Raw genomic sequence first — 230,686 nt, 5'->3', positions numbered from 1 at the left:
CCCAGCGGATCGCGGTACAGGACGTCGAGCGCGACCGAACCGCCCGCCACGGCCAGCACCGAATCCGGGAAGCTGGTCGGGACGACCGCGGACGCGCGCTCCGGGCCCACCGCCTCGCGCAGCGCGCGGAGGCAGTCCTCCCGGTGCACGGCACCGATCTCGGTGACGACGACCGTCTCCGGGTTGAGCACGTCGAGCAGGAGCCCCGCCGCCCGCCCGACCATCCGGGACCGCTCCGTCAGCAGCCGTACGGCCGGCGGGTCGCCGGCGGCCGCCGCGGAGACCACGTGCATCGGGTTCGAGCCGTCGATGACACCCAGCTCCCTGGCCCGCCGGCACAATGTCCGTTCGCTCAGTTCGGCCTGGAGGCACCCCGTCCGCCCGCAGTCGCACAGCTCCGACCCTCCCGTCAGGGGCAGATGGGCGATCGCACCGGCCTGCGAGCGGGGCCCGTAGTGCACCTGGTCGTGGGTGGCGAAGGCGGCATCCACCACATTGCCGACAAAGAGATGCAACACGCTCCGGCTGCCCCGGGCCCGCCCGAACAGCCGCTCCCCGTTGACCAACGCCCGCGCGTGGCCGTCCACATGGACCGGCAGTCCCGTGCGCGCCCCGATGGCCTCCCGGACGGCGACGTCGCGCCAGCCCAGCAGCGTGTGCTCCACGATCGTGCCGGAGTCCGGGTCGACCCAGCCGCCGGCCGCCACCCCGATGCCCAGGGCGGTACGGCCGGGAACGCCCGCGAGGAGGGCGGCGATCCCGTCCGCCGCGTTCGCGAGAACCAGGCCCGGCTCGGTGCGGTCGTGCCGCAGGCGCTTCTCGGCGAGGACGCGCCCGCGCAGGTCCAGCAGCGCGACGGTGGTGTACGGCACGGCCACATGCACTCCGCCGACCACGAACCGGGAGCGGTCCAGGTCGACCGGGAGATGCGGCCGCCCGACCCCGCCCGACCGGTGGGGCGCGGCGGCCTCCCGGATCAGGCCCCGTTCGGTGAACCGGGCGCAGTAGTCGGTCACCGACGCCGGGGAGAGTCCGGTGAGCCGGGAGATGGTGCTGCGGGCGACCGGCCCGTGCTCCAGCACGGACCGCAGGATCACGCTGGCGCTGGCCCGGCGCCGGTCGAGAACGGGGGAGGGCGGGGACGTCGAAGGGGGTGCCACGGTACTGGCCATGGAGTTCTTCCTCGGGAGCTGGTCCGGCACTGCGCCGTCACGTACGCCACGTCACAACGGGTGCGACGCGCGACCGGTGTGGTCCGCTGTGGTCTCGTCGGGGCGAGCCGGATCCGCTCCGCCCCGCCTCAGGACGGGCGGCGACAGGTGGCAGTGCCCTGGCGTCGCAGGTCGACATAGCGACGCGACGCGAAGTTCAGGGCCTGGGGAACCATGGGGTGAAGGGTAGGGGTTGGCCGGAAGGCCTGCCAGGTACGCCCAAGGACCGGACAGCCGGGGCCCGTTCCCGCGCCGCCCAGAGTGGGAGAGCCCGGCGGAGCCGGCGGCGCGCAAGCTCCGGCGAGGGGTCGACGGGGGCGGGGCGGAGGCCGACGTCGCGCATGCCTCTTTGGTGAGTCTCCACAGTCCCGGCCCCGAACCGTCCCGTAGCGGAAACGACTTCACCTCAGTGACCAGCATCACCTCCGCACAGGTGTACCGGGCACTCTTTGTAAGGAGCCCACCAAGCTCCGGATCCGCGCTTTGTCGAGCACTGACGGTGATCACCCGGATGCCCCTGGGATAGCGTCACCGTGTCCCGACCTGTCCTCCCCCGAGCTCCCCGTGAGCCAGGGGGTAATCCCGTTCGCCGGAGTCCTCATGAGCACCGCTGTCGCCACGCCCTCCCGACCCGGCGAGGTCCTCGCCGACCTCCTTCCGGCCTCCCGCGTCCGTGACGTCGCCCTCGTGCTCGGCGGTGCCGCACTCACCGGCCTCGCCGCCCAGATCTCGCTGCCCGTCCCGGGTTCCCCGGTGCCGGTGACCGGCCAGACCTTCGCCGCGCTGCTCGTCGGCACGGCGCTCGGCGCGCGCCGCGGCTTCCTGTCGCTCGCGGTGTACGCGCTGGTCGGCATGGTCGGCGTCCCGTGGTTCGCGGACGGCGGCTCCGGCGCCGCGGCACCGTCCTTCGGATACATCCTCGGCATGCTGCTCGCGTCCACCGTCGTGGGTGCCCTGGCCCGCCGCGGCGCCGACCGCTCCGTGCTGCGCATGGCGGGCACGATGCTGCTCGGCGAGGCGATCATCTACGCGATCGGTGTTCCCTACCTGGCCCTGGCCACCGGCATGTCGGCGAGCGCGGCCGTCGCGGCGGGCCTCACCCCGTTCCTGATCGGGGATGTCCTCAAGGCAGCCCTGGCGATGGGTGTCCTGCCCACGGCCTGGAAGCTCGTCGACAAGAAGTGACATCCACGTCGGTGACGTGACGGCGGCGGCTGTCAGGTGACGCCCACGTCGGTGACGTGACGAGGTCACCGGTCGTACGACGCTCGCGTCCGTGACGTCGTAATTCCGCGCAAGAGGCTCGCCGGGTCGTGTTCCGACCTCGACCGGCGAGCCTCTTTCGCGTTTTCACCCGGTTCCGTGCCCGGCGGTCAGTGCTCCTGCCGGGGCCTGCGGCCGACCCACCACAGTCCCGCCGCTCCGGCCGACATCAGTGCCGCGCCCGCCACGCCGAGCGGCAGGACCTCGCTTCCGGCCCCCGTCTTCGGCAGTCGGTCGCCGCCCGGTGCCACCGGCTTGTTGTCGGTGCCCAGCAGCAGCGGGGTCGCCGGGGCGTTCGGCGACGGGTTCGTCGTACCGAACGGAACCGGGCCCTGCTGCCAGTACGTCTTCTTCCCGTCGCTCGTCTGGACCGGAAGGCAGATCTTTCCGGTCCTGCTCAGATCGAACGTCGCGTCCACGGCGTACGATTTCGACTTTCCCACCGCGAGATTTCCGGTGGAACAGATGAAACCGCTGTTCGACCCCTTGGGGAGATCTTTTTCGGCCATGGCGGTGCAGCCTTTGACGTTCTTGACCTTCAGGCCGTCGAAGCCGACCACCAACAGCCTGATATCGCCGCTTTCCTTGGTCCCTTCGTTCTTTACCGTGGCGGTAATCGCCGTCTTCTGAGTACTGTTGTCGACCGAGATCCTCTCCGGCAGCAGTGTGGTCACCTTCACGCCCGCCGGCGGCTTGTCCATCGCCTTTCCGCTCTTGCCGCTCCCCGGTCCCTGGTCGTCCGCGACGGCGGTGTGGGAAAGGATCAGCACGGTCGAGAAGCAGGCCGTGAGCAGCGATCCCGTAATGGTCGTCGTCCGACGAGAACTCATGTTCGCCCCCCTTGGCTGCGCCTGAATTCGCAGTACTTGAAGAGGTACCACAAGATTTCTCCGCACTATGCTGGTACGGCCCGAAGTGTGACCATTGTGTTTCTGCTGTGACGGGCGATTGTGGCTGATGTTGAGGGGGTGCAGAGATTGTCGGCGAACGTACAGGGTGGTGTTCCGGGATTATTGGTGACCGGACGTTATCGGCTGGTCGAGAGTATTGGTCAGGGAGGAATGGGGCGGGTGTGGCGAGCCGCCGACGAAATGCTCGACCGGCAGGTCGCGGTCAAGGAAATGCGCATAGACGGACTCGATCCCGAGGACACCCGCACGCGCCGGGAACGCACCCTGCGCGAGGCGAGGGCGACGGCCCGGATCGACCATCCCAACGTCGTCCGCATCTACGACGTCGTGGACGCGGGCGAGCGGCTGTGGATCGTCATGGAGCTCGTCGCCGGCCGCTCGCTCGAACGGATCGTGGTCGAGGACGGACCGCTGGGCGTGCGCGAGGCGGCTCGCGTCGGCCTCGAACTGGTCGGGGCGCTGAGCCAGGTGCACGTCCAGGGAGTGCTGCACCGCGACATCAAGCCGGGCAACGTGCTGGTCGAGGGCGCGGGACGGCACCGTGTCGTCCTCACCGACTTCGGCATCGCGGCGCTTCAGGACGCCGAGGCGCTCACCATGGTGGGCATGCTGGTCGGTTCCCCCGACTACATGGCGCCCGAGCGGATCTCCGGCCGTCCGCAGGGCCCGCCCTCCGACGTGTGGTCCCTCGGCGCCACGCTCTGCGCGGCCCTCGGAGGCCGCTCCCCGTTCTCCCGCTCGACCACCCTCGCGACCTTGCACGCGGTTCTCTACGAGGAACCCGAACTCCCCTCTGGCGCAGGCGAGTTGAGGGAAATCCTGGCCGCCCTCCTGGAGAAGGACCCGACCGTACGGCCCGGTCTGGAGGAGCTGGCGGCAGGACTTGAGGAAGTCGTCCGTCCGCGGAGGACGAGCACCCCGAGTCCCGCCGGACCGCCGACAGGGGAGCCCGGGTACGGCTTCGCCTCCACGTTCGAGTTCGGGACCGCGCACGAACCCGCTCCCGCTCCCGAGAACCGCCCAGCGCATCAACCCCTCCCCGGGCCATTGCACTTGCCGGCACGCACTCCGGATCCGGAGCCGAATCCCGAGCCGGATCCGGAGCCGAATCCCGAGCCGGCGTTGGGGCAAGCGTCCGATCCGGCCCCGACGGCCGATCCGACCTCGGGTCCTGAGCGGACCGGGCCGACCGCGGGGCGTGACCTGGCCGAGGCGGCCACGCCCGCTCTGCTGGACGCCCAGTCCCTGAGGGCGGCGCGACAACCCCCGGCGGACCTTCCCGAAGCCACTCCGACTCCGGACGAACACCACGGCGACACGAGCGAGCTGCGGGGGCCGGGACCCGTGACCCGCGCTGAACCCGACCTCGAACCGGACCTCGAACCGGACCTCGAACCGGACCTCGAACCCGACCTCGAACCCGACCTTGAACCCGACCTTGAACCCGAACCCGGACCAGAACCCCAAGCCCAAGCCCAATACGGGAACGAGTCGGAGCACCGCTCCGTGCACGATGCCGTTCCGATACGGCCGACTCCGACCCTGAAGAGCCCGCCCGACTTCCGGAAGGATTCTCGGGCGCGTTCCCCGGAACACCCCGTGGTCTCCGGACCCGAAGCCGTCACCGGGGGCCCCGACTTGCGGGCAACGGACAACGCCTCCACGGAGGTCCCCTCCGAGCCGCGCACGGAGCCCAGTTCACAGACCCCGTCCGAACCGCGCGCGGAGCCCGGCGTGCGTACGCCCAACCAACTGCCCACGGCACCCGTGCCCGTAATGCCGCCACGGGGTGAACTCCCGGATCCAGCCGTGCCGTCCGGCTCCGAGGAGGGTCGGAGCCAGGACCGGAGCCAGAGCCGCGGCAGGCGTCGTATCGGATTCGCCGCCGGGGTCGTCGCGGCGGGAGCCATCGCCTGGGCCGTCGTGGCCATGACCGGCGGATCGGCCGGCGGCGGCACCGGGGCCTCCACGGGCCCGTCCGCGTCGACGGCCGCCACCACCGGCGCCCTCTCGTCCCCGGCTCCCACCGTCGAGGGCACCTCACGCCCGCCCAGCCTGCCCCCGGGAGCGCACCGGGAGGCCGGCGGATACGCGTGGGTGACGCCCAAGGGCTGGCGGCGCGATCTGCAGACCGGCTCCGAGGTGCACTACACGGCGCCCGACGGCGCCCAGGAACTGGCCGCCAAGTCCTCCCTCGCCAAGGGGAATCTGATGGACACCTGGACGACCTCCGAGCAGAACGCCCGCCAGGGGCAGGACTACCGGAAGATCCGGCTGGAGGAGACGACGTTCCGGGGCCGGACCGCGGTCGTCTGGGAGTACACCTTCACGCTCAAGGGAGTGAGCTGGCACGCGCGGCTGCTCGGCTTCGACGCCGACGGGAAGTCGTACCAGATCAACACCTGGTACCACCAGGACATCGAGGACCAGGCCCTCACGGTCTACAACCAGGTCAAGAGCAGCTTCACCGTGCTGTGAGCCGGCCGCCGCCGCGGCCGGGCGGAAGGACGTGGCAGGAGTCGCAAGCCACCGCGGGCCGCCCGGCGGAAGAGCTGAAGGCGGAAGAGGCTGAAGAGGGGGGAACGGAGAGGGACCCGCGGCGATGTGCCGCGGGCCCCTCCTCGCTCGGGCTTCGGTGGCGGGTCAGGCGCGCACCTCGGCCTGGGTCTCGTCGCGGGAGCCGCCCGCGATCGGTTGTGCGGACGGCCGGGCTCCCGCGCCGGCCTTCTGCCGGACGATGGCGATGACCAGCACGATCGCCGCGACGAGCAGCGACAGCAGCACGGTCTCCCGGCCGTCGTGTTCGGTGTCGGTCAGCATGTAGCCGAGCACGAAGACGATCATCGCGGCGGTCGCCCAGGTCAGGTACGGGTAGAGCCACATCCGCACGACGAGCTTCTCCGGCGCCTCGCGCTGGATGATCTTCCGCATCCGCAGCTGCGAGAAGCAGATGACCAGCCACACGAACAGGGCGACCGCGCCGGAGGAGTTGACCAGGAAGAGGAAGACCGAGTCGGGGAACTTGTAGTTGAAGAAGACGGCCACGAAGCCGAACACGACCGAGACGACGATGGCGGTCATCGGCACACCGCGCCGCGTGGTCCGGGCGAACGCCTTCGGCGCGTCCCCGCGCTGACCGAGCGAGAAGGCCATCCGGGAGGCGGTGTAGAGGCCGGAGTTGAGGCAGGACAGCACCGACGTCAGCACGATGACGTTCATGATCTGACCGGCGTGCGCGATGCCGAGGGAGTCGAGGGCGGCGACGTACGAGCCCTTGTCCTTGATCGACGGGTCGTTCCACGGCAGCAGGGCGATGACGACGAGGATCGAGCCCAGGTAGAAGACGGCGATGCGCCAGATGATGCTGTTCGTCGACTTGGTGACGGCCCGCTCCGGGTCCTCGGACTCACCGGCGGCGAGGGTCGCGATCTCGCTGCCCATGAAGGAGAAGACGACCAGCAGCACACCGGTGAGGATCGCACCGGGCCCGTGCGGCAGGAAGCCGCCGTGGTCGGTCAGATTGCCCATCCCGGCCTTCGGTGCGTCCACACCCGGCAGCACTCCGAAGATCGCGAGAGCGCCGACCACGATGAACGCGCCGATCGCCACCACCTTGATCCCGGCGAACCAGAACTCGAACTCGCCGTACGAGCCGACCGAGACCAGGTTGGTGGCCGTGAGCACCACCATCACGATGAGCGCCCAGCCCCACTGCGGTACGCCGGGCATCCAGCCTTCGAGGATCTTGGCGCCGGCGGTGGCCTCCACGGCCAGCACCACCACCCAGAAGAACCAGTACAGCCAGCCGATGGAGAAGCCCGCCCAGCGGCCGAGCGCGCGGTCGGCGTGCGCGGAGAACGAGCCCGAGGTCGGGTTGGCGGCGGACATCTCGCCGAGCATCCGCATCACCAGCACCACGAGCGTGCCGACGAGGGCGTACGAGAGAAGGATGCCGGGGCCCGCGGTGGCGATGCCGGTGCTGGAGCCCACGAAGAGCCCGGCGCCGATGACGCCGCCGATGGCGATCATCGACAGATGACGGTTCTTGAGTCCGGCCTGGAGGCCGCCGCCGGGTTCTCCGGGGCCTCCGGGGGCCTGTGCGGCCTTCGTGGGGGTCGGCTGCGAGGTCATGAGGGGGATTCCTTTGCGCCGGATGGGCAGATTCCCGTACAGAGCGCCCAACCCGTACGAGCGGTGTACGGGGCACGCGCTGATCCATCGTGTGGACCGGCGTACGAGTTGGTCCAGTGAAACGGAGGCAAAGGAATTCGTGAACCTTTGAATCCAGATCGTTACTTGAGGTTTCCTTGAGGTTCTGTAGGATTGCTCACTGTTTTCGGGGGCGGCCCCCGGCGAGGCCGACCGGAAACGGTCGTGTCACACTCGGACCATGCGCGTGTATCTCGGCTCCGATCATGCCGGTCTCGAACTGAAGAACCACCTCGTCGAGTGGCTCAAGGCCGCCGGCCACGAGCCCGTCGACTGCGGGCCCCACATCTACGACGCCCAGGACGACTACCCGCCGTTCTGCCTCCGCGCCGCGGAGCGCACCGTGGCCGACCCGGGCGCCCTCGGCGTCGTGATCGGCGGCTCCGGCAACGGCGAGCAGATCGCCGCGAACAAGGTCGCCGGCGTACGGGCCGTACTCGCCTGGAGCGAGCAGACCGCGGCGCTGGGGCGCGAGCACAACAACGCGAACGTCATGTCCGTCGGCGCCCGTATGCACACCGAGGAAGAGGCGACGAAGTTCGTCGAGACCTTCCTCAACACCGCCTTCACCGGCGAGGAGCGCCACGTCCGCCGCATCAACATGCTCGCGGACTACGAGACGACCCGGGAACTCCCGCCGATCCCGGCCCACCACCCGCAGCAGTCGCAGGCATAGCACCGCCGGGCCGTCGGGCCGATCGTCCGATGTGTCATCGGACCTCGGACGAGAGACAGCAGGAGGAACGGTGCCCGAGGGGCACACCATTCACCGGCTCGCGGAGGACTACCTCGCCGCGTTCGGTGGCCGCGGCGTCCGCGTCACCAGCCCCCAGGGCAAGTTCAGCGACGCCGCGGCCCTCCTCGACGGATCGGTGCTGACCGCGGCACAGGCCCACGGCAAGCACCTCTTCCTCGGCTTCCGTCCGGCGCAGTGGATCCACATCCACCTGGGCCTGTTCGGCAAGGTCGGCTTCGGCGGCACGCCCGCCCCGCCGCCCACGGACACCGTCCGGCTCCGCCTCACGAACGACACCGCGTACGTCGACCTGCGCGGCCCCACCACCTGCGCCCTGATCATGGACGACGAGAAGCGCGCGATACACGACCGCCTCGGCCCGGACCCGCTACGCCCCGACGCCGACCCGGCGGCGGCGTACCGCCGGGTCTCCCGCAGCCGTACGACGATCGCCGCGCTGCTCATGGACCAGAAGGTCATCGCGGGTGTGGGCAACGTCTACCGCGCGGAGGTCCTCTTCCGGCACGGCATCGATCCGTACCGCGCGGGGAAGGACCTCGGCGCGACGGAGTGGGACGCGATCTGGTCCGACCTCGTGGATCTCATGCGCGAGGGCGTCCGCAACAACCGCATCGACACAGTCCGCCCGGAACACACCCCCGAGGCGATGGGCCGCCCGCCGCGCGTGGACGACCACGGCGGCGAGGTCTACGTGTACCGCAGGGCCAACCTGCCCTGCCACATCTGTGGCGGCGAGATCAGCACCGCCGATCTCGCCGCCCGCAACCTCTTCTGGTGCCCGGCCTGCCAAAAGGCCTGAATCCGGGCCGAGTCGGGACCCGGCGCCCCTGCCCGTCCGCCAGACCCCGTCCGGCGGGCAAGGGCGCGGTCACCAGCTCCTAGAAACCGTGCGGCAGCCACGGGGCGACCGCCGAGGCGAACGCCGACGACGCCTCCGCCAGCGCGCCCTGCCGCAGTTCACGCACCAGGCCGCCCGCCGCGAGCGAGGCCGGAGACACCCCGCCGAGATAGACCGTACCCAACTCCCGTACGGACAGGGCGAGATCGGGGGCGTCCTCGGTCCGGACGCACGTCGCCCCCTTCGTGTCGCCGGTGAGCCGCCAACGCCCCTCGTTCCAGGGGCAGAAGGAGTCCTCGACCTCGAACACCACGTCCACCGGGGCCTGATAGGTCCGTGCCTCCAGCGCGGCCCCGACGTCGACGAGCCGTACATGCAGCGCGTCCTTCGCCTGCAGCCGGCAGCGGCGGATGTCGGAGACCATGTACTGCCATGCCTCGTCCACGGGGCGACCCCGGGTGTGCAGCGAGGTTGTCAGGTCGATGTCGAAGAGGAACCGCCACAGCGCGGCCCGCACCGCCGGGTCCAGTCCCTCCAGATCCACCATCATGACCGCCCCGTTGTGCCCGGACGGACCCCAGTCCGGCTTGACCCGGAAGCGCGTGTAGCCCACGACCTCGCCGTCCCGCTCGGCCACCACGCACTGCAACGGTGACGCGCCGCTGCGCTGGTCCTCCGTGTCGAGCACCCCGAGCCGCTGCCAGCCGGGCTGCCGGGCCAGCATCCCGGGACGCTCCGGTACGAGCCGCGCGTACACCGCCTCGCAGGCGTCCAGCACCTCCCTGGGCACCGCGTAGCGCAGCCGTACGTCGTCGGTCCCGGGCGGAACGGACAGACTTACGCGGCTGGTGTCGATCTCCGCGCGGATCTGCAAGGTTCCGATGCCGTAGCCGAACCGCCCGTAGATCGCCGGTTCCGAAGCGGTCAGGACGGCGAGCGGCTCGCCCCAGGCACGGATGTCGTCCAGCTGGCGGCGCATCATCGCGGTGAGCACCCCGCGCCGCCGGTGGGTGGCCGCGACGCTCACCGCCGTGATCCCGGCCGCCGGTACCGACGCGCCGCCCGGGACCGTGACACGGAAGGAGAAGGCCCCCGCAGTACCCACACACTGATCGCCGTCCCACACCCCCAGCGAACGGTCGTACTCTGTGAGCGCGTTCCACAGTTCGCGCTCCTCGGACGACTCCGCCACACCTCCGAACGCGCGGATCAGGTTGTCGTACCACTTGTCCCAGTCGGCCTGCCGCAGCACCCGAACGTCAGTCGTCATAGCCCATGCCTACCAGGGCAATGCGGCACGAGCGAGGGAATTTCGCCCGGCCGCCACAGCCCCCAACCGGAATGTGTCTGTGCAGTTCTCTGTGAAGTTGAGCGCTCGGAGGGGGGACAAGTGGGACCTCCCGTGCCAAGCACCTGGTCCGATGGATAGGGTCCCGAACTAATGGCAGCAGGACGACAGCGGCGCGCGGAAGCCGACACGTTCACGGCCCGGTTGAAGAAGCAATGGCACCGGGCCCGCACAGGGCTGCGCAGATCCGCTGTCGACTACTTCCGCGGGGACGGTTCGGACTGGATCGCGCTGGCCGGTCTGCTGATCACGATCCCGGTGATCGCCTCCACGACCCTGGTGAATTCGGTGTGGTGCTCGCCCTCCGCCCTGGTCCTGCCGATCGTGGCCGGCGGACTGCTGCTCCGGCCCGCCAGCCTGCTCGGGCTGTACGCGGCCGCCGCCACCGCACTGATAGTGGAGTCCGTGAAGCTCGGCCCGTACACGGAGGGCCCGTCCCGGGTCACCCCGGGCGTGGTCCTGGTGGTCGCGGCCTGCGGCTTCTTCGGACTACTGATCGCACAGTTCCGCAGCCGGGTGGGTGTGCCCTGGCGGCGCGGCGGCACCATGCTCTTCGACCTGCGCGAGCGCATCCGGGTGCAGAGCAAGCTGCCGAAGCTGCCGCTGGGCTGGCACCGCGAGATGGCGCTGCGCCCGGCGGGCGGACAGTCCTTCTCCGGGGACTTCGTCGTGGCCGCTCGGACGAACGGCGGCCGAACCCTCGAAGTCGTCCTCACGGATGTGTCCGGCAAGGGGATGGACGCGGGTTCACGCGCCCTTCTGCTGTCCGGAGCCTTCGGCGGTCTCCTCGGTTCGCTGCCGCCGCACGCCTTCCTGCCCGCCGCGAACGGCTATCTGCTGCGCCAGGACTGGGACGAGGGCTTCGCCACCTCGATCCATCTGGTGCTCGATCTCGACTCGGGCGACTACGAACTCTTCTCGGCCGGACACCCGCCGGGCCTTCAGCTCAGCGCGGGCAGCGGCCGCTGGGAGGAGAAGGCGGCGGAAGGCCCCCTGCTGGGGGTGTACGACGGCGCCCAGTTCGACCCGGTGAAGGGCTCACTGCGGCCCGGGGACGTGCTGATGCTGTTCACCGACGGTCTGGTCGAAACCGCGGACCGGGACATCGTCGAGGGCATCGACCGGCTCACCGGCGCGGCCGACCGCTATGTCGCCGGCGGCTTCCACGGCGCGGCCTGGCACCTCATCGAGGCGGTGGCCAGGGACGTCAACGACGACCGGGCCCTCCTCCTGATCTGCCGCGAGGGTCTGACCCCGGTACGCTGACCGCGCCCCACGGCCGTGTCCGGCAACGCGATTGTTTCCGGCAACGCGGCGGCAGCGGCCCGTACCGAGGAGACACTGATCGCGTGACGCAACCTCTCCTGACCCTGGCCGAAGTCGAAGCGCTCGCCCGCGCGGCGCACGCCGCCCAGACCGACAAGGCCGGCCGGCCGTACGCCGAGCACCTCCAAGCCGTGGCGGACGGCGTCCGCGAGCGCGGCGGCGACGACGAGCAGATAGCGGCGGCCTGGCTGCACGACGCCGTCGAGGACGACGCCCTCTCCGAGGACTGGCTGAACGAAGCCGCGCTGACCCCCGGTACGAAGGACATCGTGCTGGCGCTCACCAAACAGGACGGCGAGTCCCCGGAGTCGTACGCGCGACGCATCCGCACCACACGGGGCGCCCTGCTGGTCAAGGCGTCCGACCTGGCGCACAACGCCGACCCGAGCCGCCTCGCGGTCCTCGACGAGCACACCCGGGCCCGCCTGACGAAGAAGTACGCGACGATGCGGACCCTGCTGGGGCTGCCGCCGAGCTGAACGCGGTGCCTTCCACAGCCTTCCGCAGTTGTGCACTGTCGTCGTCCACTGTCTTGTGCGTGAGCGTGAGCCGAAGTGGGCGGGCCCGGAGTCTCCGGGCCCGCCCACTTGGTATGCCGATCGGCCGGTTACGCGTTGGTCGGTTGCGCGTTGGCCGGCTGTGCGGCGGCCTGCTACGCGTTGACCGGCTGTGCGGCAGTCGGCTGCACGGTGGCCTTCGCCCGTTCGCGGGCGACTTCCGTCGCGTCCCGCTTGAACGCCCACGCCAACTTCGGCTCCATCGCGAAGCGGAAGATCCGCCGGACGGGCCGCGTGCACAGGGCGGTGATGAGCGCGGCCGCGACGACCGTCACGAAGACCTCGCCGACCGGCTCGCGCACCCACTCTTCGTCGAACCAGCCCCCGTACTCGAACGCCTTGACGACCAAGCCGTGCAGCAGATAGCCGTACAGCGTGCCCGCGCCGAGCGCCGTGAACCAGACCGTGCGCCGCGGCACCCAGGCGAAGAAGCAGGCGGTGAGGACCAGCGAGCAGCCGTAGAGCGCGAGCGTCATGATGACACCCGCCCACCAGGGCGCGCCCATCTCCTGTGCGCTGTCGCGGTGGTAGAACCAGGCGGTGTTCATCCGGGGTGCCGCCCAGTAGCCCACGACCAGCGCAGCGGCCAGGACCGGCACCGCCAGGACGCGCACCTCACGGCGGCGCACCATTTGGAAGTGCTCGGGCTTCATGGACAGGCCGAGGACGAAGAACGGCAGGTACTGCAGCACCCGCTGGAGGTCCAGATCGTCACCGATCTCCGGTGAGACGGACGCGATCAGGCCAAGACACAGGGCCAGCGGAAGCGGCCAGCGGACCACCTTCCACAGGGGGGTCGTCAGCCGCCAGACGAAGAGCGCGGCCAGGAACCAGGTGAGGTACCAGGGGTCGAGCAGACTGATCGCCAGGTCCGAGCCGCCGACCCAGCGACTGAAGAGGGAGTACACCGTCTCGAAGAGGACATACGGCACGACGACGCCGGTGACCAGCCGCTTCACGCGGTCGGGGCGCATGTCGAAGCTGCGCGAGAAATAGCCCGAGATGATGATGAAGGCGGGCATGTGGAAGGCGTACACGACCATGTACAGCGCTTCCATGACGCGGCTCTGGCCCTTCAGCGGATCCCACACATGACCCATGGCCACGAGCACGATCGCCAGGTACTTGGCGTTGTCGAAGAAGGCGTCGCGCGGTTTGGCGGGCTTGCCGCCCGGTGCGGCGGCGACGGCCGCCGCAGGGGTCCGGGGCGAGCGCGGGCCCGGCAATCCGTCCGCCGGCCGGCGGGCCGGCGGGAGCGGTGATCCGTGGGGTCGGGGCGAGTTGGTCACAGGCCCTCCTGCCAGGAACTCCGGGAGACGATTCTGGACCTCGCTGCGCGTATGGGGGGCGTGGCGGCGTGGAACATCTGAGGCACCTTAGCGTTGTCAGCACGTTCTCGTAAAACGCTCGATCTCATTCCTGCTTATCGTCTGCGCCTACCCCGGATTCGGAGATGTGTGCCTGTTGATCCGCAGGTGGTTCCGTAATCGATTCCCTTACTGGCGGCGGGCGTTCTGTCCGACTTCATGCTGACTAGGCGGTATATAGCACCCGAAGGCGACTCCGAGGGTATGTCCGGTTCGTTGGGCTATGGCTGCCCGTGCTCCGTGCTCGCGGTGTGCCCGTGGCGGCAATTTGAATTACCCGCGAACAGGATGTGTGGATACGGCAACGGTCGCCGTGAATTCGCTGTCCGGGAACGCTCTCGAATTGCGGTGCGGGGCAGTGCGGTTGACATATTTCCGCGAGGCCGGGGGAGGGTGGCACCGCGCCGTTCCGGTGGGCCACCGGCCCAGTCCCGGGTCTGCCCCTGGCCAACGATGCGTCACCTGTCGCATACGAGCGGCCGGTTGGTGGCACGATGGTTCTGGCGGGGGTGTGCGGGGCTGCACCTCCGGGCCGGGAGAGCGGACCGACCGTAGGGTGTGATCAGTTGTGGCCATTTCGCTGTCAGTGGTGCTGCTGTTGGCGATCATCCTCGTGGTGCTGATCCGAGGAGGATCTATCAAGGCTGGACCTGCCATCGTCGCGGTGCTCTTCGGTTTCTTTCTCGCGTCGACCGGTATGGCTCCGTCCATCAACCGGTTTCTCGATTCGATAGCGCAGACCATCAACTCGATCAGCTTCTGAACGGGAATGGGCGCGAGTCGCCCATCGCTGGATCGCGGCCGTGCGCGAGGCGCGCGGCGCGGCCTGCGCCGGGCGCGCGTCACCGGCTCCACGCGCCGGTCACGCACACCACTGCGCCCGAAACACCGTGCCCGAAGGGGCGGTCGTCATGACGAAGGTCCGCCACAACGTCCGCGCGGTCCTGTGCGACGACGGCCATCTGGTGTTCCGTCGCGAGTGGCCCGGCGGCACCCCCTACTGCACCACCGTCGGCGGTGGCGTCGAGCCCCACGACGCCGGCCTGGAGGCGGCCCTGCGCCGCGAGGTCATGGAAGAGATCGGCGCCACCATCGGCCCCGCCGTCGAGTTCCTGACCCTGACCGAACCGGGCGAGCGGACGACTGTCGTACGGCACTACTTCCGCGCCGATGTGCTCGACATGGACCCGAACCGCCGGAGCGGCCCCGAACTCGACGACCCCGACACGGGCGACTTCTCGGCTGTCCGGGTCGTACCGGAGGCGTCGGCCCTGGCAGCCCTCGAACTCCAGCCGCCCGAACTCGCCGCGTACCTGCGTGAGCATGCCGAAACCTGGCGGGCCTGACGACCGACGCCGGCTGCCGATCCCTGCCCAACCCCTACATGGCCCGTTTCCGGCGCCTGACAAGCGTGAAGCCCCCGCTCGGCCCCGGTCCTATCGGTAGTCCTCCGGGTGACCCTGCATCCAGGTATTGATCCTGTCCCGCGTTCCGGTGAGCAGGGCCTGGTGCTTCTTGAGGTTCTCGAAGGATCTGTCGCCGCCCAGTTCGGCCCGCAGTTTCGCGATCCACGCGAGAGGTTCCTTGAAGTGTCCGGGGCCCTGAGGGTCGGCCTTCATCGACTCGTCGAGGCTGCTGAGCTCATCGAGCACCCGCCCCAGGAAGTACTCGCAGTTCCCCGGAGTCGTGCACCCGTCGTTGTAGGTGGCCTGAAGCCGCGCGAACACGTCACGGACCTTCTCGACTCCCGGTGTCGGCTCTGCCGTGCTCGGGGCGGTCGGCTCGTCGGCCGCGGCGGCCGGTGCCGTCTTGCGGACATCGCGGACGGGCGAAGCCGCATCACCCGAACCCGTGCCCGGACTGCCGGAACAGGAGAGCAGCAACGACGCCAGGGCCACGACGAGCGTGGGGGCGCCGAGAGTGTGCCGTGCGCGCAAATTGATCATGCCGCGTACGACTCCTCAGGGAGCTCACTGGTTGCACCGCCAGTCGCCGAAGAAGAAAGGCGCGCGGAGGCCGCAGAAGAAAGATCAGAAGCCCAACGGGCACGTAGCGGGCACGGAAGGCTGATCGGAGCCCCCGGAAACGACTAGGGCCAGGCGGAGGAATGAACCTCCGGCCTGGCCCTACGTCATCTGGAGCGGGCGACGGGAATCGAACCCGCGTAGCTAGTTTGGAAGACTAGTGCTCTACCATTGAGCTACGCCCGCGCAAGGTGCGCCGCAGGTCAGCGACCGCGGCACAGAATGCATCGTAGCGGGTCGACCGCCCACATCGCACACCCCGTTCCCGCCCGCGTCGGTGCTCGAGAAATGCGGCAGCCGCGCTGCCTGCGGGCATGTACCCTACGTGTCGCACCGACGGGGTGTGGCGCAGCTTGGTAGCGCGTCCGCTTTGGGAGCGGAAGGCCGTGGGTTCAAATCCCGCCACCCCGACCACCGGCACGACCCGCCAGGCATCCGCCCGGACAAGATCGCCTTTTGGGGCGTGTACCGCCTGCGGTTACTATGCAAGCTGCGCGCCCGTATGTCTGCAGTGTTACCTCTCTCTCGAGGGCCGCGCGAATCCGCCCAAGCTCTGCCCGACCGGCAGCAGCACGCAGCAGAACCCCCCAAGAAGTCAGCCACAAGGAGACCGAACCGTGAAGAGCGCCGTGGAGACCCTGAACCCGACTCGGGTTCGGCTCACTGTCGAGGTGCCCTTCGAGGAGCTCAAGGACAGCCTCGACGCGGCGTACAAGAAGATCAACCAGCAGGTCACGGTGAAGGGGTTCCGGAAGGGCAAGATCCCGGCGCGCATCATCGACCAGCGGTTCGGTCGCGGCGCCGTGCTCGAAGAGGCCGTCAACGACGCGCTCCCGAAGTTCTACACCGAAGCGGTCAACGAGGCTGAGCTGAATGTCCTCGGACAGCCTGAGGTCGACATCACCGAGCTGAAGGACGGCGAGACGCTGAACTTCACCGCTGAGGTCGACGTCCGCCCGACCATCGAGATCCCGGACTACTCCGGCATCGAGGTCGAGGTCGACGCCATCGAGGTCAGCGACGAGGACGTCGAGAAGGCCGTCTCCGACCTGCGCGAGCGCTTCGCCTCGACCTCCCCGGTCGAGCGCGCCGCCCAGGACGAAGACGTCGTCACCCTCGACCTCGAGGCCAAGGTCGACGGAGAGGTCCTGGAGGACGGCGTCGCCAGCGGTGTCTCGTACACCATCGGTTCCGGCGAGCTCCTCGAGGGCATCGACGAGGCCGTGAAGGGCCTGGAGGCCGGTGGCGAGACCACCTTCACCTCCGAGCTCAAGGGCGGCTCCGCCACCGGCAAGGAGGCCGAGGTCACCGTCAAGGTCACCCAGGTCGCCGCCCGCGAACTGCCCGAGCTGGACGACGAGTTCGCGCAGCTCGCCTCCGAGTTCGACACCCTCGACGAGCTCAAGGCGGACAGCCGCAAGCGCCTCGAGAACATGAAGCAGTACGACCAGGCCACGCAGGCCCAGGAGCGCGTCCTGGAGAAGCTGCTCGAGCTGGTCGAGGTGCCCGTCCCCGAGAAGCTGCTCGAGGACGAGATCAACACCCGTAAGCACAACCTCGAGCACCACCAGCTCGGCCAGATGGGCCTCGACCTCGTGAAGTACCTGGAGATCCAGGGCAAGACCGAGGAAGAGTTCGACGCCGAGACCAAGGAAGCCGCGGTCAAGGGCATCAAGACGCAGTTCGTCCTCGACGAGCTCGTCAACAAGGAGAAGCTGAACGTCAACCAGGAGGAGCTCACCGAGCACCTCATGCGGCGCGCTGCCTCCTCCGGCATGTCCCCCGACCAGTTCGCCCAGGCCGTCGTCGAAGGCGGCCAGGTCCCGATGCTCGTCGGTGAGGTCGCCCGCGGCAAGGCCCTCGCGGTCGTCGTCGAGGCCGCCACGGTCAAGGACACCAACGGCGAGGTCGTCGACCTCGACGACGAGGAGGACGAGACGGCCGAGACCGTCGAGGCCACCGAGGGTTCCGCCGAGACCGAGGCCGAGGCCGAGGAGAAGCCCGAGGCCTGATCGCCTCGCTTGTACGTCCGACGGGCCCCCGGGAACTTGTTCCCGGGGGCCCGTCGGTTGTTCAGGGGCGCGGGGAACTGCGCGAGCAACCCCCACCGCGCCGCAGCCGCGCTCCTGGCCCCCGGCGCCCCGACGGGTGCGGCCTTTCGAGGGTGCGCGCTGCCGACCCGCACCCGTGAGAGAGGGCGCCCGGAACCCCGGTCGGGCCAGCGCAGCGCATGCGCTCACAGCGAACAGTTCCCTCTGCGGGATTCCCCGGAGGGACCCGCGCGTTAGGGTCCATGAATACGAGGGCAGGGGAGTCCCCGGACGCCGTCGGGAGGCGGCGCGGAACCCGGGGTCCCAGGTCCCTGCAGAAGACGTGAGACGGCCCGGCGCCGTCGTAAGACGAGCAGGTGGATACGTGACGAATCTGATGCCCACAGCTGCCGGCGACCCTATCGGTGGTGGCCTCGGCGACCAGGTCTACAACCGACTGCTCGGCGAGCGGATCATCTTCCTCGGCCAGGCGGTCGACGATGACATCGCCAACAAGATCACGGCGCAGCTGCTGCTCCTTGCCTCCGACCCGGACAAGGACATTTACCTTTACATCAACAGCCCTGGCGGATCGATCACGGCCGGCATGGCGATCTACGACACCATGCAGTACATCAAGAACGACGTGGTGACGATCGCCATGGGCATGGCGGCCTCGATGGGCCAGTTCCTGCTCAGCGCCGGTACCCCCGGCAAGCGCTTCGCCCTGCCGAACGCCGAGATCCTGATCCACCAGCCCTCCGCGGGTCTCGCGGGCTCCGCGTCGGACATCAAGATCCACGCCGAGCGGCTGCTGCACACCAAGAAGCGGATGGCGGAGCTGACCTCCTTCCACACCGGTCAGACCGTCGAGCAGATCACTCGTGACTCGGACCGCGACCGCTGGTTCGACCCGATCGAGGCCAAGGAGTACGGCCTCATCGACGACATCATGCCCACCGCTGCCGGAATGCCGGGCGGCGGCGGCACCGGGGCGGCGTAAAGCCCCTCCAGCGCCCCCGAGGGCGGCGCAGGGCCCCTTCCCGCCCCCGGGCGGCGCAGGGCGTCCAGTGGGCCCTCAGCCGACCGCTCAGCCCTTTCAGGTTTTTCAGGAGACACAGTGAACGACTTCCCCGGCAGCGGCCTCTTCGCCCGCACGCAGGCCGAGTACACCGGTCCTCGCGCGGAGTCCCGCTACGTCATCCCGCGCTTCGTCGAGCGCACCTCGCAGGGCGTGCGTGAGTACGACCCGTACGCGAAGCTGTTCGAGGAGCGCGTGATCTTCCTCGGCGTGCAGATCGACGACGCCTCCGCCAACGACGTCATGGCGCAGCTGCTGTGCCTGGAGTCGATGGACCCCGACCGTGACATCTCGGTCTACATCAACAGCCCCGGTGGCTCGTTCACGGCCCTCACGGCCATTTACGACACGATGCAGTTCGTGAAGCCGGACGTTCAGACGGTCTGCATGGGTCAGGCCGCCTCGGCCGCCGCGATCCTGCTGGCCGCCGGCACACCGGGCAAGCGCATGGCACTTCCGAACGCCCGTGTGCTGATCCACCAGCCGTACAGCGAGACCGGCCGCGGGCAGGTCTCGGACCTCGAAATCGCGGCGAACGAAATCCTCCGGATGCGCGCGCAACTGGAAGACATGCTGGCCAAGCACTCGACCACGCCGATCGAGAAGATCCGCGAGGACATCGAGCGCGACAAGATCCTCACGGCCGAGGACGCCCTGGCGTACGGCCTGATCGACCAGATCATTTCCACCCGGAAAATGAACAACTCCGCGGTCGTGTGACGTATCGCTGTATCGTCTGCCGCTCCTTGGCACGGTTCACGACAAAGTGAACCGCGCCAAGGGGGGCCCGGACGAGGGGCTCGGCAAGGTACCGTCGGACATAAGGCAGCACCAGGAGCCGCTGGACCTAGGCGTCTCCCAGGCGAAGGGGAAGCACACCGTGGCACGCATCGGTGACGGCGGCGATCTGCTCAAGTGCTCGTTCTGTGGCAAGAGCCAGAAGCAGGTCAAGAAGCTCATCGCAGGCCCCGGTGTGTACATCTGCGACGAGTGCATCGATCTCTGCAACGAGATCATCGAGGAAGAACTCGCGGAGACGAGCGAGGTGCGCTGGGAGGAACTCCCCAAGCCCCGCGAGATCTACGAGTTCCTCGAGGGCTATGTGGTCGGTCAGGAGTCGGCCAAGAAGGCCCTCTCCGTCGCGGTGTACAACCACTACAAGCGCGTCCAGGCCGGTGAGAACAGCGCGGGCCAGAACCGCGAGGACGCCATCGAGTTGGCGAAGTCCAACATCCTCCTGCTGGGCCCCACGGGCTCCGGCAAGACGCTCCTCGCCCAGACCCTCGCGCGCATGCTGAACGTTCCGTTCGCCATCGCCGACGCGACGGCGCTGACGGAGGCGGGATACGTCGGCGAGGACGTCGAGAACATCCTGCTGAAGCTGATCCAGGCCGCCGACTACGACGTCAAGAAGGCCGAGACCGGGATCATCTACATCGACGAGATCGACAAGGTGGCTCGTAAGAGCGAGAACCCGTCGATCACGCGCGATGTGTCCGGCGAGGGCGTCCAGCAGGCCCTGCTCAAGATCCTCGAGGGCACGACGGCCTCGGTGCCGCCGCAGGGCGGACGCAAGCACCCGCACCAGGAGTTCATCCAGATCGACACGACGAACGTCCTGTTCATCGTGGGCGGTGCCTTCGCGGGCCTGGAGAAGCTCATCGAGTCCAGGGCCGGCGCGAAGGGCATCGGCTTCGGCGCGACGATCCGCTCGAAGCGCGAGCTGGAGTCCAAGGACCAGTTCGAGGCCGTCATGCCGGAGGACCTGGTCAAGTTCGGCATGATCCCCGAGTTCATCGGCCGTCTCCCGGTCATCACCTCGGTCCACAACCTGGACCGCGAGGCGCTCCTCCAGATCCTGGTCGAGCCGCGCAACGCGCTGGTGAAGCAGTACCAGCGCCTCTTCGAACTCGACGGTGTGGAGCTGGACTTCGAGCGCGAGGCGCTGGAGGCCATCGCCGACCAGGCCATCCTCCGCCAGACCGGCGCCCGAGGGCTGCGCGCCATCATGGAGGAAGTCCTCCAGGCCGTGATGTACGAGGTCCCGTCCCGCAAGGACGTGGCCCGCGTCGTCATCACCGCCGACGTGGTCCTGCGCAACGTCAACCCGACCCTGATCCCGCGCGACGCGCGAGGCCGGGGACCGGGGGAGCAGAAGACGGCGTAGTCAACGCACTCACGAAGAAGGGGCGCCCGGCGATCGACCGCCGGGCGCCCCTTCGTTCTGGGTGCTTGCCGGGTCCGGCTCTCGCGGAGCGAAGCGATCGAGCCAGATTCACGGCGGCCCTTGAGAGTCGTCCCCCCTTGATGATCGACCTAACTCGACCGCATCGACCATGCGTTCGGTTGGTTGGTGGAGCAAACGGGAGGGTTCGACATGCTGTCGCAGAGGATCCGGCGGATCGCGGTGTCCGCAAGCGTGGTTGCCGCAGTAGGGGCTGTGCCCCTGGTAGCGGCAAGTCCGGCGTCGGCCACTGTCAAACAGTACGAGGGAGTGGTGAGGGACCACGGCTACATAGCCGGGCCGAAGGTCGAGTCCGCCTGTAGCCGGCCGAGTTACCGTGGCACGCCCAATGCCCTTTGTCCGCAGAAGCTCGTGATCGCCGGCGTCAAGTACGACGTGGCGGACACCGCCTGCCAGTGGGCCTGAACAAGCATCGGTCCGTCGATCGGACGGGTGACCCGCATGCATCGGGGGGTCCGGCCGATGGACGGACCCCCCGATGATGAGCCTGCTGGTGAGCGGGCGGCGTCAGACCTTGACGCGGACGTCCTTGCGCAGCTTCGCGGCGATGTCGGCTGCGGCCTCAGGGGTGCTGCCCTTGCCGGCCATCATGCTGGCGTAGTCGATCGGCATCACAAGGCCGAGCGTGCTGTGGTCGCCCCAGATGCAGATCTGCATCGTGAACGAGCTTGGACCGGCGCCCGCAGTCGACGAGTCACCCTTGATCTTGATTTCCTGGCACTTGAGGACAGCACCGTCGAGCGCGCTCGGGGTGTACGCCTTCGGACTGCCGACGAACTCGCCGTCCTTGGTGCCTTCCTTCTGCTGCTCCTTCTTCATGCCGGCGAACATGTTGTCGACGGTCGTCTCCGGGTTGCCGATGGTTCCCCAGACGCCGCTGAACGAGACCTGCTTCATCGCGAGCGGGTTGCTCTTGTCCCCCGACTGGTACGCCGCGCTGACGTCCTTGGCGTTCTTCACACCCCAGCGCTCGGCGTCCTTCAGGTCATCCTTGGTCAGCCCGCCATCGGCGTTGTCGGCGCCGGTGGACTTCTTGTACTCGCCGCCGAGGACCGTCGCCGGCGTAGTCAGCTTGTGCGGGCCGTCGTCGGCGACGGAGCTTGCGCTGTTGCTTCCGGCGAACAGGAGGTACGCCCCCACCGCGATGGCCGCCACCACGGCGACGCCGCCGATTATCAGGCCCGTCCGCTTCTTGCCGCCGGACGGTTCGGGCGGCATCGGGACCGTGCCGTAGGGAGGCTGCTGGCCGTACGGGGGCTGCTGACCGTAGGCGGGCGGCTGGCCGTAAGGAGGTGTCTGCGGCGGGGCGCCCTGGGGCGCCTGCTGGGGGTAGCCGTAGCCGGGCTGCGCGGGGGGAGCCTGGGGCGGGTAGCCGTAGCCGGGCTGCGGGGCCTGCGGCGGCTGGCCGTAAGGGCCAGGCTGGCCCGGCTGACCGTACGGTCCGGGCTGCTCGGGCTGCCCGCCGTACGGGCCCGGCTGGTTGTAGCTCATTCCTGGGTTCCCCTCCAGATACTTACGCGTTCCGAACATCCTGGCGTACAGGTCACGCCCCCAAGTCCCCGGGGGCCGCACCGTTACGAAGTAATCGCGTTTCGGGACAGGGCCATGACGCCTCTAAACTGATCCCGTGACCGAAAACGCTCAGCAGCAGCCACCAGAGCCCAACGCCGAACTGCCGACCCAGTACGCGCCGGCCGATGTAGAGGGGCCGCTGTACGAGCGCTGGGTGGAGCGCGGCTACTTCGAGGCGGACGCGAAGAGCGACAAGCCTCCGTTCACGGTCGTCATCCCGCCGCCGAACGTCACGGGCAGCCTGCACCTCGGGCACGCCTTCGAGCACACCCTCATCGACGCCCTCACCCGCCGCAAGCGCATGCAGGGGTTCGAGACGCTGTGGCAGCCCGGCATGGACCACGCCGGCATCGCCACCCAGAACGTCGTCGAGCGGGAGTTGGGCAAGGAGGGCAAGTCGCGGCACGACCTCGGCCGGGAGGCGTTCGTCGAGCGCGTCTGGCAGTGGAAGGCCGAGTCCGGCGGGCAGATCTCCGGGCAGATGCGTCGTCTCGGCGACGGCGTCGCGTGGTCGCGTGAGCGCTTCACCATGGACGAGGGTCTCTCCCAGTCCGTCCAGACCATCTTCAAGAAGCTCTACGACGACGAGTTGATCTACCGCGCCGAGCGCATCATCAACTGGTGCCCGCGCTGTCTCACCGCCATCTCGGACATCGAGGTCGAGTACCAGGACGACGAGGGTGAACTGGTCTCCATGAAGTACGGGGAGGGGGACGACTCCATCGTCGTCGCCACCACCCGTGCCGAGACCATGCTCGGCGACACCGCCGTCGCCGTTCACCCGGGCGACGAGCGGTACAAGCACCTCGTCGGCAAGCTCATCCGGCTGCCGCTGACGGAGCGTTCCATCCCGGTCGTCGCGGACGAGCACGTCGACCCCGAGTTCGGCACCGGCGCCGTCAAGGTGACGCCCGCCCATGACCCGAACGACTTCGAGATCGGGCAGCGCCACAACCTGCCCAACATCGCCGTGATGGACGAGCACGCGGTCATCACCGTCCCCGGTCCCTTCCAGGGCCTGGACCGGCTGGAGGCCCGTTCCGCCATCGTCGCCGCCCTGCGCGCCGACGGCCGGATCGTCACCGAGAAGCGGCCGTACAGCCACTCCGTGGGCCACTGTTCGCGCTGCAAGACCACCATCGAGCCGCGGCTCTCCATGCAGTGGTGGGTCAAGGTCGGTCCGCTGGCGAAGGCCGCGGGCGACGCCGTCCGCGACGGCCGCGTCAAGATCCACCCGCAGGAGATGGAGAAGCGGTACTTCGACTGGGTCGACAACCTCCACGACTGGTGCATCTCAAGGCAGTTGTGGTGGGGCCACCGGATTCCGGTCTGGTACGGGCCCAGCGGCGAGATCGTCTGCGTCGGCCCCGACGACGAGGCCCCGACCGGCGAGGGCTGGCACCAGGACACCGACGTCCTCGACACCTGGTTCTCCTCCGGCCTGTGGCCGTTCTCCACGCTCGGCTGGCCCGAACAGACCGAGAGCCTCGCGAAGTTCTACCCGAACTCCGTCCTGGTCACCGGCTACGACATCCTTTTCTTCTGGGTCGCCCGGATGATGATGTTCGGCCTGTACGCGATGGACGGCACCCCGCCGTTCCACACCATCGCCCTGCACGGCATGGTCCGCGACCAGTTCGGCAAGAAGATGTCCAAGTCCTTCGGGAACGCGGTCAATCCGCTGGACTGGATGGACAAGTACGGCAGTGACGCGCTGCGGTTCACGCTCGCGCGCGGCGCCAACCCCGGCGTCGACGTGCCGATCGGCGAGGACTGGGTCCAGGGCTCGCGCAACTTCGCCAACAAGATCTGGAACGCCACCCGCTTCGCGCTGATGAACGGCGCGACGGTCGAGGGTGAACTCCCGCCCGTCGAGGAGCTGTCGGCCACCGACCGCTGGATCCTGTCCCGGCTGAACGCCACGGTCGCCGAAGTCGACGCCCTGTACGACGACTTCCAGTTCGCCAAGCTGTCGGACGCACTGTTCCACTTCGCGTGGGACGAGGTCTTCGACTGGTACGTCGAGCTGTCCAAGACGACGTTCATGGCGGGCGGCGAGCCCGCGAAGGTCTCCGGCCGGGTCCTCGGCGAGGTCCTGGACGTGACGCTGCGGCTGCTGCACCCGATCGTCCCGTTCGTGACGGAGACCCTCTGGACGACCCTCACGGGCGGCGAGTCGGTCGTCATCGCGGAGTGGCCGACGGCCGTGTCCGTTCCCGGCGCCGACGCACCGGGCGGCTTCCGGGACACCGCCGCCGAGCAGGAGATCGAGAAGCTCCAGCAGGTCATCACGGAGGTCCGCCGCTTCCGCGCCGACCAGGGCCTGCAGCCGGGCCAGCGGGTCCCGGCCCGGCTGACCCTCGACGGGACGGCGCTGGCACCGCACGAGGCGGCCATCCGTCAGTTGCTGCGGCTCCAGCCGGAGGGCGAGAGCTTCTCGGCCACGGCGACGCTGCCGGTGGCCGGTGCCACCGTCGCGCTCGACCTGTCGGGCACGATCGACATCGCCGCGGAGCGCAAGCGGCTGGCCAAGGACCTCGCCGCCGCGGAGAAGGAGAAGGCCCAGGCGAACGGCAAGCTCGGCAACGAGGCGTTCCTCGCCAAGGCCCCGGACAACGTCGTGGACAAGATCCGCGGCCGGCTCGCCAAGGCAGACGAGGACATCGCCCGTATCCAGGAGCAGCTGAACCGGATGCCCGAGGCGTAACCGCCGGTCGTACGCGCGTGACGAAGGCCCCCCGGACCGTTCGGTCCGGGGGGCCTTCCGCCGTACGCGGGCAGACTTTCCTTCGCCCCCTTCGCCCCCTTCGCCCCCTTCGCCCCCTTCGCCCCCTTCGCCCCGCCCCGTTCCCGGGGGCGCTGCCCCCGGACCCCCGCTCCTCAATCGCCGGAGGGGTTGAACTTCTCTCGTCCGGCGCTGGAAAGTCTTGGCCCGTCCGGCGATTGAGGACGAGGCCGGCAGGCCGAAGTGGGGGTCCGGGGGCGCAGCCCTCAGGGACGGGACGGGAAGGGGCGGAGGGGGCGAAAACCCCACACGGCCCCACACGCCCGCACACCCCCGCCCTCTCCGTAGACTGGCCCCGTGAGCGACCTCCCCCCGCACGACAGCAGCGCGTCCGACGACTCGGAGCGTGATCCGCTCGGTCTCTTCGAGGAGATCGTCGAGGCCGAGACCGACCGGGACCCCGACCTCGCGGTCATCGCGGCCGGCAGCCGTACCCTGCGAACCCGGGGCGCCGACGGCCCGCAGGCCGACGTACCCGGGCGGCCCTCCGACCCCGAGGTCGACAAGGCGCTCCGCGAGGTGGAGGCCGAGCTCGCCACCCGCTGGGGCGAGACCAAGCTGGAGCCGTCCGTCAGCAGGATCGCGGCGCTGATGGACGTCCTCGGGGAGCCGCAGCGCGCGTACCCCTCGATCCACATCACGGGTACGAACGGCAAGACCTCCACCGCCCGCATGATCGAGGCGCTGCTCGGCGCCTTCGACCTGCGCACCGGGCGTTACACCAGCCCCCACGTGCAGTCGGTCACCGAGCGGATCAGCCTGGACGGGACGCCGGTCTCCGCCGAGCGGTTCGTCGAGACGTACAACGACATCAAGCCCTACGTCGAGATGGTCGACGGGCAGCAGGAGTACCGGCTGTCCTTCTTCGAGGTGCTCACCGCGATGGCGTACGCCGCCTTCGCCGACGCGCCCGTGGACGTCGCCGTCGTCGAGGTCGGCATGGGTGGCAGCTGGGACGCCACCAACGTGATCGACGGGGACGTCGCCGTGGTGACCCCCATCGACCTCGACCACACCGACCGGCTCGGTGAGACGCCCGGCGAGATCGCCACCGAGAAGGCGGGCATCGTCAAGCAGGACGCCACCGTCATCCTGGCGCAGCAGCCGGTCGACGCGGCCCAGGTGCTGCTGAAGAAGGCTGTCGAGGTCGACGCGACGGTGGCCCGCGAGGGCCTCGAATTCGGTGTCGTGGCACGGCAGATCGCGGTCGGCGGACAGTTGCTCACGCTGCGCGGCCTCGGCGGCGAGTACGAAGAGGTGTTCCTGCCGCTGCACGGCGCCTACCAGGCGCACAACGCGGCCGTGGCGCTCGCCGCGGTCGAGGCGTTCTTCGGCGTCGGCTCGGCACACACCCAGCGGCTCGACATCGACACCGTGCGCAAGGCGTTCGCCGCGGTCACCTCGCCGGGCCGCCTGGAGATCGTGCGGCGTTCGCCCACCGTCGTGCTCGACGCCGCGCACAACCCCGCGGGCGCCCGCGCGACCGCCGAGGCGGTCAGCGAGGTGTTCGACTTCAGCCGGCTGATCGGGGTGGTCGGCGCGAGCGGCGACAAGAACGTGCGGGGGCTGCTCGAAGCCTTCGAGCCGATCTTCGCCGAGGTCGTCGTCACCCAGAACTCCAGCCATCGCGCGATGGACGCGGACGATCTGGCCGGGATCGCCGTCGAGGTCTTCGGCGAGGACCGGGTACAGGTCGAACCGCGGCTCGACGACGCCCTGGAGGCCGCGATCACGCTCGCCGAGGAAGAGGGCGAGTTCGCGGGCGGGGGCGTGCTGGTCACCGGATCCGTCATCACGGTCGGCGAGGTCCGACTGCTCCTGGGGAGGGGCTGACTCTCGTGCGTACGCTCTGTGCTTCCACACTGATCGGCGAGTTCTTCGTCATCGGTTTCGCCGGGCTCGTCGCCATGAAGGAACCCGATCTGTCCACGGCCATGGTCTGGACGGTCTGCGGGGTCCTGATGGCGCTGAGCGTGCTGCTGTGCGGCATGATCACGCGGCCCGGCGGTGTCCAGCTCGGCTGGGCGCTGCAGATCCTGCTGATCGCCGGCGGCTTCGTCGTTCCCTCGATGTTCGTCCTGGGCGCGGCCTTCGCCGCCCTGTGGTGGGCCTCGGTCCACTACGGCCGGAAGATCGACGAGGCCAAGGCCAGGTTCGCCGCGCAGGCGCAGTCTCAGCCGCAGACCCCGGCACAGGCCGAGCCGGGCGCCAATCCGGCCTAGCCGGGGGCAACCCGGTCTGGACGGGGGCAACTCAGTCTGGACGGGGGGCAACCCAGCCTGGACGGGCGGGAACCCGGTCTGGACGGGGGGCAACCCAGCCTGGACGGGCGGGAACCCGGTCTGGACGGGGGGGGCAACCCAGCCTGGACGGACGGGAACCCGGTCTGGACGGGTGTGTGACGGTCCGGCCTCGGCGGGCGCGCGTGACACCCGGCCCGCCGCGCGGGCGTGTGCCGACCCGGCGCAGGCGGGCGGGGCGTATTCCGGCCTGGCGTCGTCGGGGGTGTCGGCGGGGGCTCGCGCCGGACCCGAGAGGCGCCCGGGCGCGCGGCGCAGGCGGACGGAAGCGTGTGCCCGTATCACCTGACGCTGTGCGACAGCCACCCGGACACGCCCTGTAGCCTCGGTCATCCGCACAAGTGTGACCCGAAGGAGCCATCCCGTGAGCCAGCGCACCCTCGTCCTTCTCAAGCCCGACGCCGTCCGTCGCGGCCTGACCGGCGAGATCATCAGCCGTATCGAGCGCAAGGCCGGCTGGCAGATCACCGCGCTGGAGCTGCGGACCCTGGACCAGGACACGCTGGAGCAGCACTACGGCGAGCACAAGGGCAAGCCCTTCTACGAGCCGCTGGTGGAGTTCATGGCCTCCGGCCCGGTCGTGGCCCTGATCGTCGAGGGCGAGCGGGTCATCGAGGGCGTGCGCGCCCTGGCCGGTCCGACCGACCCGATCGCCGCCGCCCCCGGTTCCGTCCGCGGTGACTACGGCGTCATCGTCCGCGAGAACCTGATCCACGCCTCCGACTCCGAGGAGTCCGCCGACCGCGAGGTGAAGATCTTCTTCCCCGGCCGCGCCTGAGCGTACGGACGCCGGCGTCGCGTGCGCGCCCGCGTGCACGGACGGTCACGGTACGGCGTACGGACGGTCGCGTCCGAGACCGCGGGAGGTCTCGGTGAGGCCGCCCGGACGATCTCCGGAGCACGCCGGGCAGCACATTTGAAAGAAATTTTCTGAGACGGCGTCAGCGTCGCTCCGACAGTCTGACCTGGGACGGCCGTGAAAAATCCGGCCGTCCCGTGGCATATGCGCTCTGATCGAGGGAACGCGTGACCCCGATGGCCCGTCTCCACAAGCGAGTCGGCCCGCCATCTGCTGACAATGGCGAAGACCCTCGCGCAGTGTTCGTGTATGCGCGTCTACGATGGAAGCGTTCACGTCGCTGCACCAACCTCGCCGTCCTAAAAAGCCGTCAAAGCTCCACTTGGGAAGGCCAGACGAATCCTGATGGGGAACTCAATGTCGTTCATCGGCCGTGACATGGCTGTCGACCTCGGGACCGCCAACACGCTGGTGTACGTCAGGGGTCGCGGGATCGTACTCAACGAGCCGTCCGTCGTCGCGATCAACACCAACACCGGCGGGATCCTCGCGGTGGGCGCGGAAGCGAAGAAGATGATCGGGCGGACGCCGGGCAACATCGTTGCCGTGCGCCCGCTGAAGGACGGCGTCATCGCCGACTTCGAGATCACCGAGCGCATGCTCCGCTACTTCATCCTGAAGATCCACAAGCGGCGTTACCTCGCCCGCCCCCGTGTCGTCGTCTGTGTGCCCTCGGGCATCACGGGCGTCGAGCGCCGCGCCGTCATCGAGGCGTCGTCCCAGGCCGGCGCCCGTCAGGTGCACATCATCGAGGAGCCCATGGCCGCGGCCATCGGCGCCGGCCTGCCGGTCCACGAGGCCACGGGCAACATGGTGGTGGACATCGGCGGCGGCACCACGGAGGTCGCGGTCATCTCGCTCGGCGGCATCGTCACCGCCCAGTCCATCCGCGTCGCGGGTGACGAGCTGGACAACGCGATCATCCAGTACATCAAGAAGGAGTACAGCCTCCTTCTCGGTGAGCGGACGGCCGAGCAGATCAAGATCACGATTGGTTCGGCGTACGACCTCGACACCGAGGAGCACACCGAGATCCGCGGCCGGGACCTGGTGTCCGGTCTGCCCAAGACGGTCGTCATCTCCGCGTCGGAGGTCCGCAAGGCGATCGAGGAGCCGGTCAACGCGATCGTCGACGCCGTGAAGACGACGCTCGACAAGTGCCCGCCCGAGCTCTCCGGTGACGTGATGGACCGCGGAATCGTTCTGACCGGCGGCGGAGCCCTGCTGCGCGGCCTGGACGAGCGACTGCGCCGCGAGACCGGCATGCCGATCCACATCGCCGAGGACCCGCTGGACAGCGTGGCGCTCGGCTCCGGCAAGTGTGTCGAGGAGTTCGAGGCACTCCAGCAGGTTCTGGACGCCCAGCCGCGCAGATGAAGTAACACTTCGATTCCGCCGTACGAGATCACCCTTTCTCGTGCGGCGGATCGTTGGTATGGAGGCATAAACTCCTGCGACATAGAGTCATAACCTCCCCCATAACAGCCATCCCGTCACACCCCCCACCACCCCAGCCTCATCGCACCGTGGGCATCCTTTTGGCCCGGGGTGCGCCCCTGTTGACCCAATACAACGAGGAAGGCACGGCCGCCGCACGTGAGGGACACACGAGAGAGCCGGCTGCTCCTGGTGCTGCTGATCGCCATCGCGTTCGCACTGATCACGGTGGACATCCGCGGCGGGCAGGACTCACCGGTCGACGGTGCCCGCCAGGCCGCCGCGACGGTCTTCGGCCCGGTCGAGAACGGGGTGTCGTCCGCGGTCGACCCCGTCGGCAACGCGATCTCCGCGGTCCGCGACTCGGGCGGACGGCACGATCGCATCGCCCAACTGGAGCACGACAACGCGGCGTTGAAGGCGAGGCTCGGCAGCAACGACCGCAACCGCAGCCGCCTCAAGCAGCTCGACAAGATGATCAAGGTGGCGGGCGAGGGTCAGTACGGCATCAAGGGGGCCGAGGTGATCGCCATAGGGGCGGCCCAGGGCTTCTCCTGGACCGTCACCATCGACGTCGGCGCCCAGGACGGCATCCAGCGCGACATGACCGTCCTGAACGGCGACGGACTGGTCGGCCGGGTCACCACCGTCGGCCCGGACACCGCGACCGTACTGCTCGCCAACGACCCCGACTTCACCGTCGGCACGCGCATGGAGTCGACCGACGAACTCGGCTTCGCCTCCGGCCAGGGCGACCGCCCGCTGCGCGTCGAGCTCCTCAACGCCAAGGCGAAGATCAAGAACGGCGACCGGCTGGTCACCTTCGGCTCGCAGGCCGACAAGCCGTTCGTGCCCGGCGTCCCCGTCGGTGTCGTCTCCCGGGTCGACCCGTCCGGCGGCGACCTGACCCGCACGATCTACGTGACGCCGTTCGTCTCGTTCACCAAGCTCGACATCGTCGGCGTCGTCGTCGCCGCGCCCAAGAGCGACCCGCGCGACACCGTGCTGCCACCGAAACCCAGACCGACGCCCACGCCGACCGTGACCGTGACGGTCACCCCCTCGGCGAGCGCCCCCGTCCTCGGCCAGCAGCAGTAGCAGGAGGAGCCGAATCCCATGCGTTTCAACCGGATGCTGCTCTCCGTCACCCTGGTGGTCGTCGCCCTGGTGATCCAGGTGAGCGTCCTTGCCCGACTCCATCTCCCGGGCGCCGTCCCGGACCTGGTGCTGCTGACCGTCCTCGCCCTCGCCATGGTCTACGGCCATGTCGGCGGCGCGCTCATCGGCTTCGGCGCGGGTCTGCTCTCCGACCTCGCCCCGCCCGCCGACCACGCCGCCGGGCGCTACGCCCTCGTGCTCTGCGTCATCGGCTACCTCGCAGGCCTGGCCAAACCGGAGAACGGCCGGCTCAAGTCGGCCACCGGACCGATGGCCGTGGTCGTCGCCGCCGCGATCGGCTCCACCCTGCTGTACGCGAGTGTCGGCGCCCTCGTCGGCGACACCGCCGCCCGCCACGTCGGGCTCAGCAGCCTGCTGGTCACCGCAGCCGTCTACGACCTGCTGCTCGCTCCCTTCGTCGTCCCGGTGCTGATGGCGCTGGCCCGGCGTGCCGAGAACGATCCGCTCTCCGACGGTGGTTCGGCGTCCAAGGCGGCCGACGTCGCCTCGGGCTGGCTGTCCTCCGGCGGCACCGGCCTGCGCATCGGCAGCCAGCGCGGCGGACTGCGCGTGAAGGCGGCCAAGGCACGGGTCGCCCGCGCCGGACGCATCAAGGGGGTCAAGCGGCTGTGACGACAGCGACGAGCGCCGTCCGGCGGACGACTCAAGCGCCGCAGGGGTCACGGGACTTGACCGGCCGCGGGGCCGGCGCGCACAGGTTCGCCGTGTACTCGTATGACTCGTACACACACTGAGAGGGGGAGGCAGCAGCAGTGACCAACGCCCACCCGTCGCCCACCACCACCCTTCCAGCGGATGGGCCGCGCCCATGACCAATATTCCCGAGACCGGCCGGACCCCACGGGTCCAGATCCGGCTCGTCGTCATCCAGATTCTCGTACTCTCCCTCCTCGGCACCCTCGGCGGACGCCTCTGGTTCCTCCAGATCCGCAACGGCGACGAATACGCCAAGGAAGCGTCCGGCAACCACGTCCAGCAGGTCGTCCAGCCCGCCGTACGGGGCTCGATCCTGGACGCGCGGGGCGTTCCCATTGCCGACAACGAGACCCGGCTCGTGGTCTCCGCCTCGCGCACCGACCTGCTGAAGATGCCGGACGACGGGAAGGCCGTCCTCACCAAGCTCGCCGGCGTGCTGGGCCTCAAGGCCGAGGACATCATCCAGAAGGTCCGCCTCTGCGACGCCAAGACGCCGCAGCCGTGCTGGAACGGCTCGCCCTACCAGCCGATCCCCATCACCGACAAGGCCACCCCGCGCCAGGCCCTGCAGATCCGCGAGCGCTCCGAGGACTTCCCCGGCATCACCGCCGAGCCGGAGGCGGTGCGCCGTTACGCCGCCCCCGGCAAGGCCAACTCCGCACAGGTGCTCGGCTACCTCTCGCCCGTCACCGACGACGAGATCACCAAGGCCAAGGACACGGATTCGCCCTACCTCCGCTCCGACCAGGTCGGCCGCTCCGGCCTGGAGCGCCAGTACGACAAGGCGCTGCGCGGCAAGGCCGGCGTCACCCGCTACGAGGTCGACAACCTCGGCCGCGTCATCGGCAAGGCCAAGAGCGACAAGGCCGAGCCCGGCGCCAACCTCGTCACCAGCATCGACGCCCGCGTCCAGCGCGTCGCCGAGTACGAGCTGGACTACGCGATGAAGGTCGCCCGGACCCAGTTCGACAAGATCACCGGCGAGAACTACAAGGCCGACTCCGGCGCGGTCGTGGTGATGGAGGCCAAGACCGGCCGAGTCGTCGCCATGGCCTCCCAGCCGACGTACGACCCGAACGCCTGGGTCGGCGGCATCTCCGGCAAGGACTACACCGCGCTCACCGGCAAGAAGTCCAACTACCCGCTGCTGAACCGGGCCACCCAGGGCCAGTCGGCGCCCGGCTCGACGTTCAAGGTGGTGTCCACCGCCGCCGCGGTCGAGGCCGGTTACGCCTTCGACGGCCACTACCCGTGCACGAGTTCGTACTCTGTCGGCAGCCAGGTCTTCAAGAACTTCGAGGGGGAGAGCTTCGGCCCCATCTCGCTCGGCAGGGCGCTGGAGGTCTCCTGCGACACCGTCTTCTACGGACTCGCCGACAACGAGTGGAAGAAGGACGGCGGGATCAACCCGAAGAAGACCCCCAAGGACTTCTTCTACAAGGCCGCCCACCAGTTCGGACTCGGCAAGGAGACCGGCATCGACCTCCCCAACGAGGTCACCGGCCGCGTCCCGGACCGCCACTGGAAGTCCAGCTACTGGAAGGCCAACAAGGACGCCTGGTGCAAGAGCGGCAAGAAGAACGGCAGCTACGTCGAGCGGATCGCCTACGAGAACTGCCTCGAAGGCAACAGGATGCGCGAGGGCGACTCGATCAACTACTCCATCGGCCAGGGTGACACCCTCGTCACCCCCGTCCAGGAAGCCGCCATCTACTCCGCGGTGTCCAACGGCGGCACCCTGTACGCCCCGACCATCGGCAAGGCGATCGTCAGCGCCGACGGCAGGACCGTCCAGGAGATCAAGCCGAAGGTGAACGGCAAGCTGCCGGTCAGCAAGGCGACGCTCAAGGGCATGAACGAGGCCTTCGCGGGTGTCGTCACCCGTGGTACCGCCGCCTGGAAGTTCGGCGGCTGGCCGCAGGACAAGATCCCGCTGCACGCCAAGACCGGTACCGCCGAGGTCTACGGCAAGCAGACGACGTCCTGGCTCGCCACGTACTCCAAGGACTACACGATCATCATGACGATCTCCCAGGCCGGTACGGGTTCGGGAGCGTCCGGTGAGGCCGTGCGCAAGATCTACAACGCGCTCTACGGAGTCTCCGCCGACGGCGCCATCGACAAGAAGAAGGCCCTGCTGCCGACCCCGCAGAAGAGCCTGCCGAAGATCCAGACCGACGGCTCGATCGACGCCCCGGCCATCTCCAAGGACCCGGCCAAGGACCAGCAGGCCAGCCAGGCCCCCAAGGACGGCACCGCCGACCCGAACCTGCCCGCCGGTACCACCGCCTCGCCCACGGCCGTCAACCGCGTCACCCGAAGGCACAAGGCACGCCCGCCCAAGAGGCGGGGGAAGAGGATCCCGACATGACGAGGGCGGCGACCAAGGTACTGAGGATCCTGACATGACCGGAGCCAACAACTTCTCCGTCTCCGGATACGGACCCGAGCGCGCGGGCTGGACACGACTGTTCGCCCGCGACTCGCTCGCCCGCCGGCTCGACTGGCCGATACTGCTGTCGGCCGTCGCGCTCTCGCTGATCGGCGCGGCCCTCGTCTACTCGGCGACCCGCAACCGCACCGAGATCAACCAGGGCGACCCGTACTACTTCCTCATCCGCCATCTGATGAACGCGGGCATCGGCTTCGGCCTGATGATCGGCACGATCTGGCTCGGCCACCGCACCCTGCGCACGGCCGTGCCGATCCTGTACGGGCTCTCGGTCTTCATGATCCTGCTGGTACTGACCCCGCTCGGCGCGACGATCAACGGCCAGCGCAACTGGCTCGTCGCGGGCGGCCTGTCGCTCCAACCCGCCGAGTTCATCAAGATCACGATCATCCTGGGCATGGCGATGCTGCTGGCCACACGGGTGGACGCGGGCGACAAGCAGTACCCCGACCACCGCACGGTGCTCCAGGCGCTGGGCCTCGCCGCCGTCCCGATGATGATCGTGCTGCTCATGCCCGACCTCGGCACGATCATGGTCGCGGTCGTCATCGTGCTCGGCGTGCTGCTCTCCTCCGGCGCCTCCAACCGCTGGGTGTTCGGGCTCATCGGCGCGGGCGCCCTCGGCGCGGTCGCCGCCTGGCGGCTGCACGTCCTCGACGAGTACCAGATCAACCGCTTCGCGGCCTTCGCCAACCCCGACCTCGACCCGGCCGGCGTCGGCTACAACACCAACCAGGCCCGTATCGCCATCGGATCCGGCGGCCTCTTCGGCACCGGCCTCGGCCACGGCTCGCAGACGACCGGCCAGTTCGTGCCCGAGCAGCAGACCGACTTCGTCTTCACGGTCGCCGGCGAGGAACTGGGCTTCGTGGGCGCGGGACTGATCCTGCTGCTCCTCGGCGTGGTCCTGTGGCGCGCCTGCCGCATCGCCCGCGAGACGACCGAGCTGTACGGCACGATCGTCGCCGCCGGGATCATCGCCTGGTTCGCCTTCCAGGCCTTCGAGAACATCGGCATGACCCTGGGGATCATGCCGGTCGCCGGTCTGCCCCTCCCGTTCGTGTCGTATGGAGGATCCTCCATGTTCGCGGTCTGGGTCGCGATCGGGCTCCTGCAATCGATAAGAGTGCAACGCCCGATGTCGGCCTAGCCGAGGGCCTGCCAAGGCCTGGCCGGGCGGAGCCCGGGTGTCGCCTCGGAGAACACGAGGTGACACCCGGCCCAACGGGAAAAGGACGGCCTCCGGCCAAGCCGGGGCCGAACGGGTACTGCCCACGGCCCGCAAACGCGTCTAGATTCGGGTCATGGCGGACACGAAGCGCGAGATCGAGCGTAAGTACGAAGGTCCCGCGGCCGAGGGCGACACCGAACTGCCGGACCTGAGCGGCGTCCCCGGAGTCGCCGGCGTCGTCGACAAGGGCGTCGCAGATCTCGACGCGACCTACTACGACACGCCCGACCAGCGCCTCGCCGCCGCCTCCCTCACCCTGCGCCGCCGCACCGGTGGCCACGACGCCGGCTGGCATCTCAAGCTCCCCGTCTCCGAGGGCGTACGCGACGAGATCCAGGCCCCCCTGTCCGACACCGTGCCCCGCGCACTGTCGGGCCTCGTCCGCTCCCGCGTGCGCGACGCCGAACTCGTCCCCCTCGTACGCCTGCGGTCGGCCCGCGACATCCGCCACCTCGTCGACGACTCCGGCGCCCTGCTCGCCGAGGTCAGCCTCGACCGGGTCCGCGCGGAGCGGCTCAGCGGGGGCAAGGGCACCGCCGCATGGACCGAGATCGAGGTGGAACTCGCGGACGACGGCGACCCCGCCTTCCTCGACAAGGTCGAGAAAAAACTCCGCAAAGCCGGTCTGAGCCGCTCCGCCTCGTCCTCCAAGCTGGCGAAGGCCCTGGGCGAGACCGGGAAGCGCGCCAAGAAGCCCGCCCCCGAGAAGGAGCCGGTCACCGCGGGCGACCACGTCCTCGCCTACTTCCGCGCCCAGTACGACGCCATGGTCGAACTCGATCCGGCCGTCCGCCGCGACGTCAACGACTCCGTGCACAGCATGCGCGTCGCCACCCGCCGGATGCGCAGCACCTTCCGCTCGTACGGGAAGATCCTCGACCGTGCCGTCACCGACCCGATCGCCGACGAGCTGAAATGGCTGGCCGGCGAGCTCGGCGTCGACCGCGACCAGGAAGTCCTCACCGAGCGGCTCACCGAGGCCCTCGGCCATCTGCCCCGCACCCTGCTCTCCGGACCCGTCCGCACCCGGCTGCGCACCTGGGCGCACGCCCGCCACGGCGGCTCCCGGCGCCGCCTGATCGACGTACTGGACGGAAAGCGCTATATGGCGCTGCTGACCGCGCTCGACGCGCTCGTGACCGACCCGCCGCTGCTCAAGGCGGCCGCGGGCGACCCCGCGAAGGTGATCGCGAAGGCCGTCCGCAAGGACTTCGGCAAGGTCTCCGACCTCGTCGTCCAGGCCCTCGACCGGCCGCCGGGCGCCGACCGCGACCACGCGATGCACGACGCCCGCAAGAAGGCCAAGCGCACCCGCTACGCCGCCGAGGCCGCCGCCCCCGCCCTGGGCGGACCGGCCGCCGGCCTGGTGAAGTCGATGAAGTCGCTGCAGAGCCTGCTCGGCGACCACCAGGACAGCGTGATGACCCGCGAGGCCCTGCGGGAACTGTCCGCCCTGGCGCACGCGGCGGGGGAGAGCTCGTTCACCTACGGGGTGCTCTACGGCCGCGAGGAGCAGCGCGCGGCGGCGGCCGAGGCGGCGCTGCCGGGGGCCTGGGAGGCGATCGAGGCACAGGCGGCGGTCTGACGGGGCTCACGGGTCCGTGAGGGCTCACGGGCCTGACGATGCTGCCGTGGGCCGGGAGGCCGCCGAGGCCCGGTGTTCGTCCGGCGGTGCGGCGGGTCGCTCCGGTCGCGTTACGCTAGATGGTCACCCCCCATCAGCTCACGAAGGTTCGCGAGATGCCTGCCGAAACCGCCGTGTCGGTCTTCCCACAGCTCGAAGCTCTGCTCCCGCATGTGCAGAAGCCGATCCAGTACGTCGGCGGAGAGCTCAATTCCACGGTCAAGCCCTGGGACGCCTGTGACGTCCGCTGGGCGCTGATGTACCCCGACGCCTACGAGGTCGGTCTGCCCAACCAAGGCGTCATGATCCTCTACGAGGTACTGAACGAGCGCGAGGGCGTCCTCGCCGAGCGCACGTACAGCGTCTGGCCGGACCTCGAGGAGCTGATGCGCGAGCACCGGGTCCCGCAGTTCACGGTGGACAGCCACCGCCCGGTGAAGGCCTTCGACGTGTTCGGCCTGTCCTTCTCCACGGAGCTGGGCTACACGAACATGCTCACCGCCCTCGACCTGGCGGGTATCCCGCTGGAGTCCAAGGACCGCACGCTCGACGACCCGATCGTCCTGGCCGGCGGGCACGCGGCCTTCAACCCCGAGCCGATCGCCGACTTCATCGACGCGGCGATCATCGGCGACGGCGAGCAGGCCGTGCTCGACATGACGGAGATCATCCGCGCCTGGAAGGCGGAGGGCCGTCCCGGAGGCCGCGAAGAAGTCCTCTTCCGCCTGGCGAAGACGGGCAACGTCTACATCCCGGCCTTCTACGACGTCGAGTACCTCCCCGACGGACGGATCGCCCGCGTGGTCCCGAACAAGTCGGGCGTCCCGTGGCGCGTGTCCAAGCACACGGTCATGGACCTCGACGAGTGGCCCTACCCGAAGCAGCCCCTGGTGCCCCTCGCGGAGACCGTCCACGAGCGCATGTCGGTGGAGATCTTCCGCGGCTGTACCCGCGGCTGCCGCTTCTGTCAGGCGGGCATGATCACCCGCCCGGTGCGCGAGCGTTCCATCACGGGCATCGGCGAGATGGTGGAGAAGGGCCTCAAGGCGACGGGCTTCGAGGAGGTCGGCCTGCTCTCCCTGTCCTCCGCCGACCACTCGGAGATCGGCGACATCGCCAAGGGTCTGGCGGACCGGTACGAGGAGGACAAGATCGGCCTGTCCCTCCCCTCCACACGCGTGGACGCCTTCAACGTCGACCTGGCCAACGAACTGACCCGCAACGGCCGGCGCTCGGGCCTGACCTTCGCCCCCGAGGGCGGCTCCGAGCGCCTGCGCAAGGTCATCAACAAGATGGTCTCGGAAGAGGACCTCATCCGGACCGTCTCCACCGCCTACGGCAACGGCTGGCGCCAGGTGAAGCTGTACTTCATGTGCGGTCTGCCGACGGAGACGGACGAGGACGTCATGCAGATCGCCGACATGGCGATGAACGTGATCGCCGAGGGCCGCAAGGTCTCCGGCCAGAACGACATCCGCTGCACGGTGTCCATCGGCGGCTTCGTCCCCAAGCCGCACACCCCCTTCCAGTGGGCGCCGCAGCTCTCCGCCGAGGACACGGACGCCCGCCTGACGAAGCTCCGCGACAAGATCCGCGGCGACAAGAAGTACGGCCGCTCGATCGGCTTCCGCTACCACGACGGCAAGCCGGGCATCGTCGAGGGCCTGCTCTCCCGCGGCGACAGGCGCATCGGCTCCGTCATCCGCGCCGTCTACGAGGACGGCGGCCGCTTCGACGGCTGGCGCGAGCACTTCTCGTACGAGCGCTGGATGCGCTGCGCCGACAAGACCCTCCCCGACTTCGGCGTGGACGTCGACTGGTACACCACCCGCGAGCGCACCTACGAGGAGGTCCTGCCGTGGGACCACCTCGACTCGGGCCTCGACAAGGACTGGCTCTGGGAGGACTGGCAGGACTCCCTCGACGAAACCGAGGTCGAGGACTGCCGCTGGACCCCGTGCTTCGACTGCGGTGTGTGTCCGCAGATGGACACGAGCATCCAAATCGGTCCTACGGGCAAGAAGTTGCTGCCGCTGACGGTGAAGAACGCGGCTCCGACGCCGAGCGGTCACGCGCACTGAGGTGAGCGAGGCGCGCGATCGGGTGATTGATGCCTTGGCGGGGGTGAGCGAGGACGAGGTGCCGGCCGCGCCGGCTGCTTCCGGCGCGTCGAGTCGACGGCCTCCGAAGCCCGAGAGCGGTCCTCGGACGCCGCTGCCGGGCCCGCGGACCGTCTCGGGCATTCATTCCGAGGCGGGGTGGGCCTGAGCCCTCAGCGGACGTTCGGCGGCCTCTGGTTCGCTCTGAGCCCCGTCCTGGACCCGGGACGGGGCTCAGTCGTGTTTCCGGCCGCCGGGCTTGGGCCCGGAGCGGCCTGCCTACTCATCTGCCGGGCCCGGGGTGGCCACCCAAGAGGCGAACGTAGCGTGCCCGTGTGAGCGCGACACGTAGTTGTCGGGTCGGAGCGGGAGGCGTCTCCCGGAGCCTGGGCTGCCAGTTCGACGCGGCCTCGGCCGAGCTGGGTGCGGCCCGGCTCGGTCGCTTGTCGTGGGGCGGGTGGTGTTCCGTGCGGCGGCGGCGGCGAGCGTCGTCGATCGCTCGGGAAGGTACGCCGTTCGCGTGCATCCCGAGCCCCGACCGTAGGTCCTGGGCATGGCTCATCTCCGGCCGTGGTTGAGTCGCCGGTATGACCAAGAGTGACGCCGAGGCTCTGTTCGGCAACCGTTTCCTGACCATGCCCGCTCCTTCGGAGACTTTCCCCGAGAAGGGCATGGCCGCGACGGATGCTATGAGGCTCGTGGATGTGGATCTCGCCATGGAGGGTGACCCGCAGCGCAACCTCGCCACGTTTGTCACCACTTGGATGGAGCCGCAGGCGCAACGGCTGATCGCCGAGAATCTCCACCGTAATTTCATCGACCATGCGGAGTACCCGATTTCGGCCGAGATCGAGCAGCGTTGCGTGCGGATGCTCGCCGACCTCTTCAACGCGCCGGGCAGGACAACCGGATGTCGCACCCAGGGTTCGTCCGAGGCGATCATGCTCGGGGCGCTGTCGCTGAAGTGGAAGTGGCGGAAGCGCCGCCAGGCGGCCAATCTGTCGGTCGACCGCCCCAACTTGATCTTCGGCGGGGACGTCCACGTCGTGTGGGAGAAGTTCTGCCGCTACTTCGACGTCGAACCGCGGATCGTGCCGCTTGCCGAGGGCAAGTACACGATCGGCCCGGAGGACGTGGAGCCCCACCTCGACGAGAACACGATCGGCGTCGTCGCGGTCCTCGGCACCACGTTCACCGGCCACAAGGACGACGTCGTCGGGATCGACAAGCTCCTGCGGGACGTTCGCGAGAAGCGGGACCTCGACATCCCGATCCACGTCGACGGAGCCAGCGGCGCATTCGTGTGGCCCTTCCTCTACCCGGACTCGAAATGGGACTTCCGGCTCGAGCAGGTCCGTTCGATCAACGTCTCGGGACACAAGTACGGGCTGGTCTACCCCGGCATCGGCTGGCTGGTCTTCCGAGAGGAGTCCGACCTGCCCAAGGACCTCGTGTTCGAGGAGAACTACTTGGGCAAGACCGACGCGACGTTCACGCTGAACTTCTCCACCGGCGCGTCGATGGTGCTCGCGCAGTACTACAACTTCGTCCGGCTCGGTCGCCAGGGCTACACCTACGTCATGAAGATGTTGCAGGAGAACGCCCACACGTTGGCGGACAACCTGCGGAGCAGCGGCCGCTTCGAAGTGATCGGGAGCGACCTCGAACAGCTGCCGCTGGTCGCTTTCCGTCTCGCCGGCAAACACGCCTACGACGAGTCCGACGTCGCCTGGCAACTCGCGGCCGAGCGCGGCTGGATGGTGCCGGCGTACACGCTCCCGCCCAACGCGGAGAAGGTGAAGATCATGCGCGCCCTGGTCAAGGAGACCCTGAGCCGCGAGCAGATCGACCGCCTGAGCCAGGACATCGCCGACGCCTGTCGCACTTTGGACGACAAGGGTGCGACCCATGAGATCGAGCGGGCCAAGGTCAAGCGCGGCACCGGCTACTGAGGCGCCTCCGCCCCCGGTCGCAGACACCTGCCGGCAGGCCGCCGACAGAGCGACCGACGGCAGCTCTGGGCGCGCGGTGGTTCAGGAGTTCTTGATCGCGGAGATCTCGAACTCGAGCACGATCTTTTCGCTGACCAGGACACCGCCGGTCTCGAGCGCGGCGTTCCAGATCACGCCGTAGTCCTTGCGGTTGATGGTGACCGAACCTTCGAGCCCCACCCGCAGGTTGCCGAACGGGTCGGTGGCGGTGCCCTCGTAGGTGAACGGGATGGTCACCGGATTGGTGACGCCCTTGACGGTGAGGTCGCCGGTGACCTCGAAGCTGGTGTCGTCGCTGCGCTGGACCGAAGTGGAGACGAAGGCGATCTCCGGGTACTCGTCCATGTTGAGGAAGTCGTTGCTGCGCAGGTGTTCATCGCGCTGTGCGTTGCGGGTGTCGACGCTGGTGGCCTTGATGGTCACCTTCCCGGTCGACTTGGAGGGATCCGCGCCGTCGAAGTATGCGCTGCCGTCGAACTCGTTGAACGCGCCACGGACCTTGGTCACCATCGCGTGCCGGGCCACGAACCCGATCCGGCTGTGCGAGGCGTCGAGGGTGTATTTGCCTGTCAGGGCACTCAGGTCGGTCGGAGACGTAGCCACGGGACCTCCCGAGGTGGGAAATGGAATATTCACGACATCATCAAACCTAGCAGCCATTATTTACATATGGCGTGCTAGGTGATATTTGGGCAGTGCCGGCCGTGCGCCGGTGCTGCACGCGGGTTGGGCACCCGCAGGCGTGCGCCGGTTGATCGCGCGCGGCCAGGGGGCTGGTGGACGACTCGCAGGGGGTGCGGGGGGTGCAAGGGGTGGACCCAGTCGCGGCGTTCATGACGGGCCCGGACGAAAACTCGGCCGGCCGGCTCCACAAGGAGTGCGCTCTCGGCGAGCCGCGGGGGTCGGCGACGAGGTAGGGGCTCGGCCCGGCCAAGGACTGCTCGCGCCAGAGCTGTGGCGCAACCCGTCGAACGGGTTCCGGGAGTGGTCGCCCTGCCCTGCGGGCCGATGAGGCACGGCAGTTGGGGCGATGCCGGGGCCCGACTCGCGCACTTCCCGGGGCTCGCTACGAAGATTTTGCGAACGCACGGGCATCGCATGAACCGCTTTCCATCTGCGTGAAGTCCCCTTTGCCCGCCCGTACGGCCGACCGGTAACTGCGTGTTCACCCACCTTCTCTTCCTCGGCTGTCTACGCGCGTGGTGTCATGCCCATGCCCGCTGTCCCCCGGGTGGGCGTCAACTCGACTAGGAGTCACGCATGTTGTGGAAGGTCTTCGGTCGCGCCGGTGTCACGCTGGCAGCAGGCGCCGCCGTGCTCGCCACCGCCGTCCCCGCGAACGCCGCGAGCTACACGGCGTTCGCCTTCTCGCAGAGCAGTAGCCAGCCCACCATCTACGGCTTCATCAACTCGGCCACCACCTCACTCGACATGACCATGTACGAGCTGGAGGACACCACGGCCGTCAACGACCTCATAGCCCTGGAGAACAAGGGCGTCACGGTACGGGTGATCCTGGACAGCGCGCACAAGTCCGCCAACCAGTCGGCGTACAACTCCCTGACGAGCGCGGGCGCGGGAGTGGTCTGGTCGTCGTCCACCTTCGTCTACACCCACCAGAAGACCATCACGGTGGACGGCACCAAGTCGCTGATCCTCACCGGCAACCTCACCTCCCAGTACTACCCGACCGGCCGTGACTACGGCGTGTTCGACGACGACACCCGCGACGTCGCCTCGATCGAGAAGGTCTTCAACGCGGACTACGCCGGCACCGTGGTCACCCCGACCGACGGCGACCATCTGCTCTGGTCCCCCACCGACTCCCGCAGCCGCCTGGTGTCCGTGATCAACAGCGCCACCAAGACGCTCGACGTCGAGGAACTGGAGTTCAGCGACAGCACGGTGGTCAACGCCATCGTGGCCAGGGCGAAGGCGGGCGTCACCGTACGGGTGGTCCTGGAGAGCCCCTCCAGCTACTCCAGCCAGGTGTCCGCGATCAAGGCGGCCGGCGGCACCGTCGTCGGATACTCCGACCCCAACGGCTTCTACATCCACGCCAAGGCGATGGTCGCCGACTACGGCCTGTCCACCCAGGAGGTGGAGGCAGGTTCCATGAACATCAGCAGCAACTCGCTGAGCAACAACCGGGAACTGGGCCTCATCCTCACGGGCACCGGTGTGGCCCAATCCGTTGCCACCACCATCGAGACCACCTTCAACAGCGACTACAAGGGCGGCACCACCGCCTAGAACCTGTTGGGAGGGCCCGCCGAAGATGACGCGGGCCGCGCCCGGGGTGTCGAGGACGCGGTCGCGTACGCCCGCGTCCCGGCGGGTTCAGCCGGGTCAGGGCGTGCTTCAAGTCGGATGCCCGAACCGCCGACCGGCGTTACTGTGGGCGTCGTTCAGGTGCGCAGGTTGCGGCTACTTCTCCTTGTACAGAGAGCGACGCGGGTTCGAATCCCGCCGCCGGCCCCGGCCGGTGTCGTCCAGTGGCCCAGGATGCCTACGTTGCCGCCGCCGACTCCGATCTCTGAACACCCGGACACCAGCCGTCCACCACGAAATATCCAGGTGGGCGGCTTCGTCATGCCGCGTGTGGTGTACTCGTCCGGCGATCATCACAAGACTGCGTGCGGGGGACTTGGTGAGTACCGAGGACGAGATGCTTGACGCTTGGGTGGACGTCGAGGAACGGCTGCCCTGGTTGCCGCTCGACCCGTATTTCGTGGGTGAGGAACGGCACGGCCTCCTGGTGGAGGAACTGGAACGCTCCGGCTTCTCCGTGCTGGAGATCGACCTGGCGACGGTGCGCGAGGAGCGGCAGTTCAAGTCCGCGCTGGGCCGGGCATTGGTCAAGCCGGAGGGCTACGCGGACAACTGGGACGCGCTGCGCGACCTTCTTCAGCAGCGCGGTGAGAGCCGTCCGTGGCTCATCGCCGTCGTGTTCACGACAGCCCACTCCTTCCTCCGCGCGGACGTGCACGGTTTCGTGCGGTCCGTGGCGGTGCTGCACAGTCTGGCCGAAGAGCTGTCGAACATCGACGAACCGTACGGCCAGCTGGAGCTGTTCTACGTGGGGGAGTGGACCGAGGCCTGAGCCGGCGCGGCGGTCGTCCGCCGCGTGGGGTGTCCTGGGGTCTGGCGTCGACCCGCCGGACACCCCTTCTGCGTGACGGTTGTGCGGCCGGTTCAGATACGGGGCGGCGTACGGGGAACCGGTGGCGGAGAGCCGGTGGTCATACGCCGCCGTTGACGGCGCCGGGCGTCGGTTGCATAGCGACCAGGATCCAGGGCTTGGGACGGCCCGTGCGGTCGGCGCAGTTCAGGGTCGCGGGGTGGGTGGTGGTGAACGCGACGCAGGCCGCTTCCCAGATCTGGCCCGTGGTGGTGACGACGTCGAACTTGATGCGCTTCACCGTGGTGCTCCGGTTGTGCGCGTTGACGGAGACGTCGCAGGGCAGGCCGGCCGCGCCGCCCGCGGGATAGTCGGGACGGCCGCTGAGGTCGGTCCACAGGAAGTTCTCCTTCTCGCCGGTCCGCTGGTCGCGGATGCCCGCGTACGTCCTTCCGCCGGTCAGCGCAACACGGATCTCGAAGTCCTCCGATGCCTGATCCGCGTCGATGCCGATACACGGGCCCGTCGGGCCTGTCGGGCCCGTCACGCCGATTTCGCCCTGGGTGCCCGTGGCTCCGGTGGCTCCGGTGACTCCGGTGACTCCGGGCTGTCCCTGGACTCCGGGCTGTCCCTGGAGTCCGGTCGCACCGGTCGCACCGGTCGCACCGGTGGCGCCCCTCGGGCCCCGCGGACCCCTGCACCCCCACCTGCCGTCGGCGGGCCCGCCCGGGAGGACCCGGACCTCGTCTTGGTGTGGCCTGCATCTGTCGCCGCCGTCCGCCGCCCCCGTCGTGCGATCGGACGCGCTTCGGGTCGCGGGGGTCGCGGGGCCGGCGGCTCCCGACGCCATCACCAGCGCCAGCGAGGCGACCACGCCGGCCTTCTTGAACCGGCCGCGGCCCGGCGGGCCCAGCAAGCGGGCGGTTCTGGACTCAGGATTCATACGGGCGCGCTCCTTGAATCGATCGGTGGGGATTTCCCCGAAGCCGATCGCGAGCTTGACTCGCGGATGACTGTCAGACCGTCACATTCCGGCTAACGCGCTACGCTTATCATCAAATCAGCTTAATTGTGGGCGACCCGACGGGCCAATTGTCCGCCAGTGGTTCGAAGTTGGACTTGCCCTGCGTCCAATCGGGCGCTGTTCGGCTCCATGGCCCACGCCTTACGATCCCGGGCGCCCGGCGTATGCCACATTGGCCGCCGTGAAGCCGCAGACCATCTGCCTCTGCATGATCGTCAAGAACGAGTCGCGGATCATCGAACGCTGCCTCGGCTCGGTCCGCCACCTGATCGACACCTGGGTGATCTCCGACACCGGCTCGACGGACGGCACCCAGGACCTGATCCGCGCGGTACTCGCCGGCATCCCGGGCGAACTCCACGAGGACCCCTGGGTCGACTTCGGCCACAATCGCACCCGGAACATCCAGCGCGCCCGCGGCAAGGCCGACTTCCTCCTCACCGTCGACGCCGACCACGTCCTGCGCCAGGACGCCCCGCTGCCCCGGCTGACGGCGACCTCGTACATGCTGCGCTACGACACTCCGGGCACCCAGCACCGCTTCAAGCACCTGATGCGGGGGGACCGCACCTGGCGCTACGAGGGCGTCACCCACGAGTACCCGTGCACCGACGAGCCCGACGTCCAGGAGAACCTGGACGCGCTGGCGATCGAGGACCACGCCGACGGCGGCTGCCGCGCCGACAAGTTCGAACGCGACGCCCGCCTGCTCCGGAGCGAGCTGGAGCGCGACCCCGCCAACACCCGCACGGTCTTCTACCTCGCCAACACCGAACGCGACCTCGGGCACGCCGAAGAGGCGATCGCGCTGTACGAGCGGCGCGCGGCGATGGGCGGCTGGCCGGAGGAGGTCTACTGCTCGCTGCTGGAGGCCGGTCTCCTCAGGGCCGAGAGCACCGGGGACTGGCCGGGGGCGATGGACGCGTTCTCCAGCGCCTGGGAGGCACGTCCGGAGCGGCTCGAAGCCTGCTACGAACTGGCCTCCCGGCTGCGGGTCCAGGGCCGTCACCACACCGCGCACGCCCTGCTCGCTGCCGCCCTCGACCGGCCCGAACCCGACGACCTGCTCTTCACCCGGAGCTGGGTGTACCGCTGGGGTCTGCTCTTCGAGTACTCGATCACCGCGTACTGGGTGGGTGACCACGCCGGCTCGGTCCAGGCCTGCGACCGGCTGCTGGCCCTGCCCGACCTGCCCGAGGCCATCCGGCGCCAGACCGGCATCAACCGTGAGTTCTCGGTTCAGCGCCTCGCCACCGTCCCGCCGCCGGCCTCCGTTCCCGGCGGGCCGAGGGCATCCCGGGCGGGCAGGGCGGCGAAGAGGTAGCGGGCATCGTGCCGGACCTGATCGGCCCGGCACGGGTCGGTCCACCGTCGGCCGACGGTGGACCGACCGCCGTCCGACCGCGGTCCGACGTCGGACCCAGCGCCTGTCGGCAGGCGTGATGGGAAGTCCTGCCGCCGGGCGCCGACTTGTCGCATCCATCGCGGTGCCCGGTGCGTCTACGCAGGTATGGATCTGGAAAAGCCGTCCCCCGGACGGCCCGGCGCGCAGGCCGAGGGATGTCTTGTCGTCGCGATCCGCATTCCGGTGCGGATCGTGGTGCTCGTCCTCGTCGTGCCGGTACGGATGGTGTGGGACGCGCTCGCCGTCGGCGGAAGGTTTCTTCGGGACACCCTGTTCCGCCCGCTGGGGCGAGCCCTCGGGCGGGCGCTCGGATGGGTGGCACGGGCGCTGTTCGTCTGGCCCTGGGTCGCGCTGTGGCGGTACGTCGTCCTGCCCGTCGGCGGAGCGCTGGCCCGGCTCGGGCAGGTGCTGCTCGTCGTGCCCGCCGTGTGGCTGTACCGCACGGTCCTGACCCCACTCGGTCACGCCGTCGCCTGGGCGGTCCGGGGGATCGGCGCCGGTTTCGCCCTGCTGTTCAAGGGCGTCGCGGCCGTGGTCACCTGGATCGCCGGCGGTGTCGTGACCGTGCTCGACCGGGTGTACGTGCGGCTGCTCACGCCTGTCGGACGATTTGTCAGCCGACTGCTCAAGGGTCTCGGGGTGGTCCTCGCGGCCATCGGGGTCGGGATGTACACCGTCGTGGCCTGGCTGGCGCGGTACCTGCTCGTCGTCCCGGCCCAGTGGCTCTACGCCTGGGTCCTCACGCCCGTCGGCAGGGCGATCGCCCTGCTGGCCTGGGGGCTCGCGTGGATCGTACGGATGGTCTTCGTGGGCATCGGTGCCGCGCTCTACTGGACGGCGCGCGTCCTGCTGGTGCTGCCCGCGCTCGCGGTGTGGCGCCGGGTCCTCGTGCCGCTCGGGCGGACCCTCGCCGTCGTCGCCAGGGAGATCGGCGAGGCCCTCGGGCACGCGTGGCGCGTCGCCGGGTACATCTCGCTCGCCGTCGGACGGTTCCTCGCACGCCTCTTCCGGTGGACCTTCGTGGAACCGGCGCGCTGGGCCTACCGGACCGTGCTGACGCCCGTCGGGCACGCCGTGCGCGACCTGGTGCTCAAGCCCGCGGCCGAGGTGGCGCGCGGCGTCCGGCGGGCGACACGGCAGGCCCTGGACGCCGCCCGGGACAGCGCCCGGCAGGCCCGCGCCGACTTCCGGCGGATGCTCTTCGGGGCGCCCCCGGAACCGGAGCCGGTCGCCCGGCGGGAACCACCGGGCGGTGAGACACGTACTCTAGGTAGCAGTACGACCGCACTCATGAAGGACTGAGCGACACTGGGCAAGCGACAGCCCGAAGGCCCGCCGCCCGCACCCGCGGTGCAGCGCATCCGACTGCGCTACACCAAGCGCGGCCGCCTCCGGTTCACCAGCCACCGTGACTTCCAGCGCGCCTTCGAGCGTGCCCTGCGCCGTGCCGCCGTACCCATGGCGTACTCGGCGGGGTTCACGCCGCATCCGAAGGTGTCGTACGCCAATGCCGCACCCACCGGCACGGGCAGCGAGGCGGAGTACCTGGAGATCGCGCTCACCGCGAAGCGCGACCCCGAGAAGCTGCGCGAGCTCCTCGACGAGTCGATGCCCCAGGGGCTCGACATCATCGAGGCGGTCGAGGCCCGCATCTCGGGTCTCGCCGACCGGCTCACCGCTTCCGTGTGGGAGCTGCGCCTCGACGGCGTGGACCCGGCGGACGCGGAGCGCGCGGTGGAGGCCTTCAACGCGGCCGAGACCGTAGAGGTCAGCCGCAAGGCCAAGAACGGCATGCGGACGTTCGATGCCCGCAGTGCCGTGGCAAGCCTTGAGACCACCCCTGAGACGAACAGTCCACAGGCTGATAGGCCGACCGACCAGCCCTGTGCGATACTGCGGCTGGTTGTTCGGCACGTGACGCCTGTCGTTCGACCCGACGACGTCCTGTCCGGTCTTCGCGCCGTGGCCGACCTGGCGCCGCCGGTTGCCGCAGCGGTGACCAGGCTGGCGCAGGGGCTGTTCGATGAAGAGACCGGCACGGTGACCGACCCGCTCGCGCCCGACCGCGAGGCAGTCGCAGCCGCCCCAGCCGATCGCACAGGGGCCGCCGAAACTGCCGCCGCGAAGGCGTCGGCGTAAGGAAGGTCCCGCGTAAGGACAGATGTCGTAACGCCGCCCTCGTATCCGGGAGCCACCTGGGTCGGGCAGCGCACCGACCAGAAGACTTTCGCCAGGCCGTACGCACACATGGCGTACGGAACCGGCGAGACAGGACACAGAGAGCTCCCGTGCGGCGCCCGCGCCCCGGACGGCGGCACCGCGCATCGCGCGAGCCGCGGACGTCACCGGCATTGCCGGACCAGGCGCGGCGCCCGGGAGCCTGACGGGAGATCCACCCGCATGCTCGAGCCGACCGAACCCACCGAGGGTTCCGACACCAACAACACTCCCAGCGACACCCTGCCGCCGCGGCGCCGCCGCCGTGCGGCGTCGCGCCCCGCCGGTCCGCCGGCCGCCGCCTCCGAGGCCGCGGCCGAGACCACCGCGCCGGCCATACCGGCCGTTGCGTCCGCCGAACTCCTGGCGGAGGAAGCCTCCGCCAGGACCGAGACCTCTGTGAACACCGAGGTCGAGGAGACGGACGAGGCCGAAGAGGCTGTCGAGACGGCCGCGGTCGAAGAGACCGAGGAGGCTCCGGCCGAGGCCGAGGCCGCCGTCACCACCGAAACCGACGACGCCGCACCGCGCCGTACGCGTCGCCGTGCCACCCGCCGTGTCTCCGCCCCCTCCGGTGCGCCCGCGACGGCCGGGACCGCCGAGACCGTGGTGCCCCCCGCCGCGGTCGCCGAGCCCGAGGACCGGTCCGTCGAGGAGGCCCCGGCCGAGGTCGAGGAGACCGCGCCCGCCGGCCGAACCCGCCGTCGCGCGACCCGCCGTGTCTCCGCGCCCACCGGTGCGCCCGCCACGGCCGAGGCCGCCGAGGTCGTGACGACCGCCGCCGAGCCGGTGGCCGCCCCCGCCGAGGCCGAGGCGCCCGCCGCCGAGCCCGTCGCCGAAGAGGCAGCCCCGCGTCGTACGACCCGTCGTCGCGCCACCCGGCGTGTCTCCGCCCCCGCCGGTGCGCCTGAGGGCGACACCGCCGACGAGCGTGTGGAGGCGCCCGTGACCAGCGAGAACAAGTCCGAGGAGGCCGCGCGACCCGAGGCCGTCGAGGCCGAGGCCGCGCAGCCCGAGGACGGCGGCCCGCGCCGCACCCGCCGCCGCGCCACCCGCAAGGCCGCCGTCGGTTTCTCGGCGCCCGCGCCGAAGGCGACCGAGGAGTCCTCGCGGCGCCCCGGCCGTCCGGCCGTCGCCGTCTTCCAGGCGCCGGTCTTCACCGAGCCGATGTTCCAGACGCCCGAGCGGGCCGCCGCCGCGGCAGCCGCCGAGGCCGCCGAGGAAGCCGCCGAGTCCGTCGAGTCCCCCGAGCCGGTCGAGGCCGTCGAGGCCGTCGAGGAGCCGACCGTCGGACGCAGGCGCCGCCGTCGCCGGAGCGTCGAGGACGAGCCGGTGACCGTGGCCGAGGAGCCGCAGGTGACCGAGGAGTCCGCCGAGGACACGGAGGACGCCGAGGACGCCGAAGAGGCTGAGGACGCCGTCGAGGGTGACGAGGGCGAGGAGGAGTCCGCGGGCTCCCGTCGCCGTCGCCGTCGGGGTGGCCGTCGCCGCCGCCGCGGCGAGTCCGCCGAGTCGGACAGCGAGGCCGGCGAGGACGACTACGCCGCCGAGCAGGCCGCGCAGGACGCCGAGGACACCGCCGAGCAGACCGAGGAGGACGCCGAGGACGCCGAGGACGCCGACGAGCGCGAGGAGCCGGGCGGCTCCAGCAGCAGCCGTCGCCGTCGGCGCCGTCGTCGTCGCGCCGGTGACTCCGGTGGCGAGGCCGAGCCCAGCGAGAACGACCCCGAGCGCACCGTCGTCAAGGTCCGCGAGCCGCGTGGCAGGCGCGAGGAGCAGCCCTCGGACGAGGTTCAGTCCATCAAGGGCTCGACCCGTCTCGAGGCGAAGAAGCAGCGCCGCCGTGAGGGCCGCGAGCAGGGCCGTCGCCGTGTTCCGATCATCACGGAGGCCGAGTTCCTGGCCCGCCGCGAGGCCGTCGAGCGCGTGATGGTCGTCCGCCAGAGCGGCGAGCGCACCCAGATCGGCGTCCTCGAGGACAACGTGCTCGTCGAGCACTACGTCAACAAGGAGCAGGCGACCTCTTACGTCGGCAACGTCTACCTGGGCAAGGTCCAGAACGTTCTGCCGTCGATGGAGGCGGCCTTCATCGACATCGGCAAGGGCCGCAACGCGGTGCTCTACGCCGGTGAGGTCAACTTCGAGGCGCTCGGCATGGCCAACGGGCCGCGCCGTATCGAGGCCGCCCTCAAGTCCGGCCAGTCGGTCCTCGTGCAGGTCACCAAGGACCCGATCGGCCACAAGGGCGCGCGCCTGACCAGCCAGGTCTCCCTGCCGGGCCGCTACCTCGTGTACGTGCCCGAGGGTTCGATGACCGGCATCAGCCGCAAGCTGCCCGACACCGAGCGCGCGCGTCTGAAGACCATCCTCAAGAAGATCGTCCCCGAGGACGCGGGCGTCATCGTGCGCACCGCCGCCGAGGGCGCGAGCGAGGACGAGCTGCGCCGCGACGTCGAGCGCCTGCAGGCGCAGTGGGAGGACATCGAGAAGAAGGCGAAGAGCGGCAACGCCCCGACCCTGCTCTACGGCGAGCCGGACATGACCGTCCGTGTCGTCCGCGACATCTTCAACGAGGACTTCTCCAAGGTCATCGTCAGCGGCGGCGAGGCGTGGGAGACCATCCACGGCTACGTCTCCCATGTGGCGCCCGACCTGACCGACCGGCTGTCGAAGTGGACCTCCGAGGTCGACGTCTTCGCCACGTACCGGATCGACGAGCAGCTGATGAAGGCGCTGGACCGCAAGGTCTGGCTGCCCAGCGGCGGTTCGCTGGTGATCGACAAGACCGAGGCCATGATCGTGGTCGACGTCAACACCGGAAAGTTCACCGGTCAGGGCGGCAACCTCGAGGAGACCGTCACCAGGAACAACCTGGAGGCGGCCGAGGAGATCGTGCGCCAGCTGCGGCTGCGCGACCTCGGCGGCATCGTCGTCATCGACTTCATCGACATGGTCCTGGAGTCCAACCGCGACCTGGTGCTGCGGCGCCTGCTCGAATGCCTGGGACGCGACCGTACGAAGCACCAGGTGGCCGAGGTGACCTCGCTGGGCCTCGTGCAGATGACCCGCAAGCGGGTCGGCCAGGGTCTGCTGGAGTCCTTCTCGGAGACCTGCGTCCACTGCAACGGCCGCGGTGTCATCGTGCACATGGAGCAGCCGACGTCCATCGGTGGCGGAGGCAAGCGCAAGAAGCGCGGCCGTGGCGGTGCCGAGCACGACCACGACCACGAGTTCACGCACGAGAGCGCGGACGAGCCGGAGACGGTCGAGACGGAGGCCGAGCTGGCCGCCGAGGTCGCCGCGCCCGTCGCCCTCGCCGAGACGGAGTTCCAGCCGGACGAGGAGTTCTACGGCAGCGCCGCCGAGGCGGAGGCCGCGGCGACCCGGGGCCGTTCGCGGCGCCGCACCCCCCGGCGCGCGTCCGCCCCGGCGGGTGCGCCGAAGACCGAGGAGCGCGCTCCCCGGAGCAGGCGCGAGGAGCGGGCCGAGCGGGCAGCCGCGCGGTCCCGTGAGGCCGCCGAGGCCGAGCCGTTCGCGGCCGAGGACCCGGTCGTCGAGGCGCCGGCCGCCGAGCAGCCGGTGATCGAGCCGGTGGTCGAGGCTCCGGCCGAGACCGCCCAGGCTGCCCCCGTGGCCGCCGTGACGGAGGCCGAGGCCGCTCCCCAGGGCCGTACGCGCCGTCGTGCGACCCGGAAGGTGTCGGCTCCGGCCGGTTCGCCCAGGACGGCCGAGGAGGCCGTGGTGACGGTCACGGAGCCTCCGGCGCCCGTCGCCGAGACCGCGCCCGAGCCGACGCCCGAGCCGGTGGCCGAGGCCCCCGCCGAGAGCGCCGCGCCGGCCCGTCCGCGCCGTCGTGCCGTGCGCAAGGCCACCGCGCCCACCGCCTCCGCGGAGGCGGCCGTCACGGTCGTCCCGTCGGCCGCCGCGGAGCCGGTCGCCGAGCCTGTCGAGCCGGAGGCCGCCGAGGCCGCCGAGGCCGACGCCGAGGCTCCGGCCGCGAAGAAGACGGCCGCGCGCAAGACGGCCAAGACGGTGACGGCGAAGAAGGCCGCCACCAAGAAGGCCGTGGCGGCCAAGAAGACGGTCGCCAAGAAGACCACGGCCAAGAAGGTGACCGCGAAGAAGGCGGCCGCCAAGTCCACGGCGAAGAAGACCGCGGCGGCGGAGCAGACGCTCTCCACCGTCACGGCGTCCACCGACGAGAGCTGAGGCTCCACACGTCGTCCCCGGCCCGCATCCGCCGGGCCGGGGACGACGCGTGACCGGTGGCACACCCGCGGGGCCCGGCCTGGTTTGACCCTTTCGGCCGTGGCCCCGTAACCTTGACCGTCGGCGTGTCTCCTGACGCGCCGCACCCCCGTAAACCTCTTCCTCCTGGTGTCGCGAGCTTCGTGCTCCGCGCTCCGGGAGAGGCCGCTCGCGCGAGTCGGCGGCTGGACTGCGGGGTCCCGTTCCGAGCGAAAGAGAGATCCGCGTGTACGCCATCGTGCGCAGCGGTGGTCGCCAGCACAAGGTTGCTGTCGGCGACATCGTTGAGGTTGACAAGATTCCCACCGCCAAGGTTGGCGACACGGTCGAGCTCTCGACCCTGCTCGTTGTCGACGGCGAAGCCGTGACGAGCGACCCCTGGGTCCTCGCGGGCATCAAGGTCCAGGCCGAGATCGTGGACCACCACAAGGGTGTGAAGATCGACATCCTTCGCTACAAGAACAAGACCGGCTACCGCCGTCGTCAGGGCCACCGCCAGCAGTACACGGCGATCAAGGTCACTGAGATCCCCGCGGCTGCGAAGTAAGGGTAGGGACTGAGACATGGCACACAAGAAGGGCGCATCGTCCACTCGGAACGGTCGCGACTCCAATGCTCAGCGGCTCGGTGTGAAGCGCTTCGGCGGTCAGACCGTCAACGCCGGTGAGATCCTGGTCCGCCAGCGTGGCACCCACTTCCACCCCGGCGTCAGTGTCGGCCGTGGCAAGGACGACACGCTGTTCGCGCTGGCCGCCGGTGCGGTCGAGTTCGGCACGCACCGTGGCCGCAAGGTCGTGAACATCGTTCCGGTCGCCTGATCGAGTCCCGTCGAGGCTGATCCGGTTCCACGCGGACCGGGTCGGGTGCCTCGGGGCCCAGGCTCCGTAGAACAGAGTTCCTCGCGAGGCGGACCTCACTTCCCCCACGGGAAGAGGGTCCGCCTTTCGCGTGTTACGTAAGAGACATTCCGTACGTACAGAAGTAACCGAAGTGCTGGAGGCACCCCACATGACCACCTTCGTGGACCGCGTCGAGCTGCATGTCGCCGCGGGTAGCGGAGGTCACGGCTGTGCCTCCGTACACCGGGAGAAGTTCAAGCCGCTCGGCGGCCCGGACGGCGGCAATGGCGGCCGTGGCGGTGACGTGATCCTGGTCGTCGACCAGTCCGTCACCACGCTGCTCGACTATCACCACTCACCGCATCGCAAGGCCACCAGCGGCAAGCCCGGCGAGGGCGGCAACCGCTCCGGCAAGGACGGCCAGGACCTCGTCCTGCCAGTGCCGGACGGCACGGTCGTGCTCGACAAGGCGGGCAACGTCCTCGCGGACCTCGTCGGACAGGGCACCACGTACGTCGCCGCCGAGGGCGGCCGCGGAGGCCTCGGCAACGCGGCACTGGCCTCGGCCCGCCGAAAGGCGCCCGGCTTTGCCCTGCTCGGCGTGCCGGGAGGCATGCAGGACATCGTCCTGGAGCTGAAGACCGTCGCCGACGTGGCCCTCGTCGGCTACCCGAGCGCCGGCAAGTCCTCGCTCATCTCGGTCCTGTCCGCCGCCAAGCCGAAGATCGCGGACTACCCGTTCACGACCCTCGTCCCGAACCTGGGCGTGGTGACCGCGGGCGAGACCGTCTACACCATCGCCGACGTGCCCGGTCTCATCCCCGGCGCGAGCCAGGGCAGGGGCCTCGGCCTGGAGTTCCTGCGCCATGTCGAGCGGTGCAGCGTGCTCGTCCACATCCTGGACACGGCCACCCTCGAATCCGAGCGCGACCCGATCTCCGACCTCGACATCATCGAGGAGGAGCTGAAGCAGTACGGCGGCCTGGACAACCGGCCGCGCATGGTCGTCCTCAACAAGATCGACGTGCCGGACGGCAAGGACCTCGCGGAGATGGTCCGCCCCGACCTGGAAAGCCGCGGCTACCGCGTCTTCGAGGTGTCCGCGGTCGCCCACATGGGCCTGAAGGAGCTGTCCTTCGCGCTCGCCGAGATGGTCGCCACCGCCCGCGCCGCGAAGCCCAAGGAGGAGGCGACCCGGATCGTCATCCGCCCGAAGGCGGTCGACGACGCCGGCTTCACCGTGGTGCAGGAGGAGGACGGCCTCTTCCGCGTGCGCGGCGAGAAGCCGGAGCGCTGGGTCCGCCAGACCGACTTCAACAACGACGAGGCCGTCGGCTACCTCGCCGACCGCCTCAACCGTCTCGGTGTCGAGGCGCAGTTGATGAAGGTGGGCGCCCGCTCGGGCGACGGCGTCGCCATCGGCCCCGAGGAGAACGCGGTCGTCTTCGACTGGGAGCCGACGGTCATGGCCGGTGCGGAGATGCTCGGCCGCCGTGGCGAGGACCACCGCCTCGATGAGCCTCGCCCCGCCGCCCAGCGCCGCCGCGACAAGGAGGCGGAACGGGACGAGTCGGAGAAGGAGTACGACGACTTCAAGCCGTTCTAGGACGTCCTCGGCCGGCAGCGGCCGACGCAAGACGGTCTCCGGAGCCCGTGGGCTCCGGAGACCGTCCGTCACCGCAGGGTGTACCTACGCAGAGACGGACCGGCCGATTCCTGGCCGGTCCGTCTCTGTCTGCGTATGCGTGCGGGACCGTGAAGGTCGCACAGGAGGTTGTGCCACGCGGCACGCGTGTCCGCGGATGCGTCAGGACACGCGTGCTGTACGTGCGTTGGGAGCGGGGACGCGGTCAGGCGTTGCCGGGGATCTCCTCGGCTACGTAACTGCGGAGCCAGGTCCGGAAGTCCGGGCCCAGGTCTTCACGTTCGCATGCGAGTCTGACAATGGCACGCAGGTAGTCGCCGCGGTCGCCGGTGTCATAGCGGCGGCCCTTGAAGACGACGCCGTGCACGGGGCCGCCGACCTTCTCGTCCTGGGCGAGCTGCTGGAGGGCGTCGGTGAGCTGGATCTCGCCGCCGCGGCCCGGCTCGGTCTTGCGGAGTATGTCGAAGATGTGCGGGTCCAGGACGTAGCGGCCGATGACGGCGTAGTTGCTGGGCGCGTCGGCCGGGTCCGGCTTCTCGACCAGTCCGGTCACCTTGACCAGGTCGCCCTCGCCGGTGGTCTCGACGGCGGCGCATCCGTAGAGGTGGATCTGCTCGGGCGCGACCTCCATGAGCGCGATGACGCTGCCGCCGTGCTGTTCCTGGACCTCGACCATGCGGGCGAGCAGGGGGTCGCGGGGGTCGATCAGGTCGTCACCGAGGAGGACGGCGAAGGGCTCGTGGCCGACGTGCGGGGCGGCACACAGGACGGCGTGGCCCAGGCCCTTGGGGTCGCCCTGGCGCACGTAGTGCATGGTCGCGAGGTCGCTGGACTCCTGGACCTTGGCGAGCCGGTCGGCGTCGCCCTTCTTCTGAAGGGCGGACTCCAGCTCGTAGTTGCGGTCGAAGTGGTCCTCCAGGGGCCGCTTGTTGCGGCCCGTGATCATCAGGACGTCGTCGAGACCCGCCGACGCGGCCTCTTCGACCACGTACTGGATCGCCGGCTTGTCGACGACCGGCAGCATCTCCTTGGGAGTGGCCTTGGTCGCCGGCAGGAACCGGGTACCGAGGCCTGCCGCGGGGATGACAGCCTTACTGATCCTGGGGTGCGATGCCATGCTGCTTCTCGGTCTCTCTCGTTGAACGGGTGAGTGGCCCGGCACAGGTCCGGGCCACTCACGGTCAGGCGTACGTCGGCGGGGTCACGCGTCGATGAGACCGTGCTGCTCGCCGGAACGCTGTGCCACGATGTGCGCCCGCACGATATCGCCGTTCGGCGCCGGGGCCGGGGTCCGCTCGTTCAGCGGCACGACGGCCGGCTCGGGCTTCTGGTCCAGGTACAGCCTGCGCACCACACGCTCGGCGGCGTTGCCGTCGTCGAACTGCACGAAGCGCTCGCGGAACGCGGCGCGCAGCTCGGCGGCGCGCTCGCCGTTCCAGGCGCCGGAGCGGAAGACCTCGATCAGTTCGTCCTCGCTCGTCGCGCTCGCGCCCGGCGTCTCGCCCGGGTTCCCGGAGAGGATGTCGAAGTACACACCGCGGGCCCGGCTGTAGACCTCCCAGTCGTCCGCGTACGTGATGATCGGACGGTCCAGGCAGGCGTAGTCGAACATGATCGACGAGTAGTCGGTGATGAGGGCGTCGGCCGCCAGGCAGAGGTCCTCGACCACCGGGTAGGTCGACACGTCCTTGATCAGGCCGCGCTCCTGAAGCGCCTGGAGCTGCGGGTCGGCGCCGTAGAAGTAGTGGGTGCGCACCAGGACCACGTGGTCGGGGCCCAGTTCACGGCAGAAGCGCTCCAGGTCGATCCGCGGGACGTACCCGGTCTGGTAGTCGCGCACCGTGGGGCAGTACAGGATGGCGGTCTTGCCCTCGGCGATGCCGAGTTCGGCGCGGACGCGCTGGACGTCCTCGGCCGTGGAGCGGAAGTACACGTCGTTGCGGGGGTAGCCGTACTCGATGGCCTCGAAGGCGCAGGGGTAGACGCGCTCCCAGATCTCCGTGGAGTGCTGGTTGGACGTCAGGCTCAGGTCCCAGCGGTCGGCCCGCTCGAGCATCTTGCCGAAGCTCATGTTCTTGGCGGCCGCGGGGAAGCGCTGCTGGTCGATGCCCATCTGCTTCAGCGGTGTGCCGTGGTGCGTCTGGAGGTGGATCTGCCCCGGGCGCTTGACGAACTCGTTCGGGAAGTTGACGTTGTTGATGAGGTACTTGGCGCGCGCCATGACCTCCCAGTAACGGGGGGAGTTCGCCACCACGTAGTCCACGCCGGCGGGGATGTTCTCCTCGTCGCCGCGGCGCACGACCCACACGCCGTGGATGTTCGGGGCGAGTTCCTTGGCCTTGTAGTAGATGGCCGCGGGGCTGCAGGCGACTCCGCGGTTCCAGTAGGCCGCGTAGACCGCGAGGTTCTCGTCGATGGGGCGGCGCTTGTGCAGGCGGTAGAGCCGGTTGTACGCCGTCTTGCCGAGCTTCGTCTTCGCCTTCGTGACCCGCTTGATGGCCTTCTGGCGGGTGGAGGACGCGATCGTCATCGCGGCGTACGCGGAGTACGAACCGCGGGCCAGGAGGTCGAACTTCACGCCCATGGTTCCCTCGGGAACCGTGAAGTTCTTCGGCTTGAAGCGCTTGTACTGTTCGGCGGCCAGCTTGAAGAACGGCGCCCGGTCCTGCGGGACGATGCGGTCCTCGCGGGCCAGCGTGAACAGGAAGTGGCTGGCCATGCGCTCGAACAGAAGGGCCCGCACGGGCTCCAGGTGCGGACGCTCGTCGAGGAAGGTGAAGAGACGGGCGTACTGCTCGAAAATACCGAAATGCTTGCGACCCGGCGTGCGCATGGAATTGCCCTGGCGGCGCTGGCGGTATTCGACGCAGACGTGGTCGAGGGCGGCGATGCGGTCGGCCGTCAGCATGGTCTTGTAGACCATGAGGGCGTCCTCGTAGATGCCGTCGGTGAAGGTGAAACCGTTGCCGACGTAGAAGTCCCGGCGGTACGCCCGGTTCCACACCACGGCGAACATGTTCAGGTACTCGGGGCGCTCCAGCGCCGTGAAGACGTCGGTGCCGGCGGCGGAGAGCATTTCTCCGGCGGCGCTCGCCTGAACCCGGTTGTTCCAGTACGTGCGAACGTGGTTCAGCAGGAGGATGTCCGGGTTGTCAGTGTCCTCGAGCCGCTCGGCGATGGCCTGGAGCGCGCCTTCGCCGAGGGTGTCGTCACTGTCCAGGAAGAGGATGTACTCACCGCGCGACTTCAGCGCGCCCGCGTCGCGCGCCTTTCCGATCCCCTGGTTCTCGGTGAAATGCACGGGAACGACACGGCTGTCGATCTGTGCGTATTCATCGAGTATTCGACCGCACGAGTCCGGGGAATAGTCGTCCACGGCGACGATCTCGAAATCGGTGAACGACTGCTCGAGAATGGAGTCCAGGCAGGCTCGCAGGTACCCCTGTACCTTGTAAACGGGTACGACAACGCTTATTTTGGGCGAAGCGTTACCATTCGGCACAGGCATACTCAGGGCTCCTGGGATCGCAGATCAAACTCATCTGCGCCTCGCATTCCGGTCGCTTCGGACCGCGGCGGGACGCAGGGGGCACGGCGCTAGGTTAACGTAGCCGGAACCCTAGCGTACGCTCTGGTATGGCCAAGGCTGCCGGAGTGTGGCGTGGTTCATCCCGCTCGTCGCGGCCGTGCGGCGTGGCTTCCGTGTCCTTACGCGTCCACGATCCGCCCCCGTGCCCGTCGTTCCTGCTCGGGCCTGCTTCCGGGCGACCGGCCGGTGCTGCTTCCCGGCGTTCCTGTCCGTCACGCCACTGTGTCCTTGTAGTACAGGCCCTGAGTCCTTGCAGTAGATGCCGACGGTCGGGGCGGACGTATCGGGCCTTGCCCGGCCTCTGCTCGGCGACGTTGTCGGTGTTCCGGTGCACGCTCGTGATGCAAGTGTTGCCGTCCGGCGGGACGGAGCCCCTCCTGCCGTACGCCGTGCCGGCGGGCAGAGGCGGCTCCCGTGGTCGGCGAAGCCCTGGAAGGGGTCCGCGCAACCGGGCTGGAGGTCGGCGAGCAGCAGGGCCACGTCGTCGAGCGCGGTCCTGCTGCTCGGGCTATTGGTGCGGCGATCAAGTGCTGCGGTATTTGACGGATTCCGGAAATGGTTACGATTCCACGAGCCAAAGGTGGCCACGAATCCATGATTCAAGGGCGAGAGGCGGAGAAGTCGAGGAATTCCGTCCTGCTGTCGGCTGCGGAACTCTTCCCGATTCTCCCGATCACCGCTTCGGGTGTTGCCAAGCATTCTTGACGTTACGTTTTTCTTGCTCGCGCTGCGGGGTCGGCCGGCGTTCGTCGCGCATTCCAGGTCCTCGCCCACCGGTTCGACCGCCGACGAGCCGTCCGCCTGCCGGACCGCCGGGCGCCTCCGCGGCATCTTCGCGTAGATTTCGGGCAGGGCAGCCGAGGCAAGGGGGCGGACAGCAAGGTGACCGTGGCAAGGCAAGTTGTGGCGCAGGCCCAAAGGACCGTCGTCAAGGTGGGTTCCTCCTCCCTGACCACCGCCTCCGGCGGCCTCGACGCGGACCGGGTCGACGCCCTCGTGGACGTCCTCGCCAAGGCGCGCAGCGGGGGCGAGAAGGAGATCGTCCTCGTCTCCTCCGGTGCCATCGCCGCGGGCCTCGCCCCGCTCGGACTGCGCCGCCGTCCCAAGGACCTCGCCCGCCAGCAGGCCGCCGCCAGTGTCGGCCAGGGCCTTCTGATGGCCCGCTACACGGCCTCCTTCGCCCGCTACGGCATCCGCGTCGGACAGGTGCTCCTCACCTCCGACGACACCAGTCGGCGCGCCCACCACCGCAACGCCTCACGCACCCTCGACAAGCTCCTCGCGATGGGCGCCCTGCCGGTCGTCAACGAGAACGACACCGTGGCCACGGACGAGATCCGCTTCGGCGACAACGACCGGCTCGCCGCCCTCGTCGCTCATCTCGTTCGCGCCGATCTGCTCGTCCTGCTCTCCGACGTGGACGGGGTCTACGACGGCGACCCCGGCAAGCCCGGCACCGCGAGGATCGCGCAGGTCCGGGAGCCCTCGGACCTCGCCGGCATCGAGATCGGCAGCGCGGGCAAGGCCGGCGTCGGCACCGGCGGCATGGTCACCAAGGTCGAGGCGGCCAGGATCGCCGCCGCGGCCGGCATCCCGGTGGTGCTGACCAGCGCGGTCCACGCCGCCGACGCCTTCGCGGGCCGCGACACGGGCACCTTCTTCCACGCCACCGGCAAGCGCTCCGCCGACCGCCTGCTGTGGCTCCAGCACGCCTCCACCCCGCAGGGCGCGATCACCCTGGACGACGGCGCCGTGCGCGCGGTCGTCCAGCGGCGCACGTCGCTGCTGCCCGCTGGCATCGCCGCCGTCGAGGGCGAGTTCACCGCGGGCGACCCGGTCGAGCTGCGCGACAGTACGGGCCGGGCCGTCGCACGAGGGCTGGTGAACTTCGACGCCAAGGAGATCCCCCAGCTGATCGGCCGCTCCACCAGGGAGCTGGCACGCGAGCTGGGCCCCGCGTACGAGCGCGAGGTCGTGCACCGCGACGACCTCGTCCTCCTGAACCCGTAGGTCACACATCCGTGAGACATGCGTCCCACCCTCCGGACGCGTGTACGCCCGCCACGAAGGCCTCATCCGCCCGGCATCGCATCCGGCGCCCCAGGGGCATCGCTGAAACAGCTGTCCACTACACCCGTAAACGGCCGATTCCCCCGTCCCCACCGGGGGACGTTCCGTAAAACCGCCACACGGCGGCTTCTCACCTGCTCAACTTTGTGGCAGGGAGAGTCCGGGATTCGGTACGACCATCGGGTAAAGGAGGCCGTCGTGAGACGAGTGCGCCCTGGGGCGGCGGCGTCCCGCGGTGGTCCCGCCTCCCGTGCGGTGGGCGAGGAGCGGGCCCTGACCAGTGTCGCGGCCGGCGACACCTACGAGGGCGAGCAGCCGGCCGACCAGCCCCGGCTGTGGCACGTCACGCTGAGCGTGTCGGGCGGTGAAGCCCCGCTGACCGAGGTGAGACGCGGTCTCGAACAGCTCGCCCACGACCACCCGTTCCTGCTGACCAGCCGGTACGCCAACGACCACGCGGAGATCCGCTACTGGGAGGAGGCCCGCGACCTGCACGACGCGGCGGCCGTCGCGCTGCGCCTGTGGGGCGAGCACCGGCAGACCGCCAAACTCCCGCCCTGGGAGATCGTCGGCCTGGAGGTCATCGACCGCGAGACCTACCACCAGCGGATCGCCGAGGGGTACGGACCGCTGCCCGCGACACCCGTCGGAGTTCACCCGTTTTGAGCCTGTCTCGCCGTGTGGGACAACCGCTGGACGGGTCCGCCCGGCCCACTACCCTTCCCTCATGACCACGCTCTCGCCGTACGACTCCATGTCCCCGGTGGCCCAGGCCGCCTATCGCGCGAAGTCCGCCGCCGCCGACCTGGCGCCTCTGCCGCGGGCTGAGAAGGACGACGCGCTGCTCGCGATCGCGGACGCGCTGGAAGTCCGTACGAGCGAAATCGTCGCCGCCAACGCCAAGGACATCGCGAAGGCCCGCGAGGCCGGGACCAGCGAGAGTGTCATCGACCGGCTCACGCTCACCCCCGAGCGGGTGCGCGCGATCGCCTCCGACGTCCGTGACGTCGTGGCGCTGCCCGACCCGGTCGGCGAGGTCGTGCGCGGCTCGACCCTCCCGAACGGCATCGACCTGCGCCAGGTCCGGGTCCCCCTCGGCGTCGTCGGCATCATCTACGAGGCCCGCCCGAACGTGACCGTCGACGCGGCCGCCCTGTGCCTGAAGTCCGGGAACGCGGTGCTGCTGCGCGGCTCGTCCTCCGCCTACGAGTCCAACACGGCCCTCGTCCGGGTCCTGCGCGACGCGGTGGGTGGCGCCGGACTGCCCGCCGACGCCATCCAGCTCGTACCCGGCGAGGGCCGCGAATCGGTCCGTGAGCTGATGCGCGCCCGCGGCCTGGTCGACGTCCTCATCCCGCGCGGCGGCGCGTCCCTGATCCGCACGGTCGTCCAGGAGTCCATCGTCCCGGTCATCGAGACCGGCACCGGGAACTGCCATGTGTACGTCGACGCCCAGGCGGACCTCGACATGGCCGTCGACATCCTGATCAACTCCAAGGCCCAGCGGCCCAGCGTCTGCAACTCCGCCGAGACCCTCCTCGTCCACCAGGACATCGCCGCCGAGTTCCTGCCGCGCGCCCTGGACGCCCTCGCGGACGCCGGGGTCACCGTGCACGCCGACGAGCGTGTCCTCGCCTACGCCAAGGACTCCAAGGCCACCGTCGTGGAGGCCACGGCGGAGGACTGGGACACCGAGTACCTGTCCTACGACATCGCGGCGGGCGTCGTGGACTCGCTCGACAAGGCCGTGTCCCACATCCGGCTGTGGAGTTCCGGCCACACCGAGGCCATCGTGACCACCTCGCAGCAGGCCGCCCGCCGCTTCACCCAGCTGGTCGATTCGACGACGGTCGCGGTGAACGCCTCCACCCGTTTCACCGACGGCGGCCAGTTCGGCTTCGGCGCCGAGATCGGCATCTCCACGCAGAAGCTCCACGCGCGGGGTCCGATGGGGCTGCCGGAGCTGACGAGCACGAAGTACATCGTCACGGGCGACGGCCACATCCGCCGCTGAGACGCCGGCCGGGGCCGCGGGGCGGCAGTGGGAGACCTCTTGGCCACGGGCAGGGCGCGGCGGCCTCGTACAGGCGGAGCCGCGCGCCGGGCGTGCCGGGCAGCCGAACCCGGGGGACCCCGAAGGCGCGGAGGCGGGCCCTGTGAGGGCGTACGGGGCGCCCTTGAGCCGTCGTGGAGGGCGCGCGCCGGGCGTACGGGTGGCGCGCTGCCGGGCGCCGGGGCGTGCGGCGGACGGTTCACGGCCGGCGATCCGCTGAAGCGCGGTCTCGGCGGCAGATGAATTTCCGTACCGTCTGCCCAAATTGACCCCCCAGGTCTACTCTGGATCCGTGCCGGAGGACGTGGGGGGCACGCCGTTCCCTGACGGCTGGGAGCCCAACGACGACCACGACCGCGGGGGCGCGGACGAAGAGTTCGCCTCCGTGGTCTTCGACGAGGACTTCGTACGGGCGGCGGTGATCCACGAGCCGACCGCCGTGGAGAGACTGCTCGCGGCCGCCCAGGCCCGCGCGGAGGCCTCCGAGGCCGAGGCGCGCCGGGCGCACGCCCGTGGCGCCCGTAGCGATGACTACGAGGACGGCTTCGGCCCCGACGGCCACGGCGACTTCTCCCACGATCCCGACCTGGACGATCCGGACGACACCGAGATCCTGGAAGGTCGCTACGGCGTACCGGGAATGTACGGCCGGCCCTACGGGAAGCAGACCCGCTGGCACCGCCCGGTCGCCTGGATCCTCGCCCTCGTCATGGGTATCGGCATGGTCGCCCTCGCCTTCACCGCGGTCTACCGGGGCGCATCCTCCGGCAGCCAGGACCAGGTCCCCTCACCCGCCTCCTCCGGCCTTGAACAGGGGCGGGAGAAAGTCACCGGCACGGGCCCCTCCGCCTCGGCCGACTATTCCCAGCCGGCGGTGTCGGCGGTCCCGCGAACGCCCTGAGGCCCCCGCTCCCCGCCGAGGCGCGGACGATCCCTCACACAGCGTGACCGTCCTGGTGGGAACCTGTCAGAACTTGTCGCGTACCACAGCGTTTACCAGAGCTCCCGGAGACCTACTCTGAATGTATGGGCGGGCCTGGAGACCCACCTGAGGGGACACCCGAGGGTGCTCCCGCTGGTGGAGAGGACGAGTACCGATCCGTCGTCTTCGACGAGTCGTTCGTCCGTGCTGCCCGCCTCCAGGAGTTCTCCGCCCAGGAACGCATGGCCGACCACAGCCCGGCCGTACGCCGCCGCCCGCCCCTTCAGCGCGGACTGTCCCGGCAGGCACTGATCCTCGTCCTGCTGATAGCCATCGCCTTCGGCACCGCGATCTACATGGGCGTACGCCACCCGTACCAGACCCCCGCCACCCGGCCGGCCGAACCGCTGCGGATGACGGTGATCCCCTTGGCCCCGCAGACCGTCGTGCCCGGCTCCGCGAGCACCGACCAGCTGTACGCCGACAGCCCGGCCGCCCAGTTCCGCACCGGTGCCGACGGCATCACGTTCCCCGCCGTCCGGCGCACCGCGCACTTCTCCGACAGCCAGGTCGTCACCGCACTGACCACCGCCAAGGACTACCTCGTCGAGTCGTCCCTCGACCCGAGCGTGCTGACCGGAGGCGCCACCCGGCCCGTACGGATCCTGCTCGACCCGCGGCAGCTCGACCAGTTCGACCAGAGCTTCGACCACCCGACCGCCGACGGACGGCACGCTCCGACCGGCTGGCTGGTCCGCTTCGACGGGACCCGGGCGCAGCTCGCCGACAAGGGGATCCGGGTGCAGGGCACCCTCCAGGCCACCGAGTTCGACGCGAACACCCTGGAAGTCGTCGCCGACCACACCTTCGTCTACGCGCTGAAGCCGACGGGCGCGAACGCCCAGGCCAAGGCCTCCCTGTTCACCGTCCGGCGCGAGCTGACCTTCCGCTTCGACCGCGACGACCTGCGCATGCACCAGGCCGAGCTGGCGGTGTCCTACGTCCAGGCAGGCCCGCTCGCCTGCTCCGACGACTCGGTGAGCAGGCTCCGTCCGCTGCTCGCGGGCGAGACGGCCAAGGCGGGCGGCCCGGCCGGCACCGACCCGTACGCCACGGGCAGCGCGACCGCGTTGTGCGGTTCGCTGGCCAAGAGCGCGCAGCCGAAGGTGTAGCCCGCTGCCGACGGGCCGGGCCGCCGGACGGCGCCGCGGGGTCAGGGCGGCGGCACCCGGCGGGGCGATCAGTCCCGGCCGTCGGCGTCCTGGTCGTCGGAGCGGCCCTCACGCGGCGGCTGCTCGGCACCGGCATCCGTGGCGTCCGCGGCCTTCCCGGTGTCCTTGGGCGCGCCGCTCGCGAAGCCCCCGAAGCCGCGCCGTACCCGGCCCCCGAGGTCACCCGCGCCGCCCGCGAGGTCGCTGACCAGCTTCATCAGCGGATCCTTGGAGTTCTTCATGTCGCTGGCGTAGCTGGCCGCCGACTGCCGGAACGAGTCCGACACCGAGGTGTCCTTGTCCGCGTCGCGCCGCGGGTAGTGGCCGTCCATGATCCGCTGGTAGTCGCGGGACTCCGCCCACTTCTTCAGCTCGGCCGCGCGGACCGCGGTGAAGGGGTGCGTGCGCGGCAGCACATTGAGGATCTTGAGCACGGAGTCCCGCAGGTCGCCCGCCGACTCGTACTCCTCGGCCTGCTCGAGGAACGCGTCCACGTTCATCTCGTGCAGGTGATTGCCGCCCGCGATCTTCATCAGGCCGCGCATCGAGGCCCGCAGGTCCTGGCCGACCAGGAGCCCGGCACGGTCAGCGGACAGCTCCGACTTGCGGAACCACTCGCGCAGGGCGGTCACGATCGCCATGATCGCGAGGTTCCCCAGCGGGATCCAGGCGACCCGGACCGCGAGGTTGGTGAGGAACAGCAGGATCGTGCGGTAGACGGCGTGACCGGACAGCGCGTGGCCGGCCTCGTGGCCGATGACCGCCCGCATCTCCTCCTCGTCCAGCAGTTCGACGAGCCCGGTCGTCACGACGATGATCGGATCGTCCAGGCCGATGCACATCGCGTTCGGCTGCGGGTCCTGGTTCACGTACATCGGCGGGACCTTCTCCAGGTCCAGGGTGTGACAGGCGTCCCGCAGCATGTCGTTGAGGTGCGCGAACTGGGCGTCCGAGACGCGCACCGAGTCGGACAGGAAGAGCAGCCGCAGGCTGCGCTCGGGCAGCAGCCCGCTCAGTGCCTTGAAGACCGTGTCGAAGCCGCTGAGCTTGCGCAGGGCCACCAGGGCCGAGCGGTCCGCCGGGTGTTCGTACGCCCGCGAGGAGATCCCCTCGAAGCGCCTGCGCTGCCTGCTCGGCACCTTCTCGTGCCCGTTCTGGTCGTGGCCGTCGTCGGACATGTGTTCCCCCATGTGCGTCTGAGTGCCCTATGTGCCCCCAAGGCAGAGCCCAGCCTAGGCGGAGATACCGTTGACGGGCAGTACAGAGAAGGAGTCGTACGACATGGAGCACATCCCCGCGGCCGCATGGCTCACGGAAGCCGCCGACGCGGCAGGCAAGCAGGGTCCGGGCAATCTGCTCCGCGTCGTGCTGATCGTCATGATCGTCGGCGTGGTCCTGACCGCCTGGTTCCTGCTGCGCGGCTACAAGCGCGACGACTGAGCCGTCGCCGCGGCGGTCGGGTGAGGGCAGGGCGAGGCGTTGGCCGACGCGGTCGCCGCAACCGGCGTCCCCAACGGCGGAGTCGGCGTGTTCACGGCCGAGGGGCCCGCATACGATGGGCCGACGTCTTCATCCCGCGTCCCCACTCTCGGCTTCGCTCGAGCGGGGGGACCCCCATCGGATAGGTCCTGCCGAGATGAGCTTCCAGCACACCGCCGCACAGTTGGTCACCGTCGCCGCCGAGGGCGAGAACGGCGGCAACCACGAAAGCCTCAGCCCGTACCTGACCGGCGGCGGGGCCCTGTTCATCCTGCTCCTGCTGCTGTGGATCACCACGCGCTTCAACCGCGACCGCTGAGCCTCCACAGGGCCCGCTCGGGGCCCCTGTCTGCCGGAGCCCGTCGGCCGGGCCGGTAGGGTCTGCACGCATGGGAGAGCAGGACATGCCTACCGGTCCGGCGAGTGACACGGAGAGCGGCGCCGTCGGCGACACCACGGGCGGCGCGAGCGGCACGGCCGGCGGTACGGCGAAGCGCCTGAAGGCCGGCCCCGGCAACGGCCCCTCGAATCCGGGCAAGCGCCGGCTCGGCGTCATGGGCGGCACCTTCGACCCGATCCACCACGGACACCTGGTCGCGGCCAGCGAGGTCGCCGCGCAGTTCCACCTCGACGAGGTGGTGTTCGTACCGACAGGGCAGCCGTGGCAGAAGACCGACCGCAGGGTCACCCCGGCCGAGGACCGCTATCTGATGACGGTCATCGCGACCGCCGAGAACCCGCAGTTCTCGGTCAGCCGGATCGACATCGACCGCGGCGGCCCGACCTACACCACGGACACGCTGCGCGACCTGCGCGCGCTCAACCCGGACGCGGACCTCTTCTTCATCACCGGCGCCGACGCGCTCGGCCAGATCCTCACCTGGCGCTACACGGAAGAACTGTTCTCCCTTGCGCATTTCATCGGGGTCACCCGGCCCGGTCACACCCTGACCGACCCGGGACTCCCGGAGGGCGGTGTCTCGCTCGTCGAGGTTCCCGCGCTCGCCATCTCGTCCACAGACTGCCGTGCGAGAGTCGCCAAGGGCGACCCCGTCTGGTACCTGGTGCCGGACGGTGTGGTGCGCTACATCGACAAGCGTGAGCTGTACCGCGGCCAGTGAGCCGAGAGGGGCACCCGGTGAACGACCGATACGACGGATACGCGGGCGGCGACCAGTACGAACTCGTCGGCTACGACGAGTTCGGGCAGCCTGTGTACCGGCAGGTCCCGCAGCAGCCTGCCCAGGGGTACGACGGCTACGACGCCCAGCAGCAGGGCTACGGCTACGACCCCTATGTGACGGGCCGCCAGGAACCTGTCCAGCCCTACGACACGGGCCGCCAACCGCCTGTGTCGCCTTATGACACCGGTCAGCACCAAACGGTGTCGCCTTATGACACCGGTCAGCACGAAACCGTGTCGCCCTATGACACCGGTCAGCAGCCGTCCGTCCCTTCCTTCGACCCGTTCGGCACCGGTACGCCCCGAGCCGGCGGGACCGGGACCACCTCGACGTCGTACGACCCCTACGGGCGGACCGCCGACACGGCGGGCACCGCGAGCACCGGCCGACAGCCCCGGGCCGCCGAGCAGACCGCTTACATCCCGCAGCAGGCCGGGCCGCAGCAGGCCGGGCCTGGGCAGGACGGACCGGCGAAGGACGACGGCGCTCCCCGGGCCGACCGGGACTACCGCACCGAGCAGTTCGCCTTCGTCGAGGAGCAGGAAGCCGAGTCCGAGGACGTCATCGACTGGCTGAAGTTCACCGAGAACCGCACCGAGCGCCGTGAGGAGGCCAAGCGCCGCGCCCGCAGCCGGGTCGTCGCCCTGGTCGTGGTCGTCGCCCTGGTCGCGGTCGGTGGTGCGGGCTACCTCTGGTACGCGGGCAAGCTGCCCGGCACCGCCTCGCACGGCAAGGCGGGGACCACGACGGCCGTCACCGCGCAGAAGCGCGACGTGATCGTCGTCCACCTGCACAACACCAAGGGCGGCGGCACCTCCACGGCCCTGCTCGTCGACAACGCCACCACCAAGCAGGGCACCACCGTCCTGCTGCCCAACTCCCTGGCCCTGACGGACGACGACGGCTCGACGACCACGCTCGCCAAGTCCGTCGACGGCGACGGCTCGTCCGGGACGCGGGACGCGCTCGACACCGTGCTCGGTACGAACATCCAGGGCACCTGGCGGCTCGACACCCCCTACCTGGACAACCTCGTCGAGCTCGTCGGCAACATCGAGGTCACCACGAACACCGACGTGCCGGACCCCGACGCCAAGAAGAAGGGTGATCCCCCGCTCGTCAAGAAGGGCACGGACCAGACCCTCAGCGGCAAGACGGCCGTCGCCTACGCCACCTACCGGGCCTCCGGCGAGGCGCAGGACGCGCAACTGGAGCGGTTCGGGCAGGTCATGCAGGGAGTGATGCGCAAGCTGTCCTCGGACAAGCAGGCCGCGACCACCACCGTGCAGACGCTTGCCCAGATCCTCGACCCGTCCCTGACCGACCAGGACCTCGGCGCCTTCCTCGCCAAGCTCGCCGACCTCGCCAAGGGCGGCGACTACAAGACCGCGCTGCTGCCCGTGCAGCAGGACGGCACCCTGAGCGCGAGCGCCTCCAGCAGCGTGATCAAGGACGTCCTGGGCGGTACGGCGAAGAGCCCCGACGCCGGCTCCGCGGTCCGCGTCGGCATCGAGAACGCCACGGGCGTCAAGGCGGCCACCAACCAGGCCCGTATCGTCCTGGTCAACGGCGGCTACACGTTCCTGGACTCCGGCACCGCCGGCACCGCCCAGAGCGTGTCGCAGATCACCTACGGCGATCCCGCCAAGAAGGCCGACGCCGTCGAGGTCGCCAAGACCCTGGGTCTGCCCACCAGCACGGTGAAGAAGGGCACGGTCACCAGCAGCGCCGATGTGTCCGTCGTCCTCGGCCAGGACTACAAGGTCAGCAGCGGTTCGAAGGGGTGACCGGAGCCACGCCCCGGGGGTCACCCGGGGCGTGGCCGGAGAAACGCGTGGGGTGTCCTCGGCGGTCCGTGAGACCCTTGAGTCATAACTGACCGCCTACGGAAAGCCGCGTAGTGACCGCCACGGACCGCTCCATCGAGCTCATCAACGCCGCCGCACAGGCGGCCGCAGACAAGCTCGCGCACGACATCATCGCCTACGACGTCAGCGATGTGCTCTCCATCACCGACGCCTTCCTGCTGGCGTCCGCGCCCAACGACCGCCAGGTCAAGTCGATCGTCGACGAGATCGAGGAGCGCCTGAACAAGGAGCTCGGCATCAAGCCGGTGCGCCGCGAGGGCGACCGCGAGGCCCGCTGGGTGCTGCTCGACTACATCGACATCGTCGTGCACGTCCAGCACAGCGAGGAGCGCGTCTTCTACGCCCTGGAGCGGCTGTGGAAGGACTGCCCCGAGCTGGACCTGCCCGCCGAGGCCAAGGCGACCCGCGGCAAGGGCGCCGAGCACGCCAAGTTCCAGGCCGAGGAGGACTCCGCCGACATGGGGGAGCTGCGGTGAGCGCCGAGGCCCGGAAGACGGCGGGCGCGAAGGGCGAGGGAAAGCCGGGCAGGGGCCGTCGCGTCATCCTGTGGCGGCACGGCCAGACCTCCTGGAACGTGGACCGCCGCTTCCAGGGCTCGACGGACGTCGAGCTGACCGAGACGGGCATCGGGCAGGCCCGGCGCGCCGCCCGGCTGCTCGCCTCGCTGAGGCCCGACGCCATCGTCGCGTCGGACCTCCAGCGCGCCGCCGCCACGGCCGCCGAGCTGGCCGAGCTCACCGGCCTGGACGTCACCCACGACGAGGGCCTGCGCGAGACCTACGCGGGCGTCTGGCAAGGGCTGACGCACGAGGAGATCATCGCCCGCCACGGCGAGGAGTACGCCTCGTGGAAGCGCGGCGAGCCGGTGCGCCGCGGCGGGGGTGAGCTGGAGACCGAGGTCGCCGACCGCGCCGCCCCCGTGGTGCTGCGGCACGCGGAGAAGCTCCCCGACGACGGCACCCTCGTCGTCGTCAGCCACGGCGGCACGATCCGCACCACCATCGGCCGGCTGCTCGGCCTGGAGTCCCAGCACTGGGAAAGCCTCGGCGGCCTTTCCAACTGCTGCTGGTCCGTCCTCGGCGAGGGCGCCCGCGGCTGGCGGCTGCTGGAGCACAACGCCGGCACGCTGCCGGAGCCGGTGCTCGGCGACGACGACTGAGCGGCGCCGGGCGGCCCTCCGTCCGGTCGCGCGGGCCCGGCGGGACCGGATTTCACTTTCCGGCTGGTCGCAGGCTAAAGTTCTTCTTGTTCGGCCCGCAGGGCGGGAAGAACACAAGGGGCTATAGCTCAGTTGGTAGAGCGCCTGCATGGCATGCAGGAGGTCAGGAGTTCAATTCTCCTTAGCTCCACAGATCGACTCTCTGTCGAGTTGTCGGACATTCGTGAAGAAAGATCCCGTTCCCGTCAGGGAGCGGGATCTTTCGTTGTTCATCCCCGAGTTGGGGGCTCGGTCGGGAAGAACGTGCCGGGGCGGGCGCAGTTGGCGGCCGGGCCGGCCCGGCCCGCGGGCGCCGTGGTCTTCGGCACACTCTTCTTGAACCGGCTTGAGTCACTTGGGGCCCCCGGGGCGTATACCTTTGCGGACGCGCTCCTGGCGTGCGTGTATGCGCCGGCCGCAACAGCTGCGCCGGGTGCCTGTGTCCGGACTGGTACGCAGGCGTCGCTGACCGTATTGCTCCGGCCGTGGCAGAATCAAACGGCCGGAAGGGGGCGCGGCCCGACGGGAGGGAGTAGCGATGCCTGCCAGCATCCTCGAGGAGGTCGACGATCTCCTCGAAGTGGCACTGAACCGTAAGAAAGCCACCCTCCTCGACTGCCCTTCCTGCGGATCGGTCCACGTTGCCCAGGTTCTCGGTGACAACGGTGGAATCTCCTACGTGTGCACGGCCTGCGGCCACAGCTGGAGCTGATTGATGGGTGCGCACAGGCGGAAATGCGATTGGTGCGGCAGTGGTACGCCGATCGTCCGCGACATGGAGCCGGTCAACCACGACTACCAGTACTGGTGTGAGGAGTGCGCGCGGGCGCTGATCATAAAAGGCGACCCCATCGAGACGTACCGCGAGCTCGAGGGTGAGCCGATCTACGCACGGCTCCTCGACGAGCACTGCACCCTCAAGCGGTTCTACTCGTTCGCCACTGCCTGACCCCGAGGGCGGCCGGACGCGCGCCCGATTCCCGTAGCGGGCCGGCGACGTCAATCCGGCGCCGCTCCGGTGCAGTTCCCGCTGCCCGGCCTCTGTGACGCCCGCCACGGCGCGTACGCGCGCCCGGGACGCCACGGCCGCACTGGAGCGATGTCCGTGCGTACGCGGCCAGGGGCCGCCGCGAGGCCCAGGAGGCCCGCCAGGGGCCGCGTGACGGCCCAGGGGAGTCGTCCCCCTGTCCATCCCCTCCCCGCGCCCCCGCAGTTCCGCGCGCGCTGCCGCTGCCCCCGAAAACCCCGTTCGGCCCAACAGGCGTATCCGGGCAGGCGCCGGGGTGCGGCCAAGCCTATAAAATGCGACATGAGCCCCGAATCGGTGCACACGGGAAACGATTTGGTGGTGCACCAGGAGGACCGTGTAATGTTGGCGTCGCCGCCGGGGAAACCGGGCGACACGGTGAATACGCGGCCTCGCCGCGTGGCCACGAGGGGCTATAGCTCAGTTGGTAGAGCGCCTGCATGGCATGCAGGAGGTCAGGAGTTCAATTCTCCTTAGCTCCACAGACGTTGAAAGCGGGCCACCCGATCAGGGTGGTCCGCTTCTTCGTTCTCGAGCGCCTCTCGCGGCACGGTCGTACGGCGACCTAGCGGAACGTGTCGAAGGCGAGCCACCGTTCCTGGTGGCCCGCTCCTTCGCGTCAGCGGCCGCTGCCGAGCGCGCGGCGACCGCGCCCCTGGGAGAGGACCGGCAGGTTGCGCGCCGGAGCGGAGGACCTGGTGTCCTCCTCGAGGCGCAGGGCGAGCGCCGGGCAGCGGCGCACCGCGCGCAGGGCCTTCGCCTCGGCGTACGCGGGCACCGGCGCCTGCGCGACGGTCGGGAAGCCGTCGGCGCCCAGTTCGAAGACCTCGGGGAGGAGATCGGCGCACAGGCCGTGCCCGCGGCACAGCGTCCAGTCGACGAAGATCTTCTGTCGGCTGGGACCCGCCTCCTGCTCGCCGGGGCCGCCCAGGATGCCCATGGGTACCTGACCGTCCTCGAAGAGCGGCAGAACGCCCTCCACGGGCCTTCCGCAGCCGTTTCCGAGGACATGCGCGGCCAGGTCGTCCGTGAACGCCTTGAGGGTCGACTCGATGAACATCGCCGAACCGTCCGGGTGGGAGCAGGCACCGCGCCTCTTCACGGACTTGGCGACCTGCTTCACGGCCTCAAGAGCCGCCGGGCCGCCGCCGTTGAGGATGTCCGCCAGACCGCGCGCCGCGGCGGGCAGACCCAGGTAGCAGGGACCGCACTGTCCCGCGCTCTCGTCGGCCAGCCACTGCGCCACGCGCAGCGACTCGCCGAGGGGGCAGGTCTCCTGGGTGATGGGGAGGATCGCGCCGGCGCCGAGCGCGCCGCCCACCGCGGCCAGGGAGTCGCGCGAGATGATCGCCTCGTTGACCGTAGCCGCGTCCAGCCACTTGCCGTGGTACCCGCCGGTCAGCACGCCCTGCGGCATCGCCGGGGCGCCGGCCAGCTGGAGCACGTACCGCAGGGGTACGCCGGTGGGGACCTCGATCACCATGGGGCGCGCCACCGCGCCCGAGACGGTGAGCATGACGGTGCCGGGCTCGTCGTACAGGCCGGTGTTGCGGTAGCGGTCGGGGCCGATGCGGGCGGCGATGGCCAGCTGCGCGAACGTCTCGGCGTTCGACAGCAGGGTGGGCGCGCCGCCGACACCGGTCTGGGACGCGCTGACCTTGCGGCCCGGCGGTACGGCAGGGCCGCCGTCGATCGAGCGGATCAGGGAGGCGGCCGCTCCGGTCACCATGCGTATGGGATTGCGCTGCACACGCGCGCGAAGGGGCGATCCCCTGCGGTTGCTCAGCCCCCGCTCGGCCAGCGCCGCTTCCATGGAGCGCTGTGTGGACTCGCGGGTCACACCGATCACGAGGGTGCGGGCGCCCATGGCCTCCGCGACCAGCAGGGCGCCGTCGAGGATGAGGTGCGGGGCACGGTTGATGAGCACCGTGTCCTTGCGGCAGGCCGGTTCGTCCTCGCTTCCGTTGACGACCACCACCGGGCGGATGCCCTTCTTGATGGCCGACTCGGCGACCGAGCGCAGTTTCTTGCCGAACGGGAAGCCCGCCCCGCCGCGGCCCTTCAGGTTGATGGCCTCGGCGAGGCCCGCGAGTTCCTCCCCGCCCAGGGGTTCGAGCGGCCCATGCACCTTGAGGTGCATGGGTAGGTCAAGACGTTCAACCAGGTCGAAACCCGACGTGAGCTGCGGAAGTCCGACGACGCGGACTTCCGGGACGTCGGGCAGGGCCTCGTTCACTTAAAGCCTCCGGAAGGGGCATTCCAGGATTCACCGGAGCCAGGAGCGTCGAAGGCGCCCGGCAGTACGTCAGTCGTGGGACCGCTGTCGTACGTGTCGTTGGTGTTGTACGTGCGGTAGGACGCGTTCGTCTCACCGGTGTTGTACACATCACTCGTGCCGTAGCCGCCGGCGGGCGAATTGCCATAGACCGGGGTGGTGTATCCGGTGTCCTGGAGCGGGTCGTACGCCGACGCCGGGGCCTCGCCGACGGGGGGCGGCGTGGGGACGGGCCAGTTGGTCTGCGCACCGCTGTTGCCGACGCGGGGAAACGTCTCTGTTTGCTGAGCGTTCGCGGGCATCTGGAACTGCTGGGTCCCGGGAGCCGCGGGTGCGTTGCCGGGTGTCGCCACGGTCCGGTAGGCCGCCGCGAAGCCGGCCGTGTCCGCGGTGCCCTGCGCGCCGCCGAACAGCGCGGACGAGGGCTCCTGGCGAGGGGACGGGACGGAGTCGGCGCCCGGGGAACGCCGATCGGAGCGACCCGCGGAACCTCCCTGCGGCGACTCCATCGCGGCGGCGCGGGAGGTCTCCAGGTCCTCGCGGAACCCGCGGGCGCTGCCGCCGCCGGTGAGGGCCAGGATCCGCGCCGCGACCTTGTGCTTGAAGGGGTTCGGGGCGGCACGCAGCATGAGGGCGGCCATGACGCCGACCAGGCACAACTCGTACGAGACCATGAAGAAGGTCTTCGCCGGGCGCCCCGCGAACAAGCCGTGGACCAGGGCCGCGCACAGTGCGGGGTAGGCCAGCATGTGCATCGCGCGCCAGCGGGCGGCGACCACCGCTGGTGCGGCGAACTGATTGCGCAACGCGCCGGTGATGCCTACGAAGATCATGAGCAGGCCGGCCAGCGAGCCGAGGCCGATGAGCCCGCCGAGGCCCGTGACGCCCAGGCTGAAGGGGATCAGCGCGGCGATCAGGACGGTGTGGTCCAGTGCCAGCTTGACGGTGATGTGCACCAGGAGGAACGCGATCGAGCCGACGGCGGTCACACGGTGGATGCCCTGCGCGACGATCCGCTGACGGGTGTCGAGGAGGAGCCGGTCCTGGGCGACCAGGCCCCAGATCACCGAGCAGGTCAGGGAGACCAGCGACAGGACGCCGGCGCCGAAGTTCAGGAAATCTTGGACCGCGCTGCCTCCCACCAGCACGATCACGGGTATGAGGAACAGGGCGACAGCCGTGGCCACCCCGTAGGCCGAACGGCCCATCCGGGGAAGCGAGCTGCTGTTACGACGAGGGTTCATGAGGGGGGTACTCCCAAGGGTTCGGGGAAGCGGTCCCGAAGGCGCACTCTAAGTCGAGAAATACCGACGAGTTCCAGGTTTGAGTTATTGCGTTGTTACCAAAGGGCAATGAGGTCTTTGTGTTGTCCGCAAGCGTCCGTTAAGCGAAGTAAAATTTGAACATCGTTCAACGTTTTCGATGGTCGAGACGGGCGGCACGGGGTGCCGAACGGACCCGAAAGCTCGTCGCGGCCCCTGTGGACGCTGGGGTACCCTGACGCCATGCGTGCCGTACGCCTTCTGCTTAGCGAGCCGCGCTGATCAGTCCCGACCACTGACGCATCGTGGTTGGCATCAGCGCGGCGCCCCCTCCTGTGCGAGGGGTTTTTTCATTTCTTGAGTGTCACAGCCGCTGGCAGAGACGATCGATGGAGCTTTGAGGACATGAGCGAGACGAACACCGCTGCCACCGCCGAGCTGGCCGCGCCGCACCGCTACACGGCCGCCCTGGCCGCCGACATCGAGGCACGCTGGCAGGACTTCTGGGACGCCGAGGGCACGTACGAGGCTCCGAATCCCACGGGCGACCTGGCCGGCGACCCCGAGCTGGCGGCCAGGCCCAAGAAGTTCATCATGGACATGTTCCCCTATCCGTCGGGGACGGGCCTGCACGTGGGTCACCCCCTGGGCTACATCGCCACCGATGTATACGCCCGGTACCAGCGGATGACCGGCCACAACGTCCTGCACACCCTGGGCTTCGACGCCTTCGGCCTGCCCGCCGAGCAGCACGCCGTGCAGACGGGCGAGCACCCTCGGATCACCACCGACGCGGCCATCAACAACATGAAGTCCCAGCTGCGCGCGCTGGGCCTGGGCCACGACAAGCGCCGGTCGTTCGCCACGATCGACCCGGAGTACTACAAGTGGACCCAGTGGATCTTCCTGCAGATCTTCAACTCCTGGTACGACGACGAGGCCGGCAAGGCCCGTCCTGTCTCCCAACTGGTCGCCCAGTTCGAGAGCGGTGAGCGCGCCGTCCCCGCCACCGGCTCCACCACGCGCGCGTGGAACGAGCTGAGCGCCACCGAGCGCGCCGACGTCCTGAGCGGCTACCGCCTGGCGTACGCCTCCGACGCGCCGGTCAACTGGTCCCCCGGCCTGGGCACCGTCCTGGCCAACGAGGAGGTCACCGCCGACGGCCGTTCCGAGCGCGGCAACTTCCCCGTCTTCAAGGCCAAGCTGCGCCAGTGGAACATGCGCATCACCGCCTACGCGGACCGCCTGCTGGACGACCTGGACGCGCTGGACTGGCCCGAGGCCATCAAGCTGCAGCAGCGCAACTGGATCGGCCGCTCCGAGGGCGCCCGCGTCGACTTCCCGATCGACGGCGAAGCGATCACGGTCTTCACCACCCGCCAGGACACCCTGTTCGGTGCCACCTACATGGTGCTGGCACCGGAGCACCCGCTGGTCGAGAAGTTCACCCCGGCCGCCTGGCCCGAGGGCACCCACGAGGTGTGGACCGGCGGTCACGCGACGCCCGCCGAGGCCGTCACCGCCTACCGCGCGCAGGCCGCCTCGAAGTCCGACGTCGAGCGGCAGGCCGAGGCCAAGGACAAGACCGGCGTCTTCACCGGCACGTTCGCGACCAACCCGGTCAACGGCGAGAAGGTCCCGGTCTTCATCGCCGACTACGTACTGATGGGCTACGGCACCGGCGCGATCATGGCCGTCCCGGCGCACGACACCCGCGACTTCGCGTTCGCGCGCGCCTTCGAGCTCCCCATGCGCTGTGTCGTCGAGCCCTCGGACGACCGCGGCACCGACGCCTCCACCTGGGACGACGCCTTCGCCTCGTACGACGCGAAGATCGTCAACTCCGCCGGCGACGACGTCTCCCTGGACGGCCTGGGTGTCGTCGACGCCAAGGCCCGCATCACGGAGTGGCTGGAGCGCCGGGGCATCGGCGAGGGCACAGTCAACTTCCGGCTGCGCGACTGGCTGTTCAGCCGTCAGCGCTACTGGGGCGAGCCCTTCCCGATCGTCTACGACGAGGACGGCGTCGCCCACCCGCTGCCCGAGTCGATGCTGCCCCTGGAGCTGCCGGAGGTCGAGGACTACTCGCCGCGCACCTTCGACCCGGACGACGCGAACACGTCCCCGGAGACCCCGCTGTCCCGCAACGAGGACTGGGTCGCCGTCACCCTGGACCTGGGCGACGGCCGTGGCCCGCAGAAATACCGCCGCGAGACCAACACCATGCCCAACTGGGCCGGTTCCTGCTGGTACGAGCTGCGCTACCTGGACCCGCACAACGACCAGAAGCTGGTCGACCCGGCCATCGAGCAGTACTGGATGGGCCCGCGCGAGGGGCAGCCGACCGGCGGCGTCGACCTGTACGTCGGCGGCGCCGAGCACGCCGTGCTGCACCTGCTGTACGCCCGCTTCTGGTCGAAGGTCCTGTTCGACCTGGGGCACATCTCGTCGGCCGAGCCGTTCCACAAGCTGTTCAACCAGGGCATGATCCAGGCCTACGTGTACCGCGACAGCCGCGGTATCGCCGTACCGGCGGCCGAGGTGGAGGAGCGCGACGACGCCTACTTCTACCAGGGCGAGAAGGTCTCCCGGCTGCTGGGCAAGATGGGCAAGTCCCTGAAGAACGCGGTCACGCCCGACGAGATCTGCGCCGAGTACGGAGCGGACACCCTGCGCCTGTACGAGATGGCGATGGGTCCCCTGGACGTGTCCAGGCCGTGGGACACGCGCGCGGTGGTGGGTCAGTACCGGCTGCTGCAGCGGCTGTGGCGCAATGTCGTCGACGAGGCGACCGGCGAGGTCACGGTCGTCGCCGCCGAGCCGGACGAGAACACGCTGCGTGCCCTGCACAAGGCCATCGACGGCGTACGCCAGGACCTGGAGGGCATGCGCTTCAACACCGCCATCGCCAAGGTCACCGAGCTGAACAACCACCTGACCAAGGCGGGCGGCCCGCTCGCGCGCCCGATCGCCGAGGCGCTGGTGCTGATGGTGGCGCCGCTGGCCCCGCACATCGCCGAGGAACTGTGGCGCAAGCTGGGCCACAGCGACTCGGTCGTCCACCAGGACTTCCCTGTCGCCGACCCCGCGTACGTCGTCGACGAGGCCGTGACCTGCGTCGTGCAGATCAAGGGCAAGGTCAAGGCGCGCCTGGAGGTCTCCCCGTCGATCACCGACGAGGAGCTGGAGAAGGTGGCGATGGCCGACGAGAAGGTCGTCGCGGCGCTGGACGGCGCGGGCATCCGCAAGGTGATCGTGCGCGCGCCGAAGCTGGTGAACATCGTCACGGCGTAGTCGGCACGGTGTGAGGGGCGCCGGGCCTCGGTCCGGTACCCGCGCAGGTCGGGGCCGTGCGGCGGCTCGGGGTAGTCCCCTACGGGCAGGTTCGGGGTTCTTCTGGAACTCCGAACCTGCCCGCAGCGTTTACCGTTGAGAGCGCGGCGGCAGTTGCCGCGACCGGTCGGAGGAGGAGTGTGATGGGTACCGTGATCACCGTAATCGCCTTGCTCTTCCTGCTGTTCGTGGTGTTCGGCGCGTACGCGACGGTCAAGGTGATCGGCGCCGCCAAACGCGGCGTGGACCGCACGATCTCGCAGGCCCGCCGCACGGTCGAGGACACCACCCTGCGCGCGAAGACCTTCGCCCAGCCCGGCCCCCAGGGCGAGCTCGCCCAGCTCAGGCTGTCGCTGCGCACATCGATGCGGGCCACCCAGGACGCGCTGCAGGCGAGCGTGGCGGAGGACGAGTCCCTCAAGGAGTCCCTGAGCCTCTTCGAGCGGCTCAGCGCGCACGGGCGCGAGCTGGACGCCGAACTGAAGCGCCTGGAGGCCGAGCCCGACCGGGGCACGCTCGCCACCCGGCTGCCCGGCCTGCGCGAGCGCACCCAGCGGATCACGCAGTCGGCGGACTCGCTGCGCTGGGCCGCCCGCGACCGGGCCCACCGCTTCGCCGGGGACGACCTGGACACCCTGAGCGCCCAGATCGACGTGGAGGCCGGCGCGCTGCGTCACTGGACCAAGGAGCCGGGGCCCGCCGCGTCCTGGCCCGACGCTCCGACGGCGGACGCGGGCACCTCCGGCGGACAGACCCGACCCAGGAGTCCGGAGTCCCGTCCGGCGGACCAGCCGGGCCGTTCCGCCATCACACCGCCCGGCCAACGGCCCACCTACCCTTGGCAGAAGAAGCCCCGGCCCGAGAGCACGACATGATCCGGCCGCCCCGACCGCAGGTGGAAGGGGCCGGGCTGCCGTCCACGCGCCCCGCCAGGTAACCTCCAGCTCATGTCCCGCCATGTCGCGATCGTCACCGATTCAACGGCCTACCTGCCGCCGCGGACGATGGAGCGCCACAGCATCACGGCGGTTCCCCTGACCGTGGTCCTCGGGGACCAGGCACTCGAAGAGGGCACCGAGATCTCGGCCCGCTCCCTGGCCCAGGCACTGCAGAAGCGGCGCCCCGTCACGACGTCCCGGCCCAGCCCCGAGACGTTCGCCGCGGCTTATCGCAAGGTCGCGGAGTCCGGCGCCAGCGGCATCGTCTCGCTGCACCTGTCCTCCGAGTTCTCGGGCACCTATGACGCCGCGGTGCTCGCGGCGCGGGATGCTTCGCTGCCGGTGCGTGTCGTCGACACCGGGATGGTCGCGATGGCCCTCGGATTCTGCGCGCTGGCCGCCGCCGAGTCCGCCGAGGCGGGCGGGACCATCGACGATGCGGTCACGGCCGCGGAGAAGCGGGCCGCGGGCACGTCCGCGTACTTCTACGTCGACACCCTCGACTACCTCCGCCGTGGCGGCAGGATCGGGGCCGCACAGGCTCTGCTGGGTTCCGCGCTCGCGGTGAAGCCGCTGTTGCAGCTGAACGACGGCCGCATCGAACTTCTCGAAAAGGTCCGGACGGCGTCCAAGGCGATCGCCCGCCTGGAGGAGATCGTCGCCGACCGGGCGGGCAGCGCACAGGTCGACATCGCCGTTCACCATCTGGCGTCCCCAGAGCGGGCGTCGGCTCTCGCGGACCGTTTGCGGGCACGGGTGCCTGGGCTCGCCGAACTGCATGTGAGCGAGGTGGGTGCGGTGATCGGAGCCCACACCGGACCCGGACTGCTCGGGGCGGTTGTCTCGCCCCGGTGAGACCGGCCCCTGTGTTGCCCGTGCGCCTCGCTCGTGCGGGTGACGAAGTTATCCACAACTGGGCCGCTTTCCACCGGAATTGAGCAAGATCATCGCGAGGGTGCCGGGATGCCGGATCCTCGTCGCATGGCAATTCGATCGAGCTCACGCACCGTCACACCGACCAGCGGCCCGGGCCGTGGCCCTCTCTCCGACAGCCGCAGTCGCCATCGCCGCCGCGATCGGCGAAGCCGGGCCCGTCGCCACGAGGCATCGGCCGCGGCCCTTCGTCTGCGCGCCGACGCGCTCTTCACCGAACGCGCCCAGGGACGAAGGGAGTTGGGGAACGCGCCGCCGGGGGCGGACCACGATGTCGAGGTTGGTCCCAGGGCGAACACGGCTGTGGGTACGGGGGTTCTGACCGATGTCCGGGCACCTCGGAATCACCAGGCCGGGTCCTACGGCCGTGGGACCGGACCGGATACCGACCGAACCCTGCGGGCAGACCGCTCGATGGCCGGCGGGACGGCGACCGCGAGTGCGTTGACTGCGAGTGGGCCGACCGCGCGGGGGTCGGCCGTGAGTGGGTCGGCCGTGAGTGGGCCGGCCGTGAGTGGGCCGGCCGTGAGTGGGCCGGCCGTGAGTGGGCCGGCCGTGGAGGCGGGCACCTGGCGGGACAGGGCAGGGCTTGCCGTGCGGGAGCGGCTGCCTTTGTGGCTGCAGTCGAGGTGCGGTCTTGAGCGCAGGAGCGTGGCCGCGCTGACCGTGCTGCTGGTGGTGGCCGCGGTCTTCGCCGTGCAGCACTTCTGGTCCGGCAGGACACAGCCGGTCCGGGCTCCTGAGGTGATCGGCGCTGCGACACCGTACGGCGAGAAGCGCGGACCGGGCGAGCGGCCGGTCGGGCAATCCGGTGCCCCGGCCGGAGCTTCGGGTCCCGCCGGTGCCGCAGGGCCCGCCGGCGCCGCCGGGAGCGTGATCGTCGTGGACGTGGGCGGAAAGGTGCGCACCCCCGGACTCCAGCGGTTGCCGGCCGGTTCCCGCGTCGAAGACGCCCTGCGAGCCGCCGGCGGCGTACGGCACGGCACGCACACCGAGGGCCTCAACCGCGCGCGTCTCCTCGTGGACGGCGAACAGATCGTGGTCGGCGCATCCGCGCCCCCGACAGGAGCCGGCTCGGACGGTTCGGGGCCGGTCGGCACCGGCGGATCCGCAGCGGGTGCGGCGCCCTCCGCCCCGATTCCCCTCAACACGGCCACCGTCGAACAGCTCGACGGCCTGCCCGGCGTCGGTCCCGTCCTGGCCAGGCACATCATCGACTACCGCACGGCGCACGGGGGATTCCGCTCGGTCGACGAGCTCCACGAAGTGACCGGAATCGGAGACCGCCGCTTCGCCGATCTCCGGAACCTGGTGCGGCCATGAACCGCTCCGGGCGGAGGGCTGGGCGGGCGAGGACGGCGAAGGGCATGCGGGGTGGCGGGCCGGTGCTGAGCGCGCGGCGGGGCGGACGGCTGCTGAGCGCGCGGCGGGGCGGGCCCCTGACCGGGAATGGACCCGACGGGTCTGCCGGGCCTGCGAGGAGATGCCGACCGGGTGGGCCGGATGGCATGAGAGGGCTGCACGGGCCGGATGGGGCACGAGGGTTGTACGGGGCGCGAGGTCTGCGAGGGCCGCTGAGGATGCGAGAGGAGCGAGATTCGGAGAGGACGCAGGAGCTCGGTGGGCCGGAGGGGAAGGAGGAGCTCGGTGAGCCGGAGGGTCCCCCGACGCAGCCGGCAGGTCCCCCCGGCGCTACAGGCCGGAGGTCCGTGCACGCCGCCTCCGGGAGTCGGCTGGGGGCCTCGCACCCCAAGGTGGAGGCGTCGACCGATCTCCGGCTCGTGGCGCCCGCCGCGGCGGTCTGGCTCACGGCGGCCGTGACGGTCGAGGTGTCGCCGGGCTGGGTGACGGGTGTCGTGGCCGTGTCCCTGGTCGCGGGTGGCGTACTGCTGGCGGCTGGGCGGAATGGCGCGCGTACGGGGCGGAGAAACGCGTGTACGGAGCAGGAGCAGGAGCAGGAGCAGGAGCAGGAGCAGGGGCGAGAGGCGGCGCGGCCGGGGTCGTGGCCGTGGGTGTCCGTGGCCGCCGTGCTGCTTTGCGTAGGAGCGGCCGCGGCCTCCGCGGGGTTGCACGGAGCGGACCTGCGACGCGGGCCTGTTCCCGCGCTCGCGGCGCAGTTCGCCAACGTGACCGCCGAGGTGGAGATCACCTCCGATCCCCGGCTCACCCGGCCCCGGATCAACGGGGACCACATCGTTCCGACGGCTCTGCTGTTCGACGCCGAAGTCACGCGGGTCACACAGGCGGACGGCACAGTGCTGGCCACCCGGACGCCGGTGCTGGTGATCGTCGACGCGCGCTCTCGACGAGGGTCGCCCGGGAAGGCCGGTGGGCGCTCGCCCTGGTTGTCGCTGCTGCCGTCCACCCGGCTGCGGGTGGCGGCGCGGTTCGTGCCCGCCCTGTCGGGCGGGGACGACGTCGCTGCGGTGTTACGGGTGCGGGGGAGCGCGCCGCCGGAGGTGGTGGGAGAGCCGTCCGGTCCGCAGCGGCTCGCCGGCCGGCTGCGCGAAGGGCTGCGTAAGGCGACCGATGGTCTGGACGCGGACGCACGGGCGCTGCTCCCGGGGCTGGTGGTGGGGGACACGTCACGCGTGACGCCGGAGCTGGACGACGCCTTCAGGGCCACCGATCTCACTCACCTCCTCGCCGTCAGCGGAGGCAACCTCGTCATCATCCTCGCGTTGTTCATCGGGCCACCGGGTCTCGCCCAGAGAGTCGAGCGCCGGGGCCTCGCACCCCGGCTCGGTGTCCCGCTCCGGGCGACCGCACTGCTCGGCGGAGCACTCACCCTTGCCTTCGTGATCGTGTGCCGACCGGACCCGAGCGTGCTGCGGGCAGCGGCCTGCGGATCGATCTCGCTGCTCGCCATCGCGACCGGGCGCCGCAGATCTCTGATCCCGGCGCTGGCCGCCGCGGTTCTGCTCCTCGTGCTGTACGACCCCTGGCTCTCCCGCAGCTTCGGATTCCTGCTCTCCGTCCTCGCGACCGGAGCCCTGCTCACGCTCGCCCCGCGTTGGAGCACGGCGCTCCAGCGACGTCGTGTGCCTCCGCGCCTGGCCGAGGCGCTCGCCGCGGCCGCCGCCGCGCAGGCCCTGTGCGCGCCGGTGGTCGCCCTGCTGTCGGCCCGGGTGAGTCTGGTGGCGGTGCCGTGCAATCTGCTCGCGGAGTTCGCGGTCACGCCGGCCACGGTGCTGGGGTTCGCGACCCTGGCGACGGCCTCCCCGGCGATGCCCGTGGCCAAAGCCCTTGCCTGGTCGGCGAGTTGGCCCGCCCGGTGGATCGCGGGCATCGCGCGCACGGGGGCGGCTCAGCCCGGTGGGGGAGTGGACTGGCCGGGCAGTTGGACGGGCGCCCTTCTGCTGGCCCTCGTCACGGTGGCCGTCGTGGCCGTCGGGCGACGGCTGCTGAGGCATCCGGTGCTGAGTGCCGTCTGCGCGGTGCTGTTCCTGCTGGTCGTGGTGCAGCCGCCGCCGCTCACCAGAGTGATCACGGGATGGCCGCCGCCCGGCTGGCGGTTCGCGATGTGCGATGTGGGACAAGGCGACGCGACCGTGCTCGCGGTGGGCGACGGCAGCGCGGTGGTGGTGGACGCGGGACCCGACCCGGTGTTGGTCGACCGCTGCCTGAGCACGCTCGGCGTCACCAGAATCCCGCTCGTCGTTCTGACGCACTTTCACGCCGACCATGTCGCGGGGCTGCCGGGCGTGCTCCATGGGCGTTCGGTGGGCGCGATCGAGACGACCGGCTTCGAAGAGCCCTTGGAACAGGCCGAGTTCGTACGAAGGGAGGCGGCCGCACGGCACATTCCCATGACCCGGGCCGTGGCGGGGGAGCGGCGGCGCGCGGGAAGCCTCGACTGGCGGGTGCTGTGGCCGCCGCCGGATCCGGCTCCGCCTCCGGACGGTCCGAACGACGCCAGTGTCGCCCTGCTCGTACGGTCCGCGGGGCTGCGGCTGCTGTTGCTCGGCGACCTGGAGCCGCCCGCGCAGCAGGCCTTGTCGAGATCGCCGGTGGTTGCGGAACTGGACGGCGTGGACGTGCTCAAGGTCGCTCATCACGGTTCGGCGTATCAGGATCCGGAGCTCATACGCAGGGTGGCGCCGCGGCTCGCGCTCATCTCGGTCGGCGGCGACAACCCCTATGGGCATCCTGCCCCGAGTACGGTCGCGGCCCTGCGGGCCGGGGGCGCGGTGGTGCTGCGTACCGACGAGGACGGTGATCTCGCTGTCACCGGTGCGGGCGAAGGGCTGAGTGTGGCGCGACACTGAAGGCATGAAATCCGCACAGGCCGAGGCCTACCTTCGCCGTATCGGGGCCCAGCACCCGGCGTGGCCCACGTCCGATGTGCTTCGCGAGCTTCAACTGCGCCATCTGCGGACAGTGCCGTTCGAAAACCTGTCGATCCATCTCGGCGAGCAGATCGTGCTGGAGGAGAAGAGGCTGCTGGACAAGGTGGTGGGCGCTCGCAGAGGGGGCTTCTGCTACGAACAGAACGGCGTCTTCGGAGCGTTGCTGGCGTCGCTGGGCTTCGATGTGACCTATCTCGCGGCGCGGGTGTACGGGGACGAGGGAGAACTCGGGATTCCCTACGACCATCTCGCGCTGCGGGTGCGGACGGTGGACGGGGGTGACTGGCTGACCGACGTCGGCTTCGGGGCGCACAGCCATTACCCGTTGTCGTTCATGGAGCGAGGCGAACAGCGGGACCCTGGCGGGATGTTCCGGGTCGTGGAGTCGGGGCCGGACGCGGCGGGAGTGCGGGGGGCCGGCGGATCGCGGGAACGCGAGGACCTCGATGTCTTCCTGGGAGACAAACGCCAGTACCGCCTGGAGGTACGGCCGCGCGTGCTCGCGGACTTCGTCGCCGGGGCCTGGTGGCACAGCACCTCGCCGCTGTCCCACTTCACTCGGTCACTGGTCTGTTCGCGGGTCACCGAGGACGGAGGGCGGATCACGCTCAGCGGACGCAAGTTCACCGTGTCGACGGCCGACGGCACCAAGGAGGTGCGGGAACTGGCCACCGACGAGGAGGTGCTCGCCACCTATCGGGAGCGCTTCGGAATCGAACTGGACCGGGTGCCGGAGGTCGAGGGGGCTCAGTAGTTCCGGTCGTACCGGTAGCACTGCTCGCACAGCGCCACCATTCGCACTGGTCGCACTGGTCGCACTGGTCGCACTGGTCGCACGGGTCGTACTGGTCGCAGTGGTCGCACAGGGCGACCCCGGCGTCGGCCGCGTCGCGCGTAGTCGGAAAATGTTCACGTGAGCGATGTGAGACATGTACTGGTGCTGCCCGACCGTGATGCTGCGGAAGAGGCGGCGGAAGCCGTCGGCGATCGGTTCGGCCTCCTGGAGGAGCCGCAACTCGTCCGGGACGCGCTGGCGGGCGAGGACGATGCCGAGGACGCGCAGTGGCTGGTGGTTCTGACGGACCCCGAGGCGCGGCTGGACCCGAAGGAGCTGGACGAGTTCGCGGCCGAGTGGGACGGCTGGCACGAGGAGCCGTAGCCCAAGCTCGGCAAGGGCAAGGGCAAGGGCAAGGGCAAGGGCAAGGGCAGAGGCGAGGGCAGAGGCGAAGGGGAGAGGGAGGTTCACCGGGGGATCGTGGCTCGCGGCACGTGTTGTCAGTGGCGCGTGGGATGCTTTCGGTGATGGCCAAGAAGAGCGCAAAAGACGACCCTCTCGCCCCTGTCACGCTGGCAGTGGGCCAGGAGGATCTCCTGCTCGACCGTGCCGTGCAGGAGGTGGTGGCCGCCGCCAGAGCCGCCGATGCCGACACGGATGTCCGGGACCTCGCCCCGGACCAGTTGCAGCCGGGCACGCTCGCCGAGCTGACGAGTCCCTCGCTCTTCTCCGAGCGCAAGGTCGTGGTCGTACGCAACGCGCAGGATCTGTCGGCCGACACGATCAAGGACGTCAAGGCGTATCTGGGGGCGCCCGCCGAGGAGATCACCCTGGTGCTCCTGCACGCGGGTGGGGCCAAGGGCAAGGGGCTGCTCGATGCCGCGCGCAAGGTGGGGGCGCGGGAGGTGGCGTGTCCCAAGATGACGAAGCCGGCGGACCGGCTGGCGTTCGTTCGGAGCGAGTTCCGGGCGCTGGGCCGGGCGGCCACTCCGGAGGCCTGCCAGGCGCTGGTGGACTCCATCGGGAGCGATCTGCGGGAGCTGGCGTCCGCCGTGTCGCAGCTGACCGCGGACGTCGAGGGGACGATCGACGAGGCCGTCGTCGGGCGGTACTACACCGGGCGGGCCGAGGCATCCAGCTTCACTGTGGCCGACCGGGCCGTGGAGGGGCGGGCCGCGGAGGCACTTGAGGCGTTGCGCTGGTCGTTGTCGACCGGCGTGGCTCCCGTCCTGATCACCAGTGCGCTCGCGCAAGGGGTACGGGCGATCGGAAAGCTTTCCTCGGCGCGGGGCGGCAGGCCCGCCGACCTGGCCCGTGAGCTGGGGATGCCGCCGTGGAAGATCGATCGCGTAAGGCAGCAGATGCGGGGATGGACGCCGGACGGGGTCGCCATGGCGCTCACGGCCGTCGCGGAGGCGGATGCCGGGGTCAAGGGCGGCGGGGACGATCCCGAGTACGCCCTGGAGAAGGCGGTCGTGGCCATCGCCCGGGCAGCTCGCTCTGGTCGGCGTTAGCCGCACGCAGGGTCGCCCCAACCGACCTACCGCACGCCCCGCACCGCAACCAGGGGCGCCCCGACCGAACTCCCGCACGCCCCGCACCGCACGCAGGGTCGCCCCCACCGAACTCCCGCGGGCCCGCAGCGGAACAGTGACCGCACCCCGCACCGGAGCAGTGACCGTACGCCCCGCAGCGGAACAGTGACCGCACACCGAAGGCCCCGCTCGTTCTCCCGGGGAAGGGAGGGGCGGGGCCTTCGGTTCAAGATGGTGGATTCACGCCCGCGTGGCGAACGCAGATCGTGCGTGAATCCGGGGTGTCGGTCGGGAGCGGGAGAGAGGGCCTGCTCGGGTCCGGCCGACGGTCAAGTCAGGGGTTGAGCCCCGGAGGGCTCAGCCGACTCAGCCCTTGAGGGCGGCGACCTTCGAAGCAAGCGCCGACTTCTTGTTGGCGGCCTGGTTCTTGTGGATGACGCCCTTCGAGACGGCCTTGTCGAGAGCGCGCGACGCGGCGCGCGTGTACTCGGTGGCCTTCTCGACGTCACCCGCGGCAGACGCCTCGCGGGCCTTGCGGATCGCGGTCTTCAGAGACGACTTGACGGCCTTGTTGCGCAGCCGGGCCTTCTCGTTGGTCTTGATCCGCTTGATCTGGGACTTGATGTTCGCCACGAATGAGCCTTTACAGGTTCAGGCGCGCGAGACAGCACGTCTCACTCGCCGTTTGATTTTCTTGGGTGCGTCTCCTGCAGAGAGGGCACGAGACACAGCTACCCAGGCTACCAGTCCCCGTACGACCGGCCCAAACCGGCCGCCCGCCCTGGTCGAGAGGCCCCCGAACCGGTCGCGGACGGCCCCGCTCGCACGGCCCAAACCGGGCGCAGCTCCCCGCGCGTGGGACCATGGAACCTACGTATCGATCCGACCCGAGGCGACAGGCGCCTCAAGAGACAGGACCCTGCGTGCCCGCGACCCCTAACAATGTGCCCGAGCCGAGCCGTACCGCCCCGGCTCTGATCCGCAATTTCTGCATCATCGCGCACATCGACCACGGCAAGTCCACGCTCGCCGACCGCATGCTCCAGCTCACCGGGGTGGTCGACGCGCGGCAGATGCGTGCTCAGTACCTCGACCGTATGGACATCGAGCGCGAGCGCGGCATCACGATCAAGTCCCAGGCGGTCCGGCTGCCCTGGGCGTCGACCGAGGATCCGGGCAAGACCCACATCCTCAACATGATCGACACCCCCGGGCACGTCGACTTCACGTACGAGGTGTCCCGGTCGCTCGCGGCCTGTGAGGGCACGGTCCTGCTCGTCGACGCGGCCCAGGGCATCGAGGCCCAGACTCTCGCCAACCTCTACCTGGCGATGGAGAACGACCTCAAGATCATCCCCGTACTGAACAAGATCGACCTGCCGGCCGCCCAGCCGGAGAAGTTCTCCGAGGAGCTCGCCAACCTCATCGGCTGCGACCCCGAGGACGTTCTCAAGGTCTCCGCCAAGACCGGCCTGGGTGTCGAGGCGCTGCTGGACAAGGTCGTTGCCGAGATCCCCGCCCCGGTCGGCGTCCAGGACGCCCCCGCCCGCGCGATGATCTTCGACTCGGTCTACGACTCCTACCGCGGTGTCGTGACGTACGTGCGTGTCATCGACGGGCAGCTCAACAAGCGCGAGCGCATCCGGATGATGTCCACCGGCGCCACGCACGAGCTGCTGGAGATCGGGGTCTCGGCCCCGGAGATGAAGGCGGCCGACGGGCTCGGTGTCGGTGAGGTGGGGTACATCATCACCGGCGTGAAGGACGTCCGCCAGTCCAAGGTCGGTGACACGATCACCACCCTGCACAAGGGCGCGACCGAGGCGCTCGGCGGGTACAAGGACCCCAAGCCCATGGTCTTCTCGGGCCTGTATCCGCTGGACGGGTCCGACTACCCCGAGCTCCGCGACGCCCTGGACAAGCTCCAGCTCAACGACGCCGCGCTGGTGTACGAGCCGGAGACGTCGGCGGCGCTGGGCTTCGGCTTCCGCGTCGGATTCCTCGGGCTGCTGCACCTCGACGTGATCCGTGAGCGGCTCGAGCGCGAGTTCGGGCTCGACCTGATCGCGACCGCGCCGAACGTGGTCTACCGCGTCGAGATGGAGGACCGCAGCGAGCACATCGTCACCAACCCGAGCGAGTTCCCCGAGGGCAAGATCGACAAGGTCTACGAGCCTGTCGTGCGGGCGACCATCCTCGCGCCCTCGGAGTTCATCGGCGCGATCATGGAGCTGTGCCAGACCCGGCGCGGCACCCTGCTCGGCATGGACTACCTCTCCGAGGACCGGGTCGAGATCCGCTACACGCTGCCCCTCGCGGAGATCGTCTTCGACTTCTTCGACCAGCTGAAGTCCAAGACCCGCGGCTACGCCTCGCTGGACTACGAGCCCACCGGCGAGCAGACCTCCAGCCTGGTCAAGGTCGACATCCTGCTGCACGGCGACAAGGTCGACGCCTTCTCGGCGGTCACGCACAAGGACGCGGCGTACGCGTACGGGGTCCGGCTGGTCGCCAAGCTGCGCGAGCTGATCCCGCGGCAGGCCTTCGAGGTGCCCATCCAGGCTGCCATCGGCTCCCGGGTCATCGCCCGCGAGACCATCCGCGCCATCCGCAAGGACGTCCTCGCCAAGTGCTACGGCGGTGACATCTCGCGTAAGCGGAAGCTGCTGGAGAAGCAGAAGGAAGGCAAGAAGCGGATGAAGATGGTGGGCTCTGTGGAGGTTCCGCAAGAGGCCTTCATCGCCGTGCTGTCCAGCGACGACAGCGGCCCCGCGGCCAAGGGCAAGAAGTAGCCGCTCCGATTGCCGCAATTCAGGGCCTGTCGCGCTTCGGCGCGGCGGGCCCTGTGCTTGTCTGCGGGGTGTGTCCTGGAGGAAGAGACGGGCCGTCGCCTCTTACGCACCGGCCGGACGCGCTCTAGTCTGATCTCGCTCGGTAGTTACTCGCGAGTTAAACAACAGCCGCAATTGAGCCAGCCGCACTGCCGCGGGCCCCGGAGGATGTCGTGAGCGACACACAGACCTTGATCGAGAACCGTCCGCCGTCCGTCGCGGCCCTCTTCCTGGAGCGCGTGGCGGCCACACCCGACGCCGAGGCATACCGCTACCCGGTACCGGCCCCGGGCGGCCCGGACGAGTGGAAGTCGCTGACCTGGGCGCAGTCCGCCGAGCGGGTCTACGCCATCGCGGCCGGACTGATCGAACTCGGCGTGGAGCCGGAGCAGCGCGTCGCGCTCGCCTCCTCTACCCGGGTCGAGTGGATCCTGGCCGACCTCGGCATCCTCTGCGCGGGCGCGGCCACCACGACCGTGTACCCGCAGACCAACGCCGAGGAGTCGGCGTTCATCCTCTCCGACTCCGCGAGCAGGGTCCTCATCGCGGAGGACGCCGCCCAGCTCGCCAAGGCCCGGGAGAAGCGCGCGGAGCTTCCCGAGCTCACCCGGGTCGTCGTCATCGACCCGGAGGGCGTGGAGGCCGACGACTGGGTCCTCACGCTCACCGAGCTGGAGGCGCGCGGCACCGCGTACCTGGAGAAGCACCCCGAGCTGATCAAGGAGCGCGTCGGCGCGATCACCGCCGACCAGCTCGCGACCCTCATCTACACCTCCGGTACCACGGGCCGCCCCAAGGGCGTCCGGCTGCCGCAGGACAACTGGTCGTACATGGCGAAGGCGATCGCCGCGACCGGCCTGGTCGGCCAGGACGACGTCCAGTACCTGTGGCTGCCGCTCGCGCACGTCTTCGGCAAGGTCCTCACCTCCGGCCAGATCGAGGTCGGGCACGTCACCGCCGTCGACGGCCGCGTGGACAAGATCATCGAGAATCTGCCGGTGGTGCGGCCGACGTACATGGCGGCCGTGCCGCGCATCTTCGAGAAGGTCTACAACGGGGTCGCGGCCAAGGCACGGGCCGGCGGCGGCGCCAAGTACAAGATCTTCCAGTGGGCCGCCGGGGTCTCCCGCGAGTACGCGAAGGCCAGCCAGGACAACTTCCGCCGTACCGGCTCGGCCTCCGTGCCCTTCGCGCTCGGCGCCAAGCACAAGGTCGCCGACGCGCTCGTCTTCGCAAAGATCCGTGAGGCCTTCGGCGGCAACCTGCGCGCCTGTGTCTCCGGCTCGGCCGCGCTCGCGCCGGAGATCGGTTACTTCTTCGCCGGCGCCGGCATCCACATCCTGGAGGGCTACGGACTCACCGAGTCCTCCGCCGCCTCCTTCGTGAACCCGGGCGAGGCCTACCGCACCGGCACGGTCGGCAAGCCGCTGCCCGGCACCGAGGTGCGCATCGCGGACGACGGCGAGATCCTGCTGCGCGGCCCCGGCATCATGGAGGGCTACCACGGGCTGCCCGAGAAGACCGCCGAGGTCCTCGAGGCGGACGGCTGGTTCCACACGGGTGACATCGGTGAGCTGTCCCCCGATGGCTACCTCCGCATCACCGACCGCAAGAAGGACCTCATCAAGACCTCGGGCGGCAAGTACATCTCGCCCGCCGAGGTCGAGGGCCAGTTCAAGGCCGTCTGCCCGTACGTCTCCAACATCCTCGTGCACGGCGCCGACCGGAACTTCTGCACCGCGCTCATCGCCCTGGACGAGCCGTCCATCCTGGATTGGGCGAAGGACAACGGCCTGGCGGGCAAGTCGTACGCCGAGGTCGTCGCGGCGCCCGCCACGGTCGCCCTCGTCGAGGGCTACGTGAAGGAGCTCAACGCGGGCCTCCAGCGCTGGCAGACCATCAAGAAGTTCCGCCTGCTGCCCCGCGACCTGGACGTCGAGCACGGCGAGATCACCCCGAGCCTCAAGCTGAAGCGCCCGGTCGTCGAGCGGGAGTACAAGCACCTGATCGACGAGATGTACGCGGGCAGCCGCGAGGCATAGCCCTCGGCCCCCGGTTCGTACGGGGGCGGTGGCGCGCAGGACCTCTCCGCGATCGAGCGGTGGAACGCCCTCGCGCCCCTGCCCCCGGCGCTGCTCCTGTGCGCTCCCGTACGCGGATGGAGCCCTGGCCGGGCCGGCTCACCAGGACGATGTCCCGCGCCCGGCCCGACAGCCCGGACGCCATCGTGTTGACCCCTCGGCGATGTCCCGCCAACTCCCGGACAGCCGCGTCACCTCGGCCCGCCCGCCCGCCGGACGCTCGTCGAGCGCCCGTGCCGGGCTGTCGGCTCCGTGCGGACCGCTCCACGCCGGAGTCGAGCGGGAGCTCCGGTCCATGGTCTGGTTGGTCTGGTTGGTCCGGTTGAACACCGCGCCGAGTTCGGCGACCGGTCCATGACCTGCCTCGGGCGCCCTGCCGAAGTCGCCGTCCCGCGCCGCGGTCATCGCGGCGAGCAGCGGACGCGGATCGGATGCTCGAATCTGTCCGTCTTCGAGCACATCCATACCACTGTTCTCATTCATGGCGGCCCACTTCGGTGACTCGGTGCTTATGAGTGCCGCCGGTCTGTCACCCTGGCCGCATCGTGCGAGGTGTATTCGTCCGAACTGCCCAGGGAGCCGCACAGTGGGGGCCATTCCGACGCAACGGGAGTCCATGGCGTGCGCCCCGGACGCGCCCGCCCACCACCGCGCCGGCCGGGACGTCGTGTCACGTACATCACTGCCGGGCACTCCGCTCGCCCCCGGAGCCGCCCGCCGTTTCCTCCGTGACACGCTCGTGAGCTGGGTCGAACTGGCCATGCCCGGCGCCGAGATCATCGACGACCGGCTCACCGAGGACGCCGCCGTGGTGGTCAGCGAACTCGTCACCAACGCCGTCGTGCACGCGGGCACCGACGTCGAGCTGCTGTGCCGCCTGGAGTGCGCGGCCGACGGCCCGCCGGGCCCGCTGGTCGTCGAGGTGTCCGACCACCACCCCTCGCGTGCCATACGGGAGGACGGCACCGAACCCCCCTACGGAACACCGGAGTACGGGCGTGGCCTGCGCCTCGTCTCCGCACTCTCCGAGGCCTGGGGGATCACCTACCGTCCGGGCGTCAAGACGGTGTGGTCGAGGCTGCTGGTCGACGGGGGCGCCGGCGCGCCGTCCGGGGCGGACGTCTTCGCGGACGCGGGCGACCTGCGCCGGTCGGGCGGATCGGCGGATTCCGAACTTCTTCCCGGAACCGGCGGGTTCGCGGACACCCACGGTGTCCCCGTGCCGGGTGGGTTCGCGGACGCCGACGCCCTTTCCGGATCGGGCTGCTTCGCCGAGGCCGACGACCACCTTCCCGCACCGGGAGGGCTCACAGATGCCGACGGGCTCCGGGGACCGGGCGGGTTCGCGGACGCCGAGGGGCTCGCGGGCACGGGGGACGGGGCGGTGAGGGCCGGGGCCGGCGCGTACGGCGAGGGGTGGGCCCCGGGGTACGGGCGGCCCGGGGCCGGCGGCGAGTCGTATCCGGCGACATCCGCCTCCGGGGCGCCCCGGAGCGCCGCGCGGGGTCACGAGTGGCTCGACCGGGGAGCCCTCTCCTTTCTCGCCGAGGCCTCCGACCTGCTCGCCGGGCAGCTCGACGAGGACCTGGTCGCCGCGCTGGCCGGGCAACTCCTCGTCCCGCGCCTCGCCGACTGGTGCGCCGTGTGGCTCGAGGACGAGGCCACCGACCGGGCGGGCGGTCTCGGACTCGCCCTCGGCCCCCGCCTCGCCCGCGTCTGGCACGGCAGCGAGAACATCATCGAGGGACTGCGCGACTCCCTGGAGAAGGACCCGCCGCGGCTGCCCGACGCGGTGCGGTCCCGTCCCGTCCCGGTGCCCTGGCCGGGCGAGGCACTGGGCGCGCGCGGGGCGAGCGGGGCGGCGCTGGCGTACCGGCTGATCGCGGGCGGCCGTCCGCTGGGCACGCTCGTCATCGGGCGGGCCGGACTGCCCGCCTTCCCCGACGAGGTCACCGGGCTCGTCGAGGATCTCAGCCGCCGGATCGCCCTCGCCATCGGCGCGGCCCGCCAGTACGCGCGCCAGGCCACCATCAGCCGGGTCCTTCAGCGCGGACTGCTGCCGGGCGCGGTCGCCGAGATTCCCGGGGTGCGGACCGCCCTCGTCTACGAGCCGCTCGACAAGGGCGGTCCGAGCGGCGACTTCTACGATGTGTTCCCGGCCGGCGACGGACGCTGGTGCTTCGCCGTCGGCGACGTCCAGGGCAAGGGCCCCGAGGCCGCCGTCGTGATCGGTCTGGCCCGGCCCTGGCTGCGGCTGCTCGCCCGCGAGGGCTACGACGTCGCGGATGTCCTCGACCGCCTCAACCAGCTCCTCCTGGACGACGCGACGGAGGTCGCGGACGCGGCGGCCCGCGCGCTGGTGGCGGCGGGCGGACCCGGGCTCGGCACCGACCTCGGCCCGCAGACGCGCTTCCTCTCCATGCTCTACGGCGAGTTGGTCCCCTTCGACGGCGGAGTGCGCTGCACCCTGGCCTCGGCGGGACATCCGCTGCCGCTGCTGCTGGGCCCCGACGGCGACGTACGGGAGATGGCCCGGCCGCAGACCCTGCTCGGCGTCTTCGAGGACCCCGAGTACACCGCCGAGTCCTTCGAGCTGTACCCCGGCGACACCCTGCTGTGCGTCACCGACGGTGTGACGGAGCGGCGCGACGGGTCCCGCCAGTTCGACGACGACGACGGTCTCGCGCACGCCCTCGCGGGCTGTGCCGGCCTGAACGCCGAGCTGATCGCGGAACGGATCCGCGGGCTGGTCCACGAGTTCGGCACGCGCCCGCCGGAGGACGACATGGCCCTGCTGGTGCTACAGGCCGAGTAGCCATCGCGTGCCCGCACCTCGGCGTGCCCGCACCTCGCTGTCCCCGCGTGCCCGCACCTCGGCGTGCCCGCACCGCGCTGTCCCCGCGTGCCCGCACCTACGGCGTCCCCGCGTCCCCGCGTGCCCGCACCTCGCTGTACCCGGCGGTCCGCAGCCCGTCCCTTGGGCGCCCTGCGCCTAGCCGGTCCGGGGCCGGTGCGGGCCGCTGCCCGATCGGTCCGACGGGGCAGCGGCCCGGCCACGGGTCCGGGCATGGAACGGCCGGGTCCGGCCACGGGTCGGGGCGCGGGTCGGCCGGGTCCGGGCATGGGACGGCCGGGTCCGGGCTCGGGTCGGCTTGGTCGGGGCGCGGGACGGATCGGGCCGGGCACGGGATGGATCGGGCCGGGCACGGGTCGGCACGGGCGGGCCGAGTCCGGGTACGGGTCGGCCGGGTCCGGGTACGGGATGGACCGGGCCGGGCACGGGCGGGCCGGGTACGGGCTCGGGTCGGGCCGGGTACGGGGCGGAATCGTGCACCTCGCCCGTACTGGACAATGGAAGGCATGCCTTCCGCACTTCCCGACGGTGAGCCCGTCCCCGATGACGGGGCGCTGCCCGCGCACGCCTTGGCCGGGGCGGCCGACCGGCCCCTCGGGTTCTACCTCCATGTGCCGTACTGCGCGACCCGCTGCGGCTACTGCGACTTCAACACCTACACGGCGACCGAGCTGCGGGGCAGCGGTGGGGTGCTCGCCTCCCGCGACAACTACGCGGACACCCTGACCGACGAGGTCCGCCTCGCCCGCAAGGTCCTCGGCGACGACCCCCGCCCCGTCCGCACGGTCTTCGTCGGAGGCGGTACGCCCACGCTGCTGGCCGCCGGCGATCTCGTACGGATGCTGGGGGCGATCCGCGACGAGTTCGGGCTCGCGGACGACGCGGAGATCACGACGGAGGCGAACCCGGAGTCCGTCGACCCGGAGTACCTCGCGACGCTGCGCGCCGGCGGCTTCAACCGGATCTCCTTCGGCATGCAGAGCGCCCGGCAGCACGTCCTGAAGGTGCTCGACCGCACGCACACCCCGGGCCGCCCCGAGGCCTGTGTCGCCGAGGCCCGCGCGGCCGGCTTCGCACATGTGAACCTGGATCTGATCTACGGCACACCGGGGGAGTCGGACGACGACTGGCGGGCATCGCTCGAAGCGGCTCTCGGCGCCGGTCCCGACCACATCTCGGCGTACGCGCTCATCGTCGAGGAGGGCACGCAGCTCGCGCGCCGCATCCGCCGCGGCGAGGTCCCCATGACGGACGACGACGTGCACGCGGACCGCTATCTCATCGCGGACGAGGTGATGTCGGCGGCGGGCTTCGACTGGTACGAGGTGTCGAACTGGGCCACCTCCGAGGCAGGCCGCTGCCTGCACAACGAGCTCTACTGGCGGGGCGCCGACTGGTGGGGCGCGGGCCCCGGCGCGCACAGCCACGTGGGCGGTGTTCGCTGGTGGAACGTGAAACATCCGGGGGCGTACGCGGCCGCGCTGGCCTCGGGCCGCTCGCCGGGCGCGGGGCGTGAGCTCCTCTCCGACGAGGACCGCCGGGTCGAGCGGATCCTCCTCGAACTGCGACTGCGCGAGGGCTGCCCGCTCTCCCTGCTCCGCCCCGACGGGCTGGCGGCCTCCCGCCGCGCCCTGTCCGAAGGGCTCCTCGAAGCCGGTCCGTACGACGCCGGGCGCGCCGTTCTCACCCTGCGCGGGCGACTGCTGGCGGACGCGGTCGTCCGGGATCTGGTGGACTGAACACCGCCGGCCCGCCAGTTTCCGGCACACCATGGACGCCGGCCCGCCCGCTCCCGGCACACCATGACGCCGGGCTGCCGGGCTGCCGGGCTGCCGGGCTGCCGGTCGGTCGGGCTGCCGGGCGGTCGGCGCCGAACGCCGGCCCGGCGGTGAGCGCATGCCGCCCCTGCAGCGGCGCCCCCGGCTCCGGCCTCCCGCGATTTGGCTGCCTGGCTCCGGCACCCCGGCTCCGGCCTCCGCTCTCCGGCACCCCGGCTCCGGCCTCCGCTCTCCAGCTCCCCGGCTCCGGGCCCCGCGCTCAGGCCCCGGCTCCCGCTCCGGCGGCTCCGGCGGCTCCGGCAGCTCTGGCGGGTCCGGAGCACCCGTCACTCCGGCGCGGTGACGAAGTCGATCAGTTCCTCCACCCGGCCCAGGAGTTCCGGCTCCAGGTCCTTGTAGGAGTGGACCCGGGACAGGATGTGCCGCCAGGCCGCGCCGGTGTTCTCCGGCCAGCCCAGGGCCCGGCACACGCCCGTCTTCCAGTCCTGGCCGCGCGGGACCCGGGGCCAGCCCGGGATGCCCACGGAGGGCGGCTTCACGGCCTCCCAGACGTCGATGTACGGGTGGCCGAGCACCAGGGCGTGCTCGCTCGTGACCGCCTCGGCGATCCGGGACTCCTTCGAACCCTGGACCAGGTGGTCGACGAGGACGCCGAGCCGGGCGTCCGGGCCCGGGTCGAACGCGGCGACGATCGCAGGGAGGTCGTCGACGCCCTCCAGGTACTCCACCACGACGCCCTCGATGCGCAGATCGTCGCCCCAGACCCGCTCGACCAGTTCGGCGTCGTGGCGGCCCTCGACGTAGATGCGTCCGGCCCGCGCCACCCGGGCGCGGGCGCCGGGCACCGCCACCGAGCCGGACGCCGTACGGCTGGGGCGTACGGGCGCCGCGGCCGTCGGGCGCACCAGCGTCACCGCCCTGCCCTCCAGGAGGAAGCCGCGCGGCTCCAGCGGGAACACCCGGTGCTTGCCGAAGCGGTCCTCCAGGGTCACCGTGCCCGCCTCGCAGCGGATCACCGCGCCGCAGAAGCCGGTGCCGGGCTCCTCGACCACCAGACCCGGGTCCGCCGGGACCTCGGGCACGTGCTCGGGCTTCTTCCACGGCGGGGTCAGGTCCGGAGAGTACTGGCGCATTCGGATGACGATAGGAGAAACCCGGCGGTGATCACCGCGACACGCCGGAACCCGCCGCGCCGGAACCCGCCGTGCCGGAACCCGTCGCGCTGGAACCCGTTGCGCTGGAACCCGCCGCGCCGAAACGCGCGGCCAGGGCGTCCCGCTGGGCGCGTACGAACCCGGCGTCCACGACCGCCCCGTGACCGGGCACGTACAGCGCGTCCTCGCCGCCGAGGCCGAGCAGCCGGTCGAGGGCCGCGGGCCAGCGTGAAGGCACGGCGTCGGGGCCCGCCTGCGGCTCGCCGGACTCCTCGACCAGGTCGCCGCAGAACACCACCGCCGGGTCTCCCGGCACGACGACCACGAGGTCGTGGGCGGTGTGGCCCTCACCCGTCCGCACCAGCCGGACCTCGATGCCGCCGTCCAGGTCCACGATCGACGTACCCGACACGGGCCGCCGGGGACGCACGAGGGTGTCGGCCGCCTCCTCCGCCGCCCGCGGGTCGAGACCGTTGCGCACCGCGTCCGCGCACAGCTCCCCGCGACCGTTCTCGTACACCTCGGCCGAGCCGCCCGCGACGAGGATCTCCGTGCCCGCGAACGCCGCGGCGCCGAAGACATGGTCGAAATGCGGGTGGGTGAGCGCGAGATGGGTCACACGGTGCCCGGTCAGAGTCTGCGCCTCCCGGCGCAACCGCGCGCCCTCCGCGAGGCTCGATCCCGCGTCGATCATCAGCGCCGCGCCCTCGCCGACGACGAGCCCGACCGTGCAGTCCCAGTCCGGAAGTCGCCGCCGCCCGACCCGGGGCGCCACCCTTTCCCACCCCAGCTCTTCCCAAGTCAGCCTCATGCGGCGACGCTAACGGTGACCGGGTGCCGTGCACGACATCGCAGGCCCGCCCTTGCCGGGGTCGTGCCTCACCGCCGTACACTGGGCCGGGGAACGCTGGCACTCCCGTGTGCCGAGTGCCAGACGAAAGCCACGAAGGCCACGAAGACCACCGAGTCGACTTCTGGAGGTGTGCGCGATGCTCAGTGAACGCAGGCTCGAGGTGCTCCGCGCCATCGTCCAGGACTATGTCGGCACCGAGGAACCGGTCGGTTCCAAGGCGCTCACCGAGCGGCACCGGCTGGGCGTCTCGCCCGCGACCGTCCGCAACGACATGGCCGCCCTGGAGGACGAGGGCTACATCGCCCAGCCGCACACGAGCGCCGGGCGCATCCCCACGGACAAGGGATACCGGCTCTTCGTCGACAAGCTCGCCGGCGTCAAGCCGATGACCGCGCCCGAGCGACGGGCCATCCAGAACTTCCTGGACGGCGCCGTCGACCTCGACGACGTCGTCGGCCGGACCGTGCGGCTGCTCGCGCAGCTCACCCGGCAGGTCGCGGTCGTGCAGTACCCCTCGCTGACCCGCTCGACCGTGCGCCATGTGGAGCTGCTGTCACTCGCCCCCGCGCGGGTGATGCTCGTGCTGATCACGGACACCGGCCGGGTCGAGCAGCGCATGATCAACAGTCCGGCACCGTTCGGTGAGACGTCACTGGCGGATCTGCGGGCCCGGCTCAACAGCCGGGTCGCGGGCCGCCCCTTCGCGGACGTCCCGCAGCTCGTCCAGGACCTCCCGGACGCCTTCGAGTCGGAGGACCGGGGTACGGTCTCGACGGTGCTCTCCACACTGCTGGAGACACTCGTCGAGGAGACCGAGGAGCGGCTGATGATCGGCGGTACCGCCAATCTCACGCGATTCGGACATGACTTCCCTCTCACCATCCGGCCGGTGCTCGAAGCACTGGAGGAGCAGGTAGTGCTCCTCAAGTTGCTTGGAGAGGCCGGGGATTCGAGCATGACCGTGCGAATCGGGCACGAGAACGCGTATGAGGGACTCAACTCCACGTCCGTGGTCTCGGTCGGCTACGGTTCGGGCGGCGAGGCAGTAGCCAAACTCGGCGTGGTCGGCCCGACCCGCATGGATTACCCAGGAACGATGGGAGCGGTACGAGCGGTGGCACGGTACGTCGGACAGATCCTGGCGGAGTCTTAAGTGGCCACGGACTACTACGCCGTACTCGGCGTGCGCCGCGACGCGTCCCAGGACGAGATCAAGAAGGCGTTCCGGAGGCTCGCTCGCGAGCTGCACCCGGACGTCAATCCCGATCCGAAGACGCAGGAGCGGTTCAAAGAGATCAACGCCGCGTACGAGGTGTTGTCGGACCCGCAGAAGAAGCAGGTCTACGACCTCGGTGGCGACCCGCTGTCCCAGCAGGGCGGCGGTGGCGCCGGCGGCTTCGGCGCGGGTGGCTTCGGGAACTTCTCGGACATCATGGACGCCTTCTTCGGCACGGCGTCGCAGCGCGGACCGCGCTCGCGCACCCGCCGGGGCCAGGACGCCATGATCCGGCTGGAGATCGAGCTCGACGAGGCGGCCTTCGGCACCACGAAGGACATCCAGGTCGACACGGCCGTCGTCTGCGCCACCTGCAACGGCGAAGGCGCAGCGCCCGGGACCTCCGCGCAGACCTGTGACATGTGCCGCGGTCGCGGCGAGGTGTCCCAGGTGACGCGGTCGTTCCTCGGCCAGGTCATGACCTCACGGCCGTGTCCGCAGTGCCAGGGCTTCGGCACCGTGGTCCCGACCCCGTGCCACGAGTGCGCGGGCGACGGCCGGGTCCGGTCCCGTCGCACCCTCACGGTCAAGATCCCGGCCGGTGTCGACAACGGCACGCGGATCCAGCTCGCGGGCGAGGGCGAGGTCGGCCCCGGCGGCGGCCCCGCCGGCGACCTGTACGTCGAGATCCACGAGCTGCCGCACTCGACCTTCCAGCGGCGCGGCGACGACCTGCACTGCACGGTCACCCTCCCGATGACGGCGGCGTCCCTCGGCACCAAGGTGCCACTGGAGACGCTCGACGGCATGGAGGAGGTCGACATCCGTCCGGGCACACAGTCCGGCCAGTCGATCCCGTTGCACGGCCGGGGTGTCACCCACCTGCGCGGTGGCGGCCGTGGTGACCTCGTCGTGCACGTCGAGGTCACCACGCCGACCAAGCTCGACGCGGAGCAGGAGCGGGTGCTGCGCGAGCTCGCCATACTGCGCGGCGAGGAGCGGCCCACCGGTCAGTTCCAGCCCGGCCAGCAGGGGCTCTTCTCCCGGCTGAAGGACGCCTTCAACGGCCGCTGACCCAGGCCGGACGCGGGGTGGCCGTGCCACCCCGCGCCCGACCACTCCGGCGCCCCATCCCGGGCGGACGGCCGGATTCGGACTTGTCCTGGGGACGTGACAACATGCCGTCATGTCCTCCGCGCTGACCGATCTCTTCCCTCACCCGATCGTGCAGGCCCCCATGGCGGGCGGCGTCTCCGTCCCCCAGCTCGCGGCCGCCGTGTCCGAGGCCGGCGGGCTCGGATTCCTCGCCGCCGGGTACAAGACCGCCGACGGCATGTACCAGGAGATCAAGCAGCTGCGCGGGCTGACCGGCCGTCCCTTCGGCGTCAACCTGTTCATGCCGCAGCCGGAGTACGCGGATGCCGCCGCGGTCGAGGTGTACGCCCACCAGCTCGCGGGTGAGGCCGCCTGGTACGAGACCGAGCTCGGCGATCCGGACAGCGGCCGCGACGACGGCTACGACGCCAAGCTCGCCGTCCTCCTCGACAACCCGGTGGCGGCGGTCTCCTTCCACTTCGGCATCCCGAGCAAGGACGTGCTGGACTCGCTGCGCCGCGCCGGCACCCTCACCCTGGTCACCGCCACCACCGCCGAGGAGGCCCGCAACGTGCAGCGGGCCGGCGCCGACGCGGTCATCGTGCAGGGCATCGAGGCCGGCGGACACCAGGGCACCCACCGCGACAACCCGGAGACGGACGGCACGGGCGTCGGTCTGCTCTCCCTGGTCGCCCAGGTCCGCGAGACCGTGCGGATCCCGGTCGTCGCGGCCGGCGGCATCATGCGCGGCAGCCAGATCGCCGCAGTCCTCGCCGAGGGCGCGGACGCGGCCCAGCTGGGCACCGCCTTCCTCGCCACCCCCGAGTCCGGCGCGAGCGCCGTGCACAAACAGGCGCTGACCGACCCCCTCTTCGTCCGCACGGAGCTGACGCGCGCCTTCTCCGGGCGCCCGGCGCGCGGGCTGGCCAACCGCTTCATGCGCGAGCACGGCCCGTACGCCCCCGCCGCCTATCCCGAGATCCATCACCTCACCCTGCCGCTGCGCAAGGCGGCCGCCAAGGCGGGCGACGCGCAGGGCATGGCGCTGTGGGCGGGACAGGGCCACCGCATGGCGCGCGACCTGCCCGCCGGGCAGCTGGTGGAGGTACTGAACGCAGAGATCGCGGCCGCCAAGACAGCGTTGTCGGCCGCCGACGAGATCCCGGAAGAGGGTGCGGCCCGATGACGGCACCGGTGTTCCTGGTCGAGCACTTCAAGGCGGGCGACGCAGGACGCTATGTCCTCGACGGCCCCGAGGGGCGGCACGCCGTCTCCGTGAAGCGGCTGCGGGCCGGCGAGGACGTCGTACTCACCGACGGGGCCGGTCGCTGGGCGGACTGCGTGGTCCTCGACACCGAGGGCAAGGACCGGCTGATCGTGCGGATGGACTCGGTGTCCGAGGAAGAGGCGGAGGAACCGCACATCACGGTCGTCCAGGCCCTGCCCAAGGGCGACCGGGGCGAGCTGGCCGTCGAGACCATGACCGAGACCGGCGTCGACGCGATCGTCCCCTGGGCCGCCTCCCGCTGCATCACGCAGTGGAAGGGCGACCGGGGTCCGAAGGCGCTCGCCAAGTGGCGCGCCACCGCCCGGGAGGCCGGCAAGCAGTCCCGCCGGGTGCGCTTCCCGGAGGTCGCGGACGCGATGACGACCAAGCAGGTTGCCGCACTTCTCGCCAAAGCCGATCTCGCCGCCGTACTCCACGAGGACACCGAACTCGGCACCGAGCCGTTCGCGACCGCCGCGCTGCCCGGCTCCGGGGCGATCGTCCTGGTGGTCGGCCCCGAGGGCGGGATCTCCCCCGAAGAGGTCGCACTCTTCACCGAGGCCGGCGCGAAGACGTTCCACCTGGGGCGCACGGTGCTGCGTACCTCGACGGCCGGGACCGTGGCCACGGCACTGCTGCTGGCCCGCACCGGCCGCTGGTCCTGACCCCACCACCCGCCGGTCCGAACCATCACCCGCACATCCACCGGGGAATCCATGGAACTCGCTCAGGTACGGCTGCTCGTCTCCGACTTCGCCGCCTGCTACCGCTTCTACTCCGAAGTCCTCGGCCTCAGGCCCCAGTCGGGCGCGGCCGAGGGCCCGTACGAGAAGTTCAGTCCCGTCGCCGGATCGGCGGGCATCGCCCTCCAGGACCGCTCGATGATGGCCGAGATCCTGGGGGAGCTCGGTGACGTGGTGACCGGACACCGGTCGCTGGTGGTGCTGCGGGTGGACGACCTCGACACCTACTGCGAGCAGGTCGTCTCGCGCGGCGCGACCCTGCTGCACGGCCCGGCGCACATGACGGACCGTATGCGAGTCGCCCACCTCAAGGACCCCGAGGGCAACCTGGTGGAACTCCAGGAGTGGCAGTTGCTGCTCGGCTGACGAGCGGCCCGTGCCCGCCCGCGCGGGCGACGGAGAACTCCTTCGCCGCCCGACCCCCGGGGGCGGGCAACTCCTTCGGGTGGTTGTGCCCCGGATGGCCGCATGCGGTCTACCGCGCCGCGCCGTGCGGTGGCACGCTGCCGTCCATGGGGGCTTTGAGGCATATCAGGCGCCGGACGGGGCGCGGGCGGGCACTGATGGCCGTCGGGCTGGGCGCGGCCGGAGTGTTCGGAGTGACCGCGTGCCAGCCGGTGGACGGACTCAGCACCGCCACCGTGGCCTACACGACCGATAAGACGGCGACCAAGCAACTCGAACGACAGCACGTGGACGTGCGCTGGCTCACCTGCACCGCCCGCTACGGCAATGCCAACAAGGCCTACACGCCCGGGAAGTCGCCGTCGCCGACCGAGAACACCGTGGCGACCGTCGACTGCCGGGGCCAGACCAGCGACGGCCGGGCCATCGTCGTCAAGGGCAAGGTCACCCGGGCCGTCAACGGCGCCTGCGTACGCGGCGACCTGCGCGCCACCGTCGGCGGCAAGCAGTGGTTCCACGTGAACGGCCTGGGCGACTGCAACGCCGCGGGCCCCACCCCGCCGGTCACCTACCACCCCACGAACGGGCAGCCCAACCCCACCGTCACCGTCACCGTGACGAAGACCATGTGGTGCAAGGGCGACCCCACCTGCTGGCCCTCACAGGGCAAGTGACCTGCCGGACCGTACACCGATCAAGTGATCCAAACCCCTGTCGGGGCGCGCGTCCGCTGCATAGGGTGACCGGGTGACTGAGTCCGCACCCTCCGCGTATCTCCGGTTTCCGCATCTGCACGGCGAGTTGGTCGTCTTCACGGCCGAGGACGACATCTGGGCCGCCTCCCTCGACGGTGGCGGCCGCGCCTGGCGGGTCAGCGCCGACAACGTACCGGTCAACCATCCGCGGGTCTCCCCGGACGGCACGACCGTCGCCTGGACGTCGACGCGTGACGGAGCCCCCGAGGTCCACACCGCCTCCCTGTCCGGCGGGCCCGCCAAACGGCTGACGTACTGGGGCAGTTCGAAGACCCAGGTACGCGGCTGGACCCCCGACGGACAGGTACTCGCCCTCAGTACCCAGGGCCAGGCCAGCCTGCGCCGCACCTGGGCACGGTCCGTCCCGCTCGACGGCGGCCCCGCGACGACCCTGCCGTACGGCCCCGTCGGCGATGTCGCCCACGGCACGCCCGGCGTCGTCCTGCTGTCCGCCCCGATGGGGCGCGAGGCCGCCTGGTGGAAGCGCTACCGGGGCGGCACGGCGGGCAAGCTGTGGATCGACCGGGACGGCGACGGCGAGTTCGTCCGGCTGCACGAGGACATCGACGGGAACCTCGAATACCCCTTCTGGGTGGGCGAACGGATCGCCTTCCTGTCGGACCACGAGGACGTCGGGGCCCTGTACTCCTCCCTCGCCGACGGAACCGACCTGCGGCGCCACACCCCCCATGGGGGCACCTCCCGCTCGAGCGAAGCCGAGAGTGGGGGATCCTTCTACGCCCGCCACGCGGCCACCGACGGCACCCGCGTGGTGTACTCCTCCGCCGGTGAACTGTGGCTCCTCGACGACCTCGACGGCGCCGCCCCGCGCCGGCTGGACATCCGGCTCGGCGGCCAGCGCGTCGACCAGCAGCCGCACCCCGTGAGCGCCTCGCGCTGGTTCTCCGCCGCCGCTCCCGACCACACCGGACGCGGCAGCGCCATCTCCGTGCGCGGCGCCGTCCACTGGGTCACCCACCGCTCCGGACCGGCCCGCGCGCTCGCCGCCGAGCAGGGCGTCCGCGCCCGGCTGCCCCGCACCTTCCGCGCCGAGGGCGAGGAACACGTGGTGTGGGTGACCGACGCGGAGGGCGACGACGCCCTCGAATTCGCCCCCGCCACCGGCGTCGCCCCCGGAGCCACCCCGCGACGGCTCGCCGCCGGCGCCCTCGGCCGGGTCCTCGGCCTCGCCATGGCACCCGACGGAAGCCGCGCCGCCGTCGCCTCGCACGACGGGCGCGTGCTGCTCGTCGAGCGCGAGAGCGGCGAGGTCCGCGAGGTCGACCGCAGCGACGACGGCGACGTCACCGGCCTCGTCTTCTCGCCCGACTCGGCGTGGCTCGCCTGGTCGCACCCCGGGCCGCGCCCGCTGCGCCAGCTCAAGCTCGCCAACACCACCGACCTGTCGGTGACCGAGGCGACCCCGCTGCGCTTCCGGGACTACGCACCGGCGTTCACCCTCGACGGCAAGCACCTCGCCTTCCTGTCGGCACGCGCCTTCGACCCCGTCTACGACGAGCACGTCTTCGACCTGGCGTTCGTCGGCGGCTCCCGGCCGTATCTGATCACCCTGGCCGCGACGACCCCGTCCCCCTTCGGACCGCAGCGCCACGGCAGGCCCTTCGAGGCCCCCGACAAGGACGAGACACCCGACAGCGAGGGCACCCCCAGCACCCGTATCGACCTGGACGGACTCGCCGACCGGATCGTGCCCTTCCCCGTCGAGGCCGCCCGCTACTCGACGCTGCGCGCCGCCAAGGACGGGCTGCTGTGGCTGCGCCATCCGGTACGGGGCGTGCTCGGCTCCTCCCGCGCCACTCCGGACGACCCGGACCCGAAGACCGAACTGGAGCGGTACGACCTCGCCCAGCAGCGCATCGAGCACCTCGCCGCCGACGCCGACCACTTCACCGTCACCGGCGACGGCAAGCGGGTCCTGCTGTGGACCGACGGCAAGCTCAAGGTCGTGCCCAGCGACCGGCGCGCCTCGAACGACGACGAGAGCGACACGAACATCACCGTCGACCTGTCGCGGGTGCGCCAGATCGTCGACCCGGCCGCCGAATGGCGCCAGATGTACGACGAGACGGGCCGCCTCATGCGGGACAACTTCTGGCGTCCCGACCTGGGCGGCGTCGACTGGGACGCGATCCTCGACCGGTACCGGCCGGTCCTGGAACGGGTCGCCACCCACGACGACCTCGTCGACCTGCTGTGGGAGGTGCAGGGCGAACTCGGCACCTCGCACGCGTACGTCACCCCGCGCGGCGGACACCGCGGCGGCGACCTCGCCCAGGGGCTCCTCGGGGCGGACATCTCCCGCCACGAGGACGGCAGTTGGCGCATCGACCGGATCCTCCCCTCGGAGACCTCCGACCCGGACGCGCGGGCCCCGCTCGCCGCGCCCGGCGTCGCGGTGCGCGCCGGGGACGCGATCGTCGCCGTGGCCGGCCGGCCGGTGGACCCGGTGGCCGGACCCGCACCCCTGCTCGTCGGCACGGCGGGCAAACCGGTCGAGCTGACCATCTCGCCCTCCGGCGGCGGAGATCCGCGCCACGCGGTCGTCGTACCGCTCGCCGACGAGGAGCCGCTGCGCTACCACGCGTGGGTCGCCGACCGGCGCGCCTACGTCCACGAGCGGTCCGGCGGACGCCTCGGCTATCTGCACGTGCCGGACATGGTCGGCTCCGGGTGGGCGCAGCTCCACCGCGACCTGCGGATCGAGGTGGCCCGCGAGGGCCTCGTCGTGGACGTCCGCGAGAACCGCGGCGGCCACACCTCCCAGCTCGTGGTGGAGAAGCTCGCCCGGCGGATCGTCGGCTGGGACCTGCCCCGGGGCCTGCGCCCCTACAGCTACCCGGAGGACGCGCCGCGCGGCCCCGTCGTCGCCGTCGCCAACGAGTTCTCCGGATCCGACGGCGACATCGTCAACGCGGCGATCAAGGCGCTGGGCATCGGACCCGTGGTCGGCACCCGCACCTGGGGCGGCGTCATCGGTATCGACAGCCGCTACCGCCTCGTCGACGGCACCTCCGTCACCCAGCCCAAGTACGCCTTCTGGCTGGAGGGTTACGAGTGGAGCGTCGAGAACCACGGCGTCGATCCCGACGTCGAGGTCGTCCAGGCACCGCAGGACCACGCGGCCGGCCGCGACACCCAGCTCGACGAGGCGGTCAGGATCGCGCTGGCCGCGCTGGAGGAGAACCCGGCGAAGACCGCGCCCGTACTGCCGCCGCTGTGACCCGGCGCGGGCGGCTCGCGGGCGGGCGGCGACGCGAGCCGCCCGCGAGCCGTCCGCCCGCTAGCATGCGGAGGTAATGATCGGCTGGCGTGAGGAGGCACACGCATGGCGCAGGAGCCGAGGCGGGACGACGGCGGGGGACCGCAGGACGACTGCCTGTTCTGCAAGATCGTGGCGGGGCACATTCCGGCGACGCTGGTGCGCGAGAGCGACACGACCGTGGCGTTCCGCGACATCAACCCGCAGGCACCGACCCACATCCTGCTCATTCCCAGGGTGCACTACCCGGACGCGGCCACCCTGGCCGCCGCCGAACCCGCCGTCGCCGCGGACCTGTTGCGCGCGGCGGGCGAGATCGCGGGCGAGGAGAAGCTGGAGAGCTACCGCATCGTGTTCAACACGGGCAGCGGTGCCGGACAGACCGTCTTCCACGCGCACGCCCACCTCCTGGGCGGCCGTGGCATGCAGTGGCCGCCGGGATAACCCGCCTTGTCCGCACGTGAACTGGTGGTCCTCGGCACCGCCAGCCAGGTCCCGACCCGGCACCGCAACCACAACGGCTACCTGCTCCGCTGGGACGGCGAGGGTCTCCTCTTCGACCCCGGTGAGGGCACCCAGCGCCAGATGCTGCGTGCCGGGGTCGCCGCGCACGACCTGCACCGCATCTGCGTCACCCATTTCCACGGCGACCACGCGCTCGGACTGGGCGGGGTGATCCAGCGCATCAACCTCGACCGCGTACCGCACGAGGTGACCGCGCACTATCCGCTCTCCGGACAGCACTTCTTCGAGCGGCTCCGGTACGCCACCGCCTACTGCGAGACCGCCCGGCTGACCGAGGCGCCGGTCGAGGACGACGGTGTCCTCGCGACGACCCCCGCGTACACCCTGGAGGCCCGCAGGCTCTCCCACCCCGTCGAGTCCTTCGGGTACCGGCTGGTCGAACCGGACGGGCGGCGGATGCTGCCGGAGCGGCTCGCCGAGCACGGGATCAAGGGGTCCGACGTCGGGGAGCTGCAACGGGAGGGCTCGCTGCGGGGCGTGACGCTGGACGACGTCAGCGAGATGCGGCGCGGACAGCGGTTCGCGTTCGTCATGGACACCCGGCTGTGCGAGGGCGTGGACGCGCTCGCCGAGGACTGCGACCTGCTGGTCATCGAGTCGACCTTCCTCGACGGGGACCATCAACTCGCGGCTGACCACGGGCATCTGACGGCAGGTCAGGCGGGCCGGGTGGCCAAGGAGGCGGGCGTACGGCATCTCGTGCTCACCCACTTCAGCCAGCGTTACTCCGATCCCGCGGAGTTCGAGCGCGAGGCCCGCGCGGCGGGGTTCGACGGGGAGCTGACGGTGGCGCACGACCTGGTGAGAGTGCCGGTCCCGAAGCGACGGTGAGGACAGGGCGGACCCGGGGTCGGCTTCGGGTCCGGCGCAGGGTCCGTGACGTCGGCGTCGGCGTCGGCGTCGACGCCGGTGCCGGGGCGTCCGGGTGCCGGCGTCGGTGTGCTGGCGTCGCGGTGCCGGGGTGTCGGGGTGTCGAGGTGTCGGCGTCGGTGTGCTGGTGTCGCCGTGCCGGGGTGCCGGGGCGTCGAGGTGTCGAGGTGCCGGGGCGTTCCGGCACCGGCATCCGGGTACCGGGGGTGTCCCGGTACCGGCGTCCCGGTGCCGGAGTGTCCCGGTTCCGGGAAGGTGCCGGTTTCGATAGGCCCGGGAATCGACCGTACGATGCTGCGATGTCCCTCCCCAAGGCTGAACTGCACCTCCACATCGAAGGCACCCTCGAACCCGAGCTGGCCTTCGCGCTCGCCGCGCGCAACGACGTCACGCTGCCGTACGCGGACACCGAAGAGCTGCGCAAGGCGTATCTCTTCGACGACCTCCAGACGTTCCTGAACCTGTACTACGAGCTCATGGCCGTCCTGCGGACGGAAGCGGACTTCGCCGACCTGGCCGACGCCTACCTCGCGCGGGCCGCCGCGCAGGGCGTGCGGCACGCGGAGATCTTCTTCGACCCGCAGGCGCACATCGCCCGGGGCGTGCCGATGGGGACGGTCGTCGAGGGGCTGTGGCGCGCGCTCGGACGCAGCGAGGAGACCCACGGCGTCTCCACCCAGCTGATCATGTGCTTCCTGCGCGACGAGTCCGCCGAGTCCGCCATGGAAACCCTTCAGGCCGCGAAGCCCTACCTCGACCGGATCGTCGGCATAGGCCTCGACTCCGCCGAGGTCGGCCACCCGCCCGTCAAGTTCCGCGCGGTGTACGAGGCCGCCGCGGAGCTCGGTCTGCGCCGCGTCGCGCACGCCGGCGAAGAAGGCCCGCCCGCGTACATCACCGAAGCCCTCGACATCCTCGGCGTCGAGCGCGTCGACCACGGGCTGCGCTGCATGGAGGACCCCGAGCTCGTCGAACGGCTGGTCCGGGAGCGCGTGCCGCTGACCCTGTGCCCGCTGTCGAACGTACGGCTGCGCGCCGTCGACGTCCTGGCGGAGCACCCGCTGCCCGCCATGATGGACGCCGGACTGCTGTGCACGGTCAACTCCGACGACCCCGCCTACTTCGGCGGCTACGTCGGCGACAACTTCCACGCGGTGCGCGAGGCCCTCGGTCTCGGCGAGGAGCGGCTGCGGGAGCTGGCGCGCAACTCGTTCGAGGCGTCCTTCCTGGAGCACGACGAGGAGCGCCGGGCGCGCTACATCGCCGAGGTCGAGGCGTACGAGTTCGGGTAGCCGGGCGAGCGACTGCCCGTCCGCCAGTCCGCACGGTTGGACGGTTGGACGGGCGGACAGGGGACGGGCGTCAGACGGTCACGGGCCCCGGCGCGGACACGGTGGCCGCCGTGTGCCGGGGTCCCGCCGTGCCGTAGGCCTCCCGCTGGGCGGGCACGCCCCCCAGTGGGATCTCCACGACGGCGTTGTCCACGGCCGGGACCGGCGGCACGGAGATCTCCACGACCGGGATCTCCGCGTAGTGGCCTGCCGCGGCCGGGATCTCCGTGACCGGCGTCTCCAAGACCGGGATCTCCACGATCCGGGTGGTGCGCCGTGGGCGCAGGGCCACGAGGGTCATCGGGACGCCGATGAGCAGCAGGCCGACCGCCAGGACCGTTCCCATCGCCGGGTAACCCGCCCGTGCGGACAGCAGGCTGCCGGTGAGCGGGCCGCACGCCGTGCCGAGCGAGGAGGCGGAACCGACGAGGACCGCCCACCGGCCGCGCGGGTCCATGGACGCGGCGAGGCCGATCACATACGAGAGCACGACCGGGTACAGCGTGTTCCAGGCGATCTCACCCGCCGCGAACGACGTCAGATCGGTGGCCGCCGCGCTCAGCGCGATACAGCCGGCGATCAGCGCCGTGCCCACGCCGATCGGCAGCGCCCGGCCGAGCCGCGGGCCGAGGGCGCCCGCGCCGACGGTCCCGAGCAGTCCGGCGCCGAGCGCCACCGCGAAGACCGCCCCGACCTCGACCTCGGTGAGGCCCGCCTGGGTCAGACCTATCCGGCCGCTCACGCCCCACAGGGAGTTCTGCGCGAGGGACCAGAAGAGCATCGCGCCGGCGAGGAGCAGGCCGGAGCGGCGGTGCGGGAGCGGGGCGGCGGTGCGCGGGGTGTGGGCGGCCGGGGTGCGCGCGGGGAGCCGTCCCGTCAGGGACAGCGCGAGCAGCGCCGTGCAGGCGATCGCGGCGAGCGGGACACCGTGGGCCGGGCCCAGATGGGGGATCGTCAGATACAGGGCGCCCGCGAGGCCGGAGACGCCGAGCAGACCCAGGGTGGTGACCCGGTGCGGATCGTGCCGACCGGCGATTCCGGTCGCGGCGACCGCGGTGGCCGTACCGGAACCGAAGCCGCCGACGATCGCACCGGCGACGACGAGAGGGACGGCCGACGAGAGCGCGGCGGTGCCGTAGCCGACGGCCGCGAGGAGCAGGCCTGCGCGGGCCAACCTGCGCGGGCCGAAGCGGTCGACGCGGGAGGCGAGCAGGAAGCCGGCCGAGGCCGAACTCAGCAGCAGGACACTGCCGACGGCACCGGCCTGGGTGGCCGAGAGCGGGAGTCCCGCGTCCAGGCGGCCGACGGTGGTGGGGAGCAGATACGCGGCGAGGTACCCGGCCGTGAAAAGGGCGACGAGGGGCCAGGGCGTGGGGGTGCGGGCGGACACGGGCGTTCCCAGGGCAGGCGAGAGCGGCTCAAGAAGAGGGGGGATCGGGGCGGCTGTCGACGGACAGGAACGCGCGGGCAATTTGTATCAAGGTGGGGGGTCCGCGAAGAAGGCGTCGCCATGTGATCTGGGGCACTCTTCGTTTGTGGTGGGGTCCCCGGGGTAGGAGGGCCCGCTTTTCGAGCGCCGGGCGGAGCCGGGTGCGGTGCCGATGCCGATGTCGGTGCCGCGCGTACAGGGCACGGGTCTCCGGGCACGGAGCGGGCGACGGTCAGGTCGGTGACGTGCCCACCCGCACCACGGATCACGCCCGCCCCGGCGTGACCACACGGCCCCGCGTGGCCCGCGTGGTGCACACTGGCCAGATCCGGACCATCCCAGGGAGCGCACCGTGATCGACGGCGAGGGACCGTTCCGCCAGGCCCATGTCGACCCGCTCGCCGGGCTGCGCACGGCCGAGGACCCGCCCTGGGACGTCTACCTCACGGGCACCGTCTTCCTGGACATCATCTTCACCGGGCTCGACTCCGCCCCCGTGCGCGGCACCGAGTCCTGGGCGCGCGGCATGGGTTCGAGCCCCGGTGGCGTCGCGAACATGGCGACCGCCCTCGCCCGGCTGGGCCTGAAGACCTCCCTCGCGGCCGCCTTCGGGGACGACCACTACGGGGAGTACTGCTGGGACGCCCTGGAGCAGGGCGAGGGCATCGATCTGGCGCCGTCGCGGACCGTGCCCGGCTGGCACTCGCCGGTCACCGTGTCGATGGCGTACGAGGGCGAGCGGACCATGGTCAGCCACGGGCACGAGCCGCCGCACGAGGAGCCCGCCCCGGACTGCCCGCCGCGCGCGCGTGCAGCCGTCGCCTCGCTGACCCCGGGAATCCGCGCGCCCTGGATCGCGCAGGCCGCGAGCCGGGGCACCCGGATCTTCGCGGACGTCGGCTGGGACGACACCGGCCGCTGGGACCTGGCGGGCCTCGCCGATCTGGCGCACTGCGAGGCGTTCCTGCCGAACGCCGAGGAGGCCATGCGGTACACCGGCGCCGACTGCCCCCGCGCGGCGGCGCACGCGCTGGCCGAGCACGTACCGCTGGCGGTCGTCACCCTCGGCTCCGACGGCGCCTACGCCGTGGACGGCCGCTCCGGGGAGAGCGCCGAGGTCCCGGCGATCGCCGTCGAGGCGCTGGATCCCACCGGCGCGGGTGACGTCTTCGTCGCCGGATTCGTCATGGGGACCCTGGCCGACTGGCCGCTGGCCGACCGTCTCGCCTTCGCCGGGCTGATCGCCGCGCTCTCCGTCCAGGAGTTCGGCGGATCGCTGTCGGCGCCCGGCTGGTCGGAGATCGCCGCCTGGTGGCGCCGGGTCCAGTCGGTCGACGACCAGGATCCGGCGGCCCTCAGCCGGTACGCCTTCCTGGAGGGCCTGCTCCCTGAGGTCACCCGCCCCTGGCCGCTGCGCCGGGCGGTACCGACGATCGGTTTCGGCCGCTCGGCGTGAGACCACCTGGTCATGAGGCCGGTGCGCCCTCAGATCCCGGCGCGGCCTCAGGTCACGACCTCGTGACCTCAGGAAAAGCCCTACGGCTCCGTGAGTGCCGCGACGTACGCTGGGGAACGCAAGGCTGCCCGTGTGGCAAGCGTGCCGACCGAGGAGGATACGCAGGCCTACAGAGCCGGCCCATGACTCAGACACCCACAGCTCACGGCCCCGCTCAGGGGCAGGCGCGCGCGCACTTCACCGTCCCGGCCAAGCACCCCATGGTGACCGTTCTCGGTTCCGGAGACGCCCTGCTGCGCGTGATCGAGAAGGCCTTCCCGGCGGCCGACATCCACGTCCGGGGAAACGAGATCAGTGCGGTCGGCGACGCCGGTGAAGTCGCTCTCGTCCAGCGCCTGTTCGACGAGATGATGCTGGTGCTCCGCACCGGGCAGCCCATGACGGAGGACGCAGTGGAACGCTCGATCGCCATGCTCAGGGCGAGCGAGAACGGGGAGGGCGACGGCCAGGAGACTCCGGCCGAAGTGCTCACGCAGAACATCCTGTCCTCGCGAGGCCGCACCATCCGCCCCAAGACGCTCAACCAGAAGCGCTACGTCGACGCCATCGACAAGCACACCATCGTGTTCGGCATCGGCCCCGCCGGTACGGGCAAGACGTACCTCGCCATGGCGAAGGCCGTCCAGGCGCTCCAGCTCAAGCAGGTCAACCGGATCATCCTGACCCGCCCGGCGGTCGAGGCCGGCGAGCGTCTCGGCTTCCTGCCCGGCACGCTCTACGAGAAGATCGACCCCTATCTGCGCCCGCTCTACGACGCACTGCACGACATGCTCGACCCCGACTCGATCCCGCGCCTGATGGCGGCGGGCACGATCGAGGTCGCGCCGCTGGCGTACATGCGCGGCAGGACCCTGAACGACGCTTTCATCATCCTGGACGAGGCCCAGAACACGAGCGCCGAGCAGATGAAGATGTTCCTCACCCGGCTCGGCTTCGACTCGAAGATCGTGATCACCGGTGACGTGACGCAGGTCGACCTTCCGAGTGGTACGAAGTCGGGTCTGCGGCAGGTCCAGGACATCCTGGAGGGCCTCGACGACGTCCACTTCTCGCGGCTCACGTCCCACGATGTCGTACGGCACAAGCTGGTCGGCCGTATCGTCGACGCGTACGAGAAGTACGACAGCGAGAACGGCACCGAGAACGGCTCCCACAAGAGCCGGGGCCACAAAGGGAAGTAGACCAGCACCGCCATGTCGATCGACGTCAACAACGAGTCCGGAACCGAGGTCGACGAGCAGGCGATCCTCGACATCGCCCGCTACGCGCTCGCACGGATGCGCATCCACCCGCTCTCCGAGCTCTCGGTGATCGTCGTGGACACGGACGCCATGGAGCAGTTGCACATCCAGTGGATGGACCTGCCGGGACCGACAGACGTCATGTCCTTCCCGATGGACGAGCTGCGTCCGCCGTCCAAGGACGACGACGAGCCGCCGCAGGGACTGCTCGGCGACATCGTGCTCTGTCCCGAGGTCGCCGAGCAGCAGGGCAAGGACGCCCCGACGCAGCACACCATGGACGAGGAGCTCCAACTGCTCACCGTCCACGGCGTGCTGCACCTGCTCGGCTACGACCACGAGGAAGCCGACGAGAAGGCCGAGATGTTCGGGCTGCAGGCCGCCATCGTGGACGGCTGGCGTGCGGAGAAGGGCATCACGGGTCCGTCTCCGGCCCCGACCGTGTCATGAGCCCACAGCTGGTCATCGGTGCCATCACCCTGGTCGTCGTCGCCTGGCTCGCCGCCTGCGCGGAGGCGGGCCTCGCGCGCGTCTCCAGCTTCCGCGCCGAGGAGGCGGTCCGCAGCGGCCGACGCGGCAGCGCCAAGCTCGCGCAGGTCACCGCGGACCCGACGCGCTATCTGAACGTGGCGCTGCTGGTCCGCGTGGCCTGCGAGATGGCGGCCGCCGCGCTCGTCGTCTTCGCCTGCCTGAAGGAGTTCGACCGGACCTGGCAGGCCCTGGCCGTCGCCATCGCCGTCATGGTCCTCGTGTCGTACGTCGCGGTCGGTGTCTCACCGCGCACCATCGGCCGCCAGCACCCGCTGAACACCGCGACGGCGGCGGCGTACGTCCTGCTGCCACTGGCCCGGATCATGGGCCCGATCCCGCCGCTGCTGATCCTCATCGGCAACGCGCTCACCCCCGGCAAGGGATTCAGGCGCGGCCCGTTCGCCTCCGAGGCGGAGCTGCGGGCGATGGTCGACCTCGCCGAGAAGGAGTCGCTCATCGAGGACGAGGAGCGCCGCATGGTGCACTCCGTCTTCGAGCTCGGCGACACCCTCGTGCGCGAGGTCATGGTGCCCCGCACGGACCTCGTCGTCATCGAGCGCTACAAGACCATCCGGCAGGCCCTCACCCTCGCCCTGCGCTCGGGCTTCTCGCGCATACCCGTCACCGGGGAGAACGAGGACGACATCGTCGGGATCGTCTACCTCAAGGACCTGGCCCGCAAGACCCACATCAGCCGGGACGCCGAGTCCGAGCTCGTGTCCACCGCCATGCGGCCCGCCACCTTCGTACCCGACACGAAGAACGCCGGAGACCTGCTGCGCGAGATGCAGCAGAAGCGCAATCACGTCGCCGTCGTCATCGACGAGTACGGCGGCACGGCCGGCATCGTCACCATCGAGGACATCCTCGAGGAGATCGTCGGCGAGATCACCGACGAGTACGACCGCGAACTGCCACCCGTCCAGGAGCTCGGCGGCGACAGCTTCCGGGTGACCGCCCGCCTCGACATCGGTGACCTCGGCGAGCTGTACGGCTTCGAGGCCTACGACGACGAGGACGTGGAGACCGTCGGCGGACTGCTCGCCAAGGCACTGGGACGGGTCCCCATCGCCGGTGCCTCCTCGGTGGTCGAACTGCCCGACGGGCGCGAGCTGCGGCTGACCGCGGAGGCCGCGACCGGCCGCCGGAACAAGATCGTCACGGTCCTCGTCGAGCCGGTCGAGCCGGGCGGCCCGGCCGGGCCGCCCGAGCGGGAGAAGCCGGAATGACCCCGCAGCGGCTGCGCGCGCTCTGCCTGTCCTTCAACGCGACCGTCGAGGACTTCCCCTTCAACCCCGAGACCTCGGTCTTCAAGGTGCTGGGCAAGGTCTTCGCCCTGACGAGCCTGGACGCGCGCCCGCTCAAGGTCAACCTGAAGTGCGACCCGCAGGACGCGATCCGGCTGCGCGAGCAGCACCCCGGGCTGATCATCCCGGGCTACCACATGAACAAGCGGCACTGGAACACGGTGACCGTCGACGGCGAGCTCCCGGACAGCCTGGTCCGGGAGCTCATCGAGGATTCGTACGATCTCGTCGTGGCCGGTCTGCCGCGGGCCGAGCGACTGCGCCTCGACCGCCCCTGACCTCAGCGGGTCACCCCCTGAGGGCTTGGAGGGTGACGCCTGACCCTCAGGGTCCGCCCCGACCCTCAGCGGGTGCGTGCTGCCGTGCCGTGTCGCCCGAGTCCCGCCGCGACCAGGACCGCCGCCGCCAGCACGATCACCGCGTCCAGGGCGAGGACCGTGTGGACGCCGCTCAGCAGGTCGTCCGACGTGGTCGCGAGGACACCGAGGAGCGGGATGCCGACTGTGATGCCCACCTGCTGGGTGGACGTCACCAGGCCGGTGGCCAGGCCCTGTTCCTCGTCCGGGACGCCCGAGGTGACGGTCAGGCCGTACGAGATGATCGCGCCCAGATGGCACATGCTGGCCAGCGACACCCCGGCGGCGGCGATCCAGACGGACGAGGTGTGCGCGCCCAGCAGCAGCATCCCCGCCACGAAGAGCCCCTGCCCGGCCAGCGAGCCGACCAGCGTACGGCGGGCGCCGAACCGGCCGATGACCTTCGAGGCGTACATCCCGGCTACGGCCGACAGCACACCCTGCGCGCCGAAGACCAGGCCGGTCTCGAAGGCGGAGAGGCCGAGCGTCTCCTGGAGGTACAGGGTCAGCACGAACACGACCGTCGACATCATCGAGAAGGTGACCAGGCCGCCCAGGTTGCCCCAGGCCACCGTGCGGCGGCGCAGCATCGTCAGGCTGACGAGCGGGGCGGCGGCACGGGACTCGATCCGGACGAAGGCACCGAGCAGCAGCACGCCCGCGACGAGCGTCGTGACGACGTCCGCGCCGCCGAAGCCGCGGTCCGCCGCCGTCGACAGCGCGTAGATCAGGGCCAGCAGACCACCGGTGACGGTGACCGCCCCCGGGATGTCCAGGCGCGGGCGGTCCGGGACTCCGGCACCCGCCACGTCCCCGGAGCCGTGGGGACGGGACACGGGCAGCAGGCCCGGGGCCAGCGGCAGCACGATCAGCGCGAACAGCGACAGCAGACCCATCGTCGAACGCCAGCCCAGCACGTCGGTCAGGACGCCGCCCGCCACCATGCCGATCGTGAAGCCGAGCGACAGGAGCGTGCCGGAGATGCCCAGGGCGCGGTCACGTGCCGGGCCTTCCGGGAAGGTCGTGGTCAGCAGCGACATGCCGGTCGGCACGATCGCCGCCGCGCCCAGCCCCTGCAGGGCCCGTCCGGCCAGGAACGACGCCGGGTCCCAGGCGAAGGTCGCGAGCAGCGAGGCCGCCCCGAACAGGGCCAGCCCGGCGAGGAAGAGCCTGCGGCGGCCGAACAGGTCGCCGACGCGGCCGAAGAGGAGAAGGAAGCCGCCGGACGGCAGCGCGAAGGCGGTGATCGCCCACTGGAGCGCGGACCGGCTCATGCCGAGGTCCCGGCCGAGCACGGGCAGCGCCACGTTCAGGACCGAGAAGTCCAGCGCGACCATGAACTGGGCCGCGCACAGCACGAAGAGCACGAGCCCGTCACGCCGCGACAGCCGGGCGGCGCGGGGTGGTCGGTGGTCCCTCCCGGGGACCGGGGGAGCGGAGGAGGTGTCGGCCCGTGGGCCGTTCGTGGTGCCCGGACCGGTGCCCGGCGTGCCGCCGCCGGGGGTGCGGGTGGTGGACTCGGTCGTCGTCTCGGTGGTCATGGCAAGAGCTTGCGGCGGCCGGAATATCCGTGGGGAGCCGGAACTTATGCTGGTGGCCGCACCACCAGTCACCGGAGGGGGAGGCACACGTGACGGAGGACGCGCCCAGGAACCAACGGCGCCCGGAACTGCGGGAGTTCCTGAAGAGCCGCAGGGCACGGGTGTCACCGGCCGAGGCCGGGCTTCCCGACGGCGGTGCCCGCCGCCGCACACCGGGGCTGCGCCGCGAGGAGGTCGCCGTCCTCGCGGGCGTGGGCGCCTCCTGGTACCAGTGGCTGGAGCAGGGGCGGGACATCTCCGTGTCGCCGCAGGTCCTGGACTCGGTCGCCCGCGTGCTGCGGCTCAGCAACACCGAGCGGCGCCATCTGTACACGCTGGCCGGAATGAACCCGCCCGTGCCCGAAGTCGCCCCCGGGGACCGGGACATGTGCGACGGGCTGCGGCGGCTGATCGACACGTGGATGCCGTATCCGGCGCACATCATGGACGCGTACTACAACTGCGTCATGTACAACGACGCCGCCGCGGTGGTCCTCGGTATGCGCCCCGAGATCACCCAGAACTGCGTCGTCGACTTCTTCACCGACCCGCTCTACCGGGGCCGTTCCAAGACGTGGGAGCGCAACGCCCGTACCGTCGTCGCCCAGTTCCGCGCGTCGTGCGCCGTCGCGCCGGACGACGAGGGTTTCCGCGAACTGCTGGCCGAACTGACCGGATCCAGCGCCGAGTTCGCCGAGCTGTGGGAGCTGCGGGACATCGAGGACGCCGGGCAGATCCGCAAGGAGCTCGACCATCCGCTGGTGGGTCTGCTCGCCGTGGAGTCCACCGCGATGAAGGTGCCGGTCCGGCCGGATCTCACGATCGTGCTGCACACACCGCTGCCGGAGGCGAACACGGCCTCGAAGCTGGAGTGGCTCGCCTCGCCGGAGGGCCGGCGCGGGTCGATGTACCCGGTGGCCGGCTGACCCGTCGCGTCGGGTGACCCTTCGGCGGGTACGCGCGCCGGCACTTCGTATGCTCTGGTCATGACCGACAGCAGCGCGCTCGACCCCGAGGACCGCAAGATCGTCACCCTGGCCCGTTCCACGCGGGCCCGCAACGGTGTGCCCGAGGGCGCGGCCGTACGCGACGAGACGGGGCGTACCTACGTCGCCGGGACCGTGGAGCTGGAGTCGCTGCGGCTGAGCGCCCTGCAGACGGCCGTGGCGATGGCCGTGGCGTCCGGGGCGAAGTCCCTGGAGTCGGCGGCCGTGGTGTCCGAGGCGGAGGCCGTCACGGACGCGGACCGTGCGGCCGTACGGGATCTGGGCGGGCCCGGGACACCGGTGCTGCTGGCCGGACTCGACGGCGTCGTACGCGTGACGGTGACGGCGGGCTGAGACCGCGTGTGACGGCGGGCTCAGGCTCACGGTGACGGCGGGCTGAGACCGCGTGTGACGGCGGGCTCAGGCTCACGGTGACGGCGGCCTGAGAAGGCTTCCTTCCGACCCCGGACGACTTTCTCGCGCCCCTGGACGCCTTTTTCCCGCCCCTGGACGCACAGACGGCCCGGAGACCGGGCCGTCTGCCCGTTGACCGGGCGTCTTCAGGTTCCTCAGGGGCGCTGAGGTGTCTCAGAAACCGAGCTTGCGCAGCTGCCGCGGGTCGCGCTGCCAGTCCTTGGCGACCTTCACATGGAGGTCGAGGAAGACCGGCGTGCCCAGCAGCGCCTCGATCTGCTTGCGGGACTTGATGCCGACGTCCTTCAGGCGCTTGCCCTTGGGGCCGATGATGATGCCCTTCTGGCTGGGGCGCTCGATGTAGACGAAGGCGTGGATGTCGAGGAGCGGCTTGTCGGCGGGGCGGTCCTCGCGCGGCAGCATCTCCTCGACCACGACGGCGATGGAGTGCGGAAGCTCGTCGCGGACGCCCTCCAGGGCGGCCTCGCGGATCAGCTCCGCGATCATGACCTGTTCCGGCTCGTCCGTCAGGTCACCCTCGGGGTAGAGGGCGGGCCCCTCCGGCAGCAGCGGGACGATCAGATCGGCCAGCAGACCCACCTGCGAGTCGCCCACCGCGGACACCGGCACGATCTCGGCCCACTCGAACCCGAGCTCCCGGCCGAGCTGGTCGATCGCGATGAGCTGCTCGGCGAGCGTCTTGCTGTCGACGAGGTCGGTCTTCGTGACGATCGCGATCTTCGGCGTCTTCTTGATCGACGCCAGTTCCTTCGCGATGAAACGGTCACCCGGGCCGAGCTTCTCGTTCGCGGGCAGGCAGAAGCCGATCACGTCGACCTCGGCCCAGGTGGTGCGGACGATGTCGTTGAGCCGCTCACCCAGCAGGGTGCGCGGTTTGTGCAGGCCAGGGGTGTCGACGAGGATCAGCTGCGCGTCGGGCCGGTGCACGATGCCCCGCACGGTGTGCCGCGTGGTCTGCGGCTGGTTCGCGGTGATCGCCACCTTCTGGCCGACCAGAGCGTTCGTGAGGGTGGACTTGCCCGCGTTGGGGCGGCCCACGAAACAGGCGAAGCCGGCGCGGTGGTTCCCCACTGCCTCGGACGGCTCGGATGACTGGTTGCGAACGCTCATGGCGCCCATTCTCCCTGATCGTCGGGCGCCCGCCGTACCAAGCTGTTCGATACCGCGGAGGCGGGCATTCCGACACCCGCGCCCAGGGCGTCCAGGAGTCGCCCGCCGGGCGTTCACGCGCCGTACGCCGGACACCTCATCTGTGAGGATTCGGAAATCGCGGCGCAATGAAACACGGCGGAAACGCGGGTGTGCGCAACCGGAAATGCGCGCCCGTGACGCTCTGACGACGCCCCCACCCCGTTGGAGAGACCGTGACTCTGGCCGCTGCCCGGATCGACACCGGCGACACAGCCTGGCTGCTCGCCGCCACCGCGCTCGTCCTCCTGATGACGCCCGGCCTGGCCCTGTTCTACGGCGGCATGGTCCGCGCGAAGAGCGTGCTCAACATGCTCATGATGAGCTTCGTGTCGATCGCCCTGGTCACGGTGGTCTGGCTGACCGCCGGATACTCCCTCGTGTTCGGGCGGGACGCGTTCGGCGGGCTCATCGGCGGGCTGCGGCACGCGGGGATGGCCGGGCTCGGGCCGGACAGCGTGCAGGGCAGCGTCCCCACCCTGCTCTTCGCCACCTTCCAGCTCACCTTCGCGATCATCACCGCCGCGCTGATCAGCGGGGCGGTCGCCGACCGGGCGAAATTCGGGGCCTGGCTCGTCTTCGTGCCCGTCTGGGCGCTCCTCGTATACGTTCCCGTCGCCCACTGGGTCTGGGGTCCCGGCGGCTGGATCCGCGACGGTCTCGGCGCGCTCGACTTCGCCGGCGGTATGCCGGTCGAGATCACCTCGGGTGCCTCCGGGCTCGCGCTGTGCCTGGTCCTCGGACCGCGGCTCGGCTTCAAGAAGGACGCCATGCGCCCGCACAACCTGCCCATGGTCATGCTCGGCGCCGGTCTCCTCTGGTTCGGCTGGTTCGGCTTCAACGCCGGGTCCGCCCTCGGCGCCAACGGTCTGGCCGCCGCTGCCTTCCTCAACACCCTCACCGCCGGCTGCACGGGCCTGCTCGGCTGGCTCCTGGTCGAGCAGCGGCGCGACGGCCACCCGACCACGCTGGGCGCCGCCTCGGGCGCGGTCGCCGGTCTGGTGGCCATCACCCCGTCCTGCGGGTCCGTGTCCCTGCTGGGCGCGCTCGCCGTCGGGCTCGCCGCCGGCGTCGTCTGCTCGTACGCCGTGAGCTGGAAGTTCAAGTTCGACTACGACGACTCGCTGGACGTCGTCGGCGTCCACCTGGTCGGCGGTGTCATCGGCACGCTGCTCATCGGGGTCTTCGCCGTCCACGGGATGACGGGCGGGATCGACGGGCTGCTGTACGGGGGCGGCCTCGGCCAGCTCGGCCGGCAGCTGGTCGGCGTGCTGGCCGTCGGGGGGTACGCGTTCGCCGCCACGTACGGCATCGCCAGGCTGCTCGACCGGCTCATGGGTCTGCGCGCGGACGAGGAGCACGAGCAGAACGGCCTGGACCTTACGGTGCACGCCGAGAGCGCCTACGATCACGGGGTCCTGGGCCACGGCGCCCCGGTGTCGTCGTCCCTTCCCACCGCGCAGAAGGTCAAGCACCAGGCATGAAGCTCATCACCGCCGTCGTCAAGCCCCACCGGCTCGACGAGGTCAAGACCGCCCTGCAGGAGCTCGGTGTGCACGGGCTGACCGTCACCGAGGCCAGCGGCTACGGGCGTCAGCGCGGGCACACCGAGGTGTACCGCGGCGCCGAGTACCGCGTCGACCTGGTCCCCAAGGTCCGGATCGAGGTCGTCGTCGAGGACGCGGTGGCCGACGCGGTCATCGACGCGGTGGTGAAGGCCGCGCAGACCGGGAAGATCGGGGACGGAAAGGTGTGGTCCGTACCCGTGGAGACAGTCGTACGGGTACGGACGGGCGAACGCGGGCCCGACGCACTCTGATCGTCACCACCGCCGCGGCGAACGCGGCTCCCACCAGCACGGCCACCAGCCACGGCAGCGCCAGGAACGACACGCTCGCCGACTCCCTGGTCCCGGGCGCGCTGGCAGTCAACGTCACATCGCCCCAGTCGAGTTGGGGCGCCCCGCGCCAGGGCACGGTGAGCCGGACCCGCTGGCCCGGGAGCAGTTCCGAGGGGATGCCCGTGAGGCCGCGGGACAGCAGGGTCCGCCCGAAGAGGCCCTCGGCCCTCAGCCGCACCTTCGGGTTCAGTGTCACGTTGCCCGTGTTGTGGAGGGTGTACGAGACGGTGGCCGTGCCCGCGCCGGTGCCGGGGATCAGCGGCTGGTGATGGGTGAGGCGGACCTTCTCCACGGCGAGGGCGGGGACCGTCGGCCCGCCGACCCGGAGGTAGACCCGGGCGGCCACGGCTCGTTGCACCCCGACCGAGAGGGAGCCCGAGCCCGTCTCGATCCGTTCGTCGAGCGCCACCAACGCGCCCGGATGGTCGCCGGGTTCGGCCCGCTCCGGGACCCGGAGCGTGAACGGCACGGTGACCTCGCCGTGCGCGGGCACGGCGACCCGGGAGCGGTCGGGCCGCGCCCACGCCCCCACCCCGCGCTGCCTCTCCTTCAGCGTGCGCACGGCGAAACCGCCGTCGCGCGCGGTGTTGTAGGCGTCGGCCGCGTACAGCCGGAACGTCAGGGGGCCGCCGGTCTTGTTGGCGACGGTGACCTTGTCGCGGAGCGTCTGGCCGGGGTCGGCGGAGAGATAGAAGTACGGCCGTGCGGCGATGCGCGAGGACACGGGGTAGACCGACCAACTGCCGTTGTCGGCCGCGTACGAGGGCGTCGCCAGGAAGGCCGAGACGGCCGAGACGGCCGCGAAGACAGAAAACAGGGTCAGGAGGAGGGCGTACGGCTTGCGCATGGGTGCGGACCCCCGCGGACGGCATGGGCGACGTGGGCGGACGAGGTGGACGGGCGGGTGCGCGCCCGGCCACCGGGGTGCGGATGGACCGGTCGAGTGGCGGACCGGTCAGCTGAGCGTCAGCGTGAGCACACCGGAGTAGGAGCCGGGGGGCGTGAACTCCGGTACGTTCAGCGACAGTCCGGCGTCGACGGTGAACTCACCACCGGTGAGTGTCCCGTTCGGGGTGGATGCCAGTGTCGCTCCCGAGGTGCCCACCGCGCCGGACGAACCGGCCTGGCAGGTGCTCGGGCTGCCGGCCTTGGTGGCGCAGGCCGGGGTCCAGCTCAGGGCACCGGCATCGATCTTCGCGCCGGGGCCGGTGAAGTCGGTGACCTTGCCGGTCAGGGACCAGCCCGCGGGTCCGCCGCGGAAGTCCTTGACCGTCACCGTCTGCAGGGCGCCCGTGGAGGCACCGCCCTTGCCGTAGTCGACCGCCGACAGTGCGACGGCGTCCCCGGCCTGGGTCATCGACAGCGTTCCCGCCTTCACCGTGGTGGTGAGCCTCTGACTGCCGTCCGGGACGGGCGTGTTGTCGTTGACGACATACGCGGCGGGACCCGCGCCGGTGTCCGCGTTCCAGCTTCCTCCCTCGTACGCGACCACGCCGGTCGTCGTCTTGTCGTTGACGACGAGCGAGCCGCTGAAGGAGCCCTGGGCGTTCGCGGTCACGGTCGCCGTGTCGGCGGTCTGGGTGGCCCCGGACCGTCCGGCGAGGGTGACGGTGGCGCCCGGGGTGAAGTCGCTGCCGGTGACGGTCACGCTGTCACCGGGGTTCCCGGAGGCCGAACCGAGCTGGATGGCCCGGGTGTTGGTCTGTCCGCCCGTCGCGGTGACCGTCTCCGACACCGGGGCGGGCGGGGTGATGACCGTGCACGGGGTGTCCAGCTCCATGATGTAGCTGGTGTGGATGTTGTAGTCGCTCGGCGACAGGGTGATCGCGCCGGGCGCGGTGACGGTGAACGTGCCCGTCATGCTGAACGACGGGAAGGCGCCCTTGCCGGGCACCGGGTCGTTCTTCTTGGGACCGGCGACGGTGACGCTTCCGGTCTGCGCCCCGCCGAGCGCGACCTTGCCGGTGGGCGTCATGATGTCCGCCGGAAGCGCGATGTCGACGGGGTTGCTGGCGGCGGGCTTGACCACCGTGTAGGTCACGGTGACCGTGTCGCCGACCTTGGGACTCGCGTTGTCCACCGCGATCTTCGCGGTGGTGGTGCCGTCGATCGGCGGGATGCCCGCGATCGCGGGCGGGATGCAGTGCGTGGCGAAGTCCACGTTGGTGGGCGTGGCTCCGGCCGGGGCGGCCAGCGCACCTCCCGCGGTGAGCGCGAGTACGGTCGCCCCGAGCAGTGCCGCGAGGCGGCGTCTTCGGGTTGTCGGACCCGTGGTTGACATGGTTGTTGCCCCCTCCTGAGGGATGCGGGCGCAGCGGCTCGTCTGCGCCGACAGGGGGCCATTGATGTGCGGGTTGTGTGAGAAGTCAATGGAGTCCCGGCGCAGTGACTGATGGGCCATCAGTTTCTGTCATGGTCATCGACCGCCATCGGGCCGGTCATCGACCGGTCGCCAACCCAAGCTGTACGCAAGGGAGTTGGGGGTTGGGGGTTGGGGGACTGCGGAGGGCCGGCGCCGCTGCGTGCGGGCGGCACCGGCCCTCGTCACGTCGTGGCGCGGTGGGTCAGTCGAAGACGAACGGGCCCGGGGACTGCGGCGCGTCCGCCGTGCAGGTGATGGTGATGCCGAAGACCACCATCGTCAGGGAGCCGCCGTAGGTCTCCAGGCTGTCGCCGGAGGCGACGGTGCCGTCGAGGGGGCCCACCGAGACTCCGCCGCCTGCGGCGATCGCGGGGTTCTTCGTGCCGCTGAAGGCGGTGGTCCCGCCGCTTGCGTTCACCAGGGTCAGGGTGGAGGTGACCGAGTTCTCGGCGATGGGGAGCGGGGACGTGATGGCGGTGGAGCTGAGGGTGATGGTCGCGGCCGTGCCGTCCTGCGTGGCCGTGAGGGTGGCCGCACCGCCGCCACCGAGGGTGCAGGTCGCGTTGATGGTGGCCGTCTGGGGAGTGACGGCCGCGGCGGTCGGCGCGAAGGCCAGACCGGTCACGGCGAGGGTGCCGGCGGCTAACGCCGCGACGGTTCCGAGTCGCTTGCCTCTCATTGAAATCCCTTCCCTTGTGGGGGAATTGCCATGTGGGGATGGTCGGGACGGGGTCGTCCGCCCTGGTCCGGGCACACGGGCTCCTCACCTCTGTGCTCGGTGAGGGTGCGGGGAGACGTGTACGCGGACCGTCCGCGCGTGGGGTGCGGGACGCCGTGCGGCGGAGGTGTTTCTGACGGTCCGTCGGAATGTGCGGTTCCATTGAGGCGCGGGTGCCTCACGATTGCAAGGGAAGCGGACCCTTTCCTTCAACGGTTGTGGAAAGTGGCCGAAGTTGCACCCGGGCCCGGAAGGTCACCGCTGACCGGCGGCCGGAGCCATGTTCTGCAGGCCCACCACGCGCAGCAGCTGGAGACGCTCGTACGACTCGGTGCCGGGGCGTGCGGTGTGGACGACGAGGAGCTGGTTGTCGCCGGAGCTGAGCAGGAACTCGCAGTCGAGTTCCAGCAGACCGACCGTGGGGTGCACGAACCGTTTCGTCGCGGAGCGCCGCACGGCGACCTCGTGGGACTCCCAGAGGTCCGCGAACTCCTCGCTCGTGGAGCGTAGTTCGGCCACCAGGGCGGCGGGGGCCGGGTCGTCGGGGCGGGCCGCCGTGACCGCGCGCAGGTTGGCGACGTGGGAGCGGGAGTGCTCGCGGCGGTCCTCGGGTGGGAAGAGGGCGCGGGACCGCGGGTCGGTGAAGAACCGTCGTACGACATTGCGCCCGGGGTCCGCCTCGCCTGTCAGCGCCGCCGCCATCGTGTTCTGCGCGAGCACCTCGCCGTAGTCGGTCATGACCTGCGCGGGTGCGTCGTGCAGCCGGTCGAGGATCAGGAGCAGCCCGGGCCGGACGTGCGGCGAGGCGCTCCCGGCTCGCGGGGGCTCCTCGCCGACCAGGTGGAACAGGTGGTCCCGCTCGTCGCCGGTGAGCCGCAGTGCCCGGGCCAGCGCGCCCAGCATCTGGCGGGAGGGGCGCGGCCCGCGTGACTGTTCGAGCCGGGTGTAGTAGTCCACGGACATGCCCGCGAGCGCCGCCACCTCCTCGCGGCGCAGGCCCGGGGTGCGGCGGCGGGAACCGGCCGTGAGCCCCACGTCGGAGGGCTCCAGACGGGCGCGGCCGCGGCGCAGGAAGTCGGCGAGTTCGGCTCGGTTCACCTCTCCAGCGTGACGCAGGCCGCCGGTCTTATCCAGGCACTGCCGGTCCCTGGATCAGGAGGTCTCTCCCGCTCCGCCCGGCACGGGGGGACGGTGGAGGCCGACGAGAGGAGCAGATCATGCTGACACTGGTGACCGGAGCCACCGGCGAGGTCGGACGCCGCTTCGTACCCCGCCTTCTGCAGCAGGCACCCCCCGGCGACCGGGTACGGGTCCTGGTCCGTGACGAATCCCGGGCGACGGCCCTCGCCGGCCTCACCGGCCCGACCGGCCTCGGGGCCGAGATCGCCGTCGGGGACCTGCGCGACTCCGAGACGCTCGGCAAGGCCCTCGCGGGCGTCGACGCGGTGGTGAACATCGCGGCCGCCTTCCGCGGCGTGCCGGACGAGGAGGCCTGGGCGGTCAACCGCGACGTCGCGGTTGAGCTGGGCCGCGCCGCACTGTCCTCCGGGGTGCGCCGGTTCGTGCAGGTCAGCACCAGTCTGGTGTACGGGACCGGTCGGGGCCGCCCGCTGACCGAGGACGACAAGAGCATGCCGGGCGGCGAGATGTGGGGCGCCTACCCGGCGTCCAAGGCGGAGGCGGAGCGCGGCCTGCTCGCCCTGGAGGGCGGTATGGACGTCCGGATCGGCCGCCTCGCCTTCGTCTACGGGGAGGGCGACCCGCATCTCGCCGCGTCGATGAGGTGGGCCGCGCACTGGGCCGCCGGCCAACGGCTCCAGATGGTCCACCACGCGGACGTCGCCCAGGGACTGAACCGCCTCCTGTACGCCCCCGGCGTGGGCGGCGGCCGGATCTACAACATCGCCGACGACGCCCCCGTCACCGCCGTCGACCTCCACCGGATCAACGGCGTCGAGGTGCCGCCCGCCCTGTACGAGCGCACCGACCCCGACCCCTGGAACGGAATCGTGTCCACCGACCGCATCCGCCACGACCTGGGCTTCCGCCCCGTGTACCCGTCGCTGTGGACGGCCAGGGACGCCGGGGCCCTGTGACCGGGCCCGGCGGTCCCCCGAGGTGACCGCCCGGCCCGCTCGGCCCTAGTCCACCCCCTTGATCCGCCCCACCAGCACCGCCCCCGCGAGCCCGATCACCGCGGCGACCAGGTAGAGCACCCGGTAGCCGCCCAGGTACGTCACGATCGGGGCCGCCAGTACGGGGGCCGCGACCTGGGGGAGGGCGTTGGCGATGTTGATGACGCCGAGGTCCTTGCCGCGGTCGAGAGCCTTCGGCAGGACGTCGGTCATCAGGGCGAAGTCGACGGAGGTGAAGACGCCGAAGCCGATGCCGAGGACGGCCGCGGCGGTGATCGCGCCGGGCCAGGTCTGCCAGCCGGCCAGCGCCGCTGTGGCCACCGCCATCAGGACGCCGGACCAGACCACGAACGGCTTGCGGCGGCCCAGCCGGTCCGACCACACCCCGCCCACCACGACGGTGGCGAGCAGCGTGACCCCGTTCACCGCCGTGAGGATCAGAACACCCTGCTCGGGGTCGCCGTAGTGCAGCCGGTCCCGCAGGTAGTAGAGCAGGTACAGCAGCACGAGGGCGTTGCTGAGGTTGATCAGGAAGCGGGTCAGCCAGGCCCACGCCAGGTCGGGGTGCTCGCGCGGGCTCAGCCGGAACGAGGCGACGAACGCGCGCCCGGACCAGGGCGGGCGGGCGGACACCGGCAGGCGCAGGTCCGGGTAACGCAGCACGTAGGGCAGGACGCCTACCAGCGTGAACACCGCGCACGCCGCGTACCCGCCGCCGGTGCCCCCGGCCACCGTCGCGAGTCCCGTGCCGCCGACCACGCCGAGGATCTGCGCGGCGCCCAGCCAGCCGCCCACGGAACCCCGTTGCAGCCGCGGCACCCGGTCGGGGACGGCAGCGGTGACCGCGGCGAACGCGGCGTTCAGGGTCAGTTGGACCAGGCACCAGCCCGCCGCCATCGTCCACACGCCGCCCGCTCCCGCGAGGAGCAGCAGGGACAGCGCTCCGCCCGCCGCCCCGGCCACGATCCACGGCGTACGGCGGCCCCGGCGCGCGGTCGTACGGTCGGACAGCGCGCCGAAGAGGGGGTTGGCGATCAGTGAGACGACCGCGCCCGCACCCGTCACCCAGGCCAGCATCGCCTCCTTGGACATGCCGGTGCCGGGCGCGAAGTCCTCCGCCTGGGAGGCGAGAAGGATCTGCAGGGGGCCGTACCAGCCCACCCAGATCGCCCCGTTGGCGAGCGAGAGCGCGGAGGTCCAGCCCCGGCCGACCCGTTCGACGGGCTCGGCGAGGGCGGCCACGGGTATGACCGGGTGGTCGGCCGCGGTCATCTCTGGGCCCGCAGGGCGTGCCGCAGCCAGTTGTACGACGCCTTCGGGGTCCGCTCCAGCGTGTCGAAGTCGACGTGCACGAGACCGAAGCGGCGCGCGTACCCCTCCGCCCACTCGAAGTTGTCCATCAGTGACCAGACGAAGTAGCCGCGTACGTCCACACCCTGCTCCAACGCCCGGTGCAGTGCCCGGACATGACCGTCCAGGAAGGCGATCCGCTCCTGGTCGTCGATGCCGTCGTACGAGCAGCCGTTCTCGGTGATGACGACGGGCGGGAGCCGTTCCCCGTAGCGCTCGTGGAAGCCGACCAGCAGCTCGGTGAGCGCCTCGGGCACCACCGGCCAGCCGAAGTCGGTGACCGGGTAGCCCTCCAGTTCCTTGACCGTGAAGGGCAGTTCGGCGGGCAGCGTGAGTCCGCTGAACTCGATCTCCGCGCCCTCGGGAGCGCCTACCTTCGTCGGCTGGTAGTAGTTGATCCCGTACCAGTCGACCGGCTCACCGATGATCTTCAGGTCCGCCTCGACGTCACCGGGCATCAACTCGCCGATGCCGTCGGGGTAGCGGCCCAGCAGGACGGGGTCGGCGAAGAGGCGGTTGAGCAGGAGGTCGTAGAAGTCGGCCGCCTCCACGTCCTCGGTACGGTCCGAGGCCGCCCAGGTCGGGCCGTGCGAGTTGGCGATCCCGATGTCGCCGGCGCCGGCCGCGCGCAGGGCCCGTACGGCGAGACCGTGCGCGAGGAGCTGGTGGTGGGCCACCGGCAGCGCGTCGAACAGGAGCTGCTTGCCGGGGGCGTGCGCGCCGAGCGCGTGGCCCAACAGGGTGTGTTCGGCGGGCTCGTTGAGAGTGATCCACTTCTTGACACGGTCGCCGAGGCGTTCGGCGACGACCGAGGTGTACTCGGCGAACCGCTCGGCGGTGTCCCTGTTCAGCCAGTCGAGTTCCGCCGGCAGGTCCCAGTGGAAGAGGGTCGGTACGGGCCGTATGCCCGCCGCGCACAGGGCGTCGACCAGGCGGTCGTAGAAGTCGAGGCCGCCCGGGGAGTTCACCCGGGGCCAGGAGACCGAGAAGCGGTACGCGTCCACGCCGAGGCCGGCGAGGAGTGCCACGTCCTCGGGGTAGCGGTGGAAGTGGTCGCAGGCCACCGCCGCCGTGGAGGCGTCCTTGATGTGTCCGGGCCCGGCGCTGAAGGCGTCCCACACCGAGGGGGCGCGTTCGTCCACGGCCCCCTCGATCTGGTGGGCCGAGGTGGACACGCCCCAGAGGAAGCCGGACGGGAACTGCGGGAGGGGGATCGTCGCCATGCGCGCGATCATCTGTACCGGCGGTAACGGAAGTCAACGGTTCGGCGTGACCGCGTTCGGCGGCCTCCGTCAGGCGTTCCCCGTCTGGCGTTTTCCCGTCAGGCCGTGAGGCGTCCTCCGCCGGGCCGTGGGGCCGTCCGCGCCGGCCGTGAGGCGTCCTCCGTCAGCCGTCCTCCGTCAGGCGCCTTCCTTCAGTACCCGTGAGATCAGCTCGCGCTGCTCCTCCGTCAGTGCGGGGTCGGCGGCGTAGACCGTCTTCCCGTCCACGGTGATCCGATAGTTGAAGCCGTCGGGGACGCCGGCCGGGGGCGTGCCCCGGCCGGCATCGAGTGCCCGCTCGGCCAGGGCGTGCCACTCGGGGGCGTCCGGCCGTGCCGAGGTGTCCACCTCGCCACGGCGCTCGATGCCCGCGAACCCGCCCGTGCGCCGCACTTCGATACGCATGGGTCCTGTCTAGTACGAGTCGGGCGCCCGAGGCCAGGCCTTCGGGCTACGGGTCCGGGACTTGCGGGACCCGGGCCGCCGGTCCGGGGCTGCCGGTCCGGAGCTGCCGTCCCGTCCGGGGCTTACGCGGACGGGACTCCGACCTGCTCCCAGGCCTTCGTCACGGCCAGCAGTTCCTCCCCGTCGTTGTACCGGGTCCGCGCGGCGGCGAGCGTGAGCCGCGCGAAGTCCGAGAAGAGGGCCTGCTGGGGCAGCTCCCCGCCGGTGAGGACGTCGTACCAGATCTGTCCGGCCCGCTCCCAGGCGTGGCCGCCGAGTGCCTGGGCGACGAGGTAGAAGGCGTGGTTGGGGATGCCGGAGTTGATGTGGACGCCGCCGTTGTCGCGGCCGGTGCTGACGTAGCCGTCCATCGTCCCGGGCTGCGGGTCCTTGCCGAGGGCGTGGTCGTCGTACGCGGTGCCTGGCGCCTTCATGGAGCGCAGGGCGGTGCCGCTGATCCGCGGGGCGAGCAGACCGGCGCCGATCAGCCAGTCGGCCTCGGTGGCGGTCTGGCCGAGCGTGTACTGCTTGATCAGCGAGCCGAAGACGTCCGACATGGACTCGTTCAGGGCGCCCGGCTGGCCGAAGTAGGTGAGGTTCGCCGTGTACTGGGTGACGCCGTGGGTCAGTTCGTGGCCGATGACGTCGACCGGGATGGTGAAGTCGAGGAAGATCTCGCCGTCGCCGTCGCCGAACACCATCTGCTCGCCGTTCCAGAAGGCGTTGTTGTAGTTCGTGTCGAAGTGCACGGTCGCGTCGAGCGGCAGGCCCTCGCCGTTGATCGAGGTGCGGTGGTAGGCGTTCAGGTAGAGGTCGAAGGTCGCGCCGAGACCGGCGTACGCGCGGTTGACCGTGGCGTCCTTGCCCGGCTTGTCGCCCTCGCCGCGGACCTTCTTGCCGGGGAGGTCCTGGCGATGACGGGCGTCGTAGATCGTGCGGTGCGGTGTGTGCTCGTCGGCTCCCGCGGGCGCGGGCACGGCCGGCGCGCCGAGGACGGTGGTCAGCCGCCGGTGGGTGCGCTCGTACGCGTCGCGCTCCAGGGTCTGGCGCGCGGGACCGGAGAGCGCCGGGTCCTCGTGCTGGGCGAGCTTGTCGAGGACGTGTGGCGGCACGATGGTGCAGTGGACGGGCTCGAAGCCCCCGTTGGTCGTCATGCCCGGCACCCTTGCACTGAGTGACTTGCATGTCACTACGTGCAACCATGATTGGTGAAATGCGGAGATAAGGAGCCTGGGATTCCGCCTGGAAGTGGTATGGCGCACTTTTTGTACCTTTTGGGAGGCGCGATCCCGCATACTGATACAGCCCTCCGTACGGAGCGCCGCTCCGCTACGCTGCGGAGCATCATGCGTTTCGGGCTGCTTCTCCTTAGCTGCCGCGGCGAGGGCCTGTAGTCGAGGCCGACCCCCTCCCCGCGGAGTCTGGCGTTGCGCCGTCGGCCGTCCTTTCGGACATCCTGAGGAGCCTACGCATCATGGCGAAGAGCCAGAGCAGCCAGCACACGCGCCCGAACCGTCAGCGTCCCACGTCGATGCCGGTCCACAAGTACGGGCAGTACGAGCAGGTCGACATCTCCGACCGCGACTGGCCGAACAACCGGATCACCGTCGCCCCCCGCTGGCTCTCCACGGACCTGCGCGACGGCAACCAGGCCCTGATCGACCCCATGTCGCCCGCGCGCAAGCGCGAGATGTTCGACCTGCTGGTGAAGATGGGCTACAAGGAGATCGAGGTCGGCTTCCCGGCGTCGGGCCAGACGGACTTCGACTTCGTCCGGTCGATCATCGAGGACGAGACCGCGATCCCGGACGACGTCACGATCTCCGTACTGACCCAGGCCCGCGAGGACCTGATCGAGCGGACCGTCGAGTCGCTGAAGGGCGCCAAGCGCGCCAACGTGCACCTGTACAACGCCACCGCCCCGGTCTTCCGCCGTGTCGTCTTCCGCGGCTCCAAGGACGACATCAAGCAGATCGCCGTGGACGGCACCCGCCTGGTCGCCGAGTACGCGGAGAAGCTGCTGGGCCCCGAGACCGAGTTCGGGTACCAGTACAGCCCCGAGATCTTCACCGACACCGAGCTGGACTTCGCCCTGGAGGTCTGCGAGGCGGTCATGGACGTCTGGCTGCCCGGTCCGGGCCGCGAGATCATCCTCAACCTGCCCGCCACGGTGGAGCGTTCGACCCCCTCCACGCACGCGGACCGCTTCGAGTGGATGGGCCGCCACCTGTCCCGCCGCGAGTACGTCTGCCTGTCGATCCACCCCCACAACGACCGCGGTACGGCCGTCGCCGCCGCCGAACTGGCGCTGATGGCCGGCGCCGACCGCGTCGAGGGCTGCCTGTTCGGCCAGGGTGAGCGCACCGGCAACGTCGACCTGGTCACCCTGGGCATGAACCTGTTCTCGCAGGGCGTCGACCCGCAGATCGACTTCTCCGACATCGACGAGATCCGCCGTACGTGGGAGTACTGCAACCAGATGGAGGTCCACGCGCGCCATCCGTACGCGGGCGACCTGGTCTACACGTCCTTCTCCGGCTCCCACCAGGACGCCATCAAGAAGGGCTTCGACGCGATGGAGGCCGACGCGGCCGCCAAGGGCGTCACCGTCGACGACATCGAGTGGGCCGTCCCGTACCTGCCCATCGACCCGAAGGACGTCGGCCGCTCCTACGAGGCCGTCATCCGCGTCAACTCGCAGTCGGGCAAGGGCGGTATCGCGTACGTCCTGAAGAACGACCACAAGCTGGACCTGCCGCGCCGGATGCAGATCGAGTTCTCGAAGATCATCCAGGCGAAGACGGACGCCGAGGGCGGCGAGGTCACGCCGAAGGACATCTGGGCGACCTTCCAGGACGAGTACCTGCCCAACCCCGCCAACCCGTGGGGCCGTATCCAGGTCAGGACCGGCCAGTCCACCACGGACAAGGACGGCGTGGACACCCTGACCGTCGAGGCCACGGTCGACGGTGCCGACACCGTCCTGAGCGGCACCGGCAACGGTCCGATCTCCGCCTTCTTCGACGCCCTGCAGTCCATCGGCGTCGACGTGCGCCTGCTTGACTACCAGGAGCACACGATGAGCGAGGGCGCCTCCGCGCAGGCCGCGTCGTACATCGAGTGCGCGATCGGCGACAAGGTCCTGTGGGGAATCGGCATCGACGCGAATACGACACGTGCCTCGCTGAAGGCCGTCGTCTCCGCGGTCAACCGAGCGGCCCGCTGACCTCGTTCACCTGGTTCTTTCCGGCCCCGTCCGCCTTTCGAGGCGGGCGGGGCCCGGTCGTATCCCGGCCAATCCATGTGCAGGTCACGAGCAGGTCTCGTCCTAGGTACTGACTACACCTCGACAATGTGGCTAACATCACGCCAGCACGGCGATGTTGCCGTGCGGGTACCTCCCACGCCTTTGAGGCTGTGGGGGAGTTACGGAGGTGTGCGACGTGCTGCCAGGATGGGGACGAAACGGTCGTGCAGTTCAGGTTCCCCGCATCCTGGGCACCCGTACCGCGTGGAGCACCGTGGGCGACGGCGAGTTCTTCTGCCCCGGCTGCGGTGGCGACCGCAACTACCAGCGGCTCGCCGGCCGACGCCGCTTCACTCTTCTGGGTGTTCCCGTGCTCCCGCGCGGCGAGACGGGGCCGGTCGTCGAATGCGCCGCCTGCCGGCACCACTACGGCGCCGACGTCCTCGACCACCCCACCACCACCCGCTTCTCCGCGATGCTCCGCGACGCCGTCCACACCGTCGCCCTCGCGGTCCTCGCTGCGGACGGAGGCTGCGCCCGCGCGTCCCTGGAGACCGCCGCCGCGGCCGTTCGCTCGGCCGGCTTCGACGACTGCACGGAGGACCAGCTCGGAGCCCTCGTCGAGGCCCTCGCCGCCGACACGGGCCGCTTCTTCGGCGAGCCCTGCGGAGCGAGCCTGGCCATAGAGCTCCACGAGGCCCTGGACCCGCTGGCCCCGCACCTCGCCCCGACGGGCCGTGAGGCGATCCTGCTCCAGGGCGCCCGCATCGCCCTCGCCGACGGCCCGTACACCCCCGCCGAACGCGACGTCCTCGCCACCGTGGGCGCGGCCCTGACGATCTGCTCGGACGACGTGACCCGCCTCCTGGCGACGGCACGGACGCCGTCGTAGTCCCGTCCAGCCTCCCGCCTCCCGCCTCCTGGCGACGGCACGGACACCGTCGTAGTCCCGTCCGGCCTCCCGCCTCGTGCCTCCCGCCTCCTGGCGACGGCACGGACGCCGTCGTAGGTGATCCGGGCCGCTCTCCGCGCCTGTCGCGGCGCCCGAGCCCTCGCCACCGTGAGCCGCCCGCGCCCTGGTCGCCGTGAGCTGCCCGTGCGCTTGTCGTCGTGAGTCGTCCGTGCCCCGGCTGCCGTGAGCCACCTGGGCCTCGTCGCCGTGAGTAACCCGTGGGTGCAACGCCGGTGCGACGCCCGGGCTCAAGTCCCGGCCCGGGTCCGCCCGATCCACTTCCTGAGCCGCCCGCCCTCCCGCACAATTGCTCCGTGCGCTGAAGGGGGGAGCGGCATGCGGGCGGGAGTGCGCTGGGCGGTGGCGATCGGGCTGGCTCTCGTCGGCTTCGGCGCCACCTTCGTGGTCTTCTTCGCCGCCGGGCTGCCCCTGCTGCCCGCCGCGGAGGGCGACCGCGCCTCGGTCGCCGCCGGTGCCGGCACGGTCGTCGCCGCCGCGATCACCGCGTGGAGCGCCTGGTACGCCACCCACCGCTCCGAACCCGCCCCGGCCGCGGACGCCCCGGTCCGCCTCGACTTCGCCCACTCGACCATCTCCGTCACCGCGAACGGACACCCCGCCCGGCCCGTGGGAACCGTCGTCCGCATGGGCGACCTGCCGCGACGTCCCGTCGGTTTCCAGCCGCGTGAGGACCTCGTCGCCGAACTCGCCCGGACCGCGGCCGGCCATCGCCTGGCCGTCGTCCGCACGGTGACCGGCACCCGCGGCGTGGGCAAGACCCAGCTCGCCGCCGCCTACGCCCGTCTGCGGATCGAGGACGAGTGGCCGGTCATCGCCTGGATCAACGGCGAGACCCGGGGGCAACTGGTCTCCGGGCTGGCCGAGTTGGCGGCCCAGCTCGGCGTGCGCGCGTCCGGTGAGGAGGCGGAGACCTCGGCGCGTGCGGCGTTGACCTGGATCGGCCGAAGCGACGAGCGGTGCCTGTTGGTCGTGGACAACGCCACCGACCCGGACGAGGTCGCCGGCTGGCTGCCCACCGTGGGCCGGGCCGAGGTGGTGGTCACGACCACCTCGCGGGCCTTCGGGCACATCGCGGTGGGCGGACAGGTCGACGTGGGGGTCTTCAGCCCGGAGGAGGCGCTGTCCTTCCTCCAGGAACGCACCGGGCTCGACGACCCGGCGGGCGCCCGTGAACTCGCCGAGGAACTGGGGCGGTTGCCCGTCGCCCTGGCCCAGTCCGCAGCCGTGATCAGGAGTGAGCACATCGGGTACGGCGGGTGTCTGAGCCGGCTGCGGACGATGCCGGTGGCCCAGCTGCTGGCCGCCGTCCCCGGCGAGCGGTATCCGCACCGGATGGCCGAGGCCGTGCTCCTGTCCGTCCAGCAGGTGGAGTCGCACGACGACACCGGGCTGGTGAGGCCGCTGCTGGACGCCCTCGCCCTGCTGTCTCCCTCGGGCGTGCCGCATCCCCTGCTGCACGCGGTCGCCCGATGCCACGCCCCGGACTCCTCCCCGGCCGCCGACCGCGCCGTCGGCCGCCTGGTCGAGGCCTCGCTGGCCACCCGGATGGGCACCGACAGTGTGGCCGTGCACCGGCTCACCCAGCGGGTGCTCCAGGACCGGGCGCGGGCCGAGGAGACGCTCGCCGGGGCGGCGGCGACGGTGGGGGAGTGCCTGGTGGAGGAGGTGTTCGACCTCGCTGAGGCATGGGACCGGCGGGAGGAGGGAGGTCCGCTGGCCGACCAGATCGACGCACTGTGGAATGCCACCGTCATCGCTCTCACCACGCTCGACGAGGCCTGCACGACCCGGCTCGCCGGGCTGCGCGGCTGGATGGCCCGATACCTGTACGAGGTCGGGGAGTCCGTCCGCGCCCTCGACGCCGCCGAAGAGACCCTGCTTTGCCTGGAGACGGCCCTGGGGACCGGGTCCGAGGCGGTGCTCACCGCACTGAGGTCTCTGGCTCTCGTCCGGGAACGGGCCGGTCGCGCCGAAGGCGTCGTCACGGTCCGCCGACGGCTTCTCGACCTGTACGAACAGAGCCACGGCCGCGACGCCGAGGAGACGCTCGCCGCCCGCGCCGCGCTGGCCTGGGCGCACCGCTGGGCGGGGCACTTCGATCTGGCCGTGGCCATGTTCGAGGCCCTGGCCGAGGACGTGGAGCGGCTCAACGGGCCGGACCACACCGACACCCTCAACGCGCAGGGTGACCTCGCGGAGGTCTACGCCTCGGCGGGCCGGCTTTCGGAGGGGTTCGCCGTGTCGGAGTCCCTGCGCGCGCGGCTGATGCCGGCGGACGCGGTCGACCCGTTCCGAAACGCCGACGAGGTGAGCCGCCTCGCGGACTTCTACGACTCCGCGGGGCGGGCCGCCGAGGGCGCGGCGCTGCTGCGCCGGCTGCTGGCGGAGCGGGAGGCGGGCGAGGGCCCGGACGCGTCGGAGAGCTTGTGGATCAGGAACCGGCTGGCCTGGAACTGCATGTCCGCCGGACTGTACGACGAGGCGCTGGACGTCGCCGCCCGTGCGCTGAGGGACGTGGAACGGCTCTTCACCGACGATCCGCAGTCCGTCGCGACCGTACGGGAGACGTACGCGAACTGCCTGACGCAGTTCGAGCGTTACGACGAGGCCCTGACGGAACTGCGCAGGAACGTCGACGACCTGACCTCCCTGCACGGGCCCGACCACCCCGATGTCCTCGGAGCCCGCAGGTCGGTCGTGCGCGCACTGGGGAACGCGGCGAGGTACCGCGAGGCACATGAACAGACCGGGCAGCTCCTCGCGGACTACGAACAGTCGCTGGGCGCCGACGACACCGCCACTCTGCGCGTCCGCAGTTCGTATGCCTCAGCCTGCGGCGAAGCGGAACAGCACGCCGAGGCGCTCGACGCGGCGCGGCAGTCCCTGGCGGACGCCCTGCGCGTGCACGGTCCAGGGCACCCGTGGACGCTGGGCTGCCGGATCGACCTGGCCCGTGCCCTGAGCCGGGCCGCGCGGTACGGGGAGGCCGAGGCCCTGCTCCAGGAGACGCGCGAGGAGATCGCGCGCCGGCTGGGGGCCAGACATCCTCTGCTGTTCCGTGCCGATGACGTGCTGGCCACGGTGCTGCTGCGGCAGGCGCGCTGGCAGGAGGCCCGGGACCTGCGGGCCCGCGCCCTGGAGGAACGCATCGCCCAGCACGGGGCCGACGACGGCGCCGTCCCGTGGGCGTCCGTCGCCCTCGGTGAAGCCGAGCTGTGGCTCAAGGACTTCGACAGTGCCCTGCCGCGCTACCGCGAAGCGCTGGCCGCGGTGGAGCGGCGCATGGGCGCCGGGCACCGCCACACCATCGTCATGCGGCGCCGACTGGCCGGCGCCTACGCGTCCGCCTACCGCGTACCGGAGTGGCTGGCGACGCTCACGCAAGTGGTCGAGGATTACCGGGAGTTCTATGGTGAGCAGCACCATTGGACCCTGGTGGTGCGTTCCGAGCGGGCCGACGCCGTGCGACGATCCGGGAGGAGCCGGCAGGCGCTCCGGCTGCGGCGCGCCCTGTACGCCGACTATGTGCGCGCGCTCGGAGCGGAACACCCGTACACCGTCGAGTTGCTGGACGACATGGCGGACGACTGCCGCAGGGCCAACCGCCGATTCAAGGCGCTCCGGCTGCGCCGCCGGGTCCTGGCCCTCGCGGTCGCCAGGACCGGTCCGGACAGTGCGGAGAGCATCCTTGCGCACCGACGCCTCGGAGGCGCCTACTGGTCGGTCGGGCTGGTGTGGAGGTGTGCCCGTGTGCAGCGCCGGCTGATGGACACCGTGCTCCGCCTGCACGGCCCCGACCACCCGGTGACACTGGAGCAGCGCTGGTTCCTGGCAGGGAGCCTGCGTGCCACCGGCAGACTGGGCCGGTCGCTCGCCGTCTACCGGACCAACGTCGTCGCCCACCAAAGGCTGTACGGCGCCGATCATGGTCAGACGCTCGGCGCCCGCCAGGTGGAGGCCAACGCCCTGCGTCTGACCGGCCGCGTCCGCGGAGCCGTGACTGCCCACGCGGAACTCGTCGCCGACTCCGCCCGTGTCCACGGCCCCGATCACCCCCTCACCTGGTACCGGCGCCTGGCCCACGCGTACGCCGTCCTCTGGTCCGGCCATCCCCGCCGCGCCCACCGCCTGTGCGTGCCCGTGTTCGACGTGGGCCGGCGCATTCTCGGCCCGGACCACCCCGACGTCCGCAGGGGAACCCGTAAGTTCGCCCTCCTCGCGCTGGCCACCGGCCACCCGCGGACGGCGCTGGACGCCTACCGCCGGAGTACTCCCCGGGGAGTAGTGGCAGCCGTGGGCCACCCGGCGCAGTAGGGTCCGGCTCGCCCTTGCGCCCGACGAAAGGCGCCTCCCGCCCCGGAAGTCTGGATCCGTAAGCAGACATCCGTACCGAAGGGAGGTCCCTGTCCATGGGGGCCGGAGAAACAAGTACGCGGGTGCGGTGGCGGGCCGTGCCGTGGGCGGTGCTCGCCCTGTGGATCGGGCTGCTGGCCGCAGTCGGGCCGTTCGCGGCGAAGCTCTCGGACGTGCAGCACGACCGTGCCGTCGACTATCTGCCGTCGAGCGCGGACTCCACGCGGGTCGCGAAGACCGAGGACCGGCTGCCCGGCGGGGAGGCGACCCAGCTGGTGCTCGTCTACCACCGCGACGGGGGCCTCCGCTCCGCCGACCGGGACACCGCGGCCCGCCAGGTCGCCGCGATCACCCGGGCGAACCCGCTCACCGGCACCCCCGAGGCCGTGCCGTCCCCCGACGGCAGCACGCTGATGTACGCGGTCGCCAGTACCGCGCCCGGCACCGACGAGAAGAAGCGCGACGCGTTCGTGAACGACGTACGCGATGTCGCCCGGGGAACCGACGGGATGAGCGTCGTCGTCGGCGGGCCCGGCGCACTGGCCACCGACGCCGGCGAGGTCTACAACTCGCTCGGCGGACCGCTGCTCTACACCACCGTCGCCGTCGTGGCGATCCTGCTGATCCTCATCTACCGCAGCCCGCTGCTGTGGCTCGTGCCGCTCGCCGTCGCGGGCGTCGCCGACTATCTGTCGATGGGCGTCGCCTACGGACTCCACCAGGCGTTCGGCACCAGCGTCTCCGGCCAGAGCTCGGGCGTGATGACGATCCTCGTCTTCGGCGCCGGCACCGACTACGCCCTGCTGATCATCTCCCGGTACCGGGAGGAACTGCGGCGCGTGGAACGGCCCTACGACGCCATGAAGGAGGCCCTGCGCGGCTGCGGACCCGCCGTGCTCGCCTCCTCCGGCACCGTCGCCGCCGGACTGCTGTGCCTGCTCGCCGCCGACCTCAACAGCAGCCGGGGCATGGGCCCGACGGGCACCGTGGGCGTGCTCTGCGCCCTGGTCGCCATGCTGACCCTGCTGCCCGCCGTACTCGTCCTGCTCGGGCGGCGGGTGTTCTGGCCGCTCGTCCCCGCCTACGGCACCGAGCCCAAGCAGCGGCGGAGCCTGTTCTCCGCGATGGGGTCCTCCGCCGGCCGTCGGCCGCTCGTCGTCCTCGCCGGTGGAGCCGTCCTGCTCGGGGCGCTCGCCCTCGGCGCGCTGAACCTGCCCGGCCCGCTGAAGCAGCAGGACTCCTTCGCCCACCGGCCCGACTCCGTCGCCGCGATGGAGACCCTCGCCCGCGCCTACCCGGGGCGGGGCACCCAGCCGATCACCGTGATCACCCCCACCGGGCGGATGGACACGACGCTGGCCTCGGTGCGCGCTCACGCCGGTGTCGCGAGCGCCGAACGCGGACGCAGCGGCGGGGGCTGGACGGAGATCTCCGTCATCGCGCGCGGCGCCCCCCAGTCGGCGGCCGAGACCGCCACGATCAAGGCCCTGCGGGCGGACCTCGGCGGATCGTACGTCGGTGGCCCGAGCGCCCAGCAGATCGACCTCCAGGACACCGACGCCCGCGACCGGCTCGTCGTCGTACCGATCGTCCTCGTCTCGGTGCTGCTGATCCTGGTCCTGCTGCTGCGCTCCCTCGTCGCCCCGCTGCTGCTCGTCGCCGCCGTCATCGCGGTGTGGGGAGCGGCGCTCGGCATCGGCGGCTTCGTCTTCGGCCCGCTGCTCGGGTTCGAGGGGACGGATCCCGGCCTCGGTCTGCTGTCCTTCGTGTTCCTGGTCGCCCTCGGCGTCGACTACGGGATCTTCCTCATGCACCGGATGCGGGAGGAATCCCTCTCCGGTGCCGAGCCCGCCACCGCCGCGCTCACCGCGCTGCGCACCACGGGAGGCGTGATCGCCTCGGCCGGCCTCGTCCTCGCGGCCACCTTCGCGGTGCTCACGAACATGGGGCTCCTCCAGCTCGTCGAGCTCGGCTTCGTCATCTCGGTCGGTGTGCTGCTCGACACCTTCCTCGTCCGTACCTACCTGGTGACCAGCGCGAGCGTGGCACTGGGACGGAGGATGTGGTGGCCGGGCGGCCTCTCGCACAAGCCGGACACCGAGACGGCCGGGAAGCAGGAGCCCGTCGCCGTAGGCTGAGCAGCCCGGCAGCCCGGCAGCCCGGCAGCCCGGCAGCCCGGCAGCCCGGCAGCCCGGCAGCCCGGCAGCCCGGCAGCCCGGCAGCCCCCTGCGCACACAACGGACATCGGGCGCCCCTCCCTCCCGGAGGGGCGCCCCCTCACGGAGGACGAAGCGGTGGACGTCAAACGCATGCTGAACCTCACCGGCCTCGGAAACCGGGTGAACGCCGCCCCGGCGCGGGTCCTGCGCCAGGACGCGCTGCTCGCCGGCGTGCTGCTGATCCTCGACATCACCGTGGCCCTCACCGTGCACGCCGACGGCCGGCGAACGGACGCGCTCGGCTGGAGCCTGCTGATCGCCGCGCACATCCCGGTGATCTGGCGGCGGCGCGCCCCGCTCGCCGCGTTCCTCGCGCTCGTCGCCTGCGTCGCCCCGTACCACGCACTCGACTTCAACCACAACGCGCCGCTGCTCGTCTCGATGACCGCGCTGTTCACCGTCGCCGCCACCGGGCGCCCGCTGCGCTCCCTGGTCATCGGCACCGGGGTCGTCGGGATCATGCTCGTGGTCAAGTTCGGGCAGGGCACCGCCGAGGGCACCCAGGCGCTGCGCGTCACCGGCTGGATCGTCTCGTTCATCGTTCTCGGCGTGTGCGTCCGGGTGCACAGGCAGTACTTCGCCTCGGTCGTCGAACGCGCCGAGCGCGCCGAACGCACCCGTGAGGAGGAGGCCCGCCGCCGGGTCGCCGAGGAACGACTGCGCATCGCCCGGGACCTGCACGATCTGCTCGCCCACAGCATCACCCTGATCGGCGTGCAGACCTCCGTCGCCGCGCACGTGCTGGCCGCCGACCCCGACCGCCTCGACCGTAAGGCCGTCGCCAAAGCCCTCGAAGACATCTCCGAGACCTGCCGGAGCGCGCGCGGCGAACTGCGGACCACGCTGGAGGTGCTGCGCGACTCCGAGCACGGCGGCAGCGACGGGCGGGGGCCGCTGCCCGGCCTCGACGGGGTACCCGATCTGGTGGCGGCGGCCCGTTCGGCGGGCGCCAGGGTGGAGACGCCGGCCGCGCTACGGGCGGACGGCGTTCCCTCCGCCGTGGGCGCCGCCGGCTATCGCATCGTCCAGGAGGCGCTGACCAACGCCGTACGGCACGCGGGCCCCGGGGTGAGCGTCCGCGTGGATCTGAGCACGGACGGCTGGGCGCTGCGCGTGACGGTCACGGACGACGGCATCGGCGACGCGGGCGGTCCGCCCGGTTTCGGCCTGGTGGGGATGCGGGAGCGGGCTCGTAGCGTGGGCGGCACGGTGGAGACCGGGACGTGGGAAGGGGGCGGATTCGCGGTGGTGGCGGTACTGCCCCTGCGCACGATGCTGCCGGAACAGCGGACGGCGGGGGAGCGGAAGACGGCGACGGACGGCGAGGACCGGCTCGGAGCGCCGGGCGCTTCCGATCCCGTACGCGATTCCGAAGCCGGACGTGAGTCCGGTCCTGTACGTGACTCCGATCCCGTACGTGCGTCCGGTCCCGTCCGGGCCGCCGATGACGTACGCCGTCCCGGGCCCGATTCCGTGGCCGTGTCCGAGCCCGGAGGGGGTGAGACCCGATGACCATCCGTGTGGTCCTCGCCGATGACCAGAACCTCGTGCGGGCCGCGTTCGCCATGCTCGTGGAGTCGGCGCGGGACATGGAGGTGGTCGGACAGGCGGCCACCGGGCGGGAGGCCGTCGAGCTGGCCCGCACCGAGCGGGCCGACCTGATCGTGATGGACATCCGCATGCCCGACCTGGACGGCATCGAGGCGACCCGGCTCATCGCGGCCGACGAGAACCTGGCCGGGGTCAGGGTGCTCGTGCTCACCACCTACGACACCGACGAGCACATCGTGGAGGCGCTGCGCGCGGGCGCCTCCGGCTTCCTGGTGAAGGACACCCGGCCCGCCGAACTCCTCGACGCGATCCGCACGGTGGCCGCCGGGGACGCGCTGCTCTCACCGGGCCCCACCGCCCGGCTGGTCGCCCGCTTCCTGCGCACGCCGTCGGTTCCCGCGCTCACGGCGGGCGGCCCCGAGGCGCTCTCCGAGCGCGAGCGCGAGGTGCTCACCCTGGTCGCTCGCGGCCTCAACAACACCGAGATCGCGGCTGCGTTGGGGCTCAGCCCGCTCACCGCGAAGACCCATGTCAGCCGCATCATGGGCAAGCTGGGCGCCCGCGACCGGACCCAGCTCGTCATCGTGGCGTACGAGTCGGGCCTGGTGACCCCGGGAGACGCGGGCGGGGCCTGACCCGGTGTCCGCCCGACGTACCTGCCGTACCGGGCGGAACTGCCGTACCCGACACGCCTGACGTTCCGTCAGAACGAACTGACGTTTCATCACCACGTCGTGAAAGCACGGGTATTGCTGTGGCGCCCGGGGCAGATTAGGTTCACGGGACATCCCACGTCCCACGTTCCATGTCCGATGCAGTTGACGCAGTCCAGGGAGTGCCATGACCAGCATGAGCCGCATGCTCGCGTTCGCAGCCACCGCCGGACTCCTCACCAGCCTCACCACCCTCGCCGCCACCGGCACCGCCTCTGCCTCGCCCCTCACCGGCGGGGGCTGCACCTCCTCCGTCCCGTACACAGCGGGCCAGGAGGGCTACGACACCTACCGCATCCCCGCGACCGTCATGACCCGGGCCGGCACGCTGCTCGCCTTCGCCGAGGGGCGGCACAGCGGCGCCGGTGACACCGGGAACATCGACGTCGTCCTCAGACGGTCGTTCGACGGCGGCTGCACCTGGAGCCCGCTCCGCGTCGTCGCGTCCGGCGGCGGCGACACCCGCGGCAACCCGGCGCCGGTGGTGGACCCCAGGACCGGCCGGATCGTCCTGCTCACGTCCTACAACAGCGGCGCGGTGACCGAGGCGCAGATCATGCGGGGCGAGGTCACGGCGGAGCAGAGCCGACGCGTCTTCGTCCAGACCAGCCGGGACGACGGGCGGCACTTCTCCGCCCCGCGGGACATCACGGCCCAGACGAAGCTGCCGGGCTGGCGCTGGTACGCCACCGGCCCCGGCCACGCGATCGCCCTGCGCCACGGACCGCACGCCGGGCGCCTGGTCGTGCCCGCCAACCACTCCGCCGCCCCGCCCACCGGGTCCGCCGACACCGGTCAGGAGCCCAAGTACTACGGAGCGCACGCGCTCTACAGCGACGACGGCGGGATCACCTGGCGGCTCGGCTTCGTCGACGACTCGTACGACGGGATCGACAACGCCAACGAGAGCTCGGTTGCCGAACTCCCCGACGGGCGGCTCTACTTCACCTCGCGCGACCAGAACGGCACCAGTCCCGGCAACCGCCTCGACTCCTACTCCAGCGACGGCGCCGAAACCCTGGACCGCCCCTTCGCCGTCCAGCCCACCCTGACCGACGTCCCCGTCGTCCAGGGCAGCGTCCTCCAGCTGACCGGCCGCCTCGCCCCTCTCCTCTTCTCGGGCCCCTCCGTCCCCACCGTCCGCCAGTCCATGGCCGTCTGGCGCAGTACGACCGCCGGCGCGTCCTTCGTGAAGGCGACCACCCTGTCCACCCGGCGAGCCGCCTACTCGGACCTCGTCCAGCTCGGCGCCTCCCGGGTCGGCATCCTCTACGAGACCGGTGTCACGGGACCGTACGAGAGCGTCGAGTTCAGGCGGCTGCCGGTGAGCGGGCTGCTGGAGTAGAGGTGTCCGGCCCCGACCGGAGCAGCGCGGTGTCCGGCCCCGGCTAGAGCAGCCCCGCCGAGGCCAGGTACTTCCCGACCCGCTCGACCTCGCCCTGCGACAGCGGCACCTGGGGTTCCGCCGTCGCGGGGCAGTCGATGACGCCCCGCAGGAACAGCGCGGCCTTGAAGGCGCCGAGGGCCGAGGAACTGCCGCCCATCCGGGCCTGGTCGCCGACGCCCACCAGGCCGAACAGCTCGCACAGCCGCTCCTGCTCCGCCCGTGCCCGCTCCCAGTCGCCCGCCGCGCACAGCTCGTACAGCCGTACATAGCCCGCCGGGTCCACATTGGCCAGGCCGGGGACCGCGCCGTCCGCGCCGAGGGCCAGGGCCGAGTCGACGACCACCTCGGAGCCGGTGAGCACGGTGAAGCCGGTGACGCCGGAGCGGATACGAGCGCCGGTGACGACCGTACGGAAGGCGCCGAGGTCGCCGCTGGAGTCCTTGAGCCCGGCCAGCACACCGTCGGCGGCGAGTTCGAGGACCAGTTCGGGGCTCAGCTTGGTGTGGACCGAGGCCGGCAGGTCGTACGCGAACACGGGGAGCGACGCGCGGGCGGCGACGAGGCGGAAGTGGCGGGCGATCTCCGCGGGATGGGTGCGCGTGTAGAAGGGGGCCGTGACGACGATCGCGTCCGCGCCCGCGGCGCGGGCGGTGTGCGCGTGGTCCAGGACGCGGGGCGTCGTCATGTCGATCGCCCCTACCAGCACGGGGAGTTGACCGGCGACATGCCCCACCGCCGTCTCCACCACCAGTCTGCGCTGCGCGTCCGTCAGATAGGCCACCTCGGACGTCGAGCCGAGGACGAACAGGGCGTGCACCCCGCCGTCCACCAGATGGTCGATCAGTCTGGTGAGCGACGGGACGTCCACCTCGCGGTCCGGTGTCAGGGGCGTGCAGACGGGCGGTACGACACCGGTCAGCGGGGCGGGGAAGGTCATCAAGGCTCCCGGATGTGCTGCTGGAACGGAACGTCGGCCATGGCGGCGGACTCGGCGGCGGACTCGGCCTGCGCGACCAGGGTGCGCGTCGACCGGCCCTCCTCGACAGGATGGTGACACCGGAAGCGGTGACCCGGGGTCGACGCGGCCGTGAACTCCGGCATCCGGGTCGCACACTCCCCGTCCGCCTTCCAGCACCGGGTACGGAAGGGGCAGCCGCGCGGCGGGCGCGTCGCCGAGGGGACGGGACCGGTCAGCGGAATCGGCTCGATCGGATCCAGCAGGCCCGGGGTCGCCGAGAACAGCGCCCGGGTGTACGGGTGACGGGAGCCGTCGGTGACCTCGTCGGCCGGTGACTCCTCCACGATCCGGCCCAGGTACATCGTGATCACCCGGTCGCTCATCCGGCGCACGGTCTGGATGTCGTGGGACACGAACACCAGCGCCAGGCCGAGGCGTTCCTTCAGATCGAGGAGGAGGTTGAGGATCTGCGCGCGGACCGACACGTCCAGCGCGCTCGTCGGCTCGTCCGCCACCACCAGGTCGGGATCCAGCGCCAGCGCGCGGGCGATCGCCACCCGCTGGCGCTGACCGCCGGAGAGCTGGCCGGGCAGCGCGTCCGCGAGCGCCCGGGGCAGGCCGACAAGCGACATCAACTCCTTCACCCGGTCGGCCCGTTCGGCCGAGGTGCCGCGCCGGTGCACATCCAGCGGGTCGCGCAGGATCCGGCGTACGGGCAGCCGACGGTTCAGAGCCGTCGACGGGTCCTGGAAGATCATGCCGGTACTGGCGCCGACGGCCGTGCGGCGCTCGTCCGGCTTCATGGACCACAGGTCACGGCCGCGGAAGGTCACGCTGCCGGAGGTCGGCCGCTGCACCCCCACCAGCACCTTCGCGAGCGTCGACTTGCCGCAGCCCGACTCGCCGACGACGCCGATCGTCTCGCCGGGCACGATGGTGAGATCGGCGCCGGTCAGGGCGTACACCCGGTCCCTGGTGAACACACCGCCGCTGCGCGCCTTGTGGACGACATGCGCGTCGCTGAGCCGGACGAGCGCGTCCGTCCGGCGGGCCTCGGCCTCCCGCACCGGCGCGGTCATGCGACGGCCTCGGCCGCCGTCGGCGGAATCCTCACGTCAGACGGAATCCTCACTTCACGGCCTCGCTCTCCGTGGTCACCAGGCCGACGGCCGGGTGGTGGCAGGCCGCCGTGTGCGTGTGCGGGCCGACCAGGTCCGGCGCCGTCGTCCGGCACACCTCGCTCGCCATCGGACACCGGTCGGCGAACCGGCAGCCGGCCGGGAAGTCGGCGGGGGAGGGAACGACCCCCTTGATCTGCGTCATGCGCTCCGCCGCCGACTCCAGGGACAGGACGCTGCCCAGCAGCCCGCGCGTGTAGTGGTGCGCCGGGGACTCCACCAGGTCCGCCGTCACCCCCGTCTCCACGATCTGGCCGCCGTACATCACGACCACCCGGTCGGTGACCGCCGAGATCAGCGCCAGGTCGTGCGAGACGAGGATCAGCGCGAAGTCCAGTTCCGCCCGCAGCCGCAGCAGCAGCTCCATGACCTGCGCCTGGACCGTCACGTCCAGGGCCGTCGTCGGTTCGTCCGCGACGATCAGCTTGGGCTCGCGGGACAGGGCCATCGCGATCAGGACGCGCTGGCGCTGGCCGCCGGAGAGCTCGTGGGGGTAACTGCGCAGCGTGCGCTCGGGGTCGAGGCCGACCAGAGCGAGGAGTTCGGCCGCCGTGCGCTTGCCGCCCCGCCGTATCACCTGCTTCAGCTGCGCCCTGATCGTCATCGCCGGGTTCAGGGACGACAGCGCGTCCTGGTAGACCATCGCCATCTCGTGGCCCAGCAGCCGGCGCCGTACCCGCATCGGCTCGCCGATCAACTGCCGCTGGTCGAAACGGACGTGGCCGCGGACCCGGGCGCCCTTCGGCTCCAGGCCCATCACGGTCAGGGCCGTCAGCGACTTCCCGCAGCCCGACTCGCCGACCAGGCCCAGGACTTCGCCGGGATACACCTCGAAGCTGATGCCGTCGACGATGTCCACACCGCTGTGCCGGTTGTCGAAGCCGATGGCCAGATGCTCGACGGCGAGGACGGGCTGCCGGCCCGAGGGGAGCGGGCGGGCCCGTGAGCGCAGCCGCGCGGCGGCCTCCGCCAGACCGGGCAGTTCGAGGACCGTGCCGCTGCCCGGCTCGGGGGCTTCGAGACGGTCCTCGGCGGGGGGCACGGACACCTCCCGGGCGGCCGGCGCGGCCCACGCGTCGGAGACGCCCTCGGAGAGGATGTTCAGCGACAGCACGGTGACCAGCATCAGCAGACCGGGGAAGACGGTGGCCCACCAGCCGCCGGTCAGCACCATGTTCTTGCCGTCGGCGATGACACTGCCCCAGGACGGGTCCGGGGGCCGTACGCCCGCGCCGATGAAGGACAGCGAGGCCTCGAACACGATCGCCTCGGCGACCTGCACGGTGCAGAACACCAGGATCGGAGCCGCGCAGTTGACGGCCACGTGCCTGAGGACGATGTGCGGGGTGCGGGCGCCGATCACCTGCTCGGCCGTGACGTAGTCCTCCCCGTACTGGTCGAGGACGTTCGCCCGCACGACCCGGGCGACGGGCGGGGTGAACAGGAACGCGATGGCGCAGATCAACACGTTGATGCCGCCGCCGAACACGGCGACGAGCACGGCGGCGAGCGCGATGCCGGGGAACGCCATCACCACGTCCAGGCAGCGCATCAGCGTCTCGTCGACCGCCTTGCGCGAGGTCGCGGCGACCGCGCCGAGCAGCGCCCCCACGACCAGGGCGAGCGCGGTGGCCCCGAGACCGATCGCCAGCGACCAGCGGGCCCCGTACATCAGCCGGCTGAGGATGTCCCGGCCGAGACTGTCCTGCCCCATCCAGTGACCGGCCGACGGATGCCCGGTGCCGTCCACCTGCGGCTGCTGGTCGAGCGGGTCGTGCGGCGCGAGCAGGGGGGCGAACAATGCCGTCAGCACGACCACGGCCAAGAAGCAGACCGCGATCCTCGACAGCGGCGGCAGCCTGCGCCAGCCGCGCAGTCGGATTCCGGGCCGGGCGAGGGCCCCCGCCAGATCCTTCCGCGTGATCATCGGCTCGCTTCCCTCAGACGTGGGTTGACCAGCAGATACAGGATGTCGATGGCGAGGTTCACGACCACGAAGCCGATGGCCGTGGTCAGGACGACGCCCTGCACGACCGCCGGGTCACCGTTCTGCACGGCGTCGATCATCAGCTTGCCCATGCCGGGCAGCGAGAAGATCGTCTCGATGACGACAGCGCCGCCCAGCAGATAGCCCACGCGCAGGCCCAGCACGGTGAGCGGGTTCATCAGGGCGTTGCGCAGGACGTTGCGGCCGACGACCACCCGGGGCGGCAGCCCGCTGCCGATCGCGGTGCGCACGTAGTCCTTGTCCAGCTCCTCGACCACGGACGTCCGCACGATCCGGGTGAGCTGGGCCGCGACCGGCAGGGACAGCGCGAGCGCGGGCAGCGCCATGGTCTTCAGCCAGCCGGTCAGCGAGTCGGCCGGGTTGATGTAGCCGCCGGTCGGGAACCAGCCCTGGTCGACGGCGAGGTACTGGATCATCAGCAGGGCCAGCCAGAAGCCCGGTGCGGCGACCCCGGTCAGGGACACCACCCGGATGATCTGGTCGGGCAGCCGGTCGCGGTGGATCGCGGCCGTGACCCCGCCGAGCAGCGCCAGCACCACCGCGATGCCGAGCCCCAGGAAGGTGAGCTGGAGCGTGAGCGGCAGCGCGGTGGTGACCTGTTCGACGACCGGCGCCCGGGTCAGCGCGCTGGTGCCCATGTCGCCGTGCAGCAGGTCCGCCACGAAGTGGAAGTAGCGCACGGGCAGCGGATCGAGCAGTCCGTTCCGCTCCCGGAAGTCGTGCAGCTGCTGCGGGGTCGGGTTGGCGCCCTGGAAGAACGCCGACGCCGGATCGACGTCCGAGAACCGCATCACCAGGAAGACGAACAGGACGATCCCGAGCATCAGCGGCACGAGCAGCAGGGCGCGGCGCAGCAGGATCCTGACGATGACGACCACGTATCAACTCCCTTGTCGCCTAGACCCACTTGGCTTGAAGCAGGTTGATGCCCGGGTAGGGCTGTGGCCTTATCCCCGCGAGCCGGCGCGGATTCCACGCGGTCATCAGCTCGTTGTGCACGACCGGGTAGAGCACGGCCTGCTCGGCGACGATGTCGATGTAGTCCTGGATCATCGTCTTCTTCTTGTCGGCGTCCGATTCCTGCGTCGCCTGGTCCATGTCCTTGAAGAGCTGCTTGGCGACCGGGTCGCCGGCCCAACGGGCGTAGCCCATCCAGAGGTTCTGGGGGCCGTAGTTGTAGTGCATGATCAGGTCGGCGTCGAGGCCGAACTGGTTGGGGTTCGAGGCGGCGGCCACGACCTGGTAGTCCTGCTTCTGGTCCATCTTGGTGAACACGGCCGTGGTCTCCTGCGGGGCCAGTGTCGTCTGTACGCCGATGGCGTCCCAGGACGCCTTGATGGTCGGCAGGCAGTCGACGATCCAGCTGACGTTCACCGACAGGATCTCGATCTTCAGCCCCTTGACCCCGGCCGCCTTCAGGAGCTTCTTCGCCTTCTCCGGGTCGTAGGAGTAGACGGTCTTCGCGGGCCGGTAGGAGGGATTGGCCTCGTTGAGGAAGGAACTCGACGGCTTCCCGTGCCCCCTGAGGGCGACCTCGACCATCTTGCCGGTGTCGATGGCGTAGCGCAGCGCCTGGCGCACGCGTACGTCGTCGAACGGCTTGTGCTGGGTGTTGAACATCAGGAACAGGTTGTTCATGCCCGCGCCGCCCTGGACGGTCATGCCGCCCTTGCGGAGCTGCTGGATGTTGGCGTACGGGATGTTGTCGGCGATCTGGGCACCTGCGCTCGCCCCGGAGATCTTCGCGACGCGGGGCGCGGCGTCCACTATGGTCAGCCAGTTCATCTTCTTGAAGGCGGGCTTGCGCGGCCCGTTGTAGGCGGTGAACGCCTCGAACGTCGTGTTGGACTTCGGGTGGTGCGCGGTCTGCCGGTACGGGCCCGAGCCGATCGCCTTGCCCTTGATCGCGTCGTCCCAGGCACCCGGCTGGGAGAAGACGTGCTTGGGCATGATCTTCGCCAGGGTGAGCCGGGAGATCCCCTCGGGGAACGGGAACTTGAGGACCAGCTCGACGTTCTGCGCGTCGATCCTGCGGACTTCCTTCAGCCAGCTGGCGAAGAAGCCCTTGGCGAGGGTCTGGGTCTTCGGGTCGAGTATCCGGTCGAAGACGAAGACCACGTCGTCGGCGGTGACCGGCTTCCCGTCGTGGAACGTGGCACCCGCCCGCAGCGTGAACCTCCAGGACGTGCCGGTGAGGTCGGCGGGCACCTGGGTGGCGAGCGCGGCGTAGGGCTCGCGGGAGATCGGGTCGGTGTCGAGGAGACCCTCGTAGATATGGTTGTTGGCGGCCATGCAGAAGGCGGACGCGGTCTGCGTCGGATCCCAGCTGCCGTCGTTCCCGTAGCCGATCACGGCCGTCAGCGTGGCGTTCCGGCCGCTGCCCGAACCGCCGGTGTCGTTCGTCGACTCCGGCCCGGACGTGCAGGCGGCAAGGGTCGAGGAGAGGGCGGCGGCCGCGCCCAGGGCCCCGGTGTACTTCAGGAACGACCGGCGGTGCAGCGCCGGAGTGCGGTTCACGTCGCGCACGGTTCCTCCAGCAAGGAGTGGTCCAGTTGAGCGGTCCGGTGAGGCGGTGGAGCGGTCGGTGCGATGCCGTGGAGCGGTCGGTGCGATGGCCCGGGGAGCAGGAGATACGACGTCCTACGTCATAGGGGGCAGCGCGACCATAAGAGGGGGCGCGGAGAGGGTCAAGGGATCGCACACGAATGGCGTATCTTCCACTGGTGCGACCAATGGCGGTATGAATCAGGGCAGTTGGCCGAACTTGGCGTTTAATCAGCCCGGAGGTGGGACGTCCGATGTCCAGCGAGCGTACGATGCGGCGCATGCCTGAGGAGACCGGGAACCGGCGTCGTCCCGAGCGCCGGGTGAGCAGTCAGATCCAGCGCGAGGTCATGCAACTGATCCTCGACCAGGGGCTTCCGGCCGGTGCGCCGCTGCCCACGGAGACCGAGCTGATGACCGATCTCGGCGTGAGCCGCAACTCGGTCCGTGAGGCGCTCAAGGCCCTCCAGGCGCTCGACATAGTCGAGATCCGGCACGGCTACGGCACCTATGTGGGCGAGGCGTCCATGACGCCGTTCGTCGACGGACTGACCTTCCGCACGCTCGCCCGTCCGGACGATCCGACCGGGGCGCTGGCCGAGATCCTCCAGGTCCGCGAGGTGCTGGAGGAGGGGCTGATAAGCCGGGTGGCCGAGGTGCTGACCGAGGAGGAGCTGGACCGGCTCGAAGCCGTCGTCACGGAAATGGAGACGGCGGGAGACGACGGACGCTCCTTCCCCGAACTCGACAGCGAGTTCCACGAGTTGCTGTACGCCTCGCTCGGCAACCCGCTCGTGCCCCAGCTGCTCGGCGCGTTCTGGACCGTCTTCCGGCGGGTCGCCGTGGTGCGCGGCTGGACCGACGACATCACCCCGGAGGTGACGGCCCGCCGCCACCGCGACATCCTCACCGCCCTGCGGGTGCGGGATGTCGAGGGCGCCCAGCGCGCGATGGCCGACCATTTCCGGGGGATCGAGACACGCGCGTCCCAGGGCTCCCGCGGCGTGAGCTGACCGGGCCCCCTTCCCGGGCCCGTATCTCCTCGCGTCCGCCTCGCCGGCCGGGGCCGATGCCACCCGGTCCGGGCGAACCGGTCCGTGCGACCCGGTCCGTGCGACCCGGTCCGGGCGACCCGGGTCCGCCTCGACCGGGGTGGCGCTGCCCCTGCCCGTCGCACTTCGGCCCGTCCCGGGTCTTCGATCCCGGCGCGCCCTACGCTGGACCCGTGGCCGAAATCCAACCCGATTCCTCGCACGACTCCCGGGCCGACGGCGGTACCTGGGGCCCTGGTGGCGCGGGTGTGCTGTCACTGCCGTCCGGCCGGCTGATCCGGGGCCGGGCGCTGCGCCGGCCGCTTCCGGCCGACGGCGGCCCCCTGCCCACGTACGCCGTCCACCTGCTCGGCGGACAACCGCCCCGGGTCCCCTGGGAGGCCTACTGGCTGCGCTGGCCGGACTTCCGGCTGCCCGCCGACCGCGCCGAGGCCCGCGCGGTCCTCACCGAGGCCTGGCGGCGGGCCGCCGACGAACGCGTCGAGATCGCCTGCGGCGGCGGCCGGGGCCGCACCGGCACGGCCCTGGCCTGCGTCGCCGTCCTCGACGGCGTAGCGCCCGAGGACGCGGTGGCGTACGTACGCCGGCACTACGACCGGCACGCGGTGGAGACACCCTGGCAGCGCGCGTACGTACGCCGCTTCGGCGCCCGGGGCTGATCCGCCGGCCTTCCAGGACTCCCTAGGGGTGCGTCCCCCGGAAGCGGAGTACGCCGCTCTTCGGGTGCACGGCCACGGACACGCTGGTGAAGCCGGCCCCGCTCAGCCGCCCCGGGAGTTCCCGCGGATCGACCGTGTTCAGCCGCCGTACGGCTGTCGTGTCGCCGTATCTCTTCGTCAGTTCGTTGACTTCGATCACGCCCACACCGTCTCGCCGTAGGCCCGCCGGACACATCGGCCCGGTGCGGACACTCTCCGGCGGGGCGTGTCGACCCCGGTTGTACGTCCACGGGCCGATGTCCGCGCCCCACCGCCTGCCTACGATCGGCGCATGCATGTCACGCCGCCGCTTCCCCCGCTCAAGCGTGTGCCGCCCGGCACCTGGGTGGCCCTGGCCTGGTGCGCCAGCACCCTGTTCACGGTCCTCGCGCGCATCCGGCTGCCCGGCGAAGAGACGGCCAATGAGGTGGCCGCCGCCCAGTTCTACCGCTGGGACGGCCTGCTGTTCCTCACGGTGGCGTGCGCCCTGGCCCTGGCCGGCAGCCTGCGCCTCGGGCACCGGCCCCTCAACGCCTTCACCCTGCTGCTCGCGGCGGCCGGCGTGCTCACCATCAACCTCGCCGCCGGCGCCATCCAGCTCGCGCAGTACCTGGCCGTCGACATCGCCCTCTACTTCATCGCGGCCGCCCGCCCCCGCCGTACCGGACTCACCGCGCTCGCCATGGCGCTCGCCCTCCTGGTCGCCTGGCTCTCGGTACGACTACTGAGGGGATGGGGCGTCGGCACACTCGTCGAACTGACCGTGGCCCTGACCGTCGTCGTCTCCTGGCTGCTCGGCGACGCCACCCACCGCACCCGCGTCCACGCCGAGCAACTGCGCGTCCGGGCCGCGGGCCAGGCCGTCACCGACGAGCGCCTGCGCATCGCCCGGGAGATGCACGACATGGTCGCCCACAGCATCGGCATCATCGCTCTCCAGGCCGGTGCGGCGGCCCGCATCGTGCACACCCAGCCGGACGCCGCCCGCGAGGCCATGACAGCGGTCGAGACGGCCGGCCGCGAGACCCTCGCCGGGCTGCGCCGCATGCTCGTCGCGCTGCGCCAGGCCGACCAGACGCACCATGCGGAGCAGACGGACCATGCGGAGCAGACGGACCGTGCGGACGAGACGGACCAGGGTGACCGGTCCCGGCCGTCCCACCGGTCCCATCTGTCCCGCCCGGCCGGAACCCCGGGCGGCGGCACCTCCGAAGCGCCGGGCGGCCCGCGCGAAGACGGCGACCCCGACGCGCCGGGCCGCTCCCACGAGCACGACCGCGCAGAACCGGGCCGTTCCCCCGCGCCCGTCGAGAACCGGTCGTCCCGCACGACGCGGGCCGTCCCGCTGCACCCCGCCGAGGGGCTCGCCGACCTCGACCGGCTGGCCGCCGCGACGACGGCGGCGGGGGTCCTCGTGGACGTCCACTGGACCGGCGAGCGGCGTCAGCTCCCGCCGGACATCGACCTGTCCGCGTTCCGGATCGTCCAGGAGTCCATCACCAACGTCGTACGGCATGCGGCGACGACCGCCTGCCGGGTGACCGTCGACCACCGCGACACGGAGGTAGCCGTCGAGATCACCGACGACGGCCGGGGACGGGGCAGCGCCACGGACACGGGGTTCGGTCTCATCGGCATGCGCGAGCGAGCCGCCCTGCTGCACGGCGAGTTCACCGCGGGCCCACGCCCCGAGGGCGGTTTCCGGGTGAGCGCCCGCCTACCGCTCCCGGCCACGAGCCAGGCCGGCGCCCGATGACGGTCCGCGTGGTCCTCGCCGACGACCAGCAGCTCATCCGCACGGCCCTGCGCATGGTCATCGCCGACATCGAGGACATCGAGGTGGTGGGCGAGGCGGAGAACGGCGAGGAAGTGGTGGCCCTCGCCGGGCGACTCAGCCCCGATGTCGTCGTCATGGACATCCGTATGCCCGGCATGGACGGCATCGAGGCGACCCGCCGGATCACCGCGGACACCACGGGGCCGAACGGTGAATCGAGGATCGTCATCCTGACCACGTTCGACGACGACGATTACGTGTACGGGGCGCTGCGCGCGGGCGCGTCCGGATTCCTGGTCAAGGACATGAGCCTGGACGACATCATCGCGGCGATCCGCGTGGTGGCGGCCGGGGACGCCCTCATCGCCCCCGCCGTCACCCGTCGGCTCATCCAGGACTTCACCGCCGCCCGCCCCGAACTGGCCCGTGCGCAGCGCGAGTTGAAGGGAGTCACCGAACGCGAGCGCGAGGTGCTGACGCTGGTGGGCAGCGGGCTGTCCAACACGGAGATAGCCGAGCGGCTCTTCATCAGTGTGGCGACGGCGAAGACGTATCTCACCCGCCTGCTCTCGAAGCTGGACGCGCGGGACCGCGTCCAGCTCGTGATCATCGCCTACGAGGCGGGGCTGGTGTCGGTGAACCGGTGAGCGCGGACCGGTCGGCTTCCTCAGGCGGTCAGGTCCGTCCGGACCGGTGGCAGGGAAGCGGGTGACTCGGAAGAGAGCTCGTGGCGGACGAACCACTCCGTGGCCAGCAGCTTCTCCCGGCCGTCCCGGGGGAGGGCGGCGATCCGCCCCGGCAGCGCTCCCCGTTCCACTTCGGAGCGGTGGGCGAGCACGGCCTCGATCTTCCGGTCCAGCCAGGGACGTACATCGACCGTCGCGCCGACCCGTTCGTCCGGGACGCTGAACATCGGCCTGTTCTTCCGGACCAGCAGCGCGCCCAGGTTCCGGGCGGCGGAGTCGGGGTGTGTGGCCAGGTAGAGCGAGCGCGGCCGCCATGCGGCACCGGCTTCGGGGTAGAGCCGGTCCAGCCCGGCGGCCTGGACCGCGAGCACGGTCACCCGGTGGGTGTGGACATGGTCGGGGTGGCCGGTCAGCCCGCCGTAGGCGTCATGCGTGACCACGATGTCCGGGCGGACCTCCCGGATGTGCGTGACCAGCCGCCGTACGGCGTCGTCGAGCGGCGCGTCGCAGAACCGGACGGCTCCGGGTGCCGACTCCGGCATCCGCGCGTCGGCGTAGCCGAGCATCCGCGGCGTGCCCGCGCCGAGGACGCGCAGCGCGTCGGCCAGTTCCGCGGCGCGGTGGGTGCCTTCCGCCCAGGTCGCCGTGACGACGGCGGTCCGTGCTCTCGAAGCCGCGTGCCGGGCGAGCACGCCGCCCGCGGACAGGGACTCGTCGTCAGGGTGCGCGAACACCGCGAGAAGGCTCGGAAGGATCATCGCCGGGGTCGTCCCCGCTCAGCCCACGACGCCGGCGAGGAACGCGGTCCAGGCGTCCGCGCCGATGACCAGCACGGGCCCGGCCGCCACCTTGCTGTCACGCACCGGGACGACACCGGGGGCCTGGTCGGCGACCTCGACGCAGTTGCCGCCCTCGCCGTTGCTGTGACTGCTCCTGCGCCAGCGGGCGTTGCTCAGGTCGTAGGCGCGCATCGTCTGAACTCCTCCGCCGCCGCCTCGATCAGGGCAAGGGACGCCTCCGGCGACAGCGCGACGGCCCTGAGCAGATCGTATGCGTGCTGTGCACGCTTCACCACAGCCGGATCGTCGACGAGGGTCCCCGAAAAGGACGTCTCCGTATAGGCGGTTGGCGGAGCGTCCTCGAAGTCCATGAGCCTGAGATCCCCGGTCATGAGCGCGTGCGCCCCCGCCGCGTACGAGATCACCTGTACGGCAGCCCTGCGCTCCCGCACCAGGCCCACGATGTGGTCGAGCTGTCCGGCCATGGTCACCGCCCCGCCCACCGGGATGCGCAACACGCTCTCGTGCAGCACGACCCAATACATGGGCCTTGTAGCGTCACCGAGAACATGGGCCCGCTCCAGCCGGGCGGTCACCTTCTCCTCCACGTACTCGTCCGCCGCGAACGGATTGGCGGCAAGCGTCACAGCGCGCGCATAACCCGCCGTCTGCAACAGACCTGGTACCAGCGCGGGCGCGAACTCCGCGATCTTCGTCGCCGTCCGTTCCAGTTCGACGACCGCCGCGAAATACCCCGCGTAGCGTTTGTCGTCGATCAGCTTGTGCCACATCCGCTCGAAGAAGCCGTCGCTCCCCAGAAGCGCGTCGATCCGCTGGGCCACATCCAACTGCGGTTTGCGGATGGCCTGTTCAAACTGGCCGATATAGCCCCCGGAGACAAAAACTCGCGCACCCAACTCCACTTGGGTGAAACCCGCGTCCTCCCTGCGTCGTTTCAGTTCTGAACCGAAAAACTCCCAGGCAGCCTGCCGAGAACCGTTGGCCATGGCCAACCCCCTTACGCTGCGCCGCATTTGTAGCGAACCGAATCCTGCCGATTCTAGATGCGGAGCGTCACCATGAAGATGCGAAGCGTGAAACGAAAAGGGACAGGTGAGCAGAGTGAAAGAAGAACCGTCACCGGAACATGAAGTCGACGCCCGGTTCCCGGCGGCCCGGCGATGAAGCCGCCGGAGTCGACGGAGCCTCCGATCGGTTCCTGCGCCGTCGACACGTACACGGGGAAGGTGGGCACGGTCATGGGGAGCGAGGGGCCCTACGTGCAGCTGAGACCGCTCGGCGGGGGCCGGGAATGGGACTGCGCACCGGAGGCCGTCCGGCAGGCCACCGCGGCGGAGCGGCTCAGCGCGGCGACCGCGTACGCCAACGCGCGCAGCCGCGGCGAGGTGCCTTGAAGAGGGCCCCCGGACCCAATGCGACCCGGCGGGGCCGGGCCGCGGGCACCGTAGGCGAGAATGGGTGGCATGAGTCTGTTCCGCGACGACGGCATCGTGCTGCGCACCCAGAAGCTGGGTGAGGCGGACCGGATCATCACGCTGCTCACGCGCGGTCACGGCCGCGTACGGGCGGTGGCGCGCGGCGTCCGGCGGACCAAGTCCAAGTTCGGGGCACGCCTCGAACCCTTCTCCCACGTGGACGTCCAGTTCTTCGCGCGGGGCAGCGAGCTGATCGGCCGCGGCCTGCCCCTGTGCACACAGAGCGAGACGATCGCTCCGTACGGTGGCGGAATCGTCACCGACTACCCGCGCTACACCGCGGGCACCGCGATGCTGGAGACCGCCGAGCGGTTCACCGACCACGAGGGGGAGCCCGCGGTGCAGCAGTATCTGCTGCTGGTCGGCGGGCTCCGTACCCTCGCCCGGGGCGAGCACGAGCCGCACCTCGTCCTCGACGCCTTCCTGCTGCGCTCCCTCGCCGTCAACGGCTACGCGCCCAGCTTCAGCGCCTGTGCCAAATGCGGCATGCCGGGACCGAACCGGTTCTTCTCGGTCGCCGCGGGAGGTTCCGTCTGCGTCGACTGCCGGGTGCCCGGCAGCGTCGTACCCTCGCCTGAGGCCCTCGAACTCCTCGGCGCGCTGCTCACGGGAGACTGGGAGACCGCGGACGCGTGCGAGCCGCGGCACGTCCGGGAGGGCAGCGGGCTGGTGTCGGCCTATCTGCACTGGCATCTGGAGCGCGGACTGCGTTCCCTGCGGTACGTGGAGAAGTAGGCGCCGCCCGGGCTGGCCGGGGCGGCGACAGCGCACGAGCGCGGCACGAGCGCGCGAGAACAGCACAGACAGCACAGAACAGAACAGAACAGCAAGCAGAGCGGGACGAGCGCCCGGCGCACGCGAGCAAGTCAGAGGGAGACGAGAAGCACATGGTCGTACGCGGGATCCTGGGACGCCAGCGACGCGAGTACAAGACGCCGGAACCGCACCCCTCCGGTGCCCGCGCGCCCAAACTCCCCGGCGAGCTCATCCCGAACCATGTGGCGATCGTCATGGACGGGAACGGCCGCTGGGCCAAGGACCGCGGGCTGCCCCGCACGGAGGGCCACAAGGTCGGTGCCGAGCGTGTCCTCGACGTCCTCCAGGGCGCGGTCGAGGTCGGCGTCGGCAGCATCTCCCTGTACGCCTTCTCCACGGAGAACTGGAAGCGCTCGCCCGACGAGGTGCGCTTCCTGATGAACTTCAACCGCGACTTCATCCGCAAGACCCGCGACACCCTCGACGGGCTCGGCATCCGGGTGCGCTGGGTGGGACGCATGCCCAAGCTGTGGAAGTCGGTCGCCAAGGAGCTCCAGATCGCCCAGGAGCAGACCAAGGACAACGACGCGCTCACGCTGTATTTCTGCATGAACTACGGCGGTCGCGCCGAGATCGCCGACGCGGCGCAGGCGTTGGCCGAGGACGTGAAGGCCGGCCGCCTCGACCCGTCCAAGGTCAACGAGAAGACCCTCCAGAAGTACCTGTACTACCCGGACATGCCGGACGTGGACCTGTTCCTGCGCCCGAGCGGCGAGCAGCGCACCTCCAACTACCTGATCTGGCAGAGCGCCTACGCCGAGATGGTCTTCCAGGACGTGCTGTGGCCCGACTTCGACCGGCGCGACCTGTGGCGGGCCTGCGTCGAGTACGCCCAGCGCGACCGCCGCTTCGGCGGCGCCGTCCCGAACGAGCAACTGCTCGCGATGGAGCAGGACATGCGGGGCGACGGCTCTTAACACCCGCTGCCCGCAGGGTTGTTCGAATCCGGCGTTACGATCACGGCTCATCACCACCGAACTGGGGAGGGGCCGTGGTCGAGGACCAGGGTGCTGCGCAGCAGCAGGAGTCGCCGGAACAGCCGCGCGAGGACGGGGCCGATACCGTCGAGCTTGAGTACCGGCCGACCGTCGCGGACTTCACGTCGGCGCTGAAAGCGCGCCGAGGCGTCAGCAAAGGCGGCCGAAGACAGTACTGGGTGCTGGGCTGCGTGGCCCTCGTGGCCGTTCTGGAGAGCGCGCAGGCGATGGCCGGACGGGATGTGTCCTTGTTCCTCGTGATCTGGCTCGTCGTCTTCGTGCTGCTCATGCCGCTGATGCCCCGGCTCATGGCCCGCCAGTTCCAGCGGCTCGGCGAGCGTCAGGGCACGTTCCGTGTGACCATCACGGACGCCGGGGTGACCGTCGTCACGGACAACTCCACCACGGCGCTCAACTGGGTCGCCCAGCCCCGCTACCGGGAGACGAAGGACGTCTTCGTCATGGTCAGCCCCGACAAGAACGCTGTCGGTTTCACCGTGCTGCCCAAGCGCGCCGTGCGCGCCCCCGAGGACGTCGACCGACTGCGGGCGATTCTCGACCGCAACCTGACGCGCGTTTGATGCCTCCGGGGCCCTGACGCGAGTCCGCCCCCCGGGTGGGGGCTCAGCCCTTCGCCGCCGCGCACTCCGCGCACGTACCGAAGATCTCCACCGTGTGCGCCACGTTCACATAGCCGTGCTCCGCGGCGATGGACTCCGCCCACTTCTCGACGGCCGGGCCCTCCACCTCCACGGCCTTGCCGCAGACGCGGCAGACGAGGTGGTGGTGGTGCTCGCCGGTGGAGCAGCGCCGGTAGACGGACTCGCCCTCCGACGTGCGCAGGACGTCGACCTCGCCGGCGTCGGCGAGGGACTGGAGCGTGCGGTAGACCGTGGTGAGCCCGACCGAGTCGCCCTTGTGCTTGAGCATGTCGTGGAGCTCCTGCGCACTGCGGAACTCGGCCACCTCGTCGAGCGCGGCCGCCACGGCGGCACGCTGCCGGGTGGAACGGCCCCGGACGGGCGATCCAGCGGTTGTCACCGTTGCCTCCTCGCGTCTGCCCTTGCCCGGCCATTGTGCCAGCCCGGGCTGTACCCGGTCAGACGCCGACCGTGCTCTCCGGGCCGCGCGTGGCAGGAATCGCGCACTCCGCGGGGTCCTGGGCCGTCTGCGCCGCGGCCACCGCACGGGCCCGGCGCCGGGCCAGCGGCGATGCCAGCGCCGTCAGCGCGATGAACGCGCCGATCGTCAGGAGCACGATCGTCGAGCCGGGCGGCACATCCTGGTAGAACGACGTCACGGTGCCGCCGATCGTCACGCTCACACCGATCGCCACCGCGACGGCGAAGGTCGCCGCGAAGCTCCGGGTGAGCTGCTGGGCCGCCGCCACCGGCACGACCATGAGCGCGCTCACCAGCAGCAGGCCGACCACCCGCATCGCGACGGTCACCGTGACCGCCGCCGTGACCGCCGTCAGCAGGTTCAGGGCGCGCACCGGCAGACCGGTCACCCGCGCGAACTCCTCGTCCTGGCTGACCGCGAACAACTGCCGTCGCAGCCCCAGGGTGACGAGCAGGACGAAGGCGCCCAGCACACAGATCGCCGTCACGTCGGACTCGCTCACCGTCGACAGCGAGCCGAAGAGGTACGAGGTCAGGTTGGCGTTCGAGCCGCCCGGCGCGAGGTTGATGAACATCACGCCGCCCGCCATGCCCCCGTAGAAGAGCATGGCCAGCGCGATGTCACCGCGCGTCTTCCCGTACCAGCGGATCAGCTCCATGAGGACGGCGCCCAGCACGGACACGGCCGTCGCCATCCACACCGGTGACGTGTTGAGCAGGAAGCCGAGGCCGACGCCCGTCATCGCCACATGGCCGATGCCGTCGCCCATCAGGGCCTGACGGCGCTGGACGAGGTAGATGCCGACGGCGGGCGCGATGACGCCCACCAGGACGGCGGCGAGCAGCGCCCGCTGCATGAAGGCGTAGTCGAGGATGTCCATCAGCTCAGGAGTCCCGTCCGGATCGGTTCGGCGTCGTGAGCCGCGTGCGGGTGTACGTGGTCGTGGCCGGGCAGGGCGTGCTGGCCGACCGCTCTCGGCGGCGGGCCGTCGTGCAGGACGCAGCCGTCGCGCAGGACGACCGCGCGGTCGATCAGCGGCTCCAGCGGGCCCAGCTCGTGCAGGACGAGCAGCACGGAGGTGCCCTGGGCGACCTGGTCGCGCAGGGTGGCGGCCAGTACCTCCTGGCTGGCGAGGTCCACGCCCGCCATCGGCTCGTCCATGATCAGCAGTTCGGGTTCGCAGGCCAGCGCGCGGGCGATGAGGACACGCTGGTGCTGTCCGCCCGACAGGGCGTTGACGGAGTCCTTGGCGCGGTCCGCCATCCCGACGAGCTCCAGGGCCCGCCGTACGGCCGCGTGATCGGCCTTGCGCAGCATGCCGAAGCGGGCCCGGGACAGCCGACCCGAGGCGACGATCTCGGTCACCGTCGCCGGCACACCGCCCGCCGCCGTGGTCCGCTGCGGGACGTACCCCACCCGGTGCCAGTCGCGGAAACGGCGGCGCGGAACGCCGAAGATCTCGATCTCGCCCGCGCTGACGGCGACCTGGCCGATGACACTGCGCACGGCGGTCGACTTGCCGGAGCCGTTGGCGCCGAGCAGCGCGACGACCTCCCCGCGGCGCACCGTGAGATCGATGCCGCGCAGGACCGGGCGCGAACCCAGCTCCGCCCGGACACCCCGCAGGGACACGACGGACTCGCTCACGACGTCCTCCACAGTGATCACTTGGCGCCCAGCGCCGTCTGCAGTGCCTTCAGGTTCGACTCCATGACCTGCATGTAGTCGCTGCCCCTGGACTTGTCGGTGATGCCTTCGAGGGGGTCGAGGACATCCGTCCGGAGCCCTACGTCCCGGGCGATCGTGCCGGCCGTCCTGTCACTGACGAGCGTCTCGTAGAACACCGTCGTGACGCCGTCGGCCTTCGCCAGGTTCTCCAGGCCCTTCACCCGGTTCGCGCTGGGCTCCGACTCCGGGTCGAGGCCGTTGACGGCCTCCTCGGTGAGCCCGTAGCGCTCGGCGAGGTAGCCGAACGCGGCGTGGGTGGTGATGAAGGTCTTGGTCTTCGTGTCCGCGAGACCGTTACGGAACTCGGTGTCCAGCGCGGTGAACTTCTTGCGCAGCGCAGCCATGTTCTTCGCGTAGTCCGCGGCGTGCTTCGGGTCGGCCTTCTCCAGCGCGGCCGAGACGCCCTCGGCGACCTGGCCGAACCGCACCGGGTCGAGCCAGACGTGCGGGTCGGTGGCGCCCGACTCCTCGCCCTCGCTGTGATCGTGGGCGGCGGCGTGCCCGCCGACCTCGTTGCCGTGCTTCTCCAGCGTCGTCAGCGAGGCGGCGTCGATCTTGGTCCTGACCCCGGACTGGGTCACCGCGTCGTCGACGGCCGGCTGGAGGTTCTTGAGGTAGAGGACGACGTCGGCGTCCTGGAGCCGCGCGGTCTCGCGGGCGCTGATCTCCAGGTCGTGCGGTTCCTGTCCGGGACGGGTCAGGTTCGTGACGTTCACATGGGTCCCGCCGATCTGCTCGGCGAGGTACTGGAGCGGGTAGAACGACGCGACCACATCGAGTTTTCCGTTGCTCCTGGCGTCGGCCGAGGCGGAACCCGAGCAGGCCGTGAGAGCGCCGAGGCCGAGCGCGGTGGCGGCCACGACCGAGGTCCCCGATATGAGGCGTCGTCGTACGTTCATGACACTCATTTTCAACAAATTTGGAAACGATTGTCAACAAGCCCTCGTCCCGGCGCCCGCGCACCCCCTCACAACAGGTATCAAGCGGATCTAAGCGGCAGTAAGCGGCCCACTCCGAGAACCGATTTGATACAGGGGTGGGCGACGCCGGTAACCTGAAGCATTCGCTGCCGTCCGTTCGTAATGAAGAGAGCACCGTGGCCGCCGACAAGATCGAGACCATCGTCAGCCTGAGCAAGCGCCGTGGCTTCGTTTTCCCCAGTAGTGAGATCTACGGTGGACAGCGTGCCGCCTGGGACTACGGCCCGCTCGGCGTCGAACTCAAGGAGAACATCAAGCGCCAGTGGTGGCGCTACATGGTCACCTCCCGTGAGGACGTCGTCGGTATCGACTCGTCGGTGATCCTGGCCACCGAGACCTGGGTCGCCTCCGGTCACGTCGCCACCTTCTCCGACCCGCTCACCGAGTGCACCTCCTGTCACAAGCGCTATCGCGCCGATCACCTGGAGGAGGCCTACGAGGCGAAGCACCACCGCCTCCCCGAGAACGGCCTCGCGGACATCAACTGCCCCAACTGCGGCAACAAGGGCATGTTCACCGAGCCCAAGCAGTTCTCCGGCCTGCTCAGCACGCACCTCGGCCCCACCCAGGACACCGGCTCCGTCGCCTACCTGCGTCCCGAGACCGCCCAGGGCATCTTCACCAACTTCGCCCAGGTGCAGACCACCTCGCGCCGCAAGCCGCCGTTCGGCATCGCGCAGATGGGCAAGTCCTTCCGCAACGAGATCACGCCCGGCAACTTCATCTTCCGCACCCGCGAGTTCGAGCAGATGGAGATGGAGTTCTTCGTCAAGCCGGGCGAGGACGAGAAGTGGCAGGAGTACTGGATGGAGCAGCGCTGGAACTGGTACACCGGTCTCGGCCTGCGCGCGGAGAACATGCGGTGGTTCGAGCACCCGCAGGAGAAGCTCTCCCACTACTCCAAGCGCACCGCCGACATCGAGTACCGCTTCCAGTTCGGCGGCAACGAGTGGGGTGAGCTGGAGGGCGTGGCCAACCGCACCGACTACGACCTCGGCGCGCACTCCAAGGCCTCGGGCCAGGACCTCTCCTACTTCGACCAGGAAGCCGGAGAGCGCTGGACCCCGTACGTCATCGAGCCCGCTGCCGGTGTCGGCCGCGCCATGCTCGCCTTCCTGCTCGACGCCTATGTCGAGGACGAGGCCCCGAACGCCAAGGGCAAGATGGAGAAGCGCACCGTGCTGCGCCTCGACCCGCGCCTCGCGCCCGTCAAGGTCGCCGTGCTGCCCCTGTCGCGCAACCCGGAGCTCTCGCCCAAGGCGAAGGGTCTGGCCACCGCGCTGCGCCAGAACTGGAACATCGACTTCGACGACGCCGGCGCCATCGGCCGCCGCTACCGTCGCCAGGACGAGATCGGCACCCCGTTCTGCGTCACCGTCGACTTCGACACCCTCGACGACAACGCCGTCACGGTGCGCGAGCGCGACTCCATGAAGCAGGAGCGTGTCTCGCTCGACCAGATCGAGGGCTACCTGGCCGGCCGCCTCATCGGCTGCTGACCTGGCCTCTGGCCAAAGCGCTCACGAAGCCCCCGGTTCCCGCGCAGGGAACCGGGGGCTTCGCGTTGTCCCGGACCATGGGGTGTCCGGGCGTCGGTGTCACCGGCGGTGCCGGTGTCGGGGCGGCACCGGAGGCCGCCACGGCACCGGCGGCATCGGTCGCGCCCCGCAGGCCTCAACGGCCCTGCAGTGCCTTCACGTTGTCGCCGAAGGTCCAGTTCTTCGAACCGTCCCAGTTGACCGACCAGGTCATCAGGCCCTTGAGGCCGGTGCCGTAGTGGCGCCAGGCCTGGGAGACCAGGCTCGGCGACATGTAGCCGCCACCGGCGCCGGACTGCGCCGGCAGTCCCGGCACCTGCTTGTCGTAGGGGACCTTGATGGTGGTCCCCTGCACTACAAGCCCCTTGTTGAGACAGTCGGTCTGGGCGGTGAAACCCTGGACCGTGCCCGCGGAGTACGCGTCACCGGAGCAGCCGTACATGCTCCCGTTGTAGTACTGCATGTTCAGCCACCACAGACGCCCGTTGTCCGCGTACTTCTTGACGATCGGCAGATACGCGCCCCAGATCGAGCCGTACGCGACGCTGCCGCCGGTGACGTAGGCCGTCTCCGGCGCCATCGTCAGCCCGAAGCCGGCCGGCATCTGCGCCAGCACTCCGTCGATGATCCGGGTCAGGTTGGCCTGCGAGGCGGAGAGTTGGCCGATGCTCCCGCTGCCGACGAGCCCGGTCTCGATGTCGATGTCGATCCCGTCGAAGTTGTACTTCTTCAGGATGGGCACGATCGTCGCGACGAAACGGTCGGCGACCGCGGACGAACTCAGGTCGATCCCGGCGGCCGCTCCGCCGATGGACAGCAGGATCGTCTGCCCCGACGCCTTGGCCGCGCACATCTCGGCGGGCGTCGCGACCTTCACGCCCGCGTCCATCCCGTCCTCCCACAGCGCGGTGCCGTCCGAGCGGATGACGGGGAAGGCCGCGTTGATCACGTTGTACCCGTGCGCGGCGATACGGGAGTCGGTGATCGGCGTCCACCCGAAGGGCGGGTGCACGCCGTTGGACGAGCCGTCCCAGTTCTCCCAGTAGCCCTGGAGAACCTTTCCGGCGGGGCGGGACTTCACGGCGCAGGTGTCCGCCGCCGAGGCGCTGGGAGCGCCCGCGATCGACAGCGGGGTGAGGACGGCCGCGGCCAGCGCGATGGCGAGCAGACGCGGTCTCCGGCGAATCGGCTTCCGACGAGTCATGCGAGGCCTCCCGGTGGGGGTGCGGTGAGGTGTCGTAGGCATGACAGTCGCGCGGTCCAGACCTTTCGTCAATAGGTCTGGACCAAAGTGGGGATGGCGGCTCCGGGAGGGCTGGGCGACTCGGGGCGGCCCTCCGGAGGCGCGATGTCCCCGAGCCCCGTCGGCGAGGGCCCTCAGGCCTCTTTGGGGTCGACCGTCGCCTGGTGCTCCTCCGCCAGGTGTTCCTCCGCTTTCAACCAGGGGAGGAATTGGGCGTTTTTGCGCCAGCCGCACGTGTCGCATTTGATGGTGCGCTGTACGCCCGCCCGTTGTACGCGGACGGTGTGTTCGCGGCCGTGCTGGTCCCAGCGGCTTACTTTGCTCGTGTTGATCTGCAGCATGACACCTCCTGGTTTTACCGCTTCGTCTGCGCAGCAAGGAGTGTGCAGCATGGTGAAGATCAACGGGGGTTCTTCGGCTGCGAGTTCGGTGAGGGCAAGATCACGCTCAGGAGGGGGCCAGGCGTCCTTCGGCGGCGTCGACGGCGGCCGTGGTGACGTTGACCTGGTGTTCTATCTGCCGGTCCACGGGAACCCAGGTCGCCGTGAAACTCGCCGAGTAGGCGGCGCACCAGCGCGCGACGAGGGCTTCCAGTTCGGCGCGTTGAGGCGCGGTCCCCGGGGTCGGCGCGTACTCCTCCAGGAGGCGCAGCAGCATGGCGGCGGCCCGCAGCGGGGTTCGCCGGGCGAAGCCCTCGATGCTGGCCGTGCGGGCGCGGGTGAGGCCGGGGAGCGGGGTGAACGCCGGGTGCGCGGGGTCCCAGCTGTCGGCCAACGGGCCGCAGACGCGCAGTGTTTCGGCCACGGCTCTGTGCATGCTGAAGCCGGGGTCCGGGCCGGGTGCCGGGAGGTGGGGTCGGGCCCGTTCGTAGTGGCCGCGGACGGTGTGGGCATAGGCCCGCAGGCGTTCCGCCCAGTGCTGCAGACGTTGTTCCGGAGCGGGGTGGGGAGCCAGGTCGGCGAACCCGGTGGCGGCCCAGACCGGTACCTCCACCACCGCGGTGACGCCGCCGTAGGCGTGCGGGGCGAGCCAGGTGGAGCGGTGGGCGTTCTCCGGGAAGGCGGTGGGGCGTTCGGGCGCTCCGGGTGGCGGCAGGACGAACACACCGGGGGCGCTCGTGGGCCAGTGCAGTGCGTCCAGCGGGGCTCTCTCGACCGGGATGCCGAGCCGTTCGGCGGAGGCGGCGAGGGTCCGGTCGAGGCCGGGGACGTCCCGGGTGAGCTGGGCGAAGGTGCCGCCGATGTCCGTACCGTGCAGGGAGATCTGGATGTAGGGCCGCAGCCGGCGGATGACGTCGAGCAGGGCGCGGCTCTCCGGCAGGAACCGTGGCCGGGGGAGGGCGGGTGCCCATTCGGGCTGTTCGTCGGCGGTGGGACGGAAGAACGCCCGATAGTGGTCGAAGAGGGTGTCGGCGCGGTGTCCGCCCTCGTTGAGGCGGGCTCCGTCCGGGTCGAGGCACAGCACCAGATGCCATACGGTGCCGGGCCGTTCGCCGCCCAGTGCCCGGTGGGCCAGCGCCAGAAGGGTGCCCCCGCCGACGTATTCGTTGGGGTGTGCGCCCGCGACCACGAGAGCGTGCCGTGGCCCTTTCCCGACGCTCAGCATCCGCAGCGGGACGCCGTGTCGGGAGTGGCCGATCGTGCTCAGCCTGCACAGGCCGGGATGCCGGGCGGCCAGGGTTTCGGCGGTGCGGGTGACGTCGGCGGGTGTGGGATAGCTCAGTGTCCGGAACCGCTGTCGTCCCTGGTCTCTCTGCGGTCCAGCGCGCGGAACTTGATCTCGGCCACGGAGTCTCCTCGGATCGCGGATCGCGGGTCGGCCGAACGGAACGCACCCGGGCCGTCGCCGGGTGCGTTCCGTTCGACTTCAGTGCGACTCAGTACGACATGGCGCATCACTGGTGTCAACAGCCCCTGAGGGAGGGCGAGTTGGGCTCATGGCCAGTGCATATGCCGGTGGCCGCACGGGGGTTGGGTGCCGGTCTGCTCGGTCGGCTCGGTCGGCGTGTTCGGTCCGGTCGGCCCGCTCGGAGTGCCCGGGTGTGATCGGTGCGGCCGGCGAAGGGCCGACCGAGGTCGGTGCGGTCGTTCCCCCGGCCGTGGGCAGGGCTGCGGTCGTTCCCCCGGTCGTGGGCCGGACCCTCAGCTGATCGTGCGCGGCAGCCGCAGGCTCAGTGCGGTGGTCAGGGCCACGCCCGCCAGTTGGACCAGGAGGGTCGTCACCAGGGCGTCCCGCATGCCGTGGGTCGGGACGAGGGACAGGAACAGGGTGCCGAGGGTGGCCACCCCGACGGCGAGCGCCGCCTGCTGGGTGGTGGCCATCACGCCGCTGCCGACGCCGGCCCGCACGGACGGCACCTCGGAGAGGATGATCCTGATGAGGACGGGGAGCTGGAGCGCCTGGCCCGCGCCGGCGACCGCCGCGCCGGGCAGCAGTTCCAGCACCCCGAGGTCCGGCCAGGAACGCCAGGCGGCCAGCGCGATGAGGGCCACGCCCACCGCCTGGATCAGTCCGCCCGCGGTGACGACCCGGGTGCCGTAGCGGGCGATCAGCCGGGGCCCGCACAAGGACGTGATGAAGAAGACGACCGCCATGGGAGCGAGGGCCAGCCCCGCGGGGACGGGACCGAGGCCCGCGCCGCGTTGCAGAGCCACCGCGATCACGAACATGAAGCCGCTGAATCCGATCGAGAACGGCACGATCATGATCAGGCCCCGGCGCAGCGAGGTCAGCTCGAACAGGCTCGGTGGGACCAGGGGAGTACGGCCGTGGCGGTCGGCGTGGCGTTCGACGAGGTAGAAGGCGCCGGCCGCGAGCGGGAACAGGGCGAGGGACACCCAGGTCCACAGCGGCCAGCCCGCCGCCCGGCCCTCGGTGAGCGGGGCGAGCAGGGTCAGCAGGGCGACCGCGAGCAGTACGGTGCCGGGGGTGTCGATCGGCTCCGGGCGCTGCGAGCGGGTCTCGGGGACGGCCCGGGCGGCCAGGACGAGGCCGAGCACGACGACAGGCACGTTCACGAGGAACACCGAACGCCAGCCGGTGCCCGCGATGTCGGCCGCGACCAGGACGCCGCCGAGGATCTGCCCGGCCACCATGGACAGGCCGGCCGTGGCGCCGTACAGGCTCATCGCGTTGGCGCGGCGGGGCCCGGAGGTCGTCGACTGGATGGTGGCGAGGACCTGCGGCAGCATCGTCGCGGAGGCCGCGCCCTGGGCGACGCGCGCCGCCACCAGGGTCCACGCGGTGGGCGCGAGGCCGCAGGCGAGCGAGGTCAGGCCGAAGGCCGCCATGCCGCCGAGGAAGAACTGACGCCGCCCGAACAGGTCGCCGAGGCGTCCGCCGAGGACGAGCAGAACGGCGTACGCGACCCCGTAGCCGGCGACGACGAGTTCGAGGACGGCCTCACTCGCGTTCAGGTCATGCCCGATGGTCGGAAGGGCTACGTTGACGATGAAGAAGTCGATCAGGGGCAGTGCCGCGCCCAGCAGCACCGTGAAGAGTCCGAGGCCGCCGAGAGCGGGTGGCGCGGTGGGGGCGCGGACGGTAGTCGTGAGAGTTCCGGTTTCGGTCACGTCCTCCAGACTTCTCCCGGACTCAGACGGGTACCAGAGTCTTCTTATCCTGGTACAAGCACTACCTGGCAACAGGCTGCGGTGAGCGGCAGGCTGGAGGCATGACGACCATGGCACGGGAAACGACCACCGGCCCGGACCCTGCGCGACCGATCACCGGCCCGGACCTGGAGCGACCCGGCGCGCGCCGGGCCCCGGCGCGATCGACGGCAGGCCAGGCCCTGCGTCCGGTCACCGGCCAGGGCACGCGTCCGGCCGCCGGTGAGGACCCGCGTCCGGCCGCCGGCCCGGACCTGGTGCGACCCACCACCGGCGCGGACCCCGCGCGATCGGCCCCGGGCGGGACCGGTTCGGCCGCCGCCGTGGCGTCCCGCGGCAGCGAGATCCGGCGGCACGAGCTGGCCACCTTCCTGCGCAGCCGCCGCGAACGCATCACACCCGAGCAGGTCCAGCTGCCCCGTGGCCGCCGCCGGCGCACGCCGGGCCTGCGCCGCGAGGAGGTCGCCCAGCTCTCCGCCGTCGGTGTCACCTGGTACACCTGGTTGGAACAGGCACGCGACATCCAGGTCTCCGAGCAGGTCCTCGACGCCCTGGCCCGCGCCCTGCTGCTGGACTCCAGCGAGCGCGCCCACCTCTTCCAGCTGGCCGGAGCCGTCGACCCCTCGCCCGCCGCCCGGTGCGCGGTCATCACCCCGGAGCTGCGCCTGATGCTGACGCAGCTGGAGCCGGTTCCGGCCTGCATCCAGAACAGCCGGTACGACATCCTGGCGTACAACCGCACCTACGCGCGTCTGATGATGAGGGACCTCGACACGATCCCGCCCGCCGACCGCAACTGCATGATCCTCGCCTACACCAACGCGGAGTGGCGCGAGTCGATCGTCTTCCTCGACGAGACCATGCGCCTGATGGCCGCGAGGCTCCGCGTCTCGATGGCCGGGCACCTCGGGGAACCCGCCTGGAAGATGCTGCTGAAGCGGCTGCGGACCGAGTCGGCCGAATTCCGTGAGATCTGGGACCGGTACGAGGTGGTCGGCACCCGCGGCAAGACCAAGCAGTTCGTGAACCCGTACGTCGGTCTGGTCACCGTCGGTCACACCGACCTGTGGCTCGCGCCCGACCTGGGTGCCCGCATGGTGACGTACGCGCCCTCGGACGAGGTGAGCCGCGCACGGCTGGAGAGACTGCACGCGATCGCGCTGGAGGCCGAGGCGGAAGCGGAGGCCGAAACGGCGTCCCGGGCGGAGGTGGAAGCGGCGGGGGCGGCCTGACCCGGGGCACCGGCTCGGTCGGGATGGTCACGTGCGAGCGGACGGCCCGGCGCAGCACCTGGGCCATCCGGGGGTCGCCCTTGAGTACGGCCGCGGCCGAGTCGGCACTGCCGGCGGGCCCGGCTCGTCCCGGGTCAGGCCCGGACGCCCGCCGCTTCCCGGATCTCCGGGGGCTCCAGCAGCCGGGCCGTGTGTTCGGCCGACGCGCGGGCCCGGCGTCCGCTGGTGAGCGCGCCGAGGACGAGGACGGCCACACCGCAGACGGTGATGATCCACCAGCCGGGGCGGGAGGCCGGGACGAAGGTGTCCCGGTAGGCGGAGGCACTGATGCCGGAGGCCAGGGCCGCGCCGATGACGGCGACACCGAGGGTGCCGCCGATCTGCCGGCTGGTCGAGGCGACGGCGGCGGCGACGCCCGCCTGGGCACGGGGCATCCCGGAGACGGCGGTGTTGGTGATGGGGGCGTTCACGAACCCGAAGCCGATGCCGAAGAAGACGTAGCCGATGACGAGCGTGACGTTCGACGTCTCCGCCTCGAACGCGGCGAACAGCACACCGCTCACGGTCATCGCCACCCCGGCGATCAGCAGCGACGGGCGGGGGCCGCGGCTGCCGACCAGGCGTCCGGATATGGGCGCGCAGACGAAGCACAGGGCCGCCATGGGCAGCATCCACAGGCCCGCGTGCAGGGCGTTCAGACCGCGCACGTTCTGCAGGTACAGCGTCGACAGGAACAGGAAGCCGCTGAGCGCGGCGAACGCGCTCACCGCGATGACGGTGGCCCCGCTGAAGGGCACCGAGCGGAAGAAGCGCAGGTCGATGAGGGGTTCGTCGCGCCGGGGCTCGTACCACAGGAGGCCGAGCAGCGCGGCGAGGGCGATCGCGGAGAAGGCCAGGGTGTGGACGAGGCCGGAGGAGGGGGCCTCGATGATCGCGTACGTCAGGGAGCCGAGCAGCGCGATGACGAGGAGCTGGCCGACCGGGTCGGGGCGGCGGGCCCTGGGGGCGCGGGACTCCGGGACGAAGCGCAGGGTCAGCAGGAGCGCGGCGAGACCGACGGGGAGGTTGATCCAGAAGATCGACCGCCAGCCCACCGTGTCGACGAGCAGTCCGCCCACCAGCGGTCCGGCGGCCATGGAGATACCGACCACGGCACCCCAGACGCCGATCGCGCGGGCCCGTTCGCGCGGTTCCGTGAAGGTGTTGGTGATGATCGACATCGCCACCGGGTTCAGCATCGAGCCGCCGACGGCCTGGACCATCCGGAACACGATGAGCATGTCGAGGTTCGGGGCCAGGGAGCAGAGCACCGAGCCGATGGTGAACAGGACCAGGCCCGCCGTGAAGACCTTGCGCCGGCCGACGCGGTCGGCGGTGGAGCCCGCGAGCATCAGCAGCGAGGCCAGGACCAGGGTGTACGCGTCGAGGGTCCACTGCATGCCCGCGACGCTCGCGTGCAGTTCCTGCTGCATCGAGGGCAGGGCGACATTCAGAACCGTGACGTCGAGGCTCACGATCAGCAGACTCATGCAGCAGATCGCGAGCACCAGCATCCGGTGACGATGGCTGAGCTCAGGCATTCCCTCAATGTACGCCGCTGTCGATAGTGTGTCTAACTAATGACTCCTACACGGTCTTCCGTGCGAGCACTCGGCGCCGTGCGCCACAATGGGGGAATGCCCACGCCCACGCCCACTGTGAACTCGACGCTGTCGATCGGTCCCCACCAGGTGCAGCCGCCCGTGGTCCTGGCCCCCATGGCCGGGATCACGAACGCGCCGTTCCGCACGCTGTGCAGGGAGTTCAGTGGCGGCAAGGGGCTGTTCGTCAGCGAGATGATCACCACGCGGGCGCTGGTCGAGCGCAACGAGAAGACCATGCAGCTGGTCCACTTCGACGCGACCGAGAAGCCGCGCTCGATCCAGCTGTACGGCGTCGACCCCGCCACCGTCGGCAAGGCCGTCCGCATGATCGCGGAAGAGGACCTCGCCGACCACATCGACCTCAACTTCGGCTGCCCGGTCCCCAAGGTCACCCGCAAGGGCGGCGGCTCCGCCCTCCCGTACAAGCGGCACCTGCTGCGCGCGATCCTGCGCGAGGCCGTCAGCGGCGCCGGGGACCTGCCCGTCACCATGAAGATGCGCAAGGGCATCGACGACGACCACATCACCTTCCTCGACGCCGGACGGATCGCGGTCGAGGAGGGCGTGACGGCCATCGCGCTGCACGGCCGCACCGCGGCCCAGCACTACGGCGGCACCGCCGACTGGGACGCCATCGCCCGGCTGAAGGAGCACGTGCCGGAGATCCCCGTCCTCGGCAACGGCGACATCTGGTCGGCGGACGACGCGCTGCGGATGGTGCGCGAGACCGGGTGCGACGGCGTGGTCGTCGGCCGGGGCTGTCTCGGCCGGCCGTGGCTGTTCGGCGACCTGGTGGCCGCCTTCGAGGGCCGCGAGGAGTACGCCCGCCCGACGCTCCGCGAGGTCGCGGCCGTCATGGTCCGCCACGCCACCCTGCTCGGCGAGTGGATCGGCGACGAGGCGCGGGGCGTCATCGACTTCCGCAAGCACGTCGCCTGGTACCTCAAGGGCTTCGCGGTCGGCTCGGAGATGCGGGGGCGTCTCGCCATCACCTCGTCGCTCGCCGAACTCTCCGACGGGCTGGCCGAGCTGGACCTCGACCAGCCGTGGCCGTCGGGTGCCGACGGACCCCGCGGCCGCACCTCCGGCAACAACAGGGTCGTCCTGCCGGACGGCTGGCTGAAGGACCCCTACGACTGCGCGGGCGTGTCCGAGGACGCCGAGCTGGACACCTCGGGCGGCTGATCCGCCGGACGTCCGGTACCGATCGGCTGAATGATCGGTGCTGATCCGCCGACGTCCGGTGCGCGCGCCGCCCGCGCGCGCACCGAACCTCCCGGCGCCACCCGAACTCCCTAGGCGCCGCCCACCGCGGTGAGCAGCGCCAGCGGCGCCGCCGCCGAACGGGACTCCCGTACACAGGCGTGCGGGTAGGGCACCGGCTCGGCATGGGTGTCGCGGCCGTATCCCGCGAGGACCTCGGGGAGGCGGTGGCCGGCGGCCGTGGCGGCGTCCACGAGCGCGTGGGCCACCGTACGGGCCTCGTCGTGCAGGCCGTACCGCGCCAGCCCCAGGGTGATCAGGGCGTTGTCGTGGGGCCAGACGGAACCCCGGTGGTACGACAGGGGGTGGTACGCCGACTGGCCGGAGGCGAGCGTGCGCACACCCCAGCCGGAGAAGAAGTCCGGCTCCAGGAGCCGACGGCCGACCAGCTCGCCGTACTCCTTGTCCAGCAGACCGGACCACAGCAGATGCCCCGCGTCCGAGGCGAGCGCGTCGACATGCCGGCCGTCGCCGTCCAACGCCAGCGCGGGGAAGGCGTGTTCGCTCATCCAGAAGTCCCGCTGGAAACGGTCGCGCAGGTCGGCGGCGGCCTGTTCGAGGAGCGCCGCGTAGACCTCGTCGTCCCAGACCGTGCGGGACAGGTGCGCGGTGCGGCGCAGCGCGTCGTAGGCGTAGCCCTGCGCGCCCGCCGCCATCACCGGGCCGCTGGGGCGGCTGCCGTCGGCCGAGCAGATGGCGCCCGGGGAGTCCTTCCAGTTCTGGTTGGCGAGGCCGCCGCCGTCCGCGCGGTAGACGAGATAGCCGCGCGAGGTCAGACCGCCGTGGTCCAGCATCCAGCCGATCGCCGCACGGGCGTTGGGCTCCAGCCGCCGGGCCAGGGCCACGTCGCCGGTCTGTTCCGTGTAGGCGCCGAGCAGCACCAGGAACAGCGGCGTCGCGTCCACCGAGCCGTAGTAACGCCCGTACGGCACCTGCCCGAAGTGCGCCAGTTCGCCGTGCCGCACCTCGTGCACGATCTTGCCGGGCTGGGCGACGGCGCCCAGCCCCACCTCGACCGCCTGGGTGGCGGCCAGCGCGGGCAGGGTGGCGGCGGCCAGCTGGGGCCGGTAGGGCAGCGCGAAGAGCGAGGTGAGCAGCGCGTCGCGGCCCAGCAGGGTGAGGAACCAGGGGACTCCGGCCGCGGGCACCCGCAGCTCCTCGCCGTCCAGGCCCGTCGCGGGCACCTGGAGGACGGCCAGATCGGACAGGCCACGCGCGCAGGCCGCGGCCAGCTCGGGCCAGCCGGTGGGGAAGGGCACTCCTTGCGCGAACTCGCCCTCCAGGGCGAGGAGTCGCTCATTGGCCGCGGCCGGTGAGGCGGGAACATGCGGTTCGTGCGCGGCGCCGTGCGGACGCGCCGCGACCCGCAGCGCCAGCTCCGCCGAGCCGTGCGGTTCGAGGTCGAGGGTCCATACGAGGCGACGCGCGCCCGTGCCCGTCTCCTCCACCCCGTCCGGCGCGGGCTCGGAGGTGACCGTCGTGCGTGACTGCCACTCCCCGCGCCGGTAGCTGAACTCCACGCCGTCGTCCAGGACTTGGCGCTGTCGTACGACGCCCGTCTTGGCGTACGTGCGGTAGTCGGAGCGCAGTTCGAACTGGTCGGTGAAGTCGGCGTCCGCGGTGACCGCGATCCGGACCGTGGTGGCCGTCGGACGGTTGCTGGTGACGCGCAGCGCCTCCACGAACGAGCCCTCGGCGACGGCCTGTTCACGGAAGAGCGTGTACGCGGGCGGCTCGTTGCGGCCGCCTCGCGGGACCAGCACACAGCGTGCCGTGTCACCGTCCGCGACCGGCGTGAGTGCCTCGGGCACCGCGCCGTCCACCGTGAGCTGCCAGCGGCTGAGGTGCCGGGCGTCCCGTACGAATAATCCGTCCGGAGAGCTGCCGCCCCGCACTCCGCTGATGTCCCCGCCGTCGCCCACGGCGGCGAACGTTCCACCGTGCACGAGCAGATGATGCCGGTCCGTCATCCCCGGTCCCCTCCCTTGGCGCCCGTCTCGAACTCGAATACGCGCTGTCCCGCAGTGCTGTGTGCCGTGTCGATCAACGCGTCGCGCCCCTTCGGGGACACGATCGGTGCCGCCCCGGAGGGCTCGTGCAGCAGGTCGAGCGTCAGTGCCGCCGTCCAGCTGAAACCGAGCGCTCCGCAGGCCTCGCCGGTGAACGGGTCCACGTACTCCGCGAACCCGGACTCCCCGGCGGTGTCCAGCAGGGCGGCCCGCAGCGCGTCCGCCCGTCCGTGCTCCCCCTGCAGCCGCAGCCCGCGCTCCAGCAGCCAGTTGGTGTTGAACCAGGCCGGCCCCCGCCAGTAGCGGTGCGGATCGAACGCCTCACCGGTCAGGTCGTAGCTGGGCGCCAGCCGCGTCACCCCGCCCAGCCCGAAATGCGGCCCGCCCGCGGTCCGTACGAGCGTGGCGGCGATGTCGCGCGGCAGCGCGGGGAGGATGAGGGGGAGCAGCCCGGCGACACTGCGCTCGGGAATCAGCGCACCGCGCCCGCTCCCGTCGTGCCGCCCGCCGCCCCCGTCGTTCCGCCCGCTCTTCTCGTCCCTCGGCCGCCCGCGGCCCCCGTCGCTCCGCCCGCTCTTCTCGTCCCTCGGCCGCCCGCGGCCCCCGTCGCTCCGCTCGTCGCGGCAGAAGAACATGCCCTCCGCCGGATCCCACAGCCGCTCCACCAGCGCCGCCGTCAGCCGCTCGGCGCGCGCGTGGCGGGCGGTCCCGGTCGCGCCCAGCTCCCGCGCGATCCGGGCCAGCGCGTGTTCCGAGGCGATCAGCAGGGCGTTGAACGCCGGGTCCTCGACGGCGAACTCGCCGCCGCCGTCGGCGTACCCCCGGTCCCGGTAGTCCGCGGCCAGCCGTACGTACCGCCCGTAGTCGAGGTCCGTCGGCCGGTCCTCGGGGGCGCCGTGGTCGAGGTCGGCGCGCCGGAAGGAACGGGCGGGCGCCGGGGTGACACGGCTGAGCGGGGCGTCCCAGCAGGGGCTGTTGTCCATGCCCTGCTCCCAGGGGTGGACCACGCTGGCGAGGCCCCCGCCGCCCAGGTCCCGGCGGTGCAGGAGATAGCGGTGCCAGGCCGCCAGGCGGGGATACATCCGGGAGAGGAACGAGCGGGACCGGGACAGCCCCGGGTCCGCCCGGTGCACCAGCCACACCGCCAGCGCGTGCACCGGTGGCTGCACGATGCCCGACGTCTGTACGGTGCGCGGGGCGCCCGCGGCGCGCCCGGCGGTCGAGGAGCGCCAGAAGTCGGGGCTCGGGAAGTAGGCGTCGAGCGGGACGGAGGGGTTGAACACGATGTGCGGGACACGCCCGTCGGCCCACTGCGCGCCGAGCAGGGTCTCCAGCTCCGTCTGCGCCCGCAGCGGGGACAGATGGCGCAGGCCGATCGCGATGAACGCGGAGTCCCAGGACCACTGGTGCGGGTACAGACCGCGCGAGGGCACCGTGGACGTTCCCGTCCAGTTGCCGTTCAGCACCCGGGACGCCCTGAGGTGCAGGGACCCCGACGGCCCCGCGGGATCGTATACAGGTGATCCGCCACGGACGATCTCGACGGGACCCGGGGGAGAGGGCGGGTCGGAGGCGTGCGCCGGTGTGCCGGAGGTGCGCACGGGGGTGATGGGCCCCCTGCGCAGTGCGGTGAGCTGGGTTGTGCTGTCCACTCAGGTCTCCCCGAAGACGTCCGACCGACCAGTTCGGCAGTAGCTGCCGTAGGGTTACGTCTATTTAACACGCAAAACTCAATATGTAATGCAGAGTTGGGGAACGCAAGAGGGTGCGCATGACAGAAAGGCGGGGAGGACCGTGAAGACCGGGAACCAGGCAAGCTCCGGAGAACTGCTCGAACTGGTGCGCAGCGGCCGGGCGACCACACGCGGGGCACTCCAGCGGGCCACCGGTCTGTCGCGGGCCACGGTCGGCCAGCGCCTCGACCGGCTGTTCCGGGCGGGCTGGCTCCGCGAGGGGGCCGGCGGGCCCGTCGACTCCCCGCTCGGCGGCCGCCCCTCCATCACCCTGGAGTTCGACGACGAGCACGCCGTCGTCCTCGCCGCCGACCTCGACACCCGGCACGGCAGGGCCGCCGTCCTCACCCTGACGGGGGAGATCCTCGCCGAGCACGCGGGCCCCCTGGTGGTCGACGACGGCCCCGAGGCGGTGCTCGGCGAGCTCGGACGCTGGTTCGCCGAACTGCTGGAGAAGTCCGGACAGCGCGCCGACGCCGTCTGCGGCATCGGGCTCGCGGTGCCGGGCCCGGTCGACAGCGACACGGGCCGCGTGGTGCAGCCGCCGATCATGCCGGGCTGGGACGGCTACGACATAAGGGGCCGGCTGGGCCGCGCCTTCGCCGAACACGCGGGCACCGGCGCCGCGCGCGTCCCCGTGCTCGTCGACAACGACGCCAACCTCATGGCGTACGGGGAGCAGCGCGTCGGCTATCCGGACTGCTCGGCGTTCGCGCTGGTCAAGGTCTCCACCGGTATCGGCGCGGGCATGGTCGTCGGCGGCACCGTCTACCGGGGCATCGACGGCGGCGCCGGCGACATCGGGCACATCCGGGTGGGCACCGACGCGCTGTGCCGGTGCGGCTCGTACGGCTGTCTGGCCGCTGTCGCCAGTGGCGGCGCGGTGGCGCGCCGGCTCGCGGAGTCCGGGGTCCCGGCCGCGTCCGGCTCGGATGTGCGGGAGCTGCTGGCCGCCGGGCACCCCGAGGCGATGGCGCTCGCCCGGGAGGCGGGCCGGCAGGTCGGGGACGTGCTGGCCACCGTGGTGACACTGCTCAACCCGGGCGTGCTGATGATCGCCGGGGATCTGGCCGGAACCCCCTTCCTCACGGGTGTCCGGGAGCTTCTCTACCAGCGGGCGCTGCCCCGCTCCACCGCTCATCTGGACGTGGTGACCTCCCGGCTCGGCGAGCGGGCCGGGCTCGTGGGCGCGGGGGCGATGGTCGTGGAGTACCTGTACGCACCGGAGCGGGCCGAGGAGCGGCTGGCGGCCCTCGGCGTGTGACGGGCGTCCGCCGACCCGGGGTCACCCGTGCGGGGTGTCCGCGCGTGACATCCGTGTGTCGTGTCCGGATCGTGGTCCGCATGATGAAATCTGACTTCTCCTGGTGGCGTGATTCTCGCCACCCTTGATAGGGGTCACGCTCAGATGAGCGGATCTTGAGCGACTGCACTTCCCTAAGGGGTGGCACTCAGTGCCACCCTCTGATCGTTCATCGATTAAACTCAGACGTGTCGAAGCTCGCTCACCTGAGCGTTCAGAGTGATCTACGAGCGTTGATTCGTTCAAGAAGTGAAAACATCGCCGCCCGATGGCTTGCCAAGCCTTGACTTTTGATCTGGTGGCGGACGACTGGTTACAGGCGCATGACGCGCATGTGGACGTACCCAGACGCCTTCGATCTGGGTATGTTCCCCGTCGTCAGGGCAGCCACCGCGACGTCGAGGAGTCGAGACTCGTGTCGGAAAACAAAGATCCCCACGTAGCTGAAAGCGGCGAAAGCGGCGTCGGCGGAGCGAAGTTCGTTTATGACTTCACCGAGGGCAACAGGGACCTGAAGGACCTCCTCGGGGGCAAGGGCGCCAACCTTGCCGAAATGACCAACCTGGGACTTCCCGTCCCGCCCGGCTTCACCATCACCACCGAGGCGTGCAAGACCTACCTCGACAGTGGCGAGGAGCCGGCGGCACTGCGTGACGAGGTGAGTGCGCACCTCGACGCCCTCGAGGCCAAGATGGGCAAGAAGCTCGGCCAGGCCGACGATCCTCTGCTCGTGTCCGTCCGTTCCGGGGCGAAGTTCTCCATGCCCGGCATGATGGACACCGTCCTGAACATCGGGCTCTCCGACAAGTCGGTCCTGGGCCTCTCCCGGCAGTCCGGCGACGACCGCTTCGCGTGGGACTCGTACCGCCGTCTCATCCAGATGTTCGGCAAGACGGTCCTCGGCGTGGACGGCGACCTCTTCGAGGAGGCGCTGGAGGCGGCGAAGGTCCTCAAGAAGGTCACCGTCGACACGGACCTCGAAGCGGCCGACCTGAAGAAGCTCGTCACCAAGTTCAAGAAGATCGTCAAGACCGAGGCCGGCCGGGACTTCCCGCAGGACCCGCGCGAGCAGATGGACCTCGCCATCCACGCGGTCTTCGACTCCTGGAACACCGAGCGCGCCAAGCTGTACCGCCGCCAGGAGCGCATCCCGCACGACCTCGGCACGGCCGTCAACGTCTGTTCGATGGTCTTCGGCAACCTCGGCCCCGACTCCGGCACCGGCGTCGCCTTCACCCGCGACCCCGCCTCCGGCCACCAGGGCGTGTACGGCGACTACCTCCAGAACGCCCAGGGCGAGGACGTCGTCGCCGGTATCCGCAACACGGTCCCGCTCGCCGAGCTGGAGTCGATCGACAAGAAGTCGTACGACCAGCTCATGCAGATCATGGAGACCCTGGAGAACCACTACAAGGATCTCTGCGACATCGAGTTCACCATCGAGCGCGGCCAGCTGTGGATGCTCCAGACCCGCGTCGGCAAGCGCACGGCGGGCGCGGCTTTCCGCATCGCCACGCAGCTGGTGGACCAGGGACTCATCGACGAGGCCGAGGCACTCCAGCGGGTGACGGGTGCCCAGCTCGCGCAGCTGATGTTCCCGCGCTTCGACGACGAGGCGAAGGTCGAGCAGGTCGGCCGGGGCATCGCGGCGTCGCCGGGCGCGGCCGTGGGCAAGGCGGTCTTCGACTCGTACACCGCCGTGAAGTGGTCGCGCTCCGGTGAGAAGGTCATCCTGGTCCGCCGCGAGACGAACCCCGACGACCTGGACGGCATGATCGCGGCGGAGGGCATCCTGACCTCGCGCGGCGGCAAGACCTCCCACGCGGCCGTCGTGGCGCGCGGCATGGGCAAGACCTGTGTCTGCGGCGCCGAGGAGCTGGAGGTCGACACCAAGCGGCGCCGGATGACCGTGCCCGGCGGGCGCGTCGTCGAGGAGGGCGACGTGATCTCCATCGACGGCTCGACCGGCAAGGTCTACCTCGGTGAGGTCCCGGTGGTCCCCTCCCCGGTCGTCGAGTACTTCGAGGGCCGGATGCACGCGGGCGCCGACGACGCCGACGAGCTGGTCGCCGCGGTGCACCGGATCATGGCGTACGCGGACCGGGTCCGCCGACTGCGGGTGCGCGCCAACGCCGACAACGCCGAGGACGCGCTGCGTGCCCGCCGCTTCGGAGCGCAGGGCATCGGACTGTGCCGCACCGAGCACATGTTCCTCGGCGACCGCCGCGAGCTCGTCGAGCGGCTGATCCTCGCGGACACCGACGCGGAGCGCGAGGAGTCCCTGAAGGGGCTCCTGCCGCTCCAGAAGAAGGACTTCGTCGAACTGTTCGAGGCGATGGACGGTCTTCCGGTCACGGTCCGCCTCCTGGACCCGCCGCTGCACGAGTTCCTGCCGGACATCACCGAACTGTCGGTGCGCGTCGCGCTCGCCGAGTCCCGCAAGGACTCCAACGAGAACGACCTGCGTCTGCTGCAGGCCGTGCACCGGCTGCACGAGCAGAACCCGATGCTGGGCCTGCGCGGTGTGCGCCTCGGCCTGGTCATCCCCGGTCTGTTCACCATGCAGGTACGGGCCATCGCGGAGGCGGCCGCCGAGCGCAAGAACGCCAAGGGCGACCCGCGCGCGGAGATCATGATCCCGCTCGTCGGCACCGTCCAGGAGCTGGAGATCGTCCGCGAGGAAGCCGACCAGGTCATCGCCGAGGTCGAGGCGGCCACCGGCGTGCACCTGAAGCTGGCGATCGGCACGATGATCGAGCTGCCGCGGGCCGCGCTGACGGCCGGCCAGATCGCCGAGGCGGCGGAGTTCTTCTCCTTCGGCACCAACGACCTCACCCAGACGGTGTGGGGCTTCAGCCGCGACGACGTGGAGGCCTCCTTCTTCACGGCGTACCTGGAGAAGGGCATCTTCGGCGTCAGCCCGTTCGAGACGATCGACAGGGACGGCGTCGGCTCCCTGGTGAAGTCCGCGGTGCAGGCGGGCCGCGAGACGCGCCCCGACCTGAAGCTCGGCGTCTGCGGCGAGCACGGTGGCGACCCCGAGTCGGTCCACTTCTTCCACGAGGTGGGACTCGACTACGTCTCCTGCTCCCCCTTCCGGATCCCCGTCGCCCGCCTGGAAGCGGGCCGCGCGGCCTCCACCTCGAAGGGCAGCGACCACCGCTAGAGACCCCGGAGCCCACACCGGTCACCCCACCCTCACCGACCGGCCACGGGCCCCGGAATCCAGAACGAAGGGGCGGCACCCTGTGCGGGGGTGCCGCCCCTTCGGGCATGGTCTGCGGAGTCCGTCAAGGCACGTCGCTGACCAGGCCAGTTGGCGCTTGCAGGCGTTGGTTGCGGTTGAGCTCGCGGGGAGGCGTTGTGCCCTCGTTGTGCCCTGGGGGTGCGACGAGGTTCCGTCCACAGTCCATCCGTAGACGTCGAGATGGGGTGCCTCAGCACGTGGCAGCGTGAGGCAACGCTCCGATCGTCAGACCGCACGGCAAAGGGTCCAAGTGGTGGCGCCAGGATTCGAATCCGGCTTGTTGCGCAGGAAGTGACGTCGGCCCGGACCGACCTCATACGATCGACGTTGACGCAGCGCTGACCTCTGGTCGAACGGCCGTCATCGGTCGTTGCTGGTCGCTCCGGGCCGCCCTTCGACGGCCCAGAGACGGCCCGGCTCATGGGGCTCGGCAGATCTGCAGCGGACCTTGTTCACCCTTCACAGCCTGCGTTTTCGCTTAGATGTGGGGCCGTCGGGGCGTCTGGGGAAAGACGGCCTCTCTCGCTCGGCGAGAAGACGGCGCCAGGTCTGCTGCAGGGGCGTCCGGGACGGAGACGGCCGAGTCGTCAGCGCCTCGTCCGTCTCCCCGGCCTCCGTCCACGCGGCGGGGACGGATTCAGAGCGTCTCCAGCGCCTTGAGCAGTTCGACGCCGACGGGCACACCGAAGCCGGTCGCCGCGTCGTACCCGCTGCGGACCTTGTAGCCCCGGCCTGGGAAGGGGAACGAAGCGTTGGCGTGACCGGTGTCGATGTCCCGGCAGACCTGCCGGCCGAGCGGTGTGCCGTTGGTACCGGTCCCGTACAGCAACGGCGTCAGAAACCGCTGCTGCTTGGCGACGGGCAGCAGGGCGTTGACGCGGGCGACGAGGGCGGCCCAGAGAGGCGCGGAAGCGCTGGTACCGCCGTTGGGCTGGGACTCGCCCGCGAACGTCAGGTCGTAGTACGGCGGCCCCGCCAACGCCGCGACGTCCGGGACCACTCGTCCCTTGATGCCGCCCGGGTTGAGGGAATCGACCTGGACGGCCTGCCAGGCAGGCCGCTTGAAGACGTTGCTCACCCCGCCACCGGTGGCTCCGCCGCCCCCTCTGCGGTCACCGGGTGAGACCCACCAGGACTGCTCCACCCCCGGCTTGACGACCATGGTGCCGCCCACTCCGAGCACATGGGGGCTGGACGCCGGGAAGTCCACGTGGCAGTCGCCGTCGTCCGTCTGATCGCCCGAGCCGTCGTCGCCGGAGGAGATGCAGACGGTGATGCCCAGGGCCGCCGCGCCGGCGAGGCGCTTGTCGATCTCCGTCAGCCCCAGCACCGACCAGTCGGGGTGGTCCTCGGCCAGTCCGTAACTGATCGACACCGAGACGGGCTTGTCGAGGATGACCCGGTCGAGCAGATCGATCCAGCCCTTCTGGTCCCACTCGGCGAAATAGACCGAGATATCCGCCTCAGGGCAGAGCCCGACGAGGATCTCCACGTCCATCATGACTTCACCGGCGATCTCGAACGCCATGCGCCGATCCTGTGCGGGAAGCTGCTTGAGCTGCTCGATGGTGCGTGGCGGGGTGTATCCCACCGGCACGACCGTCACGTTCGGAGTGTTCAGCCCGTGGCTCTCGCAGAAGATGCCGATGTCGTCGTCGAAGATGCATCCGCCGAATTCGAGGGCGACGATCTTCTGACCTTCACCCGCGCCTTCCGGAAACTGGTACTGCGCTTCCAGATCCCGTGGGGTGAATGAACCGTGATCGCCCGATCCGGGGAAAACTCTGCGCCGGGCTACCCGCCGCTTGTCCAGCCCGAAGACGCCGGCGACGATGCCGTCGAGGTCGGCGGGGATCCCGAGTTCGCCTTCCCGTCCCCGGAACTCGCCCTGCCGCTCTCCGTGGTACAGCTTCAGTTCGGTCTGAAAGGCCTTGTTGAGGTCCTTCACCTTCCCCTTCATCTCGATGCTGCCGACCTCGAGGCGCTCGTCCGTCACCCTGAGGCCGTATCGCCCGAGGGATTCCTTCACCTTCTCGGCGTCCGCGCGGCGCCGCTCCGGATTTTCGTTTTTCCCCGCGTCGCGCAGGGAAATGGTGACCGCGATCTCCTCTTCCGGATCGACGGCCTTCGCCATCTGCGCGGACCTCGTGGGGTGGGGCCGCCTGCTTCCCTCGAGGAGGACATGCTGCTGCTGGGGCATGAGGACCACTTTCTGCTGGGGACAACAGTCAGGTGAATCCATATGCGGCATTTCACAAGATCACACACTTTGGCGGGCATGTTCATCACAACAGACGCGCCACATGACGACGGACGGACGACGGACGGGGCCCACGCTCGACAAGCGCGGACCCCGTCCGTCGTCCGGAAGCCTCTTACAGCACCGGCAGGTTCTTCCGCAGTTCGAACGCGGTGACCTCGCTGCGGTACTCCTCCCATTCCGCCTTCTTGCTTGCGCAGGAACTTGTGCGGCACCGGACGGCCCTCGAACGATCCACACCACGGCGCCGGTGACCTGTGATCGAGCGGCCGTCCACGGTCGTTGTCGGTCACTGCGGGCCACCCTTCGACGGCCCACAGACGGTCCGGCCCGAGCCCAAGCCGTCAGCAACTCCAGTCGACCGTTCTACCCAGTCGGCAGATTTGCAGTCCCCTCAAGGACACACTTTGAGAGTGCCGCTGACCTGCACAGTTATGGGTGGCTGCATCGAACCATCCTCCAGCCGTCCACGCCTCGTCCACCGAGCGCACTCGGGCACTGCCGGAGTTCTCATGCCGAGCAGCGAGGGCGCACCCGACGCGCCATCGACAGTTGTTTCAGTGACGGGATCCGCGGCATATGGAAAGAATGACCATATCGATCATGGGATTGCTACGGCATTCGCTGCTGTTGCTGGCCTTGTTGGTGCTGGAGTCGGAGGTTTGGCGACTGCTTACGGTGCCCGCGTAGGTGCCGAGAAGACGATGGAAGCGGCACGCATCCAAGTAGAGCATCAGTCATCGTCTGAGCACCGCCATTGGGTGCGAGAACAGCGCAAGCAAGCCTGCTCTGATCTCGTCGACGCGTACGGATCTTTCGCAATCGCCGTCAACAACATCATGGACAAGGTCAACGAAGGTGACCCGCCATCTGAGAGTGACCTTGACAGCGCCAGAGCCGAACTGAGGAAGTTGATTATCATCGGCGGGCGCATGCAACTTTGGGGACCGGACGAACTGGTATCCCATGGGACAGCTCAGAGAAGCAGCAGAGCAGTTTGAATACACAGCACACCGCTGGCCTAATGTGCTGGCGACCAATGATCCAAGTGAACTCAGTGACCACCACGACAGATTCCGTGCCGCGGGTGACTCCGCCAGACTAGCGCGAGAGGCCTTGGCACTGGCTGCGCGCCGAATCCTCGCAGCCGCTCACTGAATCAAGACCACGGCCCAAGCGGCCTGAGACGCCAGAGTCAAACACACTGATCGGGGCCCCGTCGGGCCGAATCTCACAGACTTCATCTACTTGTGGCCCCTGTACACGGGCCAGGCGATCCCCATCGACCAGTGGAGATCGCGGATGTGGCTGGATACGTGGGTCTAGCTGGGCGGACACACTGCGGCGGTTCGGCACCTTGCCGAACCGCCGCAGTCGTTTGTTGGTCGTCGCAGGCCACCCTCGGACGGCCCGGAGACGGCCCGAACGCGCAGACCGCGACAGATTTACAGCGGGCTCCTTCCGCCCTTCACCACCTGCGATTCTTCCTGCGCCGGACACTGTTGGGGGACATCTGGGGGAATTCAGGAGCACCTCTCCGGCTCGCCGGGGCACCGTCCCCCTCGTAGCGTCCAAGTGTCGATCGGATAGCTGGCCTGATCCTTCAGTCGATCGCGCGAGGTTGTCGAAGGTTGGAGAGGTCGTGCCGGGTGGTGAGAGTGTCCGGATGGGGGTCACCGAGAGGGTTTCCCAGCCGCCGTCACCGTCACCGCCGCCAGCGTCCACGACTCCGCCGCCGGCACCCAACTCCTCACCCAGGTCGCCGAGCGCCACCCCACCGTCACCAAGGCTCATGCACCACCGCCGCCTGGCCCGCGACTACGAAACCCACCCCCACCGCTCAGCCGCCATGATCCAACGGGCCGCCATCAACCTCATGACACGCCGCCTCACCCACGAGTCCACCCCCAACTGGCGGAACAGCTAAGCCAAATGAAACGGACAACCAAGAATCAAACCCTCACTAAGAAACTCGACCGTTATCAGAAAGTCTCACAGGCGCCCTCACTTGAAGGCTCCGAGATCCAATTACGACACGCCCTGCTGGGTCGCGAAGCGATACGACTTCCGGGCGCAAGGTCAGGATCAAATCTTCTCGAAGCATTCTGGAGAATTCGCGTCTAATGCGGCGCGCCTCCTCGGATATTTCCATTCCTCCCCTCACCTGGGCGACATACACCCTCTTCAGTTCATATTCACGCGGGCAGTATTCGTCAATAATCCATTGATACATTTCGTCCGATGCGAGCAGCATAAATCGACGGCATGCTTCATCGCGGGCCAACACGCGAACATGGAAGTCCTCCGGCCGGTTGTCCCAACCGCACTCCTCCGCGTGCAGTAAGCCGTCCATCCATTGATGGACGGCGATCAAGAATCGCTCTATAGCGGCAAGCTTTCTTTCCTGGGCCTTTTCTGTCAGAGCTGCACGGATCCTGAACCCCTCAACGTGTCTCGTAGAGACGAAGCCAATGAAGGTTCCCAAGACTCCCGCTCCCCCTGCTACGGCGGCCGTCACGACTGCGCCATCCACTCCCCCGCCCCCAATCACCGAGCTATACAAGTCGATACCCTCCACCGCGGGGAAGAACTCATTCCGATTCTGGGCCCGCAGGAATCCTGGACGGGTCAGGGGCGACCACCCTTCCCGGTGCCAGCACGCCGCGCCGTGCCGCACCGGGAGATCATGCGGCTCATCACCGGCTTTGTGCCCTGAGGGTGCCCTCAGGTGCAAGCGAAGGGCTGACTTCCCAGCTCATCAGGTCAGCCGCACACCCTGTGCAGGGGTGCCGCCCCTTCGGGCTTGGTACCGCGGCCCGCGCGGAGGACCCCTACGCTGGGGCGCCCGTAGTCACCTGGAAGGAAATCGCCATGTCCGGCTGGAACGCGCAGGACGTCCCCGATCAGAGCGGGCGCACCGCTGTCGTCACGGGGGCCAACAGTGGGCTCGGGTACGTGAGCGCGCGCGAGCTGGCACGCAAGGGGGCCAAGGTCGTGCTCGCCTGCCGCAGCGAGGCGCGGGGCGCCGAGGCCGTGGAGCGGCTCGTGGCCGAAGTGCCGGGCGCGGACGTCGAGTTCATACGACTGGACCTGGGCGAACTGGACTCCGTAAGAGAGTTCGCGAGCGTCTTCGAGCGGAGGTACGACCGGCTCGATCTCCTCCTCAACAACGCCGGGGTCATGGCCCTGCCCCTCGGCCGCACCGCCGACGGCTTCGAGACCCAGTTCGGCGTCAACCACCTCGGGCACTTCGCGCTCACCGGGCTGTTGTTCCCGGTGATCGCCGAGACCCCCGGCGCGCGGATCGTCACCGTGTCGAGCATGGTCCACGCGCTCTCCGACATCGACCTCGACGACCTCAACAGCGAGAAGGGGTCCTATCGGAAGTGGATCGCCTACGGCCGGTCCAAGACTGCCAACCTTCTCTTCACGCACGAGCTCGCGCGTCGGCTGTCCGGCGTCGGGTCCGAGGCCGTCGCCGCCGCCGCGCACCCCGGGTACGCCTCCACCAACCTGCAGACCGCCGGGCCCCGGCTGGAGGGGCGCACGGGCGCCGTGCGGCTGATGGAGATCGGCAACCGCGTCTTCGCGCAGAGCGCCGAGGCCGGGGCCCTGCCGACGCTGTACGCGGCCACCGCCCCCGGCGTGCGGCCCGACACCTTCGTCGGCCCGTCCTTCGCGATGTGGCGCGGTTCGCCCGCGACATCCTGGCGGGCCCGCTGGACCCGCGACGACACCAAGTCGGAACGGCTGTGGGCAGCCTCGGAGCAGCTGACGGGCGTCACCTTCGAGGGGCTCAAGGGCTGACCGGCAGGGTCCGGTCCGGCGGTCCGGATCGGGTCAGGCGGCCCGTACCTCGTACGTCGCCACCGCTACGCCGTCGTCGTCCAGGCACCGGCCCGACTCCAGGTCGAAGCGCTGCTTGAGCAGCGGGGAGGCCACGAACGGGCGGCCCCCGTGGGTGCCGGTCAGCCCGCGGGAGAGCACCGCCGCCCCGCTGAACGGGTCACGGTTGTCGATGGCGTACGTCCGTCCCGCGCGGTCGGTGAACAGGGCGACCTGGCGGCCGTCCGGGAGGAGGGCGGCGACGCCCCGTCCCGGGGTCAGCCGGGACAGCTCGCACACCGTGAACCAGTCTTCCTCCAGCAGGAGTTGGAGTGTGAGGGCTGTTGTCGTCCGGGTCGTCTCGGGTGCCAGGGTCATCGCTGGGCACTTCCTTCCAGGGCTTGCAGGGGCCGGTGTCCGATGGTCAGCAGCGGGAGGTCGGGCTTGATCTGGTCGCGCTCGGGGACGAAGCCGACGACCGGGTCCGGGGTGTCCGGGGCGTTCACGAACGACACGAACCGGCCCAGCTTCTCCGGGTCGTTGATGGTCTCGGCCCACTCGTCCCGGTAGTTCGCGACGTGCGCGGTCATCAGCGACTCCAGCTCCTCGCAGATGCCGAGGGAGTCCTCCACCACCACCTCCCGGACGTGGTCCAGGCCGCCGGGAATCCGCTCCAGCCAGGTCGAGGTGCGCTCCAGACGGTCCGCGGTGCGGATGTAGAACATCAGGAAGCGGTCGATCAGACGGATCAGTTCGGCGTCCGACAGGTCCTGGGCCAGCAGGTCCGCGTGGCGCGGGGTCGCGCCGCCGTTGCCGCCGACGTACAGGTTCCAGCCGTTGGAGGTGGCGATGATGCCGAAGTCCTTGGACTGGGCCTCGGCGCACTCGCGGGCACACCCGGAGACCGCCGACTTCAGTTTGTGCGGGGAGCGCAGACCCCGGTAGCGCAGCTCCAGGTCGATCGCCATCCGGACCGAGTCCTGCACGCCGTAACGGCACCAGGTCTGCCCGACGCAGGACTTCACCGTCCGCAGCGACTTGCCGTACGCGTGCCCGGACTCGAAGCCCGCGTCCACCAGCCGTGCCCAGATCAGCGGGAGTTGCTCCACCCGCGCACCGAACAGGTCGATGCGCTGACCGCCCGTGATCTTCGTGTAGAGCCCGAAGTCCCTCGCCACCTCGCCGATCACGATGAGTTTCTCAGGAGTGATCTCGCCGCCGGGGATGCGCGGCACGATCGAATAGGAGCCGTTCTTCTGGAGGTTGGCGAGGAAGTGGTCGTTGGTGTCCTGGAGCGCGGCCTGTTCGCCCGCCAGGACGTAGCCGTCGGCGCCGATCGTCGGGGCGAGGGAGGCGATGATCGAGCCGACGGCGGGCTTGCAGACCTCGCAGCCGTTACCGCCCCGGGCGTCCTCGCGGCCGTAGCGGTCGAGCAGCGTCCGGTACGAGGTGATCCTGAGGGCGAGGACGATCTCGTACAGCTCCTCGCGGGTCTGCCCGAAGCAGCCGCACAGGCCGTGGTCGACCTCGACACCGCTCGCCGCCAGTTCCTCGTTGACGAGCTGGCCGAGGACCTTGACGCAACTTCCGCAGCCCGTACCGGCCTTGGTGCACTTCTTGACTTCGGGGACGTTCGTGCAGGAGTGCTCGGTGACCGCGCCGCGGATCGTGCCCTTGGTGACGTTGTGGCAGGAGCAGATGACCGCGGAGTCGGGGAGCGCGGAGGGGCCGAGGGCCACCGGGGCGCCCGCGCCCGCCGGCAGCACCAGCTGCTCCGGGGCGATCGGCGGCACCGAGCCGGTGAAGGCGCGCAGGGTGCCGTAGGCGTCCGCGTCGCCGACCAGGATGCCGCCGAGGAGCTGTCCGTCGCGGCCGATGACCAGCTTCTTGTAGATGCCCGAGCGCGCGTCCGAGTAGACGACGTCGAGGCAGTCGGCGGTGGCTCCGTGCGCGTCGCCGAACGAGGCGACGTCGACGCCGAGGAGCTTCAGCTTGGTCGACAGGTCGGCGCCGGTGAAGCTCGCCTCGTCGACGGCGATCGTGGCGGCGGCCGTCGCGGCCATCTCGTAGCCGGGCGCGACGAGTCCGTAGACCCGGCCGTCCGCGGCGAGGGCGCACTCGCCGATCGCGAAGACGACCGGGTCGGAGGTACGGCACTGCTCGTCGACCGTGATGCCGCCGCGCTCGCCCACCGTGAGCCCCATGGCGCGGGCGAGTTGGTCGCGCGGACGCACCCCCGCCGAGAACACCACCAGATCCGTGGGAAGTTCGGACCCGTCGGACAGCTTCATCCCGGTGACGGCGCCGTCGTCGCCGGCCACGATCTCCTGGGTGCCCGTGCCGGTGTGCACACTCAGGCCCATGTCCTCGATGGTGCGCAGCAGCGCGGCGCCGCCGCCGTCGTCCACCTGCACCGGCATCAGGCGCGGCGCGAACTCCACGATGTGCGTGGCCAGTCCGAGTCCCTTGAGCGCGCCGGCCGCCTCGAGTCCGAGCAGACCGCCGCCGACGACGGCTCCGGTCGTCGCCCGCGCCTTCGCGTACTCCTCGATGGCGAGCAGGTCCTCGATCGTGCGGTAGACGAAACAGCCCTCGGCGTCCTTGCCGGGGACCGGCGGGACGAAGGGGTAGGAGCCGGTGGCGAGCACGAGGGTGTCGTAGCCGACCGTCAGACCGGACCTCGCCGTCACGGTGCGGGCGGCCCGGTCGACGGACTCGGCCGGGTCGCCGAGGTGCAGCTCGATCCCGTGCTCCTTGATGAACTCCGCGTCCGTGAGCGAGAGTTCGTCGGGGGTGCGGCCCGAGAAGTACGAGGTGAGCCGGACCCGGTCGTAGGCCGGGCGGGGCTCCTCGCAGAACACGACCACGCGGTGGGTGGCGGTCAGTCCGCGTTCGGCGAGCGACTCCAGGAAGCGCTGGCCGACCATGCCGTGGCCGACGAGCACGATCGTGTGCGCGTTCCCGGCCGGGGCGTCCGGGGCCGTCGCCGTCCCTGTCGTCGCAGTCGCAGCCGTCGCCGCCGTCATCGTCGTATGCGAGGTCATGACCACACCGTGCGGTGCCGGTGTTACCCGGTGGCATCACGCCTGTTTCCCGGGAGGAACGCTGCCCTCAGCGGGGACCGGGCCGCGGTGTGAGGGCTCCAGGGAGCGGGGGAGGGGGTGGGGGTGGGGTCAGCCGTACCGCCGGTTCACGTGCGGGCACGATCGATCGGGGCGCCCTCGGGCGGAATCCTTTGAAGCACCGGACCTCGCCGGTGAAGGACCGGACCTCGCCGGTGAAGTACCGGACCTTGCCGGTGAAGTACCGAACCTCATTCGTGACGGGCCGGACCTCATTCGTGGAGGGCCGAACTCCACCCGCCCACGAGGGGCCGGACCCGCCCGCCCACGAGGGGCCGGACCCGCCCGCCCACGAGGGGCCGGACCCGCCCGCCCACGAGGGGCCGGACCCGCCCGCCCACGATCAGCCAGGGGACCCACCATGGCCACCACCCGCGCACACCGACCGCCGCCGGCCCATGACATCCGGCACCGGCAGGCTCCCGCCCGCGACGAGACCGCCGTACGCGTCTGGCGGTTCGTCCAGGAGCCGTTCGGGGCGGACACCTGGCGGCGGGTCGCGTACGCGCTGGTGGCCCTGCCGGTGGGGGTGGCCTGCGTCCCGTTGTCCCTGCTGGGAGCTCCGACCGGACGGTGGCAGCGGGCTCTCGCCCACCGCTTCCTCGGCCTTCCCGGGAGCGCCGAGTCGCCGGGGCCCGTGAAGGGGCTCGGCCACGCGCTCCTCGCGGCGCCCCTCAACCTCCTCGTCCTCGCCGTGACCGGCTACGGCTGGTCCATCGTGCCGATGAACTTCGGCTGGCCCCTGCGCGCGGGCTCCGACTACGCGGACTCCTGGGGCGGGCCCACCTTCGCCGGTGCCTGGGCCTTCCACGCTCTCGTCGGGGGCGTCGGCTTCCTGCTGATCATGCCGTGGCTCGGCCGGGCCATGGCCGCCGTCCAACTCCGCCTCGCGGCGGCCCTCCTCTCCTAGGTTGGGGACCATGAACCGCCTCCGCGCCACGCTGGGCTTCCCCTTCGGGCGGCGGGCCCTCGCGGCCCTCCTCTACGCGCTGATCGCCTTCCCGCTCGCCCTCGTCGGGTTCGTCCTCACGCTCGTGGGTCTGCTGGTCGGCGGCGCGCTGTCCGTGACCACCCTCGGACTGTGGCTGATCGCCGTCACCGTACGCGGGGCACTCGCCCTCGGCGGGCTCCAACGTGCTCTGGCACGCGGCCTGTTGGGGATGGACATCGAGGAACCGGAGCGCCGCCCGGGTACCGGGCCGCTGGGCTGGCGACGGGCGCTGCTCGCCGACCGGAGCGGCTGGCGCGCCGTCGCCTGCGCGCTGGCGACGCCCTTCACCGCGGTCTTCGGCTACGTCGGCGTCCTCGTCGGCTACGTCTGGGGCGTCCTGCTCACCCTCCATCCCGTCCTCGAGCACTGGAACTACGAGACCCGACGGGCCAGTGACGGCACGGAGCGCCGGGTGTCGCTGGAGTTCTTCGGATTCCAGGTCGACTCCTGGCCACGCTGGCTGATCCCGGTGGCCCTCGGACTGCTGCTTCTCGCGACCGCCGCCTGGCTGCTGCGCCAGGTGCTCGCCCCGCACCGGTCCTGGATCGCCACGCTGCTCGGCCCGGACCCCGCCGACCGCCGTATCCGCACCCTGGAGGAGACCCGCGCCCAGGCCGTGGACGACGCGGCGGCGACCCTGCGCCGCATCGAACGCGACTTGCACGACGGCACCCAGGCCCGGCTCGTCGGTCTCGCGATGCACCTCACGATGATCAGGGAGCTGATCGGCGCCGGGGCCCCCGCGGACCGGCTGCTCGCCGTCGTCGACACCGCGCAGGGCAACGCCCGGCAGGCCATCGCCGACCTGCGTCACCTCGTCAAGGGCATCCATCCGCCCGTACTGGACCAGGGCCTGGACACGGCGCTGGCCACCCTCGCCGCCGACAGCGCGCTGTCCGTCGAGGTGAGCGCCGACATCGGGGAGCGGCCGATCCCGGCGGTCGAGTCGATCGCCTACTTCTGCGCCGCCGAACTCCTCGCCAACGCCACCAAGCACAGCGGGGCCACGCGGGCCACCGTCACGGTGACCGCCCGGGGCGGATTGCTGCGGCTGAGCGTCCGTGACGACGGCCGCGGGGGAGCGGTGATCGGCGCGGGCTCGGGCCTGACCGGACTGCTGGCCCGCGCGCGGACCGTCGACGGCACGCTGGCCTGCGACAGCCCGCCCGGAGGGCCTACCGTGGTCACCGTCGAACTGCCCTGCTGACCCTGGTGAACAGGAGCCCCATGCGCGTCGTCATCGCCGAGGACTCGGCCCTGCTGCGTGACGGGCTGGCCCAACTGCTCCAACTGCGCGGTGTGGAGGTGGTCGCGGCCGTGGGCGACGCGGACGCCCTGCTGGCCGGTGTCGCCGAGCACCGGCCGGACGTCGCCGTCGTCGACATCCGACTGCCGCCGACCCAGACCGACGAGGGCATCCGGGCGGCCGTGCGGCTGCGCGAGGACCACCCCGGCACCGGGGTGCTGGTCTTCTCGCAGTATGTGGAGACGAAGTACGCCACCCAACTGCTCGGCAATCCGGCGGGGTTCGGCTATCTCCTCAAGGAACGCGTCGTCGACATCGGCGAGTTCGTGGACGCCATGGAACGGGTCGCCTCGGGCGGTACGGCCCTGGACCCCGAGGTCGTCTCCCAGTTGTTCGGCGCGAGCCGCCGGGTCCGCGCCCTCGACGTCCTCACCCCCCGCGAGCGCGAGGTTCTCGCCCTGATGGCCGAGGGCCGCACCAACCACGCGATCGCCGCCGCCCTCACCGTCTCCGAACGCGCCGTCGAGAAACACATCGCCAACATCTTCCTGAAGCTCGACCTGCCCCCGTCGGACACCGGCCACCGGCGCGTCCTCGCGGTCCTGCGCTACCTGGACTCGGTGAACTGAGCCGAAGGGGACCGGGGCCGTCCCCGGGAACACCGTCGAGGTGAACCTCAGGAGTCGCTCAAGCTTCCCGGCCCCGTGCACGACGCATCTATCCCGTCCCTTAGGGTCGCGATCATGCCCGACATATCGCTGACCATGATCCTTGTGCTGTGCGCCGCCGCCCTGGCGGCCGGCTGGATCGACGCCGTGGTCGGCGGCGGAGGGCTGCTTCTGCTGCCCGCCATGCTGCTCGGGCTGCCCGCCGGCACCCCGGCGGCGTACGCGCTCGGCACGAACAAGGCGGTCGCGATCGTCGGCACGACGGGGGCCGCGGTGACGTACGCGCGCAAGACACCCGTCGACGTGCGCCTCGCCGTACGGATCGGGCTCGCCGCCCTCGCCGGTTCGACAGCCGGCGCGTTCGTCGCGGCCGGGCTCAGCACCGAGGTCCTCAAGCCGGTCGTCATGGTCGTCCTGCTCGGCGTCGGCACCTTCGTGATCCTGCGGCCCGCCTTCGGTACGGCGCCGCCGACCACCCCGGTCTCCCCGCGCCGCGTCCTCGCCGCGATCGGGCTGGCGGGCCTCGGCATCGGCTTCTACGACGGGCTCATCGGCCCCGGCACGGGCACGTTCCTCGTGCTCGCCCTCACCGCGCTGCTCCACCTCGACCTGGTGACCGCCTCCGCCACCGCCAAGATCGTCAACTGCTGCACCAACGCGGGCGCCCTCGCGACCTTCGCCTGGAAGGGCACGGTGTTCTGGGAACTCGCCGCCCTGATGGCCGTGTTCAATCTGGCGGGCGGCATGGTGGGCGCGCGGACCGCGCTCAAGCAGGGCAGCGGGTTCGTCCGGGCGGTGCTGCTGACGGTGGTGTTCGCGCTGGTGGCGAACCTGGCGTACCAGCAGTGGCTCGCCTGAACCTCAGCGGCTGCCTGAGACGCAGGTGAATCTCGGCGACTGCCCGTGACTCGTGTGAACCTCAGCGGCTGCCCGCGGCTCCTTTGAACCCTCAGCGGCTGCCTGAGCAGCATGTGAACCCTCAGCGACTGCCCGTTGCCGGCCCGAACTCTCCACGGCCGCCCGCGGCTCGTCCGAACCCTCAGCGGCTGCCCGTGAGATGGGCGAAGACGACCACGTTCCCCTGGTAGCCGGTCGTCTCCGAGTAGCCGCCGCCGCAGGTGATGACGCGCAGCTCGGGCCGGTGCGCGGCGCCGTACACCTTCGCGTCGGGGAAGGCGCGGGAGTCGTACACCTCGACCGCGTCGACGGTGAAGACGGCCGTTCTGCGGTCGAGCCGGTCCACCTCGACCGTGCTGCCCTTGCGGAGGGAGCCGAGGTCGTAGAAGACGGCGGGGCCCTCCGCGTTGTCGACGTGCCCGGCCACGATGGCCGTGCCGCGCTCACCGGGGCTGGTCCCCGCCTCGTACCAGCCGGCCAGGTTCTTCTTCTCGGCGGGCGGCACGTTCAGGCTGCCCTGCGGGGTGAGGCCGAGGCCCATCAGAGGGGCGTTCACGCCGATCGCGGGGATGCGGATCCGGCTCGGCGGGGAGTGCGGCATCGCGGGGGCGACGGACCGCGCCTGGCCCCCGGTCGTCGCCGCCTGCGCCGCGGACGGCTGGGGAGGCGGATGCGCCTCGGCGCCGCTGCGCAGCAGCCAGGCACCGGAGCAGAGGGCGACGACGGTGACCGACGCTATGGCGGCATTGCTGACCCGGCGCACGCGAGCCTCCTCACGGTTCCTTTCCGGGGGCGGGACCGGCCGGCGCCCGACGGCTGGGGTGTGCTGATGGGGGTGTGCTGATGGGGCCGGTCCCTTCCCCCTCCGGGCCGCGAGGGGCGTCGGGCCACGGAGGGGGAGGGACGGCGGTACCGGCGGACGGACAGCGGAGGGTGTCCGTCAGATCCCGTCGCCTCTCGCCCGGCGATGCAGGAGCCAGGTACCGCCCGCGGCGGCGACGGCCAGCGCCGCCACTCCCGCCGCGGTCTGTACGGGGTCGGGGCCCAGCGCGCCGCCGACACCCGTGTTCACATGCCCGCGCGGCTGGATCTGCTCGCGCGTGGAGGCCAGGGTCACCAGCAGGTCGCCGGTGACCCGCCGGCCGTGGGAGCACGTCGCGACGATCTCGTACGTTCCCGGCTGCGCGCTCGGCGGCACCCGGAACTGACCGATCGCGTCCTGCTCGTGGGCGCTGGCGGCGAGCGTGAAGGTACCGCCGCCCACCGCGTCGGCGTCCCCGTTCGCCGTGCCGTCCGAGCCGCACGCGGCCGTGTTGACGGTGACGTCGGCGCCCGGGACGACGGTCGAGGGGAACACCTCCAGACTTCCGGTGTCTCCGCCGTACACGGGCGCGGCAGCCAGACCCGCGGCGGCGACGGCGAGCGCGGTACCGGTCAGCAGACGTGCGGTACGTCGCATCGTGCTAGCTCCTCCGAGGGGGCGCGGCCCGCGACACCCCCAAGTGCCGCAGCGTCGGTCGTACCCCTGCCCTTCCGAGGTAAGTGGCACATGCCCGCCCCCGCTCCCTGATGGAACGTCAGAAATGATGTGAACGGGTGTAGGGCGGGACGCCGGAAGAGGGAGGGGTCTCGGCATTCCGGCAGGTCACCGGTGTGTGCCCGGCGCACCGCACAAGAGAACCCGAAGGCCGAGAGGCCGGGGGTGTGAATGGGTGACCCGGACCCGCTCGTCCGCCGTTCGAGGGCTGGGCCGAGCCGGCGGCCCGGTCGGCGAACTCCGGCCGCGAAGCGCCTGTGCGAACCCGTTTCCACCGTCACCGGCGGAACGGGCGTGGATGTGCGTGCATACCGGCCTGCGGAGGGGGACTAGGACCCGCCCGGGGCGGACATGCTCCGGACAAGCCGTGGGCAGGCGAACCTGACGGCGCCTGCCCACGGCGACCGGAGAGCGTCCGAGCCGGAGAGCGTCCGAGCCGGAGACCGTCACAGGCCGGGGAGCTCCCGTGACCTCTGGGGCATCCGGGACCGAAGGGTGTCCGGTGCCGGTCAGCCCACGGAGACCGCCGACCAGGCCGCCGCCACGGCGTTGTACTCGGCGCTGCCCGCTCCGTACAGATCCTTGGCCGCGTTCAGCGTGGCGGTGCGCGCGCCCGCGTAGTTCGTCGACGAGGTCATGTAGACCGTCAGCGCGCGGTACCAGATCTTGCCGACCTTGTCGTGGCCGATGCCGGTGACCGAGGCGCCGTTGCAGGTCGGGGAGTCGTAGGCGACGCCGTTCACGGTCTTCGCCCCGCTGCCCTCCGAGAGCAGGTAGGCGAAGTGGTTGGCGACGCCGGAGGAGTAGTGGACGTCGAGGTTGCCGACCGAACTGCTCCAGCAGTCGGCCGAGTTGCCGTCCTTGGAGGGCTTGTCCATGAAGCGGAGGGCGGGCTTGCCGAATCCGGAGCGGACGATCTTCTCGCCGATCAGGTAGTCACCGGGGTCCGAGGCGTTGTTCGCGTACCACTCCACCATGGTGCCGAAAATGTCGGAGGTGGCCTCGTTCAGGCCGCCGGACTCGCCCGAGTACGTCAGTGCGGCCGTCTTGGAGGTCACGCCGTGCGACATCTCGTGCCCGGCGACGTCCAGCGCGACCAGCGGCCCGAACGTCGAGCCGTCCCCGTCCCCGTACGTCATGCAGAAGCAACTGTCGTCCCAGAAGGCGTTGTTGTAGTTGTTGCCGTAGTGCACGCGGTTGTACGACCCCTTGCCGTCGCCCGCGATGCCGTTCCTGCCGTGGACGTTCTTGTAGTAGTCCCAGGTCTCGTTGGTGCCGTACTGGGCGTCCACCGCCGCGGACGAGCGGTCCGAAGTCGCGCCCGTGCCCCAGTGGTTGTCCGCGTCGGTGAAGAGCGTCGCGGGCGCCCGGCTGATGCAGATCCCGAAGACGCACAGGTCCGTCTTGTTCGCCGCGTCGCCCGTGTACGTGTTCCCGCGTGTCGGGTCCTTCAGCTGGTACGTCGATCCGGAGGGCGTCGTCTCCAGCGGAACCGTGCCGCTGTAGAACGAGTTGCCGTCGCCCGTCGCCGTCTCGACGCTGTCCCACGCGTCGATCCGCGCGCCGGTCCGGGCGTCGGTCAGGACCGTGCGGGCGACCGGGTTGCCGAGTGTGTCCTGGGCCACCGCGTCGGTGCGCCAGGCGAGCCTCGGAGCCCCGTGCAGGGCGTCGACGATCAGCCGCGGCTTCGCCGTCACCTTCCTCAGCGACTTGCCCGGGTTGGCGGCGCGCAGCGCGTCCACTGCAAGACCGGCCGCCTTCGCGCCGGACAGCGCGGGGGTGACGCTGGTCAGCGAAATGGCCTTCTTCGTCGCGGGGTCGGCGCCGCGGTACGCACCGTTCGGGGCCAGGTGGACCACGAAGTCGCCGCCCAGTACCGGGAGTTGACGGTACGTCTGGTCGTAGCGCACATGCTGGGTGCCGTCCTTGTCGACGACGACGTCCCGGACGGAGGTGTGCTGCGCGGAGGTGAGGCCCAGATTCGTGGCGTGGGCCGCCAGCGCCGAGACCGCGTTCTCGATCGCGGTGGCCCGGGTGATCGGCCTGGTGTCGGCGCTCGCGCTGGGGGCGAGCGCGGCGGCCAGCAGGGTGGCCGTGGTCACGGCCGCTCCGGCGGTGGCGAGAGAGGAACCTCGGATGTGCCGTATTCGACTCATCGGTCTCCTTGGAAAGGTGCCTTGGGGAGGGCGCGTGGGGGAGAGGGGCATGCGCGGGGCAGAGGCGAGTGGGGAGAGGTGCATGGGGGGAGGCGCTGGAAAGCTGACTCAGAGTTAAAGGTGCATGACATGTCATGTCCATAGGGCCTGCCAGGTGCGTGCGGGATGCGGCGAGAATCGTTTCCGTACCCTCACGAATGGAGGCGCTCATGGAATTGCCGGCCTGCCTGACCGTCCTGACCACGATGGACGCGGCGGACAAGGCCGCGGCGCTGGCCCGTGGCGCGGTGGCGGCGCGCGTCGCGGCCTGTGCGCAGATCTCTGGGCCGGTCACCTCCGTCTACCGCTGGGAGGGTGCCGTGCAGACCGCCTCCGAGTGGCGGATCCAGTTCAAGACGACCGCGGCGCGCTACCCGGCGCTGGAGGCGTATCTCCTGGACGCCCACGACTACGACACACCCGAGATCATCGCGACCCCGGTCGTCGCGGGAAGCCCGGACTACCTGCGCTGGCTGGAAGAGGAGACGGCCCCTTGAGTCGCCCGAGCCCCTTCGGCGAAGCGGTACCGCCCTTCTTCGTCTACGGCACCCTGCGCCCTGGCGAGCACAACCACGACCTGTTCCTGCGCGGCCGGACCCGGTCCGAGGAACCGGGGCGGATGCGCGGGCTCGCGCTGTACGAGGGGCCCGGATACCCGTACGCCGTAGAGGAACCCGGCGGCGTGGTGAGCGGCGAACTCGTGACCGCGCGACCCGAGACGTACGAGGAACTCCTCGCGGCTCTCGACGAGTTGGAGGAGTACACGCCGGGCGATCCGCGCAACCTCTACGAACGGGTCGCGCGCGACGCCGTGCGAGCTGACGGCATCACGGTCGTACGGGCCTGGGTGTACGTCGCCGCACCCGCGATCGCGTCCCGCCTGCGGGCCGACGGCAAGCCGATCGAGAACGGGGACTGGCACGGCGACGGGCGGGACACCCCGGCGCACCGGCTCGGCTGAGCCGAGCCCGGGAGGGCGCCCGCGAGTGTCCGGGGCGGCGCGCGAGGGTGTTCCGGCGGGCCGGGGGTGCCCGCCGTGCCGGGTGCACCCGTGCGGGTGGCCGTCCCGTGTGCCCCCGGTGTCGTGGGCGTCCCCGCCTCTAGGGTCCGGCCATGACCGACCGCGACCTGACCAGACGACGTGTCCTCGCGCTCAGCGGGGCGGCCGTCGGTGCCGCCCTGGGTATCGGGCTCAGCTCCTGCTCCGCAGACCCCGGGCCGGGCAGGCACTCCGGCTCCGGTTCCGGCTCGACCCGGGCCCCCAGGTCCGTCGAGCAGCCCGAGCCGGAGGACCCGAGCGGGCACTGACCGTTCGCCGCGTCCGGCACACCGCTCGGTACCGGGCCTCTAGCGGGCCGCCGCCAGTGCCCGGGTCACCCCGTGCTCCTTCGGGCCCAGGAAACGCGGATCCGGCTCGAACAGCGCGTCCAGCGCCGCCTTGCCCGCCGCGAAGATCTCCCGGGTGCCGCCGTAGTACCAGGTGGCGTCGTGCTTGGCGGCGACGCCGATGCCGTACGAGCGGACGCCCGCCGCCTGGCACAGGGCGAGAGCACGGCGGATGTGGAAGCCCTGGCTGATCAGGACGGCCTCGTGGACACCGAAGATCTTGCGGGCCCGGACACAGGAGTCCCAGGTGTCGAAGCCGGCGTAGTCGCTGACGATCCGTCGCTCGGGCACCCCGTGCGCGGTGAGATAGGAACGCATCGCGTCGGGCTCGTCGTAATCCTTGCGGCTGTTGTCGCCGGTGACGAGGACGACCTCGATCCGGCCGGCCCGGTACAGCTTCGCGGCGGCGTCCAGGCGGTGGGCGAGATACGGGGACGGCTCGCCCTTCCACAGCCCCGCGCCGAAGACGATCGCGACCTCGGTGCGGGGGGTGTCCGCCGTCGTCCGCAGCCGGTCGCCCGTCGCCACGTACAGCCAGGTCGCCGGGAGCAGCGCCAGCACACACAGGACCATCAGCGCCTGTACGGCCCGCCGTTGCCCCTTGCGCGTACGCAGCAGATGCAGCAGACGTCGTAGAAGGCGCGGACGTGTTCCGCGAACGCTCGGGCGCGGCAGGCGCGGCATGATCGATGTCCCCCAGGTGTCGTCACGCGCGGCGGCGCGGGGCCGGCCGTCACATGCGGCGGTGCTCGCGTCGGCCGGGTCCGGCCTCCGCAGCCGATTCCGCTTCGGTTCTCGGCTCGTCACATGAGGACGCATCGTAAGGCCGTTCGGTTCGCCCGCGGCCACCGCCTCCGGGCACCCGGCAGGAAGGAGTCGCAGGTGGGAGCCGCTCACACCGTGCCGCAGCCGCCCGGTGAGCCGACGGCAAACACCCGACATACCCACGCAACGGCCCGGCAACCTCCTACCGCCAGGATCGACCCATGACGGCCTCGAACCCCGCTCGCGACGCGTCCTCCCACCGCCTCGGCGGCCCGCCGCCCCGCGGCGCCCATCTCGAAGGCCCGCTCGACAGTACGGCGCAACTCATGAACCGGATCGCCGGCCAGCTCGGCAGCCAGCTCAGCCTCGTCTCGCTCGACGGCACCCGCCGTCCGGCACCGCCCGCGCTGGTCCTGACCGCCCACGGCAGCCGCGACCCGCGCGCGCTCGCCACCGTACGCACCCTGATCGAACGCGTCCGCGAGCTGCGCCCGCACCTGTCCGTGCGCCTCGGCCACATCGAGCTGAACGAGCCCCGGCTCCGCGACACACTCGCCTCCCTGGCCGGCAAGGAGGACGCCGTCCTCGTACCGCTGCTGCTCGGCCGCGGCTATCACGTCCGGCGCGACATCCCCGAAACCGCCGCCGCCGTCCCCGGTCTGCACACCCGCGTCGCCGCCCCGCTCGGCCCGCACCCGCTGCTCGTGGAAACCCTCTACGCCCGCCTCGTCGAGGCCGGATGGCGTACCAGGATGAGCGACTCGGCCCGCCGCGCGAGCGCCGTCGTCCTCGCGTCCGCCGGGTCCCGTGCCCCGGACTCGGCCGCCGACACCCGCCGCACCGCCCAACTGCTCGCCGAACGCCTCGGCGTCCCGGTCGTACCCGCCTACGCCTCCGCGGCCGCGCCCAACGTCCCCGCCGCCGTGCGCTCCCTCGCCGCCCGGGGCCGCCACCGGATCGCCGTCGCCTCGTACTTCACCGCTCCCGGGCGCTTCGCCACGCAGAGCGCCGAGGCCGCCCCCTGGATCTGCGCCGAACCGCTCGGCGACCACCCGGCGATGGCCCGCCTGGTCCTGCACCGCTACGACCAGGCCGTCGCGGCCCCCGAGTCCGCCCCGGAGCGCACCCTGGTCCCGGCCTGAACCCGACGTTTCCTCCCGCGCCTGACACCGCGCCGTCGGCGACGGCGTCCCGATTGTCATTGCCTGCGTCTACTGTCACTACATGGAAGGCATGGCACCGAAGACCGAAGACGCAGCACCCCAGACATCACAGGCACCGCAGACACCACAGACGTACGAGAACCACACGGCTCCCCACGAGTACGACGTGTCGGCCGTCGAGCGCTGGGCCGTCGAGCCCGACAAACGCCCCGGCCGCACCGCCTTCCAGCGCGACCGCGCGCGCGTGCTGCACTCCGCGGCCCTGCGACGCCTCGCGGGCAAGACCCAGGTCGTCACCCCCGGCACCCTTCCGCAGGTGCTCGGCCCCGCCGGATCGGGCGGCGCGCCCATCCAGGTGTGGGACGCCAGTCCGCGGACGCGGCTGACCCACTCCCTGGAGTGCGCCCAGGTGGGCCGCGAGCTGGGCGCCGCCCTCGGCTGCGACCCGGACCTGGTCGAGGCGGCCTGCCTCTCGCACGACCTGGGCCACCCGCCCTTCGGACACAACGGCGAACAGGCACTCAACGAATTCGCTGAGGACTGCGGCGGATTCGAGGGCAACGCCCAGTCGCTGCGCCTGCTCACCCGGATCGAGCCCAAGCGCTTCGTGCGCAGCGACATGGTGACCTCGGCCTCCGCCGCGGCGGACGACGACCTCGTCAGCGTCGGCCTCAACCTCACCCGCGCCGCCCTCGACGCCGCCACCAAGTACCCCTGGCCGAGAGGCGCCCGTCCCACCGACCCGAAGTCGCCGAAATTCGGGGTCTACGAGGACGACCGGCCGGTCTTCGACTGGATCCGCAAGGGCGCCCCCGGTTCGCGTACGTGTTTCGAGGCCCAGGTGATGGACTGGTCCGACGACGTGGCCTACTCGGTGCACGACGTCGAGGACGGCCTGCACGCCGGCCACATCGACACCGCCAGCCTGCACTCCGGCCCGGAACGCCAGGAGATCTTCGCCGTCGCCATCGGGCGGTACGTGCCCGACGACACCGATCCGGCCGAGCTGTCCGAGGCCCTCGACCGGCTCCTCGGCCAGGAGTGGTGGCCGCACGGGTACGACGGATCGGCCGTCGCGCAGGCCCGGCTGAAGGACGCCACCAGCCAGCTCATCGGCCGCTTCTGCCTGGCCGCCGAGGGCGCCACCCGCGCGAGGTACGGCAGTGGACGTCTCACCCGGTACGCGGCGGAACTGGTCGTCCCGAGAGACGCCCGGCACGAGTGCGCCGTCCTGAAGGCGGTCGCCGACCGGTACGTGATGCAGCGCGCCGAGCAGGAGCGGCTCCGCGCCGACCAGCGGATCGTCGTCGCCGAGCTCGCCGAGGCGCTCACCGCCCGCGCCCCCGGGATACTGGATCCGCAGTTCCGGGCGCTGTTCGACCACGCGGCCGACGACCGCGCCCGCAAGCGAGTGATCGTCGACCAGATCGCATCCCTCACGGATGCCTCGGCGCGTTCCCTGCACCTCAGGCTCACCACGCGCTCCCGTGACTCCTCCCCCTCGTAAACGAGGGGGCTTCTCACTCGACTCCAAGGAGTTTCATGACGGCCAAGCCCTGACCGCTGCCGGAGGCAGATGCGAAGCGTACTACGCCGCTTCGCGGCTCCGGCACTCAGGATGCGTTCCCGCCCGGCCGAAGGCCGGGATTCCCACGCATGGAGAAAGATGGGGCGGACAGTGTGACCCTGAGTGGCCCGATCGGGCCACTCCCCCTTCCCGCATCACGCTCCGTGCGGGACGCTCGCATATGGCGACATCCTTACGAGGAGGCATCAAGTGGTCGACGCGGATCAGACATTCGTCATCGTCGGAGGAGGCCTGGCAGGCGCCAAGGCGGCCGAGACGCTCCGAGCGGAGGGCTTCACCGGCCGCGTGATACTGATCTGCGACGAACGCGACCACCCCTACGAACGCCCCCCGCTGTCCAAGGGCTACCTCCTCGGCAAGGAGGAGCGCGACAGCGTCTTCGTGCACGAACCCGCGTGGTACGCGCAGAACGACATCGAGCTGCACCTCGGCCAGACCGTCGACGCGATCGACCGCGCGGCCAAGACCGTCCGTTTCGGCGACGACGGCACCCTCGTCCACTACGACAAGCTGCTCATCGTGACCGGTGCCGAGCCGCGCCGTCTCGACATCCCGGGCACCGAACTGGCCGGCGTGCACCACCTGCGCCGCCTCGCCCACGCCGAGCGGCTCAAGGGCGTCCTCGCCGCCCTGGGCCGGGACAACGGACACCTCGTCATCGCCGGCGCAGGCTGGATCGGCCTGGAGGTCGCCGCCGCGGCCCGCGAGTACGGCGCCGAGGTCACCGTCGTCGAACCCGCGGCGACCCCCCTGCACAACGTGCTCGGCCCCGAGCTGGGCCAGCTCTTCGCCGAACTGCACCGCGAGCACGGCGTCCGCTTCCACTTCGGGGCCCAGCTCACCGAGATCGTCGGCCAGGACGGCATGGTGCTGGCCGCCCGCACCGACGACGGCGACGAGCATCCCGCCCACGACGTCCTCGCGGCCATCGGCGCCGCTCCGCGCACCGGTCTCGCCGAGGCCGCCGGCCTGACGATGGCCGAGCGCGCGCACGGCGGCGGCATCGCGGTCGACGACCAGCTGCGCACCTCCGACCCCGATGTGTACGCCGCCGGTGACGTGGCCTCCTTCCACCACAGCCTCTTCGACACCCGGCTGCGCGTCGAGCACTGGGCCAACGCCCTCAACGGCGGACCGGCCGCCGCCCGCTCGATGCTGGGCCGCGGGACGGCGTACGACCGCGTGCCCTACTTCTTCTCCGACCAGTACGACGTGGGTCTCGAGTACTCGGGCTGGGCGCCCCCGGGGTCGTACGACCAGGTGGTGATCCGCGGCGACGCGGGCAAGCGGGAGTTCATCGCCTTCTGGGTGAAGGAGGGGAGACTGCTGGCCGGGATGAATGTGAACGTGTGGGATGTCACGGAGCCGATCCAGCAGCTCATCCGCTCCCGGGCCCGGGTGGACACCGACGCGCTCGCCGACCCGCACGTTCCGCTGGAGAACCTGACCCCGTGACCGGCGGAGCCGGGCCCCGTCCCCGACGCGTCGCCCGGCTCCCGCACCGGCCCCGTGCCGGGGATTTCCGGGGCGCGCCCCCGGACCCCGGCCGGTGGTCGTTCACCCGCCCCGGGAGTGTCGGTGCGGCCCCGTAGAATCACCACGTGGCAGGCAGGATCAATGACGAGGACGTGAAGGCTGTTCGGGACGCGGTCCCGATCGACGCCGTGGTGTCCGAGTACCTCCAGCTGCGCAACGCGGGCGGCGGAAACCTCAAGGGTCTCTGCCCCTTCCACGACGAGAAGTCACCGTCCTTCCAGGTCAGCCCCAGCAAGGGACTCTTCCACTGCTTCGGCTGCCAGGAAGGCGGCGACACCATCACGTTCGTGATGAAGGTCGACCACCTCACCTTCTCCGAGTCGGTCGAGCGCCTGGCCGCCCAGGCCGGCATCACGCTGCGCTACGAGGAGGGCGGGTACAACCCCGCCCACCAGCGCGGCGAGCGCATCCGCCTGGTCGAGGCGCACAACGCGGCCGCCAAGTTCTACATCGAGCAGCTCGACACCAGCCCCGAGGCCGACACGGGCCGCACGTTCCTCGCCGAGCGCGGCTTCGACCAGGCGGCCGCCGCCCACTTCGGTGTCGGCTACAGCCCTCAGGGCTGGGACCACCTCACCCGCCATCTGCGCGGCAAGGGCTTCACCGACAAGGAGCTGGTCCTCTCCGGCCTCTCCCAGGAGGGCCGGCGCGGCCCCATCGACCGCTTCCGCGGCCGCCTCATGTGGCCGATCCGCGACATCGGCGGCGAGGTCGTCGGCTTCGGCGCCCGCAAGCTGTACGAGTCCGACAACGGCCCGAAGTACCTGAACACGCCCGACACCGCGATCTACAAGAAGTCGCAGGTCCTGTACGGCATCGACCTCGCCAAGAAGGACATCGCCAAGAGCAGCCGGGCGGTCGTCGTCGAGGGCTACACCGACGTGATGGCCTGCCACCTGGCCGGCATCACCACGGCCATCGCGACCTGCGGCACGGCGTTCGGCGGCGACCACATCAAGATCCTCCGCCGGCTGCTGATGGACAACGGCTCGGCCCGGGTGATCTTCACCTTCGACGGCGACGCGGCCGGCCAGAAGGCCGCCCTGCGCGCCTTCGAGGACGACCAGAAGTTCGCCGCCGAGACCTACATCGCCATCGCGCCCGACGGCATGGACCCCTGCGAGCTGCGGCTCGCCAAGGGCGACGCGGCCGTCGCCGACCTGGTCGAACCCCGCACGCCGCTCTTCGAGTTCGCGCTGCGCCAGATCGTCCTGCGCTACGACCTGGAGACCCCGGCGGGGCGCGCGGCCGCCCTCGACGAGGCAGCCCCGATCGTCGCCCGCATCAAGAACAGCGGCGCACAGCACGAGGTCGCCGTGCAGCTCGCCGGCATGCTCGGCATCCTCGACACCCAGTTCGTCGTCAAGAGGGTGTCCCAGCTGGCCCGTTGGGCCCGCGACCGCGGCGGCATGGGACCCGCGCCGGTCGGCGGCCGCCCCCAGCAGACCTACGCCGTCACCCAGGCACCCACCGGCGGCGGCCCGGCCCTGACCTTGCGCAACCCCGTCTTCGCGACCGAGCGCGAACTGCTCAAACTCGCCCTCCAGCGGCCCGAGTTGGTCGCCCCGGCGTTCGACGCGTACGGCCTGGACGAGTTCACCGCCCCGCCCTACGCGGCGGTGCGGCAGGCGGTCATGGACGCGGGCGGCGCCGAGTACGGCATCCAGGACCCCCAGGAGTATCTGATCCGGGTCCGCGACGCCGCCCCGGACGACGTGGTGCGCGCGATGGTCACCGAGCTGGCCGTCGAGGCGATCATGCGCAAGACCGTCGACGAGACCTACGCGGGCGACCAGCTCGTCATGGTCCGCCGCCGTGCCGTCGAGCGCCGCATCCTGGACGTCCAGGGCTCCCTGTCCCGCCTCAGCGCGGGCGGCGACCCGGCCCAGCTGGCCGCCGTACAGAACGAGTTGTGGGTTCTCCAGCAGTACGGGCAGGCGCTCCGCGAGAAGGGCGCCGTAGCCCTCTGAGGCCGGACGGCGGGGTTCCGGGGATGTTCCGCGGGTGAACCGGTGGGACCGCCGGGGCGGGGCGGGCGCTCGGAGTGGCCGGCGCACATGCCAATCCCGTACCCGCTTCTTCAGGTTTCGTCTTCGCTGAGCTGCGCACTCGTGCAGGACAGTAACCAGGCGGTCACGGACCGGACGCAAAAAGTCACCGCACGCCCCTCGTGGCAGCGATGTGTCGTACTCCACACTGGGTTCCGGTGCCTGAGTCCTCGGAGCGCGGCCGACCCGCACGCGACGGGTTCGCGATCCCCGCGGTTCCGCCAAACGACTACGGGATGGACAGCGGCGAGGCCGTCGACCCCATCCCCGACGTACCGCTGCCGCACGCCTCAGCAGCGACATTCCTGGAGGTCGCCCCCGTGCAGACCCAGACCCTCGCCCAGTCCGACAACACCATCGACACGGACGCGGATACCGACGTCGTCGCGGCGGTCCCCCCGCAGCGCCGCGCCGCGCACCACCCCGAGGCCGAGCCGGAAGGTCCACCCGAGGCTCCCGGGGCTCCCGGGGCAGAGGTGGAAGTGGAGACCGAGGCCGAGGCCCCCGAACCCGTCGCACCGCCCCGAAGCCGCGCCGCCGACACCGGCGGCCCCTCGTCCGACCTGTTCCGCCAGTACCTGCGGGAGATCGGCCGGATTCCGCTGCTCACGGCGGCCGAGGAGGTCGACCTCGCCCGCCGCGTCGAGGCCGGGCTGTTCGCCGAGGAGAAGCTCCGGCTCGCCCCCGACCTGGACAGCCAGCTCGCTCTGGACCTGGACAAGATCGTCGTCATGGGCCGGATGGCCAAGCGCCGGCTCATCGAGGCGAACCTGCGGCTCGTCGTGTCCGTGGCCAAGCGGTACGTGGGTCGCGGCCTGACCATGCTCGACCTGGTCCAGGAGGGCAACCTCGGCCTGATCAGGGCCGTCGAGAAGTTCGACTACGCCCGCGGCTACAAGTTCTCCACGTACGCCACCTGGTGGATCCGGCAGGCCATGTCGCGCGCGCTCGCCGACCAGGCGCGCACCATTCGCGTCCCGGTGCACGTGGTCGAGCTGATCAACCGGGTGGTCCGCGTCCAGCGGCGGATGCTCCAGGAGCGCGGCTACGAGCCCAGTCCCGAGGAGGTCGCGGCCCATCTCGACCTGACCGGCGAGCGGGTGAGCGAAGTCCTGCGGCTGGCCCAGGAGCCGGTGTCCCTGCACGCCCCCGTGGGCGAGGAGGACGACGTGGCCCTCGGGGACCTCATCGAGGACGGCGACGCGACGTCTCCGGTGGAGTCCGCGGCGTTCCTGCTGCTCAGGCAGCATCTGGAGGCGGTGCTGTCCACGCTCGGCGAGCGGGAGCGCAAGGTCGTCCAGCTGCGGTACGGGCTGGCGGACGGGCGTCCGCGCACCCTGGAGGAGATCGGCCGCATCTTCGGCGTAACGCGCGAGCGCATCCGCCAGATCGAGTCCAAGACCCTGAACAAGCTGAGGGACCACGCTTTCGCCGACCAGCTCCGGGGCTATCTGGACTGAGGGGGCTCGCCGGGGCAATGGCTTTCTTCGCCCCCTCCGCCCCTTCCCGTCCCTTTCCGGGGGCGCTGCCCCCGGACCCCCGCTCCTCAAACGCCGGAGGGGCTGAATCTCTTCAGCGGGGGTCCAGGGGAGGCGGGCTCTAGTCGACCTCGGCGACCGCCTGGGCGAACTGGGCCTGGTACAGGCGGGCATAGGCTCCGCCGGACTCCAGCAGCTCCGCGTGGGCGCCCTGTTCCACGATGGACCCGTCCTCCATCACGAGGATGGTGTCCGCGTCCCGGATCGTCGACAGACGGTGGGCGATCACGAACGACGTCCGACCGTGCGCCAGCTTGGCCATCGCCTTCTGGATCAGCACCTCGGTCCGGGTGTCGACGGAGCTGGTCGCCTCGTCGAGCACCAGGATCACCGGATCCGACAGGAACGCGCGGGCGATCGTGATCAGCTGCTTCTCGCCCGCGCTGACCCCCGATCCCTCGTCGTCGATCACCGTGTCGTAGCCCTCGGGCAGCGTGCGGACGAACCGGTCGGCGTGCGCCGCGCGCGCCGCCTCCTCGATCTCCCCGCGGGTGACGTCCCGCGAGGCCCCGTACGCGATGTTGTCGGCGATCGTGCCCCCGAACAGCCAGGTGTCCTGGAGCACCATCCCTATCCCGGACCTCAGCTCGTCCCGCGACATGGACGCCACATCGACCCCGTCGAGGGTGATCCGGCCGCCCGTGACGTCGTAGAACCGCATGAGCAGGTTCACCAGCGTCGTCTTGCCGGCGCCGGTCGGGCCGACGATGGCCACCGTCTGGCCCGGCTCCACCTTCAGCGAGAGGTCCTCGATGAGCGGCTTCTCCGGGTCGTACCGGAAGGAGACGTTCTCCAGCGCCACGCGCCCGCGCAGCTCCTCGGGACGGGCCGACACCTTCGGGTCCGCGTCCTGCTCGTCCGCGTCGAGGACCTCGAAGACCCGCTCCGCCGACGCGACACCCGACTGCACCAGGTTCGCCATCGACGCGACCTGCGTCAGCGGCATCGAGAACTGGCGGGAGTACTGGATGAAGGCCTGCACGTCACCGATCGACAGCGATCCCGAGGCCACCCGCAGACCGCCGACGACGGCCACCAGGACATAGTTCAGGTTCGACACGAACATCATCAGCGGCTGCATGACACCGCTGTTGAACTGCGCCTTGAACCCGGCCTCGTACAGCTTGTCGTTCTGCTCGGCGAACAGCGCCGCCGACTCGTCCGCCCGCCCGAACACCTTCACCAGGTTGTGGCCGGTGTACATCTCCTCGATGTGGGCGTTGAGCTTGCCGGTGGTGCGCCACTGCTGCACGAAGTGCGGCTGCGAGCGCTTGCCGACCCGGGTGGCCACGACGAACGACAGCGGCACCGTGACCAGCGCGACGAGCGCGAGCAGCGGCGACACCCAGAACATCATCGCGAGCACACCCACGATGGTCAGCAGCGAGTTGACGAGCTGGCCCATCGACTGCTGGAGCGTCTGCTGGATGTTGTCCATGTCGTTCGTCGCGCGGCTGAGGACCTCACCGCGCTGGCGCTTGTCGAAGTACGACAGCGGCAGCCGTGACAGCTTCGCCTGCAGGTCCTCGCGCATGCGGTAGACGGTCCTGTTGACGGACCGGTTCACCAGCCGTGTCGCCACCGCCATCAGCAGGCCGGCCAGCAGGAACGTGCACAGCGCCAGCAGCAGGACGTGCCCGACGGCGGTGAAGTCGATGCCCTTGCCCGGGGTGAAGTCCGTCCCCGAGAGCATGTCGGCGACGGCGCCCTTGCCGTGCGCGCGCAGCGAGTCGAGGGCCTGGGCCTTGGTGGCCCCGGCCGGCATCTGGCGTCCGACGATCCCGGAGAAGACCAGGTCGGTGGCCCTGCCGAGGATCTTCGGGCCGACCACCGAGAGCCCCACGCTCAGTACGACGGTCACCAGCATCACGTACAGCGTGGCGCGCTCGGGCTTGAACTGGGTGAGGAGCCGTCGGCCCGACACCTTGAAATCCATCGAGCGCTGGTCAGGGCCGGTCCCGGCCATCATGCGCCCCATAGGCCCGGCCATCAGGCGGCCTCCGCTTCCGTCAGCTGGGAGAGCACGATCTCCCGGTAGGTCTCGTTGTCCGCCATCAGTTCGTGATGCCGTCCGCTGCCGACGACCCGGCCCTCGTCGAGGACCACGATCCGGTCGGCCTCCCTGATGGTCGACACCCGCTGGGCGACGATCACCACGGTCGCCTCCGCGGTCTCCGCGGTGAGGGCCGCGCGCAGCGCCGCGTCGGTCGCGTAGTCGAGCGCCGAGAAGGAGTCGTCGAAGAGATAGATCTCGGGGCGCTGCACGAGGGTGCGCGCGATGGCCAGGCGCTGACGCTGGCCGCCGGACACGTTCGTGCCGCCCTGCGCGATCGGCGAGTCGAGACCGTTCTCCAGCTGTTCGACGAAGCCCTTGGCCTGCGCCACCTCCAGCGCGTGCCACAGCTCCTCGTCGGTCGCCTCCGGGTTGCCGTACCGCAGGTTCGTGGCGACCGTCCCCGCGAACAGGTACGGCTTCTGCGGGACCAGTCCGACCGTCCTGGCCAGCAGCTTCGGCTCGATGGTCGCCACATCCACGCCGTCGACGAGCACTTGACCGTCGGTGGCGTCGAAGAGGCGGGGGATCATGCCGAGCAGCGTCGACTTCCCGCTGCCGGTCGACCCGATGACGGCGGTCACCTCACCGGGGCGCGCGACCAGGTCGACGGACTTCAGGACCGGCTCCTCGGCGCCCGGGTAGCGGAACCCGGCCTCGCGGATCTCCAGGTGGCCGTGCCGGCGCAGCTCCAGGACGGGCGCGATGGGCGGGACCACGCTGCTCTCGGTGGACAGGACCTCCTGGATGCGCTCGGCACAGACCTCCGCGCGCGGCACCATCATGAACATGAAGGTGGCCATCATCACGGACATCACGATCTGCATCAGGTAGGCCAGGAACGCGGTCAGATCGCCGATCTGCATCTGGCCGCTGTCGATGCGGTGGGCGCCGAACCAGACGACCGCGATGGACGACAGGTTCACCACCGTCATGACGATCGGGAACATCAGGGCCAGCATCCGGCCGGTGGCCAGCGACGTCTCGGTGAGGTCGGTGTTGGCGCTCTTGAAGCGCTCCTTCTCGTAGCCGTCGCGCACGAACGCGCGGATCACGCGGTTGCCGGTGATCTGCTCGCGCAGCACCCGGTTCACGGTGTCCAGGCGGACCTGCATGGTGCGGAACAGCGGGCGCAGCCGGCGCACGATGAGCGTCACGCAGATGCCGAGGGTCGGCACCACGGCGACGAGCACCGCGGACAGCGGCACGTCCAGGCCGAGGGCCAGGATGATGCCACCCACACACATGATCGGCGCCGACACCAGCAGGGTGAACGTCATCAGGGCGAGCATCTGCACCTGCTGGACGTCATTGGTGGTGCGGGTGATCAGCGACGGCGCGCCGAAGTGGCCCATCTCACGTGCGGAGAAGGACTGGACGCGGTCGAAGACGGCACCGCGGATGTCCCGGCCGACCGAGGACGCCGTACGGGCGCCGTAGTACACGGCTCCGATGTTGCAGACGACCTGGGTCAGCGAGATGCCGATCATCAGGGCGCCGAAGGACAGGATGTAACCCGTGTCACCCTTCACGACACCGTTGTCGATGATGTGCGCGTTGAGGGTGGGCAGGTAGAGCGTGGCGCAGGTCTGAAGGAACTGGAGCAGCACCAGCAGGGCGATGGGTTTCTTGTACGGACTGAGGTGGGTCCGCAGGAGTCGTATGAGCACGCGGGGTCTCTCGGAATCGTCGATGGCGAGGTGATCGGCAGGCGGTGGATGGTGCACCACCCCCTATCGTCCGACACTCCACCTGCGTTACCTCAACCGATTAACCCAAGTGCGGTCCAAAAAAGGAGCCCGCCTCCGCCTTCGGACGTACGTCCGCGGAGGGGTTACGACCGGAACGCCCCCGGATGCGTCTGTTCGCGTACGGAGACGTACTGCTGTCGTACGGCCTGCCCCACGGCGAGTTCGTCACCGGGCTCCAGCACCTGGGCGACCGGACCCTGCCAGGCGGGCGGGGTCCGCGGGTCGAGGGTGCCCTGCGAGGCACCGAGGGCCCAGGCCGCCTGACGGGCCGCGCCGAGCGCCGCGTAGTCCGCGGGCTGCGGCACGACGACCTGCGCGCCGAACAGCGCGGGCGCCACGGCCTGGACGGCGGGCAGCTCGGCGGCCTGGCCGAGCAGGAATATCCGGCGTACGTCGACACCCCGGCCGCGCAGCACGTCGAGCGCGTCCGCGAGCCCGCACAGCATGCCCTCGAAGGCCGCGCGCGCCATGTGCTCGGGCCGCATCGACTCGCGGCGCAGACCGGCCAGCGTCCCCGCCGTGTGCGGCAGGTTCGGGGTGCGCTCGCCCTCCAGATACGGCAGCAGGACGAGTCCGTGGGAGCCCGGCGTCGATTTCATCGCCAGGTCGGACAGTCCCTCCAGGTCGGACACGCCGAGGAGTTCGGCGGCCCCGCGCAGGGCCCGTACGGCGTTGAGCGTGGTGACGACCGGAAGATGCATGCCGGTCGCGTCCGCCAGGGAGGTGATCATGCCGGTGGAGTCCACCAGTGCCTCGGTGTGGACGGCCATCACGGAGCCGGAGGCGCCCAGCGACACCACCGCGTCGCCGAGCCCGATGCCGAGCCCGAACGCCGCCGCCATGGTCTCGCCGGTCCCGGCGGAGATCAGCAGCCCCTCGGGCGTGGTTCCGGCGGCCTCGGAGGGGCCGAGGACGTCCGGCAGCCCGGCCTGGTGGCCGAGCGCCAGGTCGATGAGATCAGGCCGGTACTGGCCGGTCGCCGCCGACCAGTACCCGGTCCCCGAGGCGCCGCCCCGGTCCGTGGTCCTGCGCACCGGTCGCCCGAGGAGCTGCCACACGAGCCAGTCGTGGGCCTGCAGCAGCATGCTGGTGCGCCGCGCGGCCTCGGGCTCGGTCTTGTTCAGCCAGCGCAGCTTGGTCACCGGCTGCGCGGCCTGCGGGACACTGCCCACCGCCTGCGCCCATGCCTCGCGCCCGCCGAGCGCGTCGATCAGATCGGCCGCGGCGACCTGCGCCCGCTTGTCACCGCCGACCATCGCGGCGCGCACGGTGTTGCCCTGCGCGTCCAGCGGGACGAGTGCGTTCTGCTGAGCGGACACGCCGATGGCCTGTACGCCTTCGAGCAGCCCGCCTCCCGCGGCCTCGCCCAGGGACAGCAGCCAGGCCTGCGGATCCACGTCGGAAGGACGGCCGCCACCCTCGCCGCTGTCGATCGGATGTGGCGCATAACCCTGCCTCAGCACGGCACCCGTGTCCGTGTCGCAGACGACGATACGAGTGAAATCGGGCGCACTGTCCAGCCCGGCGACTATCCCCATGGCGGAAATTCTGCCGTACGACGGGGCTCGGCGGCGCCGGGCCGTCACACAGGACCCGGCGCGCCCAACGGCCCCTAGGTATTACTGGTGCCCCAGTCGTCCTCGCCGGTGCCGCCCGCGTTCCGCTCCCGCAGGGAGCGCACCCGGTCCGTGACCGAGTCGGGGACGCGGTCGCCCACCTTCTCGCTCACGGTGTGCAGCGCCTTGCCCGCGATCTCGCGGCCCTGGTGGGCGGCGGTCTCCGCGGTGTTGCGCACGGCGGGGTTCTGCGCGACCTGGCGCATGGACTTCTTCAGCTGTTCGTAGCGCTCGCGCCCGGCCCGCGTGCCGAGCACGTAACCCAGGGCCAGTCCGGCGACGAACGTGAGCCGGTAGCGCATGACGGCCACCCTTCCCTTGCGTCGGCATCGGTGCGGAGGGAACCGATTGGCGGAGCACCCCCCTGCTTGCGCTAATGTATGTGTCGCAGCGGGCGCACGCTTCCTGGCGAATACCCAGGTAGGTACGTTCGATGCAAAGATCAATCCTCCGTAGCTCAATTGGCAGAGCAGCCGGCTGTTAACCGGCAGGTTACTGGTTCGAGTCCAGTCGGGGGAGCTCGATCTCCTGTAGCTCAATTGGCAGAGCAGCCGGCTGTTAACCGGCAGGTTACTGGTTCGAGTCCAGTCGGGAGAGCAACGAAAGAGGGCCCTCCGGGGTCCTTTTTCATGTCCGCGGGAGCCGCCCAGGGCATGCCGAAGTCGTCATGGTCGCGCGATGCCGACCATCCGAAGCAGGAGATCGTATGAGCGGCTATGCTGCGGCAGACGGCGCGCACAAATGTGCGCGGCGCGCCGTAACGGGGCGGTAGCTCAGCCGGTTAGAGCAGCGGACTCATAATCCGTCGGCCGTGGGTTCGAGTCCCACCCGCCCCACTACGCGCTACGCGTGCAGAATCGATGTGACCAGTAACTTCCCTGACTGGTCAGGCGAGTTGGGGCCCCGTGGGCCCCCCGGCCCGGTTCGCGGTCGCATGATCGTCAGGGCCCGCCGGAGGCCCGCGCCCCGGCCAATTCCGTTTTCACCCGGATGGCCTGACAGTCCCTCGGCCGGAGCACGTCGCCACCGGCCCACCCCCTCCTTGAAGCGGTTTCCGGCACACGTAGAGGTCTGTCCCTGAGCGGTTCGTCGCGCACCGCGGGGCCGTCCCCGGAAGCGGTTCGCGGCGCACTGCGGGGTCCGCCACCGGGAGCGGCCGGCAGGCTCCGAGGGGCCCGTCCCCGGAAGGGGTCGACGGGGCTCCGGGGAAGCGGTTGGCGGGGCTCCGGGAGATCGCTTTCCGAACGGGCCCGCAGCGCATCGGGAGGCCGTGATCGATGGTTGCGCCTCGCTGTCGGCGACGTACGCCTCAGCCCGCCGCGGCCTCAGCCCGCCGCGAGCAGGTCCGCGGCCCGTTCCCCGATGACGACGGACGGGGCGTTGGTGTGCCCCCGGATGATCGTCGGCATGATGGAGGCGTCCGCCACTCGCAGCCCCCGGACCCCTCGTACCCGCAGCTGTGGGTCCACGACGGAGGTGTCGTCGCGGCCCATCCGGGCCGTCCCCACAGGGTGGTAGAGGGTGTGGGAGTGATCGGCCAGGGCGAGCGCGTCGCGCCGGTCCCGTGGCAGGTCCTCGGCCCCGGGAGGCATGAGGAAGCGGCCCGAGGACAGCCCGCGGCCGGTGAGCCGGCCGATGATCTCCTCGCAGACGCCGAGCCCGGCCAGCAGGGCCGCGCGGTCGGCGCCGCCAGGGTCCGTCAGATAGCGTGGGTCGATGACCGGCTTGGCCGAGGGGTCCGCGGAGGCCAGAGTGACCGAACCGGTGCTTCGGGGCCGCAGCAGGATCGCGCCCACGGTCAGACCGTGTTCCGGCGCCTTGACGAGACCCTCGCCGAGGAACGGCACCGGCGCGAAGATGATCTCGATGTCGGGGAGTTCGAGGTCGGGCCGGCTGCGGACGAATCCGTACGCCTCGCCGATGTTCGACGTGAGCATGCCCCGGCGCCGGGTGAGGTACTTCAGCAGCTCCGAAGGCCGCTCGGCAGCGAACAGGGTCCCGTCGGCGGCGTCCACGGCGAGGCCGCTGATGAGGTGGTCGGTGAGGTTCGCGCCGACCTCCGGGGCGTCCACGAGCACCTCGATGCCCCGCTCGCGCAGGTGGCCGGCGTCACCGATGCCGGACAGCATGAGCAGCTGGGGCGTGTTGACCGCGCCCGCGCTCAGGACGACCTCGCGGCGCGCCAGCACCGTGCGCGTGACACCCCCGGTGACGTACTCGACGCCGATCGCGCGGCGGCCCTCGAAGAGCACACGGGTGGCCTGCGCGTCCGTGAGGACCCGCAGGTTCGAGCGGCGGCGGGCCGGCTTGAGATAGCCGTCGGCGGTGCTGCACCGGGCGCCGCGCCGCTGGCTCACCATGGTCTGCGAGAACCCGTCGGGCGTCCCGGTGTTGGCGGGTTCGACGGTCCGGCCGAGTTCCCTGACGGCGTCGAGGAAGGCGGCCGTGTGCGGGTTCGGGTCGCGCTGCGGTTCGACGCTCATGGGGCCGGAGCGGCCGTGGTCCGGGTCGGTGGCCCCGAGGACCCGCTCCGTGCGGCGGAAGTACGGCAGCAGGCCCTTCCACGACCAGTCGGCGCCGCAGAGGTCGCCCCACTCGTCGTAGTCGGCCGCGAACCCGCGCACCCACATCATGGCGTTCATCGAGGAGGATCCGCCCAGCATCCGGCCCCGGGGCCAGTAGACGGAGCGCCCGGAGAGTTCGGGCTGCGGGGCGGTCGAGTAGTCCCAGTCGAGCTCGGTCCTGAACAGCTGGGAGAAGGCAGCGGGAATGTGCACGGCCGCCTTCCGGTCCCGGCCGCCCGCTTCCAGGAGGACGACCGAGGCCGCGCCGCTCCCGGTCAGCCGCCCGGCGAGCGCCGCCCCGGCCGAGCCCGCTCCGACGACGACGTAGTCGGCGCTTTCCGGGGCGCTCACCGGGTCACCCCGGTCGTGCCCCGGTCCGTACGGCCGGGCGTGCCCGCCACCGGCCGGTCGGCGAGGCCGGGGGAGGTGACGTCGGGAGAGGCGACCCACCTCGCCCTTCTGCGGGTCCCGAACCGTGGCGCGGTCTGTGCTGCGGCCTGTGCTGCGGTGTACGTCATGACGTCCTCCTCGTCGAGGTCCGCTCCAGAGCTTCCGGCCGGGCAGGTGCCACGGGGTAGCCCCTGGAGGCGATGAGTTCACGGAATCGGCCGGCGAACGGGCCCCGGCGGCGGCCGAGGGGAGAACCGGGCCGGCCGCCGCGCGGTGGGGCGCCGTCACGGAAGCGAGGTGTGACGGGGCCCGTCAGGGGGCCGTGGGCGCGGCCCGCAGCTCACGCTTGAGGATCTTGCCCGTGGCGTTGGTGGGCAGCTGGTCGCGGAACTCCACCAGGCGCGGGTACTTGTAGCCCGCCATCCGCTCCCTGCACCACGCGATCAGCTCCTGCTCGGGGCGAGTTCGACGCCCGGGGCGAGGACCACGCAGGCCTTGACCTCCTCGCCGTGGCTCGGCGTGCGGCACGCCGAGGACGGCCGCCGTGTTCACGGCGGGGTGGGTGAGCAGGACCTCCTCGATCTCACGCGGGTAGACGTTGAAGCCGCCGCGGATGATCAGGTCCTTGGTGCGGTCGACGACGTAGAGCCATCCGTCGGCGTCCCTGCGGGCCAGGTCGCCGGTGCGGAACCAGCCGTCCCGCAGCACCTCGGAGGTCGCCTCGGGCCGCCTGTAGTAGCCCTTCATGACGTTGTGCCCGCGCACGACGATCTCGCCGATGGCGTCCGGACCCTTGACCGGCGTCCCGTCCTCGGCGATCAGATCCACCTCCACGCCCCAGACCGGACGGCCGACGGAGCCCGCGCGCGCCGGCTCGCCGCGCGGCGTGAACGTCACCGCGGGGCTGGTCTCCGACAGGCCGTAGCCCTCCAGGACGGTGACCCCGAAGCGCTCCTCGAACCTGCGGTGGATCTCGACCGGCAGCGGCGAAGCCCCCGAGCCGGCGATCCGCAGGTTCCCGGCGATCTCCGCCCGTTCGGCCTCGGGCACGTTCTCGGCGAGCAGCGCCCCGTACATGGTGGGGACGCCCGCGAAGAAGGTGACGGCGTGACGCCGCATCAGGGCGAGGGCCGAACCCGCGCCGAAGCGCGGCATCAGCACCAGCGTCGCGCGGGCGGCGAGCCCTGCGTTCATCTGCACGGTCTGGCCGAAGGAGTGGAACAGCGGCAGGGCGATCAGATGGACGTCGTGCTCGACCTCGCCGTACATCTTGTGGCAGGTCAGCGCGTTCAACGCCACGTTGGCGTGGGTGAGTTCGGCGCCCTTGGGCCGGCCGGTGGTGCCGGAGGTGTAGAGGATGACCGCGGTGTCGTCCGCCTCGGTGGCGACCGTCTCGAAGTCGGCGCTGCGGCCGGCCAGCGCCGAAGCCAGCGTCCGCGTGCCCGGGTTCGGGGAGGTCTCGGTGGGAGCCGAGGTCAGCAGGAAGAAGTGGTCGCAGCTCTCCGTCTCGTTGAACCCGTTCCACCGTTTCTAAGGACTGAGCGGGAGTGAGTCCTGTTGCCAGAACCCGTGCTCAGCCGCGTGTCCCGAACGGTGTTGGACACGCTGGTTCCCCGCTTTGACTGCACGGCCGGTCGCCGCCCTCTGGGGGCTGGTTCCGTGCCGTGTCCGGCGGAGTTCCTCACGCTCCGGGGTGCCCGGTTCGGCCTGGACGTTCCGATGCCCGCCACCATCGCTCTGGTGGGTGCGGGGCGGTTTCGTCCGTCGCCGGATCGGGTGCCCGAGGGCGCGCCTTCCGATCGCGATGCCCGCCGCGTCGTGGCGGGTCATCGCGCGTTTCTTGCTGGTCAGGGGGGTCTTCCAGTGCTCGGCGCCCCACTTGGAGGTGTATGCCGGGTCGACGGCGACCAGGGCCAGGCCGTGCTCGGCGGCCATGTTCACCAGCCGGGCTTTGACCTTGCCGGTGGGGATGCCGTGGATGAGTTGCCGGAACCGCTTGCGGCGGCCGAACCTCTCGCGGCGGCCGAACCTCTCGCGGGTCTTCCCCTCGGAGAAGTCGAGGTCTTCGACAGCGATCGCGGTGACGCCGATCCGGGTGGCCCAGCGCAGCAACTGGCTGAGCGCGTGCCGCAGCTGCGCGTCGCGGTGGTCCGCGCTGCCGGTCAGGTCATAGGCGAACCGCTGCGGGTCGCCGACCGGGTTGCCGTGCTGATCGAGGCGGTAGGCGGCGAAGTGGTCGGCGTTCGTGTCCACACCGATGAGCCCGCCCGCCCGCGCCGCCTCCAACCCGATGGCCCGCACTGCGGGGCGCTTCCACGAGGCGGTCAGATACCAGCGGCCCCTGGCCGCGTCGTAGTGGATCTCGTACGCGATCGCCCGGTTCCCGGCGACTCGGTCGGCCCACTCAGCGCCCCGGTACCGGAAGGCGATGCGGCTGGTCAGGACGTACCGGCCGTATGGGCTGTTGGCCAGGTACTCCAGCGGTTTGGGCAGCTTGAGGGAGACCTCGCCGTCCGGGGTGACGCGGATCGTTTCGTTCCCGAACCGCTTCCCCGACTCGCCGTCCGCGCTCAAAAACCAGCGGGCGGCCTCCCAGCGTTCGCGCCAGCCGGTCTCGGTAAGGCCGGCGGCGGCCAGGTTGTGCCGGTTGTTCGCGAGGCTCTTCCCGCCGCGCACGACGTGCACCCGCCCGGTCGCGATGTCCTCCTGAACGGCCGCGAGACGGGCCCTGAGGATGTGGAGTCGGCGGGACTTCTGGAACCACTGCGCCTTGGACCGGTAGCCGCCCGGCTTGCCTTTGGCACCCTTCTCCCCGACCGGGAGGGACAAGCGGTGCATGAGCATGCGGATGCCGTCGGTGAGCTTGTCCCGGTACGCGAACTGGCCGCGCCGGGCCAGGGCGTACTGGTCGTGCGTGCCCTTCGTGACGGCGCCGGCCCAGCGGGACGACGACCTGGCAGTCAGCTCCTGCTTGCGGGTGGCCCAGCTCTGGCTGGTGCGCTCGAAGCCGGCCCGCGAGTACAGGGCGAGGTCGGCGGTGGCGAGGCCGCCCATGTGGGCGCCGATGAGACGCAGGACCCTGTCGTCCTGCGGCGTGAGGTCTTTGAGGCGGTCGCGGATCGCGACGTCCGTACGGTCATGGACCACGAACGGGTCCCGGACCGCACGCAACGCCTTCTTGTGCTCGCTCACTCCGCGGCCGCCTCGAGCGCTTTCTGCGCGCGGTTCCTCGCGGAACGGCGTCCATACAAGCGGGCACAGAACGAGGTCAGGACCTCGGTCATGTCGCGGACCAGGTCATCTTCGACCTCGCCGTCGTCAAGGATGACGAGGCGACGGCCATGCGCGGCCAGTGCGGCCTCGACGAGTTCGGTGTTCATCCGCCCGAGGCGATCCTTGTGCTCGACGACCACCGTGGTCACAGCCGGGTCGGCCAGCAGTCGGCGCACCTTCGCCCGCCCGCCGTTCATGCCCGAAGCGATCTCCGACTCGGTCCGCACGACCCGGTGCCCGGCCTTCGCCGCCCACTCCACGAGCCGCTCGGTCTGCCGCACCAGGTCAGCCTTCTGGTCGTGGGAAGAGACCCGGGCGTACAGGCCCACGCCCCCGACGACATCGGCGACCTGGTTGGCCTCGATGTTCACCAGGATCGTGCGCGGGCCCACCCGCTCCGCAGGTACCGGCAGCGTTCCATCACGGAACCAGCGGCGCGCTGTCTGCGGATGGACGCCCTGGGCCCTCGCCCACTCGGTCAGATTCACACGCCAGACCGTAGAGGCCACTCACTCATGAATGCTCATGATCGCTCGTTCGTCACTAGAACGAGTGCAGTTCGAACCCCTCCTGGCGCGTCGGGAGCTCGGCGGTGCCCTCGAAGCAGAGGTACGCCTTGGCCTCCGAGTCGGCCAGGTGGTAGGCGATCTCACGGCCCTTCAGGAGCACGTTGAGCGGGATGACCGCCGTACGGTCGGGCACGGCGCGGGCACTGTTCTCCAGCATGACGGCGAGGTTGAGCATGGGGTGGGCTCCGTAAGGGTGTTGACGCGGGTTCGGGACCGGCCGGCGGAGGTCAGCCGCGCAGCGCGGAGGCGAAGAGGGCGGGCAGGCGCAGCGGACCGGGCGCGGCGGTGAAGCGGGTGAGGCGCTCCACGGTGGTCAGTGCCGTGCGGTTGGTGACGAAGTACGGGGGGCGCGGGGACAGCGACGGGTCGCCGGTGACCAGACCCCGCGGCGCGGGCGTGAACGGGGCGCGCAGCACGGTCTTCTCGATGTCCTCGTCCCGGAGCATGAACGCGTTGTGCACGAAGCCGATACCGCTGCCGATGTCCTGCCGGGTGTGGCCCGGGAAGGCACCCCAGGGGGTGAAGCCGAGCAGAAAGCCCACCGCGGACCAGCAGTTGACGCCCAGGGTGCCGTAGCGCAGGTCGGCGACTGCGGTCTCCACCACCGCACGGTCCGACCGCTCGGTCCTCGGGTGCACGATGAGGGTGGCGCCGAGGGTGCCGGGGAGGCTGTCGTTGGCGAAGCCGACGGCGTTGCGGAGGTAGGCGGCCGTGGTCGAGCCGGGCAGCCGTACGACGCCCAGCGCGCTGGCGAAGACCTCGTCGGTCACCAGGACGTCGTCGGGACCGGTGACGTCGGGGACCAGAAGGCGGCAGCCGTCGCCGTACCGCTCCGCCCGCGGGTGGGCCGCGAGAACGGCGTCCAGGCGTTCGCGCGCCCCGGGGTAGTAGTCGGCGCGGGGCGGCAACGCGCGCAGCACCCGGCGGATCTCGTTCAGCAGCTTCTCGGTGCCGTCCCAGTCGCGCGGTACGACGAGGACCTGGCCGGCGATGCAGTTGTGGCCGGAGTTGTTCATCTTGCTGGTGACGATGTGCTCGGCCTGGAAGCGGAAGTCGGCGTCGCTCCACGGGCCGGGAGCGACGATGCACGGGCTGACGCCGCCGAGTTCGCTGTTGAAGGGCTTGGTGACCAGGGGCCGGTCGTCGTGCCGGCGCTGTCCGGCGTTCTCGTCCGTCCCCCAGACGATGGCGTCGTGCGTACGGTCGCTGCCGGTGACGTGGATCGCGTCGACACCCTCGTGGTGGGCGAGGTAGCCGCCCTCGGCCGCGCCGCCGTCGACGAAGCGGACCCAGCCGCGGACGACGAACTCCGCGAAGACGTGCTCGAAGTGGGGCCGCAGATAGGCGTTGACGGGGTTCATCTTGGCGACGACGACCTGGCCCTCGACGTAGAGCTTGTGCAGGATGTCGAGCGCGGTGATGGCGGCGACGTTGCCGGCGCCGAGCACCAGGGCGACGGCCGAGGGCTCCGGTCGGCCCCGGTACCCGTCCGCCGCGCGGTCGCGCGTCTCGTCGGCGGTGACGCCCGGACGCATCCAGACCTGGGCGGTGAAGCGGTTGAGCAGCAGCCGGTCCCAGCCGGTCGCGGGAAACACGTCGACGCGGGTGCGGCCGGCCCTCTCCCGTACGGCTTTTGCCGCGAGAGGTTCGCGGCCCGCGGCGAGGCGCCGCAGTACCCGCAGATAGGCCGCGGCGTTCTGCGCGAGCGCCCAGGGACCACCGGTCCAGTCCTCGGCGGCCCACGGGGAGTCGGGAGCGTAGCCCTTGGCGCGGGCGCCGGACTCGGCCAACTCGGCCGCGCCGGAGGCCACCCGGTGCAGCAGCCGTTCGAGCAGCGCGATGCGTTCGGTGAGCGGGGCGGCCGACCAGGACGCGGCACCGCCGCGCAACTCGGCGACGGCCCGGTCCAGGCAGGAGGTATCGAGGGCGCTGGGGTTCACGTCGTTCCTCGCGATAGGGGAGGGAGGAGGGAGGGGAGCTGATGGCAGGCGATGGGGAAGGCGTCGCGTCGTCGGGCAGGCGGGAGCGCCGTATCCGGAGGACGGGACGGGGTCTCCGGGTACGGCGCGGTCCCCCTGGTTCCGCGCCGTACCCGGCGCCGACGTACCCACGTGCGGGTCAGACGGCTTGCAGCGGGGTGTCGTGGTCCCGGGGGGAGGGGGACGGCGCGGCGGGCGGACAGCAGGCGGGCGTCGCGGGCCGGGTCGATCAGCGTGACCGCGGCCGTTCCTCCCAGCACGAGCAGTACTCCGGTGATCAGGAGCGCTTGCCGGTAACCCGCGGTCCCGTGGGTGTCCACGAGGTGTCCGACCAGGGTCGGGGCGATCAGACCGGCCGTGGTCACCACGGCGTTCATGATGCCCAGCGCGCCGCCGCGGCGGTCGGCCGGAGCCAGTTCGGCGACGGTGGTGGCGGCGACGCTGCTCATCGCCCCGGCGCAGCCGAATCCGGCGACCAGGAGGGCGACGGTCGCGGCGCCGGCCGGTGCCACCGGCAGGGCGAGGCACGCCGCGGCGCCTACGAGCATCAGGACGCCGCCGACCCCGCCGCGCGCCCTTCGGCTCGTGGTCCCGCGGCGCAGCAGCCATCCGGTCAGGCCGGCCTGACCGAGTACCACGACGCCGCTCAGCCCCCAGACCAGCATGAGCAGCCGGGCGGACGCGGCCGACGAGTACCCCAGGCCGTCGTGGAAGAAGGACGGGAGCCACACCAGGCAGAAGGCGATCACCCAGTAGGTGCCGAAGTACGCGGCCGTGGCACCGATCCAGGTGCGGGTCGCGATGATCCGGCGGTACGGAGTTCCGCGCGGGGCGCCACCCGTCCCGGCTGCGGACTCCGCCGCCTCGGCTCCCTCGGCCGTACGTTCGGCGTCGGGGCCCGCACCGGTCGCGGGGCCCTCGGCCGGGGCCGGCGCGGGGGTCCCGCTGTCGCTCGCCGCCGCGTAGGGCCCCTCCCCGCCGAAGGGGATCCACAGCAGCGCCCATACCGCGCCGGCGATCGCGACCACGGCGACCGCGGTGCGCCAGCCGTGTTGGTGGATGACCCAGGTCAGCACCGGGGCGGCGACCAGGACGCCCAGGGTGATGCCCAGCACGATCAGCGCCCCGGGCAGGTTGCGTCGACGGTCGGGGAACCAGGAGAGGGTGGTCTGCTGGGCCACGGGGAACGCCGGCCCTTCTGCGGCGCCCAGGAGAACGCGTGACGTGACGAGCACGGCGAGCCCTCCGCCCAGGACCAGCGGAACCTGGGACAGGGACCACAGGACGGCCATCGTGAGCAGCAGCCACTTGGGCCGTACGCGGTCGGCGAGCAGCCCCACCGCGGCACCGCAGACCGAGAACAGCAGGAAGAACGCGCTGTTGGCGAGCCCGAAGGCGGACGCCGAGAGGCCGAGGTCCTTGCGGACGGGGTCGGCCGCCAGACCGAGTACGGACTTGTCGGCGAAGTTGACCATCATGAAGACGACGAGCAGCGCGGTGACGGTCCACGCGCGCCGGCGTTGGTCAGGCGGCGTCTTCGCACGGCCGGCGGCCGCAAGGGGTACGACATCGGTGTCGGTCACAAGGGCTCCGCAGGAGGGGACGGGTCGGGAACGGGCGGGGCAGGTCCGGCCGACGTCCTCAGGACAGGAGTTCGCCGGCGATCGCGATGCGCTCCATGACGCGGCGCTGCGGGTAGTAGTCGTTGATCGCGTAGTGCTGCGTGGCGATGTTGTCCCAGATCGCGACGGAGCCGGGCTGCCAGCGGAAGCGGACCTGGTACTCGGGGATACGGGCCTGGAGGACCAGTTCGCCGAGCAGCTCACGGCTCTCGGTCTCCGACAGACCGGTGATCCGGGTCGTGAAGGGCTCGTTGACGTAGAGCAGCTTGCGGCCGGTGCGCGGGTGCCGCACGACCACCGGGTGCTCGACGGGCGGCAGGGCCTCCCGGTGCGCCGCGATCTGGCTCTCCGTCATCGTCAGGCCCCAGCTGGGCACCCAGTCGTGCACCGCGGTGAGCCCCTCGACGCGGGCCTTCGTCCGCTCGGGCAGGTTGTCGTACGCGGCGGCCATGTCCGCCCAGAGGGTGTCGCCTCCCGCCGGGGGGACCTCGACGGCCCGCAGGACCGAGCCGAGCGCCGGTGCGGCCATGAAGGAGTGGTCGCTGTGCCAGATGTTCTCGGTGCCGACGGCCATGGCGTCCTTGGCCAGGCGCGAGACTCCGACGGTGTCGCCGGCGGGGAAGAACGGGTTGGGCTCCGGCACGCCCCACAGGGCGGAGAGCGCGAGCTGGGAGTCCGGGGCGAAGGCGTGCTGGTCACGGAAGAAGATCACCTTCCATTCCAGCAGGGCCTGCTTCAGCTCCGCGGCGAGGTCCTCGCCGATCGGGAGCGAGAGGTCGACGACGGCGATCTCCGCGCCGATGTGCGGGGTGAGCGGACGGATGTCCATCAGGCGGTACTCGGCCGGGGCGGCACCGGGCGCGGTGCGCTCCAGCACTCGCTTCCCGTAGTGCATCAGAGGCTTGTCGAAGGCGGGTGCGGGAGGGGTGACGACGCTGTCCATGGGCTCTCCAGAACGACAACCGGGATTTCGTTACTGGAAGTATCGTTATTGAGGTGCGAGGTGACAAGGGTCTGGTGCGATTGTCGTGAACGGGGCGCCGGCGGGGTTGTGGCTGGTTCGGACGGAGCGGTCCGGCGGGGCCGCGGCGGTCAGGAAGCGGAGCCGACCGCGCGGGACACGAGCTCCACCAGGTTTTCCACGAGCCGGGTGTCGGGCAGTTCCTGCTCGCCGATCAGCCGGAAGAGCAGCGGCGCGGCGACCAGGGTGGTCGCGGCCCGGACATCGGTGTCGGGTCGTACGTCGCCTCGCTCGATGCCGCGTTCGAGGATGCGCCGGGTCTCGCCGGTGATCCGCTCGGTGTACTGCGCGTACTGCGCCCTGCCCGTGCCCGCCTCGGCCGCCGCTCCGATCAGCCCCGCGATCAGCCGGTCCGAGCCCGGCAGCCGGTACGCCGCCAGCCGGGCCGTCAGGACGACGTGCAGCTCTGCGCGGAAGTCGCCCAGGTCGGGCACGGACAGCTCGCCGATGCGGCTCTCGGCGGCGGCGATGACCAGGTCCTGCTTGGTGGGCCAGCGCCGGTAGATGGCGGGCTTGCTCACCCCGGCCCGTGCGGCGACGGCGTCCATCGTCAGGGCCCCCGCGCCCTGTTCGACGACCAGGTCGACGACCGCGTTCAGGACCGCTCCGGTGACCCGCTCCTCGCGCGGCCGACCCGGTCCCCGTTCCGTCCCCCGCGTCCGTGCACCCGTCATGCGCCTGAGCCTACGGGGGCCGGCGTCCTCCCCGGGGAGGAGGGCCCGCGCCGGAACTTCCTGCTCGGGGAGTGGGAGGGGTGCCTCCGTGGGCACGATGCGGATGCCGGTCCACTTGTCGGGCCGGTGCTGTCTCGTTGATCGAAGCCCGTGCCACTGCCCTGGAACTCGTCTACGGGCCGACCGTGCCCTCGAAGCACTCCCGCGGGCCGCCTGCGACCGGATGCAGGCAAGCGCGTACCCGGACCCCGGCCGTCACTGCCACCATCGGGGTGAAGAGGTAACCCTCCGCGTCGTACGTGTCGGTGACCGTGGCCGTTCTCGCCGGTCCGCCGGGGGCGGACACCTCGATGCGGTCGCCGATCCGGCTCCGCCAGATCCGCGCCCAGGCCGCGCCGCACTCCACGCTGTAGCGGATCTCCACCTGCTCGCCGGTGGTGGCCTGCCGGGAGCTGAGGTCGCGTGGCCGGGTTCCGCACATCATGTTGTCGGGGCTCTGTCCGGCGCAGGACTTCCCATGGCACCGGGGGGCCGTCGGCGATGCCCTGGGTGCGGCGGCCGCGCCGGACCGCCGGGAGCTCAGGAGCGCGACCGAGGTCACGGAGACCAGCACGAGCGCGATGACGACCGCGTACGCCACGCGGCTGCGGAGCCGTACCACTGCCGCCGCAACCGGCGGGGTCTCCGGCTCCGGCTCCGGCTCCATGTCCGGTCCGGGCTCGGAGAGTGCGACCGCACCTCGCTGACCGACCGCCAGATCCGCGAGTTCCCACAGCGCCACGAGCCGTCCCGCGGGCTCGTGGGCCACCTGGCACAGCACTTCGACGGCCTCACGCGGCGGGAGCACCTGCCCGCCGAGATACCGCCCCCAGGCCGATTTGCTGTACGGAGTCTGCTCGGCGAGACCGGCCAGGCTGAGGCGCGTACGGTCCTTGAGTTCGCGGAGCGCCTCGGTCAGTTGCCTGCACTCGGGCTCCGCCAGCGGGGATGTCATGCGCGCAGCGCCGCCCAGGTGTGCGGCCCGACCATGCCGTCGACGACCAGCTTCGTGTGCGCCTGCTCCCGTTTGACGGCACGCTCCGTAAGTTCGCCGAAGATGCCGTCGATGCCGCCCGGCGAGAAGCCGGCCCGCTTCAGCAGGCACTGAACCTCCGCGACGGCCGGGCCCGTGTCGCCGAACTGCACCGAGGCGTCCAGGGTCGTGCTCTGGCCCGCGTACCAGCGGCCGTGCTCGCGGTGGATGTCGCAGGTATAGCTCGCCGCTGCGCCGGTTTGGGCCGTTGCCAGGTCCGCGCTCTCGTGCCAGGGCTCGGTGACCAGCAGTATGACGAGCGCGCCTGCCGCCGCTGCCGCTGCCGCCGCTGCTGCCACCGGCAGCAACCGCTTGGGCGGCCCCTGCGCCGGCACCGGCGAGAGCAGGAGTTCCCGCCCCTCCCGCCCTTCCTGTCCGGCCGTCGGCCTGCCCTGCCCCCAGCACGCCGCGGCGACCTCGTGCAGCGCGAGCAGTCTGGTCGGGTCCGTCCCGCACACCTGCGCCAGCTCCTCGACGGCCTGACTCGGCGGCAGGTTCCTCCCGTTGAGATACCGCTCCCATGACGACTTGCTGTATCCCGTCTTGGCTTCCAGGGACTTCAGGTTCAGCCCGCTGTGATCCTTCAACCTGCGCAGCTGCACGACGAGTTGCCGGACCTGTGGGTCCAGTGAATCCGGAAGCGCTTTCCAACGAGACATGTACCACCCCTCGCTCACACATGCCGTTCTGTCCACCTGGCACCGGCACTCTACGGATGCCGATGGCGCATCGCCGATGCCGGTCCCTCCGCTTGCGCGCCCCACGCGTGCGTTCAGGCCAGTCGACACGTCCCTGCGCGGCGGCAGTCCGAGTGTCGTCCCCGCAGGTCAGAAGGTGGGACGACCCGCCGACGCCTCATCTGGTCGGCAGCTCTCGACTCGGCCTGAAGCCACCCGCCAGCATCGGTGAGGCAGGACGGGCGGCAGGGATCCACTCCACCGCCCCATCCACAACCGAAAGGTCTCCGGACATGAACGTACGCAAGAGTCTCGCCCTCGCCGCCGCGACCGTCGCACTCGGCCTCACCCTGGCTCCGGCTGCCCACGCCGCAGCGCCCGCCGCGGCCTCGGGCAGTGTCTCGGCGGCGGTCTTCGGCTGCAACTACACGACGTCCCAGCCCACCATCTCCTACGGTTCCACCGGCTCCGCGGTGAAGCAGGCCCAGTGTCTCCTGAAGTACTGGGGCTACTCGCCCGGCAGCATCGACGGCGAGTTCGGCACCAACACCCGCTCCGCGGTGATCGCTTTCCAGACCGACTTCTGCGACCTCAAGGCCGACGGCATCGTCGGCACCAACACCTGGCGCGTGCTGAGCACCGACGGCTGCTGATCCCGGCAGAACCCGACGGCGGCCCGTCCCCTGCCGGGGTGAGGACGGGCCGCCGTCGGGTGCGGGCCGGGAAGTCTCTCGTTCTCGGAAGGAGTGAGCACAGTGCGCAAACACCGAACCGCAGCCGGCCTGGCGACCGTCGCCGCCTTGACGGTCGTGGGGGGGGGGGGCGGGGGGGGCCGGGGGCGCGGGGGGGGGGGGGGTGGCCCCCCCCCCCCCGGCGCGGCGCGGGGGGGGGGGGGCGGGACACGCAGCGCGGGGGCGGAGCCGCCC

At 70.8% G+C, this 230,686-nt stretch carries 186 protein-coding genes, 7 tRNA genes and 3 pseudogenes (1 of these 196 only partly in view); 121 read left to right on the top strand and 75 right to left on the bottom strand.

Annotated features, from left to right (window positions below; all coding sequences use genetic code 11):
- Positions 1-1,172: the 5' portion of an ROK family transcriptional regulator gene (locus tag ACFYR3_RS14080; protein ID WP_355852023.1), read on the bottom strand. Its footprint begins 25 nt before the window's first position; 1,172 of the gene's 1,197 nt are visible here — the first part of the coding sequence; the start codon lies at positions 1,170-1,172; the stop codon falls past the left edge of the window.
- Positions 1,173-1,811: 639 nt separating this feature from the next.
- On the opposite strand from ACFYR3_RS14080, the gene ACFYR3_RS14075 reads away from it, so the two are divergent.
- Complete coding sequence (locus ACFYR3_RS14075; protein ID WP_355852020.1) at positions 1,812-2,396, top strand: biotin transporter BioY; 585 nt, start codon at positions 1,812-1,814, stop codon at positions 2,394-2,396.
- A 188-nt stretch (positions 2,397-2,584) separates the two neighbouring features.
- On the opposite strand, the gene ACFYR3_RS14070 is transcribed toward ACFYR3_RS14075, so the two are convergent.
- The gene (locus ACFYR3_RS14070; RefSeq protein WP_389282973.1) at positions 2,585-3,304 is read right to left on the bottom strand and encodes an LPXTG cell wall anchor domain-containing protein; all 720 of its coding nucleotides are present in this window, start codon (positions 3,302-3,304) and stop codon (positions 2,585-2,587) included.
- A gap of 183 nt (positions 3,305-3,487) precedes the next feature.
- Between ACFYR3_RS14070 and ACFYR3_RS14065 the strand changes: the two genes are divergently transcribed.
- The gene (locus ACFYR3_RS14065; protein WP_389282971.1) at positions 3,488-5,863 is read left to right on the top strand and encodes a protein kinase; all 2,376 of its coding nucleotides are present in this window, start codon (positions 3,488-3,490) and stop codon (positions 5,861-5,863) included.
- A 165-nt stretch (positions 5,864-6,028) separates the two neighbouring features.
- Here the strand turns inward: ACFYR3_RS14065 and ACFYR3_RS14060 are convergent, their stop codons facing one another.
- A complete protein-coding gene (locus ACFYR3_RS14060) occupies positions 6,029-7,516 on the bottom strand; it encodes an amino acid permease (protein WP_389282969.1) in 1,488 nt (495 codons plus the stop codon).
- A gap of 259 nt (positions 7,517-7,775) precedes the next feature.
- Here ACFYR3_RS14060 and ACFYR3_RS14055 point away from each other — a divergent pair, with 259 nt between their 5' ends.
- Positions 7,776-8,270, top strand: a complete 495-nt coding sequence (locus tag ACFYR3_RS14055; protein WP_356785408.1) for a ribose-5-phosphate isomerase — start codon at positions 7,776-7,778, stop codon at positions 8,268-8,270.
- Positions 8,271-8,340: 70 nt separating this feature from the next.
- Positions 8,341-9,150 (top strand): DNA-formamidopyrimidine glycosylase family protein, encoded by an 810-nt coding sequence (locus ACFYR3_RS14050; RefSeq protein WP_355852082.1) that lies wholly within the window; start codon positions 8,341-8,343, stop codon positions 9,148-9,150.
- Positions 9,151-9,229: 79 nt separating this feature from the next.
- On the opposite strand, the gene ACFYR3_RS14045 is transcribed toward ACFYR3_RS14050, so the two are convergent.
- Complete coding sequence (locus ACFYR3_RS14045; RefSeq protein ID WP_355852005.1) at positions 9,230-10,459, bottom strand: GNAT family N-acetyltransferase; 1,230 nt, start codon at positions 10,457-10,459, stop codon at positions 9,230-9,232.
- A gap of 171 nt (positions 10,460-10,630) precedes the next feature.
- Between ACFYR3_RS14045 and ACFYR3_RS14040 the strand changes: the two genes are divergently transcribed.
- The gene (locus ACFYR3_RS14040) at positions 10,631-11,803 is read left to right on the top strand and encodes a PP2C family protein-serine/threonine phosphatase (RefSeq protein ID WP_355852002.1); all 1,173 of its coding nucleotides are present in this window, start codon (positions 10,631-10,633) and stop codon (positions 11,801-11,803) included.
- Positions 11,804-11,886: 83 nt separating this feature from the next.
- Entirely contained in the window at positions 11,887-12,342 is a 456-nt protein-coding gene (locus ACFYR3_RS14035) for an HD domain-containing protein (protein WP_355851999.1), read from the top strand.
- 173 nt (positions 12,343-12,515) lie between these two features.
- On the opposite strand, the gene ACFYR3_RS14030 is transcribed toward ACFYR3_RS14035, so the two are convergent.
- Positions 12,516-13,709 carry an acyltransferase family protein gene (locus tag ACFYR3_RS14030; protein ID WP_389282966.1) on the bottom strand — a complete coding sequence of 398 codons (1,194 nt, stop codon included), beginning with the start codon at positions 13,707-13,709 and terminating at the stop codon, positions 12,516-12,518.
- A 646-nt stretch (positions 13,710-14,355) separates the two neighbouring features.
- Between ACFYR3_RS14030 and ACFYR3_RS14025 the strand changes: the two genes are divergently transcribed.
- Together ACFYR3_RS14025 and ACFYR3_RS14020 are read left to right on the top strand one after the other, a co-directional pair.
- On the top strand, positions 14,356-14,550 hold the full coding sequence (locus tag ACFYR3_RS14025; RefSeq protein WP_037618829.1) for a hypothetical protein: 195 nt from the start codon (positions 14,356-14,358) through the stop codon (positions 14,548-14,550).
- Between the two features lie 148 nt (positions 14,551-14,698).
- A complete protein-coding gene (locus tag ACFYR3_RS14020; RefSeq protein WP_389282964.1) occupies positions 14,699-15,133 on the top strand; it encodes an NUDIX domain-containing protein in 435 nt (144 codons plus the stop codon).
- Between the two features lie 90 nt (positions 15,134-15,223).
- On the opposite strand, the gene ACFYR3_RS14015 is transcribed toward ACFYR3_RS14020, so the two are convergent.
- Together ACFYR3_RS14015 and ACFYR3_RS14010 are read right to left on the bottom strand one after the other, a co-directional pair.
- Positions 15,224-15,733 carry a hypothetical protein gene (locus ACFYR3_RS14015; RefSeq protein ID WP_355851990.1) on the bottom strand — a complete coding sequence of 170 codons (510 nt, stop codon included), beginning with the start codon at positions 15,731-15,733 and terminating at the stop codon, positions 15,224-15,226.
- 190 nt (positions 15,734-15,923) lie between these two features.
- Positions 15,924-15,997, bottom strand: a tRNA-Gly gene (locus ACFYR3_RS14010).
- Between the two features lie 151 nt (positions 15,998-16,148).
- On the opposite strand from ACFYR3_RS14010, the gene ACFYR3_RS14005 reads away from it, so the two are divergent.
- The 5 genes from ACFYR3_RS14005 to clpX all read left to right on the top strand — a co-directional run bounded on the left by ACFYR3_RS14005 (position 16,149) and on the right by clpX (position 21,089).
- Positions 16,149-16,225, top strand: a tRNA-Pro gene (locus ACFYR3_RS14005).
- 203 nt (positions 16,226-16,428) lie between these two features.
- The gene (gene tig / locus ACFYR3_RS14000; protein WP_355851987.1) at positions 16,429-17,823 is read left to right on the top strand and encodes a trigger factor; all 1,395 of its coding nucleotides are present in this window, start codon (positions 16,429-16,431) and stop codon (positions 17,821-17,823) included.
- Positions 17,824-18,238: 415 nt separating this feature from the next.
- On the top strand, positions 18,239-18,844 hold the full coding sequence (locus ACFYR3_RS13995) for an ATP-dependent Clp protease proteolytic subunit (RefSeq protein WP_060897745.1): 606 nt from the start codon (positions 18,239-18,241) through the stop codon (positions 18,842-18,844).
- A 117-nt stretch (positions 18,845-18,961) separates the two neighbouring features.
- Complete coding sequence (locus ACFYR3_RS13990; protein WP_261708770.1) at positions 18,962-19,642, top strand: ATP-dependent Clp protease proteolytic subunit; 681 nt, start codon at positions 18,962-18,964, stop codon at positions 19,640-19,642.
- A gap of 160 nt (positions 19,643-19,802) precedes the next feature.
- On the top strand, positions 19,803-21,089 hold the full coding sequence (gene clpX / locus ACFYR3_RS13985) for an ATP-dependent Clp protease ATP-binding subunit ClpX (protein WP_261708796.1): 1,287 nt from the start codon (positions 19,803-19,805) through the stop codon (positions 21,087-21,089).
- A 585-nt stretch (positions 21,090-21,674) separates the two neighbouring features.
- Here clpX and ACFYR3_RS13980 read toward each other — a convergent pair.
- Positions 21,675-22,658, bottom strand: coding sequence for a hypothetical protein (locus tag ACFYR3_RS13980; protein ID WP_355851984.1), 984 nt, complete (start codon positions 22,656-22,658; stop codon positions 21,675-21,677).
- A gap of 136 nt (positions 22,659-22,794) precedes the next feature.
- Here ACFYR3_RS13980 and ACFYR3_RS13975 point away from each other — a divergent pair, with 136 nt between their 5' ends.
- From ACFYR3_RS13975 to ACFYR3_RS13920, 12 genes are all read left to right on the top strand, one after another.
- Positions 22,795-25,446: a valine--tRNA ligase gene (locus tag ACFYR3_RS13975; RefSeq protein WP_355851981.1), complete on the top strand. Its 2,652-nt coding sequence runs from the start codon at positions 22,795-22,797 to the stop codon at positions 25,444-25,446.
- 375 nt (positions 25,447-25,821) lie between these two features.
- Positions 25,822-27,357, top strand: coding sequence for a folylpolyglutamate synthase/dihydrofolate synthase family protein (locus ACFYR3_RS13970; protein ID WP_355851978.1), 1,536 nt, complete (start codon positions 25,822-25,824; stop codon positions 27,355-27,357).
- Positions 27,358-27,362: 5 nt separating this feature from the next.
- Positions 27,363-27,746: a DUF4233 domain-containing protein gene (locus tag ACFYR3_RS13965; protein ID WP_355851975.1), complete on the top strand. Its 384-nt coding sequence runs from the start codon at positions 27,363-27,365 to the stop codon at positions 27,744-27,746.
- A 442-nt stretch (positions 27,747-28,188) separates the two neighbouring features.
- On the top strand, positions 28,189-28,602 hold the full coding sequence (gene ndk / locus ACFYR3_RS13960; protein WP_355851972.1) for a nucleoside-diphosphate kinase: 414 nt from the start codon (positions 28,189-28,191) through the stop codon (positions 28,600-28,602).
- A gap of 438 nt (positions 28,603-29,040) precedes the next feature.
- Positions 29,041-30,060: a rod shape-determining protein gene (locus ACFYR3_RS13955; RefSeq protein ID WP_355851969.1), complete on the top strand. Its 1,020-nt coding sequence runs from the start codon at positions 29,041-29,043 to the stop codon at positions 30,058-30,060.
- A 219-nt stretch (positions 30,061-30,279) separates the two neighbouring features.
- A complete protein-coding gene (mreC, locus tag ACFYR3_RS13950; RefSeq protein WP_389282959.1) occupies positions 30,280-31,218 on the top strand; it encodes a rod shape-determining protein MreC in 939 nt (312 codons plus the stop codon).
- An 18-nt stretch (positions 31,219-31,236) separates the two neighbouring features.
- Positions 31,237-31,911, top strand: a complete 675-nt coding sequence (mreD, locus tag ACFYR3_RS13945) for a rod shape-determining protein MreD (RefSeq protein WP_355851963.1) — start codon at positions 31,237-31,239, stop codon at positions 31,909-31,911.
- Between the two features lie 196 nt (positions 31,912-32,107).
- Positions 32,108-34,366 carry a penicillin-binding protein 2 gene (gene mrdA / locus ACFYR3_RS13940; protein ID WP_356785395.1) on the top strand — a complete coding sequence of 753 codons (2,259 nt, stop codon included), beginning with the start codon at positions 32,108-32,110 and terminating at the stop codon, positions 34,364-34,366.
- A 34-nt stretch (positions 34,367-34,400) separates the two neighbouring features.
- Positions 34,401-35,597, top strand: coding sequence for a rod shape-determining protein RodA (gene rodA, locus ACFYR3_RS13935; protein ID WP_261708779.1), 1,197 nt, complete (start codon positions 34,401-34,403; stop codon positions 35,595-35,597).
- Between the two features lie 154 nt (positions 35,598-35,751).
- Positions 35,752-37,263, top strand: a complete 1,512-nt coding sequence (locus ACFYR3_RS13930; RefSeq protein WP_389282956.1) for a CHAD domain-containing protein — start codon at positions 35,752-35,754, stop codon at positions 37,261-37,263.
- A gap of 155 nt (positions 37,264-37,418) precedes the next feature.
- On the top strand, positions 37,419-39,383 hold the full coding sequence (locus tag ACFYR3_RS13925; RefSeq protein ID WP_355851954.1) for a TIGR03960 family B12-binding radical SAM protein: 1,965 nt from the start codon (positions 37,419-37,421) through the stop codon (positions 39,381-39,383).
- 605 nt (positions 39,384-39,988) lie between these two features.
- Positions 39,989-41,353 (top strand): glutamate decarboxylase, encoded by a 1,365-nt coding sequence (locus tag ACFYR3_RS13920; protein ID WP_355851951.1) that lies wholly within the window; start codon positions 39,989-39,991, stop codon positions 41,351-41,353.
- An 81-nt stretch (positions 41,354-41,434) separates the two neighbouring features.
- On the opposite strand, the gene ACFYR3_RS13915 is transcribed toward ACFYR3_RS13920, so the two are convergent.
- The gene (locus ACFYR3_RS13915) at positions 41,435-41,995 is read right to left on the bottom strand and encodes a YceI family protein (protein WP_389282954.1); all 561 of its coding nucleotides are present in this window, start codon (positions 41,993-41,995) and stop codon (positions 41,435-41,437) included.
- Between the two features lie 657 nt (positions 41,996-42,652).
- Here ACFYR3_RS13915 and ACFYR3_RS13910 point away from each other — a divergent pair.
- Both ACFYR3_RS13910 and ACFYR3_RS13905 read left to right on the top strand, forming a co-directional pair.
- Positions 42,653-43,645 (top strand): phospholipase D-like domain-containing protein, encoded by a 993-nt coding sequence (locus tag ACFYR3_RS13910; RefSeq protein WP_356785390.1) that lies wholly within the window; start codon positions 42,653-42,655, stop codon positions 43,643-43,645.
- A 415-nt stretch (positions 43,646-44,060) separates the two neighbouring features.
- Positions 44,061-44,495 carry a barstar family protein gene (locus tag ACFYR3_RS13905; protein WP_355851942.1) on the top strand — a complete coding sequence of 145 codons (435 nt, stop codon included), beginning with the start codon at positions 44,061-44,063 and terminating at the stop codon, positions 44,493-44,495.
- A 139-nt stretch (positions 44,496-44,634) separates the two neighbouring features.
- Here the strand turns inward: ACFYR3_RS13905 and ACFYR3_RS13900 are convergent, their stop codons facing one another.
- Positions 44,635-45,456: a hypothetical protein gene (locus ACFYR3_RS13900; RefSeq protein ID WP_389282952.1), complete on the bottom strand. Its 822-nt coding sequence runs from the start codon at positions 45,454-45,456 to the stop codon at positions 44,635-44,637.
- Positions 45,457-45,718: 262 nt separating this feature from the next.
- Here ACFYR3_RS13900 and ACFYR3_RS13895 point away from each other — a divergent pair, with 262 nt between their 5' ends.
- The 7 genes from ACFYR3_RS13895 to obgE all read left to right on the top strand — a co-directional run bounded on the left by ACFYR3_RS13895 (position 45,719) and on the right by obgE (position 55,852).
- Complete coding sequence (locus tag ACFYR3_RS13895; protein ID WP_355851937.1) at positions 45,719-46,861, top strand: glycosyltransferase; 1,143 nt, start codon at positions 45,719-45,721, stop codon at positions 46,859-46,861.
- Positions 46,862-47,047: 186 nt separating this feature from the next.
- On the top strand, positions 47,048-48,244 hold the full coding sequence (locus tag ACFYR3_RS13890; RefSeq protein ID WP_389282950.1) for a hypothetical protein: 1,197 nt from the start codon (positions 47,048-47,050) through the stop codon (positions 48,242-48,244).
- A 48-nt stretch (positions 48,245-48,292) separates the two neighbouring features.
- Complete coding sequence (locus ACFYR3_RS13885) at positions 48,293-49,081, top strand: TIGR03936 family radical SAM-associated protein (protein ID WP_389282948.1); 789 nt, start codon at positions 48,293-48,295, stop codon at positions 49,079-49,081.
- A gap of 261 nt (positions 49,082-49,342) precedes the next feature.
- Positions 49,343-53,368 (top strand): ribonuclease E/G, encoded by a 4,026-nt coding sequence (locus ACFYR3_RS13880; RefSeq protein WP_389282946.1) that lies wholly within the window; start codon positions 49,343-49,345, stop codon positions 53,366-53,368.
- Positions 53,369-53,633: 265 nt separating this feature from the next.
- Complete coding sequence (gene rplU, locus ACFYR3_RS13875; RefSeq protein ID WP_164320786.1) at positions 53,634-53,954, top strand: 50S ribosomal protein L21; 321 nt, start codon at positions 53,634-53,636, stop codon at positions 53,952-53,954.
- Between the two features lie 16 nt (positions 53,955-53,970).
- Positions 53,971-54,225 (top strand): 50S ribosomal protein L27, encoded by a 255-nt coding sequence (rpmA, locus tag ACFYR3_RS13870; RefSeq protein ID WP_037618784.1) that lies wholly within the window; start codon positions 53,971-53,973, stop codon positions 54,223-54,225.
- A gap of 190 nt (positions 54,226-54,415) precedes the next feature.
- Entirely contained in the window at positions 54,416-55,852 is a 1,437-nt protein-coding gene (obgE, locus tag ACFYR3_RS13865) for a GTPase ObgE (RefSeq protein WP_355851927.1), read from the top strand.
- A 244-nt stretch (positions 55,853-56,096) separates the two neighbouring features.
- On the opposite strand, the gene galU is transcribed toward obgE, so the two are convergent.
- The gene (gene galU / locus ACFYR3_RS13860) at positions 56,097-57,008 is read right to left on the bottom strand and encodes a UTP--glucose-1-phosphate uridylyltransferase GalU (protein ID WP_389282943.1); all 912 of its coding nucleotides are present in this window, start codon (positions 57,006-57,008) and stop codon (positions 56,097-56,099) included.
- 84 nt (positions 57,009-57,092) lie between these two features.
- Positions 57,093-59,399 (bottom strand): bifunctional glycosyltransferase family 2 protein/CDP-glycerol:glycerophosphate glycerophosphotransferase, encoded by a 2,307-nt coding sequence (locus ACFYR3_RS13855; protein ID WP_355845771.1) that lies wholly within the window; start codon positions 59,397-59,399, stop codon positions 57,093-57,095.
- A 963-nt stretch (positions 59,400-60,362) separates the two neighbouring features.
- On the opposite strand from ACFYR3_RS13855, the gene proB reads away from it, so the two are divergent.
- The 5 genes from proB to ACFYR3_RS13830 all read left to right on the top strand — a co-directional run bounded on the left by proB (position 60,363) and on the right by ACFYR3_RS13830 (position 65,697).
- On the top strand, positions 60,363-61,490 hold the full coding sequence (proB, locus tag ACFYR3_RS13850; protein WP_355845768.1) for a glutamate 5-kinase: 1,128 nt from the start codon (positions 60,363-60,365) through the stop codon (positions 61,488-61,490).
- A 267-nt stretch (positions 61,491-61,757) separates the two neighbouring features.
- Complete coding sequence (locus tag ACFYR3_RS13845) at positions 61,758-62,216, top strand: hypothetical protein (protein WP_355845806.1); 459 nt, start codon at positions 61,758-61,760, stop codon at positions 62,214-62,216.
- A gap of 61 nt (positions 62,217-62,277) precedes the next feature.
- Entirely contained in the window at positions 62,278-63,564 is a 1,287-nt protein-coding gene (locus ACFYR3_RS13840) for a glutamate-5-semialdehyde dehydrogenase (RefSeq protein WP_365871323.1), read from the top strand.
- Positions 63,565-63,895: 331 nt separating this feature from the next.
- The gene (locus tag ACFYR3_RS13835; protein ID WP_355845762.1) at positions 63,896-64,504 is read left to right on the top strand and encodes a hypothetical protein; all 609 of its coding nucleotides are present in this window, start codon (positions 63,896-63,898) and stop codon (positions 64,502-64,504) included.
- A gap of 125 nt (positions 64,505-64,629) precedes the next feature.
- Entirely contained in the window at positions 64,630-65,697 is a 1,068-nt protein-coding gene (locus tag ACFYR3_RS13830) for a hypothetical protein (RefSeq protein ID WP_389282940.1), read from the top strand.
- A 68-nt stretch (positions 65,698-65,765) separates the two neighbouring features.
- Here the strand turns inward: ACFYR3_RS13830 and ACFYR3_RS13825 are convergent, their stop codons facing one another.
- Complete coding sequence (locus ACFYR3_RS13825; RefSeq protein ID WP_355845756.1) at positions 65,766-66,914, bottom strand: M48 family metallopeptidase; 1,149 nt, start codon at positions 66,912-66,914, stop codon at positions 65,766-65,768.
- Between the two features lie 70 nt (positions 66,915-66,984).
- On the opposite strand from ACFYR3_RS13825, the gene ACFYR3_RS13820 reads away from it, so the two are divergent.
- The 10 genes from ACFYR3_RS13820 (at position 66,985) to ACFYR3_RS13775 (ending at position 72,974) form a co-directional block, all read left to right on the top strand.
- Complete coding sequence (locus ACFYR3_RS13820; RefSeq protein WP_355845808.1) at positions 66,985-67,176, top strand: hypothetical protein; 192 nt, start codon at positions 66,985-66,987, stop codon at positions 67,174-67,176.
- Between the two features lie 196 nt (positions 67,177-67,372).
- The gene (locus ACFYR3_RS13815; RefSeq protein WP_261702681.1) at positions 67,373-67,534 is read left to right on the top strand and encodes a hypothetical protein; all 162 of its coding nucleotides are present in this window, start codon (positions 67,373-67,375) and stop codon (positions 67,532-67,534) included.
- A 70-nt stretch (positions 67,535-67,604) separates the two neighbouring features.
- Complete coding sequence (nadD, locus tag ACFYR3_RS13810; protein ID WP_355845753.1) at positions 67,605-68,336, top strand: nicotinate-nucleotide adenylyltransferase; 732 nt, start codon at positions 67,605-67,607, stop codon at positions 68,334-68,336.
- A gap of 17 nt (positions 68,337-68,353) precedes the next feature.
- Entirely contained in the window at positions 68,354-70,186 is a 1,833-nt protein-coding gene (locus ACFYR3_RS13805) for an LCP family protein (protein ID WP_389282937.1), read from the top strand.
- A 113-nt stretch (positions 70,187-70,299) separates the two neighbouring features.
- The gene (gene rsfS / locus ACFYR3_RS13800) at positions 70,300-70,743 is read left to right on the top strand and encodes a ribosome silencing factor (RefSeq protein ID WP_355845747.1); all 444 of its coding nucleotides are present in this window, start codon (positions 70,300-70,302) and stop codon (positions 70,741-70,743) included.
- Complete coding sequence (locus ACFYR3_RS13795) at positions 70,740-71,426, top strand: histidine phosphatase family protein (protein ID WP_355845744.1); 687 nt, start codon at positions 70,740-70,742, stop codon at positions 71,424-71,426. The genes rsfS and ACFYR3_RS13795 overlap by 4 nt, the downstream gene beginning before the upstream one ends.
- 117 nt (positions 71,427-71,543) lie before the next feature.
- Positions 71,544-71,616 (top strand) — tRNA-Ala (locus ACFYR3_RS13790).
- Between the two features lie 387 nt (positions 71,617-72,003).
- Complete coding sequence (locus ACFYR3_RS13785; protein WP_261702676.1) at positions 72,004-72,177, top strand: hypothetical protein; 174 nt, start codon at positions 72,004-72,006, stop codon at positions 72,175-72,177.
- A gap of 3 nt (positions 72,178-72,180) precedes the next feature.
- The gene (locus tag ACFYR3_RS13780) at positions 72,181-72,414 is read left to right on the top strand and encodes a hypothetical protein (RefSeq protein ID WP_037618755.1); all 234 of its coding nucleotides are present in this window, start codon (positions 72,181-72,183) and stop codon (positions 72,412-72,414) included.
- Between the two features lie 487 nt (positions 72,415-72,901).
- Positions 72,902-72,974, top strand: a tRNA-Ala gene (locus ACFYR3_RS13775).
- A gap of 137 nt (positions 72,975-73,111) precedes the next feature.
- On the opposite strand, the gene ACFYR3_RS13770 is transcribed toward ACFYR3_RS13775, so the two are convergent.
- On the bottom strand, positions 73,112-74,728 hold the full coding sequence (locus tag ACFYR3_RS13770) for an NADH-ubiquinone oxidoreductase-F iron-sulfur binding region domain-containing protein (protein WP_355845740.1): 1,617 nt from the start codon (positions 74,726-74,728) through the stop codon (positions 73,112-73,114).
- Positions 74,725-76,011, bottom strand: a complete 1,287-nt coding sequence (locus ACFYR3_RS13765; protein WP_356781301.1) for a cytochrome b/b6 domain-containing protein — start codon at positions 76,009-76,011, stop codon at positions 74,725-74,727. Before ACFYR3_RS13765 ends, ACFYR3_RS13770 begins: the two co-directional genes overlap by 4 nt.
- 423 nt (positions 76,012-76,434) lie before the next feature.
- Between ACFYR3_RS13765 and leuS the strand changes: the two genes are divergently transcribed.
- From leuS to holA, 8 genes are all read left to right on the top strand, one after another.
- Positions 76,435-79,323 (top strand): leucine--tRNA ligase, encoded by a 2,889-nt coding sequence (leuS, locus tag ACFYR3_RS13760; protein WP_355845734.1) that lies wholly within the window; start codon positions 76,435-76,437, stop codon positions 79,321-79,323.
- A gap of 182 nt (positions 79,324-79,505) precedes the next feature.
- Positions 79,506-80,237 (top strand): hypothetical protein, encoded by a 732-nt coding sequence (locus ACFYR3_RS13755; RefSeq protein ID WP_356781299.1) that lies wholly within the window; start codon positions 79,506-79,508, stop codon positions 80,235-80,237.
- 72 nt (positions 80,238-80,309) lie between these two features.
- Positions 80,310-81,155, top strand: a complete 846-nt coding sequence (locus ACFYR3_RS13750) for a DegV family protein (RefSeq protein ID WP_355845728.1) — start codon at positions 80,310-80,312, stop codon at positions 81,153-81,155.
- Between the two features lie 618 nt (positions 81,156-81,773).
- Entirely contained in the window at positions 81,774-82,556 is a 783-nt protein-coding gene (locus tag ACFYR3_RS13745; protein WP_389282932.1) for a helix-hairpin-helix domain-containing protein, read from the top strand.
- Between the two features lie 386 nt (positions 82,557-82,942).
- Complete coding sequence (locus ACFYR3_RS13740; protein ID WP_389282930.1) at positions 82,943-85,501, top strand: ComEC/Rec2 family competence protein; 2,559 nt, start codon at positions 82,943-82,945, stop codon at positions 85,499-85,501.
- A gap of 4 nt (positions 85,502-85,505) precedes the next feature.
- A complete protein-coding gene (locus tag ACFYR3_RS13735; protein WP_389282928.1) occupies positions 85,506-86,336 on the top strand; it encodes an arylamine N-acetyltransferase in 831 nt (276 codons plus the stop codon).
- Positions 86,337-86,495: 159 nt separating this feature from the next.
- Positions 86,496-86,741, top strand: coding sequence for a hypothetical protein (locus ACFYR3_RS13730; protein WP_355845718.1), 246 nt, complete (start codon positions 86,496-86,498; stop codon positions 86,739-86,741).
- 143 nt (positions 86,742-86,884) lie between these two features.
- Positions 86,885-87,871 (top strand): DNA polymerase III subunit delta, encoded by a 987-nt coding sequence (holA, locus tag ACFYR3_RS13725; RefSeq protein ID WP_389282926.1) that lies wholly within the window; start codon positions 86,885-86,887, stop codon positions 87,869-87,871.
- A gap of 387 nt (positions 87,872-88,258) precedes the next feature.
- Here the strand turns inward: holA and rpsT are convergent, their stop codons facing one another.
- Positions 88,259-88,525: a 30S ribosomal protein S20 gene (rpsT, locus tag ACFYR3_RS13720; RefSeq protein ID WP_261702665.1), complete on the bottom strand. Its 267-nt coding sequence runs from the start codon at positions 88,523-88,525 to the stop codon at positions 88,259-88,261.
- A 290-nt stretch (positions 88,526-88,815) separates the two neighbouring features.
- On the opposite strand from rpsT, the gene lepA reads away from it, so the two are divergent.
- A complete protein-coding gene (lepA, locus tag ACFYR3_RS13715) occupies positions 88,816-90,684 on the top strand; it encodes a translation elongation factor 4 (RefSeq protein WP_389282924.1) in 1,869 nt (622 codons plus the stop codon).
- Between the two features lie 212 nt (positions 90,685-90,896).
- Entirely contained in the window at positions 90,897-92,765 is a 1,869-nt protein-coding gene (locus ACFYR3_RS13710) for an AMP-dependent synthetase/ligase (RefSeq protein WP_355845712.1), read from the top strand.
- A gap of 138 nt (positions 92,766-92,903) precedes the next feature.
- Here ACFYR3_RS13710 and ACFYR3_RS13705 read toward each other — a convergent pair whose 3' ends face one another.
- Positions 92,904-93,269, bottom strand: coding sequence for a hypothetical protein (locus ACFYR3_RS13705; RefSeq protein ID WP_389282922.1), 366 nt, complete (start codon positions 93,267-93,269; stop codon positions 92,904-92,906).
- Between the two features lie 121 nt (positions 93,270-93,390).
- Here ACFYR3_RS13705 and ACFYR3_RS13700 point away from each other — a divergent pair, with 121 nt between their 5' ends.
- Both ACFYR3_RS13700 and hemW read left to right on the top strand, forming a co-directional pair.
- Positions 93,391-95,619 carry a SpoIIE family protein phosphatase gene (locus ACFYR3_RS13700; RefSeq protein ID WP_355845706.1) on the top strand — a complete coding sequence of 743 codons (2,229 nt, stop codon included), beginning with the start codon at positions 93,391-93,393 and terminating at the stop codon, positions 95,617-95,619.
- 545 nt (positions 95,620-96,164) lie between these two features.
- Positions 96,165-97,397 carry a radical SAM family heme chaperone HemW gene (hemW, locus tag ACFYR3_RS13695; RefSeq protein ID WP_356781293.1) on the top strand — a complete coding sequence of 411 codons (1,233 nt, stop codon included), beginning with the start codon at positions 96,165-96,167 and terminating at the stop codon, positions 97,395-97,397.
- Between the two features lie 365 nt (positions 97,398-97,762).
- Here hemW and ACFYR3_RS13690 read toward each other — a convergent pair whose 3' ends face one another.
- Positions 97,763-98,569: a DUF3097 domain-containing protein gene (locus ACFYR3_RS13690; RefSeq protein WP_389282919.1), complete on the bottom strand. Its 807-nt coding sequence runs from the start codon at positions 98,567-98,569 to the stop codon at positions 97,763-97,765.
- A 31-nt stretch (positions 98,570-98,600) separates the two neighbouring features.
- Positions 98,601-99,401 carry an MBL fold metallo-hydrolase gene (locus ACFYR3_RS13685; RefSeq protein ID WP_389282918.1) on the bottom strand — a complete coding sequence of 267 codons (801 nt, stop codon included), beginning with the start codon at positions 99,399-99,401 and terminating at the stop codon, positions 98,601-98,603.
- Between the two features lie 178 nt (positions 99,402-99,579).
- On the opposite strand from ACFYR3_RS13685, the gene hrcA reads away from it, so the two are divergent.
- The 10 genes from hrcA to ACFYR3_RS13635 all read left to right on the top strand — a co-directional run bounded on the left by hrcA (position 99,580) and on the right by ACFYR3_RS13635 (position 110,891).
- Positions 99,580-100,596: a heat-inducible transcriptional repressor HrcA gene (gene hrcA / locus ACFYR3_RS13680; protein WP_355845697.1), complete on the top strand. Its 1,017-nt coding sequence runs from the start codon at positions 99,580-99,582 to the stop codon at positions 100,594-100,596.
- Positions 100,597-101,733: a molecular chaperone DnaJ gene (gene dnaJ, locus ACFYR3_RS13675; RefSeq protein ID WP_355845694.1), complete on the top strand. Its 1,137-nt coding sequence runs from the start codon at positions 100,597-100,599 to the stop codon at positions 101,731-101,733. It abuts the gene before it with no gap.
- A gap of 112 nt (positions 101,734-101,845) precedes the next feature.
- Positions 101,846-102,940, top strand: coding sequence for a nitronate monooxygenase (locus tag ACFYR3_RS13670; protein ID WP_355845691.1), 1,095 nt, complete (start codon positions 101,846-101,848; stop codon positions 102,938-102,940).
- Positions 102,937-103,686, top strand: a complete 750-nt coding sequence (locus ACFYR3_RS13665; RefSeq protein WP_389282915.1) for a 16S rRNA (uracil(1498)-N(3))-methyltransferase — start codon at positions 102,937-102,939, stop codon at positions 103,684-103,686. Before ACFYR3_RS13670 ends, ACFYR3_RS13665 begins: the two co-directional genes overlap by 4 nt.
- Positions 103,687-103,737: 51 nt before the next feature.
- A complete protein-coding gene (locus ACFYR3_RS13660) occupies positions 103,738-104,130 on the top strand; it encodes a VOC family protein (RefSeq protein ID WP_355845685.1) in 393 nt (130 codons plus the stop codon).
- Positions 104,131-104,276: 146 nt separating this feature from the next.
- Positions 104,277-104,843, top strand: a complete 567-nt coding sequence (locus tag ACFYR3_RS13655; RefSeq protein WP_389282913.1) for a hypothetical protein — start codon at positions 104,277-104,279, stop codon at positions 104,841-104,843.
- Between the two features lie 73 nt (positions 104,844-104,916).
- On the top strand, positions 104,917-108,165 hold the full coding sequence (locus ACFYR3_RS13650) for a S41 family peptidase (protein WP_389282911.1): 3,249 nt from the start codon (positions 104,917-104,919) through the stop codon (positions 108,163-108,165).
- A 105-nt stretch (positions 108,166-108,270) separates the two neighbouring features.
- Positions 108,271-108,648, top strand: a complete 378-nt coding sequence (locus ACFYR3_RS13645) for a histidine triad nucleotide-binding protein (protein ID WP_389282909.1) — start codon at positions 108,271-108,273, stop codon at positions 108,646-108,648.
- A gap of 6 nt (positions 108,649-108,654) precedes the next feature.
- Complete coding sequence (locus tag ACFYR3_RS13640; RefSeq protein WP_389282907.1) at positions 108,655-109,560, top strand: ribonuclease Z; 906 nt, start codon at positions 108,655-108,657, stop codon at positions 109,558-109,560.
- A 338-nt stretch (positions 109,561-109,898) separates the two neighbouring features.
- Positions 109,899-110,891 (top strand): adenosine deaminase, encoded by a 993-nt coding sequence (locus tag ACFYR3_RS13635; RefSeq protein ID WP_355845673.1) that lies wholly within the window; start codon positions 109,899-109,901, stop codon positions 110,889-110,891.
- Positions 110,892-110,961: 70 nt separating this feature from the next.
- Here ACFYR3_RS13635 and ACFYR3_RS13630 read toward each other — a convergent pair whose 3' ends face one another.
- Complete coding sequence (locus ACFYR3_RS13630) at positions 110,962-112,320, bottom strand: MFS transporter (RefSeq protein ID WP_355845669.1); 1,359 nt, start codon at positions 112,318-112,320, stop codon at positions 110,962-110,964.
- A 391-nt stretch (positions 112,321-112,711) separates the two neighbouring features.
- Between ACFYR3_RS13630 and ACFYR3_RS13625 the strand changes: the two genes are divergently transcribed.
- The 5 genes from ACFYR3_RS13625 (at position 112,712) to ACFYR3_RS13605 (ending at position 117,232) form a co-directional block, all read left to right on the top strand.
- Positions 112,712-113,815: a PfkB family carbohydrate kinase gene (locus ACFYR3_RS13625; RefSeq protein ID WP_355845666.1), complete on the top strand. Its 1,104-nt coding sequence runs from the start codon at positions 112,712-112,714 to the stop codon at positions 113,813-113,815.
- A 182-nt stretch (positions 113,816-113,997) separates the two neighbouring features.
- Entirely contained in the window at positions 113,998-115,056 is a 1,059-nt protein-coding gene (locus ACFYR3_RS13620) for a PhoH family protein (protein WP_355845663.1), read from the top strand.
- 12 nt (positions 115,057-115,068) lie between these two features.
- A complete protein-coding gene (gene ybeY, locus ACFYR3_RS13615) occupies positions 115,069-115,566 on the top strand; it encodes an rRNA maturation RNase YbeY (protein ID WP_261702645.1) in 498 nt (165 codons plus the stop codon).
- On the top strand, positions 115,563-116,876 hold the full coding sequence (locus ACFYR3_RS13610; protein ID WP_356781283.1) for a hemolysin family protein: 1,314 nt from the start codon (positions 115,563-115,565) through the stop codon (positions 116,874-116,876). Before ybeY ends, ACFYR3_RS13610 begins: the two co-directional genes overlap by 4 nt.
- Positions 116,873-117,232 carry an MmcQ/YjbR family DNA-binding protein gene (locus ACFYR3_RS13605; RefSeq protein WP_355845657.1) on the top strand — a complete coding sequence of 120 codons (360 nt, stop codon included), beginning with the start codon at positions 116,873-116,875 and terminating at the stop codon, positions 117,230-117,232. Before ACFYR3_RS13610 ends, ACFYR3_RS13605 begins: the two co-directional genes overlap by 4 nt.
- 65 nt (positions 117,233-117,297) lie before the next feature.
- On the opposite strand, the gene ACFYR3_RS13600 is transcribed toward ACFYR3_RS13605, so the two are convergent.
- Complete coding sequence (locus ACFYR3_RS13600; protein WP_389282903.1) at positions 117,298-118,851, bottom strand: MFS transporter; 1,554 nt, start codon at positions 118,849-118,851, stop codon at positions 117,298-117,300.
- 89 nt (positions 118,852-118,940) lie between these two features.
- Here ACFYR3_RS13600 and ACFYR3_RS13595 point away from each other — a divergent pair, with 89 nt between their 5' ends.
- Positions 118,941-119,816, top strand: coding sequence for a helix-turn-helix transcriptional regulator (locus tag ACFYR3_RS13595; protein ID WP_389282901.1), 876 nt, complete (start codon positions 118,941-118,943; stop codon positions 119,814-119,816).
- Between the two features lie 60 nt (positions 119,817-119,876).
- A complete protein-coding gene (locus ACFYR3_RS13590; protein WP_355845648.1) occupies positions 119,877-120,230 on the top strand; it encodes a cytidine deaminase in 354 nt (117 codons plus the stop codon).
- A 234-nt stretch (positions 120,231-120,464) separates the two neighbouring features.
- On the opposite strand, the gene era is transcribed toward ACFYR3_RS13590, so the two are convergent.
- Entirely contained in the window at positions 120,465-121,430 is a 966-nt protein-coding gene (gene era / locus ACFYR3_RS13585; RefSeq protein WP_261702641.1) for a GTPase Era, read from the bottom strand.
- 245 nt (positions 121,431-121,675) lie between these two features.
- Here era and ACFYR3_RS13580 point away from each other — a divergent pair, with 245 nt between their 5' ends.
- Together ACFYR3_RS13580 and ACFYR3_RS13575 are read left to right on the top strand one after the other, a co-directional pair.
- Complete coding sequence (locus ACFYR3_RS13580) at positions 121,676-122,983, top strand: ammonium transporter (RefSeq protein ID WP_355845644.1); 1,308 nt, start codon at positions 121,676-121,678, stop codon at positions 122,981-122,983.
- A complete protein-coding gene (locus ACFYR3_RS13575) occupies positions 122,980-123,318 on the top strand; it encodes a P-II family nitrogen regulator (protein ID WP_355845641.1) in 339 nt (112 codons plus the stop codon). Before ACFYR3_RS13580 ends, ACFYR3_RS13575 begins: the two co-directional genes overlap by 4 nt.
- Here ACFYR3_RS13575 and ACFYR3_RS13570 read toward each other — a convergent pair.
- The 4 genes and pseudogenes from ACFYR3_RS13570 to ACFYR3_RS13555 form a co-directional block, all read right to left on the bottom strand.
- Positions 123,215-124,246, bottom strand: a pseudogene (locus ACFYR3_RS13570) (WxL protein peptidoglycan domain-containing protein); the annotation flags it as partial. The gene ACFYR3_RS13575 and the pseudogene ACFYR3_RS13570 sit on opposite strands and share 104 nt — an antisense overlap.
- 108 nt (positions 124,247-124,354) lie before the next feature.
- A complete protein-coding gene (locus ACFYR3_RS13565) occupies positions 124,355-125,680 on the bottom strand; it encodes a beta-xylosidase (RefSeq protein ID WP_389282898.1) in 1,326 nt (441 codons plus the stop codon).
- 283 nt (positions 125,681-125,963) lie between these two features.
- Positions 125,964-126,440, bottom strand: a complete 477-nt coding sequence (locus ACFYR3_RS13560; protein ID WP_355845635.1) for a hypothetical protein — start codon at positions 126,438-126,440, stop codon at positions 125,964-125,966.
- A gap of 294 nt (positions 126,441-126,734) precedes the next feature.
- On the bottom strand, positions 126,735-127,577 hold the full coding sequence (locus tag ACFYR3_RS13555; RefSeq protein ID WP_355845632.1) for a helix-turn-helix transcriptional regulator: 843 nt from the start codon (positions 127,575-127,577) through the stop codon (positions 126,735-126,737).
- Positions 127,578-127,696: 119 nt separating this feature from the next.
- Here ACFYR3_RS13555 and ACFYR3_RS13550 point away from each other — a divergent pair, with 119 nt between their 5' ends.
- The gene (locus tag ACFYR3_RS13550) at positions 127,697-128,575 is read left to right on the top strand and encodes an NAD(P)-dependent oxidoreductase (protein ID WP_355845629.1); all 879 of its coding nucleotides are present in this window, start codon (positions 127,697-127,699) and stop codon (positions 128,573-128,575) included.
- Between the two features lie 45 nt (positions 128,576-128,620).
- Here ACFYR3_RS13550 and ACFYR3_RS13545 read toward each other — a convergent pair whose 3' ends face one another.
- The 4 genes from ACFYR3_RS13545 to ACFYR3_RS13530 form a co-directional block, all read right to left on the bottom strand.
- Positions 128,621-129,886 (bottom strand): MFS transporter, encoded by a 1,266-nt coding sequence (locus ACFYR3_RS13545; protein WP_355845626.1) that lies wholly within the window; start codon positions 129,884-129,886, stop codon positions 128,621-128,623.
- Positions 129,883-131,199, bottom strand: a complete 1,317-nt coding sequence (locus ACFYR3_RS13540; RefSeq protein ID WP_389282895.1) for a GH1 family beta-glucosidase — start codon at positions 131,197-131,199, stop codon at positions 129,883-129,885. The genes ACFYR3_RS13545 and ACFYR3_RS13540 overlap by 4 nt, the downstream gene beginning before the upstream one ends.
- 165 nt (positions 131,200-131,364) lie before the next feature.
- Positions 131,365-131,631: a protealysin inhibitor emfourin gene (locus ACFYR3_RS13535; RefSeq protein ID WP_355845620.1), complete on the bottom strand. Its 267-nt coding sequence runs from the start codon at positions 131,629-131,631 to the stop codon at positions 131,365-131,367.
- Between the two features lie 122 nt (positions 131,632-131,753).
- Positions 131,754-132,824, bottom strand: a complete 1,071-nt coding sequence (locus ACFYR3_RS13530; RefSeq protein WP_389282893.1) for a M4 family metallopeptidase — start codon at positions 132,822-132,824, stop codon at positions 131,754-131,756.
- A gap of 320 nt (positions 132,825-133,144) precedes the next feature.
- Here ACFYR3_RS13530 and leuA point away from each other — a divergent pair, with 320 nt between their 5' ends.
- From leuA to ACFYR3_RS13495, 7 genes are all read left to right on the top strand, one after another.
- Positions 133,145-134,896: a 2-isopropylmalate synthase gene (leuA, locus tag ACFYR3_RS13525; protein ID WP_355845614.1), complete on the top strand. Its 1,752-nt coding sequence runs from the start codon at positions 133,145-133,147 to the stop codon at positions 134,894-134,896.
- 217 nt (positions 134,897-135,113) lie between these two features.
- Positions 135,114-135,809 (top strand): TerB family tellurite resistance protein, encoded by a 696-nt coding sequence (locus ACFYR3_RS13520; RefSeq protein WP_389282890.1) that lies wholly within the window; start codon positions 135,114-135,116, stop codon positions 135,807-135,809.
- Positions 135,810-136,205: 396 nt separating this feature from the next.
- Positions 136,206-140,204 carry a tetratricopeptide repeat protein gene (locus ACFYR3_RS13515; RefSeq protein WP_356781275.1) on the top strand — a complete coding sequence of 1,333 codons (3,999 nt, stop codon included), beginning with the start codon at positions 136,206-136,208 and terminating at the stop codon, positions 140,202-140,204.
- Positions 140,205-140,299: 95 nt separating this feature from the next.
- Positions 140,300-142,381 (top strand): MMPL family transporter, encoded by a 2,082-nt coding sequence (locus ACFYR3_RS13510; RefSeq protein ID WP_389282888.1) that lies wholly within the window; start codon positions 140,300-140,302, stop codon positions 142,379-142,381.
- 156 nt (positions 142,382-142,537) lie between these two features.
- Positions 142,538-143,974, top strand: a complete 1,437-nt coding sequence (locus ACFYR3_RS13505) for a sensor histidine kinase (protein ID WP_389282886.1) — start codon at positions 142,538-142,540, stop codon at positions 143,972-143,974.
- Positions 143,971-144,648, top strand: coding sequence for a response regulator transcription factor (locus ACFYR3_RS13500; protein WP_355845599.1), 678 nt, complete (start codon positions 143,971-143,973; stop codon positions 144,646-144,648). Before ACFYR3_RS13505 ends, ACFYR3_RS13500 begins: the two co-directional genes overlap by 4 nt.
- Positions 144,649-144,853: 205 nt before the next feature.
- Positions 144,854-146,071, top strand: coding sequence for a sialidase family protein (locus tag ACFYR3_RS13495; protein ID WP_355845596.1), 1,218 nt, complete (start codon positions 144,854-144,856; stop codon positions 146,069-146,071).
- Positions 146,072-146,114: 43 nt separating this feature from the next.
- Here ACFYR3_RS13495 and ACFYR3_RS13490 read toward each other — a convergent pair whose 3' ends face one another.
- The 5 genes from ACFYR3_RS13490 to ACFYR3_RS13470 are packed head-to-tail and all read right to left on the bottom strand — an operon-like array spanning position 146,115 to position 152,783.
- Positions 146,115-147,050 (bottom strand): dihydrodipicolinate synthase family protein, encoded by a 936-nt coding sequence (locus tag ACFYR3_RS13490; RefSeq protein WP_389282884.1) that lies wholly within the window; start codon positions 147,048-147,050, stop codon positions 146,115-146,117.
- Positions 147,050-148,150: an oligopeptide/dipeptide ABC transporter ATP-binding protein gene (locus ACFYR3_RS13485; RefSeq protein WP_389282882.1), complete on the bottom strand. Its 1,101-nt coding sequence runs from the start codon at positions 148,148-148,150 to the stop codon at positions 147,050-147,052. Before ACFYR3_RS13485 ends, ACFYR3_RS13490 begins: the two co-directional genes overlap by 1 nt.
- Before the next feature lie 49 nt (positions 148,151-148,199).
- Complete coding sequence (locus ACFYR3_RS13480) at positions 148,200-150,176, bottom strand: dipeptide/oligopeptide/nickel ABC transporter permease/ATP-binding protein (RefSeq protein ID WP_355845588.1); 1,977 nt, start codon at positions 150,174-150,176, stop codon at positions 148,200-148,202.
- Positions 150,173-151,135 (bottom strand): ABC transporter permease, encoded by a 963-nt coding sequence (locus tag ACFYR3_RS13475; protein ID WP_355845585.1) that lies wholly within the window; start codon positions 151,133-151,135, stop codon positions 150,173-150,175. Before ACFYR3_RS13475 ends, ACFYR3_RS13480 begins: the two co-directional genes overlap by 4 nt.
- A gap of 19 nt (positions 151,136-151,154) precedes the next feature.
- Entirely contained in the window at positions 151,155-152,783 is a 1,629-nt protein-coding gene (locus ACFYR3_RS13470; RefSeq protein WP_389282880.1) for an ABC transporter substrate-binding protein, read from the bottom strand.
- A 290-nt stretch (positions 152,784-153,073) separates the two neighbouring features.
- Here ACFYR3_RS13470 and ACFYR3_RS13465 point away from each other — a divergent pair, with 290 nt between their 5' ends.
- Positions 153,074-153,814, top strand: coding sequence for a FadR/GntR family transcriptional regulator (locus ACFYR3_RS13465; protein WP_355845799.1), 741 nt, complete (start codon positions 153,074-153,076; stop codon positions 153,812-153,814).
- A gap of 221 nt (positions 153,815-154,035) precedes the next feature.
- Complete coding sequence (locus tag ACFYR3_RS13460; RefSeq protein WP_389283010.1) at positions 154,036-154,512, top strand: protein phosphatase; 477 nt, start codon at positions 154,036-154,038, stop codon at positions 154,510-154,512.
- A 22-nt stretch (positions 154,513-154,534) separates the two neighbouring features.
- Here ACFYR3_RS13460 and ACFYR3_RS13455 read toward each other — a convergent pair whose 3' ends face one another.
- Entirely contained in the window at positions 154,535-154,711 is a 177-nt protein-coding gene (locus tag ACFYR3_RS13455; RefSeq protein ID WP_355845579.1) for a hypothetical protein, read from the bottom strand.
- Between the two features lie 132 nt (positions 154,712-154,843).
- Here ACFYR3_RS13455 and ACFYR3_RS13450 point away from each other — a divergent pair, with 132 nt between their 5' ends.
- Positions 154,844-156,307 (top strand): histidine kinase, encoded by a 1,464-nt coding sequence (locus ACFYR3_RS13450; RefSeq protein WP_355845576.1) that lies wholly within the window; start codon positions 154,844-154,846, stop codon positions 156,305-156,307.
- On the top strand, positions 156,304-156,975 hold the full coding sequence (locus tag ACFYR3_RS13445) for a response regulator transcription factor (RefSeq protein ID WP_355845574.1): 672 nt from the start codon (positions 156,304-156,306) through the stop codon (positions 156,973-156,975). Before ACFYR3_RS13450 ends, ACFYR3_RS13445 begins: the two co-directional genes overlap by 4 nt.
- Positions 156,976-156,995: 20 nt before the next feature.
- Here the strand turns inward: ACFYR3_RS13445 and ACFYR3_RS13440 are convergent, their stop codons facing one another.
- From ACFYR3_RS13440 to ACFYR3_RS13430, 3 genes are read right to left on the bottom strand one after another with little or no spacing between them, the layout of a single operon-like run.
- Positions 156,996-157,772 carry a PIG-L deacetylase family protein gene (locus ACFYR3_RS13440; RefSeq protein ID WP_389282877.1) on the bottom strand — a complete coding sequence of 259 codons (777 nt, stop codon included), beginning with the start codon at positions 157,770-157,772 and terminating at the stop codon, positions 156,996-156,998.
- An 18-nt stretch (positions 157,773-157,790) separates the two neighbouring features.
- Positions 157,791-157,985 (bottom strand): DUF397 domain-containing protein, encoded by a 195-nt coding sequence (locus ACFYR3_RS13435; protein ID WP_355845570.1) that lies wholly within the window; start codon positions 157,983-157,985, stop codon positions 157,791-157,793.
- Positions 157,967-158,800 carry a helix-turn-helix transcriptional regulator gene (locus ACFYR3_RS13430; RefSeq protein WP_356781265.1) on the bottom strand — a complete coding sequence of 278 codons (834 nt, stop codon included), beginning with the start codon at positions 158,798-158,800 and terminating at the stop codon, positions 157,967-157,969. Before ACFYR3_RS13430 ends, ACFYR3_RS13435 begins: the two co-directional genes overlap by 19 nt.
- 174 nt (positions 158,801-158,974) lie before the next feature.
- Between ACFYR3_RS13430 and ACFYR3_RS13425 the strand changes: the two genes are divergently transcribed.
- The 4 genes from ACFYR3_RS13425 (at position 158,975) to ACFYR3_RS13410 (ending at position 161,663) form a co-directional block, all read left to right on the top strand.
- Positions 158,975-159,208: a hypothetical protein gene (locus ACFYR3_RS13425; protein ID WP_389282875.1), complete on the top strand. Its 234-nt coding sequence runs from the start codon at positions 158,975-158,977 to the stop codon at positions 159,206-159,208.
- A 69-nt stretch (positions 159,209-159,277) separates the two neighbouring features.
- Positions 159,278-160,024 carry a DNA repair protein RecO gene (recO, locus tag ACFYR3_RS13420; RefSeq protein WP_355845561.1) on the top strand — a complete coding sequence of 249 codons (747 nt, stop codon included), beginning with the start codon at positions 159,278-159,280 and terminating at the stop codon, positions 160,022-160,024.
- 152 nt (positions 160,025-160,176) lie between these two features.
- Positions 160,177-161,022, top strand: coding sequence for an isoprenyl transferase (locus tag ACFYR3_RS13415; RefSeq protein WP_355845559.1), 846 nt, complete (start codon positions 160,177-160,179; stop codon positions 161,020-161,022).
- 74 nt (positions 161,023-161,096) lie between these two features.
- The gene (locus tag ACFYR3_RS13410) at positions 161,097-161,663 is read left to right on the top strand and encodes a YcxB family protein (protein WP_355845557.1); all 567 of its coding nucleotides are present in this window, start codon (positions 161,097-161,099) and stop codon (positions 161,661-161,663) included.
- 43 nt (positions 161,664-161,706) lie between these two features.
- On the opposite strand, the gene ACFYR3_RS13405 is transcribed toward ACFYR3_RS13410, so the two are convergent.
- Genes ACFYR3_RS13405 through ACFYR3_RS13390 form a run of 4 tightly spaced genes read right to left on the bottom strand, consistent with a single transcriptional unit; the run spans position 161,707 to position 164,831 of the window.
- Positions 161,707-162,123: a transcriptional repressor gene (locus ACFYR3_RS13405; protein WP_355845555.1), complete on the bottom strand. Its 417-nt coding sequence runs from the start codon at positions 162,121-162,123 to the stop codon at positions 161,707-161,709.
- 58 nt (positions 162,124-162,181) lie between these two features.
- Entirely contained in the window at positions 162,182-163,084 is a 903-nt protein-coding gene (locus ACFYR3_RS13400) for a metal ABC transporter permease (RefSeq protein WP_389282872.1), read from the bottom strand.
- Positions 163,084-163,869, bottom strand: a complete 786-nt coding sequence (locus ACFYR3_RS13395; RefSeq protein ID WP_389283008.1) for a metal ABC transporter ATP-binding protein — start codon at positions 163,867-163,869, stop codon at positions 163,084-163,086. The genes ACFYR3_RS13400 and ACFYR3_RS13395 overlap by 1 nt, the downstream gene beginning before the upstream one ends.
- Positions 163,869-164,831, bottom strand: coding sequence for a metal ABC transporter substrate-binding protein (locus tag ACFYR3_RS13390; protein WP_389282870.1), 963 nt, complete (start codon positions 164,829-164,831; stop codon positions 163,869-163,871). The genes ACFYR3_RS13395 and ACFYR3_RS13390 overlap by 1 nt, the downstream gene beginning before the upstream one ends.
- 197 nt (positions 164,832-165,028) lie before the next feature.
- On the opposite strand from ACFYR3_RS13390, the gene ACFYR3_RS13385 reads away from it, so the two are divergent.
- Complete coding sequence (locus tag ACFYR3_RS13385) at positions 165,029-166,411, top strand: glycine--tRNA ligase (protein WP_356781260.1); 1,383 nt, start codon at positions 165,029-165,031, stop codon at positions 166,409-166,411.
- 175 nt (positions 166,412-166,586) lie between these two features.
- On the opposite strand, the gene ACFYR3_RS13380 is transcribed toward ACFYR3_RS13385, so the two are convergent.
- From ACFYR3_RS13380 to ACFYR3_RS13365, 4 genes are all read right to left on the bottom strand, one after another.
- Positions 166,587-167,654, bottom strand: coding sequence for a chitinase (locus tag ACFYR3_RS13380; RefSeq protein WP_355845543.1), 1,068 nt, complete (start codon positions 167,652-167,654; stop codon positions 166,587-166,589).
- Between the two features lie 173 nt (positions 167,655-167,827).
- Positions 167,828-168,034: a hypothetical protein gene (locus ACFYR3_RS13375; protein ID WP_355845540.1), complete on the bottom strand. Its 207-nt coding sequence runs from the start codon at positions 168,032-168,034 to the stop codon at positions 167,828-167,830.
- A gap of 106 nt (positions 168,035-168,140) precedes the next feature.
- Positions 168,141-169,370 carry a M14 family zinc carboxypeptidase gene (locus ACFYR3_RS13370; RefSeq protein WP_389283006.1) on the bottom strand — a complete coding sequence of 410 codons (1,230 nt, stop codon included), beginning with the start codon at positions 169,368-169,370 and terminating at the stop codon, positions 168,141-168,143.
- Positions 169,371-169,834: 464 nt separating this feature from the next.
- The gene (locus ACFYR3_RS13365) at positions 169,835-171,265 is read right to left on the bottom strand and encodes an MFS transporter (RefSeq protein WP_389282868.1); all 1,431 of its coding nucleotides are present in this window, start codon (positions 171,263-171,265) and stop codon (positions 169,835-169,837) included.
- A 362-nt stretch (positions 171,266-171,627) separates the two neighbouring features.
- On the opposite strand from ACFYR3_RS13365, the gene ACFYR3_RS13360 reads away from it, so the two are divergent.
- A complete protein-coding gene (locus ACFYR3_RS13360; protein ID WP_355845789.1) occupies positions 171,628-172,536 on the top strand; it encodes a helix-turn-helix domain-containing protein in 909 nt (302 codons plus the stop codon).
- Between the two features lie 134 nt (positions 172,537-172,670).
- Here the strand turns inward: ACFYR3_RS13360 and ACFYR3_RS13355 are convergent, their stop codons facing one another.
- The gene (locus tag ACFYR3_RS13355; RefSeq protein ID WP_355845534.1) at positions 172,671-174,116 is read right to left on the bottom strand and encodes an MFS transporter; all 1,446 of its coding nucleotides are present in this window, start codon (positions 174,114-174,116) and stop codon (positions 172,671-172,673) included.
- Between the two features lie 96 nt (positions 174,117-174,212).
- On the opposite strand from ACFYR3_RS13355, the gene dusB reads away from it, so the two are divergent.
- Positions 174,213-175,364, top strand: a complete 1,152-nt coding sequence (dusB, locus tag ACFYR3_RS13350) for a tRNA dihydrouridine synthase DusB (RefSeq protein ID WP_355845531.1) — start codon at positions 174,213-174,215, stop codon at positions 175,362-175,364.
- Between the two features lie 110 nt (positions 175,365-175,474).
- On the opposite strand, the gene ACFYR3_RS13345 is transcribed toward dusB, so the two are convergent.
- Together ACFYR3_RS13345 and ACFYR3_RS13340 are read right to left on the bottom strand one after the other, a co-directional pair.
- Positions 175,475-177,412, bottom strand: coding sequence for a glycogen debranching N-terminal domain-containing protein (locus ACFYR3_RS13345; protein WP_355845528.1), 1,938 nt, complete (start codon positions 177,410-177,412; stop codon positions 175,475-175,477).
- Positions 177,409-178,989 carry a hypothetical protein gene (locus ACFYR3_RS13340; protein WP_389283004.1) on the bottom strand — a complete coding sequence of 527 codons (1,581 nt, stop codon included), beginning with the start codon at positions 178,987-178,989 and terminating at the stop codon, positions 177,409-177,411. The genes ACFYR3_RS13345 and ACFYR3_RS13340 overlap by 4 nt, the downstream gene beginning before the upstream one ends.
- Before the next feature lie 202 nt (positions 178,990-179,191).
- Here ACFYR3_RS13340 and ACFYR3_RS13335 point away from each other — a divergent pair, with 202 nt between their 5' ends.
- Both ACFYR3_RS13335 and ppdK read left to right on the top strand, forming a co-directional pair.
- A complete protein-coding gene (locus ACFYR3_RS13335; protein WP_355845526.1) occupies positions 179,192-180,448 on the top strand; it encodes an ROK family protein in 1,257 nt (418 codons plus the stop codon).
- Between the two features lie 454 nt (positions 180,449-180,902).
- The gene (gene ppdK / locus ACFYR3_RS13330) at positions 180,903-183,653 is read left to right on the top strand and encodes a pyruvate, phosphate dikinase (protein WP_355845523.1); all 2,751 of its coding nucleotides are present in this window, start codon (positions 180,903-180,905) and stop codon (positions 183,651-183,653) included.
- A gap of 718 nt (positions 183,654-184,371) precedes the next feature.
- Here ppdK and ACFYR3_RS13325 read toward each other — a convergent pair.
- Both ACFYR3_RS13325 and ACFYR3_RS13320 read right to left on the bottom strand, forming a co-directional pair.
- On the bottom strand, positions 184,372-185,934 hold the full coding sequence (locus ACFYR3_RS13325; protein WP_355845520.1) for a S53 family peptidase: 1,563 nt from the start codon (positions 185,932-185,934) through the stop codon (positions 184,372-184,374).
- 175 nt (positions 185,935-186,109) lie between these two features.
- Positions 186,110-186,187: pseudogene (locus tag ACFYR3_RS13320) on the bottom strand (glutamine synthetase); the annotation flags it as partial.
- Positions 186,188-186,506: 319 nt separating this feature from the next.
- Here ACFYR3_RS13320 and ACFYR3_RS13315 point away from each other — a divergent pair.
- Positions 186,507-186,995 carry a hypothetical protein gene (locus ACFYR3_RS13315; protein ID WP_389282864.1) on the top strand — a complete coding sequence of 163 codons (489 nt, stop codon included), beginning with the start codon at positions 186,507-186,509 and terminating at the stop codon, positions 186,993-186,995.
- Positions 186,996-187,677: 682 nt separating this feature from the next.
- Positions 187,678-187,921: pseudogene (locus ACFYR3_RS13310) on the top strand (IS5/IS1182 family transposase); the annotation flags it as partial.
- A 36-nt stretch (positions 187,922-187,957) separates the two neighbouring features.
- Here ACFYR3_RS13310 and ACFYR3_RS13305 read toward each other — a convergent pair.
- Positions 187,958-188,479 carry a hypothetical protein gene (locus ACFYR3_RS13305; protein WP_356781253.1) on the bottom strand — a complete coding sequence of 174 codons (522 nt, stop codon included), beginning with the start codon at positions 188,477-188,479 and terminating at the stop codon, positions 187,958-187,960.
- Positions 188,480-188,865: 386 nt separating this feature from the next.
- On the opposite strand from ACFYR3_RS13305, the gene ACFYR3_RS13300 reads away from it, so the two are divergent.
- A complete protein-coding gene (locus ACFYR3_RS13300) occupies positions 188,866-189,801 on the top strand; it encodes an oxidoreductase (RefSeq protein WP_355845511.1) in 936 nt (311 codons plus the stop codon).
- Positions 189,802-189,834: 33 nt separating this feature from the next.
- On the opposite strand, the gene nirD is transcribed toward ACFYR3_RS13300, so the two are convergent.
- Entirely contained in the window at positions 189,835-190,197 is a 363-nt protein-coding gene (nirD, locus tag ACFYR3_RS13295) for a nitrite reductase small subunit NirD (protein WP_355845508.1), read from the bottom strand.
- Positions 190,194-192,746, bottom strand: coding sequence for a nitrite reductase large subunit NirB (gene nirB, locus ACFYR3_RS13290; RefSeq protein WP_389283002.1), 2,553 nt, complete (start codon positions 192,744-192,746; stop codon positions 190,194-190,196). Before nirB ends, nirD begins: the two co-directional genes overlap by 4 nt.
- Before the next feature lie 556 nt (positions 192,747-193,302).
- On the opposite strand from nirB, the gene ACFYR3_RS13285 reads away from it, so the two are divergent.
- From ACFYR3_RS13285 to ACFYR3_RS13270, 4 genes are all read left to right on the top strand, one after another.
- The gene (locus tag ACFYR3_RS13285; protein ID WP_355845505.1) at positions 193,303-193,851 is read left to right on the top strand and encodes a hypothetical protein; all 549 of its coding nucleotides are present in this window, start codon (positions 193,303-193,305) and stop codon (positions 193,849-193,851) included.
- Between the two features lie 10 nt (positions 193,852-193,861).
- Positions 193,862-195,139 (top strand): sensor histidine kinase, encoded by a 1,278-nt coding sequence (locus ACFYR3_RS13280; protein WP_389282861.1) that lies wholly within the window; start codon positions 193,862-193,864, stop codon positions 195,137-195,139.
- 20 nt (positions 195,140-195,159) lie between these two features.
- Positions 195,160-195,807 carry a response regulator transcription factor gene (locus tag ACFYR3_RS13275; RefSeq protein ID WP_389282859.1) on the top strand — a complete coding sequence of 216 codons (648 nt, stop codon included), beginning with the start codon at positions 195,160-195,162 and terminating at the stop codon, positions 195,805-195,807.
- 114 nt (positions 195,808-195,921) lie between these two features.
- Positions 195,922-196,704, top strand: a complete 783-nt coding sequence (locus tag ACFYR3_RS13270) for a TSUP family transporter (protein ID WP_355845496.1) — start codon at positions 195,922-195,924, stop codon at positions 196,702-196,704.
- Positions 196,705-196,885: 181 nt separating this feature from the next.
- Here the strand turns inward: ACFYR3_RS13270 and ACFYR3_RS13265 are convergent, their stop codons facing one another.
- The 3 genes from ACFYR3_RS13265 to ACFYR3_RS13255 form a co-directional block, all read right to left on the bottom strand.
- A complete protein-coding gene (locus tag ACFYR3_RS13265; RefSeq protein ID WP_355845493.1) occupies positions 196,886-197,506 on the bottom strand; it encodes a class F sortase in 621 nt (206 codons plus the stop codon).
- 177 nt (positions 197,507-197,683) lie between these two features.
- Positions 197,684-198,202 (bottom strand): hypothetical protein, encoded by a 519-nt coding sequence (locus ACFYR3_RS13260; protein ID WP_355845490.1) that lies wholly within the window; start codon positions 198,200-198,202, stop codon positions 197,684-197,686.
- Positions 198,203-198,789: 587 nt separating this feature from the next.
- Positions 198,790-200,436: a M4 family metallopeptidase gene (locus ACFYR3_RS13255; protein WP_389282856.1), complete on the bottom strand. Its 1,647-nt coding sequence runs from the start codon at positions 200,434-200,436 to the stop codon at positions 198,790-198,792.
- 209 nt (positions 200,437-200,645) lie between these two features.
- On the opposite strand from ACFYR3_RS13255, the gene cutA reads away from it, so the two are divergent.
- The 3 genes from cutA (at position 200,646) to ACFYR3_RS13240 (ending at position 201,783) form a co-directional block, all read left to right on the top strand.
- Positions 200,646-200,972: a divalent-cation tolerance protein CutA gene (cutA, locus tag ACFYR3_RS13250; protein ID WP_355845484.1), complete on the top strand. Its 327-nt coding sequence runs from the start codon at positions 200,646-200,648 to the stop codon at positions 200,970-200,972.
- Positions 200,969-201,436, top strand: coding sequence for a gamma-glutamylcyclotransferase family protein (locus ACFYR3_RS13245; protein WP_389282854.1), 468 nt, complete (start codon positions 200,969-200,971; stop codon positions 201,434-201,436). Before cutA ends, ACFYR3_RS13245 begins: the two co-directional genes overlap by 4 nt.
- A 152-nt stretch (positions 201,437-201,588) precedes the next feature.
- On the top strand, positions 201,589-201,783 hold the full coding sequence (locus tag ACFYR3_RS13240) for a twin-arginine translocation signal domain-containing protein (protein ID WP_355845478.1): 195 nt from the start codon (positions 201,589-201,591) through the stop codon (positions 201,781-201,783).
- Positions 201,784-201,822: 39 nt separating this feature from the next.
- Here the strand turns inward: ACFYR3_RS13240 and ACFYR3_RS13235 are convergent, their stop codons facing one another.
- Complete coding sequence (locus tag ACFYR3_RS13235; RefSeq protein ID WP_389282852.1) at positions 201,823-202,545, bottom strand: vancomycin high temperature exclusion protein; 723 nt, start codon at positions 202,543-202,545, stop codon at positions 201,823-201,825.
- 407 nt (positions 202,546-202,952) lie between these two features.
- Here ACFYR3_RS13235 and ACFYR3_RS13230 point away from each other — a divergent pair, with 407 nt between their 5' ends.
- From ACFYR3_RS13230 to ACFYR3_RS13210, 5 genes are all read left to right on the top strand, one after another.
- A complete protein-coding gene (locus ACFYR3_RS13230; RefSeq protein ID WP_389283000.1) occupies positions 202,953-203,768 on the top strand; it encodes a sirohydrochlorin chelatase in 816 nt (271 codons plus the stop codon).
- Between the two features lie 82 nt (positions 203,769-203,850).
- A complete protein-coding gene (locus tag ACFYR3_RS13225) occupies positions 203,851-205,296 on the top strand; it encodes a deoxyguanosinetriphosphate triphosphohydrolase (RefSeq protein WP_355845475.1) in 1,446 nt (481 codons plus the stop codon).
- 270 nt (positions 205,297-205,566) lie between these two features.
- Complete coding sequence (locus ACFYR3_RS13220) at positions 205,567-206,832, top strand: NAD(P)/FAD-dependent oxidoreductase (RefSeq protein WP_389282849.1); 1,266 nt, start codon at positions 205,567-205,569, stop codon at positions 206,830-206,832.
- 146 nt (positions 206,833-206,978) lie between these two features.
- Complete coding sequence (gene dnaG / locus ACFYR3_RS13215) at positions 206,979-208,883, top strand: DNA primase (RefSeq protein WP_389282847.1); 1,905 nt, start codon at positions 206,979-206,981, stop codon at positions 208,881-208,883.
- A gap of 236 nt (positions 208,884-209,119) precedes the next feature.
- Positions 209,120-210,421, top strand: coding sequence for an RNA polymerase sigma factor (locus tag ACFYR3_RS13210; RefSeq protein ID WP_355858133.1), 1,302 nt, complete (start codon positions 209,120-209,122; stop codon positions 210,419-210,421).
- A 139-nt stretch (positions 210,422-210,560) separates the two neighbouring features.
- Here ACFYR3_RS13210 and ACFYR3_RS13205 read toward each other — a convergent pair whose 3' ends face one another.
- From ACFYR3_RS13205 to ACFYR3_RS13190, 4 genes are all read right to left on the bottom strand, one after another.
- The gene (locus ACFYR3_RS13205) at positions 210,561-212,489 is read right to left on the bottom strand and encodes an ABC transporter ATP-binding protein (protein WP_355858130.1); all 1,929 of its coding nucleotides are present in this window, start codon (positions 212,487-212,489) and stop codon (positions 210,561-210,563) included.
- A complete protein-coding gene (locus tag ACFYR3_RS13200) occupies positions 212,489-214,222 on the bottom strand; it encodes an ABC transporter ATP-binding protein (protein WP_355858128.1) in 1,734 nt (577 codons plus the stop codon). Before ACFYR3_RS13200 ends, ACFYR3_RS13205 begins: the two co-directional genes overlap by 1 nt.
- 164 nt (positions 214,223-214,386) lie before the next feature.
- Positions 214,387-215,841 (bottom strand): FGGY family carbohydrate kinase, encoded by a 1,455-nt coding sequence (locus ACFYR3_RS13195; RefSeq protein ID WP_355858125.1) that lies wholly within the window; start codon positions 215,839-215,841, stop codon positions 214,387-214,389.
- 74 nt (positions 215,842-215,915) lie between these two features.
- Positions 215,916-216,221, bottom strand: a complete 306-nt coding sequence (locus ACFYR3_RS13190; RefSeq protein ID WP_328555695.1) for a YtxH domain-containing protein — start codon at positions 216,219-216,221, stop codon at positions 215,916-215,918.
- Positions 216,222-216,365: 144 nt separating this feature from the next.
- Here ACFYR3_RS13190 and ACFYR3_RS13185 point away from each other — a divergent pair.
- The 3 genes from ACFYR3_RS13185 (at position 216,366) to ACFYR3_RS13175 (ending at position 216,755) form a co-directional block, all read left to right on the top strand.
- Positions 216,366-216,438, top strand: a tRNA-Asn gene (locus tag ACFYR3_RS13185).
- Between the two features lie 5 nt (positions 216,439-216,443).
- Positions 216,444-216,516 (top strand) — tRNA-Asn (locus tag ACFYR3_RS13180).
- A 165-nt stretch (positions 216,517-216,681) separates the two neighbouring features.
- Positions 216,682-216,755 (top strand) — tRNA-Ile (locus ACFYR3_RS13175).
- A gap of 489 nt (positions 216,756-217,244) precedes the next feature.
- On the opposite strand, the gene ACFYR3_RS13170 is transcribed toward ACFYR3_RS13175, so the two are convergent.
- From ACFYR3_RS13170 to ACFYR3_RS13160, 3 genes are all read right to left on the bottom strand, one after another.
- Positions 217,245-218,834 (bottom strand): GMC family oxidoreductase, encoded by a 1,590-nt coding sequence (locus ACFYR3_RS13170; protein WP_389282844.1) that lies wholly within the window; start codon positions 218,832-218,834, stop codon positions 217,245-217,247.
- Positions 218,831-219,001, bottom strand: a complete 171-nt coding sequence (locus ACFYR3_RS13165; protein ID WP_355858119.1) for a hypothetical protein — start codon at positions 218,999-219,001, stop codon at positions 218,831-218,833. The genes ACFYR3_RS13170 and ACFYR3_RS13165 overlap by 4 nt, the downstream gene beginning before the upstream one ends.
- 184 nt (positions 219,002-219,185) lie before the next feature.
- Positions 219,186-220,232, bottom strand: a complete 1,047-nt coding sequence (locus ACFYR3_RS13160; RefSeq protein WP_389282998.1) for an AMP-binding protein — start codon at positions 220,230-220,232, stop codon at positions 219,186-219,188.
- Here ACFYR3_RS13160 and ACFYR3_RS13155 point away from each other — a divergent pair.
- Positions 220,231-220,407, top strand: a complete 177-nt coding sequence (locus tag ACFYR3_RS13155) for a hypothetical protein (RefSeq protein ID WP_389282842.1) — start codon at positions 220,231-220,233, stop codon at positions 220,405-220,407. The genes ACFYR3_RS13160 and ACFYR3_RS13155 overlap by 2 nt on opposite strands.
- Here the strand turns inward: ACFYR3_RS13155 and ACFYR3_RS13150 are convergent.
- From ACFYR3_RS13150 to ACFYR3_RS13110, 9 genes are all read right to left on the bottom strand, one after another.
- The gene (locus ACFYR3_RS13150) at positions 220,404-222,065 is read right to left on the bottom strand and encodes an IS200/IS605 family accessory protein TnpB-related protein (protein WP_389282840.1); all 1,662 of its coding nucleotides are present in this window, start codon (positions 222,063-222,065) and stop codon (positions 220,404-220,406) included. The genes ACFYR3_RS13155 and ACFYR3_RS13150 overlap by 4 nt on opposite strands.
- Positions 222,062-222,634: an IS607 family transposase gene (locus ACFYR3_RS13145; protein WP_355858110.1), complete on the bottom strand. Its 573-nt coding sequence runs from the start codon at positions 222,632-222,634 to the stop codon at positions 222,062-222,064. Before ACFYR3_RS13145 ends, ACFYR3_RS13150 begins: the two co-directional genes overlap by 4 nt.
- A gap of 55 nt (positions 222,635-222,689) precedes the next feature.
- Positions 222,690-222,890, bottom strand: coding sequence for a hypothetical protein (locus tag ACFYR3_RS13140; RefSeq protein ID WP_355858107.1), 201 nt, complete (start codon positions 222,888-222,890; stop codon positions 222,690-222,692).
- A 52-nt stretch (positions 222,891-222,942) separates the two neighbouring features.
- Complete coding sequence (locus ACFYR3_RS13135) at positions 222,943-224,655, bottom strand: aldehyde dehydrogenase family protein (protein ID WP_389282838.1); 1,713 nt, start codon at positions 224,653-224,655, stop codon at positions 222,943-222,945.
- Positions 224,652-226,277, bottom strand: coding sequence for an MFS transporter (locus tag ACFYR3_RS13130; protein ID WP_389282836.1), 1,626 nt, complete (start codon positions 226,275-226,277; stop codon positions 224,652-224,654). The genes ACFYR3_RS13135 and ACFYR3_RS13130 overlap by 4 nt, the downstream gene beginning before the upstream one ends.
- Before the next feature lie 58 nt (positions 226,278-226,335).
- Positions 226,336-227,259 carry a TauD/TfdA dioxygenase family protein gene (locus ACFYR3_RS13125; protein WP_389282834.1) on the bottom strand — a complete coding sequence of 308 codons (924 nt, stop codon included), beginning with the start codon at positions 227,257-227,259 and terminating at the stop codon, positions 226,336-226,338.
- Positions 227,260-227,408: 149 nt separating this feature from the next.
- Positions 227,409-228,011: a TetR/AcrR family transcriptional regulator gene (locus tag ACFYR3_RS13120; RefSeq protein ID WP_355851249.1), complete on the bottom strand. Its 603-nt coding sequence runs from the start codon at positions 228,009-228,011 to the stop codon at positions 227,409-227,411.
- A gap of 172 nt (positions 228,012-228,183) precedes the next feature.
- Positions 228,184-229,005 carry an XRE family transcriptional regulator gene (locus ACFYR3_RS13115; protein ID WP_355851246.1) on the bottom strand — a complete coding sequence of 274 codons (822 nt, stop codon included), beginning with the start codon at positions 229,003-229,005 and terminating at the stop codon, positions 228,184-228,186.
- On the bottom strand, positions 229,002-229,742 hold the full coding sequence (locus ACFYR3_RS13110; protein WP_355851243.1) for a peptidoglycan-binding protein: 741 nt from the start codon (positions 229,740-229,742) through the stop codon (positions 229,002-229,004). Before ACFYR3_RS13110 ends, ACFYR3_RS13115 begins: the two co-directional genes overlap by 4 nt.
- Before the next feature lie 311 nt (positions 229,743-230,053).
- Between ACFYR3_RS13110 and ACFYR3_RS13105 the strand changes: the two genes are divergently transcribed.
- Positions 230,054-230,413, top strand: a complete 360-nt coding sequence (locus ACFYR3_RS13105; protein WP_355851240.1) for a peptidoglycan-binding domain-containing protein — start codon at positions 230,054-230,056, stop codon at positions 230,411-230,413.
- Positions 230,414-230,686: the final 273 nt, after the last annotated feature.

Origin of the sequence: Streptomyces sp. NPDC005784, assembly GCF_042871525.1 — a bacterium.
GTDB lineage: Bacteria > Actinomycetota > Actinomycetes > Streptomycetales > Streptomycetaceae > Streptomyces.
Note: the sequence above shows the minus strand (reverse complement) of the source record. Positions and strands in the feature narration are given on the sequence as shown.

Bases quoted from the DNA above. Each gene is read 5' to 3' on its own strand.
- ACFYR3_RS13995 (WP_060897745.1), top strand. From the start codon at position 18,239: ATGCCCACAGCTGCCGGCGACCCTATCGGTGGTGGCCTCGGCGACCAG.
- ACFYR3_RS13270 (WP_355845496.1), top strand. From the start codon at position 195,922: ATGCCCGACATATCGCTGACCATGATCCTTGTGCTGTGCGCCGCCGCC.
- ACFYR3_RS13450 (WP_355845576.1), top strand. From the start codon at position 154,844: ATGCATGTCACGCCGCCGCTTCCCCCGCTCAAGCGTGTGCCGCCCGGC.
- ACFYR3_RS13590 (WP_355845648.1), top strand. From the start codon at position 119,877: ATGACCGACAGCAGCGCGCTCGACCCCGAGGACCGCAAGATCGTCACC.
- ACFYR3_RS13645 (WP_389282909.1), top strand. From the start codon at position 108,271: ATGGCGCAGGAGCCGAGGCGGGACGACGGCGGGGGACCGCAGGACGAC.
- ACFYR3_RS13855 (WP_355845771.1), bottom strand. From the start codon at position 59,399: ATGCCTGTGCCGAATGGTAACGCTTCGCCCAAAATAAGCGTTGTCGTA.
- ACFYR3_RS13345 (WP_355845528.1), bottom strand. From the start codon at position 177,412: ATGACGGACCGGCATCATCTGCTCGTGCACGGTGGAACGTTCGCCGCC.
- ACFYR3_RS13900 (WP_389282952.1), bottom strand. From the start codon at position 45,456: ATGAATCCTGAGTCCAGAACCGCCCGCTTGCTGGGCCCGCCGGGCCGC.
- ACFYR3_RS13905 (WP_355851942.1), top strand. From the start codon at position 44,061: ATGCTTGACGCTTGGGTGGACGTCGAGGAACGGCTGCCCTGGTTGCCG.
- ACFYR3_RS13400 (WP_389282872.1), bottom strand. From the start codon at position 163,084: ATGGACATCCTCGACTACGCCTTCATGCAGCGGGCGCTGCTCGCCGCC.
- ACFYR3_RS14070 (WP_389282973.1), bottom strand. From the start codon at position 3,304: ATGAGTTCTCGTCGGACGACGACCATTACGGGATCGCTGCTCACGGCC.
- ACFYR3_RS13550 (WP_355845629.1), top strand. From the start codon at position 127,697: ATGCTGACACTGGTGACCGGAGCCACCGGCGAGGTCGGACGCCGCTTC.
- ACFYR3_RS13380 (WP_355845543.1), bottom strand. From the start codon at position 167,654: ATGACTCGTCGGAAGCCGATTCGCCGGAGACCGCGTCTGCTCGCCATC.
- ACFYR3_RS13910 (WP_356785390.1), top strand. From the start codon at position 42,653: ATGTTGTGGAAGGTCTTCGGTCGCGCCGGTGTCACGCTGGCAGCAGGC.
- ACFYR3_RS13755 (WP_356781299.1), top strand. From the start codon at position 79,506: ATGGGTACCGTGATCACCGTAATCGCCTTGCTCTTCCTGCTGTTCGTG.
- ACFYR3_RS13225 (WP_355845475.1), top strand. From the start codon at position 203,851: ATGGAAGGCATGGCACCGAAGACCGAAGACGCAGCACCCCAGACATCA.
- ACFYR3_RS13445 (WP_355845574.1), top strand. From the start codon at position 156,304: ATGACGGTCCGCGTGGTCCTCGCCGACGACCAGCAGCTCATCCGCACG.
- ACFYR3_RS13485 (WP_389282882.1), bottom strand. From the start codon at position 148,150: ATGACCGCGCCGGTGCGGGAGGCCGAGGCCCGCCGGACGGACGCGCTC.
- ACFYR3_RS13600 (WP_389282903.1), bottom strand. From the start codon at position 118,851: ATGACCACCGAGACGACGACCGAGTCCACCACCCGCACCCCCGGCGGC.
- holA (WP_389282926.1), top strand. From the start codon at position 86,885: ATGGCCAAGAAGAGCGCAAAAGACGACCCTCTCGCCCCTGTCACGCTG.
- ACFYR3_RS13500 (WP_355845599.1), top strand. From the start codon at position 143,971: ATGACCATCCGTGTGGTCCTCGCCGATGACCAGAACCTCGTGCGGGCC.
- ACFYR3_RS13190 (WP_328555695.1), bottom strand. From the start codon at position 216,221: ATGCGCTACCGGCTCACGTTCGTCGCCGGACTGGCCCTGGGTTACGTG.
- hrcA (WP_355845697.1), top strand. From the start codon at position 99,580: ATGCTCAGTGAACGCAGGCTCGAGGTGCTCCGCGCCATCGTCCAGGAC.
- ACFYR3_RS14045 (WP_355852005.1), bottom strand. From the start codon at position 10,459: ATGACGACTGACGTTCGGGTGCTGCGGCAGGCCGACTGGGACAAGTGG.
- ACFYR3_RS13195 (WP_355858125.1), bottom strand. From the start codon at position 215,841: ATGGGGATAGTCGCCGGGCTGGACAGTGCGCCCGATTTCACTCGTATC.
- ACFYR3_RS13530 (WP_389282893.1), bottom strand. From the start codon at position 132,824: ATGACGACCAACGGGGGCTTCGAGCCCGTCCACTGCACCATCGTGCCG.
- ACFYR3_RS13465 (WP_355845799.1), top strand. From the start codon at position 153,074: ATGCGGCGCATGCCTGAGGAGACCGGGAACCGGCGTCGTCCCGAGCGC.
- ACFYR3_RS14020 (WP_389282964.1), top strand. From the start codon at position 14,699: ATGACGAAGGTCCGCCACAACGTCCGCGCGGTCCTGTGCGACGACGGC.
- ACFYR3_RS13735 (WP_389282928.1), top strand. From the start codon at position 85,506: ATGAAATCCGCACAGGCCGAGGCCTACCTTCGCCGTATCGGGGCCCAG.
- ACFYR3_RS13955 (WP_355851969.1), top strand. From the start codon at position 29,041: ATGTCGTTCATCGGCCGTGACATGGCTGTCGACCTCGGGACCGCCAAC.
- ACFYR3_RS13980 (WP_355851984.1), bottom strand. From the start codon at position 22,658: ATGAGCTACAACCAGCCGGGCCCGTACGGCGGGCAGCCCGAGCAGCCC.
- ACFYR3_RS13545 (WP_355845626.1), bottom strand. From the start codon at position 129,886: ATGACCGCGGCCGACCACCCGGTCATACCCGTGGCCGCCCTCGCCGAG.
- ACFYR3_RS13920 (WP_355851951.1), top strand. From the start codon at position 39,989: ATGACCAAGAGTGACGCCGAGGCTCTGTTCGGCAACCGTTTCCTGACC.
- ACFYR3_RS13110 (WP_355851243.1), bottom strand. From the start codon at position 229,742: ATGTCTCGTTGGAAAGCGCTTCCGGATTCACTGGACCCACAGGTCCGG.
- hemW (WP_356781293.1), top strand. From the start codon at position 96,165: ATGCCTTCCGCACTTCCCGACGGTGAGCCCGTCCCCGATGACGGGGCG.
- ACFYR3_RS13115 (WP_355851246.1), bottom strand. From the start codon at position 229,005: ATGACATCCCCGCTGGCGGAGCCCGAGTGCAGGCAACTGACCGAGGCG.
- ACFYR3_RS13705 (WP_389282922.1), bottom strand. From the start codon at position 93,269: ATGGATGTGCTCGAAGACGGACAGATTCGAGCATCCGATCCGCGTCCG.
- ACFYR3_RS13140 (WP_355858107.1), bottom strand. From the start codon at position 222,890: ATGCTCAACCTCGCCGTCATGCTGGAGAACAGTGCCCGCGCCGTGCCC.
- ACFYR3_RS14015 (WP_355851990.1), bottom strand. From the start codon at position 15,733: ATGATCAATTTGCGCGCACGGCACACTCTCGGCGCCCCCACGCTCGTC.
- ACFYR3_RS13415 (WP_355845559.1), top strand. From the start codon at position 160,177: ATGGTCGTACGCGGGATCCTGGGACGCCAGCGACGCGAGTACAAGACG.
- ACFYR3_RS14040 (WP_355852002.1), top strand. From the start codon at position 10,631: ATGGCAGCAGGACGACAGCGGCGCGCGGAAGCCGACACGTTCACGGCC.
- ACFYR3_RS13230 (WP_389283000.1), top strand. From the start codon at position 202,953: ATGAACCGGATCGCCGGCCAGCTCGGCAGCCAGCTCAGCCTCGTCTCG.
- ACFYR3_RS14055 (WP_356785408.1), top strand. From the start codon at position 7,776: ATGCGCGTGTATCTCGGCTCCGATCATGCCGGTCTCGAACTGAAGAAC.
- ACFYR3_RS13490 (WP_389282884.1), bottom strand. From the start codon at position 147,050: ATGACCTTCCCCGCCCCGCTGACCGGTGTCGTACCGCCCGTCTGCACG.
- leuS (WP_355845734.1), top strand. From the start codon at position 76,435: ATGAGCGAGACGAACACCGCTGCCACCGCCGAGCTGGCCGCGCCGCAC.
- nirD (WP_355845508.1), bottom strand. From the start codon at position 190,197: ATGACCCTGGCACCCGAGACGACCCGGACGACAACAGCCCTCACACTC.
- dusB (WP_355845531.1), top strand. From the start codon at position 174,213: ATGCCCACGCCCACGCCCACTGTGAACTCGACGCTGTCGATCGGTCCC.
- ACFYR3_RS13660 (WP_355845685.1), top strand. From the start codon at position 103,738: ATGGAACTCGCTCAGGTACGGCTGCTCGTCTCCGACTTCGCCGCCTGC.
- nirB (WP_389283002.1), bottom strand. From the start codon at position 192,746: ATGGTCGGCCAGCGCTTCCTGGAGTCGCTCGCCGAACGCGGACTGACC.
- ACFYR3_RS13375 (WP_355845540.1), bottom strand. From the start codon at position 168,034: ATGCTGCAGATCAACACGAGCAAAGTAAGCCGCTGGGACCAGCACGGC.
- ACFYR3_RS13510 (WP_389282888.1), top strand. From the start codon at position 140,300: ATGGGGGCCGGAGAAACAAGTACGCGGGTGCGGTGGCGGGCCGTGCCG.
- mreD (WP_355851963.1), top strand. From the start codon at position 31,237: ATGCGTTTCAACCGGATGCTGCTCTCCGTCACCCTGGTGGTCGTCGCC.
- ACFYR3_RS13205 (WP_355858130.1), bottom strand. From the start codon at position 212,489: ATGGCCGGGCCTATGGGGCGCATGATGGCCGGGACCGGCCCTGACCAG.
- ACFYR3_RS13750 (WP_355845728.1), top strand. From the start codon at position 80,310: ATGTCCCGCCATGTCGCGATCGTCACCGATTCAACGGCCTACCTGCCG.
- ACFYR3_RS13315 (WP_389282864.1), top strand. From the start codon at position 186,507: ATGCCGAGCAGCGAGGGCGCACCCGACGCGCCATCGACAGTTGTTTCA.
- ACFYR3_RS13815 (WP_261702681.1), top strand. From the start codon at position 67,373: ATGAGCTTCCAGCACACCGCCGCACAGTTGGTCACCGTCGCCGCCGAG.
- ACFYR3_RS13665 (WP_389282915.1), top strand. From the start codon at position 102,937: ATGACGGCACCGGTGTTCCTGGTCGAGCACTTCAAGGCGGGCGACGCA.
- ACFYR3_RS13425 (WP_389282875.1), top strand. From the start codon at position 158,975: ATGAAGCCGCCGGAGTCGACGGAGCCTCCGATCGGTTCCTGCGCCGTC.
- ACFYR3_RS13325 (WP_355845520.1), bottom strand. From the start codon at position 185,934: ATGCCCCAGCAGCAGCATGTCCTCCTCGAGGGAAGCAGGCGGCCCCAC.
- cutA (WP_355845484.1), top strand. From the start codon at position 200,646: ATGGAATTGCCGGCCTGCCTGACCGTCCTGACCACGATGGACGCGGCG.
- ACFYR3_RS13535 (WP_355845620.1), bottom strand. From the start codon at position 131,631: ATGCGTATCGAAGTGCGGCGCACGGGCGGGTTCGCGGGCATCGAGCGC.
- ACFYR3_RS13435 (WP_355845570.1), bottom strand. From the start codon at position 157,985: ATGCGCGCCTACGACCTGAGCAACGCCCGCTGGCGCAGGAGCAGTCAC.
- ACFYR3_RS13275 (WP_389282859.1), top strand. From the start codon at position 195,160: ATGCGCGTCGTCATCGCCGAGGACTCGGCCCTGCTGCGTGACGGGCTG.
- ACFYR3_RS13670 (WP_355845691.1), top strand. From the start codon at position 101,846: ATGTCCTCCGCGCTGACCGATCTCTTCCCTCACCCGATCGTGCAGGCC.
- era (WP_261702641.1), bottom strand. From the start codon at position 121,430: ATGGGCGCCATGAGCGTTCGCAACCAGTCATCCGAGCCGTCCGAGGCA.
- ACFYR3_RS13685 (WP_389282918.1), bottom strand. From the start codon at position 99,401: ATGAGGCTGACTTGGGAAGAGCTGGGGTGGGAAAGGGTGGCGCCCCGG.
- ACFYR3_RS14075 (WP_355852020.1), top strand. From the start codon at position 1,812: ATGAGCACCGCTGTCGCCACGCCCTCCCGACCCGGCGAGGTCCTCGCC.
- ACFYR3_RS13765 (WP_356781301.1), bottom strand. From the start codon at position 76,011: ATGAACCCTCGTCGTAACAGCAGCTCGCTTCCCCGGATGGGCCGTTCG.
- ACFYR3_RS13430 (WP_356781265.1), bottom strand. From the start codon at position 158,800: ATGGCCAACGGTTCTCGGCAGGCTGCCTGGGAGTTTTTCGGTTCAGAA.
- ACFYR3_RS13605 (WP_355845657.1), top strand. From the start codon at position 116,873: ATGACCCCGCAGCGGCTGCGCGCGCTCTGCCTGTCCTTCAACGCGACC.
- ACFYR3_RS13260 (WP_355845490.1), bottom strand. From the start codon at position 198,202: ATGCGACGTACCGCACGTCTGCTGACCGGTACCGCGCTCGCCGTCGCC.
- ACFYR3_RS13300 (WP_355845511.1), top strand. From the start codon at position 188,866: ATGTCCGGCTGGAACGCGCAGGACGTCCCCGATCAGAGCGGGCGCACC.
- ACFYR3_RS13235 (WP_389282852.1), bottom strand. From the start codon at position 202,545: ATGCCGCGCCTGCCGCGCCCGAGCGTTCGCGGAACACGTCCGCGCCTT.
- recO (WP_355845561.1), top strand. From the start codon at position 159,278: ATGAGTCTGTTCCGCGACGACGGCATCGTGCTGCGCACCCAGAAGCTG.
- ACFYR3_RS13690 (WP_389282919.1), bottom strand. From the start codon at position 98,569: ATGCGCCAGTACTCTCCGGACCTGACCCCGCCGTGGAAGAAGCCCGAG.
- galU (WP_389282943.1), bottom strand. From the start codon at position 57,008: ATGGCATCGCACCCCAGGATCAGTAAGGCTGTCATCCCCGCGGCAGGC.
- ACFYR3_RS13780 (WP_037618755.1), top strand. From the start codon at position 72,181: ATGGGTGCGCACAGGCGGAAATGCGATTGGTGCGGCAGTGGTACGCCG.
- ACFYR3_RS13575 (WP_355845641.1), top strand. From the start codon at position 122,980: ATGAAGCTCATCACCGCCGTCGTCAAGCCCCACCGGCTCGACGAGGTC.
- ACFYR3_RS13565 (WP_389282898.1), bottom strand. From the start codon at position 125,680: ATGTCAACCACGGGTCCGACAACCCGAAGACGCCGCCTCGCGGCACTG.
- nadD (WP_355845753.1), top strand. From the start codon at position 67,605: ATGGGAGAGCAGGACATGCCTACCGGTCCGGCGAGTGACACGGAGAGC.
- ACFYR3_RS13880 (WP_389282946.1), top strand. From the start codon at position 49,343: ATGCTCGAGCCGACCGAACCCACCGAGGGTTCCGACACCAACAACACT.
- ACFYR3_RS13925 (WP_355851954.1), top strand. From the start codon at position 37,419: ATGCCTGCCGAAACCGCCGTGTCGGTCTTCCCACAGCTCGAAGCTCTG.
- ACFYR3_RS13120 (WP_355851249.1), bottom strand. From the start codon at position 228,011: ATGACGGGTGCACGGACGCGGGGGACGGAACGGGGACCGGGTCGGCCG.
- leuA (WP_355845614.1), top strand. From the start codon at position 133,145: ATGGCGAAGAGCCAGAGCAGCCAGCACACGCGCCCGAACCGTCAGCGT.
- obgE (WP_355851927.1), top strand. From the start codon at position 54,416: ATGACCACCTTCGTGGACCGCGTCGAGCTGCATGTCGCCGCGGGTAGC.
- rodA (WP_261708779.1), top strand. From the start codon at position 34,401: ATGACCGGAGCCAACAACTTCTCCGTCTCCGGATACGGACCCGAGCGC.
- ACFYR3_RS13355 (WP_355845534.1), bottom strand. From the start codon at position 174,116: ATGCCTGAGCTCAGCCATCGTCACCGGATGCTGGTGCTCGCGATCTGC.
- ACFYR3_RS13495 (WP_355845596.1), top strand. From the start codon at position 144,854: ATGACCAGCATGAGCCGCATGCTCGCGTTCGCAGCCACCGCCGGACTC.
- mrdA (WP_356785395.1), top strand. From the start codon at position 32,108: ATGACCAATATTCCCGAGACCGGCCGGACCCCACGGGTCCAGATCCGG.
- ACFYR3_RS13655 (WP_389282913.1), top strand. From the start codon at position 104,277: ATGGGGGCTTTGAGGCATATCAGGCGCCGGACGGGGCGCGGGCGGGCA.
- ACFYR3_RS13440 (WP_389282877.1), bottom strand. From the start codon at position 157,772: ATGATCCTTCCGAGCCTTCTCGCGGTGTTCGCGCACCCTGACGACGAG.
- ACFYR3_RS13240 (WP_355845478.1), top strand. From the start codon at position 201,589: ATGACCGACCGCGACCTGACCAGACGACGTGTCCTCGCGCTCAGCGGG.
- ACFYR3_RS13335 (WP_355845526.1), top strand. From the start codon at position 179,192: ATGCAGAGTTGGGGAACGCAAGAGGGTGCGCATGACAGAAAGGCGGGG.
- ACFYR3_RS13785 (WP_261702676.1), top strand. From the start codon at position 72,004: ATGCCTGCCAGCATCCTCGAGGAGGTCGACGATCTCCTCGAAGTGGCA.
- ACFYR3_RS13105 (WP_355851240.1), top strand. From the start codon at position 230,054: ATGAACGTACGCAAGAGTCTCGCCCTCGCCGCCGCGACCGTCGCACTC.
- ACFYR3_RS13610 (WP_356781283.1), top strand. From the start codon at position 115,563: ATGAGCCCACAGCTGGTCATCGGTGCCATCACCCTGGTCGTCGTCGCC.
- ACFYR3_RS13480 (WP_355845588.1), bottom strand. From the start codon at position 150,176: ATGATCACGCGGAAGGATCTGGCGGGGGCCCTCGCCCGGCCCGGAATC.
- ACFYR3_RS14060 (WP_389282969.1), bottom strand. From the start codon at position 7,516: ATGACCTCGCAGCCGACCCCCACGAAGGCCGCACAGGCCCCCGGAGGC.
- ACFYR3_RS13125 (WP_389282834.1), bottom strand. From the start codon at position 227,259: ATGGACAGCGTCGTCACCCCTCCCGCACCCGCCTTCGACAAGCCTCTG.
- ACFYR3_RS13560 (WP_355845635.1), bottom strand. From the start codon at position 126,440: ATGAGAGGCAAGCGACTCGGAACCGTCGCGGCGTTAGCCGCCGGCACC.
- ACFYR3_RS13155 (WP_389282842.1), top strand. From the start codon at position 220,231: ATGACCGCGGTGTCGTCCGCCTCGGTGGCGACCGTCTCGAAGTCGGCG.
- ACFYR3_RS13890 (WP_389282950.1), top strand. From the start codon at position 47,048: ATGGATCTGGAAAAGCCGTCCCCCGGACGGCCCGGCGCGCAGGCCGAG.
- ACFYR3_RS13930 (WP_389282956.1), top strand. From the start codon at position 35,752: ATGGCGGACACGAAGCGCGAGATCGAGCGTAAGTACGAAGGTCCCGCG.
- rpmA (WP_037618784.1), top strand. From the start codon at position 53,971: ATGGCACACAAGAAGGGCGCATCGTCCACTCGGAACGGTCGCGACTCC.
- ACFYR3_RS13635 (WP_355845673.1), top strand. From the start codon at position 109,899: ATGTCCCTCCCCAAGGCTGAACTGCACCTCCACATCGAAGGCACCCTC.
- ACFYR3_RS13620 (WP_355845663.1), top strand. From the start codon at position 113,998: ATGACTCAGACACCCACAGCTCACGGCCCCGCTCAGGGGCAGGCGCGC.
- ACFYR3_RS13540 (WP_389282895.1), bottom strand. From the start codon at position 131,199: ATGATCGCGCGCATGGCGACGATCCCCCTCCCGCAGTTCCCGTCCGGC.
- ACFYR3_RS13165 (WP_355858119.1), bottom strand. From the start codon at position 219,001: ATGACGTACACCGCAGCACAGGCCGCAGCACAGACCGCGCCACGGTTC.
- ACFYR3_RS13825 (WP_355845756.1), bottom strand. From the start codon at position 66,914: ATGTCCGACGACGGCCACGACCAGAACGGGCACGAGAAGGTGCCGAGC.
- ACFYR3_RS13285 (WP_355845505.1), top strand. From the start codon at position 193,303: ATGGCCACCACCCGCGCACACCGACCGCCGCCGGCCCATGACATCCGG.
- ybeY (WP_261702645.1), top strand. From the start codon at position 115,069: ATGTCGATCGACGTCAACAACGAGTCCGGAACCGAGGTCGACGAGCAG.
- ACFYR3_RS13280 (WP_389282861.1), top strand. From the start codon at position 193,862: ATGAACCGCCTCCGCGCCACGCTGGGCTTCCCCTTCGGGCGGCGGGCC.
- ACFYR3_RS13390 (WP_389282870.1), bottom strand. From the start codon at position 164,831: ATGAACGTACGACGACGCCTCATATCGGGGACCTCGGTCGTGGCCGCC.
- ACFYR3_RS13515 (WP_356781275.1), top strand. From the start codon at position 136,206: ATGCGGGCGGGAGTGCGCTGGGCGGTGGCGATCGGGCTGGCTCTCGTC.
- ACFYR3_RS13830 (WP_389282940.1), top strand. From the start codon at position 64,630: ATGGGCGGGCCTGGAGACCCACCTGAGGGGACACCCGAGGGTGCTCCC.
- ACFYR3_RS13255 (WP_389282856.1), bottom strand. From the start codon at position 200,436: ATGAGTCGAATACGGCACATCCGAGGTTCCTCTCTCGCCACCGCCGGA.
- ACFYR3_RS13840 (WP_365871323.1), top strand. From the start codon at position 62,278: ATGACCACGCTCTCGCCGTACGACTCCATGTCCCCGGTGGCCCAGGCC.